This is a genomic window from Thermus antranikianii DSM 12462, assembly GCF_000423905.1.
Classification (GTDB): domain Bacteria; phylum Deinococcota; class Deinococci; order Deinococcales; family Thermaceae; genus Thermus; species Thermus antranikianii.
Window position 1 is genome coordinate 1 of record NZ_AUIW01000001.1, and the last position, 221,612, is coordinate 221,612.

Consider the following 221,612-nt stretch of genomic DNA (forward strand, 5'->3'; position numbering starts at 1 on the left):
GGGCAGAACGGAAACTAAAGGGGTTCTCGGAGGTGAAGGAGGTGCTGGAGAAGATGCTTCAGGAGCGGTATGCCCCCCGTACACAGACTCTTACACATAACTCTTGACACGACCTACACCGCCCTTGAGGCCAATCGATACTTGGTCAGTTTGCTCTTTCAGGAAGCCGAGGCTCTGGCCGCTTACTTTCAAGGAAAAAAGGAGAATGCTGCCCTCCTGGGCGTGCGCGTGACGCAACAACCCGAAAGCTACCTACCCCTTATTGGGGAAACCTCCAAGACGTTTGTGCTAAAAGGGGGAGAAATCCGTGTGCTGGTGGCTGTACCCCTGGGGGAGGGTGCCTTGGAGGTGGAGCGCCGGGCCCGCCTATTTGTGCCCAGTGGGTGGCCCGGTTTCTTTTTGACGGTGGTGGTAGGGGTTTGGACCTGGCTTAGGTTACATGGCCTAATTCGGAGAACCCTAGGTTTCCAATTGGGTGCCGCGCGCGAACGCCTATCGGTACTAGGTGGAGCCTTGGACAACCTGGACGAGGGAGTGCTGGTTTTGAGGGAAGATCTGGTGGAACTCTTAAACCCGCGGGCTTTGGAACTCCTTGCTCTGCCCAAAGGGGCCATACCCCCTTTGTCCCTGGATAGGGTGTGGCCTGCCCTCCGGGAGGTGCTACGCCAAGGGGTGGAGGAAGCGATCCTGGCGCTTCCTAGCCACCGCCGGGCACGGGTGCGGATTTTGGGAGGGGGGACCCGGCAGGTGGTTGTCATTCAGGATCAGGCGGAACTCCTTCGCTTGGCGGAGTCCCTCACCCAAAGCCGACGGACTTTGGATCTATTGCGGGCGCAAGCCCATGAGTTTCGCAACACACTTCATGTGCTAGGGGGGTTGCTGGAGCTGGGCAAGGTGGAGGAGGCTCTTAGGCTCATTCAGGGGGAGCTGGGTGCTGAGGAGCATCTGGAGGCGCTTCTTTCCCATGTAGAGCTTCCCCTGGTGGCCGCTTTGCTCTTAGGAAAGGTCCGTAGGGCCCGTGAGCTAGGGGTGGAGCTGGAGGTGGAGGGGATCCTTCCCTTTCGATTTGCCCCTTTGGCTGAAGTGTTGGTAGCTGCGGTGGGCCACCTCTTAGAGAATGCTTTGGAAGCTGTTTCCAATCAGCCGAGGGGCAAGGTGGTAGTGCGTTTCTGGGAGGACAAGGGGTTGTGGCTGGAGGTGCGGGACAACGGCCCTGGTGTGCCCTCAGGGCTGAGCAAGGTTCTCTTCTCGCCGGGAGTAAGCGGCAAGGGCAGGGATAGAGGTTATGGCCTGGCCCTCACCCGCTCGCAAGTGGAGGCATATGGGGGTAGGCTTGGGTACTATAGGGAGGGCGAATGGACGGTATTCTACGCCCATTTCCCGGAGGTTCTGTGGGCCGGTGCCTAATCGTGGAGGACGATCGTCGGGTGGCTTCCTTGCACCGGGCTTTTTTGGAGGCTGAAGGCATCCAAGTGGTATATGTGGCTCAAGGATTTAGAGAGGCCCTGGAGGCCCTGGAATCCCTTCGAGATCTGGATTTGGTTCTTTTAGATCTTTACCTGCCCGATGGTCATGGTTTGGATCTACTGCCTAAGCTCTTGGGGATATATACAATCGTGATCACCGCCGCCAAGGATGTGCCGACGGTGGAAAGGGCCCTTTTGGGTGGGGCCATGGATTATTTGGTAAAACCTTTTAGTAGAGGCAGATTCCAGGAGGCTCTGGTGCGCTTTCGAGCTTTTGTCTCCCTGAACACCAAGAGGGAGGTGTCCCAACAAGACCTGGACCGGATTTTGGCTCGGCGGCGCTTCGATAAGGGCTTCGATCCCCTTACTCGGGAGGAGGTGCTAAAGGTACTCTCTGCTTCGGGGAAGCCTGTGACAGCTGAGGATGTGGCCAAGGCCCTTGGAATTTCCCGGGTGACGGCCTGGAGGTACCTGGAAAGACTCTGCCAGGAGGGGGTGCTGGAGGTTCGCACCTCGTATGGCCAACCGGGTAGGCCTTCCCGGATCTATCAACTGAAGGGCTCGCAGGATAACCTAGGGAGTCGGTAGGCGTTTGGATACCTCGGCCCTCGTTCGACGCTTTCGGTTGCAGGAGTGACCTCTGAGAATGCGTCGCTATGCCCAAACTTTGGCTACGCCGCAGAGGGCGCTGGCCGGGATCTGTCCTAGGGCCTAGACTTTTCCCTTTCAGGCCGGTTTGTGCCGGTTGCTAAGGATACGATAGGACCAGAAAGAGTGGGGAGTTCCTGTAAGTTGGCTTTTGGTAGACTTGTGTGCATCAGGGGGTGGTCCATGAGGTGGAGCCTGCTCGCCTATCTCGTCCTGGGGGTCTTAAGCCCGGTTTTGGCCCAGAAGCCACAGGTCCTCATCGGTACCGGGGGTGTGGGAGGGGTTTACTTTTACTACGGCACCGCGGTGGCGGAGATCCTCAACAAAGCGGGGGTGGTCCAGGCTCAAGCCATGCAGTCCGGGGGATCCATAGAGAATCTCATGCTCCTGCGCGATCGCACGGATGCCTCGAGGGGTGTCTATTACTGCGGAACCGCCCTCCCCGATGCGGCCCTGATGGCCCATCAGGGGGAGGAACGTTTTCAAGGGAAGCCTGCCCCCGTGCGGATCCTCTTCACCATGTACCCCAACTACTTCCACGTGGTGACCACGGAGGGTAGCGGGATTCGCGTGCTTCAGGATTTGAAGGGGAAGCGGGTCTCCACGGAGGTGCCCGGGGGTATCATCGAGTACGAGGCCCGGATCCTAATGTCCGCTGCCATTCCAGGGTTTGATCCACGGGTGCACTTTGCCAAATGGGAAAGGACCCGGGTGGCTGAAAGCGCCCAGATGCTTTCCGAGGGCAACCTAGATGCCTTCTTCTGGTCGGGTGGGCTCCCTACGGGGAGTATCGTGGAGCTTGCGGGAAGCCTTTCCCGGAAAGGAAAGCGCCTATACCTTGTTCCGCTTCCCAAGGAGAGCACCTCGGTTCAGGTCCTTATGCGCCGCTTTCCCGGAGTGGTAGATACGGGGGTTATTCCCAAGAGTGTGTATAACACCCGCTACGATACGCCAACCCTTACCTTTTGGAACGTCTTTGTGTGCCCGGCTAGCCTTCCCGAGGACGTAGCCTACGGCATGGTCAAAGCTGTGTTTGAAAACCTTTCCGCCCTGCATGCGGCGGTGGCCCCAGCCCGGGACACCACCCTGGAAAACGCCGTGCGTTCCCGGGGAGGAAGGATTCCCTACCATGAGGGAGCCATACGCTTTTTCCGTGAGAAGGGGGTCTGGCGCTGAGCCGACTGCCTTTTAGAAGGGTTTCACCTCTACCCCTGCTTCCTCCAGCGCCCTGCGCACCGCCAGTGCCACCTCGGGGGCGTTGGGGTTGTCCCCGTGGATGCAAAGGGTTTCCGCCTTGACCTCCACCTCCCCGCCATCCAGGGCCTCGACTTTTCCTTCTAGAACCATCCTGAGGGCCCGCCTGGCTGCCTCCTTGGGATCGCTGATCCAGCTTCCCGGGAGGGAGCGGGGGGCCAGCTGGCCGTTTTTCAGATACGCCCGTTCGGGAAAGGCCTCGAGGACCACCCTTAGCCCTGCCCTCCGGGCCTCCTCCTCGTACACCGTGCCGGGAAGCACCACCAAGGGCACTTCGGGGTCAAAGGCCTTCACCGCCTCGGCGATGGCCCGGGCGGTTTCCCGGTCGCGGCAGGCTCTGAGGTAGAGGGCCCCGTGGGGCTTCACGTGGTGAAGGCTTAGCCCTTCCGTCTTCAGGAAGGCGTAGAGGGCTCCTATCTGGTAGAGGACGTCCGCATAGACTTCCTCGGGGCTCAGGGCCATATCCCTGCGACCAAAGCCCACCAGGTCGGGGAAGCCCGGGTGGGCTCCCACCGCCACTCCATGGGCCTTGGCAAGGGCCACCGCCTCCCTTATGCGGGTGGGGCTTCCCCCATGAAAGCCGCAGGCCAGGTTCACCGAGGTCACCAGGGGAAAGATTTCCCGATCGTGACCGTAGGTAAAGGTCCCATAGGATTCCCCAGCGTCAGCGTTGAGGTCTATGAGCATGGCCACCCCCTTACAGGGAAAGCTTAACCTCCCTTCCCCCATAGAAGAAGCCCAGCTCGGCCTGGGTTTCCGCCACAAAGGTGTTTCCCTTACGTGCCAAAGGGACATCGTGCCCGGGGAAGATGCGCGGGTATTGCAGGATGCGTCCCCGGGTTTCCAGGGCTAGCTGGGGGTTCCAACAGGGGGGCGCAGGAGGACCTTCCAGATCGAAGCGGCTCTTGAGCGCATCGCTTACCAGGATTCCCACACCTTCCACCTCGAGGCCCAATAGACCCGGGGTGTGCCCGGGCAGGTGAAGAAGACGGAGCCCTGGGAGAAGTTCTTCCTCCCCCACGGTTACCTCGCGAATCCGCATTTGGTCCAGGAGGGGGAGGAGGGTGTAGAGGCAGGCGGGATCCTCGAGGGGATTTCGGGCTACCCTCTTTGCGTGTGTCCACTCCAGCTTGTGCAGAATGATCTCTGCTTGAGGGAAGAGGTCCACGTTGGCCGCATGGTCAAAGTGCAGATGGCTTACGACCACCACCTCCACCCTCTCAGGCGGTATGCCTAGGTCTTTGAGGCGGTGATAAAGCCCCTCCCTTTCGCCGAAGCCCAGGGTGTCGTAGAGAACCGTCCTGGATGCCAGGATCACGTAGGCGCTGGAGGCACCCAGGTAGCCGCGGTGGGTTTTTCCGGGAAAACCTGTCCACAAAGGGATGACCTGCATGTTATCCCCCGGTCATGGTTCGGGGTAGCCACGTGGCCAACTCCGGGAACAGCACGAGGAGGACCACCATGAGGAGCAGCACCCCCATGAAGGGAAGGGCATAGCGAGCGATGTGGAAGAGGTCCTCCCCGGTTAAGGACTGGATGACGAAGAGGTTGAAGCCCACAGGGGGAGTGATCTGGGCCAGTTCCACCATGATCACCAGATACACGCCGAACCACAAGGGGTCCACGCCGATGGCCTTCACCACGGGAAGGATCACGCTGATGGTGAGGACCACGATGGAGATCCCATCTAGAAACCAGCCCAGAACGATGTAAACCAAGCTCAAGAAGAAGATGAGGGCCACGGGGGTGATCCCAGCTTCCACCGCCCAGGTGGCCAAGGCCCTGGGGATGCCGGTGAACCCCATGGCCAGGGTCAAAACCCCGGCTCCTGCCAGGATCAGGCCGATCATGCTGGTGGTGCGTATGGCCCCCATCAAGCTTTCAAAGAACATCCTGGGGGATAGCTCCCGGTTTAGCCCCGCCAGGAGGAGGGACCCCGCTACCCCTATGGCCGCCGCCTCCGTGGGGGTGGCTACCCCCAGGTAGATGGAGCCCAGGACCAGGAGGATGAGGAAAAGCACCGGGAAAACGGATAGAAGGCCGACCAAGCTTTGGCAGAGGGGCTTCCGGGGTTCCCGAGGTAGTTGGTGGCGGTAGAGGAAGGCCAGAAGGGCCACCAGGAGCATGAAGAGCAAGGTTAAAACCGCTCCTGGCACCACTCCAGCCATGAAAAGCCGGGCTACGGAAACCTCGGCCATGACCCCGTAGACGATCATGATGACGCTAGGGGGGATGAGGAAGCCTAGGGTTCCCGCCCCGGCTAAGGAGCCCAGGGCCAGGGGCTTGGGGTAGCCGCGGCGCAACAGCTCAGGCAGGGTAAACCGGCCCACGGTGGCGGTGGTGGCAGCGGAGGAGCCGATGACGGCGGCGAAGAGGGCGCTGGCCACCACGTTCACATGAAGGAGTCCCCCAGGAAGGCGGGAAAGAAGGGGGCTAAGCCCCTGGAAGAGCCCCTGGGCCAGCCGGGAACGGTAGAGAACCTCCCCCATCCAGACGAAAAGGGGCAAGGCAGCCAGGCTCCAGCCGGAGGTGGCGGACCATAGGGCGGTGGCCAGGTTGGCTCCCGGAGGAGCGGTGGTGAAAAAGACCAGGCCAGCGAGGCCCACCAGGAGGAGGGCTAGGCCCACGTAGACCCCCAGGGCCAGGAGGAGGAAAAGAAGGCCCACCAGGATAAGGCTTTCCCATAGGAGGCTCATTCCTTTCCCTCCTTCCAGGTTTTCAGCCCCGCCTCGAGGAGGGCCAGGGCGAAGATGCTAAGGCCCACCGCCAGGAAGCTTTGGGGTAGCCAAAGGGGAAGGGGGAGAAGCCCTGGGGCCAGGTCTCCGTAGCGGAAGCTTTCCGCCACCCTAAGCCAGGTTTGAACCGAGGCATAAAGGGTCGTTAGGAACCCGAGCCCCAGGGCGAAGGTTTCCAGCGGGCGACGGGTCTTGGGGGGAAGCCTTCGCAAGAGAAGCCGCATCTGGATGTGCCCCCCGGCCCTCAGGGTGGGAGCAAGGCCCAGGAAGATGAGCCCGGCGGTGGCGAAGCCGGCCATCTCTAGGGCGGAGGGCACCACGAAGCCCAGGTACCGTCCTGCCACCTGGGCCAGGATCACCAGGAGGATGAAAAGGCCCATGAGGGCCGCCAGGAACTCGGATAGACGGTAGAGGCCCTCGAGGGCCTTCTCCAAGAGGTTCATCGTCCAAGGTACTGACGGTAGACCTTGACCCCCGTGGCTCCCGCCTGCTTTTGCCACTCCAGGATCATGGTTTGCCCCACCCTCTTGAGGTCGGCCAGGAGGGTGGGGGAGGGCTTGACCACCTGCATGCCCCGGCTCGCCAGGGTTTGCATGGCCTTTTCCTCCTGCTCCTGGCTCAGCCGCCAGCCCCGTTCCTCTGCCCGCTTGGCCGCTTGCAACAGGGCTTCCCGATCCTGGGGGGAGAGGCTCTCAAAGGCCCGCCGGCCGATGACCACCATGTTCTTGGGGATCCAGGCCTTCACGTCGTAGAAGTAACGGGCGAAGTCCCAAGCCTGGCTGTCCACCCCGGTGACCGGGGAGGTGATCATGGCCTCCACAATCCCCGTGGCGAAGGCCTGAGGGATGTCTGCGGCCTCCACCTGCACCGGGTGCATGCCGAGTAGCTCCGCCAGCCGGGCGGTGGCGGGGTTGTAGGCCCGAAACCGCAGGCCCTTGAGATCCGCCCCTGTATTCACGGGCCGCTTGGTGTAGAGCCCTTGAGGCGGCCAGGGAACGGCGTAAAGAAAGACCACTCCCCTTTGGGCCAGCCACTTTTCCACCTCAGGGCGCTGGGCCTGGTAAAGCCGACGGGCCTCTTCGTAGCTGGTGGCCACGAAGGGGATGGAGTCCAGGTTGAAGATGGGGTTTTCGTTGGCGAGGAGGGACATGAGCACCTCCCCCATCTGCACCTGCCCGTTCCTCACCGCGGGCAGGATCTGGGGATGGGGGAAGAGGGAGCCTCCAGGGTGGACGGAGATCTTGAGCCGGCCTCCCGTGGCCTCCTCCACTTCCTTTACGAACTGCTGAATGTTTTGCGTGTGGAAGTTGGCCGGAGGATACGGGGTGGCCATGTTCCAGGTCTGGGCTTGGGCTACTAGGGCCAATGGGAAAAGCCAGAAAAGGAGCTTACGCATAATCATGCACCTCCAAGAATTATGTTACCGCTTGGGCACCCGGTCCACGAACTCATTGGTGTACGTGCGCTTGAGATCGATCCGGGCCCGGGCCACGTTGGGATCAAAGGCGGAAAGCACCGTGAGGGGCCTCAGGGGAGCGGTGTCGCTGAAGCGCCCCGTGGGAGAGAAGGACTCCAGGGAGTTCCTGAGGACCTTGAGGTAGAGGGCCCGGTCGCCCAGGAAGTACTCCTCCGGTAAGACGGCGGCGATTTCCTCAGGGGTTTTGCCCTGCATCCACCTCAGGCCCCGCACCATGGCGTTCACCAGCCGCTGGGCGGTGTCGGGGTTCCGCTCCAACCAGGCCCGGGTGGTGTAGAGGACGGCGGCCGGATACTCCCCACCCAAAACCTCCCGGGTTCCCTTGGTGGAGCGGGTGTCCGCCAGTACCTTGATGAGGCCCCTTTCCTCCAGGAGGGTGATGGCGGGTTCCACGTTGGAGATGGCGTCCACCTGACGGTTTTGCACCGCGGCCACCGCTTGGGCTCCCACGGAGACCCCGATCACGGACACATCCGTGGGCTTAAGCCCGTTTTTCACCAGGAGGTAGTTGAGGAAGAAATGGGTGGAGCTTCCTGGAGCGGTGACCCCCACCTTCCGCCCCTTAAGGTCGGCGATGCTCCGCACCTGGTCCGCCAGGTCTGAGCGCACTCCCAGGACGATGGCCGGGTAACGCCCCACCTGCACGAAGGCCACGATGTCTCTCCCCTGGGCCTGCATCTGGATGGTGTGGTCGTAGAAGCCCATCACCACCTCCACGCTTCCCCCCACCAGGGCCTGGAGGGCCCTCGAGCCCGCCTGCAGGTCCTGGATCACCACGTCCAGGCCTTCTTCCTTGAAGTATCCCAGGCGCTCCACCACGGTGAGGGGTAGGTAGACCACGGCCGTCTTTCCCCCTACCCCCAGCACCACCCGCTTCTGGGCTAAGCCCACCGCCAAAAGTAACACCAAAAGCGCCGCAACCAGCCTCCTCATATCCCCTCCTTTCCTCCTTCGACCGCTATTCCCCCTCCATTTTAGGGCGCCAACGGACTAGACGCTTTTCCACCTGGCCCACCACGGCATCCAACAGCAACACGAAGACCATGAGCACCACCATGCCGGCGAAGACCCCGGTGGTGTCAAAGACCCCTTCTGCCTGGGCGATGACGTAACCCAGCCCAGCGGCGCTTCCCAGGTATTCCCCCACCACGGCCCCAATCACCGCGAAGCCGATGGAGGTCCTTAAGCTGGAGAAGATCCAGCTGGCTGCGGAGGGCAGGTAGACGTGGCGGAGAAGGTGACCGGGCCTGGCCCCCAAGAGCTTGGCGTTTTGCAGGACCACAGGGCTTACCTCCTTAACCCCCTGGTAGGTGTTGAAGAAGGCCACAAAGAAGACCAGGGTGACCCCTAGGGCTACCTTGGAGAGCACCCCGAGGCCGAACCAGAGGGTAAAGATGGGAGCCAAGACCACCCGAGGGATGGCGTTTAGGGCCTTGATGTAGGGGTCCAAGACCGCCGCCACGCTGGGGGCCAGGGCCAGCCAAAGCCCCAGGACCACCCCGAGCAGGGTTCCGAGGAAAAAGGCCAGGAGCATCTCCAGGGTGGTGATGTAAAGGTGCGGGTAGATCTCCCCGGTGCTGAACCAGCGCCAGATCCTTCCGGCGATCTCCGAGGGTTGGGAGAAGAAGAAGGGGTCCAGGCGGCCGGTCCTCGAGGCCCACTCCCACCAGGCGAGGAAGAGAAGGAGCAGCCCCACCTGCCAAAGCCGTAGCCTAAGCCCCCGCATGGGCCCGCATCACCTCCCCCCTTAGGAGTTCCCAAATCTCTCGGTGCAGGCGCAAGAACTCCGGGGTGAGCCGGATCTCCGCCACATCCCTGGGCCGGGGGAGGGGGATGGGGAACTCCCCGATGACCCGGGAGCGGGGCCCCGCCGACATGACCACCACCCGGTCGGAAAGGGCAATGGCTTCCTCCAGGTCGTGGGTGACGAAGAGCACGGTCTTGCGATCCTCCTGCCAGAGCCTGAGGAGCTCGTTTTCCATGAGCTGCCGCGTCTGCACGTCCAGGGCGGAAAAGGGCTCGTCCATGAGGAGGAGCCTGGGGTTGGCGATGAGCACCTGGGCCAGCCCCACCCGCTTGCGCATCCCCCCGGAAAGCTGGTGGGGATAGTGGCGGGGAAACCGCCCCAGCCCCACCTTCTCCAGCCAGGCCTGGGCCCTTTCCCGGGCCTCCCTCAAGCCCACGCCCCGGAAGACCAAGGGCAGGGCCACGTTGTCCAGGGCGGTCTTCCAGGGCAGGATGGCGTCCTGCTGGAAAAGGTAGCCCGCCACCGGGTTCAACCCCCTAAGGGGCTTCCCTTCCAGGAGGACCTCCCCCTGGGTGGGGGCGAGAAGGCCTGCCGCCACGTTTAGGAGGGTGCTTTTCCCGCATCCCGTGGGGCCCACTAGGCTCACGAACTCACCTGGAGATAGACGGAGGCTTACTCCTTCCACGGCCACATAGGAACCGAAGGCCACGGAGACCTGCTTAAATTCCAGAAAGCTCATGGCTTGGACTCAAGGTTAGGCTTTATGCCTTAAGCGTTCGGTAGGTGAAGTGACGGCCATGGCTTCCCCCTCCTTCCGGGAGAGGAGACCCTCCCCCCGCATAAGGGGGCCGTAGTACCGGAACCAGAGGAGAAACCTGGGGCTCAGGGCGAAGGCCCGGGCCACATTGGGAACAAAGCCCGTCTTCTCCCGGAACCGGGCGAATCGCTCCTGGACTTCCGGGCTCAACTCCTCATCCCCAGGGAGGCGGGGCCAGGAGATCACCATACCGCCACCGCCCGCACGGGCCCTCCGGAGGCTCCCCGGTGCTTGGGGGCTCCCACGAAGATGAGGGCCCCGGCGGGAGGCACCTGAGCCAGGTTGGCCAGGTTTTCCAGGCCGTATTTCCCCGCGCCCAGGAGGGTCACGTGGGCCTTGAAGTCCTTGGAGGGGCCAAAGTCCAGGGAGAGGGTATCCACCCCTACCCCCACGATCTCCCGCTCCCGCACCAGAAACTCTGCTGCCTCCGGGGAGAAGCCGGGGAAGTGAAGGGTGCCCGTGGCGTCCTGGTTCAGAAAAGCCTTGGGGTCGCGCCAGCGGGCTTCCCAGCCGGAGTGCATGGCCACCAGGGCCCCCTTGGGCAGGCGGCCGTGCTGGCGCTCGTAGGCCAGGATGTCGTCTACGGTCACCTGGGCATCGGGGTTGCGGGCGGCCTTCTCGTGGATGTGGATCACGGCCAGGGGGGCGATGAGGGTTTCCACGGGCAGTTTTTCCGCGGTGAGCCCCCCTTCCGCGAAGTGGGCGGGGGCGTCCATATGGGTTCCCGAGTGCTCCCAGAAATCGATGCGGTTGCCGTAGTACCCGTTTTGCCGCACCGTGACCAGGGTGGTGATGCGCATGGGTTCAGCCCCGGGGAAGAGGGGGATCTCCGGGGAGAGCTCGTGGGTGAGGTCCACCGCCCGGCTAAAGGCCTTGCCCTGTACCTGCGCCTGGGCCACGGCCCGGCTGGCAAGAAGCCCTAGGCCCACGCCCAACAAGGCCCTGCGGGAAATCTGCTTGGCCACTTCCTCCATCACCAGAGGGGCACACATGGTTTCCTCCTTGTTCAGGGGCAAGTTACCACGTGCTTGCAAAGGTATGCAAGCCCTAACGCCGGGGGTCCAGGCGGTCCCGGAGGCCGTCTCCCAGGAGATTAAAGCCCAAGACGGCCAGGGAAAGGGCCAACCCGGGAACCAGGGCGGGGTAGGGGGAAAGGGGGAGGAAGCTTTGGGCTTCCCGGAGCATCCGGCCGAGGCTTGGGTTTGGGGGCTGGACGCCAAGGCCTAGGTAGGAGAGGGCGGCCTCGGCCAGGAGGGAGGCGGCGAAGGCCAGGCTGGCCTGGACCAGAAGGGGTCCCAGGAGGTTGGGAAGGAGGTGGCGGCGCATCACCCAGCCCGGAGGGGCTCCCAGGGCCAAAGCGGCTTCCACAAAGGGGGCGGTCTTAAGGGCCATGGCCCCGGCCCGGGCCACCCGGAAGAAGGCGGGAACCATGGAAAGCCCCACGGCCAGCATGCTGCTGTAGATCCCGGGGCCCATGAGGGCAGCGAGAAGAAGGGCAAGCAGCAGGCCCGGAAGGGCATAGAGGGCCTCCATGAGGAGGCTTAACGCCCCGTCCCAGTGCCGGCCCAGGTATCCGGCAAGAAGGCCTGCGGCCACGCCCAGGGTAAAACCCACAGAAACAGCGATGCTCCCCACCAGTAGGGCGTTTCTTGCTCCGTGAAGGAGACGGGCCAGGAGGTCCCGGCCCAAGGGATCGGTCCCCAGGGGATGGGTGGGGGAAGGAGGGGCGAGGCGGTGGAGGAAGTCGGGGGCGTTGGGGTCCACGGGGTAGAGGAAGGAAGCCAGGGCCAGGAGGAGGAAGAGGCCCACCAGGAGGCTTCCCAAGAGGAGGCTTGGGCTACGCATACGCCACCCGCGGGTCCAAAAGGCCGTAGAGGAGGTCCACCAGGAGGTTGAAGAGGACGATGAGGGCGGCCATGACCAGCACCAGACCCTGGAGGAGAGGGTAGTCGCGGGCCTCGAGAGCCGTCAAGGCCAGGCTTCCCATGCCCGGCAGGGCGAAGACCACCTCCACCACCACCGCCCCGGTAAGGAGGAACCCTCCCTCTAAGCCCAGCACGGTGATCAGGGGAAGGCTTGCGGGCTTCAGGGCGTGCTTGATGAGCACCCAGGTCTCGGGGACCCCCTTGGCCCGGGCGGTGCGGATGTAGTCCTGGCCCATCACCTCTAGGAGGCTTCCCCGGGCCATGCGGAAGAGGATGGCTGCCCGGGAAAGGGCCAGGGTGAGGGCGGGGAGGAAAAGGTGGCGGAGGGCTTCCCATGGATGGGAAAACCCCGGGAAGCCGCTGGCGGGGAAAAGGGGCAGGTGCACTGCCAGGGCGTAGAGGAGGACCACCCCCAGAAAGAAGGTGGGCACGGATTGCAAAAAGGCCATAAGGCCGCTTAGGGCCAGGTCGCATAGGGGAAACCTAAGGGCTAGGAGGGCCAGGGGTAAGGCCAGGAAAAGGGCGCCGCCAAGCCCCAGGAAGACGAGGCTCAGGGTGAGGGGGATCCGCTCGCCCAGGAGCTCGCCCACGGGCTTTCCGTAGCGGATGGACTCCCCCAGGTCGAAGCGGAGGATGCGGGTGAGCCAGTCCACGTAGCGTTCCCAGGGGGGCTTGTCCAGGCCGAGGGCGCGTTCCAGGGCCTGCCGGGCACCTGGCGAAGCCTCGAGGCCCAGGATGGCCTGCACCGGGTCCCCCGGGAGGAGGAGGAGGAAGGCGAAGACCAGGCTGGAGGCCAGCCACAGGGTGGCCAGGGCCAGGAGGACCCGCCTCAGGAGGAAGCTTCGCATTTAGCGGTTCAAGTACACCCGGGTCACGTTGAGGCTCGGGGTGGGCTGGTTTTGCCACCAGCCCATGACCTCCTTGCGCATGGCGGCGATGTAGGGGGCGTTCATCACCCAGAGGTTCACCGCATCCTGGGCGAGAAGGCGCTGCATCTCCTTCATGATCTCGCAGGCCCGCTTGGGATCGGGGGTGCGCAGGTACCTGGTGTAGAGGTCGCGGAAGCGGGGGGAGTCGTAGCGGAAGTAATAGTTGGGGTTGGCGTAGATGCCGATATCGTGAGGCTCGGAGTGGCCGATGATGGTCATCTGGTAGTCGGCTCCTCGGAAGACCCTGGAAAGCCAGGTGGCCCATTCCACCACTTCCAGCCGTGCCTGGACCCCGATCTGGGAAAGCTGGGCAGCGATGGCCTCCCCAAGCCGCCTCTCGTAGGGGTAGGGGGCGGCTAGGGTGAAGGTGAAGCGCAAGGGGTTGTTGGGTCCGTAGCCGGCCTCTTGCAAAAGGGCCCGGGCCTTGGCGGGGTCGTAGGGGTAGTAGCCGGAAAGATCCTCGTAGCAACTCTCCCCTGGGGAGCGGTGGCTGCCGATGGGGGTGCCAAAGCCCAGCATCACCCCCTCCACCAGGGTCTTCTTGTCCACGGCATGCTGGATGGCCCGCCGTACCCGGATGTCGATGAAGGGGGGGCGGCTGTTGTTCATGCCCACGGTGATCTCCGTGGTGGTAAAGCCCGTGATCACCTTGAAGTTGGGATCCCGCTGGAGCACCAGGGCGTTTTCCGGGCTCACCCCGAGGCCGATCACCTGGATGTCCCCCGCCCGCAAGGCGGCAAGCTGGGCGTTTGGATCCGGCAGGAAACGGAAGAAGACCCGGTCCAGATAGGGGAGGCCGGGCTCATAGTAGCCTTCAAACCGCTCCAGCCTCACCCCAACCCCCCGCTCCCAGGCCACGAAGCGGAAGGGTCCGGTTCCAATGGGCTGGGTTTTCTGTTCCTCCACCCTGCCCTTGGGGCCGATCACGGAATCCGGGCGGGCCAGGTTGAAGAGGAAGTCCTGGTTGGGCTGGCGCAGGCGGAAGACCACGGTGTAGGGATCCTTGGCCTCCACGCTCTGGATGTCCCGGTAGTACTCGGGGTGGGTGTGGCCAGACTTGGGATCCCGGGCGCGGTTGAACTTGAAGACCACGTCCTCGGCGGTGAAGGGGGCACCGTTGTGGAAACGAACCCCCCGGCGCAGATAGAAGGTCCAGGTGAGGCTGGAAGGGCTTCCTTGCCAGCGCTCGGCCAACGCGGGGACGATCTCCCCCTTCTCGTTGAACTTCACCAGCCCCTGGAGGACGTTGTCGTAGAGCATGCGGGGAATCTCCTGGCTGGTGGAGGCCGTGGGATCCAGGACAGGAGGCTCAGCCAGGATCGCCACCCTAAGCTCTCCTCCTTTGGGCTGGGCCAGGGCCAAGCAGAGGCCCAGCAGAAGGAACCACGCCAACCGCTTCTTCATGTCTTCCCTCCCTTTCCCCATACTATGCCCAAAGGCACTTACCCCAGATAGAGCACCGCCAAGGCGGCGTAGACCCGGGCTGCCTGGACCACTTCCCTTAAGTCCACCCACTCGTCCACCTGGTGGGGCAGGGTTTTCCCCCCAGGGCCCATGACCACCACGGGAAGACCCGCCCATGCCTGGAGGAAGGTGCCGTCCGTGGCCCCGGGTACCCCGCCGTGGCGCACGGGAAGGCCGAGAAGCCTTAGGGCTTCCTCCGCTGCCTGCACCAAAGGATCCTCCCTGGGGGTCTCCACGGGGGGGCGGTCCTCCAGGACCTCCACCTGGGTTCCCGCCAGGGCCTGGATCCTGGCCACCAACTCCTCGTGGTCCAACCCCGGCACGGTGCGCACGTCCATGGCCACCTCCGCTTCGGCGGGGATAACGTTGAGCTGCCCCTCCCCGGCGGTGGCCAGGATGCGGGTGGGGGTGAGGTAGGGAAGGCCCAGAAAGGGGTGGGAATGAACTTCCTGGAGCTCCCGTTGGAGGCTTTCCAGCTCGAGGATGAAGCGGGCTGCCTTGGGTATAGGGTTTTCCCCGGCGTAGGGCATGGCCCCGTGGGCCATGCGTCCGGGGAAGCGGAGGGATAGGCGCAGGGCTCCCTTCTGCCAAAGGCAGACCTCCATGGCCTCAGGCTCGGCCACCAAGGCACCGCGGAAGCCTCGCGCCAGCCCTCCTCTCACGAAGGCCTTCACCCCCAGCATCATTCCCTCCTCATCGGCCAAAGCGGCGAGGCGTAGGGGGTGCCGGGGCTGGCCTAGGGCTCGCTTCACCGCCAGCAGGGCTCCTATCAAGGCGGCGAGGCCTCCCTTCATGTCGCAGGCTCCTCGGCCGTACAGCCGGCCTCCCTCCACCACCCCTTCGTAGGGAGGGTAGCGCCATAGGCTTTCTGGGCCGGGGGTGACCACATCGGTGTGCCCCTCGAGGATCAACCCCCCCTCCCCCTCCCCCAGGTCCGCCACCAGATTGGGCCGGCCCAAAGCCGCTTCCTGCCGGAAGGGGCGGAAACCCCGCTCCCTCAGGTACTCCTCCAGGAAGGCCACCACCCCCTCTTCCCCGGGTCCGGGATAGTGGCTTGGAATCCGCACCAGAGCCCTTAGGAGCTCCACCACTTCCTTTTCGTCCACCGCTTCCGCCGCCAGGAGGGCCTTTTCCATATGGGGTTCCCGAGGGGGATTATACCGCGGTATGCTGGCCTAAACGAAAGGAGGTGGCGGTGAACTACCGGCAACTTTTCGACCTAGGAGGGCAGGTGGCTTTGGTGGTGGGGGCGGCCTCCGGAATCGGGCGGGCCTCCGCGGAGGCCCTGGCGGCCTTTGGGGCTAAGGTGGTGCTGGCGGACCGGGATGAGAAGGGTCTAAAGGAGGTCCTCGAGGCCATCCGCAGACAAGGTGGGGTGGCGGAGGCCCACCCCCTTGACCTGGCGGCCAGGGGCCAGGCCGAGGCGTTGGTGGAGAGGGTGCACCGGGCCCATGGCCGGCTGGATACCTTGGTTTCCACCCCGGCCATCAACGTGCGCAAGCCCCTTCTGGACTACACCGACGAGGAGATCGACCGGGTGGTGGACCTGAACCTGAAGGGAACCTTGCGGCTTTTAAGGGCGGGGGGACGGGTGATGCGGGAGCAAAGGGGGGGAAGCCTCATCGCCTTTGCCTCCATAAGGGCCCTGGTGGTGGAACCAGGGCAGGGGGTTTATGCGGCCACCAAGGCGGGGATCCTCCAGATCATGCGTACCCTGGCCGCGGAGCTTGGGCCCTATGGGGTGCGGGCCAACGCCATCGCCCCTGGGCCCATCGAAACCCCCCTCACCGCTCCCATCCAAACCCATCCCGATTGGTACCGGGCCTATGCGGAGAAAACCGCCCTCTTGCGCTGGGGAAAGCCCGAGGAAGTGGCCATGGCGGTGGTGTTCCTGGCCTCGCCGGCTTCCAGCTACGTGACCGGCACCCTCTTCCTGGTGGATGGGGGTTGGACGGCGGTGGACGGGCGGTTTACCCCGCCCCTTTAGCCAAGCTGGGCCCTAGCCCTTCAGGGCCACCAGGACCATCCGGCGCTTGATGAGGGTGCGATCCCCTGGCCCTTCCTGGACCACCAGGGGGCGGATTCCGGGGGAAGCCTGGGCCAAAACCTCCTCCACCCGCTTCGCTTCCCACCCTTTTGGGTCCAGGGGATAGAGCCACTCAGGCCAGGTCACTTCCTCCTCAAATGCCTCCAGGTGGAGGAGGCTTAAGCCCACCTCTTGAATGAGCCCTTGCCATTCCTCCACGGTGTACGCCTGCACGTGGAAGTTATCCCGGGCTGCCTCGAGGGCGTTGAAGAGTTGGGCGGCTTCTGGGTTTTCCGGGGCCACCATGTCGGCGATTCCCAGACGGCCTCCTGGCTTCAGCACCCTGGCCATCTCGGCTAAGGCCCTGGCGATGCGGGGAAAGTGATGGGCAGCCCTCCGGGTGGTGACCAGATGGAACTCCCCCTCAGGAAAGGGCAGGGACTCGGCGTCTCCCACCAGGAAGCGGACATTGCGCAAGCCCCGTTCGCGGGCCGCCTGGCTGAAAGGTATGGCCATTTCTGGGGTCAGGTCGATCCCGATGACTTCCCGCACAAAAGGGGCCAGGGCCAAAGCCGTGTGGCCGGGACCCGTGGCCACATCCAGGGCTCTTTCCGAGGACCTGGGTTCTAAAAGCTCCAGCAACCTCTTCAGATCGCGGCCCCCGGCGTGGCTGATGCTTTGGGCATACTCCTGGGCGTGGCGGGAGGAAAAGCTCCGGGCCAGCTCCTTCTGTTTTTTGTCCACGGCTTCCTCCGGGTTTCATTTTATTTGCTGGCCGATTACAAGGTGGGGGTTGCTATCCTTACCGCTGCTGGGCAGTCCTTTATCGGCTTTAGCGTACACTCGCATACCCCGGCGTGGGGGCCATGGTGGCGGAAACCCGTAGCGCTAGGGCCGGGGTTCCATGCGGCCACGGCCTTAGCGGTAGGGATGCGGTTCAGGGTTTTGGCCTTTAACCTCCTGGGGGATGGGCTTAGGGATGTGCTGGACCCCAGGGGGGGCACTAGGCCAGCTGTTTCCCCTCGAGGTACACTTCCAGCACCCTTAGGGCCTCGTCCAGCACCACGAGATCCGCCCGCTTCCCCAAGGCGATCTCCCCCCGGTCCGAAAGGCCCAGGTACCGGGCCGGGTACAGGGATAGCCGCTTGGCCGCTTCCTCCAAGGGCACGCCCCAGGCCACCAGGTTCCTTAAGGCCTGGTCCAGGGTAAGGGTGCTCCCCGCCAGGGACTCCCCCAGCCACACCCCCTCCTTCCGCTTTTCCACCCGATGGGCCCCCAGGGGATAGGTGCCCTCCGGCATCCCCGCTGCGGCCACGGCGTCGCTCACAAAGTACAGCCCGGGAATGGTCTTCAAAGCCAGCCGGATGGCGGCCGGGTGCACATGCAGGCCATCGGGGATGATCTCGGCCCATTCCCCCCGTTCTAGGGCCAGGCCCACCACCCCCGGGGCCCGGTGGTGCAGGCCGGTCATGGCGTTATAGAGGTGGGTGAAGCCCACCGCCCCTGCCTCCAGGGCGGATAGGGCCTCCTCGTAGCGGGCTCCCGTGTGCCCGAGTTGGACCCGGATGCCCTTTTCCGCCAGGAAGCGGATGAGTTCTAAGGCCCCGGGAAGCTCGGGGGCCAGGGTCACCACCCGCACGGGAGCCAGGGAGAGAAGATGGCTGGCTATTTCCCGGTCCGGGGGAAGGGGGAAGGGGGGCTGGGCCCCCAGGCGGTTTGGGCTGATGAAAGGACCCTCCAGGTGAACGCCCAGGAGGGCCTTTCCCCAAGGGCCTTCCATGGCCGCCTTCGCTCCTTTGAGGGCTCTTTCCAGATCGGCCAGGGGGGCGGTGACGGTGGTGGCGAGGAGGCCTGTGGTGCCGTGCTGGAGGTGGAAGCGCAAGGTGGCTTCTACTCCCTCCTGGCCCTCCATCACCTCCCTTCCGCCTCCCCCGTGCACGTGGAGGTCCAAGAAGCCCGGGAGGATGTAGGGGCCCTCCACGGGAGCCTCCTCTATGGCCTCTATGCGCTCGCTGAAGTGAAGCCTGCCCTGTACGAAGCCTTGGGGAGTCAGGATGGAGCCTGCTAGCACAACCGCCTCCTTATCCGGGTTCCACCCGTTGCCCGGCTCAGCACGTTCACCTGGGTGCCGGGGCAGCAAATGGCCCGGAACACCCGGAGGAGCGGTGCTGGGTAGGGATACCGCTCAGGTGCATGCATCCATGGTATTCCGGAGGGCCTTACCGGGGCCGGATATGGCTTCCTCCGAAGTGAAGAGGAATCCACTGGCGGATGGGGGATTTAGGACGCAAATCCGGTTTGCGGTTGCCGAAAGAGGCGAAGGAAGTATGATGGAAGCGCTTCTATGTGGGTAGGAAAAGGAGGGGATATGGGGAGAATCCTGGCGGTGTGGGTATGGCTTAGCCTGGCCCTGGCGGTCCCGGTGACCTTCCGCTACACACCTCCTTCGGGCCTCGAGGTGCGCTCGGTAAGCCTCCGGGGCTCCTTCAACAGCTGGAGGGAAACCCCCATGCGGAAGGAGGACGGGTCCTGGGCGGTAACCGTGGACCTGGATCCAGGGGAGCACCAGTACAAGTTCTTCATCAACGGCCAGTGGCCCAGGGACATGTGCAACGATCCCACCTTCGGCACGCCCATGGTGGACCCGAAGGCGGCAGGGTGTGTGGACGATGGCTTTGGGGGTCAGAACGCCGTGATCGTGGTCCAGGCCCCGGTAGCCCCCACCCCTCCTGCGGGGCCCGTGGCCCTGGACTTCACCCATGATCCGTTGGACGCCCAGTTTGTCTCCCATGCCGACGGCAAGCTTTCCGTGCGCTTCCGGGCGGGGGAGGGGGCGGTGGCGGCCGCCTGGGTAGAGGTGGAAGGAAAGAGGGTCCCCATGCACCTGCAACTGAGTTTTCCGGGAAGCGAGGTTTGGCGTGGGACCTTACCTGGGGGCGTGGGAGCCTACCGCATCCTGGTGCGGACCCAGGATGGGAAGGAGGAGGTGTTCGGTCCCTTTAACCCTCCCGAAAGGCCCTTTGCCGAGGTGGCCTGGGTAGGCGAGGGGGTGGGTTACCAGATCTTCCCCGAGCGCTTCTACAACGGGGATCCCGGCAACGACGCCCTGGCCCTGGAAACCGACGAGTACCGCTTTAACCAGGTGTGGCAGCGCTCCTCCGGGCCCAAGCCCCATCTCTCCCACTGGAGCGATCCCCCCTCGCCCCTGCACTGCTGCCACCAGTACTTCGGGGGGGATCTTGCCGGGGTGCTGGCCAAGCTTCCTTACCTAAAGGCGCTGGGGGTTAGCGTCCTCTACCTGAATCCCATCTTTGATTCCGGGTCGGCCCACGGCTACGACACCCACGACTACCTCAAGGTTTCCCCCAAGTTCGGCGACAAATCCCTCTTGCGCAAGCTGCTGGACGAGGCCCATCGCCTCGGCATGCGGGTGATCTTTGACTTTGTGCCCAACCACACCGGCTTGGGCTTCTGGGCCTTCCAGGATGTGGTGCGGCGGGGGCCTAGGTCCCCTTACTGGAACTGGTACTTCATCAAGCGCTGGCCCTTCCTGCCCGGCGATGGTTCCGCCTACGAGGGATGGTGGGGCCTGGGTAGCCTCCCCAAACTGAATACCGCCGACCCGGGAGTGAAGCGCTACCTGATCGAGGTGGCCAAGTACTGGGTACGCTTCGGCTTTGACGGGGTGCGGGTGGATGTGCCCGGGGATGTGCTAAATCCTCACGCTTTCTTTAAGGAAATGCGGGCCGAACTGAAGGCCATCAAGCCCGACGCCTACCTGGTGGCGGAGATCTGGCAGAGGGATCCTAGCTGGCTCCGGGGGGATGAGTTTGACTCCCTGATGAACTACGCCATCGGCCGGGATATCCTCCTTCGCTTTGCCAAGGGGGGAAGCCTGGCCCTGTACAACGCCCGCCGGGCCTTGGCGGACCTGGCCCGGGTTTACGCCCTTTACCCGGAGGCGGTGGCCGGGATGGGCTTCAACTTGATCACCTCCCACGACACGGCCCGCCTCCTTACCGAGCTTGGGGGCGGGGGCCTGAAGGACGTTCCCAGCCCGGAAGCCAGGGCCCGGCAGCGGCTTGCGGCGGCCATGCTCTACGCCCTTCCCGGTCTCCCCGTAACCTTCCAGGGGGATGAGTGCGGTTTCACCGGGGAAAGGCCAGCCGACCCCCCCCACGAGCTCAACCGGTATCCTTTCCAGTGGGAGAAGTGCCACGGGGAAACCCTGGTCTTCTACCAGACCTTGGCCGGGCTACGCCGGGAGCTTCCCGCCCTTCGGAGCGCGGTTTTTCGCAGTTACTATGGCGAGGGTTACCTGCTGGCTTTCCTCCGGGGGGAGCCGGGGGAAGGGGAGGTGCTGGCAGCGTTTAATAGTGGCCTCGAGGCCGCCACCCTACCCCTGCCCCCAGGTGGCTGGCGGGACCCCCTGGAGGGGCGGACCTACCGCAAGGAAGTGGCCGTACCGCCCCTTGGCTTCCGGTATTTACTCCACCTGGGTCGCTAGGTCCCGAGGGGGCTTTTGGCCAGCGGGGGTTCCGGGATGATCCCGGGCCCTGTCGGGGAGTGGAAGGCCCCCCAAGCCCTGCAGGATACCCTGGCCCGCAACCGGTCAAGGGCCTTATGCCACCCCACGCGGGGTCCCGGTAAACCACCCCCAGCCCGCCGCCAGGCGGGCTGGGGGCCCGGTTGTGCCTTAACCAAGGGACTTGTGTGGCCCCTCATGAAGTAGGGGTATTATCCTGAGGAGGGTTAGACCGGATGGAAACGCCTCCCGTACGCCGCTTTTTTTGAGCCTGGCCCTTTTCCTTTGGGCCCTTTCCCACCTCTATAGCCTTCTTCTTTGGGTCTTCCTGGCCTTTACCCTGGCCGGGGCTTTGGATCCCCTGGTGGGGCTCTTTGCGCGAAGGTTCCCCCGGCCTTCCGCGGTTTTCCTGGCCTACCTCATGGTCCTGGGGGTGATGGGCTTGGGGTTTTACCTGGCTGCACCCCTCCTGATCCTGCAGTTCCACCACCCGGGGGAACTCTTGCCCATGGTCCTCCAGTGGCTTCAGGATAACCTGGCCCTTTCCCTTCCTGACCTGGCCTCCTCCCTGGCTTCCTCCGCCCACGTGGCCGGGGATCTTCTCCTCAGGGTGGGGGAGACGGTTTCCGAGATGGTTTTGGCCCTGGTTCTTGCGGTGATGATCGCCCTCGAGCCCCACTTGGTGCCCGGGCGGCGCCATACCTTCCAGGGAGCGGCTGGACCGAGGTGCTGGAGGATACCTGGAAGCGCATGGGCTGCTCCTCGCCATCTTCGCCTTCGGTAAGCTCTTCGGTTTTCTGGGTATATTCCTGGCGGTACCCATGACCATCCTGGGGGCGGGAATTCTGAAGCACTGGCGGCGCTAGCCCCCCACGTGCACGAAGGGGCGTTGGCTCCGATCGGGTTCGGTGCGGCGCAGGATCTCATGGGTAAGGGTGGGTACATCCCCTTCTCCGAAAAGGAGGAAGTGTGACGACTCCCCGGACTAAAGTCCGGGGCTTCTCGGGGTGTTTCCCTGCGGGAAAGCACGCGGGGTTTCCCCCGAAGGCCCCGTCCGGGCCCAGAAAGACCTTGACTCCGTATCGGCAGGCGAGCGCAATGCTTCTGGCTCTGCCACGGGTGTTCGTTTGGAGTTTTACCCATCGGACTACCCGATGGAACCCCCTACTCCAAGTTTCAAGGTCCACGGGAAACTTTGTCCCCAAGAACATTGTACCCAATCCGTGTCCACCTGTGGTGGACGTGGGGGAGCTAAGCTCCCTTCGGTCGCATGTAGCTGCAAGGTACGCTTTGCGTGACCGCTGACCCATGTATCCCCGGTTTGGTCAGCCTGTAGGGCTATCTTGGAAACCGGGGGATTATAGCTCCCCCACACCCCCTCTTTTCTCTAAACTGCCTTGCGCCACGATACGAATGTACACCCAAGCCCCCCTTGGGACAACGGGGAAAAGCTCTTTAGCTACCGCCTCAGGGTGAGAAGGGCCAGGAGGAAGCCCGCGCCGTAGCCCACCGCTAGGGCTAGCCGCAAGGCCTGGTGGGTGGTCTTGGGCGTGGGGGAGGGGGCAGAGGCGTTTAAGGCGTAGGCTCCCCGCTTACGCAGGCGCACCCCTAGCCTCAAGGCCAAGGCGGCCATGGGGAAGCCGGCATTGGGGGAAAGCGTCTTCCTGGCTTCCTGGAGGAGCCTGGGCCAGAGCCGGGGAGGGCAAAGGAGAAGGCCCGTGATCCGGGCCGGGACCAGGTTTAAAAGGTCGTCGGCCCGGGCGGCAAACGCTCCCCTCCTTCCGTGCTCGAGGTAGCCCCACATGGCATCGGCGGTGTTGGCGTACCGGTACAGGGCGGCTCCGGCCAGCCCCAAGAGGGCGTAATAGAGGAGAGGGGCGATGACGCTATCGGAAAGGTTCTCCCCAAGGCTTTCCAAGGCGGCTTCCCGAACCTCCTCTGGGGAAAGGTCTTCTGTGGGGCGGCTCACGATCCGGGCTAGGCGCCGCCGGGCTTCTGCAAGGGAATCCGGCCCCTGCAGAGGCCCATAGGACAGGGCTTCCTCCACCCTACCCACCTCCCAAAGGAGCATCCTCAAGCTGAAGAGGGGCTTGAGGAAAAGCCCCAGAAGAAGCCAGCCCCAGGCCAAGGGCCTGAGGATCAGGTCCAGGAAAAGGGCGGGGAGGGTGAAGAGGAGGGCCCCCAGGGTCCAGTAGAAGGCCCCCGTCCAGAAACCCCGCACCTGGGGCCAGGCCCAGGCCAGGTACCGGCCCATGAGCACCACGGGGTGGAACCGGGCAGGGGGTTCCCCAAAGAGGAAGTCCAAGAGAAGAGCCAGAAGGAGGCTCACGGGTTTGGAATCAAGCGGTCCAGGACCCGCTTAGGCCAGTCCAGGACCACGGCGCTGCCAGGAGGGAGGAGGGCATCCTCTCCCAAGGCCCGGAGCACAGCCCGGATCACCCCTCCATGGGTAAAGAGAAGGGCTGGTCCTGTGAGGCTTTCCAGAAAGCGGAAAACCCTTTCCTGGAAAGCCTCGAGGCTCTCCCCTCCTGGGGGGGCAAAGCCCTGGAAGCGCAGGAGGGCTTCCTGGTAGGCGGGGTCCAGCTCCTGCCAGAGGGCTCCTTCCAGAAGGCCGAAGTGGATTTCCCTTAAGGCGAAGACGGGTTGGGGCTGAAACCCCGCCAGTTCCGCCGTCCTTTGGGCCCGAAGCAGGTCGGAGCTGAAGGCGGGAAGCCCCGGCAGAACCCCTCGGAGGGCCTTGGCCTGGGCCTCCCCCAGGGGGGTGAGGGGGAGGTCGGTCCAGCCCAAGAGGCGGCCTTCCCGGTTCCAAAGGGTTTCCCCGTGGCGCACCAGCCATAGTTCCACGCTCCAAAGCTTATACTCCTTGCCGTATGGACTACCGTGAAACCTTGCAAGCAGCGTGGAGGCGCATGGAGAGACTCACCAAGCCCCCTAGGTCCCTGGGCCACCTGGAGGAGGTGGCGGTGCGGCTTGCCGCCATCCAGGGAAGGCTGAAACCGGAACTGGGCCTGGGGGCGGTGGTGGTGGCTGCTGCAGACCACGGGGTGGTGGCGGAGGGGGTCTCGGCCTACCCCCAGGAGGTCACCCGGCAGATGGTGCTGAACTTTCTCCGGGGGGGTGCCGCCATCAACCAGTTCGCTCGGGTGGCCGAGTGCGAGGTGTACGTGCTGGACGTGGGGGTAAAGGGGGAACTTCCCCAACACCCGCGGCTTCTTTCCCGCAAGGTGCGGGAAGGGACAGACAACCTCGCCCAAGGCCCCGCCATGAGCTTGGAGGAGGCGGAAAGGGCCCTCCAGGCGGGCCGAGAGGCGGCGAGGCAGGCCATAGCCCAGGGCGCCACCCTCCTTGCCGCTGGGGACATGGGGATTGGCAACACCACGGCGGCAGCCGCCCTTACCGCTGCCCTCCTCGGCCTTCCTCCTGAGGCCGTGGTGGGCCGGGGAACGGGGGTGGGGGAGGAGGGCCTAAGGCGCAAGCGGGAAGCGGTGGCCAGGGCCCTTGCCCGCCTCCGCCCTGGCATGGGGCCCCTCGAGGTGGCCGCCCAGGTGGGGGGGCTTGAGCTTCTCGCCATCGCCGGGATCTACCTGGAGGGCTACGAGGCTGGGCTTCCTTTGGTGCTGGACGGCTTTCCCGTGACGAGCGGGGCCCTCCTCGCCTGGAGGCTTGCCCCGGGGATCCGGGAGCACCTCTTCGCCGGCCACCTCTCCCGCGAGCCCGGCCACCGCCGCCAGCTGGAGGCTATGGACCTCAAGCCCCTTTTGGACCTGGACCTGGCCTTAGGGGAGGGTACGGGGGCGGTGCTGGCCATGCCCCTCCTCAGGGCTGCGGCCCGCATCCTGCACATGGCCACCTTTGAGGAGGCAGGGGTTTCCGACCGCCCTTAAGCCCATGCTGCGGCTTCTGCGCCTGGCCCTAGGCCTTCTTACCGTCTTTCCCCTGGCTCCCCGGGAGGCCAGCCCGGAGGATTTCCGACGGAGCACGCTGTTCTTCCCCCTGGCGGGCTATGCCCTTGGGCTTCCCCTCTCTCTTCTCGCCCTTCTCCCCCTTCCCGAAGAGTTCCTGGCCGCCTTGCTGCTCGCTTGCCTTCTCTTCCTCACGGGGTTTTTGCACCTGGATGGGCTTTTGGACGCCGCCGATGCCCTCCTGGGCTCGAGGCCCAGGGCAGAGCGGCTTCGCATTCTCAAAGACCCCCACCTGGGTCCCTTCGCTTTCGGGGTAGGAGGGCTCTACCTCCTCCTCCTCTGGCAGGCTCTGGCCCTGGTGCGGGATCCCCTTTTCCTCCTCTTCCTCCCCGGCTTTGCCCGTTTCGCCATCCTGCCCTTTCTGAACCGGTATCCCCTTCTGCACCAGGGGATGGCTGGACTCATCCGGGGGGGACCGGTTTGGGGAGCCTTCCTCCTTGCCCTTCCCTTTCCCGTTCTTTACCCCTGGTCCGCCCTTTTGACCCTGTTCACCGCCTACCTGGTGGCCCGCTTCGCGCTTGCCCGCCTGGGCGGCATCAACGGGGATGTCCTCGGGGCCATGATCGCCCTGGGAGAACTTGGGGGCCTGGTAGGCTACGTGCTATGGAAAGCCCTAAGCGGGTAAAGCCCTACACCCGGCCCACCGGGGAACGGCGGGGCCTCCTTTTGGTCTACACCGGGGACGGCAAGGGAAAGAGCACCGCAGCCTTTGGCCTGGCCCTTCGGGCTCATGGCCGGGGCCTGAGGGTGAGGATCTTCCAGTTCATCAAGCATCAAGGGGCCCGCTTTGGGGAACACCGGGCCTTCTCTGCCCTGGGGATTCCCGTGGAGGGCTTGGGGGATGGGTTCACCTGGAAAAGCCGGGACCTGGACCACTCGGCGGCCCTGGCTAGGGAAGGCTGGGAAAGGGCGAGGGCGGCCCTTCTTTCCGGGGAGTGGGACCTGGTGGTTCTGGATGAGGCCACCTATCCCGTGCGTTACGGCTGGATTCCCCTGGAGGAGTTCCTTGGGGTCCTGAGGGAACGGCCCCCCCACGTGCACGCGGTGGTGACGGGTCGGGAAGCCCCGGAGGCCCTCCTGGACCTCGCGGACACCGTGACCGAGATGCGCAAGGTGAAGCACGCCTTCGACCAGGGGGTGCCAGCGCTACGGGGGATAGAGCACTAGGGCTAAAGGGCTTGGCCTCCCTGGGCTATGGGTGGATTCCCTCACAGGGAAGGTAGAATGGTACGCATGACCGATAAGAGCCTTGGCCGTTTTTATGTCTTGGCCCAGGAGTTCTGGTCCCAGCTTCCCCCCTCCGCCCGTTTCCGCCCCCTGGAGGACGCCAGGGCTTTTTCCCGGCACAAGGAGCTCATGAGGGGCTGGGTGGGCCAGGTGGTCCAGGGCTTCTACGACACCCTCTTCGGCCACCCCGCCACCCGGGCCATCTTCCGGGAAGGGGAAAGGCCAGCCCGGGAGAGGACCCTAAGGGACTGGTACCTGCGCACCGTGGAGGGCCCCTTTAACGGGCAGTATTTCGCCTGGCAGACCCTGGTGGGGCTGGTGCACGTACGCCGGGGGGTGACCAACGCCATGATGGCCGCCATGTGGAACTGGGTGGTGGATACCGTCTCCCGCCTGGCCCGGGAGCACCTTTCCCAGGAGGAAGCCCAGGCCCTGGCGGATGCCTGGCGCCGGCTGGGCTTTACCGTAATGGCCTTGATCTCCGAAGGCTATCTCCATGCCTACCTCGAGGCCCTGGCGCATGCGGAAGGGGTGGAGGTGGGGGTTTTCCTGCAAAGGGCCCAGGAGGAAGCCGCCCGCCTCCTGGCGAGCCTTTCTCCAGGCTAAGGCCATGGTGAGGCTCCCCCGGCTGGTTCTGGCCGCCCCCCATTCGGGGGCGGGAAAGACCACCGTGGCCCTGGCCCTTCTCCAGGCTCTTGGGGAGCAGGGTCTTAAGGTCCAGCCCTTCAAGGTGGGGCCGGATTACGTGGATCCCAGCCACCTAGAGGTGGCCTCCGGGCGCAGGGTTTACAATCTGGACGGCTTTTTCCTGGACGAAACCGGCCTCCTTTCCCTCTTTCAGCATGGAGCCAAGGGAGCCGACCTGGCCCTGGTGGAGGGGGTCATGGGGCTCTTTGACGGCAAGGACCCCTTGGGCCAGGTGGGCTCCACGGCCCAGGTGGCCAAGCTCCTCAAAGCCCCCGTGGCCTTGGTGGTGGATGCTTCCGGCATGGCGGGTTCCATCGTCCCCCTAGTGCAGGGCTTCCGGAACTTTGATCCTGGGGTCCAGGTGGTGGGCGTCTTCGCCAACCGGGTGGGTTCTCCCCGGCATGCGGAACTCCTAAGGGAGGCCCTCGGCCAGGTGGGCCTGCCCCTTTTGGGCTGGCTTCCGCAAGACCCCCTTCTGGAGATCCCGGAGCGCCATTTGGGCCTGGTCCTCGCCGGGGAGATACGCCCGCCTTTAGTTGCCTTGCGCCGGGCTTTCCAGGTGGACCTGGAAGCGGTCTTGCGCCTGGCCACCTCCGCCTTGCCCCTGCCCAAGGCTCCTCCTTTCCTCCCCGAGGGGAAGCCGGCCTGGGTGCGGGTGGCCTACGCCTGGGATCAAGCCTTCCGCTTCTACTACCCCGAAAGCCTGGAGCTCCTAGAAGCCATGGGGGCGGAGCTTGTCCCCTTTAGCCCCATAGGGGATTCGGCCCTTCCGGAGGCAGAGGCCCTCCTCCTCGGAGGAGGTTACCCCGAGCTTTTCGCAGAGCAGCTTGCGGAAAACCGGGCCATGCGGGAGGCCATCCGTCGTTTCCCTGGCCCGGTGGTGGCGGAGTGCGGGGGGTACATGTACCTGTCCCAGGGGCTTTGGGTGGGGGAGGATTTCTTCCCCATGGTGGGCCTGGTTCCGGGGGAGGCCCATATGGCGGAAAGGCCCATCCTGGGCTACCGGCAGGTGGAGGCCTTGAGGGATAACCCGGTGGCCAAAAAGGGAGAGGCCTTCAAGGGGCACGAGTTCCACTACGCCCGGATGGAATCCTCCCCAAGCCCCGCCTGGCGGCGGGTGGGGGGAGAGGAGGTGGAGGGCTACACGGATGGGCGCATCCTGGGAAGCTTCGTCCACCTCTACCTGCCGGCCTGCCCGGAGGGAGCCGGAAGGTTCCTGGCCTTGGCCCATGGGAAGGCGAAGTTACGCAGGCCCAGGTGAGGGCCTTTCCGTCTTCCGGGGAAGCCTTGGCTGCCCTAGACTCCTTCTTGAAGGATAGGGATCAGTTCAGGTCGTACCAGTTCGGCGGGTGGGGTTTTGCCTTCCCTTAAGAGGGACCGCACCTTGGTCATGCTGATGGAGATCCGCCTCTCCCGGTGGTGGTCGGGGCAGGTTCTTTCCGAGGCGATCCCGCCGCAGATGGGGCAGTGAAAGACCGCGCCCACCTTCACGATCTCGATGCCCAAGGGGGGAAGCTGGTCAAAGATGCGGTGGGCTGCGTAAGGATCGTAAAAATCTCCTACCCCTGCATGATCCCGGCCCACCAGGAAGTGGGTGGCCCCGAAGTTCTTGCGCACAAGGGCGTGGAATACCGCTTCCCGGGGGCCGGCGTAGCGCATCGGGGTGGCAAGGCCAAACAGGGCCACCCGTTCCCGGGGCAAAAAGCCTTCTATGAGGGCTTGGTAAGCCTTAACGATGACCTCCGTGGGGAAGTCGTCCTCTTTCTTGGCACCCAGGATGGGATGGACTAGAACTCCATCGGCCAGCTCCAGTCCCAACCGGATTAGGTACTCGTGGGCCCGGTGGGGGGCGTTGCGGGTTTGAAAGGCCACCACCCTACTCCAGCCCTTTTCCCGGAAGAAAGCCCGCATCTCCTCAGGGGTTTTCTCCAGCTGTGCAGACCGGGGTCTCCAGGCCAACACCTCTACTCGTCCCCCGAGGGCGTAGGGCCCCTTGGTGAGGAGCTTCTTGACCCCGGGGTGGGCTTCGCTTTCCGTACCGAACACCTGGCGGGCCAGGGCCTTGAGGTCCAGCTCGTAGGCGTCCTCTACCTGGAGAAGGGCCACCGGCTTTTCCCGGTGCACGAGGATCACCTGATCCCCCTTGTCCACCCGGGGTCGCTCCTGGAGCTGGAGGAGGATGGGAATTGTCCAAACTTCTCCCGAAGGAAGGCGCATCTCCTGGGCCACGGAAAGGGTTTCCTCCCGAGTCATAAAGCCTCGCACAGGGTGGAAGGCTCCCGTGGCCAGGTTTTCTAGGTCCAGCCGCTCGTCCTCGCCAATGGTCACCTGGGGTAGGGTTTCCACCATGGTCAAACCTCCGCAAGGGCCCAAGCCTGTGGTGTTTTTTGGAGAACGTCAAAGACCTCCACCACCTTGCCGATCACCCAGACCGCTGGGGCGGCCACCTCCACCTTCCCCTCCGCCACCTCTTCCAGCCGGCTTAACACCCGCGCTTCCTTGGGGGTGGTGGCCCTCTCCACGAAGAGGCAAGGTTCCTTGGGATCCCTTCCCAACCGGATGAGCTCTTGGGCAATCCATGCCCGCCTTCTCACCCCCATGAGGACCACTAGGGTGGGTACCTTGGCGGAGGTGCTTAGGTCCGGGTATCCTCCACCCTCTAAAACCCCGGAGACCACCGCGAAGCCCGAGCTAAGGCCTCGGTGGGTTAGGGGAAGTCCTGTGGCCAGGATGCTGCTTACCCCAGGTACTACCTCCACCGCCACCCCATGGGCGCTGAGGAAAAGCACCTCCTCGCCCCCTCTTCCGAAGACGAGGGGGTCCCCCCCCTTGAGCCGGACCACAAAGGGATAGGTCCGGGCGTAGTGGAGGAGAAGCCGGTGGATGGCTTCCTGCTTGCCGCTTTCCCCTTCCGCCTTGCCCACCTCCACCCTTTTCCCCCGGATTAGGGCCAGGATCCTCCCGTCCACCAGCCGGTCGTGGAGGACCACCGGGGCTTCTCTGAGGAGGCGGTAGGCCTTCAGGGTGAGGAGGTCGGGATCTCCTGGCCCGGCTCCCACCAGGTAGACCTTAGCCATGGGCCACCCCCCGCCAGACCAGCTGAGCACCGATGAAGAGAAGCCAGAGGAGGAGGGCTACCCGGAAGGGCTGCTTGGGCACGCGGGTGGCCACGAGGGCCCCCAGGCTGGCCCCCACGATCCCTCCTAGGCTTAGGGAAAGGAGGAGCTTTGGGTCCACCTGGCCGAAGTGGAGGTGCACCCCACCCCCCACCAGGGAGAGGACCAGGCCGAAGAGGATGTCCGTGCCCACCACCTGCTGGGGGGTAAGGCGGGTGGCGTAGAGCAGGAGGAGGCTGCCCAGGGCCCCTGCTCCTGCCGAGGAGAAGCCCACCTCGAGGCCAATCCCGAAGGCGGCGGGAGGCAGGAGCCAGGGCCGTTCCCGGCTCAGGGTTAGCCGGGCTAGGCTCCGGTAGAGCCCAAGTCCCGCTGAAACCACCACGGTGAGCCCCACCAGGAGGAGGACCATGTCCTTGGCCCCCTTAAGGTGAACCAGGAGGAGGCTGCCCAGCAGGACCCCGGGGAGCCCCCCCAAAAGGAGGAGGCCCAGCACCCTACCCGCCACCTGGCGCCTAAAGAGGTAGACGGCGCCGGCGGGAACCTTGACCAGAAAACCGAAGAGAAGGGCCGTGCCCACCGCGATCTCCGGGGAAAGGCCCAGGCCCAGGATGAGGAGGGGGGCGGTGATGGTGCCGGCCCCCACCCCAGTGACCCCAATGGCGAAGGCGATCAGGAAGCCCATGAGGAAGGCCATGCTACTCCCTCCTTCCGTGCAGGTGGATGCCACACTCCAGCTTGCCCTTGCCTACCCAGCGGCCGGAGCGGGGGTCCTTGGGGTCTAGGGGCTTGGCCGTACAGGGAGCGCAGCCGATGGAGAGGTAGCCTTGGTCATAAAGGGGAAGGTGGGGGAGATCGGCCACAGCCAGATAGGCGAAGACCTCCTTCAGGGTCCAATCGTAGAGGGGGTTCACCTTGATGAGGCGGTGGCCGCTTTCGAGGATGGCTTCCTCCCGGGGCTTCAGGTGGGCCCGGGTGGGGGACTGCTCCCGTCTAAGCCCTGTGAACCAGGTGTCGTAGTCCTCGAGGGCCCGGAATAGCGGGTCCACCTTGCGGATCTGGCAGCAGCGGGTGGGGTCGGTCTCGTAGAGCTTCCCGTAGAGGCGTTCCTGCTCCTCCCGGGAAAGGCTTGGGGAGAGGTTGATGAGCTGGAAGCCAAGCTTCTCCTTTAGGGCATCCCGGTAGGCGTAAACCTCCGGGAAGTGGTAGCCGGTGTCCAGGAAGAGGACGGGGATGTCGGGTTTCTCCTCCAAGAGGAGATGGAGCACCACCACGTCCTCTGCTTGGAAACTGCACGTGAAGCAGGGCTTTTGGCCTTCCGCTAGGGCGTCCCGGATAAGGGCCTTGGCGCTTGTTACCTTGTCCATGGCTGAACCTCCGCAAGCACTTCCTCCACCTTTTCCTTGGCCCTGGTCAGGCCGGCCTCCGGATCCAGGTCAAGTTCCTCTAAGGCCAAATCCACTAGGCGGTACCAAAGCCGCTTGCGCTCTTCGAAGCAGGGGATCTCCGCTATCCGTGGCCTAAGGTGGCGCAGGTAGGCTACAAGTTCCCCGTACTCTGGACCCAAAAGCCGAAGAAAACGCTCCTTTAGGCGCACCGCCAAGGCAGGGGCAGCCCCAGAGGTGGAAAGGGCCACCACCAACTCCCCCCTTCGCACCACGGCGGGGAGGATGGCGGTGGCGTTTTCCGGGTCGTCCACCGCCACCAAAAACACCCTTCGCCTTTCCGCTTCTGCCTTTACCTGGGGGTGGATCCCCTTGTCCCGGGGATGGCTCACCACCAGGAAGAAGCCCTCGAGGTCCCCTTCCCGATAACCTCGGGGAAGCCAGCGGATCCTTCCCTCCTTGGCCAAGTCCGCCAGATTCCAATGGTCCTCCTCAGCCAGGACGGTAACCTGGGCCTGGGCCTCCAAGAGGGCTTGGAGCTTGGCCCCCGTCTCCGGGCCGCCGGCGATTAGGAGAACCGGCCTGTCCCTCAGGTTCAGCATGAGGGGAAAGTAGGTCATGCCACCCCCCGGTACAGGCGTAAGAAGCCCTGGAGCATGCTTCCTAGCCGCTCCTGCTCATCCACGTAGAAGGGCTGCACCCCCCACTCCCTTAAGGCATCCGCGGTAACCCGGCCCACGGCCAGGGCCTTTACCTCGTGCTGGAAGGTTTTCCTTAGGTCCGAGGGGTTCCGGGCTCCCTCAAACAGGAATTCCACCTGGATGGCGGCTACAAAGGCTACCGCTTCCACCTCTTTGGCCAAAATGGTCTCCTCCAGAAGGCGGATCCCCTCAGGGTCCGGCAGGTGGCGGTAAGGCATGAGGGGGAGAACCTCATAGCCCCTTTCCTCCAACGCCTGTTCCAGGAGGGGTAGGGGCTTGCCGTAAAGCTGGAGGGCGGCCACTCCAGGCCCTTGGGGTAGGAGAGGCAGGAGGCTTGGCGTGGTCCCGTCTCCTACCCCATGAGGGGCAAGCCCTAGGTCCCTGAGTACCCGGGCGGCCTTGGTCCCCCGGGCCAAGCGGAGGGCTTTCTCCAGGCTCCCCTTCAGGTCTAGTTCCAAAACCCGCCCTCCTTCCAAAAGCTCCCTTACCCCTATCCCGGTGGTGGCCACGAAGAGATCCACCCCTTCTCCCAGCCGCCGGAGATGGTCCTGGTATTCGGGAACGGGTACCTTTTCCGTGGCCTGAACGGGGAGAAGGAGGGGGATTAAGCCTAGCTTTGTCGCCAGGGATTTGAACTCTTCCCTCCTCCTGAGGCCGGCATAGGCGATGCGCATTCCCAACCTCCCTTACACCGCGCACTCCCCACGGCCTAGCTGCACCCGGAAGGTTTCCCCTTCCGCCCCCAGGTCCTGGTAGTACTCTGGGGCTTCCTCATAGGAAGGAATAGTCTGGAGGTCCTCGAGAAGGGGCTTGAAGGAGGCGGCCCCCACCCGGTCCAAATAAGCCTGGAAACTTTCGCCCTGCTCCCGTTCCTCCTGGTAGCGCTTCAGGATCCTTTCCACCGCCTCAGGAGTGCGCCGGGCAGGAATCCGAGCCACTACTTGGCCAAAACGGGCCTCCCCCTCCCGGGTGCGCCCCCCCAGGAGGAGGGTGTAGTGAGGAACTTCGTTTTCCCCTACCTTACGGCTTGAGCCGTAAAGGCCGATATCGGCTATGTGGTGTTGACCGCAGGAGTTGGGGCAACCGGAGATCTTGATGCTAATGGACCGCACCGCTGGATCATGGGTCAGAGGAAGGGTGTGGAGGTGCGCTTCCAGGGCCTGCGCCAGTCCCCGGGAGCGGGTGATGGCCAGGTTGCAGGTGTCAGCTCCAGGGCAGCGGGTTATGTCCAGGATGGTGTGGGCCTCAGGATGGGCCAGGCCCACCCGCAACAGGGCTTCGTAAAGCCCACCCAAAGCGTCCTCGGGCACGAAGCGAAGGAGTAAGTTCTGGCTGATGGCACTCCTTATTTCTCCAGCGTAGGTTTCGGCGATATCCGCCAGCGCCCTGAGCCCTTCCGGGGTGATATCCCCAAGGGGAAGGCGCACGGCCACGGTGTAGTAGCCCTCTTGCTTTTGACGAAAGAGGTTGGTGCGGCGCCAGGCATCAAACCCGGGAGCGAAGGAGAAGGGCTTCCTGGGAGGGGAGGGAAGGCTTGGGGGTGGGAGGTCCTGGGGAGGTTGCCAGGCCTTTAGGTCCTCACCGCTTGCGGTGAGCTTCACGATCCGCCTTTCCTCCCTTACCGCCTCGCGGAAGGCGGCAATTCCCCACTTCTTTACCAGAAACTTGAGCCGGGCTTGGGTTAGGACCTTGCGGTTACCGTGGCGGTCAAAGAGGCGGATGATGGCCAGCATGGTGGGGAGGAGGTCCTCTTCTGGGGTAAAGGGTTCCAAAAGTTCCGCGCTCATGGGAGCCGCTCCCAAGCCCCCGCCCACATAAAGGCGGAAGCCCCTTTTGCCCCCCTCCACCGCGGCCACCACCCCGATGTCGTGAATGGGGGTACGGGCATGGTCTGTGGCGCACCCCTCAAAGGCAATCTTGAATTTGCGGGGCAGGTTCTGCCCCACGGGGTGACGGAGGAAGTAGCGGTAGGCGGCCTCGGCATAGGGAGTCACGTCAAAAGGCTCTTCAGGGGAAACTCCGGCGTACGGGCAGCAGGTGATGGCTCGGATGGAGTGGCCGCAGGCCTCGCGGGTAGTGAGGCCTACCCTGTTTACAGCCCGGAGGACGTGGGGTACGTCCCTTCGGTGCACGTGGTGGAGCTGTACCGCCTGCCGGGTGGTTACGTGGGCCAGACGGTTTTCTGCATACCGCTCCGCCACCTCTGCCAGAACCCTTAGGGCCTCCGGGCTTACCCGGCCCACGGGGAGTTTGATGCGCACCATGTGGTGCTCTGGCCTTCCCCGAATGCCGTAGATGCCGTTTTTCAGGCGGTAGACCCGGAAGTCCTCGGGGTCTTCCTCCCCCGCCTCGAGGCGGGCAATCATGGCCTCCAGATACTGGATTTCGGCTTCGACCTCCGCGCTGAGTCCTGCCATCCTGCCTCCTTTCCCCCCTCCCCGGGGGATTGCCCGGCATGATATACCATTGAGTGTGTGAAAGTCAAGGGTATATGCCCTGTTCCCCAGGCCGGGTTTTCGAGAGCCCCGCATGCTATAGTGGAAGGGACAGGCTAGGGGTGCCCCAATGGAGGGGCTGAGAGCTGGGTTTCTCCCAGCAACCCTTAGAACCTGATCCGGGTAATGCCGGCGGAGGGAAGCCTATGCGGAAGAATCCCCTTACAAACCGACCTCTCCCCAGGCCGCGTGGGCCCTGGATACCCGCTTGAGGCTTTACCCGTAGGGCACATGCGCTGGGGAGGTGAAAGCTTGCTGGGAAGGCTCTACCTGGTGGTGACCCCGAGGCCCGGTTGGTCCATGGTGGAGGTGCTGGATCGGACGGAACGGGCCCTGGCGGGTGGGGTGGAGGTCGTGCAGCTTCGGGCCAAGGACTGGGAGGCGAGGCCCATCCTGGACCTGGGGGAAAGGATGCTGGCCCTGGCCCGACGGTATGGGGTGCCCTTCTTCCTCAACGACCGGCCGGACCTGGCGGCTCTTCTGGGAGCGGATGGGGTGCACCTTGGCCAGGGGGACCTGACGCCCGCGGAGGCCCGGCGCTTCTTTCAGGGGATGGTGGGCCGCTCTACCCACGCTCCCGAACAGGCCCTAAGAGCCCTCGAGGAAGGAGTGGACTACCTCTCCATAGGCCCTGTGTGGGAAACCCCCACCAAGCCGGGGAGGCAGGCCGCGGGCCTGGGTTATGTGCGCTGGGCCCGGGAGAACCTGGGGGAGAGGCCCTGGTACGCCATCGGCGGCATCACCCTGGAGAACCTGGGGGAGGTTTTGGAGGCCGGGGCGCGCCGAGTTGTGGTGGTCCGCGCCATCCTGGACGCTGAGAACCCCGAGCGGGCGGCCCAGGCATTCAGGGAGCGGCTTTATGGTGTGGCTTAACGGGGAGGCTAAGCCCCTCGAGGGCAAGACGCTCAGGGAGGTTCTGGAGGAGCTGGATGTGGATCTTTCCCGGGTGGCGGTCCTCCTCAACGAGGAGGCCTACCTGGGGCGGGAGCTTCCTCACCACGTCCTGAAGGAGGGGGATGTGGTGGAGGTGGTCACCCTCATGCAAGGAGGCTAGATGGACACCTGGAAGGTCGGGGACATAGAGCTTGAAAGCCGTCTTATCCTGGGCTCGGGCAAGTTCCGGGACTTCGGGGTGATGCGGGAGGCCATAAAGGCTGCGGGGGCCGAGGTGGTCACCGTGGCCATCCGCCGGGTGGAGGCCAGGATGCCCGGGCATGTGGGTCTCCTCGAGGCCTTAGAGGGCGTGCGCCTCCTGCCCAACACAGCAGGTGCCAGGACGGCGGAGGAAGCGTTGAGGATAGCCCGGCTGGGCCGGGTCCTCACCGGGGAGAGGTGGGTGAAGCTGGAGGTGATCCCTGACCCCACCTATCTCCTCCCCGATCCCGTGGAGACCCTGAGGGCGGCGAGGATGCTCATCGATGAGGGCTTCCTGGTCCTGCCCTACATCGGTCCTGACCTCGTCCTGGCCAAGAAGCTTTCGGAGCAGGGCACGGCTACGGTGATGCCCCTGGCGGCCCCCATCGGCTCCGGCTGGGGGGTGAAGACCCGGGCCCTTTTGGAGCTCTTCGCCCGGGAGAAGACCTCATTGCCCCCGGTGGTGGTGGATGCAGGGCTTGGCCTCCCTTCCCATGCAGCGGAGGTGATGGAGATGGGTTTGGACGCCGTGCTGGTGAATACCGCCATTGCCGAGGCCCAAGATCCCGTGGCCATGGCTGAGGCCTTTCGTTTGGCTGTGGAGGCGGGGAGGAAAGCCTTTTTGGCCGGCCCCATGCGACCCCGGGAGGTGGCGAGCCCCTCGAGCCCCATGGAGGGCATCCCTTTGGGAGGTCCTAAGCCGTGAGGGTAGAGGTGGCGGTGGTGGGGGCGGGGATTATCGGAACCCTCGCCGCCTACGAGCTCAGGAAGCGGGGGCTTTCCGTCCTCCTCCTAGATGCCGGTAAGGAGGGAGCGGCTACCCTGGCCAGTGCGGGGATGCTGGCTCCTTATCCCGAGGGGCTTTCCGGGGAGGTTTTGGAGGCGGCCCTTTTCGGCCTAGAGTACTATCCAGGCCTCCTCGAGGAGCTTGCCGCCAAGGGATGGAAGGTGGAGGCGGGGTTTAGCGGCACCCAGGTGGTGGCCCTGTCCCAGGTGGAAAAGGAGGCCTGGGAGGCCCAGGAGTCCTTGTCCTACCCGGTTCGGGGTGGAAGGGGAGCGCGTACCTTCCCTGGGGGGTATGTCCATCCCAAGGCCCTCCGCGAGGCCTTACTGAAAGCTTTGGAGGTCATGGAAACCCCTTTCCTTCAAGCCGAGGTGGAGGAGGTGAAGGAAGGGGGAGTGCGAGGGCGCTGGCGGGAGGAGCCCTTTACCGCCCAGGCCCGGTTCGTCCTCCTGGCCGTGGGCGCCTGGGGTAGCCGATTTGGCCTTGGGGTCCGGCCCCTGAAGGGGGAGGCCTTGGTCCTCGAGGGCCCGGCTCCTCCTGCCCCCCTTTTCGCTGGGGAAGGGTACCTCCTTCCCCGGGAGGGTGGGGTATACGTGGGGGCCACCCAGCGAGAGGGATGGGCTCAAGGAGTGGATCTATTCGGCCTAAGGTGGCTTTCCGACTACGCCCACGAGCGCTTTCCCCTGCTGGCAGGGGCCAGGTTCCGGGAGGCCCTTTGGGGGTACAGGCCGGTGGGAGAGCTTTTCGTGGGTGAGGTGGAAAGGGGAGTGCTGGCTGCGGTGGGCCATGGAAGGAACGGCGTCCTCCTGGCCCCGTGGACGGCGAAGAGGATTCTCGAGCTTTTGGGGGTGTAGCTATGACCCAGCTGGAAGCGGCAAGGAAGGGCATCGTGACCGAGGAGATGGCTTATGTGGCGGAGAAGGAGGGGGTTTCCCCTGAGTTTGTGCGGGAAGGGGTGGCGTCCGGGCGGATCGTGATTCCTAGGAACCCCAACCACCGCACCCTTCGGGACTTCAAGGGGATCGGGGAAGGGCTCAGCGTGAAGGTGAACGCCAACCTGGGTACTTCCTACGACTACGTCAACCTCGAGGAGGAGGTGGAAAAGGCCAGGGTGGCCATCCAATACGGGGCGGACACCATCATGGATCTCTCCACAGGGGGGGACTTGAAGGCCATCCGGGAAAGAATCCTCGAGGTGGCCACCGTTCCTTTGGGCACCGTGCCCATCTATGAGGCGGAGTTCCGCGCCGCCAAGCGGAAGAGCTTCTTCGACATGTCCGCGGACGAGCTTTTCGAGGTCATAGAGGAACACGGGCGGCAGGGGGTGGACTACATCACCGTGCACGTGGGGGTTACCCTGAAGAACCTGGAGGTTTACCGGAATTCCTCCCGGACCACGGGGATTGTGAGCCGGGGTGGAGGGCTTCTCGCCGCCTGGATGCTCCACCGGGGAGAGGAGAACCCCCTTTACGCCCGCTTTGACGACCTCCTGGACATTGCCCGCACCTACGACATGACCCTCTCTTTGGGCGACGGCCTCAGGCCGGGGTCCCTGGCGGACAGCACCGACCGGGCCCAGATCGCCGAGCTCCTCACCATCGGGGAACTGGTGGAAAGGGCCCGCCGGGCGGGGGTGCAGGCGATGGTGGAAGGACCGGGCCACATTCCTTTGAACGAGGTGGCCACCAACGTGCAGATCCAGAAGAAGCTCACGGGCCATGCTCCCTTCTACATCCTGGGGATGCTTCCCGTGGATACCGCCGCTGGCTTCGACCACATCGCCGGGGCCATCGGAGGCGCCTTGGCCGGTTGGATGGGGGCGGATATGCTCTGCTACCTGACCCCGGCGGAGCACCTGGGCCTGCCCACCCCTGAGCACGTGAAGGAAGGGGTGATCGCCTTTAAAATCGCTGCCCATGCCGCCGATGTGGCCCGGGGGAACCCGCGGGCGTTGGAGAGGAACCGGCGCATGTCCGAGGCCCGCTACCGCCTGGACTGGGAAGGCCAGTTCGCTCTTTGCCTTTATCCTGAGGAGGCCCGCCGCCTCAAGGAGGAGCGGGGCTCGAGGACCAAGGCCTGCAGCATGTGCGGCCCCTTCTGCCCCATGAACCTGGTGGAGGCGGTCTTACGGGGCAAGGCCCGGATGGAGCTTCAAGGTGCACCCTACGTCCACGACCCCGTGGGCTAGGGCGGGGGGTCAAGATGCTGACGAAAAGCTTTGGCCACGTCCCCCACCTCCTGATGGCACTGGGCAACCCCCACCACCAGGGAGAAGGCCTCCTCGTCGCTAAGGGTAAGCCGGAAACCGGAAAGGCGCAGGTAGATATCGGCCACGGCGAAGGCCGTCCGCTTGTTGCCTTCCACAAAAGGGTGGCCTTTGGCGATGCCGGTAAGGTAAGCTGCGGCCTTTTCCCAGGGGGTTGGGAAGATTTCCTGCCCGGCGAAACCAGCCCACGGGCGTTCCAAGGCAGCCTCAAGCCTGCCCAGGTCCAGTATCCCGGGGCTTCCCCCATAGCGTCGGAGGAGGTCCTCGTGGATGGCCAGGACCAAGGAGAGGGGAAGCTTAGGCATCGGCCAGGCGCCGGTAAAGTGCTTCGCGCTCCCTTAGGGACTGGAGGTAGGCCATCAGGGCCTTCAAGGTTTCTAGGCTGGGCCCAGGCTCTGCCACCAGCAAGGTTCCTTCCCACCCCAGCACCTCCACCTCCTGGCCCGGCTTTAGCCCGGGGGCATGCCCCTCGAGGACCAAAGCCAAGTGCCCGTCCAGCTCCATCACCTTGGCGCGCATATCCTCATTATGCCCGAGGTGAGGCATGCAAGTAGCGCTTACCATCGCTGGTTCCGACTCCGGGGGCGGGGCCGGGGTGCAGGCGGACCTCAAGACCTTTTTCCGCTTTAGGGTCTATGGGGTAAGCGCCCTTACCCTGGTCACCGCCCAAAACACCCTAGGGGTGCAACGGGTGGAACTCCTACCTCCTGACCTGGTTTATGCGCAGATCCAAAGCGTGGCGGACGACCTCCCCATCCATGCTGCCAAGACGGGGGCTTTGGGCAACGCGGCCATTGTGGAGGCGGTGGCCGAGGGGGTGAAGCGGTATGGGATCCGTCCCCTGGTGGTGGATCCGGTGATGGTGGCCAAGGGCGGGGACCCCCTCCTTTCCCCAGAGGCGGTCCGGGCGCTAAAAGAAAGGCTTTTCCCCCTGGCCACCCTCATCACCCCCAACCGCCTCGAGGCGGAGGCCCTCCTTTCTAAGCCCATCCGGACCCTGGCGGAAGCCCAGGAGGCGGCCCGGGAACTTTTGGCCCTTGGCCCCCAGGCGGTCCTACTTAAAGGCGGCCATTTCGAGGGGAGGGAGGCGGTGGACCTTCTAGCTACTCGGGAAGGTATCCAGGTTTTCCGTGCCCCCCGCATTCCTACTCGTAACACCCATGGCACGGGCTGCACCCTTTCCGCAGCCATCGCTGCCCTCCTGGCCCTGGGAAAGCCCCTGGAGGAAGCCGTGGCCGAGGCCAAGGCCTACCTCACCCGGGCCTTGGAAACCGCGCCTTCCTTGGGTCACGGCCATGGCCCCGTGAACCACTTCGCCTAGTTCAGAGGGCGGTAGCCCCGCCGTCTACGGGAAGGACGGCTCCAGTGATGTAGTCGGAGGCCGGGCTTGCCAGGAAGAGCACTGCTCCTCCTAGCTCCCCGGGTTTCCCGGGACGCCCCAGAGGCAGGGTGGTCTTCAGGAAAGCCTCGACCTTGGGCAGGACCTTTTCCGTCATGCGGGTGGGGAAAAACCCAGGGGCTAAGGCGTTCACCCGAATACCGAACCGGCCCCATTTCACCGCCAAGTCCCGGGTAAGGGCGATGAGCCCACCCTTGGAGGCGGAGTAGCCCACGGCGTCCAGGACCTCAGGGTACTCTCCCTTGAGCCCTGCCACGGAGGCGATGTGGATGATCTTGCCGTAGCCCCTCTCCCGCATGCGCTGGGCAGCGGCGCGGCTTGCCAGGAAGGCCCCCACCAGGTTGACCTCGAGGACCTCCCGCACCTTTTCCACGGGCATCTCCCAGGAGGGGGCCCCCCAGGAGATCCCCGCGGCGTTCACCAGGATGGTGAGGGGCCCAAGTTCCCGCTCCACCTGGTCCACCACCGCGAGGAGCCGCCCTTCGTCCCGCACATCCCCTTCCAGGTAAAGGGCTTCCCCAAGGTGCTTTTTGGCCTCCTCAAAGAAGCTGGCCCTCCGGGCCAAAACCGCCACCTTGGCCCCGGCTTCCTTGAGGGCTAGGGCTGCTTCGAGGCCAAGCCCCCGAGATCCCCCCGTCACCAGGGCTACTTTGCCGTCCAGGCGAAACTGCTCCAGGAACATAGTCCCCCCTTATCCCTCTGAGGAATCGTGGAACAGGTCCTTATACTGTTCCCTGAGGGCACGCTTTAGGAACTTCCCCGCGCTGGTGCGGGGGATCTCTTCCACGAAGACGTAGGCATCGGGAAGTTGCCACTTGGCAAAACCAGCCTTTAAGAGATGTTCCCGAAGCTCCTCCTCGCTGGGTTTCTCTCCCCTGGGCACCACCACGGCTAAGGGCCTTTCCTGCCACTTGGGGTGGGGAATGGCCACCACCGCCGCCTCTTTCACCTTGGGATGTCCCATGAGGGTGTTTTCCAGATCCACGCTGGAGATCCACTCCCCACCCGACTTGATTAGGTCCTTGAGCCGGTCTTTGATCTCCAGATAACCCTCCTCATCCCACACGGCGATGTCTCCTGTTCGGAACCATCCGTCGGGGGTTAGGGCGTTACGGCTAGCCTCCTCGTTCCGGTAGTACCCTCCGGTGATCCAGGGTCCCTTGAGCTGGACCTCTCCCATGGTTCTGCCGTCCTTGGACACCGGGCGACCTTCCTCGTCCGCAACCCGAAGGCGTACCAGGGGGATGGGGAGGCCAGTTTTGGTCTTGAGGCGGATCCTTTCCTCCCAGGGGAGGCTTTCCAGGTGGCTTTTCACAAAGTTCTGCACCACCACCGGAGAAGTTTCCGTGAGGCCATAGCCCTGCCGCACCTCTATGCCCATGCGCTCAAAACGCTCCACTAGGCTTCTCGGGGCGGCGCTTCCCCCCACCACCAGGCGCCGCAGGGTCTTGAGGCGGTGTCCCGTGCTCTCCAGGTAATCGGCCAAGGCCAGCCACACCGTGGGCACTCCGGCGGTAAAAGTTACTCCTTCTCCGTCAAAGAGTTCCACCAAGGAGGCGGGATCTAGCTTGGGTCCTGGCAGGACCTGTTTGGCTCCCACCAAGGTGGCGGCATAGGGTAGGCACCAGGCGTTCACGTGGAACATGGGTACTACTGGGAGGACACAGTCCTTTTCCGAGAGAGCCGTGCCATCCTCGAGGCTCGCTGCCAGGGTGTGGAGGACCAAGGCCCGGTGGCTGTAAACCACTCCCTTGGGAAGACCGGTGGTCCCCGTGGTGTAGGCCATGCCGCAGGCGGCCCGTTCGGGTACCCGGATGGGGTCCGCCTCCTCGCCCAACACCTCCTCGTAGGCCAAGTATCCCTCTGGCGCCTTCTCGTCCATTACCACGAAGTGGCGCACGGTGGAAAGCTCCGGGCGCAGGGTCTCCACCAAGGGAAGGAGCTGGGGATCAAAGAGAAGGACCTTGTCCTCCGCATGGTTCAGGATGTAGGCGATCTCCTTGAGGGAAAGCCGGGGGTTTGCGGTGTGGAGGACCGCCCCCATTCCTGGCACAGCGAAGTAGGTTTCCAGGTGGCGGAAGTGGTTGAAGCCCAAGGTGGCCACCCGGTCTCCCACCTCCACTCCCAGCTTCCTCAGGCCCCCCATGAGCCTTCTAGCCCGCAGGTAAATTCCGGCATAGGAGGTGCGATGAACTTCCCCTGTGTGGAGCCGGGATACCACTTCCTTCCTGGGAAAAAGCTCTGCCGCCCGTTCCAGGAAGTCCCACAGATTGAGTTCCTCCTCCATCATGGTGCTCGGAAACATATGGGCCTCCCTCTCAACATTTCCGCTCTGCTTGGAAGGGATTGGACGTACCTGGTGTCGGCAAACCCTGGCTTCACGTTCGCCTTCATTAGCGTATGCCCAAGTAGCTTTCGCGCACGCGCGTATCCTGCAGCATATCCTTTGCTGGCCCCTCCAGTACCACCCGCCCCTCCTCCAGCACATAAACGCGGTCAGCGAGCTCTAGAGTCAAAGCTACGTTCTGCTCAGCAAGTAAAATTGGAACCTCTGCCTTGAGGTTGGACAGGAGCCGAAGTAGCTCAGTTCCAAGGCGGGGTGCAAGACCCAACGTGGGCTCGTCCACTAGAAGCAACTTGGGAGCGGACATCAGGGCTCTTGCGATGGCTAACATTTGTTGTTCCCCTCCGGAAAGCGTTCCAGCAAGTTGTTTTTCCCGGTTCTTTAGAATGGGGAATAGGGTGTAGACCTCGCTTAGACGTTCCTTAAACCTTTGGCGAGCCATGGGCCGGTAAGCCCCGACAAGAAGGTTCTCATATACGGTCATTTCAGGGAAAAGGCTCCTACCCTCGAGGACTATGGCTATCCCAAGATGAGCTATTCTGTGGGGGGGGAGGTGTTCTATGGATTTACCCTGGAAGACTATTTTCCCGCGACGCCAGGTTAAACCCATCAGCGCCTTTAAAAGCGTGGTTTTGCCAGCCCCATTGGGTCCCAGGAGGGCTACCATTTCCCCAGGTCGTACCACTAGGCTTACGTCTGAGATGACTTGGAAAGGCCCATAGCCTGCCTCGAGACGGTGAACTTCGAGCATCAGATCACCCCCCCGGTGTAGGCTTCAATCACCTTGGGATCCTGGGCTATAGCTTCAGGGGGACCCTCGGCGATCAGGGAGCCGAAAGATAGCACATAAACCCATTGCGTTAGGCGGAATACGGTCTTCAGATCGTGCTCCACTACGAGGAGGCCCAGGTTTCGTTCCTTAGCCAAAATTTCGACTTGTTCGGCAAGCTCTGCTTTTTCCCTGGGGTTGAGGCCGGCGAAAACCTCATCTAGTAGGAGATAGCGAGGTTCAGCAGCTAGGGCGCGGGCAAGTTCCAACCTCTTCAGTTGGCTTACGTTAAGTTGTTCGACTGGAACATCCGCGATTTTTAGTAAGTCGAGGACTTCTAGGGCCTTTTGGGCACTTTTTTCAGGGTTCGGAGCTCGACCCGTAAAGCGAGCGAAAACGAGAGCGTTCTCATACACGGTGAGGCCAGGAAAGGGACGGGGGATCTGAAACGTGCGGCCTACGCCAAGCCGGGCCCGTGTCTCTGGGGAAAGGTGGGTGATACGGTGTCCATCGAGAAAAACCTCACCTTCCTGAGGTCGAATGTGCCCGCTTAGAACCGAGAAAAGGGTGGTTTTACCTGCGCCATTTGGGCCAATAAGTCCCACCCTGTATCCAATCTTTACCTCAAGGGTAACCCCTTGTAGGGCGAGAAGCCCTCCAAAACTCACCTTAATGTTTTGGGCGTAAAGTGGCATATCGATCCTCCAAAAAGCCAAAAAGCCCCCGCCGAAGGAAAAGGATCACCAAAACCACCAACAGGCCAGTCAGGATGTGGTAACCCCTTTCTAGAAGTTGTTTAACCACTAGCTCCGCCCCCAGATAAAGCCCAAAAGTGCCGAGGATAGGTCCCACCACGGTCCCTTTTCCTCCTAAGAGGGCAGCCACGAGGGGGTAGATCGACCACTCAGGGCTAAAGGCGTAAGGTGGTTCTAGGAACCGGATGTACAGTGCTTGAAAAGCACCGGCCAAGCCCGCAAGACCAGCGCTGGCAAAGAGGGCCAGAGCTTTCAGGCGAAAGACGGGTACTCCACCTGCTTGGGCTGCTTCCTCTTCATGGAGAGCGGCAAGCCCTAGCCCTAAAGGTCCGTACCGGAGGTAGAAGGTTACGCTAGTTCCCAGGACCAGAAGAACGAGAGCTATGTAGAAGTTTGGCAATTTTGCGCTAAGATCGATGCCCGCTAGATGTAACGCAGGGATATTGAATAAGCCTGCTGCTCCTCCGGTCAGGTTCTCTGCGAGGATTGCAAGAGTTCTTAGAACCTCTGCATAGGCCAGCATCGCCAGCGCAAAGTAGGGACCCCTGAGGCGGAGAGTAGGGAGCGCTATAGCTCCTCCCAGCAAGGCGATACCGCTTCCGAGGAATAAAGCTAACCATGGATTAAATCCATTTTTGGCAAGAATTCCTGCCCCATATGCTCCGAGGCCAAAAAAAGCTGCGTGGCCGAAGGAGATTTGGCCTGCGAAGCCCCCTAGAATATTCCAGGAGAGGGCGAGTAGGGCAAGGACTAGAGCAGTGATTAAGAGGTGTCGAAGGTAGTCATCAAGGAAGAGGGGTAGGAACGAAAGCCCAGCGAACAGGATGAGAATGGGTAGCCTTTCCTTCATGCTCTCCTCCTTTTCCCAAAAAGCCCTTCAGGCTTAAAAAGGAGGATCAGGATGAATACGGAAAATGTCAGAAGCTCTCCCAAGGCAGGGTTTAGGAGGGTGCTCAGGCTCTCCACTGTGCCAAGGAGTAGCCCGGCCAGGGCTACGCCCGAGGGCGATAGCAAGCCTGCCAAGACCACTACCACAAAGGCTTTGACGGTGAAAAGGGGAGCTGCTACCGGGGAAATGGGTTGAACGGCAACTAGAAGGCTACCCGCAAGAGCGGCCAGCGCCGAGCCAAGGGCGAAAGCCGAGGCTTCTGCGGAGAGAGGTGGAATTCCCAGGGAAATGGCTGCTTCTCTATGCTGAGCCAAGGCTCGAACTCCGAGGCCCATCCAAGTTTTTGTAAGGAACCAGGATACTCCGGCTACAGCCAAAAGCGCAATCCCTGTGGTAAGGAGTTCTCCTAAGGCGAGCCGGATTGGGCCTAGGATCACAGGCTTCACCCATTCTTGGTAGGCCAGGGTGCGAAGATTTGCCCCGAAGAGTTCTAAAATACCGTAAAGGAGAATTAAAGCTGCCCCATAGGTTATTACCATGCTGCTTAAGGGGGGCTCTCGTCGTGCCGGTAGGAGAAGCAAGAACAAGAATAACCCAAGCAGCGCCCCCAGGGCACTGCCAAGGAAAATGGCTAGAGGAAGAGGTAGACCTGCGCTGGCTGCTATGTAGGTCAGAAGGGCTCCGGCTACCAGCACCTCACCGTGAGCCAAGTTAACCACATGCATGGCTCCAAAGATCAGAGAGAGCCCCACCCCAATGAGAGCGTAGATTCCCCCTTGGGAAAGGCCCGAAGCTAATGTACTCAGCAACAGTTCCATCACCAGGGAACCTTAGGATATACGAAGCGACCGTATGCTCGCTCCCGAGGCCAAACCGGAACGCCTTTCCCTCCCTGGACTTGGGAAACCACGGTTCGATAGAGGATGTTATCCCCCTTTTCGTCAAAGCGAACCTCCGAAACCAAGGTTTCTCCTCGGCTTGACGCCAAGGCATCTCGAACAGCCTGGGGAGTGGGGTTACCGGAGGCTACCGCTTTAGCTAAGGCTTCAAGTAAGAGTTGTGTTTGAACGTATCCCAATGCAGCAAGGTATCCAGGCCGTTGCCGGAATCGGTCACGGTAGTCCCGAACAAACTTTGCTTCTTGGGCTCGAAGCCTCAGAGGAGCGGAACCATCTGTCCAGGGTTCTGTTCCATAGACTCCCTCCATGAGGGGCCCCAAATCTTGGAGAAGTGAGGGGGTGATTAGGCTATAGAGGCCCACAAAGGCATTCACCTTTGGTCGAACGACTTGTGCTCCCCTTAGGACTGTGGCGTAATTATTCTCGTAGCCGATGAAAACGAGCACATCTGCTCCTGAGCGACTGACTTGTTCAAGAAGAGGCTTCAGATCCGTAGCACGTCCCGGGTAGCTACTGTCAAAAACCAGTCTTAGCCCTAGGGCCTGAAGCTTGGCCCGAACTGCTCGGGCTACGTCCGTTCCTCCTGCTCCGTCATCGTGGGCTAGGGCCACCTGCTTAGCTCCAAAGCCCTTGGCGATTAGGTCAGCTACTACCGTATAGCCTTCCACGTTGGTGAACCGGAAAAAGTAGCGGAACCCGCGTTCGGTGAGATCCCGGGCTAGGCCTCCACTTGTGATGTAAGGTACCCGGGCTCGCTCAGCTACTTCCGACGCAGGACCAATGATGTTGGAGCCGTATCCCCCCGTAATGCCCAGGACTCGTTCTCGGCCCACAAGACGCTCTACAGCAGCCACAGCTTTGGCGGGTGAACTTTCGTCGTCAAGGAGAACCAGCTCTACTCGGAACGGTGCGCGAGCGTTAAAGTGTTCGACCGCGAGTTGCACGCCGTTGGCCATTTCGTTTCCGATACGAGCCAGGTTGCCTGTCAGTGGTAGGTGCGCGCCAATCTTATATTGGCCAAAGGCCAAACCTGAAGCGAAGAGGAGAAGGGCTATGAACTTCCTGATCATACGGGTCACCTCCGACAGTCGCTTGTCCGCGGGGTATTGAGAGTGCCGAGGTGGTGCTGCTCAAAGGTTGCTCCGCACATGGTGCGCCTTCCATACCCTAGGGGATCTCACCGACCGGTCGGTAACCTCGTTTTACTCCTCCCCTTAAGGGACTGTCAAGCCCCTTCCTAGGGGCCCTTATGGGGTTTGGGTGACTCCCGGTGGCTTAAGGCGGTGCCCAGAAACGAGGATTGCCCCATGCGCCCCCTCTCCTCCCTGGAGAAACTCTCCTTTGGGGCCCCCGCACCCCAAACAAACTACCCATGCTGATAGCCGCACCTCGGCTTGGAACCCACTCGGGCAAGTAGGCTTTTCATGCGCTATTCCTGGGGTTTCCTGCGGACCAAGGTGACGAATTCCCCTTCCTGAACCACCTCGTCCCGCTGGTTCAGGACCCGTACCCGCTGTACCACCACACCCCGGTCGGGCTTACTGGTTTCATGCTTCTCCAGGATCTCGCTTTCCCCCCTCACGGTGTCCCCTATAAATACGGGCTTCAGGAACTTGTAGTTGCGGATCTCCATCCAGGCGATAATGGTGCCCTCAAAGTGTCCGCTCCGCTGCCGAAGGCCGGTGAGCATGGAAAGGACCAGAAGCCCATGGGCGATGCGCTGGCCGAAGGGGGTGTTCTTCGCAAATTCTGCGTCGGTGTGGATGGGGTTGTAGTCCCCGGAAACTCCGGCAAAGTTCACCACGTCTGCCTCGGTTACCGTGCGGGCTGGGGTGGTGAAGCGCTGGCCTACCTGGAAGTCCTCAAAGTACATGGGCATCCTTATCACCTCCTTAGCCTTCTCCAAAAGCTTTGATCCCGGTGAGGTGGGCTCCGATCACCAGGGTCTGCACCTCGCTGGTTCCCTCGTAAAGGGTGAGGATGCGGGCATCCCGATAAAGCCGGGCCACCTCGTACTCCTCGAAGAAGCCGTAGCCCCCGTGGACCTGGATAGCCCGGTAGGCCACGCGGTTGGCAGCTTCGGAAGCAAAGAGCTTGGCCATGCTGGCCTCGAGGGTATACCGCTCCCCCTTAAGCTTCTTGGCCACCGCCTGGTAGGTGAGGAGGCGGCTTGCCTCGAGGTCCAGCTTCATCTGGGCCAGATGCGCCTGTACTAGCTGAAAGCTGGCGATGGGCCTTCCAAACTGGTGCCTTTCCTTGGCGTAGCGTAGGGATAGGTCCAAGGCCCTTTGCATCAGCCCCACCGCTCCCGCCGCCAGGGAAACCCGGCCGGTATCCAGGGTGGAAAGGGCGATTTTGAAGCCCTGTCCCTCCTCTCCCAAAACCCTGTCCTTGGGTATGCGCACCCCCTCCAGGAAGATCATACCCGTGTCCGCAGCCCTAAGCCCCAGTTTCCCCTTTAACGGCGTGGTGCGTACTCCGTCCTCCCGTTCCACCAGGAAGGCGGTAATGCCCCTGCTGCCCTTCTCTGGATCGGTTTTGGCGAAGATGAGGAACACCTGGGCCACGTTGGCGTGGGAGATGAAGGTCTTCTGTCCTTCCAGCACATAGTGATCGCCCTCCCGGTGAGCCCGGGTGCGGAGGCTTCCTGCATCTGAGCCCGCCTCAGGCTCGGTCAGGCCGTAGGCCCCTAGGATCTCCCCCCGGGCCAGGCGGGGGATGTAGCGCTTCTTCTGCTCAGGGGTGCCGTAGGTGAGGAGAGGGGTGAGGACCAGGCTTTGCTGCACGGAAAGGATGGAGCGCAGCGAAGCGTAGCCCCCAAGCTCCTCCAGAAGGGCGATGTAGGCCCAAAAGTCCAGGCCAGCTCCTCCCAGCTCCTCGGGCACGAATACCCCCAGGAAGCCCAGCTCCCCCATCCGCTTCACCAGGGGCCAAGGAAAGGCTTCCTGGGCCTCGTACTCCGCCAAAGCAGGACCTGCTTCTTCCAGAAAGCGCCTAGCTAGCTGTCGAATTTCCTTGTGCTCGGGAATCTCCATTTTCTAACCCCCTAAGGATGAGATCGAAGTAGAACCTGGCTACCTCCTCCGCCCGCAAGGGCCCGCCCGGGCGGAACCAGCGGATCATCCAGTTGAGGAGGGAGAGGATGGCCCGGGCTGTGAGGCTCACATCCAGGGGGCGGAAGACCCCCATTTCCATGCCCCGCTCCAGGATGCTTCGGAGCATGCCCTCGTACCGGTCGCGTAGGGAGATGGTGAGGGCTCTCTTGTCGGGAGAGAGACTCTGCAGGCCCTGAAGCATGGCCACGAAAAAAGGCCGGTTCTCCTCAAAGAAACGGGCATGGCCTTCCATGAAGCGCAGAAGGGCTACCTTGGGGTTGGGTTCGGATAGGGCCTTTTCTCCTTGGCGGCGAAGGCCTTCCAAGGCCTGCAGGCTGATCTCGTAGAGGACCTCCTCCTTGCTCCGAAAATGGTGGTACAACGCCGCCTTAGAGAGGCCCAGCGCCTCGGCCAGATCTTGGACACTGGTCGCCTCGTAGCCTCTTTCCGTAAAAAGCCGGGCGGCTTCTTCCAGGATGCGGTCGCGTGTGGCGGTTCCCATATCTCACCGACCGGTCGGTAAGTACACTCTACCCCTGGAGAGGTGGATAGTCAAGATGGCTTCGAGGACTCTTCCATATTTCCAAGGATTTTGGTGCGGCTAGGTGGGTGTGGGTTGCGAACCGGAACATAAATGTGGAAATATGGAAAGCGAGGGGGGAGCTTATGAAGATTACCCTTAGTGTCCTCAAGGCCGACATCGGTTCCATCGGAGGCCACACCTTGCCCAGCCGCAGGGTGTTGACCAAGGTGGAGGAGGTGGTACGGGAGGAGGTGGGCCGTTTGCTCTTGGACGCCCACGTGTTCCATATTGGGGACGACATTGTCCTCCTCTTCTCGCATATCCACGGCATTCGAAACGCAGCCATCCACGAGCTGGCCTGGAAAGCCTTCCGGGAAGGCACCCAGGTGGCCAAGGAGGAGGGTCTTTATGGGGCCGGGCAGGATCTTTTGAAGGATGCCTTCTCCGGTAACCTCCATGGCCTGGGACCCCAGGTGGCGGAGATGGAATTCGAGGAGCGGCCCGCTGAGCCCTTTATGGTCCTGGCCGCCGATAAGACCGAGCCCGGGGCCTTCAACCTCCCCCTATACCTGGTCTTCGCCGACCCCATGTACTCCTCCGGCCTCTTGCTCTCCTCGGAGTTGCGTCCGGGTTTCCGTTTCCGCATTATGGACCTAGCCCAGACGGAGAGGGATAGCTACATTGTTCTGGATGCTCCCGAAAGGCTTTATGACATAGCCGCCTTACTTAGGGACTCCCACCGCTTTGGGATAGAGTCCATTTGGTCCCGGCGCTATGGGGAGATAGCCGCGGTGGTGAGCACCACGCGCTTGCGGAACATTGCCGGGCGCTACGTGGGTAAAGACGATCCCGTGGCCATCATCCGCACCCAGAAAATCTTCCCAGCAACGGAGGAGTTCGGTCCACCCTTTGCCCTGGCACCCTTCGTGGCCGGGGATACCCGGGGAAGCCACCACCTGCCCCTCATGCCCGTCAAGGCCAACACTCCCGCTTCTACCTTTTTCTGCGTGCCCATGGTGTGCGGGCTGGCCTTTTCCCTCAAGGAGGGTCGCTTCTCTGAGCCTGTGGATCTCTTTGCGGATCCGGTGTGGGATACGGTGCGGGCCAAGGTGGTGGAAAAAGCTCAGGAAATGCGCCGCCAGGGATTTTACGGCCCCGCCATGTTGCCCATGGAGGAGCTGGAGTACACGGGCATTGCCGAGCGGCTTAAGGAGCTTGAACGGGAATTCTCCTAGAGCTTCGAAGGGCCCCCGGGCTTAGGGGCTTAGCGCTACGTACCCGGTTACGAGGTAGACTTGCCGGGGAGGGCGGTATGGACCTTACCCATTATCCTTACCCTTCCCGGCGTTATGTGGTTCTTGGCCGGCGTGGGGCGGTGGCCACCAGCCAACCCCTGGCGGCTTTGGCGGGGATGGAGATGCTGCTTAAGGGGGGAAACGCGGTGGATGCGGCCATCGCCATGGCGGCCACCCTCACGGTGGTAGAGCCCACCAGCAATGGGATCGGGGGCGACCTTTTTGCCATGGTGTGGGATGGACGGCTCCACGGGCTGAACGCTTCTGGGAAAAGCCCCTTAAGCCTGACCCCCGAGCGGATTCCCGAGGGGGGAATGCCGGAGAGGGGCTGGCTCCCGGTGACGGTGCCCGGAGCGGTCTCGGGGTGGCGGGCTTTGCACGAGCGCTTCGGCAGGCTACCGTTCCCCGAGGTTCTTTCCCCCGCCATCCGCTACGCGGAGGAGGGCTTCCCCGTGGGACCGGAGACGGCCCGGGCCTGGCGCAGGGCGGAAGGGATTTACCTTCCCCTCAAGGGCCCGGAATTCCGGCCTTTCCAGGAAACCTTTTTTCCCCAAGGAAGGGCCCCCCGGGCCGGGGAGGTGTGGCGAAGCCCGGGACACGCCAAGACCTTGCGGGAGATCGCCCATACCTACGGGGAAAGCTTTTACCGGGGGAGATTGGCTGAGGCCATGGCGGGGTTCAGCGAGGCCACGGGAGGCCTCCTCAGCCTGGAGGACCTCAGGGCCCACGAAGCGGAGTGGGTGGAACCCCTCTCCCTGGAGTACCGGGGCCTTACCGTCCACGAACTGCCGCCCAACGGGCAGGGAATCGCTACGTTGTTGGCCCTGGCCATTCTGGAGGGCTTCGAACTCAGACCGGAAGACCCCTTCAGCTATCACCTGCAGATCGAGGCCATGCGCCTGGCCCTGGCGGACGCCTTCCGCTACGTGGCCGACCCCCGGTACCTGGAGAAGCCTCCCCAGGCCCTGCTTTCCCCCGAATACGTGGCCTCCCGCCGAAAACTCATCGGGGAACGAGCCCTGCCCCAGGCCCTCCCTGGGGTGAGACCCGAGGGAACCGTCTACCTGGCGGCGGCGGACGGGGAACTCATGGTCTCCCTCATCCAGTCCAACTACCAGGGTTTCGGCTCGGGGATCCTGATCCCGGAAACGGGGATTGCCTTGCAGAACCGGGGACTAGGCTTTTCCCTGGAGGAGGGCCACCCCAACCGGGTGGGACCGGGTAAACGGCCCTACCACACCATCATCCCGGGATTTCTCACCCGGGAGGGCAAGGCGCTGGGCCCCTTTGGGGTGATGGGGGGCTATATGCAGCCCCAGGGACACCTGCAGGTGGTGGTGGGCCTGACGAACTTTGGCTTGAACCCCCAGGCGGCGCTGGACCGGCCGCGGTGGCAGGTGGTGCCGGGTAGGGGAGGGGAGGACCGGGTGGTGCTGGAACCGGGGATTCCGCAGGCCACGGCCTTGCTCCTGCGGGACCTGGGCCACCGGGTGGAGTACGGGATGGAGCCCGGATACTTTGGGCGGGGCCAGGTGATCCTGCGTCAGGGTGAGGTGTTGGTGGCGGGTTCGGATCCTAGGGCGGAGGGGTTGGCCTTGGTGTGGTAGGGAGGAGATAATTAGCACAAGCTATTTTCATCGTGAAAGCGTACACAAACCACACACACCACCACCTACCACTCACGCCAACCCCTTTCCAAGGCATACAGGTACACCACCGCTGCCGCATCCCATGCCTGGGGCCTGCAAGCCACGGGATAGGGAACCGGAGGCAAGCCTTCCTCTCTGGGAAACCCCCCTACGAGTTCGGGCAGGCGCATGTCAGGTTGGGAGAGGGCCAGGTCCAAAAGCGCTTTGACCACCTTCTGGCCTTCTTCCCGGAAGCCGTATCGAAACAATCCCCCCGCCAAAAGCGCCGTGTCGTGGGGCCATACTGAACCGTTGTGGTAGGAGAGAGGGTTATAACGCACCTCTCGGGCACCCAAGGTGCGTATTCCCCAGCCCGACCACAATTCCTCGGAGAACAAGGTTTCCAGCAATTCGGGCAGGACTTCCCTAGGGACGGCCCCAGCCCAGAGAAGATGGCCAGCGTTGGAAGCCTTGACCTTAAGAGGCTCTTTATAACGGTCCAAGGCCAGGGCGTAGGTGGAAAGCTCGGGAAGCCAAAGCTTTTCCTGAATGATGCGGAAAAGACCTTCTGCACGTTCCAGTAAACGCTTGGCTTTATCCTTTTCCCCTAGAACCTGGTAGAGCTTTGCTCCTTCCAGGTAGGCAGCGTAGGCGTATCCCTGCACCTCGCTCACCGCCAAAGGAGGCTCGGCCAAGCGGCCATCCCGGTGGCTCATGGAATCATGGGAATCCTTCCAGGCTTGAATGGCCAGGCCTGTGCCGCTTGGCTGAAACTCCAAAAGCCCATCCCCATCCAGATCCGCTTGATCCAACCAGGCCAGGGCAGCCTCCCACTGTGGCCGAAGCTCCCGAATCAGGGCTAGGTCCCCTACCAAATCCAGGTACCGGCCCAGAAGAATGAGGAAGAGGGGAGTGGCGTCTACGGTGCCGTAGTACCGGAAAAAGGGTACCTGGTGGGTACGGGAAAGCTCTCCAATCCGCACCTCGTGCAGGATTTTTCCCGGCTCCTCCTCCCGCCATGGGTCAAAAACCGCCCCCTGCCTTGCGGCCAGGTAGCGGAGAACTCCCTGGGCCACTCCCTTTCCCCAAGGGAGGATCATGAAGGCAGTGATGAGGCTATCCCGGCCGAATGGGGCCACAAACCAGGGAATTCCGGCAGCAGGTACAGGCCCCTGGGGGGTGGAAAGGAGGAGGGCCCTGAGGTCCAAGAGGGCCTGGCGCAAAGGACCTTCCCAGGAACCCTCTCCTTGAGGAAAGGCCTCGAGGAACTCCTCGTACCCGGGTAGGGAGCCCGGAGCCTCGAGGGGACTTTCCAACCGTACCTCCCAACCCACCTCCCCAATTCCCCTGGGGGGTAGGTACAGACGAAAACCTCCCTCCGGCGGCTCAGGAACAAACACCACCCGCTGCTCCACTCCATCCGCGGCCCGGTAGAGAAAACCCATGCCGTTTCCCACCCTCGGGTGCCATCCCCGGGCCTGGAAAAGATCGGAGAACTCGCCCTGGGCCTGCACCTCCACCCGCACTTCCTCAGGCTCAGGGGAAAGGTTTAGGAAGCTTAACCGCTCCTCCACTTTCCCCCGATGAACCCGCAAGAGGCGGCGCAGGTAGAGCTCCCCTTCTGGACCACGAAAACGGGCCCAGTCCTGAACCAGGTGATCGGGCCTTGGGGAGCGGCTTTCCAAGAGCACTAGGCCTTGGGGCAATAGAAGGCGGTAACGGGAAAGGAAGCGAGTGTCGTGCCGGTAAAACCCCTCCGCCCCCTCCTCAGCAAAACCCTCTTCGTTCAGTACCAGGTAGGTGTCGTCCTCCTTGAGAGGCACCATGGCTACTCCCTCAGGGCACCCAGGCTGGGCCCCTCCACAAAATAGCGCTGGAAGACCATGAAAAGCACCAAGACCGGGATCATGGAGAAGAATCCCCCTGCCAGGATCAGCCCCCAGTCACCCACCTGACCGTAGGCATTGCGAAAGGAAAGCAGTCCTAAGGGCAAGGTGTAGATGTCCCGGGGGCTGGTAAGGACCACAAAAGGCCAGAAGAACTCGTTCCAAGCTCCCTGGAAGGTCAGGATCGCCAGGGCTCCCAGGGCGGGCGTGGACATGGGCAGCACAATGCGGAACAGGGTCTGTACCGGAGTAGCGCCATCAATGAGAGCCGCCTCTTCTACCTCCCGAGGGATGGACTCGAAGAACTGCCTCATGATAAAGACTGCCCCTGCACCCACCAGTCCGGATAAGACCAAGCCAGTATAGGTGTTGAGGAGGGTATCCACACCAAAAAGCTTAGAAAGGCCGAATATCCCGTCCCGGAGGACCAGGTAGTTGGAAATAAAGGTTACCTGCGCCGGTACCATCATGGAAAAGAGCATGAACAAAAAGAGAGGTTGCTTGCCGGGAAATCGCAGCCTGGCCAGGGCGTAGCCCGCCATGGAGGCGAACACCAAGGTGGTCAGAACCTTCACCGAGGCAAGGAGGAAGGAATTCAACGTCCAGCGGAGGAAGAGGCTTTCTCCTGTTTCCAGACTCCGGGTTTCCCGGAAGGCCCGCACGTAGCTGTGAAAGACATAGCCCAGAAGCCCAGGAACAACGTTATCCCAGCTGGCCACCCGTCCCCGCCGCTCCAGCCGGGTGGGATCCAGGGTTGCCCCCACTAGGACCACTCCGCGCGGCGTTTCAAGGTCTAAAGGCACCCGCTCCAGAAAGGGACCTTCCCCCGGGTAAATCAGGCGTAGCCGATAGCGAAAAACGGTCCCCTCCTGATCCCCCAAGGTGGCCGCCCTAACCTCCACCAGCTCGGGTCCCTCGAGGCGCACGTAGTCGGCAGCATAGGGAGCCTCAAACACCGCTCCCATGCCGGCTCCCGGCCTTCTGCGAGGAATCACCGCCAGGACCTCGGGCTCCTGCCCTCCAGGGCTGAAGTAGGCCACATCGAACGCGAGAGACCTGCCCGGCGCCATGCCGCCCAACCATGGGTTTCCTGCGCCCTCCCAACCGAGGCGCCAGGCTGCCGTCCAGTTTTTAGGATTCACCTGAGCAAAGCGCAGGGTAAAGGGCCACTCCAGGGGATTGGCCTTGAGGCTGGCCAGGAAGCCCATAACGAAGGGACCGATGAAGAATACTCCAAAGGCCAGCAGTAGCCCGTAAACCCACGCCAGCCTGGTCCATATGCGCAAGGGGGCCACTAGGACCACCCCCTTTCCCCCACGCCAAAGCGTCGTTGAAGAAGTACGATGGCCAGGGTAAGCACCGCCAGGACCAAGGCGGCAGCCGAGGCCAGGCCTACCCGGGGCGAGGCCCCGGCGGGGAAGACGTTTCCGTACACGTAGTAGGCCAGGGTGATGGTACTCTCCAAGGGCGCACCCCCTGCACCCCCTACGAAGAGCACCTGGTCAAAGAGCTGCAGGGTGCCGATGAGGCCCAGGGTGATGACCAAAAAGAGAACCGGTCTCAGAAGGGGTAGGGTGATACGCCAGAACATCGTCCAAGAAGAGGCACCGTCCAGGGCAGCCGCTTCGTAAAGGCTTCTGGGGATGCCTTTAAGCCCTGCCAGGAAGATGACCATGAAGGTAGGGATGGTGGTGTAGGTGTTCATGAGGATGATGGCCCAGAGGGGGTAGGGGAGACCTAAGAGGGTGGCCCGGCTGGTAAACCAGGGAATGTCCACCTGGACCTCCCGAGCAGGAGGCCAACCCAAGTGCCCCAGGGCGTACATCCCGAGGAGGGCCAAGGCAAGGGAAGCTAGGGCCAGACCGGGGTCCCAGAAGGGGGTGGGGAATCCCTGTCGCCTTCGCCAGAACGCCTGTAGGCCCTGCAAAAGGGCAAAGAGCCCCGCCCCGATTAGGAGGTGGGGCAGGTAGCTGAGCATAAGGGACAGCCCCTGGTTTACCACGCCGGTGCGCTGGAATAGCCAAAGGAGGAGAAGGCTCGCTGCAGCGGTAGAGACCACAGAAGGAAGGTAATAAACGGTGCGGAAAAAAGTAACGCCCCTCAAAGGTCGATTCAGGGATAGGGCCAGAAGAAGGGCCAGGGCTGTTTGAAGGCTGGTGACGATCCCGCTGTAAGCTAAGGTGTGCTTTAAGGCGGTCAGGAAAAGGGGGTCTTGAAATAGGCGTAGATAGTTCCTCAGGCCCACCCACTGGGGTGGCTTGAAGAGGTCGTAGTCGGAGAAGCTAAAAAATAAAGTGCGTAGAAAGGCGTAGAGGAAGAAGACCGCTAAGGTAAAAACAAAGGGGAAGAGGAGGAGAAGGGCGTAAAAGCCCTCGAGGGTCCGCGCCTTGAAACGCATAGGGGTTCCCTTAAGGGGGGCGGCTTAGCCGCCCCCCTTGACGATCACCTTCTGCCCGTAAGGCGATCCAATGCGGCCTGGGCATCCCTTATGGCTTGATCCACGCTCTTTTGCCCGCCGATCACCGCCTGGATCGCTTCGTTGATGGGCCTCATCCAGTCACCGCCGAACCCCCGGAAGCTGAAGGGGTAAACATTCCCTCCTTGCGCAGTAGAACCCTGGAAGACCACCCGGTTCAGTTCCGACTCCTTGGTGGGGCGTTGGAAGTAGGGGTTGTTGGCCAGAGCGCGGCGGCTGGGGATGGCGAGGCCACGTTCCAGCACCCACTGCTGGGCCTCAGGGGAGGTGAGAGCCTTTAAAACCTTAACCGCCGCTGCCTTGTTGGTGCTGGCCGCGTTAAGGCTCCAGGAAACGGTGAAGATGAAGTTTCCGCGCTTCCTGGTGACAGGATCCAGGGGCAGGAAGGTGGTGCCGTACCTCAGGTTGGGGGCCTTGTCCCTTAGGAATCCTGCGATCCAAGCTCCCTCGAGGGCTGTGGCAGCCTTCTCGCTACCGAAGCACCCTCCGGTCCAGCCTTCACCCAGGTCCTGGGCAAACTTTGCAGCACCTCGCCGGATGAGGCCGGTGTACCACTCGAAGGCCCGCCGGAAGTGCTGGTCCAGGACCGAGTGCCCCTTCTCGTCAAAGGGCTTCCAACCGGTGGCAAAGGCAAAGGCTCCAAAGCGAGCAAAGTCTGCCACCAAGCATATCCCCGCCACATCCTTCAACCGAGACTGCACCTGACGGATCTTGGCTTCAAAGGTCTCCCAGGTATCCTGCTGATTCGGGTAGAGGACCTTGGCCTCATCGAAAAGGTCCTTGTTGAAGACCAAGGCCAAGGTGTTGAAGTCCTTGGGGATTCCGTAGAGCTTCCCCCGGTACGTGAAGGCCTGGACCAAGTTGGGGAGGAACTCGCCCACTTCCTGTTTGCTAAAGTGGGCGTCCAGGGGCTCTACCCTTCCCGTGGCAAAAAGGCTCTCCGCCCAGAAGATGTCCACATAGAAGAGGTCGGGGGCTGTGCCAGCGGAGAGGGCATTGAAAAGCCACTGCGTGTAGTCGCCTTCGATGGGTTGGTAGATAACGCGTATCCCTTCCCGGTCCAGCTTAGGCTGAACCACTTCTTTGAGAAGGCCGTTGACAATTGCGATGTCCGTACCGCCCCAGCCAGAAATACGTACCTGGGTCTGGGCCAAGGCCAGCCCGAGCATGGCCACAAAGACAACCAAAATTCTTAGCATACCCTTCCTCCTTTACCAGTCTGCCTAAAGCCTATAGCCTGAAGCCGATCGGGTGAGAGATCCTTTCCCTATTCCACCTCCCTTCGCGCCGTAGAACCCCTGGGAACCAGATGAACAGGCACCCGCTTCCCATACGGGCTCTTTCCCTGCAGGGCTTCCCGGAGAAGCCTTACCGCCTCGCGGGCAATGGTGGGAATGTCCTGATGGATGGTGGTGAGCCTTTCCCCTACCTCGGGAAGGTCGTCGTATCCCACCAGGCTCACGTCAGCAGGAACATGAAGGCCCAAATCCTCCAAAGCAGCCCAGGCCCCCAGGGCCATCTCGTCGGAGGCGGCAAAAAGAGCCGAGAAGCGCAAGCCCCCTTCCCATGCCCGCCTCACCGCCCGGTAGGCATGAAGGGCATCAAAGTTGCCGTCCAGAATCAGCTTCGGGCGTAACCTTAGCCCCGCTTCCAGAAGGGCCCTCTTGTACCCAAGAAGCCGCTCCCTTCCCGCCTGGTGATGCAAGTGCCCCGTGAGGTGAGCAATGTCCCGGTGACCCAGTTCCAACAGGTGGCGGGTAGCCTTGTAGCCCCCGTCCTCATCGTCCGGGGCTACCCAGAAGGTTCCCGGATAACTGCCGATGAGCACAAAGGGTACGTTGTCCTTTCGTAGGGTCTCGATACGGGGGTCGTGGTCATGCGCGCCCAGTAAGAGGTACGCCCTGGCCTTCTCTAAAGGCAGGCCGCGGGCATCCGTGGCGACCTCCATTACCCGCAAACCCAGGCGCCAGACCTCCTCGGAGAGGGCTTCCAGCAGAAGGGTGAAGTAGGGTGTGTAGCGCCGCACTCCTGGGGCCAGAAGAAGGCCAACGGCCGTGGATTGCCCTACCAGTTCCCTGGCAGCGGCATTGGGAACAAAACCCTGGGTACGAACCACCTCTAACACCCGGGCCCGGGTTTCCGGGCTAACCCCAGGCCGGCCATTGAGGACTCGGCTCACGGTACCTACGGAAACGTTTGCAAACCTAGCGATTTCCCTTATAGTCAGCCTCTTCTTGGTCATTATCGTAAACGTTTCCCCCAGCTTAACCCACCCCCTACCCCCCGTCAAGCCAACGTTGGCCCGCTAGGATAGGGGCATGGGAATATCCGACTTGGAAGAAACCCTGAGGGCCAAGGCGGAAACGTTTTTGGCCCAAAGGCCAGGCTCCCGAGCTGAGCACACGGAGGACGTGTTTGCCCGGCGCTTTTACCTTTCCCCGGAGCGGGTAGAGGTGGTGAACCACTTGAGGCGAAAGCCCTTGGCGGTATTTAACCCCGGGGCGGTGTACAGGGACGGAGTGGTGCACCTTTTTGTCCGCCTGATCTTCGATTACTACGGCTACGCCTCCAGCGTGGGGTACGTGGCCCTTCCCCTGGAAGACCTGCTCGCCGGTCAGTTGCCTGACCCTTTGTCGGTGGAGATCGTCCTTTACCCAACCGAAGTCTGGGAGGCCTCGAGGGGATGCGAGGATCCCCGGGCCCACACCTGGGGTGCAGGCTTCCTCCTCTTCTATACCGGCGTGGGCAAGTTGGGTGAAGCCCGCCTCACCGACCACAAGGATGTCTTTTTCCCAGCCTTGGCCCTGGCCGAGTTCGATCCGGACCTAAAGCTCCGGCGCAAGGGATTGGTGCGAATAGGCCCGGCAGGAAAGAGCCTCCTTTTGCCGGCTAAGGGGGCCACGTTACTCCAGGGGAATGCCGTTCTTCTAAGGCCCAGCCTTCCCGGAGTTCCAGACCTCGGTTGGCGAGGGCGGTTGGATTGGAACAACCTCTCCATCGACCAGCTGGAACCCATCCTGGCCCCAGAGTCCTTTGAGTTCAAGGTGGGGTGGTCCACCAACGCCTATCCCGTGGGGGATGGTACCTATCTAGTGGCCTACCACGGCATCCTCCGCTGGGACTTGTCCTATCGCCACGGTTTCGCATTGCTTTCCGGCGACGGTGAACTTCTTGCTCTGTCCTCCTACCTTTTGGCCCCTCAGGGTCTTGTGGAAACGTACGGGGACCGGCCATTTACCTTGTACGGTAACGGCCTCTTCCTGCACGGGGACGAATTGGTTTTCGTGGGTGGGGTAGGGGACTACGCCGTGGGTGTTTTCACCGCCCCTTGGCGAGAGGTGCTTCGGCGGCTCAAGCCCCTGTAATGGATCACACCACAAAGGTCTCCGAGGGAGCAGCCGGAAAAACCAACGTAGGGTATTGACGGTTTACCCCAACAAGTTGTAGCCTCCTGGGTAGGACACCCAAAACTTAGGGTGTCCCGGCCGCGATGCCAGGCCGACAGGCCTGGACGCCAGCAGGCGGTGGGGGAAGTCCGGTGAAAGTCCGGCGCTGTCCCGCAACGGTAACCGGCTCTGTCCGGAAGCCCGAGTACCCGCTTCGCGGTCCTACCCCGTAGCCCTCGAGGCAAGGGTGAAGGTGGTGATGCCTGTGGGACCTTAGATTCCTAACCCCCCAGAACCCGGTGGCCCAAGATCCTTGGGCCAGACAACCTTAGGCAAGATCTTGCCCAGCAGGGGGTTATTCCCTTGGGCAGGTAGAAGGGATGGCCTAGCTTTTACGGGCCCGAAGGCGGCCCTCGGAGGTCCGTGGTGAAGGAAACGCGCATGGTCTACCCAGTTTTCCCTGGGGAAACCAACCATTACGGGACCCTTTTTGGCGGCACCGCCATGGCCTGGATGGACCAGGCAGCCTTCGTGGCTGCAACCCGCCACGCCAGGCGCAAGGTGGTGACGGTGCACTCGGATGCGGTGGACTTCAAGCGCCCCGTACCCCTGGGCTCCATTGTGGAGCTGGTGGCCCGGGTGGTGGGGGTGGGCCGCACCTCCATGCGGGTCGAGGTGGAGATGTGGGTGGAACCCATTGAGCCAGGTAAGGAAGCCTATTTGGCGGCTAAGGGCGGATTCGTGCTGGTAGCGGTGGATGGGGAGGGGCGCCCTGTTCCCGTGCCACCTCTGGAGGGGAAGGAATGATCCGTACGCTGGCTTACGGTCTTCCACGGCTCGGTCCTAACCGGGAATACAAAAGGCTTCTGGAGGGCTTCTGGTCAGGTTCCATATCGCGGGAGGATTTTCTCGAGGGCCTGGAGGCTCTCGAGGCCCTAAGGCTCGCCACCTACCGGGAACAGGTGGACCTTTACCCGGCGGGCGAGCTGAGCCTTTATGACCCCATGCTGGACTTGGCGGTGGCCTTGGGCCTTTACCCCCTGGATCCCGGGGACCTGGAGGGCTACTACGCCCTGGCCCGGGGCAAGGAAGCCCTGCCCCTCCGAAAGTGGTTCGGCACCAACTACCACTACTTGGTTCCACGCTTGCCAGAGAGGCCCCGGTATACCCCCCAGCCGGGCTGGGGCCTACCCTATCCCGTAGGCCGGAACCAGGCTTTGAAGGAGGGGCTCCCGACCCTGCTCGGACCCTACACCCTTCTGCGCATGGCGCAAAACCCCCCGGATCGCCTGGGAGCACACCTGGAAGCCCTAACGGAAGCTTACGTGGAGCTGGTCCAGCCGGTCAGGGGAAGAACCGTGCTCCTCCAAGAACCCGCCTTGGGGTTGGATGGGGCAGAGGAGGACCTCCCCCACCTTCTGGCCTTCTACGGTACCTTAGCGCAGGAGGTTTCCTTGGTCCTCCTGCCCTACTACCTACCCCCCGCCCCAAGGGTGGTTGAGGCCCTGGCCACCCTTCCCCTTCGCGGTTTAGGGGTAATCCTGGCCCCAGGGGTGTCCTTACCCCAAGTACCCAAGGGCACAGCCCTGGTGGTGGAGGTGGTGGAGGGTCTTGGGGTGTGGCGCACCAACCTCCTTGCCCTTGGGGAGGTTCTATCGCCTCTGGCAGAGACCGGGCAGGAGGTGTGGGTGGCTCCCAAAGCACCCTTGTACCACCTGCCGTGGGAAGTAGCGGAACCTTTGCCCGGAGCCTTGGCAGGCCGGTTGGCCTTTGCCCGAGAGCGACTTAAGGAGCTTGCCCTGTTGAAGGCCATCCTCCTAACGCGGACCACCTCCCAGGAATCACCGCCCTCGCCTGAGGAGGAAACTGCCTTCGCACAAGCCCGGGCCTGGTACACCCCACCCCCGCCTTGGGACTTCCGCCCCTCCCCAGTGCCGGCCTCGAGGCCACCCAGGGAAGAGCGCTCCAAAGCCCAGCAGAACCTGGCCCTTCCCCTTTTCCCCACCACCACCATAGGAAGCTTCCCCCAGACCAAGGAGCTTCGCGACTTCCGGAAAAGATTGCGCTCCAGGGCTCTTGACCAGACGGCCTACTGGCTGCACATCCAGGAAGCCATCCGGGCGAACATCCGCCTCCAAGAGGAACTGGGCCTGGACGTTTTGGTCCACGGAGAGCCCGAGCGCAGCGATATGGTGGAGTTTTTCGCGGAGCGTTTAGAAGGCTTCTATCCCACCCAGAAGGGTTTCGTCCTCTCCTACGGGAGCCGCGTCTGGCGCCCACCCATCCTCTTCGCCCCGCCCCGCCGGAGGGAGCCTTTGGTCCTTAGGGAAACCCTGTTCGCCCAAAGCCTCACCCCTAAACCGGTAAAGGCCATCCTTACGGGACCCATCACCCTGGCTGCCTGGAGCTACCTACCCCAGGGGGTGGAGTTCAGAGAAGCGGTAATCGCCCTGGCGGAGGCCCTGCGGGAGGAGGTAAAGGAAGTGGCTTCCCACGGAATCCGGGTGGTGCAGGTGGACGAGCCGGCGCTTCTGGAGAAGCTCCCTTTGAAGGCAAAGGAGCGCCCTGGGTATTTAGCCCTGGTGGGGGAGGCCTTCCTGCGGGTAGTGGGGGAGCTTCCGCCGGAGGTCCAGGTGCACCTCCACCTCTGCTACTCCGATTACGCCGCCTTGCGCCCCTTCCTGGAGGTCATGGACCCGGATGTGGTGAGCCTTGAGGGAGCAAGGCAAGACCCCAGCTTTCTCCAAACCCTCACAGGGCTTTCCCTAGGCCTGGGCCCCGGAGCCTTTGACGTCCACTCCCCCCTGGAGGTTCCGGCGGAGGAAATCCTTACTCGCCTTCAAGCCTACCTCCGGTACCTGCCTGCGGAAAGGCTATGGGTGAACCCGGACTGTGGTCTTAAGACCCGGAAGCCCGAGGAGGCCCTGGCCAACCTCAAGAACATGGTGGAAGCAGCCAAGAGGCTTCGGAAGGCCTTTGGAGGGAGCCATGCTCACGGATCCTAGGCCCCACTACCGTCCCTACGAGTATCCGAGGCTTTTAGCCTACCGGGACGCCATCCGGCACAGCTACTGGCTCCACACGGAGTTCAGCTATGCGGCAGACGTCCAGGACTACGCCCTGGCGGGTCCTGAGGTGCGCTCGTTGGTGGAGCGCTCCCTTCTTGCTATCTCCCAGGTGGAGCTTTCCGTGAAGCTCTTCTGGGCCCGAACCTACGAGGTCTTCCCGAAGCCAGAGGTGGCCGAGGTGGGCATGACCTTCGCCGAGAGCGAAGTGCGTCACGCCAACGCCTACGCCCACCTTTTGGATCTCCTGGCCCTCGAGGACCGCTTTGCCCGGGCCTTGGAGGAGGAGACCGCCTTAAGGGAACGGCACCGCCACTTAACCGAGGTCCTGGGGTCCGCCTTCCGAGGCGACCTGAGGGGACACGCCCTCGCCCTCCTTCTCTTTTCCGCCTTCACCGAACACGCCTCCCTTTTCTCCCAGTTCTACGTGCTTATGGCCCTGAACAAGCGCCTTGGGCGCTTCAAGGGGATCTCCAACGCCATCGAGGCCACCAGTAAGGAGGAAAACCTGCACGGCCTCTTTGGGGTAGAGCTCCTCAGGATCCTTAGGGAAGAGCGGCCGGACCTCTTCGGGCCCTCCTTTACCGAGGAGGCCCTGGATAGGGTAGAGGCCTTCTTTCGCACGGAGGAGGCCCTTTTGGAGTGGATCTTCGCCCGGGGGGACACCGAGGCGGTGAGGGGAGAGGAGGTCCTGGAGTTCCTTAAGTGGCGGTACAACCAGGTTCTTTCCCTCCACGGCCTGCCCGCGCCCTTCCCCGTGCGGAAGGAGTGCCTAAGGGATACGGAGTGGTTTGACCTGGAGCTTTTGGCGGACAAGGAAGTGGACTTCTTCAACAAGAGGAGCGTGGCCTACGCCCGCAGGGTGCAGAGCTACGACCCGGAAAGCCTTTTCTAGGAGGGAAGGATGACCAAGACCAAGCGGGAATACCGGCCCTGGTACTGGGCCAATGAATGGACGAGGCTCTACATGAGCCGGGGCTACCTTCTCCCTGGGGTGACGGTGGAGGAGAGGGTGAAGGAGATCGCAGACCGGGCGGAGGCCCTGACCCGCATCGAGGGCTTCTCCCGCAAGTTCCAGGAGTACGTGGCCCGGGGCTGGTACTCCCTCGCCACCCCCATCTGGGCCAACTACGGCCTCAAGCGGGGTCTCCCCATCTCCTGCTACGGCACCTACGTGGAGGACGACACCGCCTCCATCCTGAGGGCGGTGGCGGAGATCGGCATGATGAGCAAACAGGGTGGGGGCACCTCTGTTTACCTGGGGGCCCTCCGCCCCAGGGGGGCCCCCATCCGGGACAACGGGGAAAGCAACGGTTCCTACGCCTTCGCTTCGCTCTTCGACCGGGTGATCGAGGTGTTCAACCAGGGTTCCACCCGGCGGGGGCAGTGCGCCGCCTACCTCCCTATCGAGCACCCGGACTTCGAGGAGTGGCTCAAGATCCAGCGGGAAGGAGGGGAGATCCAGTCCCTCTTCTGGGGGGTTTCCGTGGGGGATGCCTGGCTAGAGGAGGCCATCGCCGGGGACAGGGAGAAACGGGAAAGGTGGGCTAAGGTACTCAAAAGCCGCGCCGAGGTGGGGATCCCCTACATCTTCTTCCGGGACAACGCCAACCGCCAGGCCCCGGAGGTCTTCAAGAAGCTGGGGAAGACGATTCATGCCAGCAACCTCTGCACCGAGATCATGCTCCCTTCGAGCCCTGAGGAAAGCTTCGTGTGCTGCCTCTCCTCCCTAAACCTCCTCCACTTCGACGAGTGGAAGGACACAGACGCCGTGGAAACCCTCACCATCTTCCTGGACTCCGTGCTGGACGACTTCATCGAGAAGGCGGAGGGCATCCCCTACATGGAGCGGGCGGTACGCTTCGCCAAGCGGTACCGGGCCATCGGGATCGGGGTTTTGGGCTGGCACAGCTACCTCCAGTCCAAGGGGATTCCCCTGGAGAGCGCGGAGGCCCTTTTCCTTAACAACCTCATCTTCAAGACCATCCGGGAAAAGGCGGAGGAGGCGAGCCGCTGGCTTAGGAAGCGCCATCCGGAGGACGAACTGGCCGACCTAATGGAAAGGCGGAACGCCACCCTCCTGGCCATCGCCCCCACCAAGAGCAGCTCCTTCATCCTGGGGCAGGTTTCCCCCTCCATCGAGCCCTACACCAGCAACTACTACCTCAAGGACCTGCAAAAGGCCCGAATCGCCTTCAAGAATCCCTTTTTGGAGGAGCTTCTCCAAGCAAAGGGAAAGAACGAGGAAAAAGTGTGGCGGAGCATCCTGGAGAGGAATGGCTCGGTACAACACCTAGACTTCCTTTCCGACGAGGAGAAGGACGTGTTCAAGACCTTTTCCGAGATTTCCCAAAAGACCCTGGTCAACCTGGCCATCGCCCGGCAGAAGTACATCGACCAGGGCCAGTCCCTCAACCTGGTCATCCACCCCGAGGCTCCGCCCAAGGACGTGAACGAGCTGTACCTGCACGCCTGGAGAGGTGGGCTCAAGGCCCTTTACTACCAGTTCAGCGCCAGCGTGGCCCAAGCCTACAGCCGGGACCTGCTGCTTTCCTGCCGGGCTTGCGAAAGTTAAGAGCACCCTTGGTAGCTACCACGGAAGAGTTTATACGACCCTACCCTGGCTTTCGCGGGGTGGGGGTTTGACTCCGGCTCTTCATTCGCGAAAGGTACATTTCGCGCATATGTTATACTACCCCCGTGGAACCCGCTCTTATTTGGAAATCCCTCGGCATTAAAAAGCCCGAGAAGGCCCTTCAACCCCTGGCCCCCTATGCCGAATACCTCCTTTTGGAGCGAGGGTACTCCCCTAGGGGGGTGCGCCGCTACCTCCAGGACCTGGCCCTCTGGTTCCGTTTCCTCCAGGAAGAGGATTTCACCCCGGGCCCCGAGGCGGTCCGGGCGCTCCTCCTCAAGGAGCGCTGGGCCCCAAGGAGGGTGCAGGGGTTCTTAGCGGCCCTCCGCAGCTACTACCGCTACCTGGCCCAGGTCAAGGGAGAAGCCGTGTCCGATCCCACGGAGGGCATCGGCCGCCCTAAGGCCGGGCGCAGGCTCCCCTTGCACCCCGCTCCGGAGGAGCTCAAGCGTTTCCTCGAGGCTCTGGAAGCCGAAAAGGAGGCTAGGCTCCTCAGCCGCCTGGCCCGCTTCCTCTACGGCACGGGGCTTCGCATCTCCGAGGCCCTTTCCCTGAAGGGCCGGAACGTGATCCTCGAGGGCTCGGTTCCCGTGGCCATCCGGGTGGTGGGTAAGGGGAACAAGGAAAGGCTGGTGCCCCTTTCCAGGACCGCCCGGGAGGTGCTTCTGGAGTTGGGGCCACCCCAGGGTAATGTGAGTATTTTCACTTTCACTCAGGGAAGGCACCGGGGCAGGGTTCCCTCCGCCCGGTACGTGGAGGCTAGGTTCCGGGAGGCGGCCCTAAGGGCGGGCCTGGATCCCAGGCGCTTCACCCCGCACAAGCTCCGCCACGCCTACGCCACCTTGTTGGTGGAGGTGGGCGTGGAGCTGGATGCCGTGAAGGACCTCTTGGGCCACGAGTCCATCGCCACCACCCAGATCTACCTCCACGCCTCCCGGGAAAGGCTCAAGGAAGCGGCCCAAAGGCTTCCCGACCTCTAAAGGGCCGTGGCCCCGCCGTCCACGGGCAGGACCACCCCCGTGATGTAGTCCGAGGCGGGGCTTGCCAGGAAGAGCACCGCCCCCCCGAGCTCCCCGGGCCTCCCCGCCCGGCCCAAGGGCAAGGTAGCCCTTAGGAGAGGCTCGGCCTTGGGCAGGACCTTTTCCGTCATGCGGGTGGGGAAAAACCCAGGGGCCAGGGCGTTCACCCGGATGCCCCACCGCCCCCATTTCACCGCCAGGTCCCGGGTAAGGGCTACAAGCCCACCCTTGGAGGCAGAGTAGCCCACGGCGTCCAGGACCTCGGGGTACTCCCCCTTAAGGCCGGCCACGGAGGCGATGTGGATGATCTTGCCGTAGCCCCTTTCCTTCATGCGCTTGGCGGCGGCGCGGCTCGCCAAAAAGGCCCCCACCAGGTTCACCTCCAGGACCTCCCGCACCTTTTCCACGGGCATCTCCAGGGAGGGCGCACCCCAGCTGATGCCGGCGGCGTTCACCAAGACCGTGAGGGGGCCGAGCTCCCGTTCCACCTGGTCGCAAAGCTCCTCCAGGCGGGCCTCGTCCCGCACGTCCCCTTCCAGGTAGAGGGCATCCTCCCCCAGGTGCTTGCGGGCCTCTTCAAAGAAGCTTGCCCGCCGGGCCATCACCGCCACCTTGGCCCCCGCCTCCTTGAGGGCCAGGGCCGCCTCGAGGCCAAGCCCCCGGGAGCCCCCCGTCACCAAGGCCGCCTTGCCATCCAAGCGAAATTGCTCCAAAAACATCAGACACCCCCGTAGTAGTCCTTGTACCGCTCCCTAAGGGCCCGCTTCAGGAACTTGCCGGCGCTCGTCCTAGGAATCTCCTCCACGAACACGTAGGCGTCGGGAAGCTGCCACTTGGCAAAGCCCGCCTGGAGGAGGTGGGCGCCAAGCTCCTCAGGGGTTGGCGCCTCGCCCCTCGGCACCACCACCGCCAGGGGCCTCTCCTGCCACTTGGGGTGGGGGATGGCCACCACCGCCGCCTCCTTCACCTTGGGGTGGCCCATGAGGGCGTTTTCCAAGTCCACGCTGGAGATCCACTCCCCGCCCGACTTGATGAGGTCCTTGAGCCGGTCCTTGATCTCCACGTAGCCCTCCTCGTCCCACACGGCCATGTCCCCCGTGCGGAACCACCCGTCGGCGGTGAGGGCCCTTTGGCTCGCCTCCTCGTTTTGGTAGTAGCCCCGGGTAATCCAAGGGCCCCTGAGCTGGATCTCCCCCATGCGCTTCCCGTCCCGGGGCACGGGGCGGCCCTCCTCGTCCGCCACCCGTAGGCGCACCAGGGGGATGGGGAGGCCGGTCTTGGCCTTGAGGGTGAGCTTCTCCTCTTCCGGGAGGCCCTCCAGGTGGCTCTTGATGAAGTTCTGCACCACCACCGGGGAGGTTTCCGTGAGGCCGTAGCCCTGGCGCACCTCTATCCCCATCCTCTCAAAGCGGGCGATGAGGCTTTTGGGGGCGGCGCTACCCCCCACCACCAACCGCCTCAGGGTCCGCAGGCGGTGGCCGGTGCTTTCCAGGTGGTCCGCCAAGGCGAGCCACACCGTGGGCACCCCGGCGGTGAAGGTGACCCCCTCCCCGTCAAAGAGCTCCACCAAGGAGGTGGGATCTAGGCGGGGCCCCGGCAGGACCTGTTTGGCCCCCACCAGGGTGGCGGCGTAAGGGAGGCACCAGGCGTTCACGTGGAACATGGGCACCACGGGAAGGACCACGTCCCTTTCCGAAAGGGCCGTGCCGTCAAAGAGGCTGGCCGCCAAGGAGTGGAGGACCAGGGCCCGGTGGCTGTACACCACCCCCTTGGGTAGGCCGGTGGTCCCCGTGGTGTAGGCCATGCCGCAGGCAGCCCGCTCGGGGACCCGGTGGGGCTCCGCCTCCTCTCCCAAAATCTCCTCGTAGGCCAGGTACCCCTCGGGGGCCTTCTCGTCCATGACCACGAAGTGGCGCACGGTCTTCAGTTCCGGGCGGAGGGCCTCCACCAGGGAAAGGAGGTTCGGGTCAAAGAGGAGGACCTTGTCCTCGGCGTGGTTCAGGATGTAGGCGATCTCCTTGGGGCTCAGGCGGGGGTTGGCGGTGTGGAGCACGGCCCCCATGCCGGGCACGGCGAAGTAGGCCTCGAGGTGGCGGAAGTGGTTGAAGCCCAACGTGGCCACCCGGTCCCCCTCCCCTACCCCGAGGGCCCTAAGCCCCCTCATGAGCCGCTTCGCCCGCCGGTAAACCTCGGCGTAGGTGGTGCGGTGGATCTCCCCGGTGTGGAGGCGGGAGACCACCTCTTTCCTCCCGAAAAGCGCCGCTGCCCTCTCCAGGAAGTCCCAAAGGTTCAGCTCCTCGTCCATCATGGTGCTTGGGAACATGGCTTCCCCCTTTCGTTTAGACCCAGTATAGCCCTAGGCTACCCGGTAGAAGACCCCCTTGGCGAAGGCCACCCGCTTCCCCTCCCAAAGGACCTCCCCGGCGGCGTGGAGGAGGTGCCGGCCGGGGTGGACCACCCACCCCCGGGCGAGGAGCACCCCCTCCCGTACAGGGCGTAGGTAGCTCACGGAAAGCTCGGCCGTGACCACCTTGACCCCTAAGCTTTCCACCGCCTGGCCCAGGGCGCTATCCAACAGGGCGGCGAGGATGCCGCCATGCACGAGGCCTTGGCCCTGCAGGAACTCTTCCCGCACCTGTAGGCGAAGCTCCGCCTCGCCCTTTTCCTTCCTCAGGACCTCCGCCTGGAACCACCGGGCAAAGGGGCTCAAGCGGGCCTCCGCCGCACCAGGGTGACGAACTCCCCTTCCTGCACCACCTCGCCCCGCTGGTTGTAGACCTTGACCCTCTGCACCAGGATGCCCCGGTCCGGCTTGCTGGTTTCCCGCTTCTCCACGATTTCGCTTTCCCCCCGCACCGTGTCCCCGATGAAGACAGGCTTCAGGAAGCGGTAGTTCCGGATCTCCATCCAGGCGATGATGGTGCCCTCAAAGTGGCCCGCCCGTTGCCGAAGCCCCGTGAGCATGGAAAGCACCAAAAGCCCGTGGGCGATGCGCTGGCCAAAGGGGGTTTCCTTGGCGAACTCGGCGTCGGTGTGGATGGGGTTATAGTCCCCGGAAACCCCGGCGAAGTTCACCACGTCCGCCTCCGTCACCGTGCGGGCCGGGGTGGAAAACCTTTGGCCGACCTCAAAGTCCTCAAAGTACATGGGCATCTCCCATCACCTCCTCTGCGCAAGCGAAAGGTAAGCCCCGGGGCCCACGATGGAGCGGCCCCCGTCCACGTAAAGGGCCTGGCCGGTGATATAGCTCGCCTCATCGGAGAGGAGGAAGAGGGCCGCCTGGGCCACCTCCTCGGGGCGGCCTTCCCGGCCAAGGGGGGTGGCCTCCACCTCTCGCCGCCATGCCCATTCGGGCAACCCCGTGGTCATCCGGGTGGCGATGAGGCCCGGGACGAGGACGTTAACCCGGATGCCCTTGCGGGCAAGCTCCAAGGCCAAGGTGCGGGCGAGGCCTACCACGGCCATTTTGCTCGCGGCGTAGTGGGCAAGGCCCAGGGCACCCAAGGCGGCCACGGAGCTGGTGAGGACGAGGCTTCCCCCCTCCATGGCCTCCCCCGCTTTTCGGGCCACCAGGAAACTTCCCGTGAGGTTCACCCGGAGCACCCGTTCCCACTCCGCCAAGGGGAGCTTCCAAGAGAGGCCGCTATGGGCTATCCCCGCGAAGTGGGCCACCCCGTGGAGCGTCCCGAACTCCTCCAAGGCCTCCCGGAAGGCCTCCTCCACCCCTTCGGGGACGCTTACATCGGCCACCACGGCCACCGCCTCCCCTTCCAGGGGAGCCACGGCCTCGGCCAAGGCCTCCTCCTCCACATCCACCGCCACGAGCCTAGCCCCTTCCCGGGCAAAGAGCTCCAAGGCCGCCCGGCCGATGCCATGGGCCGCTCCGGTCACGAGCACGGTTTTGTCCGAGAGCCTCCCCATCAGCGCAGGCTGGCGTAAACGGCGTTCCGGAAAAGCCCGGCGTAATAGGTGCGCCCCCCGGGGTTCTGCATCATGAAAACGCCGATGAGGCGTTCCTTGGGGTCCACGAAGAAGTAGGTGCCAAAAAGCCCCGCCCAGTAATAATCCCCCTTGGAGCCGGGCAAGGGGCTTCCCCCGTCCTCGAGGCGCACCGCCACCCCCAGGCCGAAGCCGTACCCGAAGCCGGGGAGGTAAGGGGCCCCCCGTTGTAGGGAGGGAAGGTAGAGGGGACCCAGGTGGTCCTGGGTGAGGAGCTCCACCCCCTTGCGGGAGAGGATGCGCCGTCCCCCAAACTCCCCGCCGTTCAACAGGGCCTGCAGAAAGCGGTGGTAGTCCTGGGCTGTGGCCACGGCGCCTGCCCCGCCGGAATAGCGCTTGGGCGCCTCCCGCACGTTCAGGGGAAGGGGGGTAGGGGTTCCCGTGAAGGGATCCCGCTCGGGAGGTTCCGCAACACGGCCCCACTTTTCCGGGGGCACCTGGAAGCCGCTATCCACCATGCCCAAGGGCCGGAAGATCCTTTCCTCCATGAGTTCGGCGAGGCTCTTGCCCGTGACCCTTTCCAGGAGGTGGCCGAGAAGGTCCGTGGAGTTGCCGTACTCCCAGAGGGTGCCAGGCTGGAACTGGAGGGGAAGGCGGGCGAGCTTGGCCAAAAACTCCTCCCGGGTCTGGTCCAGGGCGTCGGCGTTTACCTTGCGGTACTCCTGCTTCACCAGGGAGTCAAAGAAGATGCCGTAGGTGATGCCCGAGGTGTGGCGCAGGAGGTCGTAGAGGGTGATGGGCCTTTGGGACGGCGCAAGCTCCAGCACCGGCCTTCCTTCGGGGCCTGCCCGCTCCACCCCCACCCGTATCTCCCGGAACTCGGGGAGGTAGAGGGCAAGGGGGTCCGTGAGGAAAAGCCGCCCCTCCTCCACGAGCTGTAGGGCGAGAACCGAGGTCAAGGGCTTCGTCATGGAGTAGATGCGGAAGATGGCCTCCTTGGCCATGGGGGTCCGCGCCTTGGGGTCCAGGTAGCCCACCGCCTCGTGGAAGACCACCTGGCCGTTCCGTGCCACCAGGACCACCGCGCCGGGGAGCCGGCCCTGGGCTACCTCCGCCTCGAGGCGGGCCTTGAAGGCCTGGAGCACCCCGAGGTCCACCCCCTCCCGCACCTGGGCCAAGGCCAGGCCCAGGAGGGCCATGCCTAGCGCCAAAAGCCGCCAAAGCCGCATACCACCCTCACCTCCCTGGGTCAAAAGCCTTCGTTCCCGTGAGGTGCGCCCCAATGATGAGCTTCTGCACCTCGCTTGTCCCCTCGTAGAGGGTCAGGATGCGGGCGTCCCGGTAGAGCCTGGCCACCTCGTACTCCTCAAAGAAGCCGTAGCCGCCGTGGACCTGGATGGCCCGGTAGGCCACCCGGTTGGCGGCCTCGGAGGCGTAGAGCTTGGCGAGGCTGGCCTCTAGGGTGTAGGGCTCCCCCTTGACCTTTTTCCAGGCCGCCTGGTAGGTGAGGAGCCTCGAGGCCTCCAGATCCAGCTTCATCTCCGCCAGGTGCTCCTGGACCAGTTGGAAACCGGCGATGGGCCGGCCAAACTGCCGCCTCTCCTTCACATAGGCAAGGGAAAGCGCCAACGCCCGCCCCATGAGCCCCACCGCCCCCGCCGCCAAGGAGATGCGGCCCGTGTCCAAGGTGGAAAGGGCGATCCTAAAGCCCTCCCCTTCCTGGCCCAACACCCGCTCCTTGGGCACCCGCACCCCGTCCAGGAAGACCATGCCCGTGTCCGCCGCCCTCAGGCCGAGCTTCCCCTTCAAGGGGCTCGTGCGCACCCCATCCTGCCGCTCCACCAGGAAGCAGGTGATGCCCTTGGCCCCCTTGTCGGGGTCCGTCTTGGCGAAGATGAGGAAGACCTCGGCCACGTTGCCGTGGGAGATAAAGGTCTTCTGGCCTTCCAAGATGTAATGGTCGCCGTCCCTATAGGCCCGGGTGCGGAGGCTTGCGGCATCCGACCCCGCCTCGGGCTCGGTAAGGCCGAAGGCGCCAAGGACCTCTCCTCGGGCGAGGAGGGGTACATACCGCTTCTTTTGCGTCTCCGTGCCGTAGGTGAGGAGAGGGGTGAGGACCAGGCTCTGCTGCACGGAGAGGATGGAGCGCAAGGAGGCGTAGCCTCCCATCTCCTCCAAAAGGGCAAGGTAGGCGAAGAAGTCCAGCCCCGCCCCGCCCAGGTCCTCGGGGACGAAAACGCCTAGGAAGCCCAGCTCCCCCATACGCCGCACCAAGGGCCAGGGGAAGGCCTCCTTCTCCTCGTACTCCCTCAGGGCCGGGGCCGCCTCCTCCAGGAAGCGGCGGGCCAAGGCCCTAAGCTCCTTGTGCTCGGGTACTTCCATCCTCTAACCCCCTAAGGATCAGGTCGTGATAGGCGCGGGCCACCTCCACCGCCCGCATGGGCCCTCCCGGGCGGAACCAGCGGATCATCCAGTTGAGGAGGGAGAGCACCGCCCGGCCCGTCAGGGCCACGTCCACGGGGCGGAAGACGCCCGCTTCCACGCCCCGCCGAAGGATGGCCCTAAGGTTCGCCTCGTGCCGGTCCCGAAGCCGGTTGGTGAGGGCCCGGTTTTCCGGGGAGAGGCTTTTTATGCCCTGGAGCATGGTGACGAAGAAGGGGTAGTTCTCCTCAAAGTAGCGGGCATGGGCCTCCATGAAGCGGAGAAGCGCCTCTTTCGGGTCCGGGTGGGCCAGGGCCTCCTCCCCGGCCCGCACCAGGCCCTCCAGGGCCTGGAGGCTGATGGCCAAAAGGATCTCCTCCTTGCTCCGGAAGTGGTGGTAGAGGGCCGCTTTGGAAAGGCCCAGGGCTTGGGCGACGTCCTGGACGCTCGTGGCCTCGTAACCCTTCTCGGTGAAGAGTTTGGCGGCCTCCTCGAGGATGCGCACTTTCGTGGTGGTCACCATAGGTCACCGACCGGTCGGTAAGTTCCACGATAGCCTTATCCCTTCGCTTTTGTCAAGCTTGACCCAAAGGGTGCTAGACCACCTGCGGGAAGTTCTGCAAGGTGCCGGCCATGGGCCCCGGCGGTGCGGGCGTGGGTCGGAGGGGGTGGGCCCTATCCCCGTTGCGGGTGTTCCCCCCGCCTCTGGGGTGTACCCCGGACAAGCCCGGGTGGACTTGACAGGGGCGGAGGGGGCAGATTAGCATGATAACCAACCGGTCGGTAAGTTCGGGCGCGCTTTCCATGCGGGCCAGGGTCTACACCTAGCAGGCTTACTTAGGCGCGCCCCACCGGTGGAAGGGAGGGAGGCTGATGGGGCGTAGCTGGACCAAGACAAGCCTCTTGGTGTTGCTGGCCACCCTGGGGGGGTCCGCCTTCGCCCAGGTCATTCGCGTGGGCGTGGTGGGCCCTATGGCGTTCGTTCAAGGGGAGCACACGTGGTACGGGGCCACCCTAGCGGCGGAGGAGATCAACCGGGAAGGCGGGGTGGTGGTGGGCGGCCGGGCGTTCCGAATTGAGCTCGTTCGCGTGGACACCAACGAGATCACCAGCGTGACGGATGCTGCCACCGCCGTGGAACGGGCCATCACGGCCCAAAGGGTGGACTTCCTCATCGGGGGCTTTCGCAGCGAAGCTGTCCTGGCCATGACCGAGGTAGCGGCGGACTACAAGAAGCCTTTCCTCATCACGGGTGCCGCCCTAGACGGCATCCTCGCTGGCCGGGTGGATCGCAACTACGAGCGCTTCAAGTACCTTTTCCGCGTGAGCCCCAACAAATCCAGCGACCTGGCACGCACCTCCCTGCTCCTCTTAGGAGAGGTGGTGCAGGCGATGCGCCAACAGCTCAACCTGCCCAAGCCCAAGGTGGCCATCCTGGCCGAACGGGCCGCCTGGGCCGATCCCCTGGTGGAAACGGCAAGCCGCCTCATCGCCGCCCCACCCCCCCAAGGGTACGGGGCCGAGGTGGTGGGGGTCTGGCGGCCCTCGGCCACGGCCACGGACGTCACGCCTGAGCTCACCGCCATCCAGCGGGCCCAAGCCCAGGTGATCTACACGGTCCTCTCGGGGCCCGTAGGGGTACCTTTTGGCCGGGACTGGGGTAGGCTCAAGATCCCCGCCGCCCCCGTGGGAATCAATGTGGAAGCCCAGCAGGAAACGTGGCTCCAGGCCACAGACGGACTGGGGGCTTATGTGGCCACGCTGAACACCCTGGCCCCGGGCGTGGCCATAACGCCCAAGACCCTTCCCTTCATCAGCAACTTCCAGAGCCGTTTCAAGCGCTTCCCCATCTACACGGCCAGCGGGGCCTACGTGGCCCTCCACCTCCTGAAGGAGGCCATCCTCCGGGCGGGGAGCCTGGAAGCCGAGGCGGTGGTCAAGGCCCTCGAGGCCACGGACCACGTGGGCCCCTCGGGCAGGATTGTCTTTGACAAGGTGCATGACGTCACCTGGGGCCCTGGGTACACCACGGGCCTGGGCGTCCAGTGGGTGGGGAACCGGATGCAGGCCTTCTGGCCCCGGGCTTGGCGCGCGGGGGACCGGGTGGTGGGGTATGCGGGCGTGCGGCCCTACCAGCTCCCTCCCTGGGTGGTGGAGGCCTGGAGGCGGTAGATGCTCGCCGCCATCTTGGTCAACGGGCTGGTCCTAAGCGGGATCTACGGCATGTTGGCCCTGGGATTCGCCCTCACCTACGGGGTGGCCCGCATCCTCAACCTAGCCCATACGGCCTTTTACATGGCCGCCTCTTATGCCCTCTTATTCCTCCTGGGATACACGGGCTTCCTCCCCGCCGCCTTCCTCGCCGCCCTTTTGGTCCTGGGCCTTGCCCTCCTCGCCTACAGGTTTTTCCTTGAGCCTTTGCGGGAACACGAGGCCACCATCCTCATCGTTACCATCGCCATAGCCCTCCTCCTCCAAGAGGTTCTCCTCCTCCTTTTCGGGGGGCACTTCCGTTCCGTGCCAGCCCTCCTGCCCGGCTTCGTGGAGATCCTGGGGGTCCGGGTGGCGCAGCAGGCGCTCCTCGCCCTGGCGTTCGCCGCTCTCGTCCTCCTTTTGGCCTGGGCCTTCCTCAAAGGGAGCCGCGTTGGGCTTGCCATCCGGGCCGCCGCCCAGGATATGGAGGCGGCGGAACTGGTGGGGGTAAGCCTCTCCCGGGCTGGGTACTGGGCCGTGGGCCTGGGGGCCCTCTTGGCCACTCTGGCGGGCCTTGCCGTGGCCCCCATGGCCACCTTGGAGCCCCACATGTGGACCGCTCCCCTCCTGGTGGTGCTGGCGGCGGTGGTCCTGGGGGGCCTGGGAAGCCTTCTAGGAGCCCTCTTGGGAGCCTTGATTCTGGCTTTCGCCGAGGTGGTGGTGGTGAACCTGGTGCCTGGGGGCGCCTTCCTGCGCACCGCCGTGGCCCTTTTGGTGCTGGTTCTGGTACTGGTGTTCAAACCCGAGGGCCTTTTCGGCGCATCCTTTGCGGAGGAGCGATGACCAGTCCCCTGCGCATCTGGTCCGTCCCGTGGCTCCTACGTTTCCTTAGGTACGAGGTCTTCGCCCTGCCGAGCCGGGTTATCGCTCTGCTTTTCATCCTCTTCCTCCTCCTCTTCCCCCTTTTCTCGCAAGACCCTTACCTCCTGCGCATCCTCACCCTGTCCGGCCTTTTCGCCCTCTATGCGGCGAGCTGGGACCTCCTCTCGGGCTACACCGGCCAGGTGAGCCTGGGCCACGCCTTCTTCTTTGGCATCTCGGGGTACACCTCCGCCCTGCTGGGCCGGGAACTCGGTCTAGCCCCTTGGGCCACCATTCCCTTGGGGGCCACGTTGGCTACCCTTGCGGGCCTTCTCGTGGGCTTACCCTCCCTTCGGGTAAAGGGACCCTACCTCTCCCTGATCACCCTGGCCTTTCCCATCCTGGCGCTCGGGTTCATCTTCCTCTTTCCGGACTTCACGGGAGGGGAGCTGGGGCTTTCGGGGCTTCCCCGCCTTGGCCAGAGCCGCCTAGAGGAGTACTACCTGGTCACCCTCACCATGCTTGTTTCCGTCTACATTCTCTGGAGGATAGCCAACTCCCGGGTGGGCCTCGTCTTCCACGCCCTAAGGGAGGATGAAGCCGCGGTGCGCATGGTAGGGGTGAACACCGTGGCCTACAAGCTCCTGGCCTTTGCCGTAAGCGCCTTCTTCGCCGGACTGGCAGGAGGGCTTTACGCCCACTACCTGCGGGTGGCGGGCCCGGATAGCCTGTCGCTTTTTAACTCCATTCAGCCCGTTATCTGGACGGTTTTTGGCGGTATCGCCACCATCTACGGCCCCGTGGCGGGCACCTTCCTCCTTGTGCCCCTTCTGGAGGTGTTGCGGGTGGCCGAGGAGTGGCGCATGGTGGGGTTTGCCGTCCTCATCCTCCTGGTCATGCGCTTCCTGCCCCAGGGGGTGGTGCGGGGGGTGCTGGACCGCCTCGAGGAGGAGTGCCCCCGGTGCAAGGTCCGCAACCCCTTCACCCGAAGGCGGTGCCGCGTTTGTGGCGTGGAGATGCGCTTGGAGGTGCGGGCATGACGGAGGTCTATTGGGAACGCCCTTGGCTTCGCTTCTACCCTCCCACCACGCCCAAAGAAGTTCCCCTTCCCGTAGGGAGCGTCAGCCAGCAGGTGGAGGAGGCCTTCCTGCGCTTCGGCGGGAAGACCGCCTTGGTCTACTACGGGCGCACCTACCGCTACGCCGACCTCCACGAGGCCATACGCCGCTTTGCCGGAGGGCTTAAGGGCCTAGGCCTTAGGCCGGGAGACCGGGTGGGCCTTTACCTGGCCAACAGTCCCCAGTTCGCCGTGGCCTACCTGGGCATCCTTTGGGCGGGGGGTGTGGTGGTGCCGGTAAGCCCCCTTTATACCTCCCACGAGCTCCGGCACCAGCTTTTAGACTCAGGCGCCCGCTTCCTCGTGGTCCAGGACGCCCTTCTGGAAAACGCCGAGCGGGCAGGGGTGGAGCTGGAGGGGAAGGTGGTGGTTTCCCTTTGGGAGGCCCTGCCCTCCTGGCAGAGGCTCCTGGTACGCCGCCTCCCCGTGCCCCGGGGCCCTGGAGTCTATACCTTCTCCGACCTCCTGCGGGCAAACCCCCTTCCTGCCCCAGAACCCCGACAGGGCGAGGACCTGGCCGCCCTCCCCTACACCGGGGGCACCACGGGTCTGCCCAAGGGGGTGCGGATTACCCACCACAACCTTCTCGCCGCCCACCGGATGATCCAGAGCTTCAACCCCTTCGGCCCAGGGAGCACCCTCCTAGCCTTTCTGCCCTTCTACCACATCTACGGCCAGGTGGTCCTCCTCCTTGGGGGGCTCCTTTCCGGGGCCCGGCTTTTGGTCTTTTCCACGCCCGACCCCGACTGGATCCTGGAGGCCATGGTGCGCTACCGGGCCACCCACTTCTTCGGCGTCCCTTCCCTGTACGAGCTCCTCCGGGACCACCCCAGGACCCACTGGGTGGATTGGAAGCGCCTCGAGGTGGTCCTAAGCGGGGCCGACACGCTGCACGAGGCCACGGCGGAGGCCTTTTTCCAGCGCACCGGCCGGGAGGTCGCCGAAGGCTACGGGATGACGGAAACCTCCGCCGCAAGCCACGTCAACCCCAGGGAACGGGTCAAGCGAGGGTCCTTTGGCATCCCCTTGCCCTGCGTCCAGGCCCTGGTGGTGGACCCCGACACCCTCGAGCCCGTCCCCGTGGGGGAGGTGGGGGAGCTTGCCCTTGCCGGCCCCAACGTCACCCAGGGTTACTGGCAACGGGAAGAGGAGAACGCCAAAAGCTTCTTCAGGGAACGCGGACTCCGCTTCTTCCGCACGGGAGACCTGGTGCGCATGGACGAGGAGGGGTACTTCCACTTCTACGACCGGGCCAAGGACATGATCAAGTACAAGGGCCGGCCCGTCTTCCCTCGGGAGATTGAAGAGGCTTTGCGGGCCCACCCCTTGGTAAAGGCGGCGGGAGTGATCGGGGTGCCGGACCCCAAGGTGGGGGCTTACCCCAAGGCCTACGTGGTCCTGGAACCCGAGGCTCGGGGCAAGGTGACGGAGGAGGACCTGCTCAGCTTCCTGAGGGAGCGCCTTGCCCCCTACAAGCTTCCCCGAGAGATAGAGTTCCGCGGGGAGCTTCCCAAAACCGACGTGGGCAAGGTCTCCCGCCGGGAGCTTAGGGAGGAGGTGGAGGGTGGCGCTCTTGGAGGCTAGGGGGATCACCAAGCGGTTCGGGGGGCTCCTGGCCCTAAACAGCGTGGACCTCCGGGTGGGCGAGCGGGAGATCCTGGGGCTCATTGGCCCCAACGGGGCTGGCAAGACCACCCTCCTGCGGGTCCTCCTCGGCATCCACCGGCCCGACGGGGGGCGGGTCTTCTTCAAGGGGAGGGACATCACCCCCTTGCCCACATGGGAGCGGGTGCGCCTGGGGCTTGCCGCCACCTTCCAGAACCCCAGGCCTTTGAGGCGGCTTCCGGTCCTGGCCAACGTGCTGGTGGCAGCCTACGGACCCCGGGGAGGGCGTAAGGGGGACTGGGTGAAGCGAGCGGAGGCCCGCGCCCTGGACGCCCTGGAGTTTGTGGGCATCGCCGACAAGGCAAAGGAGCCCGCCTCCGTCCTCTCGCAAGGGGAGCTGAAGCGCCTGGAAATCGCCCGGGCTTTGGCCACGGAGCCTGAGCTTTTGATCCTGGACGAGCCCTTTGCCGGCCTTACCCCTGTGGAAACGGAGCTTTTGGCCAAATCCTTGGCCCGCTTGCGCAAGGGAGGGCGGTTTGGCCGGCTTCACAGCGAGGGGTGCGCCATGGTCATCATTGAGCACAAGCTCTCCGAGCTCTTCAAAATCGCCGACCGGGTGGTGGTCTTGAACTTCGGCGAGGTCCTGGCCGAGGGCACCCCAAGCCAGGTGGTCCAGGACCCCAGGGTCATTGAGGCCTACCTGGGGGAGGTGCCCCATGCTTGAGGTGCGGGGGCTCTCCTTGCTCTACGGCAAGGCCCAGATCCTCTTCGGGGTGGACCTAGAGGTGCGGCAGGGGGAGCTCGTCTGCCTGGTGGGGCCCAACGGTGCAGGCAAGACCAGCCTGCTCAGGGCCATCTCCGGGCTAACCCGCCTCGAGGCCTGGCTCCACCGGGGCACCCGGGCCGGGGAAATCAAGCTCCAAGGCAAGGTCCTCTTCCAAGGTCGGCGCATTGATGGCCTCTTCCCCCACGAGATCGCCCGGTTTGGCCTGGTCCTCTGCCCCGAACGGCGGCGGCCTTTCCGGGAGCTATCCGTGGAGGAAAACCTCCTGGCGGGGGGGCTTCTTCTGCCCAAGGCCGAGGTGCGGCCGTGCCTGGAATACGTCTACAGCCTTTTCCCTAGGCTCGCGGAGCGCAGGCGGCAGCGGGCGGGGGACCTCTCCGGGGGGGAACAGCAGATGCTCGCCCTGGGCCGGGCGCTCATGGGTAAGCCCAGACTGCTCGCCATTGACGAACCCTCCACCGGGCTTGCCCCCAAGGTGCGGGCCCTGGTCCTAGAGCAGGTAGCCCGGGTGCGAAAGGAGGGCGTAACGGTGCTTCTGGTGGAGCAGGAGGCGGCCCAGGCCCTTGCCCTGGCAGACCGAGCCTACGTGCTCTCCAACGGCCGCCTGGTCCGCCAGGGGGAGGCCAAGGCCCTCCTGGAAGACCCGTCATTCCAGAGGACGTACCTAGGCCTTTGACCCTTTAGAAGGCGGGGTGGGGCGTGGGGTCCACCACCACCTCCAGGAGGAAGGGCCCAGAGGGAAGCGAAGCCAAGGCCGCCTCCAGACCCTCAGGGTCCTCCACCCGGGCTGCGGGAACGCCGAAGGCCTGGGCTAGCTGGCAGAAATCCACCCCCGAAAGGGCGAGGCCCGGAACCCGCTCCGCCTGGCCCGGGTAGAGGCTTTGGGCAAACCCCTTGAGGATGCCGTACCCTCCGTTATTCAGGACCACGAACACCACATCCGCCCGGAGCTCGCGGGCCGTGTAGAGGACCTGGGGTGCGAAGAGGAAGCTCCCCTCCCCCACCACCGCCGCAGCCCTTTGGCCAGCCAACGCAGCCCCCAAAGCGGCCGGCGCCGCGAAGCCCAACCCCCCGCTCGCCCCGTGTAGGTAGCCTCCCCCCTCCTGCCGCAGGTGGCGCCGAAAGACCCCACTTAGGGAGATGGCCTCGTCCACGACGAACCTGGGGGACAGGGCCTGGGCAAGGCGAGCCGCCGCGTAGGGGGGGTTGAGGCGGCCCGAGGGGCTTTGGGGGGTAGGCAAAGGGGCAAAGACCCCCTGGGGCGGTGCTCCCGCCCGGGGCCGGACCCGCTGGGAGAGGAACTCCAGCCCCAGGGCCACGTGGCCCAAGTAGACCTCCTGGGCCTCCGCCCGGGCCGCCTCCTCGGGATCGTCGGTAAGGAGGAAGACCCGGGTGCCCGTGGGCACCGCGGGGCCCGGGGAGTAAGGGTAGAGGAGAAAGCAGGGCGCACCGGCCACCAGGACCGCATCAAAGGCCTCGAGGATCCCCCGGATCCGCTGGGCCACGGGAGGCAGTACCCCCCGGTAAAGGGGATGTTGTGTGGGGAACGGGTGGCGCGGGCTTATGGGGTCGGAGAACACGGGGGCCTCCAAGGCCTCAGCGAGGCGGAAGGCCGCCTGGCGGGCCAAGGGGGTGTCCGCTCCTCCCCCCAGGACCAGGGCCGGTCGGGTAGCCCGGTCCAGGCTCTCGGCCAAGGCCTCCAAGCCTTGGGCCATACCCGGAAGGTGGAGGGCTTTGCACCGAGGAGGTGGGGCCTCCTCTTCCCAAAGGTCCATGGGAATGGCCACCACCACGGGCCCTCGAGGGGGGGTCAGAGCCAGGTGGTAGGCCCGCTCCAGGGCCTCCGGCAGGTCGGCTCCCCGTTCCACGGAGAAGGCAACCTTGGCAACGGGGTGCGCCATCTCCACCAGGGGTCCGGAGAGGAGAGGGTCGCGGAAGAGGTGCCGCCGGTCCTGCTGGCCCACGGTGACGAGAAGGGGCGAGCGGTTTTTCCGGGCAGTATAAAGCGCCCCTATGGCGTTTCCCAGGCCCGGCGCTGCATGGAGGTTCACCACGGCCACCTGGCCGCTGGCCTGGGCGTACCCCTCGGCCATGGCCACCGCCACCCCCTCGTGGAGGGCGAGAACGTAACCGGCCACCTCCTCCAGGCCCAGGAGAAAGGGAATCTCGGTAGAGCCTGGATTGCCGAAAACCCAAGGGATACCCCGCTCCTTGAGCCACCTATGGGCGCTCTCCCGTGCGGTCATCCTTCCATGCCTCCCCTCTGCCCCACCCGCCGGCGCAAGCCCAGGGCCAGGGCCACGAGCAAAAGCCCCGGAAGGGCGAGGAAGCTGGTGAGGGTTTCCGGGATGGCGCAAAGGATCCCTCCCACCCCAAAGACGCCCCTCGCCCAAAGGGGGAGGGGGCCCAAGCCCCAGAAATACCCTTCCAGGGCCCCCACCAGAAAGAGGAGCCCCAGGACCGCAAAGACCACATGGTAGGCCACCGAGAAAAGGCTTCCTTGAAGGATTAGGGCAGGTTCAAAGAGGAAAAAGAAGGGGAGGAAGTAGATGGCAAGCCCTAGCCTGACCGCGGTGAAGCTCGCCCCCATGGGGGAAGCCCCCGCGATGCGGGCAGCCAAAAAGGCGGCCACGGCCACAGGGGGGGTGATGGCGGAGAGCATGGACCAGTAGGCGATGAAGAGGTGAACCGCCAAGGGGTTAAACTCCCCGATGCGCACAAGAGCGGGGGCCAGGGTCACGGCGAGGAGGATATAGGCGGCCACCATCACCCCCGCCATCCCCAAGACGAAGGCGATAGCCACGCCCACCAAGAGGACCAGGTAGAGGTTTTCCGCTCCCATCCGCACCAGAGCCCCCGTGAGGGCCGGGGCCACCCCCGTCCCCACAAGCCCGGCGAGGATGAGCCCCACGGGGAGGATGAGGGCCAGGGTCTGGCCGATGAGGGAGGCGGCGCCCACCAGGGCCCGGTCCAAGGCTTCCCAGCGCAGCCTTCTGCCCGCGGCCAAGAGGAGAAAGCCCAGGGCGTAGAAGGGGGCGAGGCGTTCCAAGCGGAGGTACAAAAGGGCGAAGACCAGAAAGCCCAAGGCCATCAGGAAGGGAAGCCCCCGGCCTAGGCTTGGCCCCAAAGGAGGTAGTTCGGCCCTCGGCAGGCCCCGAAGCCCGTGGCGGGCAGCGTAGAGGTCCACGTGGGCGAAGAGGGACAGGTAGTAGAGCAGGGAGGGCAGGAGGGCGGCGGCCACCACCTGGCCATACGGCACGCCCAAGAGGTTGGCCATAACGAAGGCCACGGCCCCCATCACCGGGGGCATGAGCACACCCCCTGTGGAGGCGCAGGCCTCTACCGCTGCGGCGTAGCTCCGGGAAAACCCCGAGCGGATCATGGCGGGGATGGTGAGGCTTCCCGTACTCGCCACATTGGAGAGGATGCTCCCGCTCAGGCTGCCGAAAAAGGCGCTTGCCACCACGCTCACCTTGGCGGCCCCCCCTCGAGCCCAGCCGAAAAGGGCCGAGGCCACCTCCAGGAAGACCTGTCCTGCCCCCAAGGCCACCAAGAAGGCAGCCAGGACGAGGAAACCCACCAATAGCTCGCCTACGGTGCGCATCGGCAAGCCCATGAGCCCCTGGGTGGAGTAGATGGCGTAGCCCAACACCTCCTGCCATGGGAGGGAAGGTCCCCAGAGGAGGCCCGGCAGGTAAGGAGCCAGCAAGGGATAAGCGGCAAGGACCAGGGCCACCAAGGCGAAACCCATCCCCCCCACCCGCCTCGCCCCCTCCAGCACCACCCCCAGGAGAAAGAGGGCCAACGCCACCTGCCAAGGGGCTTCCGGGTTGGTCCAAGGCCGAAGGACCATGCTCGGGCCGTGATGGGCGAGGAAGACTCCTGCCGCCGACACGCCCAAGGCGAGGGCGTAGTCGTACCACCGGGGCCGGGTGTCTTGGGGACGGGCGGGGAAGAGGAGAAAGACCACGGGCAGGTAGAGGGCCAAAAGCAACCAGTAATAGCTGAAGTCCAGGAGGGCAAAGCCCACGAGGGGGCTACCCAGGAGGTAGTAGAGGATTAAGGTGAGGCCCAGGAGCGAAGCGGCCCGTACCCAGCCTCGAGCCCACGCGGGAAGCCTGTCCCACCGGCCCTCCATGCTAGGGCCTCCAAGCCTCGGAGAAGCGGGGCACGCGGTTTTGCGCCAGGAATTCCCGCCAGAAGCGCTGCCACGCTTCGCTTGCGGGATCGGTGCTGATGCGGCGGGAACGCGCGAGGGCCAAGGCCCTTTCGTAAAGGGTGGCGTACTGGTCCGCAAGGCGTACAGAGGCTATCTGCTTCGCCTCCATCGCCTGATTCCATAGCCCCTTCTCCTTCAGGTAGCGCACGGTCCCGGGATGGAGGGGCACGGAAAGGTTTTCCACCACGAAGCGCAGGCTCTCCAGGGTTTGGTAGCGGGCCATGGCATGCTTGTCCCCATAGAGGGCATGGTTCTCGTCCCACCACTTCACGAGCTGGTAGACCAGGGCCTCGTCCACGTCGGCCCGGGTGTAGTAGACGCTAGGGATGACGAAGGTCCGCACCCCCCGGGCCGAGGTAACCCCTACGTCTGCGGGCCGGACGAGCTTGAGAAGGGGGTAAGCCCGCTGCCAACGCAGAAGGCAGGTACGGTCTTCCTGCGGTGTGGGCACGGGGAGCCAGCGTATCCCCCTGGGGTTCCCCTCCACCTCCACGTTCACGTCTGACACGGGCGAGGTGAAGGCTATATCCGCCCCGCCCTCGGCAATCACCCGAGAATTGGCGTTGTAGTTAGCCACGGGCACCAAGCGCGCCTGTTCCCGGCTCATCCCCCGGCAGGCAAAGAGGCCATCCAAAATGCGGTGGAAGTAGGAGAAGGGGGGCCAGGCTACCCGTACCCCCGGCCCTATGTCCTGCACCCGCCGGTAAGGGGTATCCCCGCGGGTCATGAGACCCCAGGGGGTTAGGATGGCCGGGTAAACCACCCGCAGGGGCCCGGGGCGGTACCCCGGCTCCCCGTCCAAGGACTCCACCAGCACCGTGAGCGGCGCGGAGATGAAGTCCACCCGACGCTCCAATAGCCACCCCGTAATGGTGGGCGTGGCGCCGGGGGAAACCCGCACCTGGACCCCCGTAGCGGCGGAAAACTCCCCTGACCAGGCCACCAGCAGGGAATAGCCCGCCGTGCCCACCTCCGTGGAGCCGAAGAGGAGCTGCCTTGGCCAAGGACCCGTTCCCTGGGCAAAGCTCACGAGGAGTGACGAAAGGAAAGCCCACACAAAGACTTTCTTCCAAGCCATCCCCAACCTCCTTACCGACCATTCGGTTGGAACCCATGCTACCACACCGGCCCCAGGCGGTCAAGCGGGGGCGAAAAGGTGAGCCAGGACACTTGTCCCTTCGCCTTAGGTGTGCTACCCTAACAAACGACCGTTAGCCATGGAGCGGCGCGAGCAAATCCTCACCGTTGCAGGCTACCTCTTCAGCCAGCGAGGCTACCACGCCACCAGCATGCGGGAGCTGGCCAAGCACCTCAACCTCCAGGGGGGAAGCCTGTACGCCCACATCACTTCCAAGGAGGAGCTTCTCTTGGAGGTGGTGCGCCAGGCTGCGGAGAGGTTCCTGGGGGTCCTGGAAGGGCTTAAGGGCGACCCCGTGTCCAAGCTGAAAAGCCTGGTACGGGGCCACCTTGAGGTCATCGCCCAGGAACTTCCCCGGGCCACGGTCTTCTTCCACGAGTGGAAACACCTCTCCCCTCCCCTTCTGGAGGAGGCCAAGGCCTTAAGGCGCCGCTACGAGGAAGGTGTGCAGGCGGTGATCCGGGAAGGAATGGAACAAGGGGTCTTCCGGGTGGAAAACCTCCGCCTGGCCACCCTCTTTGTCCTTTCCGCCCTGAACTGGACGTACCAGTGGTACCGGCCCGAAGGGCCCCTTACCTTGGAGGAACTTTCGGAAGCCTACGCCACCCTCATCCTGAGGGCCTTGGGCGTGGAGGCTAATAAGGAGAAAGGAGGCGAGAATGGTTAAGCTCAAGATCGGCTACCCAGAGGATCCCGACTACCAGGAAAGGCTTGAGGAGTTTGAGGCCCGTATTGCCCGGGGGGAAAAGATCGAGCCCGGGGACTGGATGCCCGCCGAGTACCGGCGCCAGCTCATCCGCATGATCTCCCAGCACGCCCATAGCGAGTGGGTGGGCATGCTTCCTGAGGGCGCTTGGATTACCCGGGCTCCCTCCATCCGGCGGAAGCTCATCCTGCTGGCCAAGGTTCAGGACGAGGCCGGACACGGGCAATACCTCTACCACGCCGCCGAAACCCTGGGGATCACCCGGGAAGAAATGGTGGAGGCCTTCCTTTCCGGCAGGGCCAAGTACTCCAACATCTTTAACTATCCCACCCTCACCTGGGCGGACGTGGCCATCATCGGCTGGCTGGTGGACGGCATGGCCATAAAGAACCAGACCATGCTGGCCCAGTGCTCCTACGGGCCCTACTCCCGGGCCATGGTCCGCATCTGCGCTGAGGAAACCTTCCACCACAAGCAGGGGAAGGAGGCGGTTCTCCTCTACGCCAGGGGCTCCAAGAAACAGCGCCAGATGGTGCAGGATGCCCTGAACCGCTGGTGGTGGCCCACCCTGATGATGGCCGGGCCCCACGACACCGACTCCGCCCACACCCCCCTCCTTCTCCGCTGGGGCATCAAGACCAAGACCAACGACCAGGTGCGCCAGGAGTTCCTGAACGAGCATGTCCCCGAGCTCTTGGACGCTGGGCTTACCATCCCCGACCCCGACCTCCGCTACGACGAGAAGACGGGCAACTGGATCCACGGGCCCATCCCCTGGGATGAGTTCTGGAAGGTGATCAACGGGGAAGGCCCCATGAACCGGCACCGGCTCATGGCCAGGAGAAGGGCCCACGAGGAGGGCCGTTGGGTGCGGGAGGCCCTCGAGGCCTACGGTAAGCGCCGCCTGGCCCAGGCCGCGGATTAGGAGGAGACCATGTGGGGAACCGAGTGGCCCCGGTTTGAGGTGATCAAGCAGGACACCCAGGCAAGCCCCCCCCAGATGGTGGGCTCCGTACACGCCGCTGACCCGGAGCACGCCCTCTTGGTGGCCCGGCACGTGTTCGTGCGGCGCCCCTCCGCCTACGCCCTTTTCGTGGCCCCGGCCGAAGCCTTCTTTCACGTTTCCCAGGAGGGCCTAAAGGATCTGAAGCCCAGCAGGAGGGAGGGAGGAAGCGAAGAACCCTACTGGGTCTTTGCCAAGCGGAGCCACCGCCGGAGCATGGTCTACGGGGACCTGGTAGGCCGCTTCCTGGCGCAAGGCCCGGAGGATGCCGTAGCCCAAGCCCTCCTGCAGGCCCAAGGGGTGGCCTTCTGGGCGGTTCCCGAACGGTTGGTGGTGGGGACCGAACCCACGGAGGAAGTGGTGGAAAGCTGGTTCGCCCCGGCCAAGGAAAAGACCTACCGCCTGCAAAGCTACTACGGGCTCATCACCGCCAAGGGGGTGGAGAATGCTTGAGGCCTACCTGAAGGACGCCCTGGTGGCCCGGCTCACCGCCTGGGCCGACGATGAGGTGGTCCTGGCCCAGCGGCTTTCCGAGTGGGTGGGGCATGCCCCCATCCTCGAGGAGGATATCGCCATCGCCAACCTGGCCCAGGATGAGCTGGGCCACGCCAAGGTCTGGTTGGAGCTCCGGCAGGAGCTGGACGGCTCCGACCCCGACCGCCTGGTCTACTTCCGCGATCCCCTGGAGTTCCAAAACGCCGTCCTGGTGGAGCTGCCCAAGGGAGACTGGGCCTTCACCATGGTGCGGCAGTACCTCTTTGACGCCTACGAGAACCTCTGGCTTAAGGAGGCGACCCGGAGCACCTACCCCCCCCTGGCCGAGGCGGCAAGCCGCATCCTAAAGGAGGAGAGGTTCCACCTGAAGCACTCTTCCCTCTGGGTGGAGCGCCTGGGCCAGGGCACGGAGGAATCCCACCGCCGGGCGCAAGAGGCTTTGGAAACCCTCTTCCCCTACGTTCGCCAGCTCTTCCAGCCTCTCCCCGGGGACGAGGCCCTGGTGGAGGCAAGGGTGGTACCGGATCTCAAGGCCCTTGAAGCCCCCTACCTGGAGGAGGTAACCGCCCACCTGGTGCGCTCGGGCCTAAGGCCGCCTGAGGGAGGGTACGTGCCCAAAAGCCGCCAGGAGCATACGGAGTACCTCTGGTCCCTCCTCGCGGAGATGCAGTCCGTGGCCCGCTGGGACCCGGAGGCCAAAGCATGGTAGAGCGGTACTGGGAAGCCCTAAAAGGGGTTAAGGACCCGGAGATCCCCGTCCTCAACATCGTGGAGATGGGGATGGTCCTGGGGGTGGAGGCGGAAGGGGAAAAGGTCAGGGTCCGCTTCCGCCCCACCTTTTCCGGCTGCCCTGCCATACGGCTCATCCGCGAAGAGATCGAAAAGGCCCTGCGGGAGGCAGGAGCCAAGGAGGTGGAGGTGGTGGAGGCCAGGGCCCCCTGGAGCACCGAGGACATGGCCGAGGAAGCCCGAAGGAAGCTCCTGGGTTACGGCGTGGCTCCACCCCTCCCCCTTCCCCTGGCGGGGAAGGATCCCCCCTGCCCCCGGTGCGGAAGCCAGGAGGTGGTCCTCAAGAACACCTTTGGGGCCACCCTGTGCAAGATGCTCTACCAGTGCGCTGCCTGCGGGGAGGTTTTTGAGGCCTTTAAGACCGTCTGAAGGGGAAACATAAGGCCCGGGACTTGGAGGTGTACCGGGCCTTTGTCCTGGAGGGCAGGGAGTCAAAGGAGTTCGATTTCAAGGAGGAAGCCTTGAAGGTAAAAAGCTACCTCATGGGCCAATGGTTAACGGGCGCAGGAGAAGGGGTACCGGTGCAGGATGCCGCCACCCTCGAGGTGCTGGCCCACGTGACCTCGGAGGGCCTGCCCCTCAAGGAGGCGGTGGCCTGGGGAAGGGAGGTAGGGGGGAAAGCCCTCCTTGGCATGGGATTCCAGGAGCGGGGCCGAAGGCTTCGGGCCCTGGCACAGTACCTTTCCGAGCGGAAGGAGGAGCTCTACCGGCTCTACGCCACCACCGGGGGAACCCGTCGGGATGCCTGGTACGACGTGGACGGGGGTATCGGGGTACTCTTCACCTATAGCTCCTTGGCCCGGACGCTTCCCGAGGGAAACCTCCTCCCCGAGGAGGAAAACCTTCCCTTAAGCAAGGACTTTTCCTTCCAGGGAAGGCATCTTCTGGGCCCCAAGGGCGGAATCACGGTTCAGATCAACGCCTTCAACTTTCCGGTCTGGGGCCTTTTGGAGAAGTTCGCCCCTGCCTTCTTGGCAGGGGTGCCCACCCTGGCCAAGGCGGCCACCCCCACCGCTCACGTGGCCGAGGAAGTGGTGCGTCTCATGCTGGAGTCCGGGCTTCTGCCGGAAGGAAGCCTCCAGTTCGTGGCCGGAAGCCTGGGGGATGCCCTGGAGGCCCTGGACCACCGGGATAGCGTCTACTTCACAGGCTCCAAGGCCACCGCAGACCGCTTAAGGCGCCACCCCGCCTTTTTGGAGCGAGGCGCCCTCTTCAATGCGGAAACCGACTCCCTAAACGCCGCCATCCTGGGGGAAAAGGCAGGGGAGGAGGAGGTGGAGAGGCTGGCCCGGGAGATTGCCCAGGAGCTTTCCATCAAAACCGGACAGCGGTGCACGGCCATTCGCCGGGTCCTGGTACCCCAGGGCCGCCTCGAGGTCCTCCTCGAGGCCACCCGTAAGCATCTGGAGGGCCTTAAGCTGGGCGACCCCAGGGAGGAGGGCGTGGACCTGGGGCCCCTGGCCTCCCTGGGGCAAAAGGAGGAGGTGGAAAGGGCCGTGGAAGCCCTCCTGGCCGCCGGGGCCAGGGTGTACTGGCAGCACCCGGGCAGGCGGGACGGCGCCTTCTTTCCCCCTACCCTGCTCCTGGCGGAGGATCCCTGGGCGGAAACCCTCCACCAGGTGGAACCCTTCGGCCCGGTGGCCACCTTCTTTCCCTACCGGGACCGGGAGGAAGCCCTGCGCCTGGCCCGGTTGGGAGGGGGGATGCTCGCGGCCACCCTGGCCACCCCCGATCCCGAGGAGTCCCGCTTCTACCTCCTCGGGCTTTCCGGGGAGGTGGGCCGGCTCCACATTCTGAACCGCTTCAACGCCCATAGCTCCACGGGCCACGGCTCCCCCTTGCCCCGCCTCCTCCACGGGGGACCCGGACGGGCAGGGAGCGGGGAGGAGCTGGGAGGGCTTCTTTCCGTCAAGCGGCACCTGGCCCGCCTGGCCCTCCAGGCCGATCCCCACACCCTGCAGGCTCTCACCGGGGAGTACGCCAGGGGAGCGGAAAAACCCGCCAGCATCCACCCCTTCCGCAAGTACTACGAGGAACTGGAGATTGGGGAAACCCTCTGGACCCATCGCCGCACGGTCACAGAAGCGGACATTGCCCTTTTTGCCCACCTTTCCTGGGACCACTTCTACGCCCACACCGACGAGATCGCCGCCCAAAAGAGCCTTTTCGGGAAGCGTGTGGCCCACGGATACTTCGTCCTCTCCGCCGCCGCCGGGCTCTTCGTGGATCCGGCCCCGGGTCCAGTCCTGGCCAACTACGGCCTCGAGGGCCTGCGCTTCACCGAACCCGTGGGCATCGGGGATACCTTGCAAGCCCGGCTCACGGTGAAGGCCAAACGGCCTAGGGACGAGAAATCCGGGGTGGTGGAGTGGGCGGTGGAGGTGGTGAACCAGGAGGGCAAAACCGTGGCCGCCTATACCATCCTCACCCTGGTGGCCCGAAAGCCCACGGATGCTTTGCCCTCCGGGCAAACACATTTTGGAGCTTCCTCTTAACCTGTGCTACCATGGGGGTATGGCCGAGCACGAACCGGCCTTCTGCCCTGTTTATGCCGCCTTGAACCTCCTCCAGGAGAAGTGGACCCTGCACATCATCAGGGCTCTCCTGGAAGGCCCTAAGGGGTTCAATGAGCTGTCCCGGGCCATCGGGGGGGTAAACCCTGCCACCCTTTCCCAGCGCCTGGAGCACTTGGTGGATCTAGGCGTGGTGGAAAAGAAGGTGGAATCCTTCATGCCCCCCCGCACCCGGTACAGCCTCACCGAGGCTGGGCGGGAGCTGGAGGCGGTCATCGCCGCCATTGACCGCTGGGCCCGCAAGAACCTTAAGGCCCCTGTGGGTTGAGGTTTTGTAGCCGAGGGCGATCTGGCGTGCCCGTGAGCCTGAACCCCTTTACGGAGCCTATTCCGCTTCCCCGGCCAGGTACTGGAGGTAGTTGGGCAACCCCATCTGGTTCAAGAGCTCCCGCTGGGCCTCCAGCCAGTCCACGTGGCCTTCCTCGTCCTTGAGGATCTCCGCCACCATGTCCCGGGTGCCGTTATCCCCCAGGCTTTGGGCCAGGTTCATGGTTTCGTTGTATCCCTTCACCGCCTGGAGTTCCCCCTCGTAGTCCCGGAAAAGGATTTCCTCCACCGTTTTGCCGATCCGGATCTCCCCAATCCGGCTCACCTCTGGGAAACCCTCCAGGAAAAGGATGCGCTCGATGTGCCTCTCCGCATGGCGCATCTCGGTGATGGCATGGGCCTTAAGGTGGCGGGCCAGAGCCTTAAAGCCCCAGTTCTCCGCCATCTCCGCATGGACCATGTATTGCAAGATGGCGGCCAGTTCCTCGGAAAGCCTTTCCTGAAGGCTTTGAATCACATCGGGATGGCCTTTCATAAAGAACCTCCAAGAGCATTATACTCCGGCTAGCTCCATCCAGCCTGGAAAAGCTACCGCACAGGAGAAGTGCCCAGGGGTACCCTCACCAGGCCTGGCCGTTCCCTCCCGGCCCCAGGTGTCCCCCGCACCTCGAGGTGGTAGGGTTCCTTGGCCTCCTCGGGGAAGTCCTCTCGGAAGTGGGCCCCCCGGCTTTCCTCCCGCAGAAGGGCCATGCGCAAGAGGAGCCGGGCCAAAAGAGCCAGGTGGCCCGCTTCCACGAAAGCGCGCAGAGCACGGGGATCCCCAAGGGCAAAGAGGTCCTCAGGAAGAGCTTCCTTCAAGGGAAGACCTTCCAACCAGGCCAAAGCTTGGGCGAGATCCTGTCCCCGACGTACCACCCCAGCTGCCTGGCCCATTCTTTCCTGTAGGGGTTTTAGGTGTTCCGGATCCAGAAGCAGGACGGGTAAGGGCTCTACCCTCTTCGGATGGACTAGGTCCTGAAGGGCTGCCTTGGCGGCCCGCTCCCCCATCACCAGGCCCTCCAGGAGGCTGTTGGAAGCCAGGCGGTTTGCCCCGTGGAAGCCCGTGGAGGCCACCTCCCCGGCGGCGTAGAGGCCAGGGAGGCCCGTGTAGCCCGAAAGATCCGTCTTGACCCCGCCCATGGCGTAGTGGGCTGCGGGAGCCACGGGAATAGGCTCCCGGAAGGGGTCGAAGCCCAGGGTCCGTGCCGCAGCCACCACCGTGGGAAAACGGGACTCCAGATGGGGAATGGGCCTCAGGTCCAGGTAAACTCCCCCAGTCCTCTCCCTCTCCCGGTGAACCGCCCGGGCCACCACGTCCCGGGGGGCAAGCTCCCCCAAAGGATCGTAGCGGGGCATGAAGCGCTCCCCCTGGGCGTTGAGCAGGATGGCTCCTTCCCCCCGGCAGGCTTCGCTCACCAGGCTTCCATCGGGAAGGGCAGTGGGATGGAACTGGATGAATTCCAGATCCCTCAGGGTGGCTCCCGCCAGGTAGGCCAGGGCCATGCCGTCCCCTGTGGCCCCTTTCGGGTTGGTGGTCACGGGGAAGAGCCTCCCCAAACCCCCCGTGGCCAGCAGGACCGCTCCAGCCCGCACCACCTGCAAGCCCTCGGGCCCCAGGACCAAGGCTCCTGCCACCCGCCCCTCCCCGAGGAGCAGGGCCACCGCCATGTAACCCTCCTGGACCGGGCTCCTAAGCCGCTTGAGAAGCCCCTTGAGCAGGAAAAGGCCGCTCCTGTCCCCCCCCAGGTGCCGTACCCGCGGTCGGGAGTGCCCCCCCTCCCGGGTGGGCTCGGAATGGAAGGGAAGCCCCAGGGAAAGAAGCTTTTCCAGGTGCCGGGGAGCTTCCTCCAGGATGGACCGGGCCACCCCCTCCTCCACCAAACCCCGACCAGCCCTAAGGGTGTCCTGGAGGTGGGCTTCCAGGTCGGCCTCATCCAAAGGGAAGGCTACCCCTCCCTGGGCCCAGGGGGTGGAACCCGAGGGAAGGGGATCCTTGCTGAGAAGGAGGATCTTAGCCCCTCTTTCCTCCGCCGCCAAAGCGGCGTAGACTCCCGCGATACCCGCACCCAGGATGAGGAGGTCGGTGGTTAAGGTGACCATGGGTCCTTCCGCCCCTGGGTTTAGCCCACGGCCACCATGGCCTCGAGGGCCCGCCGGGCCTTCTTGGCCACCTCCTCGGGCACCCGGATCACGTGGCGCATCTCCTTAAGGGACAGGTAAACCTTCTCCAGGGTGATCCGCTTCATGTACTCGCAGATGGCATCCGGCTTCACCGGGATGAAGGTCTTTCCCGGGGCCTCCTTGGAGAGGCGGTGGAGGATCCCCACCTCCGTGGCCACCACAAACTCCTTGGCCTCCGCCTTCTTGGCGTAACGGACCATCCCTTCGGTGGAGAGCATCTTGGCATCCGGTTTGAGGAAAAGACAGCTACTGCCGCACCCACACTCGGGATGGATCATGAACTCAGCCCCGGGGTGCTTCTCCAAAAGGGCCTTCAAGTGCTCCTCGCGGATTCCCGCATGCACATGGCACTCCCCTGGGAAAAGGTCCAGTTTCCTCCCCGTCACCCTGGCCACATGGGCACCCAGGAACATGTCGGGCACGAAGAAGATGGGCCGGTCCTTGGGCAGGCGAGCCACCACCTCCACCGCATTGGCGCTGGTGACACATACGTCCGCCAGAGCCTTCACCTCGGCTTTGGTGTTCACGTAGGCCACCACGATCCCCTCGGGATGGTCCTTCTTCCAGGCCAGAACATCCTCGGGGCGGATGCTGTCCGCCAGGGAGCAGCCCGCCTCCAAGTCGGGGAGGAGGACGGTTTTCTCTGGGTTCAGGATGGCGGCGGTTTCCGCCATAAAGTGCACCCCAGCGAAAACGATGACCTTGGCCTCGGTCCTTTGCGCCTCCCGGGCTAGGCCCAGGGAGTCCCCCACGAAGTCCGCCACCTCTTGCACCTCAGGAAGCTGGTAGGAATGGGCTAAGATGACTGCCTGCCGCTCCGCCTTCAGGCGGAGCACCTCTTGGATGAGAAGATCCCTTTCCATGCTCTACGCTTCCGCTGGGCTGAAGCCCTGTTCCCAAAAGTGTTCGTCAAACGCCAAGGCCTTCCGCAAACCCCTTCGCTGCATGAAGAAAAAGCTGGTCCAGTCCACCAGGCTGATGTCCCTCCTCCCAGAGGCCAGAAGGGCGGTCAGGGCCACCTGGTGCAGGTCCTCGTCCACGGGAACCGTATGGATAACCTCTAAAAGGCCGTGGCAAAGGGCCCGCACCGCCTCGAGGCCCAATCTTTTCTGGACCAAGGCCACACTTTCCACCACCACATAGCTGTGGGTTACCAGGCGCTCTCGAGCCGCCAAGAGGCGGCGAAACCCTTCCGCCGCCTGTGGGTGCCAGGCGTCGTCCCGGTCCAGGAGGGCGTAAAGGGCCGAGGTGTCAACGAAGACGGCCAAGGCGGTCCTCATCCATCGCCAGGTAGTGGTCGTGCTTCTGGCTCACATCCGTAAGGCCCGAGGCAAAGCGGCCCACCACGGCCAAGGCCCGCTCAGCCCGATCGGAAAAACTCCCATTCCCCTTCTCCTGGAGATACCCCTCCACCGCCCGGCGCACCAGCTCCGCCAGGGACACCCCTTCCTCCTGGGCGAGCGCCTTTAGGCGCTGGGCCTGTTCCTCGGTAAGCTGCACCTGGGTCCGCACCATGCTTCTATGGTAGCACACCATACCCTCATGGCTGCACTACCAGGAGGGAAAGATCCAGGGCCTTGGCGGAATGGGTCAGGGCCCCCACGCTCACAAAGTCCACCCCAGCCTCGGCGGCAGCCCGGGCCCTTTCCAGGGTCATGTTCCCGCTGGCCTCGAGAGGCACCCGACCTCCCACCCGGCGCACGGCCTCGCGGATCTCCTCGAGGGGAAAGTTATCCAGAAGGATCAGATCCGCCCCTGCTTCCAAAGCCTCCTCCAGCTCGGCCAGGTTTCCCACCTCCACCTCCACCTTGAGGTAGTGGGGAGCCCCGGCCTTGGCCCTTTTCACCGCCTCGGCCACACCCCCCGCGGCCCGAATGTGGTTCTCCTTGATGAGAATCCCGTCAAAAAGGCCATAACGGTGGTTCCTCCCCCCGCCCACCCGCACCGCATACTTCTCCAGGGCCCTGAGGCCCGGAGTGGTCTTGCGGGTATCCAAGACCTGGGCCTTGGTGCCCTTCAAGGCCTCCACGTAAGCCCGGGTTAAGGTGGCGATGCCGGATAGACGCTGCAGGAGGTTTAGGGCGAGCCTCTCCCCCGCCAGGATGCCCCTTAAGGGCCCCTCGAGGCGGGCCACTTCCTGGCCAGGGCCCACCCTTTCCCCTTCTCCCACCAAAGCGGTAAAGGCAATGCGGGCGTCCGCTAGGAAAAAGACCTCCTTGGCAACCGGCAGCCCAGCGATGACGCCTTCCTCCTTGGCCAGGATGGCCGCGCGGCCCCAAAGATCCTCGGGCACGGTGAGGAGGGTGGTGAGGTCCCCATGGCCGAGGTCCTCGAGGAGCCAGGAGGCTAACTGGGGAAGCCAGGCCTTCAAGGTGTCCTGGGGCACCATGGCCCCCATTGTAATTGGGGACAAGGGCAGGTTGCCCGCGGGCACCTTTACGAAGCTAAAAGCCGCTAGTCGGCCAGCTGGGGAAGGCTTAACGGAGCCCCTATACGGCAGGCCCTCCGTACTTAACGTCCCCAGGCGCCACCGGTGACGTTCCACCAGCACGGTATGCCGTGTGAGATGACTACCTGTGTGCCCTCCCCTGACCGGCTAGCCTAAAGGGTATGGCCAACCGCCTCCGGGATTCCCGAAGCCCTTATCTCCTCCAGCATGCGGAAGACCCCGTGGACTGGTACCCCTTTGGGGAGGAAGCCTTTACCACGGCTCTGCAGGAGGATAAACCCATCTTCCTCTCCGTGGGGTATAGCGCCTGCCACTGGTGCCACGTGATGCACCGGGAGTCCTTTCAAGACCCCGAGGTGGCGGGGATCCTCAACCGGCACTTCATCCCGGTGAAGGTAGACCGGGAGGAACGGCCTGACGTGGACGCCGCCTATATGCGGGCCCTCATCAGCCTCACCGGCCAGGGGGGTTGGCCCATGAGCCTCTTCCTCACCCCGGAGGGGAAGCCCTTCTTCGGGGGAACGTATTTCCCCAGGGAAGACCGCGCGAGTCTCCCCTCTTTCAAACGGGTCCTTCTGGCGGTAGCCCAGGCCTGGCGGGAGGAACGGGAGGCCATATTAAGGGAGGCGGAACGCCTTTCCCAGGCTCTTTGGCGAAGCCTTACTCCCCCTCCCGGACCCGTGCCCCAGGATGTGGAGGAAAAAGCTTTGCAGTTTCTTGCCCGCTCCTTTGACCCGGAGTGGGGTGGGTTTCTTCCCGCACCCAAGTTTCCCCAAGGTAACCTCCTCCTTTATCTCCTGGCCTTGGCCTGGCGGGGCAAGGAGGAGGCCCGCGGGATGCTCTATAAGACCCTGAGGGCCATGGCCCTGGGTGGGGTCTACGACCAGGTGGGTGGGGGGTTCCACCGTTACGCCGTGGACCGCTTCTGGTACCTCCCCCACTTTGAAAAGATGCTTTACGACAACGCCCTCCTGGCCCGGGTCTACCTGGGGGCTTACCGGGTCTTCGCTGACCCCCTTTTTCTCAGGGTGGCTCGGGAAACCCTGGACTGGCTTCTCTCCATGCAAAGCCCTGGCCAGGGAGGGTTCTACACAGCTTTGGATGCGGAAAGCGAGGGGGAGGAAGGACGCTACTACACCTGGACCCCGGACGAGCTCCAGGCAGCCTTGAGGGAGGATTACCCCCTGGCCCACCGCTATTTTGCCCTGGGGAAGGCCCCGCTCCTGGAGGGAGGAGAATCTCCTAGGTACGTGCTTACCGCCTGGGGTGAGGAAGAGGTAAAGAGGGAGCTGGGGGAAGGCTTTGCGGTCTGGCGGGAGGGCCTCCGGGCTAGGCTTCTTGCCTCGAGACGGCGCCGTATGCCCCCCAACTTGGACGACAAGGTCTTAGCCGACTGGTCTGCCTTGGCGGTGCGGGCCTTGGCCGAGGCGGGCAGGCTTTTAAGGGACGGCCGCTACTTGATGGCGGCCCGGCGAGGGAGTCACTTCCTGGTGGAGACCATGGGCAAGGACGGCCTTGTGCGCCACGTGTGGCGGGCCGGGGCCCTGGGGGAAGAGGCTTTCCTCCAAGACCAAAGCTTTACCGCCTTGGCCTTACTGGAGCTTTACACCGCCACCGGCGAGTGGCCTTATCTGGAGAAGGCAAGGTCCTTGGCGGAGGCAGCCTGGGAGGTCTTTCAAGGGGAGGGTCTTGAGGGACCAAGTACCCGTCCCGCCCTGAAATCCCTTCCCCTTCCCGCCAAGGAGGTGGAGGAAACCACCCTTCCCTCTGGCAAAAGCGCCCTGGCCGAGGCCTTCTGGCGCTTGCAGGCCGCCTTTGGCGGTGACTACCGAAGGCGGGCCCAGTTGCTTTTGGAGGAAGGGGCCCTGTGGCTTGAGCGCCACCCCCACGCCCTCCCTGGCTTGCTCCTGGTTCACCGCCTCCTTAAGGAAGGAACGGAGCTTGCCCTTCCTACGCCCTCCCCGATTCTGGAGTCGGTACGGGAGCTCTACCTACCCCTTACCCAGTTGGTGGTGGGGCCAGCGGATGCTCTTCCAGGCCTTCGCGGGCGGGAGCCTGGAAAGGCTTACCTGTGCCGGGAAGGAGCCTGCCGGCTGCCGGTTGAAGAGGTGAGGAGCCTGGTGGAGGAAGTGCAGGCGGTCTATGGTGGGTAGCCTTCCTTGTTTGTGTTATTGTTCACGATTAAACTGGCTTGTGCTTTTCCTCTCCTCAACAGCATTGACTTTCCTTCCCAGCTCCCCTACACTGTTACCGAACGGTCGGTAGGGAGGTCCCATGCCTGAAGCCTGGATTGTGGAAGCCCTCAGAACCCCCATCGGCAAGCACGGGGGAGCCCTGGCCACCGTGCGCCCCGACGATCTCCTGGCCCTCACCCTCTCCGCCCTCATGGAACGAAGCGGCGTCCCCAAGGAGGAAGTAGAGGACGTCTACGCCGGCTGCGCCAACCAAGCCGGAGAAGACAACCGCAACGTGGCCCGCATGGCCCTCCTCCTGGCCGGCTTCCCCGTAAAAGTAGCAGGTTGCACCGTAAACCGCCTCTGCGGATCCGGCCTGGAAGCCGTCGCCCAGGCCGCCCGGGCCATCTGGGCAGGAGAAGGCCATGTCTACATCGGCAGCGGCGTAGAGTCCATGTCCCGGGCCCCCTTCGTGGTCCCCAAACCAGATAAACCCTTCCCCACCGGCAACCAGGTAATGTACGACACCACCCTGGGCTGGCGGCTCATTAACCCCAAAATGCAGGCCCTCTACGGCACAGAAAGCATGGGGGAAACCGCCGAAAACCTGGCAGAAATGTACAAGATCCCCCGGGAAGAACAGGACCGCTTCGCCCTCCTCTCCCACCAAAAAGCCATCCGCGCCTGGGACCAGGGCCGATTCGCCAAAGAAGTGGTCCCCGTGCCCGTAAAGCGCGGAAAAGAGGAAGTCCGCGTAGAAGTGGATGAGGGACCAAGAAGGGATACCTCCCTCGAAAAACTGGCCCAGCTCAAACCCGTCTTCCGCGAAGGAGGCACCGTCACCGCAGGAAACTCCAGCCCCCTCAACGATGGAGCCGCCGCCGTCCTCCTGGTCTCCGATGCCTACGCCAAGGCCCACGGCCTCACCCCCCTGGCCCGGGTGCGGAGCATCGCCGTGGCCGGTGTTCCCCCCAGAATCATGGGCATCGGGCCAGTGCCCGCCACCCAAAAAGCCTTGGAACGAGCAGGCCTCTCCCTAAAGGACATCGGCCTGATCGAACTCAACGAAGCCTTCGCCGCCCAAAGCCTCGCCGTGCTCAGAGAGTGGGGCCTGGACATGGAAGACCCCCGCCTCAACCCCAACGGCGGGGCCATCGCCCTCGGACACCCCCTGGGAGCCTCCGGAGCCCGCATCCTCACCACCCTGCTCCACGAAATGCACCGACAAAAAGTCCAGTTCGGCCTGGCTACCATGTGCATCGGCGTGGGTCAGGGAATCGCCATGGTGGTGGAAGCGGTGTGAGGCTTCCTCTAGCCTTCCCAGGCCAGGATGGGAGCTATGTGCTGCCTTTCACGATGAAGCTCGCATGTGAACGTTAACTCTACTCCCGGCCACACCTGGCCGAAAAGCCAGAGATCTCCAGGATGAACCCTGGCTGGCTTGGCATAGCCCCCAAGGCTCCCCTTATCCACCAAAAGCACCAGGGGGCGCCCAGAAGGCGGCACCTGGATACCTCCCAAGGGCGTGGCCTCGGAAAGCCCTTCCCCCCCAGGTACCTCCGGCCCCAGGAGCTCCACGCCCATCCGGTCCGCCCGCACCACCTGGAAGGAGGCGGAAACCAAAGCCCTAAAGGCTTCCCAGGAAAACTGGGGCCCGGGAAGGAGACGGAGGCGAAAGGCTTCCGGCAAGGGCCTTTGCCGGAAGGCGAGTCCCGGCCGCACGGCCCTTTCCTCCCCCAGACCCAAGACATCCCCCGCCTCTAACGGACGGCCGATCCTGCCCCGGAGGTCCGGGGACACGGAACCCATAAAGGAACGGCCCTCGAGGGCTCCCGCCACCGCCAAGTAAACCCTGACCCCCCGGCCCTTGGGCCGAAAGGAGAGGGTTTTGCCCCTAGGCCAGAAAAAGCTCTGGCCCGGCGGAATCTCTTCCCCCTCCAGGAGGGCGGTAAGCCCATACCCTGCCACCGCCGCCACCAAATCCCTAAGAGCAGTGAGGACCGGACCCCGGTAGGCCACCTCCAAAAGGGGTGCGCCCGGGGGATTCCCCACCAGGCGGTTGGCCAGGGAGGCGGAGTAGGGATCCAAGGGCCCGGAACGGGCCAAGCCCAGGTGGCCCGCCAGAAACCTTCCCTCATCCACCACCAGGTCCAGAAGACCCGGCTCCTCCACCCGCAGGGCAGGAATCCTGGGCTCCTCGGGAAGTAGGGCCAAGGGGTTGGGCTCCGGGGGAGTGGAACCCTCGGCTTCCCGGAAGCGCACCCGGTCCCCTGGCCTAAGGAGAAAGGGTTCCTCCCGATGGGGATCGTAGACCGCCACCAAGGCGGTGCCCAAAAGATGCCACCCTCCAGGGGAAGGCAGAGGGTAGATGCCCGTCTGGGGCCCGGCCATGGCCACCGCATGGGCCGGCACCCTGGGCCTTGGGTGGGGGCGGCGGGGCAGGCGCAAGGCCGGTTCCACCGGGGCCAAAAAGGGAAACCCGGGGGTAAACCCCAGGGCATAGACCCGGTAAAGGGGTACCTGGTGCAGGCGTTTCACCTCCTCCAGGGGAAGCCCCGTGCGCCCGGCCACCTCCAAGAGATCTTCCCCATCGTAGCGCACGGGGATCTCCACCATCCTGCCTTCCTCCCCACCCCCAGCCAAGGTGGTGGCGAGGCGGGAAACAAGCCCAAGGAGCCGTTTCCGGGAAAGCCGCCTGGCATCGTACTCCAGGTACAGGGTGCCGTAGGCGGGAACCGCCTCCCAAAGCCCTTCAGGGGGAGCCTTTAGAAGAAGGCCGGCCAGGGCCTGGGCCATGCGGTTGGCCTCCTCGGAAAGCCCCTCGCCAAAGGCCAGGTAGAACCCGTCCACCCCTTCACTCTAGCGAAGGCCGGGGCCCAAGGCCTCCCAAAAGCGTGGGGCCCGGCAGGAAGACCAGGGCCACGAGACGCAGGCCACCTCATCTTGACGCACCCCCCTTCCGGGATTAGCCTGGGACTCGGAGGAAACCATGAGGGCACGCTTTTACAGCCAGGGCGAGGATCACTATAAGCTTGACCCGGACCTAAAAGCGATATTAGACACTTTTGCCCCCGGCCTCCCCCAGGAGGAGCTCTCCGCCTTCGGGAAGCTGGTAGGGGAAGAGGTTTTAGAGGTGGCCCATCACGTGGACCAGGATGCCCTGCCCCGCCTCCAAATGCACGATCTGGATGGGAACCGTATAGACCGGGCCCTCCTCTCCCCTGCGCAAAAGACCCTCTTGGAGAAGCTCCGCCCCATGATCCGCCCCGCCTATGAGGGCCGGGGCTGGCCCCTCCACTACGCTTTCGGGTACCTCCTGGCGGATGGAGGGCTTTACTGCATCCTCACCATCACCCACCAGGTGGCCTACGCCCTCCACAAGTACGCCCCTGAGCACGAAGCGGTGAAGCGGGAACTCCTCTACGGCCCGGCCTTCGGCGCCACCTGGATGACGGAGATCCAGGGAGGAAGCGACCTGGGGGCCAACCGCACCGTGGCCCGGCGGGAGGGAAACGCCTACCGCCTTTACCAGGGGGATAAGTACTTCGCCTCAGGGGCGGGCCTGGCCGACTATGCCATCGTCACCGCCAGGCCGGAGGGAGCCCCGGCCGGCCCCAAGGGCCTTGGCCTCTTCCTCCTGCCACGGGAGGTGGAGGGGAGGCTGAACTTTACCGTGCGCCGGTTTAAGGAAAAGCTGGCCACCCGGGCTGTGCCCTCGGGGGAAGTGGAACTAGAAGGAAGCCTGGCCTACCCCATCGGCAAGCTGGAGGAAGGCATTTACTACACCCTGGAAAACCTAACGGTGAGCCGGCTGGCCAATGCGGCCGCCGCCATGGGCATCGCCAAGAAAGCCCACCTCGAGGCCCTCTTCCGGGTAAGGAGGCGGACAGCCTTCGGGAAGATCCTCCTCCAGCACGACCTCATTCAGCACGACCTCCTGGAGATGCGCCTAAGGCAGGTGGGAGGCACCGCCCTGGCCTTTCTGGCCATCCAGGCCTTTGACCAAGCCTGGGAAGAGCGGCCCCCCTACAGCGAGGGCTATCACCTGGCCCGCCTCCTCTCCCACCTGGCCAAGGGGCGCACCGCCGAGCACGCCAGCGCCATCACCGCCCTTGCCATGGAGCTTTTCGGGGGCCTGGGCTTCCTGGAGGAGTACGGGGTGGCCCGCTGGCACCGGGAAGCCCTCATCACCCCTATCTGGGAGGGCCCCGCCAACATCCAGGCCCTGGACATGCTGGAGGCCATCCTCAAGAAGCGCGCCCACGAGCCCCTCTTGGACATGCTAGGGGAAAGCCCAAGGGCCCAGGCCGAGGCGCACAAGATCCTCAAGAAGCTGCAAGAGGAAGGACCCTGGTATGCCAAGGAGGCCCTTAGGGCTTTGGCGGACGCGGTGACGGTCTACGCCTTGGAGAAGGTGGCCGCCGAACCCTTCCCCGAGCTTGCGGAGCTCTACACCCGCCGCTTCCTTAAAGGGGAAACCCTTCCCCCCTCCGCCCAAAGGCCTGAGCTTTACGACCCCTGGTCAAGCCTCTCGTAAAGGGGCGCCAGGTCCTCGGGGCGGAAGCGGGCGGTGTAGCCCTTGGGCGGAAGGGGTTCCTCATAGAAGAAGCCCGGGAGGCGGTCATCCTGGTGGGTGAAGCCCGCCAGGTGGTTAAAGCGATGTTCCAGGCGCAAAACGCCCTCCCCAAGCTCACGCCAGAAGGCAGGGGTCAGGTTCGTGCCCAGGGCGGCGTTTAGGCTTTCCACCACGAACTCCACCTGCTTGTTGGTGACGCTTCCCCCGAAGACGCAAAGGCCCAGGGCGTCGTTGGCGGCGGCGTTCACCTGGGCCTGATAACTGGCCTCGAGGATCTCCTCCACGGGCATGGCCCGGGTTTCCAGGCGCGGGGCATTCCCCGCGGTGTGGTCTGCCCCCTGGGCGGTGATCATCATGGTGATCCCCGTGGCCTCCACCACCCTGGGATCGTAGGCGCTGATGGCCTGACGCTTGATGACGGGAACCCGCTTAAGCCCAAGCGCCTCCCCCACCCGGGCGGTGCCTTGGGCCAGGAAGCGGGCCTCCTCACTTGGAGTGTAGAGGGCTTTGAGCCTGGCCTCCATGAAGGCATAGTCCCCCCAGTCCGCCTCTCCCTTTTCCATGAAAAGGGCCAAGGTGGCCCCGGTTTCTATGGTGTCCACCCCCAGGTCGTTGGCCAGGCGATTGAGGCGGGCGAGCTGGTCCGGATCGGTGAGGCCACAGTTGGTGCCCATAAGGCCGATGGTCTCGTACTCCAGGGGGGAAACCACCTCCTCTCCCTTTTCGTCCACGATGACGTTGGAGCACTGGATCACGCATCCAGGCATGCAGGCGTGGGTGTGTTTCCCTCCCCGAGCCTTGTTGAGGGGAGCGATGTACTGGCCGCCCATGCGGAACTCCTCCGGGGAGGCGAGCTGGCCCTGGCGAAAGTTCCTCACCGGCAGTCCCCCGAAGGCATTCTGGAAGTCCGCCATTCCCATGGTGCCGATGGCGTTGTAGAACTTCATCACCAAGGGGTCCTGGCGCAAAAGCTCCGCATAGCGGCGGATGGCCCCGGTGACCTTGGGCTTGTCCCAGACCTCCACCTTCCCCGGCACCTCCACCACGATGGCCTTGACCCGCTTGCTTCCCATCACCGCCCCCACGCCTCCCCGGGCCGCCAGGCGGGAAGGCCTGCCGTCGATGTCCGAAAAGGCGATGCCCGAAAGGAGGCCCAGGTACTCCCCCACCGGCCCCAAAAGGGCAAAGGCGATCTTCCTGCCGTAGGCGGCAAACAGCTTGGCCGCCGCCTCAAAGTTCCCGAGGCCCAGGAGGTCCTCCGCCGGGTCAAAAAAGACCTGGCCCTCCCGGGTGATGCGGAGGACCACCCAGTCGGGGCTTGCCCCCTCCAGGACCAGGTGGGAAAGCTTCATCTGGCCCAGGGCGTAACCGAAGGTGCCGCCCCCGTTGGCCTCCTTGATGCCCAGGGTAAGGGGGCTTCGCGTACCCACGCTGGTGCGGTTGGCGTTGGAAAACCCCGTTCCCGCCAGGGGACCTACGGCGAACACCAGGGGATTCTCTGGGGAAAGGGGATCCATGCGGTAGGCCTCCCGCTCCAGAAGAAGCCGCCCCGTGCGGTAGCGGCCGCCATGGGCCGCCTCCTCAGGAGAAACCTCCTCCCAATAAACCCGCTTGTTCAAAAGGTCAACCCGCAAAGACCTCCACATGGTTTCCAGCTTACTCCGCCGCCCGCCGCACCTCCAGGGAGCGAAGCCGGTTCACCGCTGCCCCCAGCTCCAAAGAGCGCACTTCGGCTACCTCAGGGGCCTCTTCCAGGGAAAAAAGGTCCTCTACCCTTCCCAGTACCTCCTCCACCAGCTCCCGCAAAGGAGTTTTGCCGTCCGCCTGCCGCCAAAGCCGCTGGAGCCATGCCCCCAAAGCCCGCACCTGGGCGTTTTCAAAAAGGTCCAAGGCGGATAGGTCCACCACCTCCTCCCCGTAGACCAGCTCCCTGAGGCCCCGACCCTTCACCCGGGCCTTCCTGCCCCGCCTGGGATCAAAGCTTTCGGGCAAGGGAGCCCGGGAAGCCACGGCAAGGGGATACCGAGGCTCGCCAAAAGCCCGCCCCGTGGGATGGGCTTGGGCGATGGCCTTGGCCTCCAGGGTGGCCTCCCTCGGCCGGTACTCCTCCAGAAGCAAGACCGTGTCTGCCAGGTCCAGGTAGTCCCCCACCCCGCCCACCACCAGGATCAGGCTCACCCCCCTGGCCTTAAAGTCCTGAACCCGGTCCAAAAGGGGGGTGAGGGTTTCCCGCCGCACCAGGGCCTGCATACGGGCATCCCGCACCAGGAGGTTGGTGGCAGAGGTATCCTCGTCCAAGAGAAGCACCCGGGCACCCAGCTCCAGGGCCTCCAGGATGGCGGCCGCCAGGCTGGTGGACCCCGAGGCATCCTCCGTGGAGAAGAAAGAGGTGTCCTGGCCCAGGGGAAGGTCGTGCACGAAGGGCCTTAGATCCACGCCCTTCACGCTTCGGCCATCCTCCGACTGGACCCTCTGGGCCAGGGCATGGGTCACCACCCACTCCCGCCCATCCCCGGGAATATGGGGATAGACCCCGTGAACCAAGGCCTCGAGGAGGGTGGTTTTCCCATGGAAGCCTCCGCCGGTGATAAGGGTGAGGCCCTGGGGGAGGCCCATCCCAAAGACCTCACCCTTGTGGGGTACGCGGAAGGAAACCCGCAAGGAAGGGGGGCTTTGGAAGGGAACCGCCCCCCTTAAGGGCTTCTGGCTTACCCCGCTTTCCCGGGGAAGGATGGCCCCATCCCCCACGAAGGCCACCAGGCCCCTTTGGGGAAGGCTCTCCTGAATATAGGCAAAGTCCTCCACCTGCTGGACCTGGGATACCAGGGCCCTCCCATCCAGTTCCCACAGAAACCCCCGAAGGTGCTCCACCAGGGCCCGGAAAAGCCTCTCCGCCTCCTTACCCAAAATCCTTCGGCCCGAGGCGGGAAGCCCCACCCGGAAACGCAGGTAAAGCGCCTCTTGGCCAAGATGGGCTCCAGCCCGCCGCAACACCTTGGGGCTTTCCACCTCTACAAAGACCCTCCCCGAGTGCCCGCTCCCCCCGCAAAAGGGCAGGTGGCGGAACCGGGCCTTGAGGGACCTGAGGAGGAAGTCCTCCACCGCTACCCGGCCCATGGGGTGGCGGTAGATCCGAAGTCCCTCCACGGCCTTGGCAGGGTAGCGCACCTCCACAACGCTTGGGGTGGCGAAGGGATCCCCCTGCACGTGGACAAAGCGCAGGTCAAACCCCTCACCCCTCCAGGTTCCCTTTAGATCCTTGTAAAAAGGGTAAGGCCTCCCCTCGAGGGAGGCCAGGAAAGGAAAAAGCTCCTCTAGCCGCCGCACCCTTCCAGGTTAGCCCAAAGCCCCAACCTCCACCTGCTTGAGGGCGCGGGAAAGGCGCTCCACACCTTCCAAGAACTCCTCCTCCTTTATGGTGAGGGGTGGAGCCACCACCAGGATGTTGTGCTTGACCAGGAGGTAAACCCCCTCCTGCCACAAAGCCGTTTGTAGGGCCTGCATGGCAGGGCTAAAGGGAGCATGCCAGGGAGAAAGGGGTTCCTTGGTGCCCCGGTCCCGGACCAGCTCTACGGCGTAAAAGGCCCCAAGCCCCCGGACATCCCCCACCACGGGATGCCGGTCCTTTAGGGCCTTAAGGCTTTCCTGGAAGAAACCCTCCATGGCCAAAACCCGCTCGAAGATGCCTTCCTCTCGGTAGACCTGGAGGGAAGCCAGCCCCGCCGCCACCGCCAAGGGATGACCAGAGTAGGTGTGTCCCGTAGGCAAGGGATTTTCGTCAAAGTAACGGGCCAGGGTTTCCCGCACGAGCACCCCTCCTAAGGGCACGTAGGCGGAGGTGACCCCCTTAGCAAAGGTGATGAGGTCGGGAACCACGCCAAACCGCAGGGCGGCAAAGGCTGCTCCCAGACGCCCGAAGCCGGTCATCACCTCGTCAAAGACCAAAAGGATGCCATGTCGATCGCAAAGGGCCCGCACCCCCTCGAGGTACCCTTCCGGGTAGACGATGACGCCATTGGAGCCCACCACGGGCTCCAGGAAGATGGCCGCCACCCGCTTGGGATCCTCGTGGAGGAGAACCCTCTCCAGGTGGTCCAGGGCCCGGGTGGTTTCCTCCCTGGGGTCTTCCGTGTAAAAGGGGCTCCGGTAGGGATAGGGAGCGAAGAAGTGGACTACCCCGGGGGCAGTGCCCGGTTCGGAAGGCCAGCGGCGGTTTTCCCCGGTAAGGCTGGCGGAGGCGTGGGTGGCCCCGTGGAAGGACCGGTAGGCGGCAAGGACCTTGAAGCGGCCGGTGAGGTGGCGCACGAACTTCAGGGCGTCCTCGTTGGCCTCGGTACCCGAGGGGGTGAAAAAGACCCTGGCTCCTTCGGGCCAGGGAGAAAGGTCGGACAAGGCCTTGGCGAGAAGGGCCCGCTTATCGTGGAAAAGACTAGGGGCCGCATAGGCCAAGGTGGCCGCCTGCTCGGCAATGGCCCGCACCAGCCTAGGGTGGCCATGGCCCAGGTTCAAGGCCACCAGGCCGCTGGAAAGGTCCAGGTAGCGCCGCCCCTCCTCGTCGTACAGCCAGACTCCCTCCCCCCGCACCACCAAGGGGGGGTTAAGGGAAGCCTGGGCCACCCAGGGGGTAAGGACGTGCTTCTTGTGGAGGGCTTTTAGGTTCATCTCCCCCTGAGTATACCCGCCCCTCCATAAGCTCTTGCACGGCCCAAGGGGGCTTGCGGCTATAACGATAATGGTTTATCATTACCTTATGCCACGGCTAGCCCTGTTGCTCCTTCTCCTTTCCCAAGCCTGGGCCCAGGTGCAGGTGGCGGCCACCACCCCCCTCCTGGCCGACCTGGTGTCCCAGGTGGGGGGGAACCGGGTCAAGGTAGAAAGCGTGGTCCCCCCAGGGGCCGACCCCCACACCTTTGAACCCACCCCCAGCACCGCCAAAAACCTGGCCCGAAGCCGCCTTCTCTTCGCCAACGGCCTCGGCCTCGAGGCCTTCTTGCCCAAGCTGCAACGCCTCCTCCCCCAAGGCGCCCGGGTGGTGAAGCTGGCGGAAGGGCAACCCAGCCTCATCTGCCAGGAGGAACACCAAGAGGAAAGCCTGGAGGAACGGGAGCACGCCCACGGCCCCTGCAACCCCCACCTCTGGCTGGACCCCACCTACGCCCTGCGCTATGCCGAGCGCATCGCCCAGGAACTCGCCCAGCTGGACCCCAAAGGAAAGGCCATCTACCAGGCCAACCTAAAGCGCTTTAGGGCGGAGGTGGAAAAGCGCGATAAGGCCTTCCAAGCCTGCAACCTAAAGGGCCTCAAGGTGGTCACCCAGCACGATGCCTTCGCCTATTTTGCCCGCCGGTACGGCCTCCAGGTGGTGGGTAGCCTCACCGCCTCGGGGGTGCAGGAGGCGGGAAGCCGGACCTTCCTCACGCTCCTGGAGCGAGCGCGCCGGGAGGGGGTAAAGCTGGTCCTGGCCGAACCCCAGTTCCAGGGAACCGCCCTCAAGGCCCTGGCTGAGGCCCTGGGAGCCCGCATCGTCGTCCTCTATACCGACACCCTGGACCGAAAGGTGCCCACCTATCTGGATTTACTGGACCATAACCTTAAGGCTCTATGCCCATAATGGAGGCATGGGGTTTAAAGAAGTCTTCGGCACCCTGCCCGAGGCCAGCGCCCAGGCCCCGGGGCGGGTGAATCTCTTGGGGGAGCACACCGACTATCAGGAGGGCTACGTCCTTCCCACCCCCCTCCCCTACTTCACCCAAGTGGAGGCCGCCAAAGGGGAGGGCCGGGTAGAGGCCTACAGCGAGGAGCTCAAGGAGCTCAGGGCCCGGCCTTTGGAAAGCCCGGCCCAAGGGGACTTTCTGGACTACCTCCTGGGGGTGGTCTGGGCCCTGAGGGAGGCGGGGTACGAGGTTCCCGGGGCTCGCTTTTACGTGCGGAGCAGGGTACCCATAGGGGCGGGGCTTTCCAGCTCGGCGGCCCTCGAGGTGGCGGCGCTAAAGGCCCTGCGCATCCTCTACCGCCTGCCCCTTTCCGACAAGGAAATCGCCCTTTTGGGCCAGAAGGCGGAGGTGGAGTACGTGGGGGTGCGCTGCGGCATCATGGACCAGATGGCCGCCAGCCTGGGCGAGGTGGGCAAGGCCCTTTTCCTGGACACCCGGACCCTGGAACACGAGAACCTACCCCTTCCTCCAAGGAGCCGGGTGGCCGTCCTAGACCTGGGCTTAAAGCGGCGCCTGGCCAGCGCCGGGTACAACGAAAGGCGCAAGGAAGCGGAGGAGGCAGCCAGGCGGCTTGGGGTGCGAAGCCTTAGGGACATCGGGGACCTTTGCCTGGTGGAGAGCCTTCCCTCCCCCTTGGACAAAAGGGCGCGGCACATCGTGGGAGAGAACCTCCGGGTGCTAAGGGGGGTAGAAGCCCTACGAAGAGGGGACGCCCGGGCCTTCGGCGAACTGATGGTGCAAAGCCATCGCTCCCTCTCCCAAGACTATGGGGTGAGCCTCCCGGAACTGGACGCCCTGGTGGAGGAAGCCCTGAGGGCCGGGGCCTATGGGGCCAAGCTCACGGGAGCAGGGTTCGGCGGGGCGGTGGTGGCCCTGGTGCCCGAAGACCGCATGGAAGGTTTCCAAAACCACCTCCTCTCCCGTTTTCCCCATCTCCGCATCCTTTGACCGGCCTAGCCCCCTCGGCCAGGTAAGCTAAGGGCATGGAAAAGCCAAGCCTCCTCCCCCTCCTGGATGCCCGCCTTCCCCTAAGCGAGGAGAAGGTGGCCGAGGCGGCCCGGCTTGCCGGGATACCCCTGGCCCAGGCCTGGGGGGTGGTGCGCTACTACCCCCGGTACCGGGGCCTGCCCCAGGGAAGGCTCCTGGTGGACGATCCCGTGGCCCGGGCCCGGGGATTCGCCCGCCTCCTAGAGGGAGCCGACGGAACCCATCCTCCCTTGGGCCTCGAGGCCCTCTCCCCCATCCACGTGCGGGTGGAAGGGGAGAAACGCTATGTGGAATGGGAAGGCCGGCTCATCCCCTTTAAGGAGTTTCGCCTCCCCTTCGCCCTAGGGCATGGGAACCGGCTTCTCCCTCCCGAACCCATCCTGGAACTTGACCAGTATGAAGCGCTGGGAGGGTTGGTGTTCTTGCGGAGGGCCCTGAAAAACCTCCTAGCCCCGGAGGCCATCCTCAAGGCCGTGGAGGAGGCTGGACTCCTGGGCCGGGGAGGAGCCGCCTTTCCCGCCCACATCAAGATGCGGGCCGTGGCCCGGGGGGAGCCCCCCAGGTATCTGGTGGTGAACGCCGACGAATCGGAACCGGGCAACTTCAAGGACCGCTTCCTCCTGGAGCACCATCCCTTCCTGGTCCTGGAGGGAACGCTTTTGGCCGCCCTGGCCATTGGGGCAAGCCAGGTCTTCCTCTACGTGCGGGATGAGTTCGAAGCCGCCATCCTGGGCCTGGAAAAAGCCATCCACCAACTTGAGGAAGCTGGCCTCCTTCCCGTTCCCACGCAGGTCTTTACCAGCGGGGGCCTCTACATCTGCGGCGAGGAAACCGCCCTTCTGGAGTCCATGGAGGGCAAGAGGGCCGAGCCCCGCTTAAAGCCCCCTTTTCCCGTGGAAAGAGGCCTGTGGGGAAGGCCCACCCTGGTGCAAAACGTGGAAACCCTGGCCAACCTGCCCCTGATCCTTAGGGAGGGCCCGGGAACCTGGCGTCAAAAGGAACCCAAGCTCTTCTCCATTACCGGGGACGTGGCCAAGCCGGGGCTTTACGAGCTTCCCCTGGGAACATCCTTGGAAGACGCCTTACGGAAAGCTGAAGGCGAGCCAGAGGGGCTGAAGGCCGTGCTCCTGGGCGGAGCCGCAGGGGTGTTTACCCGCGATTTCGCCTTCCCTTTGCGCTACAAGGGTAGGCTTCCCTTGGGAGCCGGCGCCATCGTGGCCTTCGGAAAGGAGGTGGACCTGTGGGAAGTCCTTTTGGGCCTGGCCGAGTTTTTCCGGGAGGAGTCCTGCGGGAAGTGCTTCCCCTGTCCTTTGGGCACGGCGGTGCAGGTGGAGATGGTGAGGCGGCGGGAAAGGAACCGGGACCTGGTTCACCACCTGGGACAGGCCCTCAAGGGAAGCCTGTGCGGCCTAGGCCAGTCCGCCTACTGGGCCTACCAAAGCCTGTTGGAGGTGGAAGGTGCGGCTTAAGGTGAACGGACAAGAGGTGGAGGTCCAGGAAGGAACCCTCCTCCTGGAGATCACGGATCCTCCCCACCTGTGCTACCATCCCCACACGGAAACCCGGGGGCTTTGCCGCCTCTGCCTGGTGGAGGTGGACGGCCGCCTGCTTCCCGCCTGCGCTACCCAGGCCCAGGAGGGCATGGAGGTGAGAACGGACACGGAAGACCTCCGAATCCTCCGTCGAACCCTCCTGGAATGGCTAGCCCTGACCACAGACCTGAGCCAGGCCCCCTCCCTTTTAGAGCTCCTGAAGGCCCATCAGGGCCAACCCCAGCGTTGGGGCAGCGTATCCCTGAGCCGAAGGGAACGGAAGCCTATCCGGGACAACCCCTTCTTCCTGAGGGACTACGCCAAGTGCGTGAACTGCCGCCGTTGCGTGGACGCTTGCGGGGACGGGATCATGGGGGTGTACGCCCTCACCCTGGAGGGGAGGGGCCTCATGGCCCACCCCACCACCCCCCTGGACCGGCCCCTTCCCGAAACCCCCTGCGTCTTCTGCGGCAACTGCATCCAGGTTTGTCCCACAGGGGCCCTCAGACCCTTGAGCATGGAGGTGTAGGATGCGTACCACGTGCCCTTACTGCGGTGTGGGTTGCCAGGTGGAGCCCGAGATCCAAGGGGGCCGCATCCTCCGGGTGCTCGCCCCCGACATCCCCCCTAACCACGGGGCTCTCTGCGTGAAAGGCCGCTTCGGCCTGGACTTTCCCTTCTCGGGAAAGCGCCTCCTCTACCCCATGGTGCGGGAAGACCGCCGCCAGGCCTTCCGCCGGGTTAGCTGGAACGAGGCCCTGGATTACACAGCAAGCAAGCTTCTCGCCGTGCTGAAAAAGCGAGGCCCCGAGGCCATCGCCGTCTTCCCCTCCGCCAAGACCACCAACGAGGAGGTCTATCTTACGCAGAAACTGGCTCGCGCTCTCCTCTCCACCAACCACGTGGACCACTGCTCCAGGCTTTGCCACTCCTCCTCCACCGTGGCCCTTTCCCGTTCCCTGGGCGGGGCCAGCATGACCAATCCCATAGAGGACATCTGGAAAACCGACCTCTTCCTGGTGGTGGGCTCCAACACCACGGAAACCCACCCCGTGATCGGGGCCATGATCAAGAAGAGGGTGCGGCAGGGAGCAGGGCTCATCGTGGTGGACCCCCGTTACACCGGCATGGCCGAGGCCGCCACCCTGTGGCTACGGATACGCCCGGGTACCGACCTTTTCCTCCTGAACGCCATGGCCCGCTATATCCTCGAGGAAGGCCTCTGGGACCAAGGGTACGTGGAGGAGCGCACCGAGGGCTTCGCCGAGTGGCAGGCCTCCTTGGAGCCTTATACCTTGGAGGAAGCCGAGCGCATCACCGGGGTGGAAAAGGAGAAAATCGCCTTAGCCGCCCGGCTTTACGCCACCACAAAGAGGGCGGGGGCTTACTGGGCCATGGGAGTCACCCAGCACACCAAAGGGACTGCCACCGCCCAAGCCCTGGTAAACCTGGCCCTTCTCACGGGCAAGGTGGGTAAGGAGGGAGCGGGCCTCAACCCCTTGCGAGGCCAGAACAACGTGCAAGGGGCAGGGGACATGGGAGCGCTGCCCGATGTCCTCCCCGGGTACCTGAAGGTGTCGGACCAAGCAGCAAGGAAACGCTTTGAGGCCCTCTGGGGGGTGGAGTTGAACCCCAAGCCGGGCCTACGCATGACCGAGGTCTTCGAGAGAATCCCCGAGGTGGAGGCCATCTACCTCATCGGGGAGGATCCCGTGACCAGCGAGCCTTACCAGGACCACCTGAAGGCCAAGCTGGAGGCCCTCCCCTTCCTTGTGGTGCAGGACATCCTGGAAAACGAAACCACCTCCTTTGCCCACGTGGTCCTGCCGGCGGCCAGTTTCCTGGAAAAGGACGGAACCTTCACCAACACCGACCGCAGGGTCCAGAGGATTCGGAAGTTGCTGGACCCCCCAGGGGAGGCCCGGCCCGATTGGTGGATCGTCCAGGAGCTGGGCAAGCGCCTGGCCCAGGCCTTGGGCCGTCCTTGGGCACTCTACCCCGGCCCCGAGGCCATCTGGGAGGAGGTCCGCCGGGCCATTCCGGAGATGATGGGCGGGATCACGTACCGCCGCCTGGAAAGCGAGGGCGTCCGCTGGCCTTGCCCCCACGAGGACCATCCCGGCGAAGCGGTGCTTTTCCGAGAGCGCTTCAACACCCCCTCGGGGAAGGCCCGTTTCTTCCCCGTGCACTTCACCCCTCCGGCGGAAACCCCTTCGGAGGAGTACCCCTTTACCCTCTCCACCGGCCGGGTCCTCTTCCACTGGCACGGGGGCACCCTAAGCCGCAACAGCCAACTCAAGGAAGCCTACCCCGAACTCAAGGTGGAGGTGAACCCCAAGGACGCCCAGAAACTGGGTATAGGGGATGGGGAGATCATCCAGGTGGTGAGCCGCCGAGGCCGGATCCGGGCCCGGGCCTGGGTTACCGACCGCACCCCCGAAGGAGTGGTCTACGCTCCCTTCCACTTTGCCGAAGCCCCCGCCAACCGCCTCACTACGGACGCCCTGGATCCCTTCAGCCGCATCCCCGAGTACAAGGTGGCGGCGGTGCGCCTGGAAAAGCTGGATTGAGAACCCTCCCCACGTTTCCTCAAACGGTGGGGAAGGCGAAGCTCTCATAGCCCAGCTCGGCCACGGAGAACCAGCGGTACTGTTCGTTGCGGAAGGCCCAGTAAGCGGAATACACCTTGCGGTAGGTGGCGTCCTTGGCCGCCTGTTCCTCGTACAAGGCCCGGGCTTCCTCGAGGGCCTTCTTCATGATCTCCCCCGGCCAGCGGCGCAGGCGCACCCCTGCCTTGAGAAGGCGGTTCAGGGCTGGAGGGTTCTGGGCATCGTACTTGGCCATCATGGTGAGGTTGACCTCCGCCGCTGCCACCTGGAAAGCCTCCTGGAACTCCTTGGGAAGCCTCTGCCACTCCCTTTGGGAAACCAGGAAGGAAAGCTGGGCGCTGGGTTCCCAGAAGGAGGGGTAGTAGTAGTAGCGGGCCACCTTGTAAAAGCCCAGCTTCTCGTCGTCGTAGGGGCCTGAGAACTCGGTGGCGTCGATGGTGCCCCGCTCCAGGGCCGGGTAGATATCCCCGGCGGCCAGGGTCTGGGGCACCACCCCAAGCCGCCCCATCACCAGCCCTCCAAGGCCAGGAATGCGCATCCTTAGGCCCTTAAGGTCCGCCAGGGTCTTGATCTCCTTGCGGAACCATCCTCCCATCTGGGCCCCGGTGTTTCCTCCAGGGAACTGGATCACCCCGAAATCGGCATAGACCGCGCGCAGGAGCTCCAAACCGCCACCATACCGCATCCAGGCGTTGTGCTGCCGGTAGGTCATGCCAAAGGGCACGCCCCCGTCAAAGGCCAGGGTGGGGTTCTTTCCCACATAGAAAGGGCCATAGGTGTGGCCCGCCTCCACCGTGCCCTGCTGGACTGCATCCAGCACCTGGCCCCCGGGCACAATCTCCCCCGCCTGGTAAACCCGGATCTGGAAACGGTCGCCGGTGAGTTCTGCCACCCGCTTGGCCAAATCCTCGGCACCGCCATAGAGGGTATCCAGGCTCCTGGGGTAGCTGGAAACAAGCCGCCAGCGCACCTGCGGGGTGGCTTGGGCAAAAGCCGAGTAGAAAAAGCTTGCCGCCAAACCCACCCCCACTCCTTTGAGAAACCGCCTCCGCCTCATACCTTCCCCCTTTTCGCGTATAAGTATACACCAGCCCGCCCCAGGCTATTCAGGCCGTCCGAAGAGCCGTTACCCTTCTTCCCGGGCCAACAGCCGGTCCACCTGAGCCAACAGGGTCTGGGTTTCAAAGGGCTTGCCCAGGAAGGCTTGCGCCCCCGCCTCGAGGGCCTCCCGCCGGCTTTTCTCGGAAACGCTGGCGGAAAGGGCCAGAATGGGCGTGGAAAGACCCAAGGCCCGCATCCTCTGGATCACCTCGAGGCCCGATACCCCGGGCATCACCAGATCGCACACCACGAGATCGTAGGGTTCGGAAAGCTTCTCCAAGGCCGCCTGGCCGGAAGAGGCCCAGTCCACCTGGTGCCCAGCCCGCTCCAGAATGCGGCGCACCATATGGGCCACCAAGGGTTCGTCCTCAACCAGAAGGATGCGGGCCATATAGGGGTAGGATAACCCTAAAGAGGCTTCCTTTTCCCTCCTCGCTTTCCACCTCAATCCGGCCCCCATGGGCCTCCACGATGTGCTTGGAAATGAAAAGGCCAAGCCCCGTGCCCGAAACCCCCCGGGTCTGGGCGTTCTTGGCCCGGGCGTAGCGCTGGAAGAGCTTGGAAAGCTCCTCCTCGGGAATGCCGGGGCCCGTGTCCTCCACTTCCAGGACCACCTTGTCCCCTTCCTGCCGGGCCCGAAGGTAGACCCGCCCGCCCGGCGGGGTGAACTTGAAGGCGTTGGAAAGGAGGTTTCCCACCACCTGAACCACCCGGTCGGGGTCCGCCTCCAAAAGGGGAAGCTCCTCCAAAGCCACCTGGAACTCCACCCCGGAAAGCCGGGCCACGCCCTGGAAGCTCCTGGCTAAGTCCTGAAGAAGGGGCCTCAGGTTCACGGGTCTTCGGCTCACCTCAAAGCGGCCGGCCTCGAGGCGGCTCGTATCCAGAAGGTTATCCACCATGGTCTTGAGCCGGAAGGCGCTTTCCAGGATGAGGTCCGCTGATTCCTGGGCTGAGGGGGAAAGCCCCTCCTCCCGAAGAAGCTCGGCTAGGCCCATGATCACCGCCAAAGGGGTGCGGAGCTCGTGGCTTACGGCGGCGATGAACTCCCCCTTAAGCCGCTCGGCCTCCAGCCTGGGGCGCAGGTCGTGCAGGTCCACCACCACCCCCTGCACCCGGGGGTCAGCCAGAAGGTTCCGCCCCCAGGCCTCCACGGGAATCGGGGTGCCGTCCGCGTGAAGGACCCGGAACTCCCCGGTGCGCACCTCCCCTGGGTGGCGCAAAAGCTCGCGGAATAGGGCCTCCGCTATCCCCCGGTCCTCGGGGTGGACGAAGTCCAAGGCCCTCAAGGGAGCCTTCTTGTACCCCTCGGGGTCATAGCCCAGCACCGGGCGCACGCTGGCGCTCACATAACGGATAAGCCCTTCCCCATCCAGCACGTAAACCACGTCCTGGGAGTGCTCCAAAAGAGCCTTAAGGCGCTCCTCCTCGGCCTCCACCAGTTCCAAAAAGCGGGCCTTTTCCAACACCAAAGCCAGCAGGGTCCCCACTTGAACCAGGCGGGAGAGAAGTCTATCAGGAAAGCGCCTCTCCTGCCGAAAGCCCAGCAGAAGCCCACCCCGGAATCCTCCCGCCCGGAAGGGAACCACCAAGGCGCTCTTAAGGCCCAGCATCTGCGCCACCCCGCAATCCTGGGCCTCCAGGACCTCCGCCCCCAGCGGCTCTCCCTCCATCAGGGCTTTCTCCAGAAGGTTGGGCCGGGGAAGGGGTCCGGGAAGGGTGCAAGTGCTGTAAAGCACCCTTTGGCTACCCCCCTCCTCCGCCAAGAGCAACCCCTCATCCGCGCTGAAGAGGACTTGCAGGCGCTTGACGATGGCCTCGGTCAAGGGAGCAAGCCCCGGCTGGCGCAAGGCTTCCTTGGCCAGGTCCACCAAGGTCTGGGTGAAGGCCACCTGCTCCCTCAGGGCCCGCTCCATGCGGGTGCGCTCGGTGATGTCGTGGAGAACCAAGACCCGCATCTCCCCCACCTGCTTTCCGCGGACGCTATACGCGGCCCCTCCCAGACTGAACTCCAGCCTCCCTCCTTCCAAGGCGGGCTCCAGGGCCGCGGGAAGGTCCTCGAGGGACACCGTGGACCCCACGGAAAGCGCCTGGCGGGCCTTCCCGTTGGCAAAACCCTCGGAACCGAAAAGCACCACCACCCCGTCGGGAAGCTCCTCCAGCACCTGGAAAAGCCGCCCCCGCTCCGCAGCTAAGGCCAGGGAAAGCTCCTTCTTTTCCCGGTAAAGCTGGGCATTCCTGAGGGCTACCCCCGCCACGCCCGTGAGGAGCTCCACGTAGCGCACCTCCGCCTCACCCACCCCTGGCCCCCCAGGCCCGTGGTCCACGGCCACTGCCCCCAAGGCCTCTTCCTCAGCCAGAATAGGAACAAAGGCGACACTTGGACCCATCTCCTGGGCCACGTGCGGGGGCAGGCTTTCCCTTCCCAGAACCAGGGTCCTCCGTTCCCGCACCACCTTGGCCAGGGGATCTGGGGAAGAAGCCAAAGGCAGGCGGATGCGGCTGATGCCCTCCGTCCAGTAAAGGTCTTTTCCCCGCACGGTGAGGTAGCCCTCCAGGTAATCCTTGCCCTCCTCCCCCTTCACCAGGGCCACGGTCACCCGGAAGAAGCCGAAGCGCTCCGAAAGGGCCTGGGCCAGGGTTTCCAGCACGGCAGCGGGTTCCAGGGCCTTGACCACCTCCCGGGCCAAGGCGCTCACGTGGGAAAGGGCCTCCGCGTGGCGGGAAAGCCCGGCCAAAGCCCGGTTTCGCTCCGACAGGAGTTCGCCGTTTTTCAAAGCCAGGGCCGTGAGCTGGGCGAGAAGGGGCAGAAGAGGCCTCAGGGCCTGGGGAACTCCCTCCAGGCTCAACACCCCCTTGGGCGAAAAGTAAGCGCAGCTAGGACAGACCAGGAAGCGGGTCTCCCGGGTGGCCCGGGGGCGGACCGTGCAGCGGGCCTCGGGATCGGCCCAGCAGTACGAGGCCTCCTCCCCCACCACCGGCAAAAGCCATTCCTCTCCCCGCTGCACGGGACCTTCGGCGAAAAAGGCCTCCTGCACATGCCCTTTTGCATATAGGGGAAGGGCGATGGCGGAAACCGTGTAGTGGCGGCCCCGGCCCGAGGCTACCTCCCCCACCAGCTCCCGGGTTTCCCGGTGGTAGAGGAAGAGGGCTGCCCGCTCCACTCCCTCCTCCGTGGCCACCTCGAGGAGGTTCCGGAGTATTTGCACAGGCTCTAGATCTCTTAATAAAGCCCGCTGGAATCGCCCAAGGATCTCCAATTGGCCCGAGGTTCTCATCTGCCTCCAATGGTAGCATGGGGGCGGGGTTGCAAGGGGGTGGGCACAATCTTAGACTGGGTCAAAGAGCGGGCCCTCGGCCCCACCCCTGGCAGGCCGCCAAGGAGGAGGTTATGCCTATAGACTTCAGCCTCACCGAGGAACAACGGCAGCTCCAGGCCCTGGCCCGGCGCTTCGCCAAGGAGGTCATCCTCCCCGTGGCCCAGGAGTACGACGAGAAGGAAGAAGTGCCCTGGCCGGTCATAGAAAAGCTCCACGAGGTGGGCCTCCTGAACGCCATCATCCCCGAGGAGTACGGGGGAATGGGCCTCAAGATGCTGGACGAGGTCATCGTGGGGGAAGAGCTGGCCTACGCCTGCATGGGCATCTACACCATTCCCATGGCCAGCGATTTGGGGATCACTCCCGTGCTTCTAGCCGGCAATGAGGAGCAAAAGCGCCGCTTCCTCAAACCCCTTACCGAGAAACCCGCCCTGGCCGCCTTCGCCCTCAGCGAGCCGGGAAACGGCTCGGATGCCGCCGCCCTCAAGACCAGGGCAGTGCGCCAGGGGGATTACTACATCCTTAACGGCACCAAGATGTGGATCTCCAACGGGGGCGAGGCCGAGTGGGTGGTGGTCTTCGCCACCTTGAACCCCGAGCTACGCCACAAGGGGGTGGTGGCCCTGGTGGTGGAAAAGGGCACCCCGGGCTTCAGGGCCGTGAAGATCCACGGAAAGATGGGGCAAAGGGCCTCGGGAACCTACGAGCTCATATTTGAGGACGTCAAGGTACCCGTGCAAAACCGCCTGGGGGAGGAGGGAGAGGGGTTCAAGATCGCCATGAACACCCTCAACAAAACCCGCATCCCCGTGGCGGCGGGAAGCGTGGGAGTGGCGCGAAGGGCCCTAGACGAGGCCAAAAAGTACGCCAAGGAACGGGAGGCTTTCGGCCAGCCCATCGCCAACTTCCAGGCCATCCAGTTCAAGCTGGCGGACATGATGATCGGCATAGAAACCGCCCGCATGTACACCTACTACGCCGCCTGGCTCGCCGACCAGGGCCTGCCCCACGCCCACGCCAGCGCCATCGCCAAGGCCTATGCCTCGGAGATCGCCTTTGAAGCCGCCAACCAGGCCATCCAGATCCACGGGGGCTACGGGTACGTGCGGGAGTTCCCGGTGGAGAAGCTCTTGAGGGACGTGAAGCTCAACCAGATCTACGAGGGCACCAACGAGATCCAAAGGCTCATCATCGCCAGGCACCTCCTGGCGGAATAGGAGGTAAGGGATGAAGTTCGTGGCGGTCATCAGGCAGGTACCGGACGGGGAAAGCAGGCTGAGGATCCAGGGGGATCGGGTGGATCTTTCCGGGGCCACCCTGATCCTGGACCAGATGGACGAGTACGGGGTGGAGGAAGCCCTTCGCCTAAAGGAGAAGCACGGGGGCGAGGCCATCGTGGTGGGCTTCGGCCCCGAGCGCACGGAGGAGGCCATCCGCACCGCCTTGGCCATGGGGATGGACCGGGGTATCCACGTGGTTTACGAGGGCTATGCCGATCCCGTGACCGTGGCCGAGGCCCTGGCCCCCATCCTGAAGGAGGAATCCCCTACCCTCATCCTCACGGGCGGGCAACAGGCGGACTGGGATAGCCAGGCCCTGGGCGGGGCTCTGGCGGAAGCCCTGGGCGTGCCGGTGGTGGCCTGGACCACGGCCCTCGAGCTGGAAGGGGAAACCGCCAGGGCCAAGCACGACCTGGACGAGGGAGCGGAGTGGGTACGGGTACGGCTTCCTGCGGTCTTCACCACGCAACAAGGCCTGAACGAACCCCGCTACCCCACCCTGCCCGGCATCATGAAGGCCAAGAAGAAGGAGATCAAAAAGGTGGCCTTTCAGGGCGCAAGCCGGGTGGAAATCCTCCAGGAGAGCATCCAGGAGAAGACCCGGCTTCAGAAGATCCTGGACGGCAAGGATCCTGTGGCGGCAGCCGAGGAGCTGGTGCGGCTTCTGCACGAGGAAGCCAAGGTGATCTGAGGAGGCATCCATGATCCTGGTGGTTCTGGACCACGATGGAAACAAGCTGAGGAAGGCAAGCCTCGAGGCCCTGACCCGGGCCCGGAAGCTCTCTGAGGCCTTAGGGGAAGGGGTGGCCGGGGTGCTCTTGGCGGAGGGCCAAGCCCCTGTGGAAGAAGCCCGAGGTTACGTGGAAACCCTTTATGTGGCGGAGCTCGGTCCCTACACCGCCGAGAAGTGGGCGGCGGGGATCTTGGAAGCTGCCAAGAAGGCCGGGGTAAAGGCCATCGTTGCCCCTTCCTCCCGGCAAAGCCGCACCTACATGGGCCGGGTGGCCTATGCCCTAAGGGCTGGGCTCCTGGAGGACACCCTGGAGTCGTGGGTGGAGGGAGGCGAGGTCTACGCCACCCGTTACGCCTACCTGAACCGGGTGACCCAGAAGGTGAAAACCGCTCCCCCAGTGGTCCTCACGGTGAAGCCCAACACCACTCCCCTCGCAGAACCCCTGGGCCAGGCGGGCCAGGTGGTGGCGCTTCCCATCCCCCCAGTCCCCACCGTGGAGGTGCTGGAGAGGGTGCAGGAGGAGAAAAAAGGCGTCTCCCTCACCGAAGCGGATGTGGTGGTCACGGGAGGCCGGGGCATGGGTGGCCCCGAGGCCTTCAAGCAAGTGGAGGAGCTTGCCGCCCTCCTGGGCGGGGCTGTGGGAGCCACCCGGGCGGTGGTGGATGCCGGCTGGCGTCCCTATAGCGAACAGGTGGGCCAGACGGGGAAGACCGTGCAACCCTCCCTGTACATTGCCCTGGGAGTTTCCGGGGCGGTCCAGCATCTGGCGGGGATGAACAAGAGCAAGTACATCGTGGCGGTGAACAAGGACCCCGAGGCCCCCATCTTCAAGCACGCCGACTACGGGATCGTGGGGGATGTGCACCAGGTGCTTCCCGCCTTGATCGAGGCGGTAAAGAAACTTAAGGACTAGCTACGGCCAGTGGCAACGGACAGGCAGGGATATCCCTGCCTGTCCGGAACTTTAGCCCATCCCTACCCCTTCCTGGGAGGAGCCCCCTCGTTCTCCATACGCGAGGCCTCGTGGTTCTCTTGGCCAAGGGATCCCTGCTCCTCGCTCCCTTCCTTTCCTCGGTTACCGCGAAGAAGCTGCAACAGGAAGAAAAGAAGCACCGCCACCACCACCACGCCCACCGCATAGGGCCAGGCGGGGGCGCTTGGGGCTTTTGGCACCTCAGGGAGGGAAAGAGGTGGGGACGGAGCCTTGAAGACCTCCTGTTCCAGCTTGGCCACCCGATCGCCCAAGGCCTTCAGGGCTTGCTCCTGGGCCTGCACCCGATCTTCCAAGGCGGCCACCTGGCCCTCGAGGGCCCGGAGGCGGGCATAGCCCTGGTAGCCAGCCCAGACCAGAAGAAGTGCCACCGCCAGCAATAGGACCAGGCTTAACCAGCGCTTCATTCCACTCACCTCCTCTGCCGGGCCCCCTTACCGTGGAAGCAAACCCGGCTTCTTAGTATATCATGCGGCCAGTATGGCCGATAACGCCAAGCTTATCCTGGATGAGCTACTGGCTGAGCTGGAGGAAAGGCGGAAAAGGATCCTTCTCGGCGGGGGAGAGGAACGCATCCGCAAGCAGCACCAGCAGGGAAAGCTCACCGCCCGGGAGCGAATAGACTACCTTTTGGACCCGGGAAGCTTTGTGGAACTCATGCCTTTCGCCGAGCACCTGGAAACCGGCCTCATGGAGGGGATTGAGGCTCCAGCCGACGGGGTGGTGACCGGCTACGGCACCATCGGGGGCCGTTTGGTCTTCGTCTTCAGCCAGGACTTCACTGTCCTAGGCGGCTCCTTGGGCAAGATGCATGGGCGCAAGATCGCAAGCCTCATGGACCTGGCGGCCAAGGTGGGGGCTCCCATCATCGGCCTTAACGACTCCGCCGGGGCCCGCATCCAGGAGGGAGTGGATAGCCTCTCCGGGTACGGGGAGGTCTTCTACCGCAACGCCATCTACTCCGGGGTGGTGCCCCAGATCTCCGCCATCCTGGGGCCCTGCGCCGGGGGAGCGGTCTATAGCCCTGCCATGACCGACTTCATCCTCATGAGCCGGGGGACCAGCTACATGTTCATCACCGGCCCCGAGGTGATCAAGAGCGTGACCCGGGAGGAGGTGAGCTTTGAGGAGTTGGGCGGGGCGGACGTGCACATGGAGAAAAGCGGGGTGGCCCACCTCGAGGGCCGAAACGACCAGGAGGTCCTGGACCTCATCAAGAAGCTTCTCTCTTACCTGCCCCAAAATAGCCGGGAAAAGCCCCCGGTGGTGGAACCCAAGGACGATCCCTTCCGCCCCACCCCGGAGATCCTGGACATCGTCCATCCCGATGCCAAAAGGCCTTACAACATGCACCAGGTGATCAGGACCCTCCTGGACGATGGGGAGTTTTTGGAAATCCAGCCTGGCTTCGCCAGGAACATCATCGTGGGCTTAGGCCGGCTTGGCGGCTACCCCGTGGGGGTGGTGGCCAACAATCCCCGCTTCATGGCCGGGGCCTTGGACATCAACGCTTCCGACAAGGCCGCCCGCTTCATCCGCACCATGGATGCCTTCAACATCCCCATCCTCACCCTGGTGGATGTCACCGGATTCCTGCCCGGGGTGGCCCAGGAGCACGGGGGCATCATCCGCCATGGGGCCAAGATGCTCTTCGCCTACGCCGAGGCCACGGTGCCCAAGATCACCCTCATCGCCCGCAAGGCCTACGGCGGAGCCTACCTGGCCATGAACTCCAAGGACATGGGGGCGGACGTGGTCCTGGCCTGGCCCACGGCGGCGGTGGCGGTGATGGGGGCGGAGGGGGCCGCCAACATCATCTACCGGCGGGAGATCCAATCCTCCCCCAACCCCGAGGAAACCCGCCGCCGCAAGATCGAGGAGTACCGCCGGGCCTTTGACAACCCCTGGGTGGCCGCGGGTAGGGGGTACATTGACGATGTCATCGACCCCACCCACACCCGCCGCATCCTCTACCAGCACCTAAGAATGCTCTGGAACAAGAAGGAGGAGCGCCCCTTTAAGAAGCACGACAACATACCCCTTTAAGTTTCCGTTTTGCCCGCCGGACTAAAATGAGGCCAAACCATGGTTCGGGTCTGGCTCAATCTTTCCCTGGCTTCCCTACAAGAAGCCTTGGCTGAGGCCCTTCGCACCCGGGGATTTCACGTGGAGGAACATCCCTACACCGCCCAGGTGGGCCTGACAGAGGGGGTAAGGGAAGTCCCTCCACCCCCACCCCTTCCGGCGGTGGTGCTCCTTCGGAACCCGGAGCAAGCGGCCCAGGCCCTCAAGCAAGGGTATAGAGGGTACCTCTACCCGGACCAAGGCCTCGAGGTCCTCGCCAAAGCCCTAAACGCCGTGGCTCGAGGCGAGCTCTGGGCCGAGCGCCGCATGCTGGCTGGCTTGGTAGGGGAACCCAGCCCCCGCTTTACCCAGCGGGAAAAGGAGGTGGCCGCCCTGGCCGCCATGGGCCTCAGCAACAAGGAGATCGCCAAAGAACTCGGCATCTCCGAGCGCACGGTAAAGGCCCACCTATCGGCCATCTTTCAGAAGGCCGGTGTGAAGCGGCGGAGCCAGCTGGCCCAGATCCGGTTCCTTTCCTAGGGGAAAACCCTACCAAGGAAGTAGTACCTTCTTTTTACAAGGCCTAGGGCAAAGGAGAGTTGTCAACAGATTAGAAGTGTCCTATCCTGGCCCGAAAGGAGGAGGATTTTATGTGGGCTAAGCCATCATGGTTTAAACTTGGAATCCCTCTCGGAACGCTCTTGCTCCTCGTTCTGTCCGCCTGTGGGGGACAGACTGGAGAGAGGTTGGGCCAGACCCTGAAACCAGCCTCCGCGGTAAGCGGGACGCCTGATCCCTACCCCATCTGGCAATCAGGAAACGCCGACGCCGAATGCACTCAGGCTGGGGTGAGCTTTGATGGAGCCTACAAGGTCGACTCACCCACCAGCGGCACCTCCACCTACACCGTTGATTCGTATGGTAACACCATCACCTTGACGCTCTCCAGCGATGGCAAGTACGTGGACTGGAGCTCCACCCTGGCCATGACCGCGGTGATCGTCAAGGGAGGGCCCGGGGCCAACGTCTACCGCTACGATCCCCCCGCCACCTCCGACACCGGCCTCCACGCCCCGCCCAACCAGAAGGGAACCATCCCCAAGGTCAGCCACGTGACCTTCTGCTTCCAGTACCGCTTGAAGGTAAGCAAGACGGCCGAAACCCATTACACCCGTCAGTACTTCTGGGAGATCCAGAAGACGGGGGACCAGACGGAGCTCACCCTGAGCCACGGTCAAGTCTTCCCCGTGAACTACCAGGTGCGGGTGGGGGTCACGGGCTATGAGGAGCGGGACTTCGCCGTAAGCGGCACCATCACCATAGAGAACAACACCCCGATCACCTTTGTGGTGCAAAGCGTTTCCGATGTGGTCACACCGAACATCGCCGCCAGCGTAAACTGTGGGGCCCTCCCCCACACCCTGGCCCCAGGTGGTAGCCTGACCTGCACCTATAGCGCCAACCTGCCCGACAAGACGAACCGCACCAACACCGCCACCGTCAACTACGTGCGCCAGGGACAGGACTGGGTGCGCACCGCAAGCGCCACCGCCCCGGTGACCTTCGGTGACCCCACCACGCTGGTGGACAACCAGGTGAACGTGACCGATGACCGGTACGGCCCCCTGGGCACCGTGAGCGCAGGCGAAGCCCCCAAGACCTTCACCTACACCCTGGAAGTGGGGCCCTACGCATGCCAGGCCCAGGATATGTACCACGCCTTCACCAACACCGCCACCCTCACCACCAACACCACCGGCACCGTAAGGTCCTCCAGCTGGACGGTTACGGTAAGGGTGCCCGCCTGCCCCATGGGCTGCACCCTCACCCAGGGTTACTGGAAAACCCACACCGAATACGGTCCCGCCAAGCCCCGGGACGCCACCTGGGACCTTATCCTTCCTCGCGGTGAAGACTCCGACTTCTTCCAGTCCGAGAAGAACTACTACGAGGTTCTCTGGACCCCGCCCTCTGGCGGCAATCCCTACTACCAGCTGGCCCACCAGTACATCGCCGCCAAGCTGAACGTGCTGAAGGGAGCTTACGCTCCACCCGAGGTGCAGGCGGCCATTGCCTGGGCAGAAAACCAATTCTTTAACCTCTACCCACCCAGCTACAACTTCGGCAAGAGCCTCACCAACCAAGCCCGTTACTACGCGGGAATCCTGGGCCAGTACAACGAGGGCAGGATCGGCCCCGGGCACTGTAGCGAGTAAGCCTCAAACCCTCCCCATAACCCCCGCCCTAGGGCGGGGGTTATGCTTATAAGCCGATGATGGATCTTTCCTCATGGGATGCCTTCAAGCGGGAACTTACCGCCTGCACCCGCTGCCCGAGGCTGGTGGCCCACCGGGAAGAGGTGGGGCGGAAAAAGCGCCGCGCTTTCCAGGATTGGACCTACTGGGCCAGGCCCGTTCCCGGATTCGGGGACCCCCAGGCACGCCTGGTTCTCTTCGGCCTGGCCCCCGGGGCCCATGGTTCCAACCGCACGGGCCGGCCCTTCACCGGGGATGCCTCCGGAGCCTTCCTCTATCCCCTCCTCTACCAGGCGGGCCTCTCCAGCAAGCCGGAAAGCGAGCCCCACGACGACCTAAGGCTCTACGGAACCTACCTCACCGCCGCCGTGCGGTGCGCTCCCCCGGAGAACAAGCCCACCCGGGAAGAACTCCTGGCCTGTAGCGCCTGGACCCGGGTGGAGCTCGGGCTCCTTCGGGAGGCCAGGGTCTACCTGGCCTTGGGCCGCATCGCCCTCGAGGCCCTCCTGGACCACTTCGGCATGAAGAAGACCGCCCATCCCTTTTTCCACGGGGCCCACTACCTCCTGCCGGATGGCCGCCACCTCCTGGCCAGCTACCACGTTTCCCGACAGAACACCCAGACGGGCAGGCTCACCCGGGAGATGTTCCTGGAAATCCTACTAAAGGCTAAAGGCCTCGCCGGCCTTTAAGCCAGGCGGTAAGCTCCGGGTAGGAGAGCACGTTGAGCACGCGCTCAGGTCCTATCCAGGCCCTCTGCGCCGTGCCCACCGCAAGCTCCATGAAGCGCAGGTGCTCCGCCTGGTGGGCATCGGTGGAGAGGCTGATCCATAGGCCCATCCCGTAGGCCATGCGGGCCAGATCATCCGGGAGGTCCATGCGGTCGTAATACCCATCGATCTCCACCGCCACGCCCCGTTCCTTGGCCTTTTTAAACACCGCCTCCCAGTCCGCCTCAACGGGCGCCCGCCTCCCGATGAGCCGGGCCGTGGGGTGGGCCAGCACGTGCACGAAGGGGTTTTCCAGGGCGCGCAGGATCCTTTTGGTCTGCTCGGTCTTGGAAAGCTTAAAGCTTGAGTGGATGGAGATGAGCACCAGGTCCAGCTCCCGCAAAACCCACTCCGGGTAGTCCAGGGAGCCATCGGGCCGGATGTCCACCTCGGCCCCCGCCAGCAGGTAGGGAGGACCATGGGTTTCGTTGAAGCGGCGGATGGCCTCTATGCGCCTCAGGGCCTCCTCGGGGGAAGGACCTCCCGCCACCCGCACCGCCGGGGAGTGGTCGGTGACCCCCAGGTACTGGTAGCCCAGGGACTTGGCCGCCTGCCAGAGCTCCTCGAGGCTATTCTGCCCGTCGGAGTACGTGGAGTGGACCTGCAAGTCTCCCTTCACCTCGGAAAGCTCGAGAAGCCTGGGAAGCCTTCCCTCCAAGGCTGCCTCGATCTCCCCATGGTCCTCCCGCAAGGCAGGGGGAATGAAGGGTAGCCCCAGGGCCTCGTAGACCCCTTCCTCCGTCTCCCCTGCCAGGCGCGCTTCGCCCCTAAAAACCCCGTACTCGGAAAGCTTCAAACCCTTTTCCTGGGCCAGGCTCCGAAGCCGGATGGAGTGCTCCTTGCTCCCCGTGAGGTACTGGAGCCCGGAGCCCCAACTCTCGGGCGGCACCACCCTCAGGTCCACCTGGAGGCCGTTTTTCAAAAACACCGTGGCCCGCTCCTTGCCCTGGGCGTACACCTCCTTCACCTGGGGAAGCCTCACGAACGCCCTCACCACCTCCTCGCTTCTTTCGCTGGCCACCAGGTAGTCCAAGTCCCCCACCGTGTCCTTATACCGCCGGGCGGACCCGCAAAGCTCCGCCCTCTCCACCCCGGGCAGCTCCCGGATGGCAGCGAGGAGGTTCCTCGCCAAGGAAAGCACCGCCCCCAAGGGCCTTCGCTTGCCCGCCACCTGCACCAGGGCCAGACCTTCCCGGATGCGCTCCGCCTTCTTTGGGCCAAAGCCCTTCAGGCGAAGGAGATCGCCCCTATCCAGGGCCTCCCTTAGCTTTTCCAGGGAGTCGATGGCCAGCTCGTCGTAGAGCTGCCGGGCGGTCTTGGGTCCCACCCCGGGCACCTCCATCACCGCCAAAACCCCCTTTGGCACCCGCTCCGAAAGCTCCCGGTGCTTTCTAATCTCCCCGGTATTGAGAAACTCCAAGATCTTTTCCGCCAGATCGGGCCCGATCCCGGGAAGGGCCAGAAGGGCTTCCCTTCCTCCCTTGGCCACCTCCTCAATGGGGGTATCCAGGTCGTACAGGGTGCGAGCCGCCTGGTAATAGGCCCGCACCCTAAAGGGGTTGTCCCCCAAGAACTCGCTCATGAGCCCGATCTCCTCAAAGAGGCGGGCCAGCTCCTGGTTTCTCATGCCCTCACTATACGGGTATACTGGGCCTGCCCATGCCCCCACCGGACCGGTTCCGCAAGGCGGTGTTGGAGATGCTGAAACAGGAGGGCCGGCCCCTCCACTACACCGAGGTGGGCCGCCGCCTGAAGGAAGCAGGGCTCTGGGCCGAGGTGAAGGAGCCGGAAAAGATCGCCAAGATCCGGCTTTCCGCCTTAGCCCGCTGGTCCAGAAGCCCGGTGGTGGCCCTGGGAAAGGGGTTTTACGCCCTCAGGGAAGAAGGCGATACGAGCCCAGAACCTTGAGGTAGTTGGCCCTTTCCAGGGCGGCGGGTTCCGCCACCTTCAGGTAGCTCATCACCCCCCGCATCTCCTCCACGCTTGCGTACTCCTTTTCCTCCATAAAGGCCTTGAGTTCCTCCAGTACGGTGCGGAAGTGCCCGGGCCCCTTTTCCAGGACGGCCGAGGTCATCATCACCACCTGGGCCCCGGCCAGAAGCCCCTTGGCCGCCTCCTTCCCCGAATGCACACCCCCCGTCAAGGCCAGCTCCAGGCCGACCCGGCCGTAGAGGAGGGCGATCCAGTGGATGCGCAAAAGGGCCTCGTAGGGACGCGAAAGGCTTAAGGTAGGCACCACGGAAAGGGTCTCCAGGTCCAAGTCGGGCTGGTAGAAACGGTTGAAGAGGACCAAGGCCCGGGCCCCTGTGGCCTCCACCTGTTTGGCGAAGTGGGCGAAGGCGGTGAAGGCGTGCCCCACCTTGACCGCCACAGGGATCCCCACGCTTTCCACCACCGCCCGGATGGTATCCAGGTACATGGCCTCCACCTCCGCCCCGGAAAGGGCAGGGTCGGTGGGGATGTAGTAGAGGTTAAGCTCTATAGCGTCGGCCCCTGCCTCCTCCAGAAGCTTGGCGTACTCCACCCAGCCCCCCCGGCTGATGCCGTTCAAGCTGGCGATGATGGGGATGGAAACCCGTTCCTTGGCCCGGGCAAGAAGGTCCAGGTGGCGCTCAGGGGTCAGGCGGTACTCGTGGGCCCGGGGAAAGTAGGAAAGGGCCTCGGCGTAGCTTTCGTGGCCGTAGTGCAGGTAATGGTCCAGCATCTCCTCCTCGAGGGTCACCTGCTCCTCAAAGAGGGAGTGCATCACGATGGCCGCCGCACCCCCATCCTCCAGGCGGAGAAACCCGTCCAGACGCTCCGTAAGGGGTGAGGCCGAGGCCACCAAGGGATGCTCCAGCTTCAATCCCATGTAGGTGGTGCTGAGGTCCATACCCTCCTCCTTCATCTTTTTCCCCTAGAAGGGAATGCGCGCCCTTAGCTTGGCACAACCCCCTTGGCTGCCATGCGGGAAAGCCTTTCCCACCTTTCCCGCACCGCCTCCTCCGCCAGCTTTAAGAAGGCCTCGGCCCCCTCGGGGTGGGTCTGGAGGAGAAGCCGGTAGCGGTTTTCCGCGTAGAGGTATTCCCTAAGGGGCAGCGTGGGGGGCTTGGAGTCCAGGATGAGCCCCTGGCCAGGGATGTAGCGGAAGAGGGGCCAGTACCCCGTGCGCTCCGCCAGCCTCTGGTGCTCCATTCCCTTGGCCATGTCGATGCCGTGGGCGATGCAGTGGCTGTAGGCGATGATGAGGGCCGGGCCCTTATGGGCCTCCGCCTCGAGGAAGGCCTTCAGGGTATGGGCGTCGCTGGCCCCCATGGCCACCTGGGCCACGTAGACATGCCCGTAGCTCATGGCCATGAAGGCCAGGTCCTTCTTGGGGGTGGGCTTGCCTGCTGCGGCGAACTTGGCCACCGCCCCCAGACCCGTGGCCTTAGAGGCCTGTCCCCCTGTGTTGGAGTAGACCTCCGTGTCCAGGACCAAAACCTTCACGTTGGCCCCGCTGGCCAGCACGTGGTCCAGGCCCCCGTAGCCGATATCGTAGGCCCAGCCATCCCCACCCACGATCCACACGGAATGGGGGATGAGGGCATCCGCCACCGCCAGGAGGTCCTTGGCCCTGGGATCCGCCAGGTCCTTGAGCTTTTCCCGTAGGAGGGCCACATCCTGCCGCCTCTTCTCCACCTCCTCCGGCCCCGTTTCCGCAAGGAGCCTCTCCACCAGCTCCTCCCCCAGGATCTGACGGAAATCCTTAAGCAACTCCCGGGCGTACTCCGCCTTCTTGTCCAAGGCCAGGCGCATGCCGAGGCCGAACTCAGCGTTGTCCTCGAAAAGGGAGTTGGCCCAGGCGGGACCCCGCCCCTCCTTGTTCTTGCTCCAGGGGGTTGTGGGAAGGTTTCCCCCGTAGATGGAGCTGCACCCGGTGGCGTTGGCCACGACGAGGCGGTCGCCGAAGAGCTGGGTTAGTAGCCTCAGGTAAGGGGTTTCCCCGCACCCCGCGCAGGCCCCGGGGAACTCGAACAAAGGCTCCAGAAGCTGCACATCCTTCACGGTGTGGAGCTTAAGGCCGGCCCTGGGGGTTTCCGGCAAGGAGAGGAAGAAGTCCCAGTGCCGGTTCATGGCCTCCCGCACCTCGAGGCGGGGTGCCAGGTTCAAGGCCTTGCGGCTCGGGTTCTGCTTGTCCTTGGCGGGGCAGACCTCCACGCAAAGGGAGCAACCCGTGCAGTCGTCGGGGCTGATGGCCAGGGTAAACTCCCCAGTGAGTTCCTTCCACATGGCCTTGCGGTGGGGGAAACCTTCGGGAGCCTGGGCCAAGGCCTCCTCCGGCACCACCTTGGCCCGGATCACCGCATGGGGGCAGACCAGGACGCACTTGCCGCACTGCACGCACACCTGGGGATCCCAGGTGGGGATGAACTCCGCGATGCCCCGCTTCTCGTACCTGGCCGTCCCCGTGGGGTAGGTTCCATCCGGGGGAAAGGCGGAAACCGGCAAGGCATCTCCCAACCCCAGGGCAATGGGCCCCAGCACCTCCCGCACAAAGGCAGGCGGGTGGTCCACCATAGGGGGCACCAGTTCCTTTTCCGAGGTGATCCTTCCGGGTATGGGCAGGGGCTCCACCGCCTCAAAACCCAGCTCCACCGCCCGGAAGTTCCTTTCCAGCACCGATCGGCCCCGCTTGCCGTAGCTTTTCTCGATGCCCTTCTTGATGCGGGCCTTGGCCTCCTCCTCGGGTAAGACCCCGGAAAGCTTGAAGAAGGCCGCCTGCATGATGGTGTTGATACGCCCGGGAAGGCCCACCCGCCTGGCCAACTCGTAGGCGTTGACCACGTAGACCTTGAGGTTTTTCCTCAGGATCTCCTCCTGAACAGGCCTGGGCAAGCGGTCCCAAACCTCTTCCTTAGGGTAGGGGCTGTTGATGAGGACCGTGGCCCCCTCCTCCGCCACCTCCAGCATGGGAAGGCGCTCCAAGAAGCTCCACTGGTGGATGCCCACGAAGCTGGCTTTCTGCACCAGGTAGGGCTTGTTGAGGGGATTTGGCCCAAAGCGCAGGTGGCTTACCGTGCGGGAGCCCGACTTCTTGGAGTCGTAGACGAAGTACCCTTGGGCGTAAAGGGGGGTCTCCTCCCCGATGATCTTGATGGTGTTCTTGTTGGCGCTCACGGTCCCGTCGGCCCCCAGGGCGAAGAAGACCGCCCGCACCGAGGCCGGGTCCTCAAAGTCCACTTGGGGGTAGGAAAGGCTTGTGCCCGTCACATCGTCCACGATCCCCACGGTGAAGCCGTGCCGGGGCTTCTCCTTCTTGAGTTCCTCAAAAACCCCCAGGGCCATGGCCGGGGTAAACTCCTTGGAGGAAAGCCCGTACCTCCCTCCCACCAGAACCGGAACCTCCCCGCCCCTAAGGGCAAAGGCCGCCGCCACCTCCTGGAAGAGGGGCTCTCCCACGGCCCCGGGCTCCTTGCCCCGGTCCAGGATGGCCACCTTCTTCACGGTCTGGGGCATGGAGGCGAGAAAGGCCTCCCCGTGGAAGGGGCGGTAAAGGCGCACCCGCACCATCCCCACCCTTTCCCCTTGCCTCAGGAGGTACTCCACCGCCTCCTCCACCGCCAAGGAGGCCGAGCCCATGACCACCACCACCCGCTCCGCCTCCGGGTGGCCGAAGTACTCGTAGGGGGCGTAGCGGCGCCCCGTCACCTGGGCAAACTGCTCCATGGTTTCGGCCACCACCTGGGGCAGGCGCAGGTAGTAGGGGTTGATGGCCTCCCGGTTCTGGAAGTAGTGGTCGGGGTTTTGCGCGGTGCCGCGGATCACCGGGGCCTCGGGGGTCAGGGCACGCCGCCGGTAGGCCTCGAGGGCCCCGAAGGGAAAGAGGGCCTTAAGCTCCCGGTCGGAAAGGGGCACGATCTTCTGCACCTCGTGGGAGGTGCGGAAGCCATCCATAGCGTGAAGCACGGGCAGGCTTGCCTTCAGGGCGGTGATGTGGGCCAGGGCCGCCAAGTCCTGGGCCGCCTGCACGGAGTCCGACACCAAGATCGCCCACCCTGTGGGCCGCACCGCATAGAGGTCCTGATGATCCCCGAAGATGGACAGGGCATGGGTGGCCAAAGCCCGGGCCGCCACGTGGATGACCCCTGGAAGGGCCTGGCCGGCGATCTTGTACATGTCGGGGATCATGAGCAGGAGGCCCTGGCTGGCGGTGAAGGTGGTGGCCAGCACACCCTCCTGGAGGGCTCCGTGCAGGGCCCCCGCCGCGCCCCCCTCGGACTGCATCTCCACCACTCGGGGCACCAACCCGAACAGATTGGGCTCCCCCTTGGCCGCCCACTCGTCGGAAAGTTCCGCCATGGGGCTGGAAGGGGTAATGGGATAGATGGCGATCACCTCGCTCAGGCGGTAGGCTACCCGGGCCACCGCCTCGTTGCCGTCCACGGTGATGGGGCGCATAGGGTTCACCTCGCCCTTACCATAAGGGTCCGGGCGGGTGAGGAATGTCCCAACCCTGGCCACGCCTGGGTGTACCCTGAGGCTATGCCCCTACGGTATCCCTTAGCCCTCCTTTTCCTTTTGGCGGCTTTCCTCCTCGAGGATTACCGGCCTCCCCTGCTCCTCCTGGCTGGGGTCGTCCTCCTCCTGGGAAGGCCCAAAAGCTGCCCCAGGGCTTGACGGAAGCCCCCTGGGCCAAAAGACTTGAGGGCGTGAGCACGTTTCAGGAGAACCTAGAAAAGCTGGCGGATCTGGCCATCCGGGTGGGGCTCAACCTGGAACGAGGGCAGGAGGTCATCGCCACCGCGCCCATCGAGGCAGTGGACTTCGTGCGCCTCCTGGCGGAAAAGGCCTACGAGCATGGGGCGAGCCTCTTCACGGTCCTCTACGGGGATAACTTCCTTTCCCGGAAGCGCCTTTCCCTGGCCCCGGAGGAAGGCCTGGACAAGGCCCCGGCCTGGCTCTACGAGGGTATGGCCAAGGCCTTCCGGGAGGGAGCGGCGCGCCTTGCGGTTTCCGGTAACGATCCAAGAGCCCTAGAAGGCCTTCCCCCGGAGCGCATCGGACGGGCCCAGCAGGCCCAGAGCCGAGCCTACAAGCCGGCCCTCGAGGCCATTACGGAGTTCGCCACCAACTGGACCATCGTCCCCTTCGCCCATCCCGGCTGGGCCAGGGCGGTCTTCCCGGATCTTCCCGAGGAGGAAGCCGTGGCCAGGCTCTGGCAGGCCATCTTCCAGGCCACCCGGGTGGACGGGCCGGATCCCGTGGCCGCCTGGGAGGCCCACAACCGAAGCCTTCACGAAAAGGTGGCCTTTCTGAACGCCAAGCGCTTTACCGCCCTCCACTTCCAGGGGCCAGGCACGGACCTGACGGTGGGACTTGCGGAAGGCCACCTGTGGCAAGGCGGGGCCACCCCCACCAAAAAGGGGCGCATCTGCAACCCCAATCTGCCCACGGAGGAGGTCTTCACCGCCCCCCACCGGGAGCGGGTGGAAGGGGTGGTGCGCTCAACCCGGCCCCTGGCCCTGGGAGGCCAGTTGGTGGAGGGCATCTGGGCCCGGTTTGAGCGGGGGTATGCGGTGGAGGTAGGGGCGGAAAAAGGCCAGGAGGTCCTCCTCAAGGTCCTCTCCACCGACGAGGGAGCCCGCAGGCTTGGAGAAGTGGCCCTGGTACCCGCCGACAACCCCATCGCCCGAACGGGCTTGGTCTTCTTCGACACCCTTTTTGACGAGAACGCCGCCAGCCACATCGCCTTTGGGCGGGCGTATGCGGAGACCCTCGAGGGGCGCCCCACCGGGGAGGAGTTCCGGAAGCGCGGGGCCAACGAAAGCCTGGTGCACATCGACTGGATGATCGGCTCTATGGAGATGCAGGTGGATGGGATTTTGGAGGATGGTACCCGCGTGCCCCTCATGCGCGAGGGGCTTTGGGTGATCTGAAAGCTGAGGGTTTCCTAAAGAATCCCGCCGTGGAAATCCCACCGGCGGGATCTAGGCTTCGGATGGCGAGTTAGTGCATAACTTCACGATATCACACGCTTGTGCTTTTCTTCCCCCCTAGGCCCCTTCCAAGGCCTCCCGGAACCAGGCCACAAGATCCTCGGGATCCTCCAGCCCCACGGAAACCCGCACCAGCCCCGGGGTAACCCCCGCCTGAAGCCTCCCCTCCTCCGAAAGGCGGCTATGGGTGGTGGTCCAAGGATGCACCAAAAGGGTGCGGGCATCCCCCAGGTTGGCGGCCTTGGGCAGGGGCATGGTTCTCAGGAAACGGCTCGCTGCTTCCTGGCTTCCCAGGTCCAGGGTGAGCATGGGCCCCCCCGAGGCCAAGTACTTCCGGGCCATGGGGTAGGCCGGATCCTGGGGCAGGCCGGGGTAGCGAAGGGACTGGATCTTCGGGTGGCCCCTTAGGGCCTCGGCCAGGCGATGGGCGGTTTCGCTCATGCGCCTCACCCGCAGGGCCACGGTTTCCAAACCCTGGAAGAGAAGGTAGGCGTTGAAGGGGGAAAGGGCCATGCCCATAAGGGATAGCCCCAGGGTACGCACCCGCTCCGGATAACACCGAGGTCCCAGGGCCTCCCAGGGAACCTGGCCCCTGGCATCCTTCTCCAGGAACTGGGGATAGTTTTGCCAGATGCGGCTTTCCCTTACCACCACCGCCCCTCCCAGCACGGAGCCGTGGCCGCTTGCCCATTTGGTGAGGCTTTCCACCACCACGTGGGCCCCCCACTGGAGGGGCTTGGCCAGGGCACCGGCAGCGCCAAAGGTGTTGTCCACCACCAGGGCAATGGCCTTTTCCTCCGCTAAAGAGGCCAGGCCCTCGAGGTCCGGCACCACCAAGGCAGGGTTGGCCACGGTTTCCACGAAGATGGCTCGGGTCCTCTCCGTGAGGGCTTCCCGTACCCGGTCGGGCTCGGGCTCCACGTAGCGCACCCTTATGCCCATGGGGGCCAAGACCTGCTGGAAAAGGCCGATGGTCTGGCCGAAAAGCCCTTTGGCCGCCACCACCTCATCCCCCGGGCGCAGAAGGGAAAAGAGGGCGGCAAAAGTGGCCGCCTGGCCCGAGGCAAAGACCAAGGCCTCCATGCCCCCTTCCAAGGCCTTTAACCGCTCCTCCAGGGCCTTGCCGGTGGGGTCCTTCTGCCGGGCGTAGACGTAGCCCTCCCCACTGGCAAAGCGCTCTGCCCCTTCCTCCAGGGTCTTAAAGCCGTAGGCAGCCACCGCGTAGATGGGAAGCCCCACCGCCCCATGAGGGTCCTCAGGTAACCCCGCATGCACCGCCAAGGTTTCGTAGTTCATACCCCCCAGTTTACCCCTTGGCTAAGCCCGGCTGGCCTGCAACACCTTCTCCGCAAGCCGTTCACCCGCCTCGAGAAGGGGATGGAAAACCACATCCACCCCCGCCTCCAAAAGCTGGGCATCCTCCTCCTGGGCATAGCTCACCGCCCCCACTACCCCCCCGAAACCCTTGGCCCGCAAGGCCTTCGTGGCCCGGAGCCTCGCCTCGAGGTCCGGAAGGGCTAGCACTACTCCCTCCACCCCGTTCAGGTCCAGCCCCTCCCAAAGGGCTGGGTCCTCGGCGTCCCCGTAGAGCACCCGCCGGCCCTTGGCGGCGTGGTACTCCACCTTGGCCGGGTCGCTGTCCAGGCCCACCACCGGCTCCCCCTGTCCCGTGAGGAAGCGGTAGGCCGCCGCCCCCACCCGCCCCATCCCCACCACCAACCACCGGGCCCCCAAGACCCCATGGGGCTCCTCGTCGGGATGCAGGCCCGGGCGTTCCCACCGCTTGAGCCAAGGCTCCCACCGCTCGTAAAGGGCATGGGCCTTCTGCAAAAGGGGGGCCCCCAGGAGGAAGGAGCCGCCCACGGCCAGGGCCACCGCCCCCACCCCCTGGGGGGAGAGGTGCCCAAGCCCCTGGAGCACCCCCGCCGCCACCACGCCGAACTCCGAGTAGGTGCCCAGGCCTACCCCCACCAAAAAGGCGGTGCGGGCCCGAAAGCCCTGCAAAACCAGGGGCAGGAAGAGGGAAGCCGGCTTGAGAAGAAGCAGCAAGAGGAGGAGAAGCCCCGCGAAAACCCCATCCGGTCCCACCGCCAGCCCTGCCCGCAGGAAAAAGGCCAGCAAAAAGGTTTCCCTTAAGGCCCAAAGCCTCTCCGCCATCTCCCCGGCCCCAGGGTAGCGGGCAAGGCCGAGCCCCATGAACAGGGCGCCCAGGGCCTCCGGGGCCTGGAGAAGCCGGGCCAGCTCCGCCCCCAAAAGGGCCAGGGCGAGCCCCAGGAGAAGCTGCAGCTCGCCTCCTTGGGCCAGGTGGAAAAGCCGGGCCAGCAGGGGACGGAATAGGGGAAAGGCCAGGACCAGAAACCCGGAAGGCCCCACCCCCTGAAACCCCAATAGGATGAGCAGAGTCAGGGAAACCACGTCCAGGAAAACGGAGACCCCCAAGGCCACCTGCCCGTGCAGAGCAGCAAGCTCCCCCTTGCCCTGGAGCACCCGGGCAAGAAGCACGGTGCTGGGGTTGACGAGGGCTACCGCCAGCACCAAGAGGGCCAGGGGGTTCTGGACCAAGCCCAGGGCGTGCAGGGCCAGGGCCAGGACGGGAAGCAGGAGGAGTTGAAAGGCCCCCGTAAGCCACACCTCCTTGCGGACCAAACGCCCTGGGCGCAGGCCAAGCCCCACGGTAAACAGCAGAAGGTAGATCCCCAGGTTCGCAAAGAGGTGTAGAAGGGGATCTCCCGCAAACCCCGCAACCCCCAGGGCCACCCCAACACCTAAATAGCCCAGAAAGGCAGGTAGCCCCAGGCGAGTAGCCAACACCCCAGAAAAATAAGCGAAAAGCAGGATCCCTGCCATTCTGGGACCTCCAGAGAAAGGGGGCAAGCCCCTCCTTAACTATACCGCACACCCTGAGGTCAATCTGTATTCAATCCACAAACTTAAGGGCTTGCGCATAAAACCAGCCCAAAAGCCACCCATCCCCACCCATGGGCGCAGGGCTTAGCCCACGGGCCGATGCCTTATACCCTTGACATTAACAAGCTCATATTTCACCATATTCAATATGAGCTGCTGCGTGGACCGCAGGGAGGTGGTCAAGGGACTCTCCGGCCTCGCCCTAGGAGGACTTACCCTTGGACAACGAGGCCAAAGGCGCATCAAGCTGGCCTTCTGCTCCCAGCTCCTTTGCATCATCCCCTATGAGGTGGCCGCCAGAAGGGGTTACTTCCGAGAGGAAGGATTAGAGGTGGAACTGGTCTATGCCCGCGGGGGGAGCCAGGCTCTGCAGTTTTTGGTGGGCCGGGCAGTGGACTACGCCGCCACCAGCCTGGATGCTGCCTTACAGGCCTATCACCAAGGAGCTCCCATCCTTCGCTTCGCCTCCACGGGGAGGCTCCCCCTTTTCGCCTTGGCCGCAAGCCCCAAGGCCCCGGAGATCCGGGAGATCAAGGACCTCGAGGGGCGGACCGTGGGGGTTTCCGCCCTGGGAAATGCGGACCACGTTCTCCTGGTATACCTGCTGAAAAAGGCCGGGGTAGATCCCAAGCGGGTCCGCTACGCCACCTTGGGTCCCAACCTCTACGAGGCTTTAAAGGCGGGCCACGTGGAGGCCGGCATGATTCAGGAGCCCGCCCTATCCCTTCTTAAGGAGGCAGGGGGTCGGGAACTGGTCAACCTGATGGATCTAAAACAGGCCACGGCCTACCTAGGAGGCCCCTACGAGTTCATGGGGGTAGCCATAAGACGGGAGGAAAGGCAAGCCCGCCTGGAGGAGATGCGGGCCATAGCCAGGGCTTTGGAAAAAGCCTTGCGCTTCATCCGGGTAGCGGAGGCCCGGCTCATCGCCGATACCCTGCCCAAGGCCCTCATCGCTGGCGGGGATGAAGTAAGGCTTAAGGCCATCATCGAGCGCTATCGCAAGGATCTCTACCCCACCGGGGTACGCATCGACCTCGAGGCGGCCCGCCGGGTGGCGGAAAGCCAGATAGAAGCTGGCCTCTTGCCGCCAGGCTTCAAGGTGGAAAGGCTCCTGGACCTGGAGGTGCTGGGTAGTGCTTGAGGTTCAAGGAATCTCCTTAGGCTACGGGTCCACCTTGGTCTTGGAAGGGGTGGACCTGAGGGTGGAAGCGGGAGAATTTGTAAGCCTAGTTGGGCCCTCGGGGAGTGGGAAGAGTACCCTACTCCGAACCATCGCTGGGCTTCTCACCCCCCAAAAGGGATCCATCCGAAGAGGGTGTACTCAAGAGGAAATCGGCTTTCTATTCCAAGAAGACGCCCTCCTACCTTGGCGCACCGCCCGGGATAACGTGGCCCTGGGCCTAAGGATCCGCGGCTGGCCCAAGGAGCAAGCCTGGAAAGAGGCGGAGGCTTGGCTGGAGCGCCTGGGCCTCGAGGGATTAGGCAACCGCTTTCCCCACCAGCTCTCTGGGGGCCAGCGGAAAAGGGTGGCCCTGGCCCAAGTCCTCGTGCTCAAGCCCCGCCTCCTCCTCATGGACGAACCCTTCGCCAGCCTGGACGCCATCCTCCGCACCCAGGTGACCCAGGATCTCTTGGCCCTGGTGGAGGAGGAGGGCATTACGGTGCTTTTGGTCACCCATGACCTAGAGGAGGCCCTAAGCCTCTCCGACCGGGTCTACCTGCTCTCCCAAGGCCCAAGGGCCCGTATCGTCCAGGAGTACCGCCTTCCGTTCCCCAGGCCCCGCGACCCTATAGGGGTGAAGGCGGACCCCCGGTTCGGCACCTACCTGCAAAGGCTCTGGCAGGAACTCAAGGAGGTTTCCCTATGCGCCGCGCCCTAAGCCTAATTCTCCTCCTGCTCCTGTGGGAGGCCTTGGCCGCCCTAGGCCTGCTTAATCCCCTCTACGCCCCTCCTCCCCACCAGGTCCTCCTCACCCTCCTGGCGCTCTTCCAAGAAGGAGAGATATGGCCTCATCTACGAGCCACCTTCACCGCGGCCATGTTGGGTCTAGGAGCCGGTATCCTCCTGGGTGGGATCCTGGGTCTCTTGGCCGCCTTCAGCCCACTGGTTTCAGATGTGTTGGAACCTGTAATGCTCCTCCTCAATGCCATTCCTCGGGTGATCCTCGCCCCCCTCTTCGTTATCTGGTTGGGCATTGGCCTGGCCTCCAAGGTGGCCCTTAGTCTAGTCCTGGTGGCAGTCCTTATCTTCTTCGCTGTCTTTGGCGGCGTGAAGCAGGTGGACCCAAGGCTGGTGGAAAGGGTTAGAACCCTAGGGGGAAACCAATACTGGCTTCTCAAGGAGGTCTACCTCCCCTCCATCGCCGCCTGGGTCCTCTCGTCCTTGAAGGTAGCGGTGGGCTTTGCCTTTACAGGGGCGGTGGTGGGTGAGTTCGTGGCTGCCAGCCAAGGCCTTGGCTACCTTCTTTCCTTTGCCCAAACCACGTATAACGCTAAGCTCAGCCTGGCCTTGATCACCCTCATCGTGGCCTTCGTTCTTCTTCTTTTCGCCTTCTTCAACCGTCTAGAAGCCTCGCTGCTACGCTGGCGTCCTCAAGCTTCCCAAGGCACACCTGGTTAGCGCACCAGGAGCACGGGGCAAGGGGCCTCTGCCAACACCTTCTGGCTTTGGCTTCCCAAGAAAAGGCTGCCAATCGCCCCCAGGCCCCGGGTACCCATGACGATGAGGTCAGCCCGCTCCCCTATGGCGGCTTCCAGGATGGCCTCCGCAGGGCGTCCCTCGAGGAGAAGGGCATCCTCCCGGGGCACTCCCGTGAGGCCCACAGCCTCCGCCAGGACTTTTTCCGCCCGCTCCAGCCGCCTTTTCAAGGCCTCCTGGAAGAAGGGCTCTCCCAGGTAGTCGGGGACAGGCTCATAGACATGAACCACCACCAGCCTGGCCCCATGGGCCTCGGCTTCCATCTTGGCTATCCTCGCCGCCCGCTTAGCATGCTCCGAACCGTCATAGGCTAGGAGGATGGTCTTGAACATGGCCTAAGCTTATCAGGCCTGGGCTCGTTTTTCCGAAGGAATTTCCACCTTACGCCCGCAACGGCAGGTATCCCCCTCGATCCGGAAAAGCGTGCCGTCCGCCTTGGGATACAGCCAAAGGGTGCCGCAGTCAGGGCAGCGTACCTCCGCCACCAAGGAGCGGATCTCCTCGGGGGAGAAGCGGTAGACCTCTCCGCACCAGTGGCAGACCACCTCCGCACCCCCGTCCTTCACGATCATGTCCTCCCGTTCCTCCGGGGTGAAGAAGACCAGAGCCTCCAGGGCCTTCTCCCGGTTACAGCGGCAGCGGAAGCGGGCGGGGATCTCGTTTAAAGGGTAACCCAAGGCCTTGAGATCCGTCCTTTCAAAACCCAGGCCAGCAAGAAGCCTTTCCAAGGCAGCTTCCAAGCCCTCCCGCAAGAGGGGCGTGATGCCGCTTAAACCCGCCAGGTTGGCCTCGAGGCGGGAAAGAACCTCCTCGGGAGTATCCGGCATCACCTGGATGGCCACACCCCCCGCCACCTCCACCTCCCCTTCCCCCTTGACCCGCACCCCTAAGAGAACGGCAGAGGGAATCTGCTCCGACTGCCAAAGATAGTGGGCGAGATCCTCGGCGATCTCCCCGGAAACCAGGGGCACGGTGCTGGTGTAGACCTCCCCGTTCGGGAGGCTCCGGTCCACCCGCAACACCCCGGCACCGATGAGTTCCCCCACATTGAGCTTTCCATCCTCCCGCAAGGGCACCTCCGCCCTCGGGTTACGCACGTACCCTCGTACGTTTCCAGCCACATCCGCCTCGGCCACGAGCCCACCCAAGGGCCCCGTGCCCTCGATGCGCAGAGTAACCCGCTCCTTGGGTGTTTTCAGGAGGAGCTGGGCCAGCAACAACGCCCCGGTCATGGCCCGGCCCAAGGCGGCGGTGGCGGTGAGGGAAAGCCCGTGGCGGCGCCGGGCTTCCTCCACCACGTCGGCCGTGTCCGCGCCCACCACCCTAAGCTGGCCATCCCCTGCCAAGCCCCTCAGGATCCTGCCCATACCCCGCCATTATGCCATGGGCCTATAATCCCCCATATGGGCCTCCGCATCTACGACACTTTGCAAAGGAGGAAGGTGGATTTCACCCCCACCACCCCGGGGCACGTGGGAATCTATGTCTGCGGCCCCACCGTATACTCTGACCCCCACCTGGGCCATGCCCGGGGACCCATTGTTTACGACGTGCTCCGCCGCTACCTGCTCCACCAAGGCTACCGGGTACGCTTCGTCTCCAACATCACCGACGTAGGCCACCTCACCGACGACGCCGACCAGGGGGAGGACAAAATCGAGCGCCGGGCCAAGCTGGAAAGGCTCGAACCCATGGAGGTGGCGGAGAAGTACACCTGGAGCTACTTCGACGCCATCACCGCCCTAAACGTGCTCCGACCTTCCATCGCCCCTAGGGCCAGTGGTCATATCCCGGAGCAGATCGAGCTCACGGAAAGGCTCTTAAAGCTGGGTTTCGCCTACGAGCGAAAGGGTAGCGTCTACTTCCGGGTGCGGGCCTTTCCTGAGTACGGAAAGCTTTCGGGAAAACGCCTGGAGGAGCTTAGAGCCGGGGCCAGGGTGGAGGTGCGGGAGGAGAAGGAGGACCCCCTGGACTTCGCCCTTTGGAAGGCCGCCGAGCCCGGCCACATCATGCGCTGGAAGAGCCCCTGGGGAGAAGGGTACCCGGGCTGGCACATCGAGTGCACCGCCATGAGCCTCAAGTACCTAGGGGAAGGGTTTGACATCCACGCTGGGGGCATCGACCTCCAGTTTCCCCACCACGAGTGCGAGATCGCCCAGGCAGAGGCCGCGGGCTACCGCTTCGCCCGCCACTGGATGCACCACAACCATGTGCTTCTGGAAGGGGAAAAGATGGCCAAGAGCACGGGGAACCTGGTCCTCCTCCACGACCTCCTTAAGGCCCACGAGCCCATGGCCCTGCGCTTTTACCTCCTCCAAACCCACTACCGAAGCCCCATGGACTTCACCTGGGAGGGCCTCGAGGCAGCCAAGCGAGGCTATGCCCGCCTCCTCCAGGCCTATCGTGAGGTGCGGACCCGCCTGAACGCGGCGCACCCTGGGACCACCCCGGAGCTGGAAAGGGCCTTGGATGCCCTGGAAAAGGATTTCCTGGAGGCCATAGAGGACGACCTCAGCACCCCAGAGGCCCTGGCCGCCTTCTTCACCTTCCTCCCCGAGCTCAACAAGCTTCTCCCTGAGGCCAAGAGGGACTCCCTGAGGCGTACCGCCCAGGTCTTCCATACCCTGGGGGAAGGCATCCTGGGCCTCTTCCCCGAAAGGGTGCTGGAGGAAAAGGTGTCCGGGCCCCTTCTGGAGGGGTTAGTCGCCCTTCTTCTGGAACTTAGGGAAGAAGCCCGGCGGGCCAAGGATTACGCCAAAAGCGACCTGATCCGGGAAAGGCTCAAGTCCCTGGGCATCATCGTGGAGGACACCAAGGAAGGCCCCAAGTGGCGGATTGGCTTGGCGTAGCCTAACCAACGCAGGTCCGCGGGGTAGAGGAGGCAACCCGAAACCCTCCCTGCCGGGGCCTAGCCCCGGCAGGGAAGCACCCAGGTTCAGCGGGGGATAGGGTAGCCCTCCGCCTCGAGGACCGCCCCCGCCACCTCCCGCCTCAAGGCCACCAAGTCCACGGGCTCATGCTTGGTGAGCCTCCGGGCTGCGGAGTACACCACCCGGGCCTCATCCCCTTCCACCAAGCGGGGCAGGACGGAGAGGGCCTGTACCTGAGCCCGGTCCAGGGCTTGGAGCAGGTAGAGCCGGGCCATGGCAAGGGCAATCCCCCCAAGCCTCCTGGCCCTCAGAAGGGCGCTTTCAGCGGCGTAAGCGTCGATCAGGATATCCGCCACCGCTCCCAGGACCTCCTGCTCCTCCTCCACTTTCTCTCTGAACTTCTGGGCCGCAAGTCCGGCCACCATGAGGGCAAGCTTCTTGAGTCCCTCCACCTGGTGAGCCTCGAGGTCCTGGGGCTCCTCCAAGCTCGGCTCCAGAAGCTCCTTCTGTAGCCTCATGGCCGCCTCGAAGAGGGGTAGCTGCCCCTTCAGGGCCCTTCTCAAGAGCATCCCGGGGATGAGGAGGCGGTTGATCTCGTTGGTGCCCTCAAAGATGCGGTTGATACGGGCATCGCGGTAGGCCCTCTCGATGGGGTACTCCTGGGAGTAGCCGTAGCCCCCGTGGATCTGCACCCCCTCGTCCACCACGTAGTCCAGCACCTCGGACCCCAGCACCTTGATGATGCTGGCCTCCACCGCATACTCCTCGATCCCTGCCATCACCGCTTCAGGCCCCTTCTTGCCCTGAAGGGCCTCGTCGATCAGGCCCACGGTGCGGTAGACGGCGCTTTCGGCGGCGTAGATGCGGCTCGCCATCTCCCCCAGCTTGTGCTGGATCAGGCCGAAGCTCCCGATGGGCCGGCCAAACTGGTGGCGCTCCTTGGCGTACCTGGCGGAAAGCTCCAGGGCCCGCTTCGCCCCGCCCACCGCCCCCGCTCCCAGCTTGTACCGGCCCACGTTGAGGACGTTGAAGGCGATCTTGTGCCCCTTGCCGATCTCCCCCAGGACGTTTTCCACGGGGACCTTCACGTCCTCGAGGATCACCTGGCGGGTGCTGGAGGCCTTGATGCCCATCTTCTTCTCCTCGGGGCCGAAGGAGAGCCCAGGAGTATCCCGCTCCACCAAGAAGGCGGTGAAGTGCTCCCCATCCACCTTGGCGAAGACGGTGAAGAGGTTGGCGAAGCCGGCGTTAGAGATCCACTGCTTGACCCCGTTCAGGATGTAGTGCCTGCCGTCCGCCGAAAGGGTAGCCCGGGTCTTGGCCGCCAGGGCATCCGAGCCTGATCCCGGTTCCGTGAGGCAGTAGGCGGCGATCCACTCCCCGCTCGCCAGCTTGGGGAGGTACTTCCGCTTCTGCTCCTCGGTGCCGAAGTAGACCAGGGGCAGGGTACCGATGGAGGTGTGGGCCCCGTAGGTGACGGAAAAGCCCCCCGTGCCCGAAAGCTCCTCCGCCACCACCGTGGAGATCACCTTGGGGAGGTCCAGCCCCCCGTACTCCTCGGGCACGTCGATCGCAAGGAGCCCAAGCTCCCCTGCCTTCCGCATGAGGGGCACGTTGAGCTCTAGCTCCCCGTGCTCCATACGCTCCAAAAGGGGCAACACCTCCCTTTCCACGAAGGCGCGGGTGGTGCGGGCGATCTCCTTGACGCTCTCGTCAAAGTCCTCGGGGGTGTAAACCCGCTCGGGGGCCTCCAACAACCAACCCCCACCCCTCTGCCAAAGCTTCTTCTCCTCCGTCATGGCTCCCTCCTAGGCTGGGTAAACCTCAAAGACCCCGGCAGCCCCCATGCCGCCGCCAATGCACATGGTCACCAGACCGTACCCCCCGCCCCGTTTCCCCAGCTCGGCGATGAGCTGGGCGGTGAGCTTGGCCCCCGTGGCCCCCAAGGGGTGCCCCAGGGCGATGGCCCCACCGTTCACGTTGGTCCTTTCCTCAGGCATCTCCAAGGCCCGCATCACCGCCAGAACCTGGGCGGCGAAGGCCTCGTTGAACTCGATGAGGCTGATCTGGTCCAGGCTGAGGCCTGCCCGCTTCAGGGCCTTAGGCACCGCCTTGACGGGGCCTATGCCCATAACATCCGGCTCTACCCCGGCCACGGCGAAGCTGATGAAGCGGGCCAAGGGTTTCAGGCCCAGGGCCTCCGCCTTCTCCCGGCTCATGACCACCACCGCCGCCGCCCCATCGGAGTAGGGGCTTGCGTTCCCCGCCGTCACGGTGCCCCCTTTTTTGAACGCGGGCCGCAGCTTGGCCAAGGCCTCCAGGGAGGTGTCGGGCCTCACGGTCTCGTCCCTTTCAAAAAGGGTTTCCTCCACCACCTTCTTGGTTCCCTGGTAGCGCACCTTGGGTACCCGGATGGGCACCACCTCGGTAAACCGACCCTCGGCCCAAGCCTTGGCCGCCCTTTGGTGGCTTCTCAGGGCCCAGCGGTCCTGGTCCTCCCGGCTAATGCCGAAGCGCTCCGCCACCCTCTCGGCGGTGAAGCCCATGCCGATATAGGTGGAGTACCCCTCTGGGGTCCACTCCGTAGGGGTGAGGTCGGGGTGGAGGCGGGTGTGGTAGCCCGACATGGGCACCCGGCTCATCATCTCCACCCCACCCGCCAGCACCGCATCCGCCATGCCGGTCATCACCGCCTGGGCAGCCATGGCGATGGTCTGGAGGCCGCTGGAGCAAAAGCGGTTGATGGTGGCTCCTGCTACCTCCACGGGAAAGCCAGCCCTTAAAAGGGCCAGACGGGCGATGTTCAGCCCCTGGGCTGCCTCGGGCATGGCGCAACCCCAGAGGACATCCTCGAGCTCCTTGGGATCCAGGCCCACCCGCTCCACCGCCTGCCGCATCACCTGGGCCGAGAGGTCCACGGGATGCAAGGTGGCCAAGGCTCCATCCTTCTTGCCCCGGGCCACGGGGCTCCGCACTGCACTGACGATTACCGCTTCCCGCATGGTTCCACCTCTTTAGTTCCTAAGGGGCTTGCCCGTCTTCAAGGTGTAGGCGATCCGCTCCTGGGTCTTCCGGGTGCCGAGGAGCTTCAAGAAAGCCTCCCGTTCCAGATCCAAAAGGTCCCACTCGGAAACCTCCCGCGCCGGGCCTTCTCCACCCGTGAGCACCTGGGCGATCTCCAGGCCGATTCGCATGTCGTGGTCCGTGATCTCCCCTGCCTCCCGGAAGGCCCAAACCGCATAGCGCAGGTTGCCCAAAGCCTCACTACCCAGGACGCGGATCCGAGGAGGAAGGGGCGGGCGGTAGTCCGGGGCCAGCTCCAGGACCCGCCGCTTGGCGTCAGCGATGAGGAAATCCCGGTTCATGCTGATCCGATCCCGGTCCCTCAAGAAGCCCATCTTGCGGGCCTCGAGGGCGCTGGTTGAGGTCTTGGCCATGGCGATGAGGTTGAAGGCCCTCTTCACCGCCTCAAAGGGATCCGCCTCCTCGTAGGGCTCGAGCTCCTGGGTAAACCGGAGGAGCATCTCCTTGGTGCCACCCCCAGCGGGCAAAAGCCCCACCCCGGCCTCCACCAAGCCCATGTAGAGCTCCGCATGGGCCTGGACGGCGTCCGCGTGCAAGGTGAACTCCGCCCCGCCCCCCAGGGTGAGGCCGAAGGGGGCCACCACTACTGGGAAGGGGCTATAGCGCAAGGACATGGAAGCCTTCTGGAACTGCCGCACCGCCAGGGATAGCTCGTCCCAGTCCCCTTCCTGGGCCAGGGAGAGGATCAAGGCCAGGTTAGCCCCGGCGGAGAAGGCCCTCGGGTCCTCGTTGCCGATGACCAGGCCCACATAGCCCTTTTCCTCCACATACTCCAGGCTCTTCTGGAGCATGCGGATCACACCTTCCCCGATGGCGTTCATCTTGGTGCGGAACTCCAAAAGGGCCACCCCATCCCCCAGGTCCAGCAGGGCCGCCTCCTTTCCCTCCAGCAGGGTCTTGCCCTCGGACTTGAGGGCTTTCAGGGAAATAACCCCCTCCCGCTTGGGCAAGGGGTGGTAGGCCCCGTCAAAACCCAGGTAGGTGCCGTTTCGGTAGAAGGCCCCCTGGGCCTTGCCCAAAAGCTCGGGCTTGGGAAGGCCGTACTCCGCGAAAAGGGCCTCGAGGCGCCCGTGGCCCAGGGCATCCATGTTCTTGAAGGGCCCCTCCTCCCAGCCGAAGCCCCACTCCAGGGCCTGGTCCACGGAAACCAGGTCGTAGGCGATCTCGGAAACCTTCTCCAAGGCGTAGTGGGCGGTGCGGGCAAAAAGCTCCCTAAGGAAGGCCCCGTACTTGCCGGGAAGCTCCACCACCTTGGGAAGCCTTTCCGCCAAGGGTAAATCCCGGAGAGTTTTCAGCTCAGGAAGGTCCAGCGTGGTCCGGGGAGCATAGTCCAAGGTGCGGTAATCCAAGGTGTAGATCTCCCCGTTCACCCGTTTGTAAAACCCCGCACCCGTTTTCTCCCCCAGCCGGCCTTCCTCCACCAGGCGCAGGACCCAGTCCGGCAGGGCGAAGTCCTCCCCGGTGGCCTGGGCCAACTCCTCCGTAACCAGCTTCAACACATCCAGCCCCGTGAGGTCAGCAGTGCGGAAGGTGGCGGAGTTGGGTCGGCCCAGAAGGGGCCCCGTGAGGGCATCCACCTCGTCGATGCTGAGGCCGTGCTTTTCCATAAGGCGCACCGCCTGCACCATGCCGTAAACCCCAAGCCGGTTGGCGATGAAGCCGGGGGAGTCCTTGGCCAGGACCGTGCCCTTGCCCAGGATGCGCTCGCCGAAGCGCCGGATTTCCCTTAAGACCTCTGGGTCGGTTTCAGGGGTGGGGATCAGCTCCAAGAGGTGCAGGTAGCGGGGCGGGTTGAAGAAGTGGGTGCCCAAAAAGCGGCGGCGAAAGGCCTCCGATCGCCCTTCCAAAAGCACCCGCATGGGGATCCCGCTGGTGTTGGAGCTGATGATGGCCGTGGGTTTCAGGATGGCCTCCAGTCGCTCGTAAAGGGCCCGCTTAGGCTCAGGTTTCTCGATGATGGCCTCCACCACCCAGTCGCAGTCCGCAAGCTTCTCCAGGTGGTCCTCGGTGTTGCCGATTTCCACATAGCGGGCCAGATCAGGATCCATGAAGGCTGCGGGCTTGGCCTTCAAGGCCCTCTCCAGGCCCCTTTTGGCCAGCTCGTTGCGATCCTCCTTGCCCGGGATGTCCAAAAGGACCACCGGGATCCCGGCGCTTACCACCAAGGCGGCAATCCCGCCCCCCATGGTTCCCGCGCCCACCACGCCTACCTTCTTGATCATGGTCACCTCCTTATACTGAGTCAAAGTTTACGGCAGGCTCAGCGGGCTTGTCAAAGGGGTCCGCCAACAGCGCAAAATGCGCGACCGAACGCGCCCGCCTACAACCGCATCAGAAGCAACGGGTTTCGCGCCAACGCGCTAGGCCCAGCGTAAGGGAGGAAACGGGTGCAGTGCACTTTTACGCAGAGAGCCCAGCTTATAACTGGGCTTTGCAACTTGATCCCGAACCCCTAAATATCGGCGAAGAGGTACAGGGCCTGGAGCAAAGCCTCGGGGTAGTCCCGGGGCTTCAAGCCCTTTTTCTCCAGACGAAAGCCAGGAGGATACTGGGTAAGCTCCACCCGGAAGGGAAGTTGCCTCAAGGCCTTGGCGTCGTAATCCAGGGGCCAGCGGGGAAAGACGACCTGGAGGTGGGTAAGGTCCTCCGTGATGGAGACCACCCCTTTCCGTTCCGCCACCAGGCGGAGCCGGGCAAGGGCCAGGAAGTTTTCCGCCTCCTCGGGAAGGGGGCCATACCGGTCCTTAAGTTCCCTGGCGATGCGGGAAACCTCCGCCAGGCTCCTGGCCTCGGCCAGACGGCCGTAGTAGCGGCTACGGCCCTCGAGGCTCGGCACGTACTCCGCAGGAAGCCGGGCGGAAACCCCCAGGTCCAGGGTAACGTGCCTTCTCTCCTCCTCGGCCTCCCCCTTGAGCTTGCGAATGGCCTCTTCCAGAAGCTCGCTGTAGACCTCGAGGGATAGAGCCCGGATGTGCCCGTGTTGCTCGGGGCCCAGGAGATTCCCCACGCCGCGGATCTCCATATCCTTCTCCGCCAGGAGATGGCCGCTTCCCAGGTCGGAAAGATCAGCGATGGCGTTGAGGCGCTTTTCCGCCGCCTCGGTGAGCCTGGGAGGATGGAAGAGGTAGGCGTAGGCCTCCTGCTCCCGCCGCCCCACCCGGCCCCGGAGCTGGTACAAGGTGGCGAGGCCCAGACGGTCAGCCCGCTCGATGAGGATGGTGTTGGCCTCGCCCACGTCCAGGCCTGATTCGATGATGGTGGTGGCCAGAAGGACATCGTAAGCCCCCTCGGCGAAGAGGAGCATGGTTTCCTCCACCAGGCCCTCGGGCATCTGGCCGTGGACCACCCCGATGCGGGCTTCGGGCACCAGGTTCTCCAGGTAGCGCCTTCTCGCCTCGATGGAGGCCACCCGGTCGTGCACGTAGAACACCTTGCCCCCCCTTTCCAGCTCAAAGAGGATGGCCTCCCGAACCAAAAGGGGGTCAAAGGGAGCCAGGAAGGTGCGAATGGGCTTCCGGCCTGGGGGTGGGGTCTTGATGCTGGATAGGTCCTTCAGGCCCACCAGGGCGGAATAAAGGGTGCGGGGGATGGGCGTGGCGGAGAGGTAAAGGGTATCCACCTCGGCCTTCAGCTCCCGGATCCGCTCCTTCTGCGCCACCCCGAAGCGGTGCTCCTCGTCCACAATCAAAAGCCCGAGATCCTTAAAGCGCACGTCGGGCTGGAGAAGACGGTGGGTGCCGATGACGATGTCCAGGGTGCCCTTTTCCAATCCCTCCAGGATGGACTTCTCCTCCCTCTCAGGGGTAAAGCGGGAAAGCACCCCGATGCGCACGGGAAGCCCGGCAAACCGCTCCCGGAAGGTCTTGCCATGCTGCTCCGCCAAAAGGGTGGTGGGCACCAAAAAGGCTACCTGGGCCCCGTGCCCCACCACACGGTGGGCAGCCCGGAGGGCAATCTCCGTCTTGCCAAAGCCCACGTCCCCGGAGATGAGCCGGTCCATGGGGAAAGGAGCCTCGAGGTCCCGCAGGACCTCCTCCAGGGCCTGTTTCTGGTCCGGGGTGAGCTCGTAGGGGAAGCCCCTCTCGATAAGGGGATCCCACTCCGGCAAGGGAGGAAAGGCCCGGCCCGGGGTAGCCTTCCGCTTGGCCTGAAGGATGAGAAGCCGTGCCGCCAGCTCCTCCACATCCTTCCTGGCCTTCTCCTTAAGCCGCTGCCACTCCCCCTTGCCCAGGGAGGAAAGCTCCGGAGGGTCATCGGTGGTGCCCGGGTGGCGCTTGAGGAGGGGGAGCTGTTCCACGGGCAGGTAGAGCCGCCCCTCCCCCCGGTAGCGCAACACCAGGTAGTCCCGCTTGGCCCCCAGGACCTCCCGGGTCTCCAGGCCCAGGAACTGGCCGATGCCGTGGTCGGGGTGGATGAGGAAGTCCCCCGGGGAAAGGGCCCCGGGGTCGGAGAGGCCCTCCCCGGAGCGGAGCCTGGCCCGCACCCCCCCGGTGGCGAAGACCAGGGCCTCGGTGAGGAGGACATGCTCTCCCCACTCCGCCCCGCCCTCAAAGGCCCCGGGCAGGAGGGCAAGCCTCCCCTTGGGCCCGGGAAACCGCTCCAGCACCAAAGGATCCAGGGGGGCCAGGCGGCGCCTCAGGTACTCCAGGGTGCGCCCGTGGCCCACGAAGAGGTGGACCCGCTTCCCCTCGGCCAGCCAGCGGGCCAGGTCCCTCTCCAGGGCCTTGAGGCTACCCCGGTAGGGAGGGAGGGGCCTCACCCCAAGCTCCAGGAGGGGAAACTCCCCGTGCGCCCCCAGGGCCACCACCGGCCGCCCGGCCAGGAGGGAAAAAAGCTCCCTGGGGGCTAGGGCCGGGGTGTCCAGGTAGACGGGACCGGGGAAGTGGAGGACCTTTTGGGAGGTAAACGCCTCCGCCTTGCCCGGCTTGGGCAGGAGGACATGGCGCCTACGGGGCTCGCCCTCCCAGAAAAGCCGCTCCAGCTCCTCCCCGAAGAACTCCAGGCGCAAAGGCCCAAGCTCCAAGACCTCCCCCAGGACCCGGTAATCCTCGTCTCGGGCATAACCCAGGCGCAGGAGGCGGTCCAAAAGCTCCGTGCGGGGATAGGCCCGGCCCACCTCCAGCACCATGCGCCAGGCAGAGGGGTCCTCGGGAAAGGGGGCCAGGGCCTCCTCGTAGCTGAGGAGGAAGAGGGCCTTCTCCTCCATGGCCTCGAGGCCCGGGTTCGCGTACACCGGCACCCCGAAGGCGGAGAGGTCCCGCCAGCGCCTCAGGCGGTCCTCGGGGACCAGGAGGAGGGCAGGAAGGTCTTCCCGGGCCAAGAGGAGGGCCGCCGCCACCTGGGGCAGGGCCAGACGGTGGCCGTAGAGTTTTTCCAGAAGGATCTCCATGCCGCAAGGCCCTAAAGGGCCAACGGCTATTCTACGGCGTAGGCGTGCACCGCCAAAGCCCCCAGGCCCACGTTGGCGGCGATGGTGGCCCCCGAGCGGGTGATCCGTCCTCGCTCCAGGCGCAGGGCGCCCTCGAGGGCCCGCTTCAATCCGTCCACCCACTCGCTCCTGGCATCGGTGTGGGCGATGGTGATGCGGGCGGTACGTCCTTGGAATTCATCCAGTACTAACCGGGCCAGGGCCTCCGGGACGGAGTTCTCCCGGGCCACCTTCAGGAAGCGGATGTGCCCCTTCTCAATCCGCAGGATAGGGCGCAGGCCCAGGAGGTTGCCCACCACCTCGCCAAAGCGGGGCAGGCGGCCGTTGCGGGCCAGGTGGGAAAGGTCGGCCACGCTGAAGTAGAGGCTGGAGCGCTTCAAGCGCTCCATCTCCCGCACGATCTCCTCCTCGTCCGCCCCCTTCTTCAGCATCTCCACCGCCCGGAGCACCATGGCCCCAAGCCCGGCGGAGACCATCCCCGAGTCCACCACCCGGATGCGGTTGGGGGCCACCTTAAGCGCGGCCTCCCGTGCCCTTTCCACGGTCTTGGAAAGCTCCCCGGAAACATGGATGGAAAGGAGGCGGTCGTAGACCTTGAGGTGGCGCTCGTAGACCTCAACGAAGTCCTCCACCGCCGGGGGCTCGGTCACCGGCTCCGCCCCCGCGCGGATGGCCTGGTAGAGGGCATCGGGGGTGAGTTCCTGCCAGTCCTTGTACTTGCGGCCCATGAGGTGCACGTAGATGGGCACCGTCCCCACCGCCTCCTCCTGGAGGACCTTGGGGGAGAGGTCGGCCGCGGTGTCGGTCACGAGACCCAGCTCCACGCCCCCCATCTTATACCGGGTCAAAGGGATGGGGGCTATAATGGCGGGCGGGTCTGGCCCATGATCCTGGTTACCGGTTTTGAACCCTTTGGCGGCCTGAGGCATAACCCCTCCGCCGCCCTCTTGGACCTCCTGCCGGAAGAGGTGGGAGGAAGGCCTCTCAGGAAGGCCGTGCTTCCCGTAGACGCCGAGGCCCTGCCCACCGCCCTTGCCGCCCTCCACGCCCTGGAGCCTGAGGCGGTCCTCCACCTGGGCCTGGCCGAGGGCCGGCCCCAGCTCACCCTGGAGCGCCTGGCGGTGAACCTCCTGGACTTTGACCGCCCCGACAACCGCGGGCAGGTCCTGGAGGACACCCCGGTGGTCCCCGGCGGCCCCCTGGCCCTCCCCGCCCGTTTTCCCGTCAAGCAGGCCCTGAAGCGCCTCCAGGAAGCGGGCCTTCCCGCTAGGGTTAGCCTCTCTGCCGGAAGCTACCTCTGCAACCAGGCCTTTTACCTTTCCCTCTACCATCTGCCCGAACGCGTGCCCGTGGCCTTCCTCCATCTTCCCCCCGACGAGACCCTAGCCCTGGAAAAAGGCGGGGCCTACGTGCCCCTAAGGGAACAGGCCCGGGCAGTCCGGGTGCTTTTGGAGCTCCTGTGAGGCTTCTTTTCGTTTCCAACGGTCCCACGGAGGATGCCATCGGCGCCCGTATTGCCCAGGGGTTGGGCCTCGAGGCCTACGCCCTGCCCTTGGTCGGCCGCGGGAAGCCCTACGAGGGAATAGCCCGGGAGATTCTGGGTCCACGGCAGGAGATGCCCTCGGGAGGCTTTCTCTTCGGCAGCCTGGAAAACCTCCTGGCCGACCTCCGGGCGGGTTTTCTCTCCATGTCCTGGGCCCAGTGGCGCACCGCCTGGCGCTTTGAACCCCAGGTGGTGGTGGTGGTGGGGGACGCCTACGCCCTCAGCGTGGGGGTCCTGGCCGCCCGGGGATGCCCTGTTTACCACGTAAATCCCCTGGTGTCCGCCCACTACCTGGAGCAAGCCTCCTGGATAGAGGTCCTCCTGGACTGGGGCGGGAGCGACTTCACCCCTTACGAACGCCTCCTGCACCGCAGGGTCCGGGCGGTGTTCGTACGCGATGAGGCTAGCCTCCGCCGGCTTCGGTCCCTGGGCGTAGCCCATGCCCACTGGTACGGCAGCTTCGCCATGGACCTTCTCCCCCCTCCCGAGCGGGACCTTACCCCTTACCTGGGCACAGACCCCCTCCTCGCCCTCCTGCCAGGCACCCGTGGGGACGAGGCCTTCAGCCTGCCCCTCATGCTGGAAGCCAGCCGCCACCTCCCCCTGACCCCGGCCGTGGCCTGGGCCAAGGACTGGTCCCGCCTCCCCCCGCTTTCCGGTTGGCAGGCAGAAGAGGTGGACGCCAACACCCTCCGCCTGGAAAAGGAGGGCCGGACGGCCTGGGTGCTCCGGGGGGCCTTTTCCGCCATCCTTCACCGAAGCCGCTTGGCCCTGGCCACGGCGGGCACGGCCACGGAGCAGGCAGCCGGCCTGGGAATACCCGTGATAGGCTTCCCCACCCCTGGCCCCCAGTACACCCGGGCTTTCGCTCGAAGGCAGAAACGCCTTCTGGGAAAGGCCCTACACCTGGTGGAACCCGACCCTTACCAGATTGCCGGCCAAGGCCTCATCCTCCTCCAGGCTCCGGAAGCCTACGCCCAGGCCAGCCAAGCCGGCAAGGAGCGCATCGGCCCGCCGGGTGGCATCCCTGGGACCGTGGAGCACGTCTACCGAGACCTGCACCAGCTAGGGCTGGTGCGTGGGGTATGCTAGACTTCGCATGCGCCTCTACCGCGTAGGCCTTTTCACCGACGTCTATTTCCCCAACCCCAACGGGGTCACCACCAGCGTTTACCTTCTCCTCCGGGAACTCCGCCGCATGGGCCACGAGGCTTGGGTGGTAGCCCCCCACCACCCCGAGGCCCCGGAGGGCGAGGAGGGGGTGGTACGGGTGCCTTCGGTGGCCTACCCCTTCTACGAGGGCCAGCAGATCGCCCTGCCCTCGGCCCGGCACCTGCCCACAGAGTTTGAACTGATCCACACCCACACCCCCCTCACCCTGGGGGTCTGGGGCCTCAGGATCGCCCGCAACAAGGGCCTGCCCCACGTGTCTACCTTCCACACCCACTACGAGAAGTACGCCCACTACGTGCCGGGTTTGGCCATTCTGGACAAGTACACCGGCATCGTGCCCCGGCTGGCCAAGGCCTTCTATAACCGGGTAGAGGTGGTCATCGCCCCCACGGAACCCGTGAGGCGACTGGCGGAGAGCTACGGCATAGAGCGGCCCATCCGGGTGATCCCCACGGGGATTGACAACCGCATCCTGGAGGAAGCCCCTCTCCCCTCCCCTTCCCCCTGGCCCGAGGGCAAGCGCCGCCTCATCACCGTGGGCCGCTTGGGAAAGGAGAAGTCCTTTGACGTGGTGCTCCGGGCAGTGGCCGAGCTGGCCCGGGAGGAGGACGTCTTCCTGGTGCACATCGGCGAGGGGCCGGAGCTCCAGCCCCTTCAGGCGCTGGCCCGGGAGCTGGGCATAGGGGAGCGGGTGCGCTTCCTGGGGCCCGTGCCCTACCGACGCATCGGGGGGTATTACCGCCTGGCCGAGCTCTTCCTCTTTGCCAGCGAGACGGAGACCCAGGGCCTCGTCATCTGGGAGGCCCAGGCCATGGGGGTTCCCGTGGTGGCCGTGGGGGCGGAGGGCACCCTGGAGGGGGTGGAAGAGGGCAAGACCGGCTTCCTGGTGCCCCCAGGGGATTACCGGGCCCTGGCGGAGAAGGCCTTAGAGCTCCTGAAGGACGAGGAAAAGCGACAGCGCCTGAGCCTCCAGGCCCGGGCCTGGGCCATGGAACGCTCCGCGGAACGCATCGCTGAGCGGATCGTGGCCGTCTACGACGAGGCCAGCGAGATCCTGCGGGCCGAGCCCCGGAGGCTCATCTTTCCTTTTCCCCGGCTTCCCCGAAGTAGCCTCGAGGATCACCCAGGAGGTTTTTAACCTGCTGGGCCAAAAACCTTCCCCATCCTCCCTTTAATCTCCTGGGCGAGGTTAAGACCAGGGCCTCGGGTACATACCTGACCCTCCCCACCCGCTTGAGCTTCCAGCCCAAAAGCACGTCCTCCCGGGCCTCCACCTCGGGAAACCCCCCCACTTTCAGGGCGGCCTCCCTCAAAAACATCATGTTGGCCCCGGCCAGGTTGGGTTTCCCCAAGAAGGCCATGAGGTTCAGGAACGCTCGGTAGCCCCACTCGGAAGCCAAAGCCGTCCAGGGAGAAACCCCATAGAAGCGCAAGGGACCATAGAGGGCTATCGCGCCCTTCGCATGCCGGGACAGGCTCTGAAGCCAGGTGGGAAGGGGGATGGAGTCGGCATCGGTCATGGCCACCCACTCCCCCCGGGCAGCCAGAAGCCCCGCCTGGCGAGCGTAGGCCACCCCCTTCCGGGGGCAATACACCACCCGCACACCAAATCCCTCCGCCACCTCCCGCGTGCGGTCGGTGGAGGCATTATCCACCACGATCACCTCAAAAGGCGGCAGCGTCTGCGCCAAAACCGCCTGCAAGGCCTTGGGCAAAAAAGCCTCTTCGTTGCGAGCAGGGATCACCACACTGATGCGCACGGGTATACTCTAGCGTGTTTCGCTATCTGCCATGGGCCAGGGAGGGACTTTTCGTATTCCTGCGCCTGGTCCTAGCTGTAGGCCTCATGGAGGGGGTACGAAGCGGCTTCTTCGCTGGCCTTCTTCCCTTCTATGCCCCCGAGCACCTGGGGCTTAGCCCGGCTACCTTCACCCTGGCCTTCACCTTTCACCAGCTCTCCGAGAACCTCTCCAAAACCTTCGGAGGGCTCCTCGCGGAAAGGGTAGGGTTCGGCCGCACGGTTACCCTAGCGGCCTTCACCGGCCTTCTGGTTCTCCTCCTCACCTCCAAAGCCCATGCTGGCTGGCTTCTTTGGGGGCTCGCCATCCTCTGGGGTCTCACCATGTCCACCCTCTACCCCGGACTCATGACCCTGGCGAGCCGCATCGCCGTGCCCGGGCGGGAAGCACGGGCCCTATCCTTTACCCTGACCCTGGTGATGCCCTGGGTGGGCATCGGCCTGGTGGGGGTGGGGCAGGTGGCCCAAAAAGAACCCGAGGCCGCCCTCACCCTGCTCCTCGCCGCCCAGGGTATGACCCTCCTCCTTGCCCTAAGCCTCTTCCCCTTCCGCATCCCCATTCCCCAAAAGGCACGGGAACCCTATCCCCTTAAGCGGCTTTTGCTTTTCCTGCCCGCAGCCTTTGGTCAAACCTTCGCTCCCGCCTTGGTCTCCCTCTTCATCCTCCGCTTCGCCAAGGAGGAGCTGGCCCTCGAGCCCATTGCTCTGGGAGGGCTTCTCCTCCTGGGTGGGGGGCTGGCCTTAGGCCTTTTGCCCTTTACCGGCCGGCAAGTGGACCGGAGGGGCTACCGCTTCGCCCTGGTGAGCGGGCTCCTCCTTTTGGCCTTGGTAATGGCCCGCCTGGCCTTTACCCGTAGCCCGGGCGAACTTGCCCTACTGGCTGCCTTGGGAGGCCTGGGCTTCAGCCTTTTCCTGCCCGGGTGGAATGGCTTTCTGGCGAGAAACCTACCTCAGGAAAACCGGGCGGCCGTATGGGGAGGGCTGATGACCGTGGAAGGGCTAGGGGTGGCCTTGGGACCTGCGGTGGGAGGTCTTTTATGGGAAACCTTGGGCATAAAGGCACCCTTTCTCGCAGGTAGCGCCACCTTTTTGCTTCTCAGCGTCTTTTACGCGGTTCTCTTCTGGAGGATGCGGTGGAACTGATCCTGGGCTTGATCCTCCTACTCTATGGGCTTTCCGACCTCCTCTTTCGCTTTCTGGGCCTCGGAGCCTACGCCCACGCCTCGAGGCGCACCCCCAAGGTGGCCCTGACCTTCGACGACGGCCCCTCGGAGAGGACGGAAGCCCTCTTGGGGCTTTTGCGCCGATACGGGGTCAAGGCCACCTTTTTCCTAACCGGGGAACGGGCCAAGGCCCGGCCGGACCTGGTGGAAGCCATCAAGCGCGAAGGCCACCAGGTGGAGGACCACGGGGAGTGGCACCAGGCCTGGAGGCTTTTCCTGCCCTGGGTGGAGTGGGAGCACATGCGCCGGAACCCCGGGCGCTACTACCGGCCTCCCCACGGACTCCACACCCCTTTTACCCGCCTCTTTGCCCGCCTCCTGGGCAAGCGCATCGCCCTGTGGGACCTGGAAAGCAAAGACTGGCTGGACCTTCCCCCTGAGGCCCTGGCGGAAAGGCTTCTTTACTACCTGCGCCCAGGGTCCATCGTCCTCCTCCACGACGGGCCGGAGCGCACCCTCAGACTCCTGGAGCGGGCGCTTCCGGAGATGCTACGGCTGGGATACCAACCCGTCACCCTGGACGGCCTCGCCCCCTTACCCCTCACCCCGAGGCTCGCCCTTATCCGGGGGCTCCAGGGATTTGAGGAACGGTACAACGCCAAGCACCGGGTGGCCCGGGCGGGATACGGTCCCTTCGACCTCTTCCGGGTGGAGAAGAAGCCTTTTCCCGGGCCCGACCTACCCGGGCTACCCCGGGGCGCCCCTGCCCTGGAGCTCCATCTGGAAAGCCAGCGGAGCATGGAACTCTCCCCCCTCGAGGCCATCCGATACGTCCGAGAAAGCCTCAAGAAGGTGGCGGAACGGGTGGCTCAAGACCCCGAGGTGCGCTTGGTCTACGGCTACAGCTACCTGGCCCAGGGGGCCAGGCTCTTTGGCTTCCACACCCATCCCCTTCCCCCTTGGCCCCGTCTCGTGGCTACCCTGAGCAGCGCCTGGTTCCTTTGGCTGTACCGGGGGGAGCTGCCCAAGCCCGACCGCTCCTGGGCCGAGCTGACCTACCTCAGCCGGGAGGAGGTTTTAAGGCGATTCCCACCGTCCACTCCCGCTTCCCCACCCCAGGCACCCGGTGAAGGGCAAACCCCGCCTCCTTGAGGGCCCGGCGGAAAACCCCTTGGGCGGAGTACGTGGCAAGCCTTCCCCCACGCCGCAAAGCCCGGTGAAGCCCCTTTAGAACAGGCAAGGACCAAGGCCCCGGATTCACCCGGGGGCTGAAGGGATCCAGGTAAACCGCCGTGGCCCAGTCCTGGGGAAGCTCCAAAGCCTCCACCTCCCCAAAGAGGATGCGAAGCTCGCCCCAAGGCCCAAGGAAGCAGGCATTAGGCCAGCCCTTAAGGATTTCCGCAAACACCTCTTCCGCCCTGGGAAGAGGGAGGCGCACCCGCGCGAGCACCTCCCGGGGCAGCGGCTCCCGTTCCACGGCCAAATAGCGGAGGTACACCCCCCGGCCCAGGGTGCTTTCCAGGGTCACGCGGAAGTTCACCAAAAGCCCTAGGCCCACCTCGAGGACCCTGGGAGCGGGATGGAGATGGGTGAGGGTCTTCTCCAGGTAAAGCCGCCTGGCCTGGAGCAAGGCTCCCTGCCGGGGATGGTAGGCCTCCCCGTACCGTGGGTGGAAGAGGGTGGGGGTTCCATCCTGGGTGAGGATGGGCTCCACTCCCGTAGAATAGCCCCCATGGAGCTCAGCCTTCTGGACAAGCTCTCGGGAACCCTGGCCAACGCCGCCACCGTGACCCTGGGCACAGGGCTTGGCCTTATGCTTCGGGGCCGGCTCCCCGAACGCATGGCCCGCATCATGGTCCAGGGGGTGGGGCTCACCACCCTTTTTATCGGATTCTCCATGGCCAGCGCCCTGGGAAAAGCCAGGGGTGGGGCCATAGACGGGGTGGTCCTGGGACTCATCGCCCTGGTGCTGGGAGGGCTTCTTGGGGAGTGGTGGCGGATTGAGGAAGCCCTCGAGGGAATAGGGGAGAAGATCAAGCGGGCGGTAAGGGGCGGGGGAAGCTTCACTGAGGGCTTCGTGGCCGCAAGCCTTCTCTTTTGCGTGGGCCCCATGACCCTTCTCGGCTCCATCCAAAACGGCCTGACCGGGGATCCCAGTATCCTTATTCTTAAGGCCACCCTGGACGGCCTTTCCGCCATCGCCCTCACCAGCTCTTTCGGCGTAGGCGTTGGGTTTAGCGTGCTGGTCATCCTCGGCTACCAAGGGGGTATCGCCCTTCTGGCCGGTACCCTGAGCCAGGTTCTCCCCGACCCCGCCCAGGATCCCCGGGTCCTCTTAGTGACCGGGGTAGGAGGGCTTATGGTCCTGGGGGTGGGGATCAACCTCCTGGGCCTCACCAAGGTGCGGGTGGGCTCCTTTCTTCCCGCCCTCCTCCTAGCCCCCTTGGTCTGGGCTTTGGCCAACCGGCTTTCGTAGGGCTTCCCGAGGGTAAAATGCGGGGCATGGAGCTATCCCCGGAGCTTCTGCGCAAGCTGGAAAGCCTTGCCAAAATCCGGCTTTCCCCCGAGGAGGAAGCCTTGCTGCTAACGGACCTCAAGCGGATCCTGGAGTTCGTGGACGCCCTTCCCCAGGTGGGGGAAGCCTGGGAGGAGGACGCCCAAGGCCACCTCAGGGAGGATGAGCCCCTTCCTTCCCTTTCCCAGGAAGAGGCCCTAAAAATAGCCCCCGAGGCTGAAGAGGGGTTTTTCCAGGTGCCCAAGGTGCTGGAGTAGCCATGGTGGACCTCAAGCATCTCCGCCGCAACCCCGAGGTCTATCGGGAAGCCATCCGCCTAAAGGGGGTGGCCCTGGATCTGGATGCCCTTCTGGCCCTGGACGCCGAGGTACAGGGCTTAAAGACCCGGCTCCAGGAGCTACAGACCGAGCGCAACCGCATCGCCAAGGAAGTCCCCAAGGCACCCCCTGAGGCGAGGCCCGACCTGGTGGCCCGGGGCAAGGCCCTGGCGGAGGAGGCCAAGAGGGTGGAGGAAGCCCTGCGGGAGAAGGAAGCCCAGCTCTGGGAACTTCTCCTTAAGGTGCCCCTTCCCCCCTGGCCAGGGGCTCCAGTAGGACCTGACGACTCCGCCAACGTGGAGATCAAGCGGGTGGGAACCCCACCAGAGTTTTCCTTCCCTCCCCTGGACCACGTGAGCCTCCTGGAGAAAAACGGTTGGTGGGAACCCAGGATCAGCCAGGTTTCGGGAAGCCGCACCTACGCTTTGAGGGGGGACTTGGCCCTCTATGAGCTGGCCCTGATCCGCTTTGCCATGGACTTCATGGTGCGAAAGGGCTACACTCCCTTGACCCTTCCCTCCTACGCCAGGGAGAAGGCCTTTATCGGCACCGGGCACTTCCCGGCCGCCAGGGATCAGGTCTGGCCCATCGCCGGCACGGACCTCTACCTCACGGGCACCGCCGAGGTGGTCTTAAACGCCCTTCATAGCGGGGAGATTTTGCAGCAGGAAGAGCTTCCCAAGCGGTACGCCGGCTACGCTCCCGCCTTCCGCTCGGAAGCGGGCAGCTTCGGCAAGGACGTGCGGGGCCTCATGCGGGTGCACCAGTTCCACAAGGTGGAGCAGTACGTGCTCACCGAGGCAAGCCTCGAGGCCTCGGACCAAGCCTTCCAGGAGCTTTTGCAAAACGCCGAGGAGATCCTCGGCCTCCTGGAGCTTCCCTACCGCCTGCTGGAGGTCTCCACAGGGGACATGGGCCCGGGGAAGTGGCGGCAGGTGGACCTGGAGGTCTGGGTCCCCTCGGAGGGGCGGTACCGGGAAACCCACTCCTGCTCGGCCCTTCTGGACTGGCAGGCCCGGAGGGCGGACCTCCGCTATCGGGACAAGGGAGGCAGGGTGCAGTACGCCTACACCCTGAACAACACGGCCTTGGCCACCCCCAGGATCCTGGTGATGCTTTTGGAAAACCATCAGCTTCCCGATGGACGGGTGAGGGTACCCGAGGCCCTTATCCCCTACCTGGGCAAGGAGGTGCTGGAGCCATGCGTCTAGAAGCTGCAGAGCTTAGGATCCTGGAGCTACCCCTGAAGTTCCGGTTTGAGACCAGCTTCGGGGTGCAGACCAAGCGAACCATCCTCCTCCTGAGGCTTTTCGGAGAGGGCCTCGAGGGTCTAGGGGAAGGGGTGATGGAGAAGCTTCCCCTCTACCGGGAGGAGACCGTGGCCAGCGCCCGCTACCTCCTGGAGGAGGTCTTCCTGCCCCAGGTTCTGGGAAAGGACTTTCCCAACCCTGAGGCCCTAAGCCAGGCCCTCGCCCCTTTCCGGGGAAACCCCATGGCCAAGGCGGTCCTGGAGATGGCCTTCTGGGACCTCTTTGCCAAGGGTTTGGGAAAACCCCTTTGGCAGGTCCTGGGCGGGGTACGGCAGGCGGTGGAGGTAGGCGTCTCCCTGGGCATCCAACCCACGCTGGCGGACACCCTGAAGGCTGTGGAAAAGCACCTTTCCGAGGGGTACCGGCGCATCAAGCTCAAGATCAAGCCGGGCTGGGACTACGAGGTGCTGAAAGCCGTGCGCCAGGCCTTCCCGGAAGCTACCCTAACCGTTGACGCCAACAGCGCCTACCGCCTCTCCGACTTCCCCCGGCTGAAACGGCTGGACGAGCTCTTCCTGGATTACATTGAGCAACCCCTGGGCTACGATGACCTCCTGGACCACGCCCGGCTTCAGCGGGAGCTTGCCACCCCCATCTGCCTGGACGAAAGCCTCACCTCCGCGGAAAAGGCGAGAAAGGCCATAGAGCTCAAAGCGGGAAAGGTATTCAACATCAAGCCAGCCCGGCTTGGGGGCCATGGGGAAAGCCTCAAGGTCCACGCCCTGGCCCAAAGCGCTGGGATTCCCCTTTGGATGGGAGGAATGCTGGAGGCTGGGGTGGGCCGGGCCCACAACCTTCACCTGGCCACCCTGCCCGCCTTCACCAAGCCCGGGGACGTGAGCTCGGCCAGCCGCTACTGGGAGGAGGACATCGTGGAGGAGGCCCTCGAGGCGGAGGAGGGCCTCATGCCCGTGCCCGAGGGTCCAGGTATCGGCGTGCACCTGAAGCTTCCTTTGGTGGAGCGGATCACCCTATGGCAGAGGTATATGTCCGCGAGCTAAAGGGCCCCGAAGAGATGGAGGCCGTGGTGGAGCTCCAGCGAGAAATCTGGGGCCGCGCGGAAAGCGATCTGGTGCCAAGGGGCCTTCTCATTGCGGTTCAGGATGAAGGGGGCCTGGTGGCGGGAGCCTTCGTGGAAGGGCGGATGGTGGGCTTCGTCTTTGGCTTCCCCACCCAAGACCCCACCCTGCAGCACTCCCACATGCTGGGGGTTCTGGAAGCCTACCGGGGCACGGGGGCCGCGCTTTGGCTAAAACGCTTCCAGCGGGACTGGTGCCTGGCCCGGGGGATAAAGAAGGTGGTCTGGACCTTCGATCCCTTAAGGGGGGTAAACGCCAACTTCAACCTGAGGAAGCTTGGGGCCACCGCCAAGACCTACCTTCCCGACCATTACGGCCCCATGACGGGCATCAACGCTGGGGCCCCCTCGGACCGGCTTCTCGCGGAGTGGGAACTCCTTTCGGAAAGGGTCTACGCCCGCATCTACACCCCACCACCCGAACCCCTGGTGGAGGGGTTGCCCCAGGCCAACCGGGTAGAGGAAGAAAAGCCCGTGGAGGCCTTCTTGGACCTCGAGGGCCCCCGTCTCCTTTTCCAAATCCCCGAGGACTGGGGAAGGATCCTGCGGGAAGACCCAGCCCTGGCGCTAGCGTGGCGGGAACATAGCCGCCTGGTCCTAGGCCACTACTTCGCCCAAGGCTACCGGGCCGTGGACTTCGCCCGGAACCCCAACCGCTATGTACTGGCTAAAGACTGAGCTCTGGACCGCCGAGGTGGTCTACACGGGTTTCGGCACCCCCATGCTCCGGGGGGCCATAGCGGTCCAGGGACCCACCGTGGTGGGCCAGGGAAGTCTGGAGGAACTTCGGGCGCGCTTCCCCCAGGCGGAAGTGGTCCACAGGGGAAAGGCCCTCTTCCCACCCCCAGTGAACGCCCACACCCACCTGGATCTTTCCCTTCACCCCTTTTACCGGGGCCCCTTTTCCGGCTTCATCCCCCATGTGGTGGCCCATCGGGAAAAGCGGGGCCTCGAGGCGGCAAAGCAGGGCCTGGAGGAACTCCTGCGCTCAGGAGTAGGGGCCTTCGCCGACGTGGTGTTTGAGGATGAGGTCATGGAGTTCCTGCTCCGGGAAAGCCCCCTGCCGGGGGTGGCCTTCTACGAGGTCTTCGCCCCGGATCCCGAGGACGCTGAGGAAGTGTTCCAGCAAGTCCAGGCTAAGGTCAAGACCTGGCGACGCTTGGAAGGACGGGTGAGGGTGGGGCTTTCTCCCCATGCCCCCTACTCGGTGAGCGCACCCCTGTTGCGGCGGCTCGCCCAGTACGCCAGGACCGAAGGCCTCCCCCTCATGATCCACGCAGGGGAAAGCCCGGAAGAGGTGGCCTTCTTGCAAAGGGGGGAGGGTTTTTTAACCCAGATTCACGGGCGCTTCAGCCGAACCCCCTTTGAACCCCCGGGCCTAACCCCCATCCGCTACCTTCGGGCCCTTGGCGCCTTGGGCCCCCATACCCTTTTGGTCCACGGGGTGCAGGTGGACGAGGAAGAGGTGAGGATGTTAGCAGATTCTGGCACCAAGGTCATCCTCTGCCCCCGGTCCAACGCCCACCTGGAGGTGGGGGAGGCCCCCATCCACCTCTACGCCCGCTATGGGGTGGAACTGGCCCTGGGCACGGACTCCCGGGCCAGCAGCCCAGACCTTGACGTGAAAAACGAGGCCCTTTCCCTCTGGGAGAAGGTGGATCCCAGGCTTCTCATCCGGGCCCTGACCCGGGGAGGGTACCGGGCCCTGGGCCTTCCCACCCCCCGCCTAACCCGGGGAAGCCCCGCCAGTCTGGTACACTCCCTCTGATGCGCCCCTTGGGCCGCAGTCCCCAGCTCAACTTCCCCACCCTCTGGGACCAGGAGGTCCGGCATACGGGACCCCTCATCCTCTATAGCGCCTTCACCGGAGCCTTGGCCGGGCTCCTCCTGGCCTTTCTGAACGCCTTGCTTAGAGCCTTGACCGAGGCCTTGGGCCTTTTCTTTGGGTACCTGGCCCCCGAACCCCCCGGGGAAGGAGGCCTGGCCCAGGCTTTCACCGGACCTTCTTTCTGGCCCCTTGCCTTCCTCCTGCCCCTCCTCTTCGCCCTCACCAGCCTCCTGGGAACCGGGCAGGGGCTTGCCGCCTTTCTTCTCCAGGCCCGGGAGGACCGGCCAAGCCCCCCCTCCTCCCACCTGCGGGCCGTTTTGGGAGGGATACTCCAGCTTTCCCTCTATTCCCCCATGGGGCGCGAGGGTCCCTTTGGGGTGCTGGGGCTGTGGCTGGGCCGGGGTTTGGACCGCCGCTTCCCTCGGCTGGGCGGGGGGCTGGCCTTCGCCGGGCTCGCCGCCGGGCTTGGGGCCAGCCTACACGCTCCCGTGGCCGGCGCTCTCCTGGCCACGGAGATTCTTTACCGGAGCCTGCTCCTCGAGGCCCGGGCCCTTACCCCTGCCTTGATCGGCGCCTTGGCTGGTTTTGCCGTCTACGGAGCCTTCTACGGCTACACTCCCCTTCTAACCTTCCAGGCCCAGGTGGATATGGGTGCCCTCCCCGCCGGCGCCCTGGTAGGGCTGGTGGCCGCTGCCCTGGCCACCCTTTGGGTGGAAGGCTCGCGCCTTCTGGAAGCCCGCATCCGCCCTCTTCCCTACCCCTGGCGCCATGCCCTCCTGGGCTTGGCCTTGGCCCTGGCCCTCCTCTTTCTGCCCGAAGCCTTGGGCAGTGGCCTGGGCTGGGTAGCCGTGGCCACCACTCCCCTTCTGCCCCCCCTAGCCGTGCTGTCCTTGCTTTTCGCCAAGCTCCTTCTTCTCCTCCTGGCCAGCGGGATAAGGGCCTACGGGGGCCCCTATACCCCTGCCCTGGTCCTAGGAGGGCTCTTGGGAGCCTTCCTGGCCCACCTGCCGGGTCCAATGGCCCTTCCTCCTGAAACCCTGGCCCTGGCCGGGGGCGTGGCGGTGCTGGCGGGGGTAGCCCGGGCCCCCTTCGCGGCCACCGTTCTGGCAGCGGAGTGGGGCGGGTACGCCACCTTGCCCCTGGTCCTCCCCGCAGTGCTCTTAGCCTATGTGCTCACCCCTGCCTACAATCCCACGGAAGGCGTTAGGGAAGGGCAGGCCACGCCGGAGGGGAGTCCGTCTGAAACGCCTCCGCAAAGGGAACCCCCGCCTCCCGACCCCGAAGCCGCCGGCGGGCGCGAAACTCCTCCAGGGTAAAGGGCCAGCGGTAGAACTCCTGGTAAAAAGCAAACACCGCCTCGGCCACCTCTTGGGTGGCGGTGGTATCCACGTAAAGCCACGGTCTCACAAGCTCCTTCCTGGGATAGTGGTAAAGCCGTACCGGCTTCCGGTGCGCTTCCCCCACGAGTTTGGGTATGCGGCAGAACTTCAAGGCAGAAAGGACCGCCTCGTGCGTGGCCCGGTGGTCAGGGTGAACGTCCAGGGGATCCCAGGTGATGACCGCATCCGGCTGGAACTCGGCCATCAACCGAGCCAAGGCCAGGGCTTCCTCCCTGCCCCCGGTGAGGAAGGTATCGCGAAAGGGTAGAAACCGGTACTCGGCCCCAATCAACTGGGCCACATGGGCCCCGTGCCCCTCCCGTATCTCGGCCACCCTGGCCTCCTCCATCTCCCCGAACTGGCTCGCCAACTCCCCCCTCGTCATCCAAACCAAAAGCACCCGGTCCCCCCGCCGGGCGTGGAGGGCCAGGGTGCCTGCAGCCCCAATCTCATCATCGGGATGGGCGAATACCGCCATCAGATTCACAACTCCCAGTCTACCCGTCTTGTATCAAGGGCTGAAACCCCTTAGCATGGAGCCCAACTATGGTCCGGGGCATCAGGGGTGCCATCACCGTGGAGGAGGATACGCCGGAGGCCATCCATCAAGCCACACGGGAGCTTCTCCTTAAGATGCTGGAGGCAAACGGCATCCAAAGCCACGAGGAGCTGGCAGCCATCATCTTCACGGTTACGGAGGACCTACGTTCGGCCTTCCCCGCCGAGGCCGCCCGCCAGATTGGCATGCACCGGGTTCCCCTGCTCTCCGCCCGGGAGGTGCCGGTGCCAGGAAGCCTGCCCCGGGTCATCCGGGTCCTGGCCCTTTGGAACACCGACACCCCCCAGGACCAGGTGCGCCACGTGTACCTTAGGGATGCGGTGCGCCTGAGGCCCGACCTGGAAAGCGCCCAGTAATACCGCCACACCTTGGTTTTGCCAAGGTGGGGCGGGGGGTAAAACCCCTCTTGAGCGAAAAGGGGTACGAAAAGGGGTACGCCCTAGAAGCCCAGGACCTCGGCCCAGGGGGTAGGAGCCTTGGGGCTCACGTAGCCCGTATCCATCTGGGCCAGCTGGAGGCGGCCCGAGTACTCTTCGTTCACCGCATGCCAGTAGGTGTACTCTTCTATGACCCAAATCCCGGATTCCCGGGCCCCATTGCCGCTCGCCTTCACCCCGCCGAAGGGCAGGTGGGCCTCGGCGCCCACGGTGGTGTTGTTGATGCTGGTCATCCCCGCCCGGATGCCCACCTTGAAGAGGTAGGCCCAGTGACGGTGGTTGGTGTAAATGGCGCTGGATAGGCCGTAGGGCGTGGCGTTGGCCACCTCGATGGCCTCCTCTATGCCATCCACCTTAACCAGGTTGATGGTGGGACCGAAGATCTCCTCGGTAAACTGGCGCATGCCGGGCCTGGCCTCCCAGACCGTGGGCCAGCCATAGAGCCCAGTTTCCGGGTCCCCCAGGAACCGGGGGTAAGGGTTCTCCCGCGTGATCCGGCCTTTGCCAAAGAGCAAGGTAGCCCCATCCTCCTGCCCCCAGGTGTAGTGCTCCAGCCAGCGCTGGAACAGGCGCTCGTTGATAAAGGGGCCGTAGGTGACCTCAGGGTAGAGAAGAGGGTTCCCCACCACTGTAGCCTCGGTCCTTTCCAGGAAGCGCTTCTTGAACTCCTCGTAGATGGGGGCATCCACCAGGATGTTCCCCGCCGAGGTGCACCGTTGCCCGCCGGTGGCGAAGGCACTCCACCAGGCCCCTTCCACCGCCAAATCTAGATCGGCATCCCGCATCACCACGAGGGGGTTCTTTCCTCCAAGCTCCAAGGTGGGCCGGATCAGGTTCCGCCCCGCCACCTCCCCGATCCAGCGCCCCACCTTGGTGCTCCCGGTGAAGGCGAACTTGTTGAGGAGACCCTCGTCCATGAGCTCCACCAGCCACTGGCCCGTGGAGTCCTTCCCCCCTCCAAAGACCACGTTAATGACCCCGGGAGGGAGGCCCGCCTCCTCAAAGAGCTTGACGAAGATATACGAAAGAACCGGGGAGTCATCGGAAGGCTTCCAAACCACGGTGTTGCCCGCAAGGACCGCAGGGATAAGCTTCCAGCTCGGCACGGCAATGGGGAAGTTCCCCGCGGTGATCATCCCCACCACGCCTAAAGGCCTGCGGAAGGTGAAGAGCTCCTTGTTCCGCATCTCGCTGGGCACGGTCTGGCCGTAAAGCCTCCGGCCCTCGGATGCGAAGAAGATGGCAGTGTCAATGGCCTCCTGGACATCTCCCCCCGCCTCCTTGAAGGTCTTCCCCACCTCCCTGACCATGAGCCGGGTCAAGGTGGGCTTCTCCCGTTCCAGGATCTTGGCCAGGTTGAAAAGCACCTGCCCCCGCACGGGCGCCGGGGTCTCGCTCCACTCCTTAAAGGCCTCCCGCGCTTTTAGGGCGGCTTTCCTCAGGGTTTCCTTGGTGCCCTCGGGGAAACGGGCCACCAGGTCCTCGAGGTCCGAGGGATTCCGCCTCTCCAGGACCCTCCCTTCAAAGACCTCCTCCCCCCCGATGAGGTGACCGAACTCCAGGGTATTCCCGTACTTGCCGGAAAAAGCCTTCATGCCAACCTCCGAAGGGATTTTACCCCTGACCGAACTTGGCCTTAAGGGCCCTTAGGGTGGCCGGGGGCACCAGCTTGGACACATCCCCTCCGTAGCGGGCGATCTCCTTGACCATGGTGCTGGACACAAAGGAGTACCGGGTGGCGGCCAGGATGAAGAGGGTTTCCAAGCCCGGCAAAAGCTGACGGTTCAGGTGGGCCATCTGGAGCTCGTACTCGTAGTCGGAAACCGCCCTCAGGCCCTTGACGATGGCCTGGGCTCCCACCTGCTTCACGAAATCCACCAGAAGGCCGGAAAAGGTATGGGCCTCCACATTAGGCAGGTGGGCGGTGGCCTCCCGCACGATGTTTAGGCGCTCCTCAGCGGTAAAGAGGTACTGCCCCCGTTTGTTGGGGTTTTCCAGCACCGCCACCGTGACCCGGTCAAAGAGGCGGCTTGCCCGCTGGATCACGTCCAAATGGCCGTTGGTAAGGGGGTCAAAGCTTCCCGGATAGACCACGTGCATCTAAGCCTCCACCAGGGTGAGGGCATTTTCCCCGTAAACCCGCCGCTCCCCTAAGGGGAGGTGCAGGTCCTTAGGGTGCTGCAGGATATAGAGTCCTCCCTTCTCCACCACGCCGCTCTCCAAGAGGGCCTGAAAGACCTGGGGCAGGTCCAGGAGGTAGGGCGGAGCCATGAAGGCTACCGTGTAGCGTTCACCCCGGGCCTTGGCCTCAGGCAAGAAGACCTCCACGGGAAGGGGAACGATCCGGGCCCGGAGCCCCGTACGGCGGAGGTTTTCCTTAAGAAGGGCCACCGCTTCCTGGTCCTTCTCCACCAGGGTGGCCTCAAAGCCCTCGCTGGCCGCCTCGAGGCCCACCGCTCCGCTCCCCGCATAGAGGTCCAGGAACCGGCCCCGCTTGGGGTAGCGCAGGCGAAGGTAGTCAAAAAGGGCCTTCCGCAGGCGCACGGGGGAGGGTCTGGCCGAAGCCGGCACCTTCAAGGACACCCCTTTGGCCTTGCCGCCCAGGATCCTCACCACGCTTCCTAGCTTAAAGCTCCAGAACCAGGCGGCAAAGCCTGTCCACCCCACTGGAAACCTCCTCCAGGGTGATGAGGAGATCCAGGTGGGCCAAGGTGGTGGCCCGGCTCTCCGCCCTGCCGCTCTCCAAACGGCTCAGGTGGGCCCGGCGCAGGCGATCCAGAAAGGCCACCACCTCCCTTTCCTCCGACAAAACCCCTCCCGCCAAGGCCTTGTCCCCCGTGGCCAAGGCGGCCGCCATGCGCTCGAGGCGGCCCAGCACCAACCTTCCCGCCTCCAGAAGGTCCTCCTTGCCTTCTGGGCTAAAGGTCAGGCCCTGCGCCCAAAGCTTCGCCGCCTGGCGCACCACCCGGCGCACCAGGTCCCCGAGGTGCTCAAGCTCGCTGGCCGCCACGAAGAACCGCACCGCCCGCTCGTCCCGGGTGCGGGTGGAAAGCTCGGCGGTATAGAGGACCACCTCCCGGGTAAGCCGGTCCACCTTGTCCTCCAGCGCCTCGAGCTCCGCCTCGCCCCCTTCCTCCTGGGCCAGGACGCGCACCGCCCGCGCCAGCATGTTCCGCACGGCATCCGCCACCCGGCCAAGCTCCCGCTGCACCAGGGCGTAGGCCAGGCTAGGGGTTTCCAAAGCCTCCAGGGAAAGGTACTTGGGGCTAACGGTGCGGCGGGGAAAGAGGCTTTCTGTTAGGCGCAGGTAACGCCCCTGAAGGGGAAGAAAGCCTATGGCGTAGGCCAGGTGGCTTAGGAGGTGAAGCCCCACCACCCCCACGCTCCCAAGCGGCCCAAGCAGAAGCAAAAAGGGCAGGGAAAAGAGAAAGCGATGCCCCAAAAGGGCAACCCCTAGGGCCCACCCCTCCCGCCTGCCCCCTAAGGCCGCCAGAAAAAGGGCTCCCGAAACCCCCACCCCCGCCCCCAGGGTCAAGGCCATGCTGCCCCCCTGCCCCAAAAAGGGCATAAAGGCCAGGGCCAAGGCCGCCACCCCGTTGGCAGTTCCCAGGAAAAAAGCCAGGACGATCCCCACCAGGTACAGGGCCCATGGACCCGGATTAAGAAGGCTCAAAAGGGGCGCAAAAGCCTTGGCCCCCTGGCCCATCTCCAAAAAGCCCAGGAAAAGAAGTCCCAAGCCCAAAAGAACCAACCCGCCGCTTCGGCTTCCCCGGAAGAGGAAAAGAGGGAGGCCCAGAGCCAGCAGGACCTCGGCCACCTCCCTTTGCGCCAGGGCCACCACCCCCACCCAGGCGCTGGCCCCGGCGGTGGCGGCCAGGGAAAGGAGGGCGGCCTGCCCCAGGGAGAAGATACCCCCTTCCAAAAGCCCCAGGGCCAGGAGGGAAAGGCCGGTGCCGCTACCCGAAAGAAGGCCCAGGAGAAGACCGGAAAACAAAAGGCTCCCCGGCCTGGCAAAAGCCCGGGCCAGCAGGTACCTCTTTCCCTTGACCGAGGAAAGCCCTTCCCCGATCAGGTGCAACCCCAAAAGCAAAAGGGCAAGGCCCGCCAGAAAGCCCACGGGAGGAGTATACGAAAAGCCGGCTCGAAGGCCGGCCTTCTGGTCGGGGAGACTGGATTTGAACCAGCGACCCCCTCGTCCCGAACGAGGTGCGCTACCGGGCTGCGCTACTCCCCGTAGCGGAGTCCAGTATAGGAGAGTAGGGCCAAAAGGTCAAAGGGTGTTGACGGCCAAGCCCCAAACCCCTACACTGACCCTTAACCGCGCCGGGGCGCGGCGAAAACCAGCCCGTTCTCTTATCCAGAGCGGTGGAGGGTACGGCCCTGTGAAACCGCGGCAACCTCCCATCCCTTCCGTTTCATGGCCGGATGCGGGTGGGGCTGGTGCCAAGGCCGGCCCGGGTGGGGGAAACGCCCGGGAACGATAAGAGAGGGGGGTAAGCGCCACGCCCAACCCCTTCTAGGCGAGAGAACGGTGCCCATGCACTTCCCGCCAGAAGGGGCCTTCTTATTGGCCCCTTCCCAAGCGCCCCAGGCGGGTCCTTGGAAAGGAGGCCAAAGATGCGCTCTAAAACCTTGCAACCCCACGGCGGATACGAATCTGGGCCCACTATCCTAAGCCACCCGGTGCCCATTCGCTCCACCCCCAGCTACCTTTTCCAGAATCCCGAACACGCCGCCAATCCCTTCGCCCCCAAAGGGTTCGGAATCATCCATAGCCGCGTCAGGAATCCCACGGCGGGGATGCGGGAAGGGTGTTTGGTGGCCCTCGAGGGGGGCAAGGCTGCCCTGGCCACCTCAAGCGGCCCCACCGACCAATCCCCGGCCCTCACCATCCACCCCGCCTCCACCACCCACTCCCAGCCCCCTCTGGAGGAACAAACCCCGGCCGGGGTTTTGCCGGAGATGGTGCGCTTGCGCGCAGGCCTCGGGCGCGTGGACGACCCGAAGGCGGAGTTGAAGGAGGCCCTGGCATGAGCGAGATTGCCCTGGAAACCTGGGGGGAGCACGAGGCCCTCATCCTCAAGCCTCCCCGCTCCCCCCTTTCCATCCCCCCTCCCAGGCCCCGCACCGCCGTGCTCTTCCCCAGGCGGGAAGGGTTTTACACCGAGCTTGGGGGCTTCCTGCCCGAGGTGCGCCTCCGGTTTGAAACCTACGGCCGGCTTTCCCGGCTTAGGGACAACGCGGTCTTGGTCTTCCACGCCCTCACGGGAAGCGCCCACTTGGCAGGCACCTACGACGAGGCCACTTTCCAAAGCCTCTCCCCCTTGGAAAAGGCCTTCGGCCCCCAAGGGTGGTGGGATTCCCTGGTGGGCCCCGGGCGGATCCTGGACCCTGCTCTCTACTACGTGATCTCCGCCAACCACCTGGGAAGCTGCTATGGCTCCACCGGACCTCTTTCCGTAGACCCCCGCACAGGGAGGCCCTACGGCAAGGAGTTTCCTCCCCTTACCATCCGCGACCTGGCCCGGGCCCAGGCAAGGCTTTTGGACCACCTAGGGGTGGAGAAGGCCATCGTGATCGGAGGAAGCTTAGGCGGCATGGTGGCTTTGGAGTTCGCCCTCATGTATCCGGAAAGGGTGAAGAAACTGGTGGTCCTGGCCGCTCCCGCAAGGCATGGCCCCTGGGCCCGAGCCTTCAACCATCTAAGCCGCCAGGCCATCCTCTTAGACCCTGAGTACCATGCTGGTCATCCTGCCCCCAAGGGGATGGCCTTGGCCCGGGGCATCGCCATGATGAGCTACCGCGCTCCCAGGGGCTTCGAAGCCCGCTGGGGCCAGGAGCCCGAAAAGGGGGAAACCTACCTGGACTACCAGGGGGAGAAGTTCCTTAAGCGCTTCCATGCGGAAAGCTATCTGGTTCTATCCCGGGCCATGGATACCCACGATGTAGGCCGGGGAAGGGGTGGGGTGGAGGAAGCCCTGAAGCGGCTAAAAAACCTGCCCTCCCTCTTTGTGGGCATAGACACCGACCTCCTCTACCCCGCCGAGGAGGTGCGGCAGGTAGCCCGCTTAAGCGGAGGAAGGTACCGGGAGATCCATAGCCCCCACGGCCACGACGCCTTCCTGATCGAAACCGATCAGGTGGAGGCCATCCTGGATTCCTTCCTGCCCTGAAGGGCCCGGCTACTTCCCCACGCAGAAATTCTGGAAAACCCGGGCCACCACCTCCTCGGAAACCTCCTTCCTTCCCCTTAAGGAAGCCAAGGCCTTGAGGGCCTCCTCGAGAGCCAATCCCATGAGGTCCTCCGGGAGGTTTTGCGCCTCCAAAAGCCTCTCCCTGGCCTGATGAAGGGCCTCAATCTGCCGCTCGCTCAGGAGGTACTCCCCTCCCCCCCTGCCCAAAAGCGCCTCCCGGATGGCCTCCTTAAGCTGGCCTAATCCCTCCCCCGTCACGCTGGACACCGGGATGAACTCCGCGTCCTCCCAAAGGGGAGGTAGGTCCGCCTTGGTGGCCACCTTCAAGGTCCTTGGGGGTAAGGGAGGAAGGGAAGGCCTGGGAGCCGAGCGGTCGGCCACGTAGAGCACGAGATCGGCTTCCTCAGCAATTCTTAAAGCTCTTTCCACCCCTGCCCGCTCCAGGGGATCCAAAGTGTCCCGAATGCCCGCGGTGTCCACCGCCACCAGGGGGATGCCGAAAAGCTCCAAAGGCGCTTCCAGGTAGTCCCGGGTGGTGCCGGGGATGGGGGAAACCAAGGCCCGCTCGTAGCCCAGAAGGGCGTTTAGAAGCGAGCTTTTGCCCGCATTAGGAGCTCCGATCAAGGCCAGGCGGGCTCCCCGTTGGGCCAAGCGGGAGGACCTTGCCTGGGCAAGGAGGGCCTCCACCTCCTCCAGCACCTCCCCGATCACCTTTCTGGCCTCGAGGGGCTCCACCCCCTCCTCGGGATAGTCCAGAAGGGCCTGGATGTGGGCAAGAAGGGAAAGAAGCCTATCCTCCAAGGCGGCGATTTTCCGGGAGAAGCTCCCCTCGAGGCTCCTCAAGGCCTGGCGGCGGGCCAGGTCCCCTTCCGCCTCCACCAGGGCCAAAACCGCCTCCGCCTGCGCCAGGTCCAGCTTCCCGTTCATGTAGGCCCGGAAGGTGAACTCCCCAGGACCGGCCAGCCGGGCTCCCGCCTTCACCAGGGCCTCCAGGACCCTCCTCAGCACCGCCATCGAACCATGGGTGTGGAACTCGCAGGCATCCTCCCCCGTGTAGGATCTGGGGGCTCGGAAGACCAAAAGCAGGGCTTGGTCCAACACCTCCCCGGTTTCCGGGTCCACCACCTCCCCCAGGGTAAAGCGCCCCCCTTTCAGCTTCCTGGGGTCCTTTCCCCGCCACACCCGGCTTGCCACCTCCAGGGCCCCCTCCCCGGAAAGCCGCACCACCCCGATGGCCCCCTTGCCCAAGGGAGTGGCGATGGCGCAGATGGGGTCCTTCAGGGTCATGGGCTAGAGGGCTTTCTCCAGGGCCTCGAGGGTAAAGGCCACATCCTCCTCCTTATGCGCCACGGACAGGAAGGCCGCCTCAAAGTTGGAGGGCGGCCAGTACACCCCCCGGTCCAACAGGCCGTGGAAGAAGCGCTTGAAGAGCTCCGTATCCGTGCGCCTGGCCTCCTGGAAGGTGGCCACAGGCCCTTCGGTGAAGAAAACCGTGATCATGGAGCCCATGCGGTTTACCGTGTGGGGAAGACCCTTTTGGGAAAGCACCTCCTTGAGCCCTGCCTCCAGCCTAGCCCCCAGGGTTTCCAGGTACCCGTAGTAGCCGGGATTCCTCTCCAGGATCTCCAGGGTAGCCAGGCCCGCGGCCATGGCCAGGGGATTCCCCGAAAGGGTCCCCGCCTGGTAGACGGGTCCCAAGGGGGCCACCTCTTCCATGATCTCCCGCCTGCCCCCGTAGGCGGCGGCGGGAAGGCCGCCTCCCAGGATCTTGCCCAGGGTGATGAGATCGGGCTTAAGCCCAAGCCGTTCCGTGGCCCCACCGAAGGCCAGGCGAAAGCCCGTCATCACCTCGTCGGCGATGAGGAGGATTCCATACTCCCGGGCCCGGTGCAAGGCCTTGAGGAACTCCTCCGTGGGGATAAGGACCCCGGCGTTGCCCACCACCGGCTCAAAGATGATGGCGGCGATCTCCTCACCCCGTGCCCTAAGAAGCTCCCTAAGCCCCTCGGGATCGTTGTACTCCAGGACCAGGGTGAGGCCGGCGTACTCCTCGGGCACCCCAGCGCTACTCGGTACCCCAAAGGTGAGGGCTCCGCTCCCCGCCTCCACCAAAAGGCCATCCGCATGCCCGTGGTAGTTGCCCCGGAACTTGACGATATACTTCCTCCCCGTATATCCCCTGGCCAGGCGCAAGGCGCTCATGGTGGCCTCGGTCCCCGAGTTCACGAAACGCACCAGCTCCACCTGGGGGTAGGCCCGCTTCACCACCTTGGCCAGCTCGGCCTCGAGGGGATGAGGAGCCCCGAAGGTAAGGCCCTGCTCCGCCACCTCCTTAACCCTCCTGACCACCTCCGGGTGGGCGTGACCCAGAATCAAGGGCCCCCAACTTAGCACATAGTCCACGTACCGGTTCCCATCGGCGTCCCACACGTAGGCTCCTTCCCCCCGCACCAGGAAGGGAGGAGTACCCCCCACCGCCTTGAAGGCCCTAACGGGGCTGGAAACCCCGCCTGGGATGTGGGCTTGCGCCTCCAAAAAAAGCCTCTCGGAAATGGGCCTCTCCATACCCTTCACTTTACGGCAGTCGAAAGCCGTGACCCAACCTCCCGGCCATGTAACCAAAGGATGCCCTTCCCCTGAACCTACGTGGTAAGGTTCCTTATGAGCATGCGGGGCAAAATTGGCCTTTTCAGAGCCGAGAAGGCCCATACCCCTAAGCTCCTCGTCGTCTATATAGACGGCGGTTGCCCTCTCTGCACCAGGGCAGGGCACTTAATCCTGCGCCTGGACCTCCTCGGCCTCTGCCGGGTTACCTCTTACCGCAAAGACCCGAGCTTCGAACGTTTCGGCCTCACATTCCAAGCCTTAGACCGAGAAATCCACGTGGTTTGGCAAGCGGGGAAGAAACATGAAGTTGTCCAAGGCTTTGACGCCCTCGTCCTGCTGGCCAAATTCCTTCCTCCCCTCTGGCCTTTCTTGCCTGCGCTTGCCCTCCTCAAGTTAACCGGCCTCGGGCCTAAGGTGTACCGCTGGCTTGCGGACAATCGAACGCTTATCCCAGAAACAGGGTGTAAGGGTGGAGCGTGCACCCCAAAGGGCACGCGGTTTCCCCCCGAATAAGGGCACTGCCTTCCTGGCTCGCCAACTCCCCAGCCGCGCCCAAGCCTTGCTCACCCCGCCCCAAGAAGCCTCTTGAACTTGACCGCCTTAGTAGGTGAGCACCCGCCTTAAAGCCGCCAGCACCCGGCGAGCGTTGGGGCGGTAGTGGTGCTCGATGGCGCTGAAGGGAGGATAAGGGGCATCGTACCCCGCCACCCGCACCACAGGGGCCTGGAGGTGATCAATGGCCCCCTCGGCGATCCGGGCGGCGATCTCGGCCCCAAATCCTCCGGTGCGCATGGCCTCGTAAACCACCACCGCCCGGCCGGTTTCCCGAACGGCTTCCAGAAGGGTATCCTCGTCCAAAGGGACCAGGGTTTCCAGGTCCACCACCATGACCTCCACACCCTCCCGAGCCGCTACTTCCGCCGCCTCCAGCATCACCTCCACCATGCCCCCGTAGCCGATCAGGGTGGCGTGCTTCCCTTCCCGCACCACCCGGGCCCTGCCCAAGGGGAGGGTATAGTAGCCCTCAGGCACCTCGGCCCGGGCTCCCCGGTAAAGCTTGATGGCCTCCAGGAAGAAGACCGGGTCCTCGTCCTCTATGGCGGCGAGGAGGAGGCCTTTGGCCCTTTCAGGGCTCGAGGGAATCACCACCTTAACCCCCGGGGCATGCGCCAGAAGGGCTTCAGGGGAGTCCGCATGCTGTTCGGGAGTGTGCACCCCTCCCCCATAAGGAGCCCGCACCACCACGGGGAGACCCACCCGCCCCCGGGAACGATGGCGCCAGCGGCCCAGGTGGGAAAGGATCTGATCCAGGGCCGGGTAGAGAAAACCAGCGAACTGGATCTCCGCCACAGGTCGCATCCCTCCCATGGCGAGGCCAATGGCCAGGCCCAGGATGCCGCTTTCCGCCAAGGGGGTATCGAACACCCGGCTCTCGCCATATTTGGCCTGGAGGCCCTCCGTGACCCGGAACACCCCCCCAAGCCGTCCCACGTCCTCCCCGAAGACCAAAACCCGCTCGTCCCGAGCCAAGGCCAGGTCCAGAGCCTCGTTGATGGCCTGGACCAGGTTCAGCACCCTGGCCTTTTCCGCTACCATAGCTCCTCCACGTGCTTCCCTTGCCTCAAAGCCTCCCAAGCCCGTTTCTGGTCAGGACCCATTTCCTTGTAGACGTGCTCCACGATCATCTCAGGGCTGGGCTCGGGAGCCTGGTCGGCCAAGGCCAGCTCCCGAGCAAACTCCTCCTCCAGCTCCCTCAAAAGAGCCTCCTCCGCATCCCCATCCCAAAGCCCCGCCGCCTCCAGGGCCTTGCGGAGGCGCAGGATGGGATCCTTAGCCCGCCAAGCTTCCTCCTCCTCCCGGGTGCGGTAGCGGCTCGGGTCGTCGGAGGTGGTGTGGGGAGCCAGGCGGTAGGTGAGGGCCTCGAGGAGGGTGGGGCCCTCCCCCTTTCGTGCCCGTTCCACCGCCTTCCTGGCCTCCAGGTAAACGGCCACGGCGTCGTTGCCGTCCACCACCACCCCGGGAATCCCATACCCCTCCGCCCTCCTGGCGATGAAGTCCACCCGCATCTGCCGGCTTCGGGGCACGCTGATGGCGTAGCCGTTGTTCTGCACCAGGAAGAGGACCGGAGCATCAAAAACCGCGGCAAAGTTAAGCCCCTCGTGGAAATCCCCTTCGCTGGTCCCGCCATCCCCGATGGAGGTGGCCACCACCCAGTCCTCCCCCCGGTACCGGCCCGCCAGGGCCAGACCCACCGCCTGGGGAATCTGGGTGGCGATGGGGATATAGGGATTCACCGCCCGTACCTCCTCGGGAAAGCGCCAGCCCGCGGGGTGGGCCCGCCAGTAAAGGATCAGGACGTGGATGGGAAGCCCCCGGGCCAGGAGCAGGGCAGACTCCCGGTAGCTGGGCACCACCCAGTCCCTCTCCCCCAAGGCCAGGGCCACCCCCACCTGGGCCGCCTCCTGGCCCATAAAGGGGGCATAGACCCCAAGCCGCCCCTGGCGCTGGAGGATCAAGGCCTTCTCGTCGAAAAACCGGGCCCGGCGCATGGCCCGGTAAAGGGCAAGGGCTTCCCCTTCCTTAAGGGGAAGCTCTCCTCTATCCAGGTACTGGACCACCTTGGGTTTCACGCAGGGGAGTTTACCACGGCGGCCAGGCGGTCCAAGGCCAGGAAGATCTCCTCCTCGCTTTTGCAAAAGGCAAAGCGGAAAAGCCCAGGAGGAGGGTCTTCCCGGTAGAAGGCGCTGGCGGGAATCAAGGCCACCCTGGCCGCTTCCACCAGCTGGAAGGCATCAAAGCCGGGAAGCTCGGCCATGAGGAAGTAGGTACCCTCAGGCTCGTAAGCCTTAAGGCCCATGGACCTGAGCCCGGAAAGGAGCAGGTCCCGCCTCTTCCGGTAGCCTTCCCGCAGGGCCTCGTAAAACCCCTCTTTCCGGGCCAGCCTCAAGGCCTCCGCCACCCCCGCCTGCAGGGGGCTTGGAGCGGAGAAGCTGGTCCACTGGCGCATCCCCGCCAGGGCGGGCATGAACTCCTTGGGCCCCACGATCCAGCCCACCCGGTAACCCGTGGCCTCGAGGCGCTTCCCAGCACTTCCCACGGTAAAGGTGCGCTCGGGAGCGAACTCCCTCAGGCGTCTTGGCCTCTGCCCGAAGTAAAGCTCGTCGTACACCTCGTCGGAAACCAGGAAGAGGTCGTGCCTTCGGGCCAAGGTTGCCAGGGCCCTTAGCTCCTCCTCGCGGAAGACCAAGCCCGTGGGGTTCATGGGGGCGTTGACCAGAAGTAGGCGGGTGCGGGGGGTGATGGCTTTCTCCAAGGCAAAGAGGTCCAGACGGAAGCCCTTTTCCCCAAGTTCAAGCCGCACCAGCCTGGCCTCGGCCCCGGCCAGGAAGGCATCGGGCAGGTACACGTCGAAGAAAGGCTCCAGGACCACCACCTCGTCCCCGGGACCCACCAGGCTCTGCAGGAGAACATGGATGGCCTCCGTGGCCCCGGAGGTGACCACCACGTTCTCGGGCTCCACCCCGAACTCTTCCGCCAGGGCCTCCCTGAGCAGGGGAAGCCCCGCCGGGGGAGCGTACTGGTCGTAGCGCCCCAAGGCTTTGCGCACCGCCTCGAGGAGGAAGGCAGGCGGTGGGTTGGAGGGAAAACCCTGGCCCAGGTTCACCGCCTGGAGCCTTGCCGCCAGCTGGCTCATCTTGGGAAAGATGCTCTCCCGGGCAGCCTGGGTGCGGGGGTGCAGGCGCATGGGGATAGGGTAGCGCAAAGTTATGCGCTGGGGGAAGGGCGGGCCTCCCCGAAGAGGTGGAGGAAGAGGGCCTCGAGGCTCGGCGTCCCCCGGGAGACCTCCAACACTTCCACGGGGAGGGTTCCCAAGACCTCCCGCAGCGCCTCCCACGGCCCCAGGAAGAAGAGGACCTCGGGGCCTTCCGCACTCCAGCCGGGGCCCAGGGCCTTGAGGAGGGCCTCCGCCTTGGGCTCGGCGAGGCGCACCCGGTACCCCTCCCCGGCCCAGTCCCGGAGGAGGGCCCGGGTGGGGCCCTGCCGCCGCACCTCCCCCCGGTGGAGGAAGGCCACGCGGTCGCTCACCCGCTCCACCACCTCCAGGTCGTGGGAGGTGAGGAGGATGCCCCAGCCCTCCTTCTTAAGCTCCAGGAGGATCCCCTCAAACTCCCTCCGGCTCACGGGGTCCAGGCCCAGGGTGGGCTCGTCCAGAAGGAGGAAGCGGGGCTTGAGGGCGAGGGCGAGGGCCAAGGCCGCCTTCTGCTGCATGCCCCGGGAGAGGGAGGCGAGGGGGGCGTGGAGGCGGTCCCTTAGGCCGAAGCGCTCCAGCCAGGCCTCAAACCGGGGGCGGACCTCCCTGGGGGGAAGCCCCCGGATGCCCCCGAAGTAGAGGGCGTTCACCAGGAGGCTCAGGTTGACGTAGAGGTTGCGGCTTCCCTCCAGGAGGACGCCGAACTCGTGGCCCTGGGGCCTGCGCCGCGCCCCGCCCTCCTCCAGGACCACCTCTCCCGCGTCGGGCAGGAGGAGGCCGAGGACGACCTTGATGAGGGTGGTCTTGCCCGCCCCGTTGGGGCCCAAAAGGCCCAGGATCTCCCCGGCCCCAAGCTCCAGGCTCACCCCCTTGAGGGCCTCCAGCTTGCCGAAGCGCTTGTGGACGTTCTGCACCAAAAGCCGCATCAGTACCTCCCTAATAGGCCCCTCCGCCGCACCGCCGCGTAGACCCAGGCCATGGCGAAAAGCCCCGCCCCGAGAAAGAGGAGGGCCTGCACGAAGGCGAGGAGGAGAAGCCCGGGGAACGCCCCCTCCCCGGTGAGGGCGAGCTTCAGGAGCTGCGTCCCTGGGGCAAAGGGGAGGGGGGTCATCCAGGGAGCGAAGCGAACCAGGGAGAAGAAGTAGGGCAGGAAAAGGAACTGGACGATGGTGAAGAAGCCCTCCACCCGCTTGAAGTGAAGGGCGAGGGCCCCCATGCCCAGAGCGAAGCCTAGGGCGGCGAGGTAGAGAAGCAAAAGGCTCAAAGGCCACCAGGGGGCGGGGGCGAGCCGCACCCCGAGGAGAAGGGCGAGGGGAAGGAGGACAAGAGCGCTTGTGGTGATGCCCTGAAGTCCCCGTACGAGGGCGCGCAGGAGGAGCTGTCGGAGAAGCCCTCCCCGGGCCAGGCCCAGATGCTCCAGGGTGCCTAAGGCAGCCTCGGACTGTACGGAATAGGCGATGGACTGGAAGGTGCCCACCACCAGGTTGAAGGCGGCGAAGACCAGGAGGAGGGGGCCCAGGTCCAGACCTAGGCTCGCCAGCCCCTCGGGGGTCAGGTTCTCCAGGCCGAGGACCATGGAGTAGAAGAAGAGGACGGAGGCCAGAAGCCCCGCCAGGGTGTCAAACCAGTAGCGCCTGGTCAGGTTCCACTCCAGGAGAAACTCGCTCCAGAGTTGCCAGCAGAGCATCACACCTCCTAGAACCTCCCCAATATACCCCGCCTGCGCACCAGGCGGTACATGTAGGCCATGGCCCAAAGCCCCAGGGCGAAGAGGAGGAGCCCTTGAAAGAGGGCCAGGCCCAACAGGCCCCAAGGCGCCTCCGCCCCTGAGAGGCTAAGCCGCAGGAGGTGCACCCCGGGGGCGAAGGGCAGGTGGGCCATCCAGGGCTCAAACCGGACCAGGTAGAAGAAGTAGGGCAGGAAGAGGAACTGGACGATGGTGAAAAACTCGTCCACCTGCTTGAAGTACAAGGCAGTGGCCCCCATGAGGAGGCCGAAGCCCAAGGCGGCCAGGAAAAGGGGCAAGAACCCCAAAGGCCAGCGGGCCAGGGGGCCTAGGGTCACGCCGAAGGCCAAGGCCAAGGGTAGGAGGACCAAAAGGCTCCAGAGAACTCCGAATAGGCTTTGCACCAGGGCCCGGAGGAGGAGCTGGCGCAGGAGGCCTCCCCGGGCCAGGGCCATGTGTTCCAGGGTCCCCAGTTGCGCCTCGCCCTGGACCGTGTAGGCGATGGACTGGAAGGTGAACAAGGTGAGGTTGAAGGCCGTGAAGACCAGAAGCAGGGGGCCTGGGTCCAAGAAGCGGGCCTCCTCGGGGGTAAGCCGGCTAAAGCCCAAAAGGATTGCGTAGAAGTAGAGGAGGCTCCCCCCCAGGTTTGCCAGCGTGTTGAACCAGTAACGCCGGGTTCGGGCCCAAGAGAGCAGGAACTCGCTCCAAAGCGGCCAGAGCATGCAGACCTCGCTAAAGATGTGGATGGCAGCAGGAAGTTTCTTGGCACCTGGTAGCCTGCAGCCATCCAGGACTTGGCTACATTAGCCCTATTATCTTTGAGGGCAGGGCGCGGGCATCCTTCCACCGCAACCCGGGTCACCCAAGGGCTGCACCCGGGAAGGCTTTACAATCCACCGCATCTTTCCTCACCTCCTTTCCCTAGCCCGTGCAGGGCCGAGGTGCCGGCTCCGCCTCGCCTGCACGTTCGGCTAGCAAAGTAAAGGTACGCTTCCAGTTCCACTTGAAGGTGGTGCACTCCAGCTCCACCTTCCCCTCAGGCATGGCCTCGGGGAAGACCACCTTCAAGGGGCACCCCCCCATGCACGCAGGAAGCCAGGTGCAACGGGAGCAGGCGAGCTCTTCGGAGAAGGGGTCCCAGGACATCCAGCGCTGGTAAACGGGGTTCTCCGCAAGTTGCAGGGGATCGTATTCCAGGAGGTTGCCCACGGCGAACTCGGGCTGCCCCACCGTGTCCCAGCACTTCTGCAGGGTGCCGTCGGGCTCCACCACGAAGCCCTCCGGATGGGCGGCCACGCACCCTCCAAGCTGAAGGGAGGGGTAGGGAAGGGTGGCCAGGCCTAGGCTTTCCGCAAGGGTGAAGTACTCCGGCTCAATCCGGGCGAAGTCCTTGCGGGTAAAGCAGAACCCCTTGACCCCGTGGCTGGGCGGGGCGGTGGAGGTTACGGGGGCAAAGTAGACCCGCAGGTTCTCCTGGTGGGCCAGCCCTTCCTCGGCCAGACGCTTCAAGAGGGCGGGCACGCCCTCGCGGTTCCGGACGTCCACGTTGACCCGGATGTGGACGAAGACGGGTTTCCCGAGGAAGAGGCGCAGGTTGGCCAGGATGCGCTCAAAGCTCCCTTCCCCGGTAAGGAGGTGGCGGCGCTGGTCGTGGTAGGGAGCGTCCCCGTCCAGGGTGATCTGGACCAGGTGAATGCGGTAACGGACCATGTCCGCCACCTTCCCTTCGTCCAGGAGGTAGCCGTTCGTGATGAGGCTCGCGCTGTACTCCACGCGGTTCCTCTCGGCTACCTCCAAGAACCCCTGGGATAGCCTCTGGACGACATCCCAGGCCAGGGTGGGCTCACCGCCAAACCAGGTGACGAAGAACTTGCTGAGGCGGGGGGCTTTTTGAGCGAAGACCTCCAGGAGCTTGGCCTGAACCGCTTCGGTCATGCGGCTCACCCGGTGCCGCTGGAAGCAGTAGTCGCAGCCGAAGTTGCAGTCTATGGTGGGACAGATCGTTAGGCTCCAGGCCTCCGTGGTGTAGCGCTGCCGCAGGTGGAGGGTCTTAAGGTAGGCCAGCTCGTCAAAGTTCTCGGGAACGACGAAGCGGCCTTCCACGAGCCCCTGGTCTACAGGGTTCTTGGGGTCCAAGGGCTCCCCCTTGACCAGGGCCGTGTAGCGCGCCCATCCTTCTGAATCCAAGACGGCCAGGCCACCGGAGAGGGAGTTGAAGGCGAGCTTCTCGCCCGTGAGCAGGGTGTGGAAGTGGTTGAAGCGGCTCGGCTTATAGGCTGCCCCTCCCCGGGCTGGTGCCTGGGCGGGTTCATGGAGGTTCACCACGAGTAGCTGCAACATCCCGTCTTGCATGCCCTTTCACCCCTCTCGGCCATCCTCAGGCTGGCCTTAAGGTAGCAAGGGGAAGGTAACGCTCGCGTAACTCAGAAGACTCTCATAAAGACCCCAGGGCGTTACGCGGAGGTTACGTAAGCCTGGGTAGCCTTTAAACATGCAGTTCCTGTGGCTTCTCCTCGCCCTCCTCGGGGGCTCTGGGGTCCTTCCCCAATGCCTCGCCCCCCACTGCCCGCCCCCGGGGCCGGGGCTTTAAGTGTCCGTACTAGCCTGCCTTCACCGCCACCCCCTTCCCGCCCAGGAGGCGAGGGCGAGGAGGAGCCCTCCGGCCAGGAGGAAGGGAAGGGGGAGGGCCACCCCCGCCAGGGCCCCGCCTAAGAGGGGGCCTAAGGGGGCCAGGGCTCCGCTCAGGAAGAGAAAGCCTCCCGCCACCCGGCCCCGAAGCTCCGGGGGGGCCTGGCTCAGGCGCACCGCCCCGGCCACCGCGCCGAAGAGGGCGCCCCCAGCCCCCAGGAGAAAGGTCAAACCCGCGAGGAGGGGCCAGGGGGGAAGCAGGGCGGTCCCCAGGAGGCCTAGCCCCGCGAGGCCCAGGGCGAGCCTCAGGGTACGGTACCTCCTTCTCCTAACCGCCCCAGGACCGCCCCTACCAAGAGCCCTCCCAAGGCCCCCCCGAGGCTCTGGACTGCGCCCAGGAGGCCCAGGATCCAGGAGACCTCCCCCAGGCTCCGCAGAACCACAAAGGGCAGGAGGCCGGCGAAGAAGGCGTAGGCCAGGCCCAGGAGGGCCTCCTGGAGCAGGAGAGGACGGAGGGAGGGGCTTTCCCAAAGGAAGCGCAAGCCCAAGAGGCTTCCCCCCTCTGGTCTCACCGAGGATCTTGGGGGCAGGGGAAGGGCGCGGTAGAGCCCGGCCGCGAGGAAGAGGAGCCCGCTTCCCAGGCCGACGGTCCAGGGGCGGCTTCGGGTGAAGAGGAGACCTGCGGCCAGATCGGAAAGGGCGTCGGCAGCGGCATAGAAGGCCCCCAGCTGCCCCCGGGCCCGAGCCAGGGCCTCCTTGGGGAGGAGGTCGGCGAGGAGGGCCCCGGCGGCCACCATCCGCAGGGCCTCCAGGAAGGCGAAGAGGAAGCCCAAGAGGTAGAGGGGGAGGGGAGAGGGGGCGCTGAGGAGGGGGAGGAGGGCCAGGGTGAGCCCTCCCTGGCCCAAGGCGGCCAGGAGGAGGAGCCTTCCCCTAGGCCACCGGTCGGCCAGATGCCCCCCGTAGAGGGCGAAGAGGGGCTCGGCCAGGAGGCGGAAGGCCAGGGCTAGGCTGGCCTCTAGGGGGCTCAAGGCCCCAAGAGCGGTGAGGGCGGCGTGGGCGAAGTAGAAGAACCCCGCCCCGAAGAGGCGGAAGGCTTCCAGAGCAAGGAGCGGGGCCACAAGCATTAGAGGACGCTTGTCATGAAGAGAAGCCTGTTACTTCCCAGACGACCCCATTTGTGGGAGAGCAAACTAGCATCTTTTCCCCATCTGGGGTGAAGCGCACGCAAGTCGGAGAGGGCAAGCCCCTCACAACCGGGGGATCAAATGCATAGCTTCTAGATTCCTGCGGATCTAGGGCAATTATAGTTCCTTGAATTGGTTGTGTGACGTACAGCAGGTGGTTGTAGGGATGGCCAATGATACCTCCGAGCTCACCCAAATCGTAACCGATCGTGTGCCTTTCTGCTATCTCTAAGGCACTCTGGGGCCTAGAGTTTTGCTCCTCAAGTGGAAACACCACTACGCGTCCTAGGCTCGAAATCGCCAGAACGAGGGTATCCTCTACATCGGGTAGGAAGGTTGTCCATGAGTTTTTACTGCACTTACTTGCAAAGGCGCTCCAGTTTTCTGGCCAAGTTTCTGGAGGGGTAAACCCTTCGGTACCCACCGAACGCCGACTCGGGATGTCTATGATCACGGGGGTTGGCGTTCCGGTAGTAATCTCGCTGACAAGGCCCCTGACATCTTCCAGAGAGTCAGACCGAGCTGACGAGACTACGAAGATACGATGGCTTCCTTTCCTACTTCTAACACAAGTGATGCTATAAGGCCTTATCAGGCCAGAGCAAAAGACTGGCATTTGGGAGGCAGGTCCACCATGTGTGATGTCAACCACCCTTTCGCCCCAAAACTCTGAAAGAATAATCCTGCCGTCGGGCAACGGGCACATGCTGGAGGGCCCCTGGAGCCCCCAGGCAAAGGGCTTGGCCTCCTCCATGTCCCCGCCCTTGGTGACGTCCTTCACCTTGCCCGTGGTGCGCTCCACCACCAGGAGCCTGCCGTCCGGGGTCCACTCCATGTGGGTGGGCGCGTGCAGGTTCCAGGCGAAGGGCCTCACGTGAACCCGCCGCGTCCGGCCGCCGACCTTGACCTCCTGCACTTCCTTGAGCATCTCCTTCACCCCCTTACGGGTTAGCCTCAGGGTAGCAAGAGGAAGGTAACGCCCGCGTAACTCAGAAAGCTCTCATAAAGACTCTAGGGCGTTACGTGGAGGTTACATGGGCCGGGGTAGCCTTCAGGCGTGCGGCTCCTCTGGCTTCTCCTCGCCCTCCTCGGGGGCTCTGGGGTCCTTCCCCAGTGCCTCGCCCCCCACTGCCCGCCCCCGGGGCTTGGGCTCTAAGCGCCACTTCGGCTTTGCAACATGGGATGCCCAAGCCGGGGCTGTGGGAATACCTTTTGGGGCCCCCACCGCGGCCAAAGCTGCGGTGGGGTACCTTAGAGGCCCCACTCCCTCCTGAGCCTTTCCACCCGGGCCTGGGCGATGGGAAGGCGGGGGTCTTGGGAGGGTAGCCTCTCCAGGAGGGCCTCCCAGACCCCCAGGTCCTCCCCCAGGCGCTCGGCCAGGAGGAAGAGGCTTTCCACCTCGCCCTGGGCCAAGACCGCCCGCCTCAGGGCCTCTTCCAGCTCCGCCCTCAGGGCCTCCACCCCCGGGGCCTGGCTCTGGGGGAGGAGGGGGCCCCGGTAGCGGGCAAGGGCCCCGCTCAGGTCTCCTTGACGCAGGGCCCCCCATACTTCCAAGAAGTCCGCCTGTAGGGCCTGGGCCAGGCGGTAGGGCCGGCTTTTCACGGCAAGCCCCCGTTGCCTCAGGCGGAGCACCTCCATGCGGAGGGCGGGCCCGTTGGCCTCCCCGTAGAGGGCCAGGGCCAGCTCCTCCCCCCTCCACCCCTCCTTCCGGGCGAGGAGGAGGACGAGGAGCTCCGCCTGGCGCAGGGGGAGGGGCTTGCCCCCAAGCCTTGGCTCTCCCAGGGCCTGGAAGTGGGCCGAGGGGCTTGCGGCCCAGAGGAGCTCCTGCCCCCTCCGGGAGAGCTCTCCCAGGAGGGGGTGGGGCCTTCCCAGGAAGAGGAGGCCCCGCATGGCCTCCTCCGCCACCTCCTCCAGGAGGAGGGGCAGGGTCTTGGCCACCCCTTCCTCGTCCTCCCGGTAGAGCCCTTCGGCCAAGGCGAGGAGGGCCTGGGTGAGGGGCTCCTTGGCCCAGGGCCTCGCCGCCAGGAGGAAGGGGAGGACCTCCTTCCCCAGGAGGCGCACCCCGGCGGGGGCGAGGTAGGGAAGGGCGGGAAGAGGGGCCTCGCCCAGGGCCTTCCGCAGGTAGGCCCTCCCCGAGGCCTCCTCCCCCTGGAGGAAGCGCAGGTGGGCCATGAGGAAGCGGGCGTAGAGCCCCGTGCCCCCCTCCAGGGCCAGGAGTTCCACCTGCCGGAGGAGGTCGGGGAGGGGAGGGTCCTCCTCGGCGAGGAGGGCGAGCCAGGCCCACTCCAGGAGGGCGAAGGGGCCAAAGCCCCGGGCAAGGGCAAGAGCGGCGTAGCCCAGGGCCTCCCTGAGGCGGCCAAGCCCCCTTAGGGCGCGGGCCAGGGCGAAGGCGAGGCGGGCCTCGGCCTTGGGGTCTCCCTGGAAGCGGTGGAGGGCCTCCTCCAGGGCCAGGGCCCCCGCCTTTGGAGGGAGGGCCAGGCCCAGGTGGTAGAGGGTGAGGGGGGTCTGGGCCCTTCGGGCGGCCTCCAGGGCCAGGGCGCGGTAGGCCCGAAGGTTCCCCTTACGGGCCTCTACGAAGCCTAGAAGGGCCAGGCGCTCGGCCTCCGGGAGGCCTTCTTGGGAAGTTTGGAGGAGGGCTTCCGCCTCCCGGTCCCGCCCTTCCTCCAGGAGGCGGAGGGCGGGGGCCAGGGGGCTTGCCGGGAAATCCAGGGCCATGGAGCCATTTTAGACGTGTGAGGGCCTGAGCTTCCGCCCCTGCGGCTCTGACCCTCGAGGTCCGCTGACGACACCTACCATATAAGGTGTACAGTGAAGACATGGAGAAGACGACCCTCTACCTCCCCCCTGAGCTTCACCGCGCCCTAAAGGAGGCCGCGCGGCGGGAGGGCAAAAGCCAGGCAGAGCTCATCCGGGAGGCCTTGGCCGCTTACCTTACCCAGCGCCAAAGACCCGCCTTTCGTTCCCTAGGCGTGGGCGAGGACGAGGAGCTCTCCGGGCGCGCCTCCGAGGGGTGGCTGGAAAGGGTCTGGTCCGAGCGATGATCACTCTGGACACCTCCGCCCTCTTCGCCCTCCTGAACCGGAAGGACCCGGACCACGGCCGCGTTAAGGCGCTCCTTCTTTCTGATCCAGGTCCCTACCTGGTGCCCATGGGCATCCTCGCCGAGATCGCCTACCTCGCGGAAAGGCGCCTGGGCCTTGGGGCCCTCGAGGCCTTCCTCCAAGACCTCGAGGCCGGGGCTTTCTCCCTGGAATGCGGGGAAGAAGACCTGCCCCGGGTCAGGGCGCTCGTGGCCCGGTACCGGGACCTGCCCTTGGGCTTTGCCGACGCCGCGGTCGTCGCCGTAGCCGAGCGGAACGGGGGCCTGGTCCTAAGCTTGGACCGGCACCTTCACGTGGTGGCGCAGGAGGGGACCATCCGGGTACTCCCCTAACCCGCGATCCGGAGGAGGGCGAGGAAGCTTTCAAGCTCCAGGCTCGCCCCGCCCACGAGCCCCCCGTCCACGTTGGGCATGGAGAGGAGGTCGGCGAAGTTCTTGGGGTTCACGCTCCCCCCATAGAGGATGCGCACCCGCTGGGCAAACCCCGGGCCGTACCGCTCCGCCAGGGCCTGCCGGATGGCCTGGTGCATGGCCTCGGCGTCCTGTGGCGTGGCGTTCCGTCCGGTGCCGATGGCCCAGACCGGCTCGTAGGCGATCACCAAAGCCTCAGGACCCGGAGGGTTGAGGCCCTCGAGGCTTCCCCTTAGCTGGGCCAGGGTATAGGGCACCGCCTCTCCCCTTTCCCTCACCTCCAAAGGTTCCCCCACGCAAAGGATGGGGGTAATCCCCTCCTCCAAAAGCCTTTTCGCCTTCTCCGCCACCAGGGCATCCGTCTCGTGGTGGTAGCGCCGCCTCTCCGAGTGCCCCACGATGGTATAGCGGCACCCCAGATCGGAAAGCATCCGGGCAGAAACCTCCCCCGTAAAGGCGCCTTCCCGGTGAGGGGAGACATCCTGGGCCCCGTAGGCCACCTGGGTACCGGAAAGCACCTCCCTGGCCACGGGAAGCATGGGAAAAGCAGGCAGCACCGCCACCTCGGACTCTAAAGGAGGCAGAAGCCTCTTGAGCTCGGTAAACCAAACCCGGGCCTCCGAGGGCACTTTGTGCATCTTCCAGTTTCCCGCCACCAAGACCCTGCGCATGCCGCCATCCTACAGGAAAACCCCGCCCCAGGGGGCGGGGTTGGAACGGGCGTTCCTACTCCAGGACCTCAATCCCCGGGAGGGTGCCCTTCTCCAGGTACTCGAGGCTCGCCCCACCCCCGGTGGACACGTGGCTAAACCGGTCCTTAAGGCCCAGGCGGTTCACCGCCGCCACGGAGTCACCCCCTCCCACCACGGTGAAGGCTCCCTCCAAGGCCGCCACCGCCCGGCCCACCGCCAGGGTACCCTTGTCGAAGGGCGGTACCTCAAAGACCCCCATGGGCCCGTTCCAGAAGACCGTTCTGGCCCCTTTTAAGGCCTCGGCGAAGGCCTCCTGGGTCTTGGGCCCGATGTCCAAGCCCATATAGGGCACAGGAATGGCGTCCGCAGGGAAGGTACGGGTCTCCACCCCAGCCTCGATCCGCTCGGCCGCCACCACATCCACGGGCAGGTGCACCCTTACTCCCAAGGATTCCGCCCGCCGAAGCAGGTCCTTGGCCAGATCCAAGCGGTCCTCCTCCACCAGGCTCTTCCCCACCTCGCCCCCAAGGGCCTTGACGAAGGTGAAGGCCATGGCACCGCCGATAAGAAGGTGGTCTATGCGGGGCAGGAGGTTTTCTATGACCCCGATCTTGTCGGAAACCTTGGCCCCCCCGATGACCACCGCATAGGGCTTCTCCGGATCCCGGAGGAGCCGGGAAAGGGCCTTCACTTCCTTTTCCATGAGGAGCCCGGCAAAGGAAGGGAGAAGCCTCGCCACCCCCACCACGCTGGCGTGGGCCCGGTGGGCACTGCCAAAGGCATCCAGGACAAAGGCCTCCCCCAGCCGGGCGTAACGGGCGGCAAGATCGGGGTCGTTCTTCTCCTCCCCTGGCTCAAAGCGCACGTTTTCCAGGAGGGCCACCTCCCCCGGGGCCAGGGCCTGTACCGCCTGGTGCGCCTGGTCGGAACCAGGGCTATGGGGCACGAAGCGGACGCCGGAAAGGTACTGGCCCAAGGCCTCCGCCACCGGGGCCAGGGAGTACTTGGGGTCCACCCCTTTGGGCCGCCCCAGGTGGGAGAGGAGGACCAGGGAAGCCCCTGCATCGAGGAGGTGGCGCAGGGTGGGAAGGCTTTCCTGGATGCGGGTATCGTCCTGCACCACGCCGTCCTTGATGGGAACGTTATAGTCCACCCGCACCAGGATGCGCTTCCCCCGGGGCTCCAAGTCCTTAAGGGTGCGCATCTAAACCCCCTTCTTCAGCACCAACTCCACCAGATCCGCCACCCGGTTGGCGTAGCCCCACTCGTTGTCGTACCAGGCAAAGACCTTTACCAGGTTGCCCAGGGCCTTGGTGAGCTTGCCGTCCACGATGGAGGAGTGGGGATCCATCACGATATCCTGAAGGACGATCTCATCCTCGGTATAGGCCAGGATGCCCTTCAAGGGCCCCTCGGCCGCCGCCTTGAGGGCGGCGTTCACCTCCTCTGCGGTCACCTCCCGCTTGAGAAGGGCGGTGATGTCGGAGATGCTCCCCGTGGCCGTGGGCACCCGCAAAGCAGTCCCGTCGAAACGGCCCTTCAGGGAAGGAAGCACCAAGGCCGTGGCCTTAGCGGCCCCGGTGGTGGTGGGGATGATGTTGATGGCCGCCGCCCGCGCCCGGCGCAGGTCCTTGTGGGGCAGGTCCAGGACCCGCTGGTCGTTCGTGTAGGAGTGGACGGTGGTCATGAGGGCCTTTTCCACGCCAAAGGCCTCCTCCAAGACCTTCATCACCGGGGCCAGGGAGTTGGTGGTGCAGGAGGCGTTGGAAATGATGTGGTGCCTGGCCGGGTCGTACTGCTCGTGGTTCACCCCCATGACGATGGTGATGTCCTCCCCTTTGGCCGGGGCGGTGATGATGACCTTCTTGGCTCCCGCCTCGAGGTGGGCCTTGGCCTTGTCAGCATCGGTGAACACCCCCGTGGACTCGACGACCACATCCACGCCCAGGCTTCCCCAGGGAAGCTCCTTGGGATCCTTGATGGCGGTGGCCCGGATGGCCTTGCCGTCCACGTAAATGTTCTCGTCATCGTACCCCACCTCGCCGGGGAAGCGGCGGTAGATGGAATCGTACTTGAGCAGGTGGGCCAGGGTTCGGTTGTCGGTAAGGTCGTTGATGAGGGCTATTTCCACCCCCCGCCCGTGGAGGATCCGAAACACCTGACGGCCGATTCTGCCGAATCCGTTGATGCCTACCTTCATAGCTTACCTCCCCACGTGGCTCCTCGCCCCCTTGCCGTAGGGGTCAAGAGCTATGGCTTCAGTATATCGGCTTGTCCATAAGTGACTGACCGCACTTGGCTTAAGCAAACCCTCCCCCTTGACCCGTCAACCTCAAGATCGTATTTTTGTTGACGACCACCCCGCGTGGTCGAGGAGGTATGGAAGATGAAAACCGAGGTTCTCCCTTATCCACCCCTGGTTAAAACCCTCTGGCCCCACCGCACCCTGGCCCGGGACCTGGCCCTGATCCTGGCGGGTAGCCTCCTGGTGGCCCTGGCCGCCAGGATCAGCATTCCCCTGCCCTTCACCCCCGTGCCCATCACCGGCCAAACCTTGGCGATCCTCCTGGTGGGAGCAGCGTTGGGAAGCCGCCTTGGCTTCCTGTCCCTCTTGGCCTACCTGGCGGAAGGAGCCATGGGCTTACCCGTCTTCGCCGGGGGTACAGGGGGCTTGGCCAAGATCCTTGGCCCCACCGGGGGCTTCCTTCTGGCCTTCCCCTTGGCCGCAGGCTTGGTGGGGCTACTGGTGGAGCGGTTCGGCCTGGACCGGAGCTTCCTGGGAACCCTTTTGGCCATGCTGGCAGGCAACGCCCTGCTCTACCTGGTAGGGCTTCCCTGGCTTGCCGCCTGGCTCATGGGGGCAGGAAAGTTCGCGGGCACCGGCGCCCTTTTGGCCATGGGGCTTTTCCCCTTCATCCCCGGGGACCTGGTGAAGGCGGTGGTGGCGGCCTTGGTCCTGCCCTCTGCCTGGAAGGTCCTGGGAAGGCGCTAGCGTGCGGCTGGCCCTGGCGCACCTTGGAAGGCAGGAAAGCCTACCCAGGCTTTTAAAGATCCTTGTCCCCCTGGTGCACCAGGCCCGGGAGGAGGGGGCCTTGGCCCTCCTCCTCCCCGAGCTGGTCCTGGGGAGGCAAGAGGAAGAAGACCTTCCCCAAGCCCTCGAGGCCCTGGCCGAGGAAAGCCGCATGAGGGTGGTAGCGGGCTACCTGGCCCAAGGCCCCAGGAACCGGCTTGGCGTCTTCCCCCAGGGCCCCTTCTACGACAAGGTGCATCCCTTTCTGGCCCTGGGGGAGGAAGGGGACGAGGGTGTTGAGCCTGGGGAAGGTCCCGTGGTGTGGGAGTTCCAGGGACAAAGGTTTGGGCTCGCCCTTTGCTATGACCTGGATTTCCCCGAACTTTTTCGCAGCTACGCCTTGATGGGCGCCGAGGTTTTTCTGGTGGGCTCCGCCTGGCCGGGGGAGTACCAGGAGCTTCTTGCGGTCCTGGCCCGGGCGAGGGCCGCGGAGAACCAGGCCTACCTCCTCCTCGCCAACCGGGCGGACACGGGAAGCCCTTCCCTGGCAGTAGCCCCTGATGGGCGCCTTTTGGCCTCGAGGCGGGAGGAAGGCCTCCTCGTGGTGGACCTAGACCTGGGTTTCCTGGAAGAGTACCGGGCCCGCTACCCCATCCTCCGCCACCGCCGGATAGAGGCCTACCGGCTCTGGTAAGATGGCCTTCGTGCTGGAGAACCGCCGGGCACGGCACGACTACGAGATCCTGGAAACCTACGAGGCGGGGATCGCCCTAAAGGGAACCGAGGTCAAGTCCCTGCGCGCCGGTAAGGTAGACTTTACGGGAAGCTTTGCCAGGTTTGAAAACGGCGAGCTTTACCTGGAAAACCTTTACATCGCTCCCTATGAAAAGGGATCCTATACCAACGTGGACCCCAGGAGAAAGCGTAAGCTCCTCCTTCACCGCCACGAGCTCAACCGGCTAAGGGGCAGGGTGGAACAGAGGGGCCTTACCCTGGTGCCCCTTAAGATCTACTTCAACGAGAGAGGCTACGCCAAGGTTCTCTTGGGCCTGGCCCGGGGCAAAAAGGCCTATCAAAGAAAGGAAGACGACAAGAAGCGTGCCGTGCGCCGCGCCCTGGAGGAGCTATGAGGTTTTTTGCGCTAGGCCTGGTTTTCCTTACCACCTTGGCCCAAGCCCCAAGACCCCTCTTGGTGGGAGGAGAAGTGGGCCAGGCCCTTTACCCAGGGGGGCGGGGCGTGTCCTATGGGGAGGTGCGCCTGATAGCCCGGAGCCTGGGGCTCGCCCTTTGGCAAGGGAAAGGCCAGGTGGGCTTGGGCCTGGGAAGCCGCTACAAGGTTTTCCCCTTGGTGGAAAACGAGGCCCAGGCCGCTGCCCGGGGGACCGCCTGGAAACGGGGGCAGGAGGTCTTCGTCCCCTTGCGGCCGTTAAGCGAGGCCTTGGGCCTGGAATACCGGGCCCAGGAGGGCATCCTCCTCCAACTGCCTTGGGCCAGGCTTGTGGGGGTGGAGCGAAGGCCGGGCCAGATCCTCCTTCGCTTCTCCCGGGAGGTGAACGCCCTGGTGGAGGGCAATAGCGTCCTCTTCCTCCTGGCCCAGGGAGAAGGAGCAGGCCTGAGCCAGGAAGCCCGGGGACTTCGCCTCACCCTGGAAACCCCGCCCAGTAGGCTCTACTACCCCGGAGGAGGCCAGGTGGTCCTGGAGTGGGGCCCCCCAGCTAGACCCAGGCCCACGGTCCTCCTGGACCCCGGCCACGGGGGGAAGGACCCGGGCATCTCGGCAGGGGGGCTTTTGGAGAAGGACCTCACCCTGGACCTAGCCAGGCGGGTGGCCGCCCGCCTGCCCAACGCCCGGCTCTCCCGGCAAGGGGATGAAACCGTGCCCCTCGAGGCCCGCTTGAGCTTGGCTCAGGCAGCCTCGGTGGTGGTTTCCCTGCATGCCACCCAGGGCAGTGCGGTGAACCTCTACCTGCCCAAGGCCCGCTCCACCCCCTTAGCCCAAAACGCCGAGGCCCTCCTGGCCTCGGCCCCGGCAGAGCAAGCCGCCTTGCTAAAGGTCTACGCCGGCGACCCACGGCGCCTGGCCGAGGCCCTGGAAAAAGCTTTTTCCGCCCTGGGCATCGTGCTGGCCCGGGCGGAGGGTCCTTACGCCCTCACCGACATCCCCGGGGCGGGGGTGGTCCTCGAGGTAGGGGTGGAACGGTTAAAAACCCCTGAGGCCCGCGACCAGGTGGCGGAGGCCATCGCCCAGGCCATCCGCACCTATCTGGAGTAGCCATGCGCCGACTCTTGACCCTCTGGAACCTCCTCGGCCTCGCCCTCTTCACCTTGGGGGCCTTGGTCTACTGGCAAGGCCAGGGAGGGCAGGCTCCATCCGCCCTGCCCTTGCCCTCGGAGGAAACCTCGGCCGTAAGCAGCCTGCCCATGATCCTCTACCTACCCAACCCGCCCCAGGGCCTCCTGAAGGAAACCCGCACCCTCGAGCTGGCCCCGGGGGATACCCCGGAAAACAAGGTCCTTGCCACCTGGGCCGAGGCCCTTCAAGCCCCCAAGCCCCGGGCCCTTTATCGGCTGGGCAAGCTTTTCGTGGTGGATCTTCCCGCCGACTTTGCCCTGGGTTTGGATGCCAGCCAGGAAGCCCTGCGCCTCTACAGCCTGGCCTATACCCTCCTTTCCACCTTCCCCCAGGCCCAGGAGGTGCGCTTCCTGGTGGAGGGAGAACCCAAGCCGGGCCTAGCCCATCTGGATCTAAGCCAGCCTTTCCGCCTACCATGAAGGACACTTGGCGCATCGACCGCCTCGTTCTCCAGGGGTTCAAGTCCTTTGCAGAGCGCACCGCCCTGGACTTCCCGGATCCCATCACCGGGATCATCGGGCCCAATGGCTCCGGCAAGAGCAACCTGGTGGAAGCCTTGCGCTTCGTGACCGGGGCCCGCGCCCATGAGCTACGCGGGCAGGAACTTGGCACCTTTCTCTTCCACGGCGGCGAGGGCCACCCACCCCAGGCCATGGCGGAGGTCCGCCTGGAGCTTTCCCGGGGAAGGGAAAGGCTCACCGTGGAACGGCGCATCGAAGGGGACCGCTCCCTTTTTCGGGTGAACGGCCGCCCGTTAAGCGCCAAGGCCCTGGCCCTCCACCTCGCGGGCACGGGCCTGGGCCGAGGGGGGTACGCCATCGTGGGCCAGGGGGAGGTGGCCGCCCTACTGGAAGCCCCGGAGGAAGTTCTGCTGGCCCACCTCGAGGAGGCCGCCGGGCTGAAACCGGTGGCGGAAGCAGCCCGGGCAGCTGAGAAGGAGCTGCAAGAGGCAAGCCGCCTTCTGGAAGAGCGCGAGCGGGAACTCCGGGAGCTTAAGGCCCAGGCAGAACGGCTTAGAGGGGAAGCAAAGCGGGCCAGACGCGCCCAGGCCTTGGACCTCGAGGCCCTGGCCCTCAAGGTAAGCCTCCTGGAAGCCCGCATGGAGGAAGCCCAAGCCGAGATGGCGAGGGCCGAGGAGCGGCTTAAGGCCCTGGCCAGGGAGGAGGAAACCCTAGAGAAGGAGCGTCAAGCCCTGGAGCAAAGGCGCCTGGCCCTGGCCCGCGAAGAGGAATCCCTGCGCCAAGAGCTGGAAGCGGTGCGCCTGCGCCTAAAGGAGCGGGAAGGCTTCGAGCGGGAGCTTAGGGAGCTCGCCCGGCTGCAAAGGGCCCTGGACCGTCCCCCTCCTGAAGACCCTGGCCCCCCGGTACCCCCTCCCCCCCGGCCCCTCGAGGAGCTCCGCACCCAGCTGAGGCATTTGAAAGCGGAAGAAGCCCGCCTGCTGGCCGCCAAAAAGCGCCACGAGGAAACCTTCCGCCGGTACCTAACGGAAACCGCCCGCTACGAGGAACGCCTGAAGGCTTACCAGGAAGCCTTGGCGGAACGCACCCGCTTGGAGGAGGAGCTTGCTCGGAAGCTTGAGGAACTTCGGGACCTCGAGGCGAGAATGGCCGAAAGGAAGCGGTTGGAAACCCACCTCGCCGAACTGCGCGCCCAGGCCCAGGGAGCCCTCAGGGAGGCCGAGCGGCTCAGGCGGCTTCTGGAGGCCGGCAGCGACCTGCACGAGGGACCCCGAAAGGTACGGAAGCTTCCTGGGGTGCTGGGGGTGGTGGCGGACCTGGTGCGACCCGAAGCGGGGCTGGAGCTGGCCTTGGAGGCGGCCCTGGGCCCCCGGCTCCAATGGGTCCTCACCCAGGACGAGGAAGCCGCCAAGGCCGCCATCGCCCTCCTGAAACGAGAAGGGGGCCGGGCCACCTTCCTGCCCCTAACCCTTCTATCCCCGCCACCTCCCCCCTCTCCCCCTCCCGTGCCCGGCCTCCTGGGACCCGCCTTCCGCCTGGCCCGGCTCCGGCACCCCGGCCTACCGGAGAAGGAAATCCTCCTTGCCCTCCTGGGGGATACCCTGGTCTTCGCCGACTTGGACGCAGCCCTGGCTTACCGGAGGGCTGGGGGTCGGGAAAGAGTGGTCACCCTGGAAGGCGAGGTGCTAGAACGCCTGGGAGCCCTATCCGGTGGGCGCCAAAAGGGAGGTGGGGAAACCCTCCTCTTAAGGCGGCGCCTGGAGGACCTGGAAACCGAGCAGGAGCAGCTCGCCAGGGAGATCAAAGCCCTGGAGGAAGCCCTGGCCTCCTTCCCTCCCCACCGACGCCTGGAGGAAGCCCGGGCCCAGGTGGAGACCCTGCAGGGCCGGCTCCGCTCCCCCCTACCCCCGCCTCCCAAACCCCCCACACCGCCTCAGGAAACCTGGGAGGAGGCCCGGCTTCTGGCCTTGGAAAAGGAAAGAGAGGAGCTGGAAGGAATCCTGGCCCAAGCAGAGGCCCACGAGCGCTGGCGCCTGCTCTCCCAGGCCCGGGAGGCTTGGGCAGCGTCCCAGGAGGAAGTGCGCCGCATCCAGTCGAGGATGGAGGAACTGAAGGCCAAACTCGCCGCCACCCAACCCCTTCAGGCCAAGGCCCAGGAGCTAGAGGAACGCCTTAAGGCCGTGCGGGCGGAAAGGACAAACCTTGAGGACCAGCAAACCCGGGCCCTTACCCGGGCTAACGCCCTCTTGAGCGAGCGGGAAAACCTCCGCCTGCTCCTGGCCCGTAGGGAAGCCCTCCTGGAGGAACTTGGCCGGGAGAGGGCCTCCCTCCCCCCCCTAGACCGTCTGCCTGGCACGCCCAGGGCCCTCCAGGCCAGGCTAGCCCAGGTGGAACGGGAGCGGGCGGCTTTGGGACCCGTAAACGCCCTGGCGGAAAGAGAGCTAATGGAGTTGGAGGCTCGCCTTGAGGCTCAGGAAAAAGAAGTTAAGGAGGCCACGGAAGCCCTCCTTCGCCTCGAAGCCGAGGCCAAGGCTGTGGAAAAAGCCTACGGGGAGAGGCTGAAGGAAAGCTACCAGGTTTTCCAAAGCGCTTTTCAGAAATACGCCCTAGCCCTCCTTGGAGCCCGGGCCGAGGTGAAGCGGGAAGGCCAGGGGCTGAAGCTGGTGGTGATCCCGGCAGGAAAGCGCACCCAAGACCTCCGCCTCCTCTCCCTGGGGGAAAAGACCCTGGGGGCCCTCGCCTTCCTCTTTTCCCTGGGCGAACTCCAGGGTGGCCTACCCTTGGCCGTACTGGATGAGGTAGACGCCGCCCTTGACGAGGCCAACCTCGTCCGCTTCACCCGCTTCCTCAACTCCGGAAAGCAGTTCATCCTGGTCACCCATCAGAAGCGCACCATGGAAGCTTGCCACGCCCTCTATGGGGTCACCGCCCAAGGGGGCGTGAGCCGGGTGTTCTCTATCCGCAAGGAGGCTGCCTATGACCCTAAATGAGTACCAGCAGGAGGCCAAGAAAACCGCCCTTTACCCCGAAGCCTACCGGCTTCTTTACCCCACCCTGGGCCTGGCGGGCGAAGCCGGGGAACTGGCTAACAAGGTCAAAAAGATCCTTAGAGACCATGGAGGAAACCTCAACCAGGCTACCCGGGAGGATCTGGTGGCTGAGCTCGGGGATGTGCTTTGGTATGTGGCCCAGCTGGCCACCGACCTGGGGGTGAGCCTAGAGGAGGTGGCCCAAGGCAACCTGGCCAAACTCCGCTCCCGCCTGGAACGGGGGAAACTGGGGGGCTCGGGGGATAATCGCTAGCGCAAGGACACCGACCCCTGCCGGAAGAAAGGGGAGACCTCAATCCCCCGGGGTAGGGTCCCCGGGGGATTCGCCTTCAGGCCTAATCAAAGAGGTCAAAGATCTCCAGGAAGCCCTTTTTCTTGCGGTAGGGTTTCCCCTCCTTGCGGTAGTACGCCTCCCGCTCCTCCTCGTAGGCCCGCTCCACCTCCTTGGCTTCCGCCAGGAGTTTTTCCAACTCCCCCCTATCCAGCCAGACCCCCCCGCACTGAGGGCAGACGTCGATGAGGACCCCCCGCCTTTCCACCTCCTTCATGCCCACCTGGCAGCTTGGGCAAAGGAGAAGGGGCATCTACTCCTCCCTCCGCCCCATGAGGAGGCTGGCGTAGTAAAGGATGGTGGCCAAGGAGCTGGCCAAGGCGGCCACGTAGGTGAGGGCTGCCCAGGTGAGCACCTGCCGGGCAGGGGCTACTTCCTGCTGGGAGAGGAAGCCCATGCGCCGCAGGAACTCCAGGGCCCGCCTGGAGGCGTCGAACTCCACCGGCAGGGTCACCAGCTGGAATAGGGCCACCGCCAGGTATAGGTAAAGCCCGAGCTTGGCCAAACCGATGGCCCCTAGCATCAACCCGCCCACCACCAGGATCGGGCCCAGGTTGGTGCCCAGGCTGGCCGCCGGCCAGAGGCTGGCCCGCACCCGAAGCCAGGTGTAACCATGGGCATCCTGGACCGCATGCCCCACCTCGTGGGCGGCCACCGCCAGGGCCGCCAGGCTGGGCGAGGCGTAGTTGGGCTCGGAAAGCCGCACCACCTTAGCGTGAGGATCGTAGTGGTCCGTGAGAGCTCCGGGCACCGGTTCCACCCGGACGTGGGTGAGGCCATGGGCATCCAGGATAGCCCGGGCCACCTGGGCCCCTGTAAGCCCCCGGCTGTTGGCCACCCGGCTGAATCGGGCAAAGGTGGCCTGTAGACCGCCTTGAATCACCAGGCTGGCCACGAAGACCAACCCCATGAGCAAGAGCGCCAGTATGTCCATTCCCGTCCACCTCCTCCCGAAGAGTAGCAAAAACCGAGGCCACCCATACAGGTGGTCTCGCCATGCGCCCTTAGGCGCCCCAGCCGACCGGGGATTTCTCCCGTACTGACGACCGGCTGGCCCCCAAAGGGGGCGGCTACTCCCCGCGGTTCCCTTTATACCAAACCCAGTCCCTCCTGGCAAGGACCGGGACGGGAATGTGCACAGACCCCCTTTACTGTTCTTCGCTCAAGGGTATCTTGTGAGCGGGAGGTGAGGTATGGGCTACGCGCATCCCGAGGTTCTGGTGAGCACGGACTGGGTCCAGGAGCACCTCGAGGATCCTAAGGTGAGGATCCTCGAGGTGGACGAGGACATCCTGCTTTACGAAACCGGCCATATTCCCGGGGCACAAAAGGTGGACTGGCAACGGGATTTCTGGGATCCGGTGGTGCGGGACTTTGTGGACGAGGAGGGGTTTGCCAACCTCATGGAAAGGCTTGGGATCTCCAACGATACCACCGTGGTCCTTTACGGGGACAAGAACAACTGGTGGGCCGCCTACGCCTTCTGGTTCTTCAAATATAACGGCCACCAGGACGTGCGCCTCATGAACGGGGGGCGGCAGAAGTGGGTGGAGGAAGGCCGTCCCCTGACCACCGAGGTGCCCACCTACCCCAAGGGCAGCTACCGGGTACCCTACCGGGACGAGTCCATCCGCGCCTATCGGGACGAGGTCCTCAAGCACATCCTCAAGGTTAAAGAGGGCAAGGGCGCCCTGGTGGACGTGCGAAGCCCCGAGGAGTACCGGGGGGAGCTTACCCACATGCCCAACTACCCTCAGGAGGGCGCCCTGCGGGCTGGCCACATCCCGGGGGCCAAAAACGTGCCCTGGGCCAAGGCGGTGAACCCGGACGGCACCTTCAAGTCCGCGGAGGAGCTAAGGGCCCTCTACGAGCCCCTGGGCATTACCCCGGACAAGGACGTGGTGGTCTACTGCCGCATCGCCGAGCGCTCCAGCCACTCCTGGTTTGTCCTCAAGTACCTCCTCGGCTACCCCCACGTGAAGAACTACGACGGCTCCTGGACGGAGTGGGGCAACCTGGTGGGGGTTCCGGTAGCCAAAGGGGAGGAATAGTTCAATCCTCGGAAGCCTCCCCCAGGGCCTGGGCGGCAAGCCAACGCCCCGTAGGGGTGTCCGCCAACCCCCCCAGGCCTGTTTCCTTGAGCTCCAAGGGCAGGAGGCGGCCGATGCCCGCCATGGCCAGGATCACCTCGTCGGGAGGGATCACGCTCCTTATCCCCGCCAGGGCCATGGAAGCGGCACTCACCGCATGCACCGCGTAAAAACCATTGCGCATCACGCAGGGGACCTCCACAAACCCCCCCACGGGATCGCAAACCAAACCCAGGGTGTTCTGCAGGGCCAAGGCCGCCGCATGGGCAGAGGCCTCTGAACTCCCCCCGAGAAGCTCGGTAACGGCGGCCGCCGCCATGGCGGCCGAGGAACCGATTTCCGCCTGGCACCCTCCGCTGGCCCCGGCGATGTAGATCTGGCGGTTGATGATCTTGGCCACCCCGGCGGCCAGGACCATGGGCATGAGGAGTTCCTCATCGGGAATGCCCAGGTGATCCGCCACTCCCAGTAAGGCCCCGGGAAGCGTTCCGGCGCTGCCCGCAGTGGGCGCGGCTACGATCCGGCCCATGCGGGCATTTTCCTCATTGACCGCCATGGCGTAGGCCTGGACCCGCTTTAAAAGCGGATCCCGCAAGGGATCCGGGGCTTCCCACAAGGTCTTGGCATTCTTCCCCACCATTCCCGCCACGCTGGGGGCATCCGAGGCGAGACCCCTCCGGATGGAATCCCGCATGATGCCAAGGCGCTCCCGAAGCTTATCCAGAATGGCCTCGGGAGCCAGTCCGCTTTCCTCCACCTCCTCGCGGAGCACAGCCTCCGACGCCCGGCCGGGAAGGGCGGCGAGATCGTTCAGGGTCAACGGCATAGCCTGAGTATAAGCTTTGGTTTCCTTTTACCCTGTGGGTCTATGCTAAAGGCAGGGAAGGTATGGATAACCCAGAACCTAGCCTCCGTGTGCTGATTGCCGACGACCACCCCCTCTTCCGGCTGGGCCTGCGGGCAGGCCTCGAGGGGGAAGGGCTCGCGGTGGTGGCCGAGGCCCAGGATGGAAAGGAGGCCTTGGAAAAAACCCTGGCCCTGAACCCGGAAGCGGTCCTCCTGGATCTAAGGATGCCTGGAATGGATGGATTAGAGTGCACCCGCCTGCTCCGGAAGGCAGGGTATCCCGGTCTCATCGCCCTCCTCACCACCTACCAGGAGCCCGCCTTAGTGCGGGAAGCGTTTTTGGCCGGGGCCGACGCCTACTTTTCCAAGGAGCTCTCCGCTCCCGAGCTCAAAAGGCGCCTTCTCCGCGTGGCCCAGGGGGAGGAAAAACTGAAGCCCCCCGACCTGCCCAACCTCACCATGAGGGAGGAGGAAGTCCTCCGCCTCCTGGCCCAGGGGCTTTCCGTGAAGGAAATGGCCAAGGTGCTTGGCCTTTCCCCGGACACGGTGAAGGACCATCTGGAAAGCCTCTACGGCAAGCTTCTGGCCCGAAACCGGGTGGAAGCCCTGGAAAAAGCCAGATCCCTGGGATTCTTGGCGAAGAAATAAGGAAGGGCAGGTTTGCCCGCCCTTCCCCTAGTCCCCCGTTTACTCAGCGGAAGCTTCCCCTTCGATGGCCGCCTGACCAGAATCCTGGGCAGCCGCCGCTTCTTCCTCGGCCGCCCGGGCCCTCTCCTGATCCTGACCGACGCGCTTGCGGTCGACGCGGAGCTTGCGGCGGATCTCCTTTTCGGAGAGCTCACGGATGAAGTAGAGCTTGGCCCGCCGGGCCCGGCCCCGCTGGACGATCTCGATCTTCTCAATGAGGGGGGAGTTCAAAGGGAAGATGCGCTCCACCCCGACGCCGTAGCTCACCTTGCGCACGGTGAAGCTGGTGTTGTACCCGTTCCGCTTGATCTTGATGACGATGCCCTCAAAGTTCTGCACCCGGGTGCGGTTGCCTTCCTTTACCCGGTAAGCCACCCGCACGGTGTCGCCAGGCCGAAACTCGGGGAGATCGGTGCGGGTGTACTTAGCCTCCACTACTTTAAGCAGCGCTCCTCGGTTCATGTTCTCCTCCCTTCCCAGAGGAACCCCTAGGGGTTCATGGGCAACAGACCTAAGTCTAGCCCTCGCGGTCCATTTCCGCAAGCCAGGCCACCTCGAGGGGCCCAAGCCTTGCCTCCCGCACCAGCTCCGGCCTCACGGCAAGGGTCTTCCTCAACGCTTCCTGTCTGCGCCACCGGTCCACCTCCGGGTGGTTTCCCGAAAGGAGAACCTCCGGCACCCGAAGCCCGCGGAACTCCGGGGGGCGGGTGTAGTGGGGGTGGTCCAGGAGTCCGCGGACAAAGGAATCCCTCCGGTGGCTTTCCGGATCCCCGATCACCCCGGGGATAAGCCGGGCGGTGGCCTCCAGCACCGCCAAGGCCGCCACTTCCCCCCCCATGAGCACGTAGTCCCCGACGGAAAGGGAACGGGTTACAAAGGCCTCCACCCGGGCGTCAAACCCCTCGTACCGCCCGGAAAGAAGGACCAGGTGATCCCTTTGGGCGAGCTCCTCCGCCACCCGTTGGGTAAAGGGTTCCCCCGCCGGGGAAAGGAGGATCACCTCATCCGCAGGCAGAACGGCCTCCAAGGCGGCCACCGCCACATCCGGACGGATCACCATCCCCGCCCCGCCGCCATAGGGAGTATCGTCCACGGTGCGGTGCCGCCCCAACCCATAGGCCCTGAGGTCCACCACCTCCACCTGGATGAGACCCCGCTCCTGGGCCTTCTTCAGAAGGGATTCCGAAAGCCAGGGGCGTATGAGGCCAGGGAAAAGGGTGAGGATACTGTAGCGCATTCAGTCAAAGAGGCCGGGGATAGGCTCCACGTGGATGCCCTCCTCCTCCACCCGCACGTAGGGCGCCTGCAGGGGTACCAGGCGCTCCGTCTGGTCCCGAAGCCTTTCCCCCACACCCTTGATCACCAGGACATCCTGGGCTCCCGCGTCCAGGATGTCCACCACCTCCCCCACCTTAAGGCCCTCCACGTAAACAGGTAGGCCAATAAGGGCAAAGTAGTAGTACCGGCCCTCCTCGAGGGGGGGAAGTTCCTCCACCTCGGCATACACCCGGAGGCCCACCAAGGGCTCGGCGAGCTCCCGGCTGGAAACCCCAGCCAGGTGAACCACCAAGTCATCCCCCACCTGGTAGAGATCCTCCACCGCCCGCCAGCCATGCCCTTCCACGTAGACCCGCTCCAGGTGAGCCACCACCGGCTCACCCCGGAACTTCAGACCCCCGCGCAGGGCATAGGGGGCACCGAACCGACCGATTTCCACCAGGCGCATCCCTAATCCATTATGCCAAAGCCCCACGGGCCTAGCGCACCTCCACCCCCACCTTGCGCTTGGCGTAGGCTCGCACGAGGGTGCGGATGGACTCAATGACCCGGCCTTGTTTGCCGATGAGCCGGCCCTTGTCCTCCGGGGCCACCTCCACCACGTAAAGGGGGCCTTCCCGGGTCCGTTTTTCCTGCACCCGGACCCGCTCCGGCTGGTCCACCACGCTCTTGGCCAAATATTCCACCAAGTCCTTCATGGCCCCATGTTAAGGCAAAGGCGCCGCGTGGGTACACCCACCGGCACCCACAGGAAGCCCTAACCCTTAGCCTTCTTTCCGGAAAACCCCCGCCTGCCTGAGAAGCCTCCGGGCGGTGTCCGTGGGCTGGGCCCCCACGGAAAGCCAGTACCTGGCCCGCTCCACGTCCACCTTCAGCCACTCGGGAGTGGTCTTGCGGGGATCGTAGTACCCGATCTTTTCGATGTAGGCGCCGTCGCGCTTTCTGCGGCTATCGGTAACCACGATGCGGTAGTGAGGATTGTGCTTGGAGCCGAAACGAGAAAGCCGGATCTTTACCATTTTCCTACCTCCTGAACATTCCCATGAGTCCCCGGCCCTTGTTTTTCTCCAGGGACTTCATTAGGGCCTTGGTTTCCTCGAAGGCCTTGATGAGGCGGTTGATCTCCTGCACGCTGGTGCCGCTTCCCCTGGCGATGCGCTTGCGCCGGGAGGCGTTTAGGATGCGGGGGTCCTTTCGCTCCTCGGGGGTCATGGAAAGAACGATGGCCTCCAGGCGCTTGATGGCCTTATCGTCCACCTGGACCCCAGCGGGCAAGGCCTTACCCACCCCGGGAAGCATGGCGAGGATCTCCGAGAAGGAGCCCAGGCGCTTCAAGTTCTGCATCTGCTTGAGGAAGTCCTCCAGGGTGAGCTCCTTGGCGGACTTGGGGGTTTCGGCCTCGAGGCCCGCAGCCCGAACCTTCTCCGCCAGGGTGGCCACATCCCCCATGCCCAGGATGCGGCTCGCCAGCCGGTCGGGGTAGAAGAGTTCCAGGCCCTCGGGGCGCTCGGAAACCCCGGCGAAGTAGATGGGCTTCCCCGTCACGTGCCGGGCAGAGAGGGCCGCCCCACCCCGGGCATCCCCATCCAGCTTGGTGAGGATGAGCCCCGTGACCCCCACCCGCTCGTCGAAGGCCTTGGCCACCGAAAGGGCCTCCTGGCCCGTCATGGCATCCAGGACCAGGAGCACCTCGTCAGGCTTCATGGCCTCCTTGAGGCGGGCAAGCTCCGCCATCAAAGGCTCGTCGATCTGCAGGCGCCCGGCGGTATCCACCAGGATGAGGTCACGAACCTCCTGCCTGGCCCTCTCCTCCACCCGGCGGCGGATGGACTCGGGGCTCTCCCCATCCTGCACCTCCAGGACCGGGACCCCGATCTTTTCCCCCAGGATGCGAAGCTGCTCCCGGGCTGCCGGGCGCTGGGTGTCGGCCGCCACCAGCAGGGGCCTCCTTCCCTTCCCCTTGTAGAAAAGAGCCAGCTTGGCCGCGGTGGTGGTTTTGCCGGAGCCCTGGAGGCCCACCAGGAACCACAGGTTCTGGTTCTTCAGGATGGGGAAGCGGGGTTCCCCGCCCAAGGCCTCCTTCAGGGCCTCGTAGACCGTGGCCAGCACCACTTCGGCCGGGGTAAGACTTTCCAGGACCTTCTGGCCCAGGGCCTTCTCCCGGACGCTTTCCACAAAGGCCCTCGCCACCTCCAGGTTCACGTCAGCGTCCATCAGGGCCCGACGGATCTCCCTCAGGGTGGCCTTCAGGTCCTCCTCGGTGATACGGCCCCGTCCCCTTAAGCGGTCTATGGCCTCCTGCAGTCTTCCCGCCAGCTTCGCAAACATGAGCCTCCCGGCCGCCAGGCCGGGCTTTAGAATAGGCCAGACCCCTTGAGCGTGTCAACCTCAATTTTTCCCACATTTCTAGTGGGCACGGTTGACGGCCCCGACCGGGAACCCTAGGCTAAGGAAGGTATGCTAGGGGCTTTGCCCTCGAGTCCTAGGCCCTGAAGGCCGCCCAGCAGGCGGCCTTCAGGAGAAAGGAGGCCGCCTGTGGAGATGACCCTTTCCCCTCTGCGCCAAGCCCTGCAAGAAGGCGACACCCTCAAGCTTCGCAAGCTCCTGGAGGAAACCCATCCCCAGGACCTCTTGGCCGTGTGGGATGACCTCGAGGGGGAGCACCGCTACGTGGTCCTCACCCTCCTTCCCAAGGACCGGGCCGCGGAGGTCTTCGCCAACCTCCCTGCGGAGGAGCAGGCGGAGTACTTGAAGACCCTTCCCCCCTGGCGGGTGCGGGAGCTCTTGGAGGAGCTCTCCCTGGACGACCTAGCCGACGCCCTCCAGGCGGTGGAGGAGGAAGACCCCGACCTGGCCCGCCGCCTTAAGGAGGCCCTGGACCCCGAGACCCGGGCCGAGGTGGAGGAGCTCACCCAGTACGAGGAGGACGAGGCGGGCGGCCTCATGACCCCCGAGTACGTGGCGGTGCGGGAGGGCATGACCGTGGAGGAGGTCATCCGCTTCCTGCGCCGGGCCGCCCCCGATGCGGAAACCATTTACTACATTTACGTGGTGGACGAGGCGGGCCGCCTCAAGGGGGTCCTGTCCTTAAGAGACCTCATCGTGGCCGACCCGAAGACCAAGGTGGCGGAGATCATGAACCCCAAGGTGGTCTTCGCCCGCACGGACACCGACCAGGAAGAGGTAGCCCGCCTCATGGCCGACTACGACTTCACCGTCTTGCCCGTGGTGGACGAGGACGGGGTGCTGGTGGGCATCGTCACGGTGGACGACGTGCTGGACGTTTTAGAAGAGGAGGCCACCGAGGACATCCACCGCATGGCGGCGGTGGACGTGCCGGACTTGGTGTACAGCCAAGCCTCCCCCATCGCCCTCTGGATGGCCCGGGTGCGCTGGCTGGTGATCCTCATCCTCACGGGCATGGTGACCAGTTCCATCCTCCAGGGGTTTGAAAACCTCCTGGAGGCCGCCACCGCCTTGGCCTTCTATGTCCCCGTACTCCTGGGCACGGGGGGCAATACCGGCAACCAGTCCGCCACCCTCATCATCCGGGCCCTGGCCACCCGGGACCTGGACCTCAGGGACTGGCGCCGGGTCCTGACCAAGGAAGCCCTGGTGGGAAGCCTGCTCGGCCTCACCTTGGCTGCCCTCCTCGTGGGCAAGGTTTTCCTGGACGGGCATGCCGCCTTGGCCCCGGTGGTAGCCTTGGCCCTTTTCCTCCTGGTGCTCTTCGCCAACCTGGTGGGGGCCATGCTCCCCGTGGTGTTGAGGCGGCTTGGCGTGGATCCTGCCCTGGTTTCCAACCCCCTGGTGGCCACCCTTTCCGATATCTCGGGCCTCCTCATCTACCTCTCGGTGGCCCGACTTCTGCTGGAGTTGGGATGAATCGGCTCCGCATGGTGGTGGAGTGGAGCAAAGGAAGCTCCTTCCGCTATGCCTGGAAGGATGGGAACCTCGCCCTGGTGGCCGTGGACCAACCGGCGCCGGTGAACTATGGTCTCATCCCTGGCCTCATCAACCCCGCCGACGGGGAAGAGGTGGATGCGGTTTTCCTGGGTCCTCCCCTTCCCCCAGGAACCCAGGTGGAGGGGGAAGTGGTGGGCATAATGTGGCTGGCGGATGGGGACCACAAGATCCTCCTCGAGGCCCAGGGGCAAGGGCCAAGCCCAAGGGAAGCCCAAGAACTCCTCGCCTGGTTCCACCCAAGCCGCAAGCCCCTTCTCCTCGGCCCACAGGAGGCCAGGGACTGGCTGAAGGCGTTGCTCAGAGGATAAGCATAGCGTCCCCCAAAGAGTAAAACCGGTAGCGCTCCGCCACCGCAAGCCGGTACGCTTCCATGGTCTTTTCGTAGCCCAAAAAGGCGGCCACCAGCATGAGCAGGGTAGAACGAGGCAGGTGGAAGTTGGTGAAAAGAGCGTCTATGACCTGGAAGGCGTAGGGCGGACGGATGAAAAGCCGGGTCTCCCCTATCCCCGGCACCACCCCAATCCCTTTCTGGAAGGCGCTTTCCAGGGCTCGGACCACGGTGGTGCCCACCGCCACCACCCTCCGGCCCTCCTTCTTGGCCCGGTTGATGGCTTCTGCGGTTTCCTCAGGGATTTCGTAGGGCTCAGGGTGCATCTCGTGCTTCTCGGGATCCCCCTTCACCGGGCGGAAGGTGCCGGGGCCCACGTGCAGGGTTAGGAAGCAGAGCTCCACCCCCATGCCCCTCAGGCGGGCCAAAAGCTCCAGGGTAAAGTGGAGCCCGGCAGTGGGGGCGGCCACGGAGCCCGGACGCCTGGCGTACACGGTCTGGTAGCGTTCCGGAGGGATTTTGGCCTTGATATAAGGGGGCAGGGGTACCTCCCCTACTTCCTCCAGGTGGGCCATCAGGTCCCCCTGGAAGCGAAGGAGCCGCACCCCATCCTCCTCCACCCCCACCACCTCCGCCTCGAGGTCCGGAACCACGCGGAGGTCCCGGGGAGACAGAAAGCGGAGCCTGGTGCCGAGCTTGGCCTTGCGGCCGGGCCCCACCAGGGCTTCCCAAAGCCCCGGAGCCCGCTCCCGCACCAAGAGCACCTCCACCCTTCCCCCCGTGGGCCTTTGGGCCAAGAGGCGGGCGGGGATCACCTTGCTCTCGTTAAAAACCAACACATCTCCCGGGCGAAGGTATTCGGGAAGGTCCCTGACCTGGCGGTGCTCGGCACGAAAGGGCCCTTCCCGATGGACCACCAGCATCCGGGCCCTATCCCGGGGCTCTACCCCCTCCTGGGCGATGAGTTCTTCGGGCAGAAAGTAGTCGTAGGCCTCGAGGCTCATCGCTCGGTGTTCCTAGGCTCCATGAAGGCATTCGGGATATCGGGAAGGTGCACGAAGCGGTCCACAGCATCGATGAGCTTCTGGGCGGTGGTCTCCCGAAAGGCGATCACCTCCACCCGGATGCCCCGTTCCATGAGGACCTCGAGGATCTCCACAAAGTCCCCATCCCCGCTTCCCAGGACCACCACGTCCAGGTAAGGCATAAGCCTCACCATGTCCGCGGCGATACCCATGTCCCAGTTCCCCTCGTAGATGGGCTTGCCACCCTCACCCAGCTCCTTCACCGTGAGGTACATGCGCCGTACCCGGTAGCCGATGGTGGAAAGCTTGTAGATGAAAGGCCAGGCGGAGGTATCCCCTTCCTTTTCCACCACGTAGGCCGTAGCCCGCACCAACCGTCTGCCCCCCACGGCGAAGCGCAGGAGACTCTCAAAGTTCACGTTGCGCTCGTAGTAATCCCGGGCAGAATGGTAGAGGTTCTGGGTGTCCACAAAGACGCCCACCCGCTGGTCGGGATACTGGCCAAGCTCCATCGGCTTCTATCTTACCCCGCGTTCCTAAGGCCTGCCGCCACCCCCAGGATGGAGAGGAGAAGGGCTTTTTTCAAGGCTTCATCCCCCCGTCCCCCGGGGCTGCGGTAGCGGCGGAGGAGCTCCACCTGCACGAAGTTGATGGGGTCCACGTAGGGATTGCGCAAGGCGATCTGTCTTTCCAGGGTCCTTTGATTGTGGAGGAGGGGAGCCTGAAAGATACCCTCCAGGAGGGACACGGTCTTCTGATACTCCTGGGCGATGCTGTGGAAGAGGGGGTGTAGTTTTTCCGGCACCAAGCGCAGGTACAGGGCCGCTACCCCAAGGTCCGCCTTGGCCAAGGCCATGGCAGCGCTCTCTAAGGTGGAGGCGAAAAAAGGCCACTCTCGGTACATCCGCCTGAGAAGGTCCAGGGGCAAGGCCTCCAAGGCCGTAAGCCCGTACCAACCGGGCAAAAGCAAGCGCACCTGGGTCCAGGCCATCACCCAGGGGATGGCCCTGAGGTCGCGGATCTCCCGCACCCGGCCGTGGCGGTACACAGGACGGCTGGCGATGGGGAGTTCCCCAATCTCCCGAATGGGGGTGAAGGCCTCGAAAAAGGGGAAGAAGCCCTCCTGGGCCAAGAGGGCCCGGTAGCGGCGCATGCTTTCCTCCCCCGCCTGCCATAGGGCCTCGCGCCACTCAGGTCTAGGCTCCACCCCCTCGCCCAAGGCCGCCTGGGCGAAGTGAAAGAGGAGTTGCTCCAGGTGGCGCACAGCCAGCTCAGGATGGCTGTAGCGGTCCGCCAGAGCCTCCCCTTGCTCCGTGAGGCGGATGCGGTGCCCCACGCTCCTGGGAGGCAGGCTGGCAATGGCCCGGCCCGCAGGCCCCCCGCCCCGGGCGGTGGAGGTGCCCCGGCCGTGAAAGAAGTAGACCGGTAGACCAAACCCCTCCCCCACCTTGGCCAGAGCCTCCTGGGCCTCGTAAAGGGCCAGGTTGGCAGCCAGAAAGCCGGCATCCTTGTTGGAGTCGGAGTAGCCGATCATCACCTCCACTCCGCCCCGGCCCCGGGCATGGACCAGAAAGACGGGGTTTTGCAGGAGACGGGCCAGCACTTCCGGAGCCCGGCGGAGGTCTTCAAGGGTCTCGAATAGGGGCACCACGTCAAAGGGTAGAGCTGCCCCCGGCCGGTAAAGCCCCACCTCCCGCGCCAAGAGAAACACCACCAGGATGTCAGCAGGATGGTGGGTCATGGACACCACATGGGCTCCCTTGTCCTGCCAGGCCCGCAGGGCCCCTAACGCCACCCGCAGGGCCTCTCCCTGGGGCTCATGGCCCACGGGCAGGAGGGGACGGGCGCTCCTCAGCTCCTCGGTGAGGAGGGCCTCCTGAGCCTCGGGGGGCAAGGAAAGGAAATCGGGGTGGACCCCCCCAACCCTGAGGAGTTCCGCCGCTGCCTCCAGGAGTTTCCCGGACTCCTCCCTCAGGTCCAAGGGCGCAAGCTCCAAGCCGAAGGCGAAAAGGCGGGCCTCGAGGGGACGGAGGAAGGAGGCTGCCACCTGTTCCAGGCCCACGGAAACCAGGCCCTCCTCCGCCACCCTCAGGGCTCGCAAAAGCTCCTCCGTGCTCACCTCACCCTTCTCCAGGCGGGTATAAAGCCTGGCGAAGAACCGCCGGTAGGGCTCCCCGGGGAAGCGCTCCGTCCCCTCTCCTCCCTCCCGCACCCCCCTGGGCACGGGAATCCTGGTCTCGGAAAGGGAAAGGTCCCGCACCAGGTTTTCCAGCTCCAGCAAGAACCGCTCCCGGGCCACCTGGCGGGCATACCGCGCAGCAAAGGCGGTTACCTCAGGGGTGACGAAAGGGTTGCCATCCCGGTCCCCCCCGATCCAGCTCCTGAAGCGTACCGGGCTCTTCAGACGGGGACGTTTGCCATACACCTTCTCCAAGGCGGCCTCGAGGCCCTCCACCACCTGGGGCACCGCCCGCCAGAGGGTGGTGGGCAGGTAGTAAAGCCCTCCCTTGATCTCGTCCTCCACCGTGGGCCTGGCCTTGCGCACCTCCTCGGTGGCGTAGAGCAGGGCCACCCTGGCCGCCAAGCGGGAACGGTCTTGGGCCTCCAGCTCTTCTTGTAGTTTTTCCAGATGGTGCCTTAGGGTCCGCCTGCGGGTTTCGGTGGGATGGGCAGTAAAGGTGAGCCATAGCTCCAGGCGGTTCAGATGGGCTTCCACTTCCTCCAGGGAGAGCCCCCTTTCCTTCAAAGCCTTGGCCAGGGCCAAGAAGCCCTCGGGCCTCGGGTTTTCCAGGGTTTCCGCCTGGGCCCTAAGGCGGTTCACCCGCACCCGGTGCCTTTCCTCCGCCAGGTTCACCAGGTGGAAGTAATGGGTAAAGGCCCGCACCAAGGCCTCGGCCTCCTCGAGGGAAAGCCCCTCCATCCGCTTCAAAAGGGCGGTCCTCGCTCCTTCGTCCCCCTGTCGTCGGGCCTTGGATAGGAGGCGCACCTCCTCCACCAAGGCGAAAAACCGCTCCCCCGAAACCGCCCGGATGGCTTCCCCCAGAAGGCGGCCTAAAAGGTCCACCTCTGCCCGCAAAAGGTCAAAGGTATCCTCCCTCGCAGGCTTCACGGCTCCTCCCACACGTAAGGGCCTATGGAAACCCCTTTGCCACCCTCCAAAACCAGCTCGGTGGCGTGGAAACGAGCCCTCCCCTGGGCAGCCCGAAAAGGCTGTGGCCTACCGGTGAGGAAGCGGGCGAGAAAAGTCTCCACCTCCCCACCGATGATGGACTCGTAGGTACCGGTCATGCCCACATCGGTCTGGTACAGGGTGCCCTTCGGCAAGCGCATGGCATCCAGGGTGGGCACATGGGTGTGGGTGCCCAGCACGGCCGTGACCCGCCCATCCAGGTAGTGAGCCAGGGCCATCTTCTCGCTGGTGGCCTCGGCATGCACCTCCACCAGAATGTAATCCGCCTTCTCCTGGGCTAAAAGGGCATCCAGGGCGCGGAAGGGATCGTCCAGGGGATCCATGAAGATCCGGCCCATCACCTGCACGAAGAGAAGGCTCTCCCCACCTGCGCTAAGCCGCCACCACCCCCGCCCTGGGGTGCCAGGAGGATAGTTAAGGGCCCGAACCACCGGTTCCTTTTCCAAAAGCTCGTAGACCTCCTTGTGATCCCAAGCGTGGTTTCCGAGGGAAACCAGGTCCACCCCCGCCTCGCGCAGAATGCGGTAGGAACGCCGGTCCAGTCCCTTACCCTTGGCGGCGTTCTCCCCGTTGGCTATAACCAGGTCGTACTGGTCCCGGATGTCCGGTAGATGTAGGCTCACCGCCCTTAGGCCGGGCTCGGCCATCACGTCGCCGATGAAGAGAACCCGCATGGGGGCATTATACGCACCCATGCGGGTCCTTTCAGGTTCAGCCTACCTTGATGTACGCGTACCCCTTGGCCTGAAGTTCTCCTAAAGCCCCCACCCCGGAAGGCACCCACTTAAGGAACTCATCCGGACGAAGTTTGTCCTTGGGGATGTTGTTGCGGCTAAAGGTGATCTCGCAGAGATAGTACTCCACTCCCATCTGGGCCAGCTGCTTCACCCGACTGAACAAGGCCTCTCGATCGTACTGGGCCGAAGCCCACGGCGTACCCTCTAGATCCTTGAGGAAAAACTGCACCCCGGCTCCATGGGCCACCACCACGATCTTGATCTTGAAGGGATCGTTATCGTAAACGGACAAGTGGTTGCTGATGTTGGTCAGCATCTGTCCAAAGCGGTTGGGATCCCCGAAGTCCAGGTGGTAAACCACCGCCACCGGGGTTTCCTTCTTGAAGTCCTTGTAGGCCACTCGCTCGTTGGCGCGCGCCCCCAGCAGGGAACCCGCTCCCAAAAGAGCCCCTAGCCTCAGCAAAAACCTACGGTTCATGCTCCCCCCTTCCGATTGGGCGGAAGCGTACACCCCCCACACCTCCTGTGTCAAGGGTAGGAAACACCTTAAGGATAAGCCCAGCCCCTAGAACAAGGGCTGGGCCCTTATTCCGGATTGCCGCATGTCTTTCCCAAACCCTCCTATGCGGTACGCTTCTGCAAAAGGTAAACCACCCCGTAGCCAATGGCCGCTAGGATCAGCAAGGGGATGGCAAGCTTCAAAAGTTCCCAGATAAGGCCGGAAAGGGCCAGAAGCACCCGGCCTAAGAAGGTGAAGACCCATCCCCCCACCCAGAGGGCCAAAAGCACCCCCACCACCACCAAGAGGCCCAAAACCACCCATTCCAGAATGTCGCGCAAGCTCCGTTCCATGCCTTAAGCATACACTGGAAAGGTGGAACGGTACCGAGTGGAGGAAGGCATTGTGGTGGGCCGGAAAGCCCTGCTTCAAGGGGACCTCCTTCTACGGTTCCTCACTCCCAAAGGAAGCCTCGAGGCCGTAGCCCGCAAGGGGATGCGCCCCTCGGGACGCTCGGGCAGGCTCTCCCTGTTCCACCACGTGCGCTTCCAGCTTTACACCAAGGAGGAGAGCCTTCCCACTCTCACCCAGGTGGAGCTTCTTGGGAGGCTACACGGCCTGGAGGAACCCAGGCGCTTCCTGCTGGCCTCTTTTCTGGCGGAGCTCTCCTACCGCCTGGCTTCCCCGGAAGCCGCCCCCAGGATCTACCCGGTTTTCATCTCCGGCCTAAGGGGCATCGCCAAGCATCCTAGGCCCCTTCTGCCCCTGGTATGGGCGGGATGGCGAGTGGTGAAGGCGGGGGGCCTGAGCCCAAACCTCCTGGGGCCTGGCCTATACCTGAAAGCAGGCCGCCTCGTTCACGGATCCGGCCCGTACGGGGAGGAGGGCATCTACTTGGGGGAAAAGGGCGTGGAGGCCCTCAGGGCCATCCTCCATCTTCCGGGTAGCGAGGCCCTTCCCTACCTGGAAGAAGCTCCCCTGGAAAGGTTATTCCTCGCCTTGAAACACCATGCGGAAGAGGCCCTAGGCCCCCTCAAGGCCACACCTGCGCTTACCGCCGAACTATAGGGGCTTGATCTCCAGGATGGTGTAAACCTGGGCTCCCTTCTTGCCCCTTATCTCCACCACGTCCCCCACCTTCTTACCCAAAAGCGCTTGGCCAAGGGGGGACTCGTCCGAGATTTTGCCGCTGAAGATATCCGCCTCGTGGCTACCCACGATGGCCAACGAAAGCCTTTCCCCGGATTCGGTTTCCAGCTCCACCTGGCAGCCCAAGGCCACCTGGTCGTAGGAGCCATTTCCCTCCACCACCACCGCCCGGGCCAAGAGGTCTTCCAGCTGGGCGATGCGGGCCTCGTTCTGCCACATGGCCCGGCGCGCCTCGTCGTAACCAGCGTTCTCCCTCAAATCCCCTTCCTCCAAAGCCTGTTCAAAGTCGGCGGAAATCTCCTGCCGCTTGGTGGTCTTCAGGTGATGCAGCTCCTCCTGAAGGCGCCTAAAGCCTTCTGGGGTGAGGTAAACCGGCTTCTTCATCCCTTCCCTCCGTGTAAAAAGGGCACCAGCCCATGGCCATGGGCTGGAGGTACCGCTATTCAGTATAGCAGGCGGGAAGGAAGCGCTCCACCAGGGGAAGGAGCTCCTTGGGAGCCGGCCCCACGGGCAAAAGCCCTACCCCGCTTCCCGCCAGGAGCAACACCCCCTTCACTCCCTCCCCTCCCCAGCGGCGAAGGGCCTGGTGGGGGGGAAGAGGAGAGGACGCGGCCAGGGGAAGCTCCCAGGGGTAAAGCCGGACCCGCTCCACCCGAAGGCCCAGCTCCCGGGCTGCTTGGACCACCTTTTCCCGGGTGATGCCCTCGAGGCCCCCCTCCAGGAGGAAGAGCGCTCCCTCCCGGTAAAGAAGGGGGCTGGTGCGGCTTCCATCCACCACGTACCCCTCGCTGTCCTGCAAAAGCCCTTCGAAGGCTCCCTGCCCTTCCGCCTCCTTCTGGGCCAGGCGGTAGGGCAGGTAGTTTCCGGTCTTGAAGCGGCAAAGGTCCGGATGCACCCGGTAAGGGGTGAGGAGAACCCGAACCCCCTCCTCGTAAGCGGCCAAAGGCGGTGGGGAGTAGGGACGGGCCTCGGAAAGCCACACCCCCTCCCCCACGGTGAAGCGGAGGCGGAAACAGGGAAGATGGGCGAACTCCTTGGCCAGGGCCTCGAGGTCCTTTAAAAACACTTCATTCCCTGGGTAGGGAAGCCCCAAGGCCAAAGCATGCCGGCGCAGGCGAAAAAGATGCTCTTCCAGCCAAAGGGGTCGGCCCCTTTCCACCCGCAAGGTGGTGAAGACGCTCATCCCGTGGTACAAAAAGCCCTCGGGCAAGGGTTCGCGGAAGGGCTCCCCCTTCAGGAGCACCTGCCTCATGCTTCCTCCAAGAACCGGGCCAGAAGCTCCATCCCCCATGGGGAAAGGATACTCTCCGGATGGAACTGCACGCCGTAGGCCCGCCTGCCATCCCAGATGGCCATGGGCACCCCATCCCCCGTCCAGGCCAGGAGGCGCACCCCTCTGGGAAGGTTCCGTATGGCCAAGGAGTGGTAGCGGGCAAAGGGAAGGGGGTTGGGCAGGCCCCGAAAGAGGCCTTCTCCCCGGTGGTGGATGGCATGGGCCTCCCCGTGCACGGGGGCTTCCCGGTAGAGTTCAGCCCCCAGGGCCACCCCCAGGGCCTGGTGGCCCAGGCAAACCCCGAGGAAGGGAACGCCCTCCTCCAGGGCCCTTCGGGTCCACTCCAAGACCCTTCCCGCCGTAAAGGGGTCCTTGGGCCCTGGCCCCACCACCAGGTGGCTGAATCCCCGGAGGTTCGGAGGCTCCTCCTGGTCCACCACGACCACCTCCGCCCCCAGGGCCCGGAGGTAGTCCACCAGGTTGTAACTAAAGGAGTCGCGGTTTTCCAGGAAAAGCACCCGGGCCCCTACCCTCCTTGGAGGAGGTGGCGGGACCCAGGAAGCCATGGGCTTGGGAGGCAGGGGCTTGACCCCAGGCCGGCCCCGGTTCAGGGCCAGAAGGAGGCTTTCCGCCTTGTAGAGGGTTTCCTGGTACTCCGCTTCCGCTTCCGAGGCGATGACGATGCCTGCCCCCGCAGAGAAATACACCTCCTCCCCCACCCCCTGGAAGGAGCGGATGAGGATGTTGAAATCCACCCCTCGGCCCGACACGTACCCCAGGCTTCCCGTGTAAGCCCCCCTTGGCACAGGCTCCAGCTCCCGAATGGCCTCCATCACCGTTCCCTTGGGGGCCCCGGTGACGGTGCCTCCCGGGAATAGGCTGGCGAAGACCTGGCCCAGGGAGGCCCGGGTGTAGCCTTCCACCTGGGAAACCAAGTGCATCACGTGGGCGTAACGCTCCACGGTGAAAAGCTCCTGCACCCTCACCGTGCCCGGCAGGGCCACCCTGGCCAGGTCGTTGCGGAGAAGATCCACCAGCATGGCGTGCTCGGCCCGCTCCTTGGGGGAGGCAAGGAGGTCCTTTTCCAAAGCCAGGTCCTCCGCCTCCGTCTTCCCCCGGGGCCGGGTTCCCGCAATGGGCCGGGCCAGGACCCGGCTACCCACCTTCTTAAAAAGCCTCTCCGGGCTACCCGAGACCACCGCCCAACCCTCCCCCTCCACAAGCCCCATAAAGGGGGAAGGGTTCAAGGAGCGGAGACGGGCGTAGAGGAGGAGGGGATCCACACTCCCGAGGAGCCGGAAACGATGGGAGAGGTTCACCTGGTAGACCACCCCGGCCCGGATCCTCTCCTGGACTGAAAAAACCCCCTCTAGGAAAGCCTCCCTAGGGAAGTCGGACGCCAAAGGGTGGTGGGGCAAGGGAGGGGGGTTGTAGGGAAGGGGCCTCAAGGGGAAGGAAGGGGTTTCCAGAAGCCGCCCCTCGAGGAGGGCGAATCCCTCGGGGTAGTAGAAAAAAGCGGCCTCGGGAAGGCCAGGAAGGGGCTTGTGGGTGGAGAGGCCCAGGTGCCGGGCAAACTCGTAGGCGAAAAACCCTATCCAGGCAGGAAAATACCCCCTCCCCAGGCCTTTCTCCAGGTAGGCGAAGATGTCCAGGGCCTCTCCCACCCGCCTCCCATCCAGGTAAAGCCAGCCCTCCCACACCTCGAGGCGGTGCGCTGGCCTTAAGCCCAAAAGGGAAAGCCGGGAAAAGGGCGCCCTTATCCCCAAGGACTCCAGCAGGGCTGGCCGTAGGCCCAGGCTCCTGGCGGCGTGGTAAAGGCCCAGCACGGGGCCAAGTATACCGGGCTTGGGGGGATGGCCAGATTCCGCTTCCCCAGGGAGGCCTACCTCAAGGCCGGGAGCAGGCTCCCCTTTAATCCACGTTGAAATACCGCGCCTCCGGGTGGTGGACCACGATGGCGCTGGTGGCGTGCTCGGGATCCAGCTGGAAGTTCTCCGTGAGGCGCACCCCAACCCTGCTGAAGTCCATGAGCCGGTCCAGCTTAGCCTGGTCCGCTAAGTCCGGGCAGGCGGGATAACCAAAGGAGTAGCGGGCTCCCTGGTAGCCCTGCTGGAAGAGCTTGCGGATCTCCGTGGCGTCCTTCCCGGCGATGCCCCACATCTGGCGCATCCTTTTGTGCCAGTACTCCGCCAAGGCCTCGGTCATCTCCACGCTGAAACCATGCACAAAAAGGTAATCCTGGTAGGCCCCAGCCTCAAAAAGCGCCTTGGCCTTCCTGGAAGGCTCCTCCCCCATGGTTACGAGCTGCACCCCCAGGACATCCCTGGCCCCAGCTTCATAAGCGGGAAGCCACTTTTCTTCATCCGCCAAAGGAGGAGCGAAGCGGGTACGGAAGTAGTCCACCAGGCTGAGGCCCCCGCCCTTCTGCCGGGGGAAGGCAAAGCGTTCCAAAACCTCCCCGGTCTCGGGGGAGAACACCAAAAGCTCCTCCCCTTCCCGGGCCACGGGAAAGAAGCCGTAGAGGACCTTGGGCCTGAGCCACCCCTCTTCCATGGCCTCCCTAAGAAGCCTCCGGAAAACCGGCTCCGCTTCCCGCTCCACCAAAGCCTGCCACTCTTCCCGGGTGAGGCCCCTGCGGCTATACCCCCACTGGCCGCGGAAAAGGGCCAGCTTGTTCACATAGTGGGCGATGGTGGCCAGATCCAGGTTCTCCTCCACCCGCACCCCGAAGAAGGGGGGGCGGGGAACGGAAGGAGCCTCCCCCACAGGCTTAGCCTTGGGTACCGCCTTGGGAGCCTCCACCCTGGGCTTTTGGGCCTCCTTCCTTACCAAGGTGGCCTCCCCGCTGGTGAGGGCTTCCATGAGCCTAAGGCCTTCGAAGGCATCCTCCGCGTAGTAGACGTTGGGGTAGATGGCCTTAAGCTCCTCCACATAGGAGCGGGTGAGGGCCGCCCCCCCCAGGATCACCGGCAGGGTATACCCCCTATCCCGCATGTACTCCAGGTTCTCCTTCATGACCACGGTGCTCTTAACCAGGAGGCCGGACATACCCACCGCATGGGGCTTGTGCTCCTCCACCGCCTTCAGGATCTCCTCGATGGGCACCTTGATGCCCAAGTTGATCACCTGGTAGCCGTTGTTGGTGAGGATGATATCCACCAGATTCTTGCCGATATCGTGCACATCCCCCTTCACCGTGGCCAAGACCATCTTGCCCCGGCCCTCGCCCCGCCGCTCCATGTAGGGCTCGAGGTAGGCCACCGCCCGCTTCATCACCTCAGCAGCCTGGAGGACAAAGGGAAGCTGCATCTTCCCTGCCCCGAAAAGCTCCCCCACCTCCTTCATGCCCGAAAGAAGAGGGCCGTTGATGAGGTCCAGGGGTTTATGGCCTTCCCGCAAGGCCTCGTCCAGATCCGCCTCGAGGCCCCCTTTCCTTCCCTCCACCACCCGGCGCTTCAGCCTCTCCAGAACGGGCAGGGCCTGGAAGGCATCCTCCTTGAGGGCCGGGTCCTCCCGGTGGGTTTCAAAGTAGCCCATGAAGGCCAAGAGGGGGTCAAATCCCTCCCGCCTCCGGTCATAGATCAGGTCCAGGGCCAGGGCATAGGCCTCCTCGGGAATCTGGCTTATGGGAAGGATCTTGCCCGCATCCACAATGGCGGCGGTGAGACCCTTCTTACGGGCTTCGTCCAGGAAGACCGAGTTGAGAACCCGCCTGGCCCGGGGCTTCAGGCCGAAGGACACGTTGGACACCCCCAGGATGAACCCCACCCCGGGAAGCCTCTCCCTTAGCTCCTCCATGGCCAAAAGGGTTTCCCTGGCCAAAGGGCGGCTTTCCTCGTCCCCTTGCGTGATGGGGAAGGTGAGGAGGTCAAAGAGGAGGTCCTCCGGGCGGAAACCGTGGTGCTCGGTGAGGCGCTCGTACATGCGCAAGGCCACCCGCACCTTCTCCTCTTGGGTTTTGGCCATGCCCTTTTCGTCGATGGTGAGGACCACCAAGGCCGCCCCGTGGGCCTTGGCCAGGGAGGCCACCCGGTCAAACTTCTCCAGGCCGTCCTCGAGGTTAGCGGAGTTCAAAAGGACCCGGCCTGGAAGGTGTTTAAGGGCAAACTCCATGGCCAAAGGGGAGGTGGAGTCCACCATGAAGGGCACGGTGACCGCGGTGGCCAAGTGAGGAAGGAGCCAGGCGAGATCCTGAAGCTCATCCCTTCCCGTCCAGGCCACGGAGAGGTCCAAGGCGTGGGCCCCCTCCTCCACTTGTTCCCGGGCCAGGGCCAGGATGCCCTCGAGGTCCCGGGCAAAGAGCATCTCCCGAAACCGTTTGCTCCCCGTGGCGTTCAAGCGCTCCCCCACCAGGAAAACGCTTGCTTCCTGGCGGAGAGGAACCGCCTGATAGAGGGAGGCCACCTGGGGGGGGAAGGTTTCCTTTCGCTTGGGAGCAGGTTTTCCCTTCACCACTTCCGCCACCTTGCGGATGTGCTCCGGCCCCGTGCCGCAACACCCCCCCACGGCGTTCACCCCGTACTCGGTCACGAACTTGAGGTGCCACTTGGCCAGCTCCTCCGGGGTGAGGTCGTAGACCACCTTCCCCCCCTCGTTCCGGGGCAGGCCGGCGTTGGGCAGGCAGCTCACGAAGCGGGTGGCGTTCTCGGCGAAGTAGCGGATCTTGGCGTCCATAAGGTCGGGGCCCGTGGCGCAGTTCATGCCCACCACATCGATGGGCAGGCTCTCCAAGACCGCCAGGGCCGCCTGCTCGTCCGTACCCACCAGCATGGTGCCCGTGGCCTCCATGGTCACCTGTACCTGCAAGGGTACTTCCCTGCCCACCTCGGCCATGGCCTCCCGGGCCGCCAGGACCGCACAGCGCACCTGCAGGATGTCCTGGGCGGTTTCCAGAAGGATCAGGTCCACCCCGCCCCTAAGAAGCCCCCGCACCGCCTCCTTATAGGCGGCAAAGAGCGCATCCCAGGAGATCTGGCCCAGGGAGATGAGCTTGGTGCCCGGTCCCAAGGCCCCCGCCACAAAGGCCCCGTAGGGCTCGGCTACCTCCTTGGCGATCCTGGCTCCCAGATAGGCTAGCTCCTCCGCCTTCTCGCCCAAACCATACTCGGCCAGCACATGGCGCAGGGCACCGAAGGTATTGGTCTCGATCACCTCCGCCCCGGCCTCGAGGTAAGCCCGGTGAATCTCCTGGACGACCTCGGGTCGGGTTAGGTTCAGCACCTCAGGGCAGCCGTAGTAGGCCTCTCCCCCGTAGTCCTCCGGGGTGAGGTGGCGCTTTTGCAGCTCGGTACCCATGGCCCCGTCAAAGACGAGGGGTCTCTGCAAGAGGGCCTTAAGGTAAGGGAACTTCTCTGCCCGGGCCTCCTTGTTGTAACCCAACCGCACCAAGGGGGCATCCCCAAACCCCGCCCCTCCAAGGTGGTGGCGGCAACCAGGGCTACAGGTGTGGACCTCCACCATATCCCGCTAGTGTAGCGAAAAAAGGCGGGCTATGCTAGGCTCATGGACCCCTTTGGCATCCTCTACACGGACCTTTACCAGCTCACCATGGGCCAGGTTTACTTTAGGCTTGGGCTTCACGAGAAGGAGGCCCTCTTCGAAGCCTTCTATCGTAAGAACCCTGACTACGGAGCCCACCAGGCAGGTTACACCATCTTCGCCGGGCTAGATCCCCTCCTGACCTGGATGGAGGAAGCCCACTTCGGCGAAGAGGAGCTCGCCGCTCTGAGCGCCTTGAAAAGCCGTAGCGGGAAACCCCTCTTCGCAGAAGACTACCTGCGCTACCTAAAGGGGATAGGGGGCTTCCAGGGCCTGACCCTTAGGGCCCTTCCCGAGGGCCGGGTAGCCCACCCCCAGGTGCCCCTCATCAGCGTGGAAGGCCCCCTCTTGCAAGCCCAGCTCCTGGAAACCGCCCTGTTAAACCGCATCAATTACGAAACCCTTATCGCCACCAAGGCGAGCCGGGTGCGGGAAGCCGCGGGGGAGGCTCTGGTGCTGGAATTCGGCCTCCGCCGCGCTCCCGCCAAGGGAGGGGAGGCCGCCACCCGGGCGAGCCTCATCGGGGGGGCCAACCGGTCCAGCGCCGTGAGCCTTTCCCACCTCCTTGGGCTCCCCTCCTCGGGTACCCATGCCCACAGCATGGTCCAGGCCTTTTTGGCCCTGGGCCACTCCGAGGAGGAAGCCTTCCAAGCCTTCGCCGAGGTCTTCCCCGACGACACCATCCTCCTGTTGGACACCGTAGACACCTTGCATTCGGGTCTTCCTAACGCCATCCGGGTCTTTGAGCGGTTGCGGCGCAAGGGACACAAGCCGGTGGGGGTGCGCATAGACTCCGGAGACCTGGCCTATCTGGCCATACAAGTGGCCAAGGAGCTGAACAAGGCAGGCTTCCCCGACACCCTCATCGTCCTTTCAGGGGACCTGGACGAGCTCGTCATCTGGCAGATCAAGAGCCAGATCCAAGAGGAAGCCCCCCGCTACGGGGTGGACCCGGATCACCTCCTCAAGCGCCTGGTCTACGGGGTAGGGACCCGGATGGTGGTTTCCTGGGGCTATCCGGCCCTGGGAGGAGTCTACAAACTGGTGGCCATCCGGGAAAACGGCACCTGGGTTCCAGCCATAAAGATCTCCGATTCCCTGGAAAAGGTCCTGAACCCCGGGCACAAGAAGGTCTACCGGGTATACGATCACCGGGGCCTGGCCACCGCCGATCTTTTGACCACCCACGATGAGGAGGTACGGGAGAACCAGGCCCTTTGCCTACGCCACCCCACGGACCCCACCAAGCGCCGCACCCTTCGCCCCGGGGAGTTCACCCTCGAGCCCCTGCTGGAGAAGGTCTACCAAGGAAAGCGCCTCTTTCCACCGCTACCCCTGGAAGTGCTACAGGAAAGGCGGCGAAGGGACGTGGAACGCCTAGACCCCGGGGTGCGCCGGCTGGTAAACCCCCACGTCTACCATGTCTCCCTCAGCGAGAGGCTTTTCGCCTTGAAGGAGGAGCTGGTGGCCCGTCTAGGCCAGGGGTAGCCCCCTAGGAGGCCTGGCGGAGTTTGGCCTCCTCGAGGGCCTTCAGGGGCTGATCCAGGTGGGGCAGGTCGATCACCAGCTCGCGAATCCCGCTTCCCGGGGCCTCAAACATGAGGTCTACCATGGTCTTCTCCAAGATGGCCCTAAGGCCCCGGGCCCCTGTACCCCGCTTTAGGGCCCGGCGGGCGATCTCCTTCAGGGCCGCCTGAGTAAAGCGAAGCTCGATCCCCTCCATGCGCATGAGTTCCTGGTACTGCTTCACC

At 64.5% G+C, this 221,612-nt stretch carries 213 protein-coding genes, 1 tRNA gene, 1 pseudogene and 3 riboswitches (1 of these 218 running past the window's edge); of the genes and pseudogenes, 92 read left to right on the forward strand and 123 right to left on the reverse strand.

The window, feature by feature from the left end; genetic code table 11:
- The first annotated feature begins 513 nt into the window (after positions 1-513).
- From G584_RS12395 to G584_RS0100020, 3 genes are all read left to right on the forward strand, one after another.
- The gene (locus G584_RS12395; RefSeq protein ID WP_245563266.1) at positions 514-1,407 is read left to right on the forward strand and encodes a sensor histidine kinase; all 894 of its coding nucleotides are present in this window, start codon (positions 514-516) and stop codon (positions 1,405-1,407) included.
- Entirely contained in the window at positions 1,392-2,054 is a 663-nt protein-coding gene (locus G584_RS0100015) for a response regulator (protein ID WP_038050598.1), read from the forward strand. The genes G584_RS12395 and G584_RS0100015 overlap by 16 nt, the downstream gene beginning before the upstream one ends.
- Before the next feature lie 243 nt (positions 2,055-2,297).
- Positions 2,298-3,290 (forward strand): TAXI family TRAP transporter solute-binding subunit, encoded by a 993-nt coding sequence (locus tag G584_RS0100020; protein ID WP_028492771.1) that lies wholly within the window; start codon positions 2,298-2,300, stop codon positions 3,288-3,290.
- A 12-nt stretch (positions 3,291-3,302) separates the two neighbouring features.
- Here the strand turns inward: G584_RS0100020 and G584_RS0100025 are convergent, their stop codons facing one another.
- Genes G584_RS0100025 through G584_RS0100090 form a run of 14 tightly spaced genes read right to left on the reverse strand, consistent with a single transcriptional unit; the run spans position 3,303 to position 15,598 of the window.
- Complete coding sequence (locus G584_RS0100025; protein ID WP_028492772.1) at positions 3,303-4,055, reverse strand: LamB/YcsF family protein; 753 nt, start codon at positions 4,053-4,055, stop codon at positions 3,303-3,305.
- Between the two features lie 10 nt (positions 4,056-4,065).
- Positions 4,066-4,761: an MBL fold metallo-hydrolase gene (locus tag G584_RS0100030; RefSeq protein ID WP_028492773.1), complete on the reverse strand. Its 696-nt coding sequence runs from the start codon at positions 4,759-4,761 to the stop codon at positions 4,066-4,068.
- Position 4,762: 1 nt separating this feature from the next.
- The gene (locus G584_RS0100035; RefSeq protein WP_028492774.1) at positions 4,763-6,064 is read right to left on the reverse strand and encodes a TRAP transporter large permease; all 1,302 of its coding nucleotides are present in this window, start codon (positions 6,062-6,064) and stop codon (positions 4,763-4,765) included.
- Positions 6,061-6,546, reverse strand: a complete 486-nt coding sequence (locus G584_RS0100040; protein ID WP_028492775.1) for a TRAP transporter small permease — start codon at positions 6,544-6,546, stop codon at positions 6,061-6,063. Before G584_RS0100040 ends, G584_RS0100035 begins: the two co-directional genes overlap by 4 nt.
- On the reverse strand, positions 6,543-7,499 hold the full coding sequence (locus tag G584_RS0100045; protein ID WP_028492776.1) for a TRAP transporter substrate-binding protein: 957 nt from the start codon (positions 7,497-7,499) through the stop codon (positions 6,543-6,545). The genes G584_RS0100040 and G584_RS0100045 overlap by 4 nt, the downstream gene beginning before the upstream one ends.
- A 24-nt stretch (positions 7,500-7,523) precedes the next feature.
- Positions 7,524-8,513 (reverse strand): ABC transporter substrate-binding protein, encoded by a 990-nt coding sequence (locus G584_RS0100050; protein ID WP_028492777.1) that lies wholly within the window; start codon positions 8,511-8,513, stop codon positions 7,524-7,526.
- A 25-nt stretch (positions 8,514-8,538) separates the two neighbouring features.
- Complete coding sequence (locus G584_RS0100055) at positions 8,539-9,306, reverse strand: ABC transporter permease (RefSeq protein ID WP_028492778.1); 768 nt, start codon at positions 9,304-9,306, stop codon at positions 8,539-8,541.
- Positions 9,293-10,066 (reverse strand): ABC transporter ATP-binding protein, encoded by a 774-nt coding sequence (locus G584_RS0100060; protein WP_028492779.1) that lies wholly within the window; start codon positions 10,064-10,066, stop codon positions 9,293-9,295. The genes G584_RS0100055 and G584_RS0100060 overlap by 14 nt, the downstream gene beginning before the upstream one ends.
- A 15-nt stretch (positions 10,067-10,081) precedes the next feature.
- Positions 10,082-10,333, reverse strand: a complete 252-nt coding sequence (locus tag G584_RS0100065) for a carboxymuconolactone decarboxylase family protein (protein WP_028492780.1) — start codon at positions 10,331-10,333, stop codon at positions 10,082-10,084.
- The gene (locus tag G584_RS0100070; protein WP_028492781.1) at positions 10,327-11,136 is read right to left on the reverse strand and encodes a cyclase family protein; all 810 of its coding nucleotides are present in this window, start codon (positions 11,134-11,136) and stop codon (positions 10,327-10,329) included. Before G584_RS0100070 ends, G584_RS0100065 begins: the two co-directional genes overlap by 7 nt.
- A gap of 55 nt (positions 11,137-11,191) precedes the next feature.
- Positions 11,192-11,989, reverse strand: coding sequence for an ABC transporter permease (locus G584_RS0100075; RefSeq protein ID WP_028492782.1), 798 nt, complete (start codon positions 11,987-11,989; stop codon positions 11,192-11,194).
- On the reverse strand, positions 11,982-12,917 hold the full coding sequence (locus G584_RS0100080) for an ABC transporter permease (RefSeq protein ID WP_028492783.1): 936 nt from the start codon (positions 12,915-12,917) through the stop codon (positions 11,982-11,984). Before G584_RS0100080 ends, G584_RS0100075 begins: the two co-directional genes overlap by 8 nt.
- Positions 12,918-14,402 carry an ABC transporter substrate-binding protein gene (locus tag G584_RS0100085; protein WP_028492784.1) on the reverse strand — a complete coding sequence of 495 codons (1,485 nt, stop codon included), beginning with the start codon at positions 14,400-14,402 and terminating at the stop codon, positions 12,918-12,920.
- A 38-nt stretch (positions 14,403-14,440) separates the two neighbouring features.
- Positions 14,441-15,598, reverse strand: coding sequence for a M20 family metallopeptidase (locus G584_RS0100090; RefSeq protein ID WP_028492785.1), 1,158 nt, complete (start codon positions 15,596-15,598; stop codon positions 14,441-14,443).
- Positions 15,599-15,657: 59 nt separating this feature from the next.
- Between G584_RS0100090 and G584_RS0100095 the strand changes: the two genes are divergently transcribed.
- Positions 15,658-16,449: an SDR family NAD(P)-dependent oxidoreductase gene (locus tag G584_RS0100095; protein WP_028492786.1), complete on the forward strand. Its 792-nt coding sequence runs from the start codon at positions 15,658-15,660 to the stop codon at positions 16,447-16,449.
- A 12-nt stretch (positions 16,450-16,461) separates the two neighbouring features.
- On the opposite strand, the gene G584_RS11785 is transcribed toward G584_RS0100095, so the two are convergent.
- Both G584_RS11785 and nagA read right to left on the reverse strand, forming a co-directional pair.
- Positions 16,462-17,232 carry a class I SAM-dependent methyltransferase gene (locus G584_RS11785; protein WP_051209094.1) on the reverse strand — a complete coding sequence of 257 codons (771 nt, stop codon included), beginning with the start codon at positions 17,230-17,232 and terminating at the stop codon, positions 16,462-16,464.
- Positions 17,233-17,491: 259 nt separating this feature from the next.
- Positions 17,492-18,559, reverse strand: coding sequence for an N-acetylglucosamine-6-phosphate deacetylase (gene nagA / locus G584_RS0100105; protein ID WP_028492787.1), 1,068 nt, complete (start codon positions 18,557-18,559; stop codon positions 17,492-17,494).
- 297 nt (positions 18,560-18,856) lie between these two features.
- Between nagA and G584_RS0100110 the strand changes: the two genes are divergently transcribed.
- Together G584_RS0100110 and G584_RS0100115 are read left to right on the forward strand one after the other, a co-directional pair.
- Positions 18,857-20,995, forward strand: a complete 2,139-nt coding sequence (locus tag G584_RS0100110; RefSeq protein WP_028492788.1) for an alpha-amylase family glycosyl hydrolase — start codon at positions 18,857-18,859, stop codon at positions 20,993-20,995.
- A 283-nt stretch (positions 20,996-21,278) separates the two neighbouring features.
- Positions 21,279-21,797, forward strand: a complete 519-nt coding sequence (locus G584_RS0100115) for an AI-2E family transporter (protein ID WP_028492789.1) — start codon at positions 21,279-21,281, stop codon at positions 21,795-21,797.
- Positions 21,798-22,472: 675 nt separating this feature from the next.
- Here the strand turns inward: G584_RS0100115 and cbiB are convergent.
- Positions 22,473-23,342: an adenosylcobinamide-phosphate synthase CbiB gene (gene cbiB, locus G584_RS0100125; RefSeq protein WP_028492790.1), complete on the reverse strand. Its 870-nt coding sequence runs from the start codon at positions 23,340-23,342 to the stop codon at positions 22,473-22,475.
- Positions 23,339-23,857 carry a histidine phosphatase family protein gene (locus G584_RS0100130; protein ID WP_028492791.1) on the reverse strand — a complete coding sequence of 173 codons (519 nt, stop codon included), beginning with the start codon at positions 23,855-23,857 and terminating at the stop codon, positions 23,339-23,341. The genes cbiB and G584_RS0100130 overlap by 4 nt, the downstream gene beginning before the upstream one ends.
- Positions 23,858-23,883: 26 nt before the next feature.
- Between G584_RS0100130 and cobT the strand changes: the two genes are divergently transcribed.
- The 5 genes from cobT to G584_RS0100155 all read left to right on the forward strand — a co-directional run bounded on the left by cobT (position 23,884) and on the right by G584_RS0100155 (position 28,150).
- Positions 23,884-24,897: a nicotinate-nucleotide--dimethylbenzimidazole phosphoribosyltransferase gene (gene cobT, locus G584_RS0100135; protein WP_028492792.1), complete on the forward strand. Its 1,014-nt coding sequence runs from the start codon at positions 23,884-23,886 to the stop codon at positions 24,895-24,897.
- Positions 24,898-24,901: 4 nt separating this feature from the next.
- The gene (locus G584_RS0100140; protein ID WP_083964845.1) at positions 24,902-25,600 is read left to right on the forward strand and encodes an adenosylcobinamide-GDP ribazoletransferase; all 699 of its coding nucleotides are present in this window, start codon (positions 24,902-24,904) and stop codon (positions 25,598-25,600) included.
- The gene (gene cobO / locus G584_RS0100145) at positions 25,579-26,142 is read left to right on the forward strand and encodes a cob(I)yrinic acid a,c-diamide adenosyltransferase (RefSeq protein ID WP_028492794.1); all 564 of its coding nucleotides are present in this window, start codon (positions 25,579-25,581) and stop codon (positions 26,140-26,142) included. Before G584_RS0100140 ends, cobO begins: the two co-directional genes overlap by 22 nt.
- A gap of 66 nt (positions 26,143-26,208) precedes the next feature.
- A complete protein-coding gene (locus G584_RS0100150; RefSeq protein ID WP_028492795.1) occupies positions 26,209-26,808 on the forward strand; it encodes a protoglobin domain-containing protein in 600 nt (199 codons plus the stop codon).
- Positions 26,809-26,812: 4 nt separating this feature from the next.
- The gene (locus tag G584_RS0100155) at positions 26,813-28,150 is read left to right on the forward strand and encodes a cobyrinic acid a,c-diamide synthase CobB (protein ID WP_157626347.1); all 1,338 of its coding nucleotides are present in this window, start codon (positions 26,813-26,815) and stop codon (positions 28,148-28,150) included.
- Between the two features lie 35 nt (positions 28,151-28,185).
- On the opposite strand, the gene sat is transcribed toward G584_RS0100155, so the two are convergent.
- From sat to G584_RS0100190, 7 genes are read right to left on the reverse strand one after another with little or no spacing between them, the layout of a single operon-like run.
- Positions 28,186-29,238: a sulfate adenylyltransferase gene (gene sat, locus G584_RS0100160; protein WP_028492797.1), complete on the reverse strand. Its 1,053-nt coding sequence runs from the start codon at positions 29,236-29,238 to the stop codon at positions 28,186-28,188.
- A 2-nt stretch (positions 29,239-29,240) separates the two neighbouring features.
- On the reverse strand, positions 29,241-29,966 hold the full coding sequence (gene cobA / locus G584_RS0100165) for a uroporphyrinogen-III C-methyltransferase (RefSeq protein WP_028492798.1): 726 nt from the start codon (positions 29,964-29,966) through the stop codon (positions 29,241-29,243).
- A complete protein-coding gene (locus G584_RS0100170; protein WP_028492799.1) occupies positions 29,959-30,699 on the reverse strand; it encodes a sulfite exporter TauE/SafE family protein in 741 nt (246 codons plus the stop codon). Before G584_RS0100170 ends, cobA begins: the two co-directional genes overlap by 8 nt.
- A 1-nt stretch (position 30,700) precedes the next feature.
- A complete protein-coding gene (locus G584_RS0100175; protein ID WP_028492800.1) occupies positions 30,701-31,369 on the reverse strand; it encodes a phosphoadenylyl-sulfate reductase in 669 nt (222 codons plus the stop codon).
- Positions 31,357-32,007, reverse strand: coding sequence for a precorrin-2 dehydrogenase/sirohydrochlorin ferrochelatase family protein (locus tag G584_RS0100180; protein WP_028492801.1), 651 nt, complete (start codon positions 32,005-32,007; stop codon positions 31,357-31,359). Before G584_RS0100180 ends, G584_RS0100175 begins: the two co-directional genes overlap by 13 nt.
- Positions 32,004-32,762 carry a uroporphyrinogen-III synthase gene (locus tag G584_RS0100185; RefSeq protein WP_028492802.1) on the reverse strand — a complete coding sequence of 253 codons (759 nt, stop codon included), beginning with the start codon at positions 32,760-32,762 and terminating at the stop codon, positions 32,004-32,006. The genes G584_RS0100180 and G584_RS0100185 overlap by 4 nt, the downstream gene beginning before the upstream one ends.
- A gap of 12 nt (positions 32,763-32,774) precedes the next feature.
- The gene (locus G584_RS0100190) at positions 32,775-34,505 is read right to left on the reverse strand and encodes a nitrite/sulfite reductase (RefSeq protein WP_028492803.1); all 1,731 of its coding nucleotides are present in this window, start codon (positions 34,503-34,505) and stop codon (positions 32,775-32,777) included.
- Positions 34,506-34,631: 126 nt separating this feature from the next.
- Positions 34,632-34,741: riboswitch (TPP riboswitch) on the forward strand.
- A gap of 94 nt (positions 34,742-34,835) precedes the next feature.
- Between G584_RS0100190 and thiE the strand changes: the two genes are divergently transcribed.
- The 5 genes from thiE to thiC are packed head-to-tail and all read left to right on the forward strand — an operon-like array spanning position 34,836 to position 38,689.
- Positions 34,836-35,456, forward strand: coding sequence for a thiamine phosphate synthase (thiE, locus tag G584_RS0100195; RefSeq protein WP_028492804.1), 621 nt, complete (start codon positions 34,836-34,838; stop codon positions 35,454-35,456).
- Positions 35,443-35,637, forward strand: a complete 195-nt coding sequence (thiS, locus tag G584_RS0100200) for a sulfur carrier protein ThiS (protein ID WP_019550911.1) — start codon at positions 35,443-35,445, stop codon at positions 35,635-35,637. The genes thiE and thiS overlap by 14 nt, the downstream gene beginning before the upstream one ends.
- On the forward strand, positions 35,638-36,423 hold the full coding sequence (locus G584_RS0100205) for a thiazole synthase (protein WP_028492805.1): 786 nt from the start codon (positions 35,638-35,640) through the stop codon (positions 36,421-36,423).
- The gene (locus tag G584_RS0100210) at positions 36,420-37,355 is read left to right on the forward strand and encodes an NAD(P)/FAD-dependent oxidoreductase (protein ID WP_028492806.1); all 936 of its coding nucleotides are present in this window, start codon (positions 36,420-36,422) and stop codon (positions 37,353-37,355) included. Before G584_RS0100205 ends, G584_RS0100210 begins: the two co-directional genes overlap by 4 nt.
- A 2-nt stretch (positions 37,356-37,357) precedes the next feature.
- Positions 37,358-38,689 carry a phosphomethylpyrimidine synthase ThiC gene (gene thiC, locus G584_RS0100215; protein WP_028492807.1) on the forward strand — a complete coding sequence of 444 codons (1,332 nt, stop codon included), beginning with the start codon at positions 37,358-37,360 and terminating at the stop codon, positions 38,687-38,689.
- Here thiC and G584_RS0100220 read toward each other — a convergent pair.
- Both G584_RS0100220 and G584_RS0100225 read right to left on the reverse strand, forming a co-directional pair.
- The gene (locus tag G584_RS0100220; protein ID WP_028492808.1) at positions 38,686-39,072 is read right to left on the reverse strand and encodes a type II toxin-antitoxin system death-on-curing family toxin; all 387 of its coding nucleotides are present in this window, start codon (positions 39,070-39,072) and stop codon (positions 38,686-38,688) included. The genes thiC and G584_RS0100220 overlap by 4 nt on opposite strands.
- Entirely contained in the window at positions 39,065-39,286 is a 222-nt protein-coding gene (locus G584_RS0100225; protein WP_028492809.1) for a hypothetical protein, read from the reverse strand. The genes G584_RS0100220 and G584_RS0100225 overlap by 8 nt, the downstream gene beginning before the upstream one ends.
- A gap of 25 nt (positions 39,287-39,311) precedes the next feature.
- Between G584_RS0100225 and thiD the strand changes: the two genes are divergently transcribed.
- Positions 39,312-40,088 carry a bifunctional hydroxymethylpyrimidine kinase/phosphomethylpyrimidine kinase gene (gene thiD / locus G584_RS0100230; protein WP_028492810.1) on the forward strand — a complete coding sequence of 259 codons (777 nt, stop codon included), beginning with the start codon at positions 39,312-39,314 and terminating at the stop codon, positions 40,086-40,088.
- 1 nt (position 40,089) lies between these two features.
- Here thiD and G584_RS0100235 read toward each other — a convergent pair whose 3' ends face one another.
- The 10 genes from G584_RS0100235 to G584_RS0100275 form a co-directional block, all read right to left on the reverse strand.
- Positions 40,090-40,848: an SDR family oxidoreductase gene (locus tag G584_RS0100235; protein WP_028492811.1), complete on the reverse strand. Its 759-nt coding sequence runs from the start codon at positions 40,846-40,848 to the stop codon at positions 40,090-40,092.
- A 9-nt stretch (positions 40,849-40,857) separates the two neighbouring features.
- Positions 40,858-42,471, reverse strand: a complete 1,614-nt coding sequence (locus G584_RS0100240) for a long-chain fatty acid--CoA ligase (protein WP_028492812.1) — start codon at positions 42,469-42,471, stop codon at positions 40,858-40,860.
- A gap of 88 nt (positions 42,472-42,559) precedes the next feature.
- Positions 42,560-43,264 carry an ABC transporter ATP-binding protein gene (locus tag G584_RS0100245; RefSeq protein WP_028492813.1) on the reverse strand — a complete coding sequence of 235 codons (705 nt, stop codon included), beginning with the start codon at positions 43,262-43,264 and terminating at the stop codon, positions 42,560-42,562.
- Positions 43,261-43,974 (reverse strand): ABC transporter ATP-binding protein, encoded by a 714-nt coding sequence (locus G584_RS0100250; protein ID WP_028492814.1) that lies wholly within the window; start codon positions 43,972-43,974, stop codon positions 43,261-43,263. Before G584_RS0100250 ends, G584_RS0100245 begins: the two co-directional genes overlap by 4 nt.
- Positions 43,949-44,884 (reverse strand): branched-chain amino acid ABC transporter permease, encoded by a 936-nt coding sequence (locus G584_RS12400; RefSeq protein WP_038050601.1) that lies wholly within the window; start codon positions 44,882-44,884, stop codon positions 43,949-43,951. The genes G584_RS0100250 and G584_RS12400 overlap by 26 nt, the downstream gene beginning before the upstream one ends.
- A complete protein-coding gene (locus G584_RS0100260; protein ID WP_028492816.1) occupies positions 44,881-45,741 on the reverse strand; it encodes a branched-chain amino acid ABC transporter permease in 861 nt (286 codons plus the stop codon). The genes G584_RS12400 and G584_RS0100260 overlap by 4 nt, the downstream gene beginning before the upstream one ends.
- Entirely contained in the window at positions 45,741-46,892 is a 1,152-nt protein-coding gene (locus G584_RS12405; protein ID WP_157626349.1) for an ABC transporter substrate-binding protein, read from the reverse strand. The genes G584_RS0100260 and G584_RS12405 overlap by 1 nt, the downstream gene beginning before the upstream one ends.
- A 359-nt stretch (positions 46,893-47,251) precedes the next feature.
- The gene (locus G584_RS0100265) at positions 47,252-47,701 is read right to left on the reverse strand and encodes a MaoC family dehydratase (protein ID WP_028492817.1); all 450 of its coding nucleotides are present in this window, start codon (positions 47,699-47,701) and stop codon (positions 47,252-47,254) included.
- A gap of 13 nt (positions 47,702-47,714) precedes the next feature.
- Positions 47,715-48,857, reverse strand: a complete 1,143-nt coding sequence (locus tag G584_RS0100270) for an acyl-CoA dehydrogenase family protein (RefSeq protein WP_028492818.1) — start codon at positions 48,855-48,857, stop codon at positions 47,715-47,717.
- Positions 48,817-49,419, reverse strand: a complete 603-nt coding sequence (locus tag G584_RS0100275; protein ID WP_028492819.1) for a TetR/AcrR family transcriptional regulator — start codon at positions 49,417-49,419, stop codon at positions 48,817-48,819. The genes G584_RS0100270 and G584_RS0100275 overlap by 41 nt, the downstream gene beginning before the upstream one ends.
- A 164-nt stretch (positions 49,420-49,583) precedes the next feature.
- Here G584_RS0100275 and fbp point away from each other — a divergent pair, with 164 nt between their 5' ends.
- On the forward strand, positions 49,584-50,675 hold the full coding sequence (gene fbp / locus G584_RS0100280) for a fructose-1,6-bisphosphate aldolase/phosphatase (protein ID WP_028492820.1): 1,092 nt from the start codon (positions 49,584-49,586) through the stop codon (positions 50,673-50,675).
- A gap of 77 nt (positions 50,676-50,752) precedes the next feature.
- Complete coding sequence (locus G584_RS0100285; protein ID WP_028492821.1) at positions 50,753-52,342, forward strand: gamma-glutamyltransferase family protein; 1,590 nt, start codon at positions 50,753-50,755, stop codon at positions 52,340-52,342.
- A 65-nt stretch (positions 52,343-52,407) separates the two neighbouring features.
- Here G584_RS0100285 and G584_RS0100290 read toward each other — a convergent pair whose 3' ends face one another.
- From G584_RS0100290 to G584_RS0100310, 5 genes are all read right to left on the reverse strand, one after another.
- Positions 52,408-54,189 carry a glycogen debranching N-terminal domain-containing protein gene (locus G584_RS0100290; protein ID WP_028492822.1) on the reverse strand — a complete coding sequence of 594 codons (1,782 nt, stop codon included), beginning with the start codon at positions 54,187-54,189 and terminating at the stop codon, positions 52,408-52,410.
- A 2-nt stretch (positions 54,190-54,191) separates the two neighbouring features.
- Positions 54,192-55,544 carry a carbohydrate ABC transporter permease gene (locus tag G584_RS0100295; RefSeq protein ID WP_028492823.1) on the reverse strand — a complete coding sequence of 451 codons (1,353 nt, stop codon included), beginning with the start codon at positions 55,542-55,544 and terminating at the stop codon, positions 54,192-54,194.
- The gene (locus tag G584_RS0100300; RefSeq protein ID WP_028492824.1) at positions 55,544-56,647 is read right to left on the reverse strand and encodes a carbohydrate ABC transporter permease; all 1,104 of its coding nucleotides are present in this window, start codon (positions 56,645-56,647) and stop codon (positions 55,544-55,546) included. Before G584_RS0100300 ends, G584_RS0100295 begins: the two co-directional genes overlap by 1 nt.
- A 44-nt stretch (positions 56,648-56,691) precedes the next feature.
- Entirely contained in the window at positions 56,692-57,924 is a 1,233-nt protein-coding gene (locus G584_RS0100305) for an ABC transporter substrate-binding protein (protein ID WP_028492825.1), read from the reverse strand.
- 68 nt (positions 57,925-57,992) lie between these two features.
- On the reverse strand, positions 57,993-58,967 hold the full coding sequence (locus tag G584_RS0100310; RefSeq protein WP_028492826.1) for a LacI family DNA-binding transcriptional regulator: 975 nt from the start codon (positions 58,965-58,967) through the stop codon (positions 57,993-57,995).
- A gap of 76 nt (positions 58,968-59,043) precedes the next feature.
- On the opposite strand from G584_RS0100310, the gene G584_RS0100315 reads away from it, so the two are divergent.
- The 6 genes from G584_RS0100315 to G584_RS0100340 all read left to right on the forward strand — a co-directional run bounded on the left by G584_RS0100315 (position 59,044) and on the right by G584_RS0100340 (position 66,791).
- Positions 59,044-60,090 carry a glycoside hydrolase family 130 protein gene (locus tag G584_RS0100315; RefSeq protein WP_028492827.1) on the forward strand — a complete coding sequence of 349 codons (1,047 nt, stop codon included), beginning with the start codon at positions 59,044-59,046 and terminating at the stop codon, positions 60,088-60,090.
- Between the two features lie 100 nt (positions 60,091-60,190).
- A riboswitch (cobalamin riboswitch) is annotated at positions 60,191-60,342 on the forward strand.
- Between the two features lie 210 nt (positions 60,343-60,552).
- Positions 60,553-60,918 carry an acyl-CoA thioesterase gene (locus tag G584_RS0100320; RefSeq protein ID WP_038050602.1) on the forward strand — a complete coding sequence of 122 codons (366 nt, stop codon included), beginning with the start codon at positions 60,553-60,555 and terminating at the stop codon, positions 60,916-60,918.
- Positions 60,915-63,116: a 5-methyltetrahydropteroyltriglutamate--homocysteine S-methyltransferase gene (metE, locus tag G584_RS0100325; protein WP_028492829.1), complete on the forward strand. Its 2,202-nt coding sequence runs from the start codon at positions 60,915-60,917 to the stop codon at positions 63,114-63,116. The genes G584_RS0100320 and metE overlap by 4 nt, the downstream gene beginning before the upstream one ends.
- Positions 63,100-64,071: a ribonucleotide-diphosphate reductase subunit beta gene (locus tag G584_RS0100330; protein WP_028492830.1), complete on the forward strand. Its 972-nt coding sequence runs from the start codon at positions 63,100-63,102 to the stop codon at positions 64,069-64,071. Before metE ends, G584_RS0100330 begins: the two co-directional genes overlap by 17 nt.
- A 9-nt stretch (positions 64,072-64,080) precedes the next feature.
- Complete coding sequence (locus G584_RS0100335) at positions 64,081-65,751, forward strand: ribonucleoside-diphosphate reductase subunit alpha (RefSeq protein ID WP_028492831.1); 1,671 nt, start codon at positions 64,081-64,083, stop codon at positions 65,749-65,751.
- Between the two features lie 125 nt (positions 65,752-65,876).
- Positions 65,877-66,791, forward strand: a complete 915-nt coding sequence (locus tag G584_RS0100340; protein WP_028492832.1) for a tyrosine-type recombinase/integrase — start codon at positions 65,877-65,879, stop codon at positions 66,789-66,791.
- Here the strand turns inward: G584_RS0100340 and G584_RS0100345 are convergent.
- The 8 genes from G584_RS0100345 to G584_RS0100380 are packed head-to-tail and all read right to left on the reverse strand — an operon-like array spanning position 66,788 to position 73,713.
- A complete protein-coding gene (locus tag G584_RS0100345; RefSeq protein ID WP_028492833.1) occupies positions 66,788-67,549 on the reverse strand; it encodes an SDR family oxidoreductase in 762 nt (253 codons plus the stop codon). The two genes, G584_RS0100340 and G584_RS0100345, sit on opposite strands and share 4 nt — an antisense overlap.
- Positions 67,549-69,153, reverse strand: a complete 1,605-nt coding sequence (locus G584_RS0100350) for a long-chain fatty acid--CoA ligase (RefSeq protein ID WP_028492834.1) — start codon at positions 69,151-69,153, stop codon at positions 67,549-67,551. The genes G584_RS0100345 and G584_RS0100350 overlap by 1 nt, the downstream gene beginning before the upstream one ends.
- Positions 69,154-69,186: 33 nt before the next feature.
- Entirely contained in the window at positions 69,187-69,540 is a 354-nt protein-coding gene (locus G584_RS0100355; RefSeq protein WP_028492835.1) for a PaaI family thioesterase, read from the reverse strand.
- Positions 69,537-69,983, reverse strand: coding sequence for a MaoC family dehydratase (locus G584_RS0100360; RefSeq protein WP_028492836.1), 447 nt, complete (start codon positions 69,981-69,983; stop codon positions 69,537-69,539). The genes G584_RS0100355 and G584_RS0100360 overlap by 4 nt, the downstream gene beginning before the upstream one ends.
- 6 nt (positions 69,984-69,989) lie before the next feature.
- Positions 69,990-70,751: an SDR family NAD(P)-dependent oxidoreductase gene (locus G584_RS0100365; RefSeq protein ID WP_028492837.1), complete on the reverse strand. Its 762-nt coding sequence runs from the start codon at positions 70,749-70,751 to the stop codon at positions 69,990-69,992.
- Complete coding sequence (locus G584_RS0100370) at positions 70,751-71,998, reverse strand: serine hydrolase domain-containing protein (RefSeq protein ID WP_028492838.1); 1,248 nt, start codon at positions 71,996-71,998, stop codon at positions 70,751-70,753. The genes G584_RS0100365 and G584_RS0100370 overlap by 1 nt, the downstream gene beginning before the upstream one ends.
- Before the next feature lie 7 nt (positions 71,999-72,005).
- On the reverse strand, positions 72,006-73,151 hold the full coding sequence (locus tag G584_RS0100375; protein WP_028492839.1) for an acyl-CoA dehydrogenase family protein: 1,146 nt from the start codon (positions 73,149-73,151) through the stop codon (positions 72,006-72,008).
- Positions 73,123-73,713 (reverse strand): TetR/AcrR family transcriptional regulator, encoded by a 591-nt coding sequence (locus tag G584_RS0100380; RefSeq protein ID WP_028492840.1) that lies wholly within the window; start codon positions 73,711-73,713, stop codon positions 73,123-73,125. Before G584_RS0100380 ends, G584_RS0100375 begins: the two co-directional genes overlap by 29 nt.
- A 350-nt stretch (positions 73,714-74,063) precedes the next feature.
- Here G584_RS0100380 and G584_RS0100385 point away from each other — a divergent pair, with 350 nt between their 5' ends.
- The 7 genes and pseudogenes from G584_RS0100385 (at position 74,064) to G584_RS0100410 (ending at position 80,426) form a co-directional block, all read left to right on the forward strand.
- The gene (locus G584_RS0100385; protein WP_038050606.1) at positions 74,064-75,362 is read left to right on the forward strand and encodes an ABC transporter substrate-binding protein; all 1,299 of its coding nucleotides are present in this window, start codon (positions 74,064-74,066) and stop codon (positions 75,360-75,362) included.
- Positions 75,363-76,226 (forward strand): ABC transporter permease subunit, encoded by an 864-nt coding sequence (locus G584_RS0100390; RefSeq protein ID WP_028492842.1) that lies wholly within the window; start codon positions 75,363-75,365, stop codon positions 76,224-76,226.
- Complete coding sequence (locus G584_RS0100395) at positions 76,223-77,284, forward strand: branched-chain amino acid ABC transporter permease (RefSeq protein ID WP_028492843.1); 1,062 nt, start codon at positions 76,223-76,225, stop codon at positions 77,282-77,284. The genes G584_RS0100390 and G584_RS0100395 overlap by 4 nt, the downstream gene beginning before the upstream one ends.
- Complete coding sequence (locus G584_RS0100400; protein WP_028492844.1) at positions 77,281-78,945, forward strand: AMP-binding protein; 1,665 nt, start codon at positions 77,281-77,283, stop codon at positions 78,943-78,945. The genes G584_RS0100395 and G584_RS0100400 overlap by 4 nt, the downstream gene beginning before the upstream one ends.
- 13 nt (positions 78,946-78,958) lie before the next feature.
- Positions 78,959-79,423, forward strand: a pseudogene (locus tag G584_RS13175) (ABC transporter ATP-binding protein); the annotation flags it as partial.
- A 108-nt stretch (positions 79,424-79,531) separates the two neighbouring features.
- Positions 79,532-79,690: an ABC transporter ATP-binding protein C-terminal domain-containing protein gene (locus G584_RS13180; protein ID WP_418954026.1), complete on the forward strand. Its 159-nt coding sequence runs from the start codon at positions 79,532-79,534 to the stop codon at positions 79,688-79,690.
- Entirely contained in the window at positions 79,683-80,426 is a 744-nt protein-coding gene (locus tag G584_RS0100410; protein ID WP_028492846.1) for an ABC transporter ATP-binding protein, read from the forward strand. The genes G584_RS13180 and G584_RS0100410 overlap by 8 nt, the downstream gene beginning before the upstream one ends.
- A 4-nt stretch (positions 80,427-80,430) precedes the next feature.
- Here G584_RS0100410 and G584_RS13040 read toward each other — a convergent pair whose 3' ends face one another.
- Genes G584_RS13040 through G584_RS0100425 form a run of 3 tightly spaced genes read right to left on the reverse strand, consistent with a single transcriptional unit; the run spans position 80,431 to position 85,047 of the window.
- Complete coding sequence (locus G584_RS13040; RefSeq protein WP_038050607.1) at positions 80,431-81,996, reverse strand: thiamine pyrophosphate-binding protein; 1,566 nt, start codon at positions 81,994-81,996, stop codon at positions 80,431-80,433.
- A complete protein-coding gene (locus G584_RS0100420) occupies positions 81,993-83,888 on the reverse strand; it encodes a TRAP transporter permease (RefSeq protein ID WP_038050608.1) in 1,896 nt (631 codons plus the stop codon). The genes G584_RS13040 and G584_RS0100420 overlap by 4 nt, the downstream gene beginning before the upstream one ends.
- Position 83,889: 1 nt before the next feature.
- Positions 83,890-85,047 carry a TAXI family TRAP transporter solute-binding subunit gene (locus G584_RS0100425; RefSeq protein ID WP_028492848.1) on the reverse strand — a complete coding sequence of 386 codons (1,158 nt, stop codon included), beginning with the start codon at positions 85,045-85,047 and terminating at the stop codon, positions 83,890-83,892.
- A gap of 139 nt (positions 85,048-85,186) precedes the next feature.
- Here G584_RS0100425 and G584_RS0100430 point away from each other — a divergent pair, with 139 nt between their 5' ends.
- The 7 genes from G584_RS0100430 (at position 85,187) to G584_RS0100460 (ending at position 90,941) form a co-directional block, all read left to right on the forward strand.
- Positions 85,187-85,774 carry a TetR/AcrR family transcriptional regulator gene (locus G584_RS0100430; RefSeq protein ID WP_028492849.1) on the forward strand — a complete coding sequence of 196 codons (588 nt, stop codon included), beginning with the start codon at positions 85,187-85,189 and terminating at the stop codon, positions 85,772-85,774.
- Complete coding sequence (gene paaA, locus G584_RS0100435) at positions 85,767-86,738, forward strand: 1,2-phenylacetyl-CoA epoxidase subunit PaaA (protein WP_028492850.1); 972 nt, start codon at positions 85,767-85,769, stop codon at positions 86,736-86,738. Before G584_RS0100430 ends, paaA begins: the two co-directional genes overlap by 8 nt.
- A 9-nt stretch (positions 86,739-86,747) precedes the next feature.
- Complete coding sequence (locus G584_RS0100440) at positions 86,748-87,269, forward strand: phenylacetic acid degradation protein (protein ID WP_028492851.1); 522 nt, start codon at positions 86,748-86,750, stop codon at positions 87,267-87,269.
- Positions 87,262-88,020, forward strand: a complete 759-nt coding sequence (gene paaC, locus G584_RS0100445) for a 1,2-phenylacetyl-CoA epoxidase subunit PaaC (protein WP_028492852.1) — start codon at positions 87,262-87,264, stop codon at positions 88,018-88,020. Before G584_RS0100440 ends, paaC begins: the two co-directional genes overlap by 8 nt.
- Positions 88,014-88,469, forward strand: a complete 456-nt coding sequence (paaD, locus tag G584_RS0100450) for a 1,2-phenylacetyl-CoA epoxidase subunit PaaD (protein WP_028492853.1) — start codon at positions 88,014-88,016, stop codon at positions 88,467-88,469. Before paaC ends, paaD begins: the two co-directional genes overlap by 7 nt.
- A gap of 92 nt (positions 88,470-88,561) precedes the next feature.
- Entirely contained in the window at positions 88,562-90,595 is a 2,034-nt protein-coding gene (gene paaZ / locus G584_RS0100455; RefSeq protein ID WP_028492854.1) for a phenylacetic acid degradation bifunctional protein PaaZ, read from the forward strand.
- 19 nt (positions 90,596-90,614) lie between these two features.
- Entirely contained in the window at positions 90,615-90,941 is a 327-nt protein-coding gene (locus G584_RS0100460) for a winged helix-turn-helix transcriptional regulator (RefSeq protein ID WP_028492855.1), read from the forward strand.
- A gap of 57 nt (positions 90,942-90,998) precedes the next feature.
- Here G584_RS0100460 and bfr read toward each other — a convergent pair whose 3' ends face one another.
- The 6 genes from bfr to nadC are packed head-to-tail and all read right to left on the reverse strand — an operon-like array spanning position 90,999 to position 95,549.
- Entirely contained in the window at positions 90,999-91,475 is a 477-nt protein-coding gene (gene bfr, locus G584_RS0100465; protein WP_019550930.1) for a bacterioferritin, read from the reverse strand.
- A 53-nt stretch (positions 91,476-91,528) separates the two neighbouring features.
- Positions 91,529-93,079, reverse strand: a complete 1,551-nt coding sequence (gene nadB / locus G584_RS0100470) for an L-aspartate oxidase (protein WP_028492856.1) — start codon at positions 93,077-93,079, stop codon at positions 91,529-91,531.
- Positions 93,080-93,099: 20 nt separating this feature from the next.
- Positions 93,100-94,023 (reverse strand): quinolinate synthase NadA, encoded by a 924-nt coding sequence (gene nadA, locus G584_RS0100475; RefSeq protein ID WP_028492857.1) that lies wholly within the window; start codon positions 94,021-94,023, stop codon positions 93,100-93,102.
- Positions 94,024-94,026: 3 nt separating this feature from the next.
- Positions 94,027-94,428 (reverse strand): type II toxin-antitoxin system VapC family toxin, encoded by a 402-nt coding sequence (locus G584_RS0100480; protein WP_245563269.1) that lies wholly within the window; start codon positions 94,426-94,428, stop codon positions 94,027-94,029.
- The gene (locus G584_RS0100485; protein WP_028492859.1) at positions 94,412-94,675 is read right to left on the reverse strand and encodes a type II toxin-antitoxin system VapB family antitoxin; all 264 of its coding nucleotides are present in this window, start codon (positions 94,673-94,675) and stop codon (positions 94,412-94,414) included. Before G584_RS0100485 ends, G584_RS0100480 begins: the two co-directional genes overlap by 17 nt.
- A gap of 25 nt (positions 94,676-94,700) precedes the next feature.
- Positions 94,701-95,549 carry a carboxylating nicotinate-nucleotide diphosphorylase gene (gene nadC / locus G584_RS0100490; RefSeq protein ID WP_418954019.1) on the reverse strand — a complete coding sequence of 283 codons (849 nt, stop codon included), beginning with the start codon at positions 95,547-95,549 and terminating at the stop codon, positions 94,701-94,703.
- 221 nt (positions 95,550-95,770) lie between these two features.
- On the opposite strand from nadC, the gene G584_RS0100495 reads away from it, so the two are divergent.
- A complete protein-coding gene (locus G584_RS0100495; RefSeq protein WP_028492861.1) occupies positions 95,771-97,762 on the forward strand; it encodes a thioredoxin domain-containing protein in 1,992 nt (663 codons plus the stop codon).
- Positions 97,763-97,883: 121 nt separating this feature from the next.
- Positions 97,884-99,086, forward strand: a complete 1,203-nt coding sequence (locus tag G584_RS0100500) for a thiolase family protein (RefSeq protein WP_028492862.1) — start codon at positions 97,884-97,886, stop codon at positions 99,084-99,086.
- Positions 99,087-99,094: 8 nt separating this feature from the next.
- Here G584_RS0100500 and pxpB read toward each other — a convergent pair whose 3' ends face one another.
- Positions 99,095-100,633, reverse strand: a complete 1,539-nt coding sequence (gene pxpB, locus G584_RS0100505; protein WP_028492863.1) for a 5-oxoprolinase subunit PxpB — start codon at positions 100,631-100,633, stop codon at positions 99,095-99,097.
- Positions 100,634-100,772: 139 nt separating this feature from the next.
- Between pxpB and G584_RS0100510 the strand changes: the two genes are divergently transcribed.
- Entirely contained in the window at positions 100,773-102,320 is a 1,548-nt protein-coding gene (locus G584_RS0100510) for an acyl-CoA dehydrogenase family protein (RefSeq protein ID WP_028492864.1), read from the forward strand.
- Here G584_RS0100510 and G584_RS0100515 read toward each other — a convergent pair.
- Genes G584_RS0100515 through G584_RS0100525 form a run of 3 tightly spaced genes read right to left on the reverse strand, consistent with a single transcriptional unit; the run spans position 102,293 to position 107,021 of the window.
- The gene (locus G584_RS0100515; RefSeq protein ID WP_028492865.1) at positions 102,293-104,005 is read right to left on the reverse strand and encodes an aldehyde ferredoxin oxidoreductase C-terminal domain-containing protein; all 1,713 of its coding nucleotides are present in this window, start codon (positions 104,003-104,005) and stop codon (positions 102,293-102,295) included. The genes G584_RS0100510 and G584_RS0100515 overlap by 28 nt on opposite strands.
- 10 nt (positions 104,006-104,015) lie before the next feature.
- Positions 104,016-105,686 carry an ABC-ATPase domain-containing protein gene (locus tag G584_RS0100520; protein WP_028492866.1) on the reverse strand — a complete coding sequence of 557 codons (1,671 nt, stop codon included), beginning with the start codon at positions 105,684-105,686 and terminating at the stop codon, positions 104,016-104,018.
- A 9-nt stretch (positions 105,687-105,695) separates the two neighbouring features.
- On the reverse strand, positions 105,696-107,021 hold the full coding sequence (locus tag G584_RS0100525; protein ID WP_028492867.1) for an aminotransferase class III-fold pyridoxal phosphate-dependent enzyme: 1,326 nt from the start codon (positions 107,019-107,021) through the stop codon (positions 105,696-105,698).
- An 88-nt stretch (positions 107,022-107,109) separates the two neighbouring features.
- On the opposite strand from G584_RS0100525, the gene G584_RS0100530 reads away from it, so the two are divergent.
- Genes G584_RS0100530 through fdhF form a run of 5 tightly spaced genes read left to right on the forward strand, consistent with a single transcriptional unit; the run spans position 107,110 to position 113,162 of the window.
- Positions 107,110-107,970 carry a metal ABC transporter substrate-binding protein gene (locus G584_RS0100530; protein ID WP_028492868.1) on the forward strand — a complete coding sequence of 287 codons (861 nt, stop codon included), beginning with the start codon at positions 107,110-107,112 and terminating at the stop codon, positions 107,968-107,970.
- A gap of 7 nt (positions 107,971-107,977) precedes the next feature.
- Entirely contained in the window at positions 107,978-109,021 is a 1,044-nt protein-coding gene (gene galK / locus G584_RS0100535) for a galactokinase (RefSeq protein WP_028492869.1), read from the forward strand.
- A gap of 35 nt (positions 109,022-109,056) precedes the next feature.
- Entirely contained in the window at positions 109,057-110,529 is a 1,473-nt protein-coding gene (locus G584_RS0100540; RefSeq protein WP_028492870.1) for an NADH-ubiquinone oxidoreductase-F iron-sulfur binding region domain-containing protein, read from the forward strand.
- Entirely contained in the window at positions 110,519-111,121 is a 603-nt protein-coding gene (locus tag G584_RS0100545) for a 2Fe-2S iron-sulfur cluster-binding protein (RefSeq protein WP_028492871.1), read from the forward strand. Before G584_RS0100540 ends, G584_RS0100545 begins: the two co-directional genes overlap by 11 nt.
- A gap of 1 nt (position 111,122) precedes the next feature.
- The gene (fdhF, locus tag G584_RS0100550) at positions 111,123-113,162 is read left to right on the forward strand and encodes a formate dehydrogenase subunit alpha (protein ID WP_028492872.1); all 2,040 of its coding nucleotides are present in this window, start codon (positions 111,123-111,125) and stop codon (positions 113,160-113,162) included.
- Between the two features lie 19 nt (positions 113,163-113,181).
- Here fdhF and G584_RS0100555 read toward each other — a convergent pair whose 3' ends face one another.
- The 3 genes from G584_RS0100555 to G584_RS0100565 all read right to left on the reverse strand — a co-directional run bounded on the left by G584_RS0100555 (position 113,182) and on the right by G584_RS0100565 (position 117,577).
- On the reverse strand, positions 113,182-114,258 hold the full coding sequence (locus G584_RS0100555; protein WP_028492873.1) for a TRAP transporter substrate-binding protein: 1,077 nt from the start codon (positions 114,256-114,258) through the stop codon (positions 113,182-113,184).
- A gap of 69 nt (positions 114,259-114,327) precedes the next feature.
- Positions 114,328-114,693: a response regulator transcription factor gene (locus G584_RS0100560; RefSeq protein WP_028492874.1), complete on the reverse strand. Its 366-nt coding sequence runs from the start codon at positions 114,691-114,693 to the stop codon at positions 114,328-114,330.
- Positions 114,671-117,577 (reverse strand): ATP-binding protein, encoded by a 2,907-nt coding sequence (locus tag G584_RS0100565; RefSeq protein WP_028492875.1) that lies wholly within the window; start codon positions 117,575-117,577, stop codon positions 114,671-114,673. Before G584_RS0100565 ends, G584_RS0100560 begins: the two co-directional genes overlap by 23 nt.
- Positions 117,578-117,690: 113 nt before the next feature.
- Here G584_RS0100565 and G584_RS0100570 point away from each other — a divergent pair, with 113 nt between their 5' ends.
- From G584_RS0100570 to G584_RS0100580, 3 genes are read left to right on the forward strand one after another with little or no spacing between them, the layout of a single operon-like run.
- Positions 117,691-118,836, forward strand: a complete 1,146-nt coding sequence (locus G584_RS0100570) for an acyl-CoA dehydrogenase family protein (protein WP_028492876.1) — start codon at positions 117,691-117,693, stop codon at positions 118,834-118,836.
- Between the two features lie 10 nt (positions 118,837-118,846).
- Complete coding sequence (locus G584_RS0100575) at positions 118,847-119,590, forward strand: electron transfer flavoprotein subunit beta/FixA family protein (protein ID WP_015717196.1); 744 nt, start codon at positions 118,847-118,849, stop codon at positions 119,588-119,590.
- 10 nt (positions 119,591-119,600) lie between these two features.
- Positions 119,601-120,545 (forward strand): electron transfer flavoprotein subunit alpha/FixB family protein, encoded by a 945-nt coding sequence (locus G584_RS0100580; protein ID WP_028492877.1) that lies wholly within the window; start codon positions 119,601-119,603, stop codon positions 120,543-120,545.
- Between the two features lie 62 nt (positions 120,546-120,607).
- Here the strand turns inward: G584_RS0100580 and G584_RS0100585 are convergent, their stop codons facing one another.
- Positions 120,608-121,030, reverse strand: coding sequence for a hypothetical protein (locus G584_RS0100585; protein ID WP_028492878.1), 423 nt, complete (start codon positions 121,028-121,030; stop codon positions 120,608-120,610).
- 73 nt (positions 121,031-121,103) lie between these two features.
- On the opposite strand from G584_RS0100585, the gene G584_RS0100590 reads away from it, so the two are divergent.
- The 4 genes from G584_RS0100590 to G584_RS0100605 all read left to right on the forward strand — a co-directional run bounded on the left by G584_RS0100590 (position 121,104) and on the right by G584_RS0100605 (position 125,634).
- Positions 121,104-122,669 (forward strand): acyl-CoA carboxylase subunit beta, encoded by a 1,566-nt coding sequence (locus tag G584_RS0100590; RefSeq protein ID WP_028492879.1) that lies wholly within the window; start codon positions 121,104-121,106, stop codon positions 122,667-122,669.
- Between the two features lie 39 nt (positions 122,670-122,708).
- Entirely contained in the window at positions 122,709-123,227 is a 519-nt protein-coding gene (locus tag G584_RS13045) for a helix-turn-helix transcriptional regulator (protein ID WP_028492880.1), read from the forward strand.
- 395 nt (positions 123,228-123,622) lie between these two features.
- Positions 123,623-124,903: a COG1361 family protein gene (locus G584_RS0100600; RefSeq protein WP_245563271.1), complete on the forward strand. Its 1,281-nt coding sequence runs from the start codon at positions 123,623-123,625 to the stop codon at positions 124,901-124,903.
- Between the two features lie 59 nt (positions 124,904-124,962).
- Positions 124,963-125,634 carry a type-5 uracil-DNA glycosylase gene (locus G584_RS0100605; RefSeq protein WP_028492882.1) on the forward strand — a complete coding sequence of 224 codons (672 nt, stop codon included), beginning with the start codon at positions 124,963-124,965 and terminating at the stop codon, positions 125,632-125,634.
- Here G584_RS0100605 and polX read toward each other — a convergent pair.
- Entirely contained in the window at positions 125,612-127,339 is a 1,728-nt protein-coding gene (polX, locus tag G584_RS0100610; protein ID WP_028492883.1) for a DNA polymerase/3'-5' exonuclease PolX, read from the reverse strand. The genes G584_RS0100605 and polX overlap by 23 nt on opposite strands.
- 32 nt (positions 127,340-127,371) lie before the next feature.
- Between polX and G584_RS0100615 the strand changes: the two genes are divergently transcribed.
- The gene (locus G584_RS0100615) at positions 127,372-127,620 is read left to right on the forward strand and encodes a hypothetical protein (RefSeq protein ID WP_015717202.1); all 249 of its coding nucleotides are present in this window, start codon (positions 127,372-127,374) and stop codon (positions 127,618-127,620) included.
- Here the strand turns inward: G584_RS0100615 and G584_RS0100620 are convergent.
- A complete protein-coding gene (locus G584_RS0100620) occupies positions 127,586-128,584 on the reverse strand; it encodes a dihydroorotate dehydrogenase-like protein (protein WP_028492884.1) in 999 nt (332 codons plus the stop codon). The two genes, G584_RS0100615 and G584_RS0100620, sit on opposite strands and share 35 nt — an antisense overlap.
- A 44-nt stretch (positions 128,585-128,628) precedes the next feature.
- Positions 128,629-132,132 (reverse strand): pyruvate:ferredoxin (flavodoxin) oxidoreductase, encoded by a 3,504-nt coding sequence (gene nifJ, locus G584_RS0100625; protein WP_028492885.1) that lies wholly within the window; start codon positions 132,130-132,132, stop codon positions 128,629-128,631.
- Positions 132,133-132,216: 84 nt separating this feature from the next.
- Between nifJ and G584_RS13050 the strand changes: the two genes are divergently transcribed.
- Together G584_RS13050 and G584_RS0100635 are read left to right on the forward strand one after the other, a co-directional pair.
- Entirely contained in the window at positions 132,217-132,351 is a 135-nt protein-coding gene (locus G584_RS13050; protein ID WP_272595918.1) for a hypothetical protein, read from the forward strand.
- A 32-nt stretch (positions 132,352-132,383) separates the two neighbouring features.
- Positions 132,384-133,610, forward strand: coding sequence for an aminopeptidase (locus G584_RS0100635; protein WP_028492886.1), 1,227 nt, complete (start codon positions 132,384-132,386; stop codon positions 133,608-133,610).
- Positions 133,611-133,727: 117 nt separating this feature from the next.
- Here the strand turns inward: G584_RS0100635 and G584_RS0100640 are convergent, their stop codons facing one another.
- Together G584_RS0100640 and G584_RS0100645 are read right to left on the reverse strand one after the other, a co-directional pair.
- On the reverse strand, positions 133,728-134,966 hold the full coding sequence (locus G584_RS0100640) for an O-acetylhomoserine aminocarboxypropyltransferase/cysteine synthase family protein (protein WP_028492887.1): 1,239 nt from the start codon (positions 134,964-134,966) through the stop codon (positions 133,728-133,730).
- A 21-nt stretch (positions 134,967-134,987) separates the two neighbouring features.
- Complete coding sequence (locus G584_RS0100645; RefSeq protein WP_028492888.1) at positions 134,988-136,517, reverse strand: cation:proton antiporter family protein; 1,530 nt, start codon at positions 136,515-136,517, stop codon at positions 134,988-134,990.
- 208 nt (positions 136,518-136,725) lie between these two features.
- Between G584_RS0100645 and G584_RS0100650 the strand changes: the two genes are divergently transcribed.
- From G584_RS0100650 to G584_RS0100660, 3 genes are read left to right on the forward strand one after another with little or no spacing between them, the layout of a single operon-like run.
- A complete protein-coding gene (locus G584_RS0100650) occupies positions 136,726-137,721 on the forward strand; it encodes an ABC transporter substrate-binding protein (protein ID WP_028492889.1) in 996 nt (331 codons plus the stop codon).
- The gene (locus G584_RS0100655; RefSeq protein ID WP_028492890.1) at positions 137,714-138,460 is read left to right on the forward strand and encodes an ABC transporter ATP-binding protein; all 747 of its coding nucleotides are present in this window, start codon (positions 137,714-137,716) and stop codon (positions 138,458-138,460) included. Before G584_RS0100650 ends, G584_RS0100655 begins: the two co-directional genes overlap by 8 nt.
- Positions 138,445-139,200, forward strand: coding sequence for an ABC transporter permease (locus G584_RS0100660; protein WP_028492891.1), 756 nt, complete (start codon positions 138,445-138,447; stop codon positions 139,198-139,200). Before G584_RS0100655 ends, G584_RS0100660 begins: the two co-directional genes overlap by 16 nt.
- Here the strand turns inward: G584_RS0100660 and G584_RS0100665 are convergent.
- Positions 139,197-139,610 carry a universal stress protein gene (locus G584_RS0100665; protein ID WP_028492892.1) on the reverse strand — a complete coding sequence of 138 codons (414 nt, stop codon included), beginning with the start codon at positions 139,608-139,610 and terminating at the stop codon, positions 139,197-139,199. The two genes, G584_RS0100660 and G584_RS0100665, sit on opposite strands and share 4 nt — an antisense overlap.
- A 12-nt stretch (positions 139,611-139,622) precedes the next feature.
- Positions 139,623-140,645, reverse strand: coding sequence for an Hsp33 family molecular chaperone HslO (hslO, locus tag G584_RS0100670; RefSeq protein WP_028492893.1), 1,023 nt, complete (start codon positions 140,643-140,645; stop codon positions 139,623-139,625).
- 36 nt (positions 140,646-140,681) lie between these two features.
- On the opposite strand from hslO, the gene cysS reads away from it, so the two are divergent.
- Positions 140,682-142,127 (forward strand): cysteine--tRNA ligase, encoded by a 1,446-nt coding sequence (gene cysS, locus G584_RS0100675; protein WP_028492894.1) that lies wholly within the window; start codon positions 140,682-140,684, stop codon positions 142,125-142,127.
- 86 nt (positions 142,128-142,213) lie between these two features.
- Here cysS and G584_RS0100680 read toward each other — a convergent pair whose 3' ends face one another.
- The 5 genes from G584_RS0100680 to G584_RS0100700 all read right to left on the reverse strand — a co-directional run bounded on the left by G584_RS0100680 (position 142,214) and on the right by G584_RS0100700 (position 151,484).
- Positions 142,214-143,947: an acyl-CoA dehydrogenase family protein gene (locus tag G584_RS0100680; RefSeq protein ID WP_028492895.1), complete on the reverse strand. Its 1,734-nt coding sequence runs from the start codon at positions 143,945-143,947 to the stop codon at positions 142,214-142,216.
- 9 nt (positions 143,948-143,956) lie between these two features.
- Complete coding sequence (locus G584_RS0100685) at positions 143,957-145,150, reverse strand: thiolase family protein (protein ID WP_028492896.1); 1,194 nt, start codon at positions 145,148-145,150, stop codon at positions 143,957-143,959.
- A 12-nt stretch (positions 145,151-145,162) separates the two neighbouring features.
- Entirely contained in the window at positions 145,163-147,454 is a 2,292-nt protein-coding gene (locus G584_RS0100690; protein ID WP_028492897.1) for a 3-hydroxyacyl-CoA dehydrogenase/enoyl-CoA hydratase family protein, read from the reverse strand.
- 230 nt (positions 147,455-147,684) lie between these two features.
- Complete coding sequence (mfd, locus tag G584_RS0100695) at positions 147,685-150,621, reverse strand: transcription-repair coupling factor (protein ID WP_028492898.1); 2,937 nt, start codon at positions 150,619-150,621, stop codon at positions 147,685-147,687.
- A gap of 26 nt (positions 150,622-150,647) precedes the next feature.
- Complete coding sequence (locus G584_RS0100700; protein ID WP_018112336.1) at positions 150,648-151,484, reverse strand: DegV family protein; 837 nt, start codon at positions 151,482-151,484, stop codon at positions 150,648-150,650.
- A gap of 60 nt (positions 151,485-151,544) precedes the next feature.
- On the opposite strand from G584_RS0100700, the gene G584_RS0100705 reads away from it, so the two are divergent.
- From G584_RS0100705 to G584_RS0100715, 3 genes are read left to right on the forward strand one after another with little or no spacing between them, the layout of a single operon-like run.
- On the forward strand, positions 151,545-152,123 hold the full coding sequence (locus G584_RS0100705; RefSeq protein ID WP_018112335.1) for a pyroglutamyl-peptidase I: 579 nt from the start codon (positions 151,545-151,547) through the stop codon (positions 152,121-152,123).
- Positions 152,120-153,295, forward strand: a complete 1,176-nt coding sequence (locus tag G584_RS11795) for a lipid-A-disaccharide synthase-related protein (protein ID WP_018112334.1) — start codon at positions 152,120-152,122, stop codon at positions 153,293-153,295. Before G584_RS0100705 ends, G584_RS11795 begins: the two co-directional genes overlap by 4 nt.
- A 7-nt stretch (positions 153,296-153,302) precedes the next feature.
- Positions 153,303-154,514 (forward strand): glycosyltransferase family 4 protein, encoded by a 1,212-nt coding sequence (locus tag G584_RS0100715; RefSeq protein ID WP_028492899.1) that lies wholly within the window; start codon positions 153,303-153,305, stop codon positions 154,512-154,514.
- On the opposite strand, the gene G584_RS0100720 is transcribed toward G584_RS0100715, so the two are convergent.
- Positions 154,453-155,136 carry a glycosyltransferase family 2 protein gene (locus tag G584_RS0100720; protein WP_028492900.1) on the reverse strand — a complete coding sequence of 228 codons (684 nt, stop codon included), beginning with the start codon at positions 155,134-155,136 and terminating at the stop codon, positions 154,453-154,455. The two genes, G584_RS0100715 and G584_RS0100720, sit on opposite strands and share 62 nt — an antisense overlap.
- 14 nt (positions 155,137-155,150) lie before the next feature.
- Here G584_RS0100720 and G584_RS0100725 point away from each other — a divergent pair, with 14 nt between their 5' ends.
- Positions 155,151-156,317, forward strand: a complete 1,167-nt coding sequence (locus tag G584_RS0100725; RefSeq protein WP_028492901.1) for an MFS transporter — start codon at positions 155,151-155,153, stop codon at positions 156,315-156,317.
- Positions 156,308-157,489: a polysaccharide deacetylase family protein gene (locus G584_RS0100730; protein WP_028492902.1), complete on the forward strand. Its 1,182-nt coding sequence runs from the start codon at positions 156,308-156,310 to the stop codon at positions 157,487-157,489. The genes G584_RS0100725 and G584_RS0100730 overlap by 10 nt, the downstream gene beginning before the upstream one ends.
- Here G584_RS0100730 and mnmC2 read toward each other — a convergent pair.
- A complete protein-coding gene (gene mnmC2 / locus G584_RS0100735) occupies positions 157,398-158,051 on the reverse strand; it encodes a tRNA (5-methylaminomethyl-2-thiouridine)(34)-methyltransferase MnmC2 (protein WP_019550190.1) in 654 nt (217 codons plus the stop codon). The two genes, G584_RS0100730 and mnmC2, sit on opposite strands and share 92 nt — an antisense overlap.
- An 18-nt stretch (positions 158,052-158,069) precedes the next feature.
- Here mnmC2 and G584_RS0100740 point away from each other — a divergent pair, with 18 nt between their 5' ends.
- The 7 genes from G584_RS0100740 to G584_RS0100770 are packed head-to-tail and all read left to right on the forward strand — an operon-like array spanning position 158,070 to position 164,701.
- On the forward strand, positions 158,070-158,813 hold the full coding sequence (locus tag G584_RS0100740; protein WP_026328915.1) for a DUF554 domain-containing protein: 744 nt from the start codon (positions 158,070-158,072) through the stop codon (positions 158,811-158,813).
- Positions 158,814-158,839: 26 nt separating this feature from the next.
- Complete coding sequence (gene gatC / locus G584_RS0100745) at positions 158,840-159,109, forward strand: Asp-tRNA(Asn)/Glu-tRNA(Gln) amidotransferase subunit GatC (RefSeq protein WP_211209614.1); 270 nt, start codon at positions 158,840-158,842, stop codon at positions 159,107-159,109.
- A 2-nt stretch (positions 159,110-159,111) separates the two neighbouring features.
- Positions 159,112-160,380: a serine--tRNA ligase gene (serS, locus tag G584_RS0100750; protein WP_019550187.1), complete on the forward strand. Its 1,269-nt coding sequence runs from the start codon at positions 159,112-159,114 to the stop codon at positions 160,378-160,380.
- Positions 160,371-161,480, forward strand: coding sequence for an o-succinylbenzoate synthase (menC, locus tag G584_RS0100755; RefSeq protein ID WP_028492903.1), 1,110 nt, complete (start codon positions 160,371-160,373; stop codon positions 161,478-161,480). Before serS ends, menC begins: the two co-directional genes overlap by 10 nt.
- On the forward strand, positions 161,453-162,235 hold the full coding sequence (locus G584_RS0100760) for a GNAT family N-acetyltransferase (RefSeq protein ID WP_028492904.1): 783 nt from the start codon (positions 161,453-161,455) through the stop codon (positions 162,233-162,235). Before menC ends, G584_RS0100760 begins: the two co-directional genes overlap by 28 nt.
- Entirely contained in the window at positions 162,216-163,325 is a 1,110-nt protein-coding gene (locus G584_RS0100765; RefSeq protein ID WP_028492905.1) for an amidohydrolase family protein, read from the forward strand. The genes G584_RS0100760 and G584_RS0100765 overlap by 20 nt, the downstream gene beginning before the upstream one ends.
- A complete protein-coding gene (locus G584_RS0100770) occupies positions 163,325-164,701 on the forward strand; it encodes a chloride channel protein (protein WP_028492906.1) in 1,377 nt (458 codons plus the stop codon). The genes G584_RS0100765 and G584_RS0100770 overlap by 1 nt, the downstream gene beginning before the upstream one ends.
- On the opposite strand, the gene G584_RS0100775 is transcribed toward G584_RS0100770, so the two are convergent.
- A complete protein-coding gene (locus tag G584_RS0100775) occupies positions 164,589-165,242 on the reverse strand; it encodes a PIG-L deacetylase family protein (protein ID WP_028492907.1) in 654 nt (217 codons plus the stop codon). The two genes, G584_RS0100770 and G584_RS0100775, sit on opposite strands and share 113 nt — an antisense overlap.
- A 68-nt stretch (positions 165,243-165,310) precedes the next feature.
- Between G584_RS0100775 and aroH the strand changes: the two genes are divergently transcribed.
- Entirely contained in the window at positions 165,311-165,679 is a 369-nt protein-coding gene (gene aroH / locus G584_RS0100780) for a chorismate mutase (protein ID WP_028492908.1), read from the forward strand.
- A gap of 83 nt (positions 165,680-165,762) precedes the next feature.
- Here the strand turns inward: aroH and G584_RS0100785 are convergent, their stop codons facing one another.
- From G584_RS0100785 to G584_RS0100805, 5 genes are all read right to left on the reverse strand, one after another.
- Positions 165,763-167,355, reverse strand: a complete 1,593-nt coding sequence (locus tag G584_RS0100785; protein ID WP_028492909.1) for an aldehyde dehydrogenase family protein — start codon at positions 167,353-167,355, stop codon at positions 165,763-165,765.
- 19 nt (positions 167,356-167,374) lie between these two features.
- Positions 167,375-167,860, reverse strand: coding sequence for a pantetheine-phosphate adenylyltransferase (gene coaD, locus G584_RS0100790; RefSeq protein WP_028492910.1), 486 nt, complete (start codon positions 167,858-167,860; stop codon positions 167,375-167,377).
- A complete protein-coding gene (locus G584_RS0100795) occupies positions 167,861-168,376 on the reverse strand; it encodes an RsmD family RNA methyltransferase (protein WP_028492911.1) in 516 nt (171 codons plus the stop codon).
- A 10-nt stretch (positions 168,377-168,386) separates the two neighbouring features.
- On the reverse strand, positions 168,387-169,877 hold the full coding sequence (locus G584_RS0100800; RefSeq protein WP_028492912.1) for a PhoU domain-containing protein: 1,491 nt from the start codon (positions 169,875-169,877) through the stop codon (positions 168,387-168,389).
- A 40-nt stretch (positions 169,878-169,917) separates the two neighbouring features.
- Positions 169,918-169,994, reverse strand: a tRNA-Pro gene (locus G584_RS0100805).
- A gap of 116 nt (positions 169,995-170,110) precedes the next feature.
- Positions 170,111-170,247, forward strand: a riboswitch (SAM riboswitch).
- A gap of 130 nt (positions 170,248-170,377) precedes the next feature.
- On the opposite strand from G584_RS0100805, the gene G584_RS12770 reads away from it, so the two are divergent.
- Entirely contained in the window at positions 170,378-170,794 is a 417-nt protein-coding gene (locus G584_RS12770) for a PLP-dependent transferase (RefSeq protein ID WP_028492913.1), read from the forward strand.
- Positions 170,791-171,933: a homoserine O-acetyltransferase MetX gene (metX, locus tag G584_RS0100815; RefSeq protein WP_028492914.1), complete on the forward strand. Its 1,143-nt coding sequence runs from the start codon at positions 170,791-170,793 to the stop codon at positions 171,931-171,933. The genes G584_RS12770 and metX overlap by 4 nt, the downstream gene beginning before the upstream one ends.
- 9 nt (positions 171,934-171,942) lie before the next feature.
- On the opposite strand, the gene mnmE is transcribed toward metX, so the two are convergent.
- Both mnmE and hemL read right to left on the reverse strand, forming a co-directional pair.
- The gene (gene mnmE, locus G584_RS0100820; RefSeq protein ID WP_028492915.1) at positions 171,943-173,241 is read right to left on the reverse strand and encodes a tRNA uridine-5-carboxymethylaminomethyl(34) synthesis GTPase MnmE; all 1,299 of its coding nucleotides are present in this window, start codon (positions 173,239-173,241) and stop codon (positions 171,943-171,945) included.
- Between the two features lie 3 nt (positions 173,242-173,244).
- Positions 173,245-174,519: a glutamate-1-semialdehyde 2,1-aminomutase gene (hemL, locus tag G584_RS0100825; RefSeq protein ID WP_028492916.1), complete on the reverse strand. Its 1,275-nt coding sequence runs from the start codon at positions 174,517-174,519 to the stop codon at positions 173,245-173,247.
- A gap of 102 nt (positions 174,520-174,621) precedes the next feature.
- Here hemL and G584_RS13185 point away from each other — a divergent pair, with 102 nt between their 5' ends.
- Entirely contained in the window at positions 174,622-175,074 is a 453-nt protein-coding gene (locus G584_RS13185) for a thiol-disulfide oxidoreductase DCC family protein (protein WP_169378061.1), read from the forward strand.
- A gap of 87 nt (positions 175,075-175,161) precedes the next feature.
- Here the strand turns inward: G584_RS13185 and G584_RS0100835 are convergent, their stop codons facing one another.
- The 11 genes from G584_RS0100835 to G584_RS0100880 form a co-directional block, all read right to left on the reverse strand.
- A complete protein-coding gene (locus G584_RS0100835) occupies positions 175,162-176,157 on the reverse strand; it encodes an alpha-ketoacid dehydrogenase subunit beta (protein ID WP_028492917.1) in 996 nt (331 codons plus the stop codon).
- Complete coding sequence (gene pdhA, locus G584_RS0100840; protein WP_028492918.1) at positions 176,151-177,191, reverse strand: pyruvate dehydrogenase (acetyl-transferring) E1 component subunit alpha; 1,041 nt, start codon at positions 177,189-177,191, stop codon at positions 176,151-176,153. Before pdhA ends, G584_RS0100835 begins: the two co-directional genes overlap by 7 nt.
- Positions 177,188-178,306 (reverse strand): pyridoxal phosphate-dependent aminotransferase, encoded by a 1,119-nt coding sequence (locus tag G584_RS0100845; RefSeq protein WP_028492919.1) that lies wholly within the window; start codon positions 178,304-178,306, stop codon positions 177,188-177,190. Before G584_RS0100845 ends, pdhA begins: the two co-directional genes overlap by 4 nt.
- A 20-nt stretch (positions 178,307-178,326) precedes the next feature.
- Positions 178,327-179,238 carry an ABC transporter ATP-binding protein gene (locus tag G584_RS0100850; protein WP_018112305.1) on the reverse strand — a complete coding sequence of 304 codons (912 nt, stop codon included), beginning with the start codon at positions 179,236-179,238 and terminating at the stop codon, positions 178,327-178,329.
- A complete protein-coding gene (locus G584_RS0100855) occupies positions 179,238-179,999 on the reverse strand; it encodes a hypothetical protein (RefSeq protein WP_019550167.1) in 762 nt (253 codons plus the stop codon). Before G584_RS0100855 ends, G584_RS0100850 begins: the two co-directional genes overlap by 1 nt.
- An 8-nt stretch (positions 180,000-180,007) precedes the next feature.
- Entirely contained in the window at positions 180,008-180,760 is a 753-nt protein-coding gene (locus G584_RS0100860) for an ABC transporter (protein WP_015717245.1), read from the reverse strand.
- A 199-nt stretch (positions 180,761-180,959) separates the two neighbouring features.
- Positions 180,960-182,378: a radical SAM/SPASM domain-containing protein gene (locus tag G584_RS0100865; protein ID WP_018112301.1), complete on the reverse strand. Its 1,419-nt coding sequence runs from the start codon at positions 182,376-182,378 to the stop codon at positions 180,960-180,962.
- A gap of 270 nt (positions 182,379-182,648) precedes the next feature.
- Positions 182,649-182,897 carry a hypothetical protein gene (locus G584_RS12870; protein WP_245563272.1) on the reverse strand — a complete coding sequence of 83 codons (249 nt, stop codon included), beginning with the start codon at positions 182,895-182,897 and terminating at the stop codon, positions 182,649-182,651.
- Between the two features lie 74 nt (positions 182,898-182,971).
- A complete protein-coding gene (locus tag G584_RS11805) occupies positions 182,972-183,784 on the reverse strand; it encodes an MFS transporter (protein WP_245563274.1) in 813 nt (270 codons plus the stop codon).
- Between the two features lie 19 nt (positions 183,785-183,803).
- On the reverse strand, positions 183,804-184,778 hold the full coding sequence (locus G584_RS12410) for a hypothetical protein (RefSeq protein WP_081454917.1): 975 nt from the start codon (positions 184,776-184,778) through the stop codon (positions 183,804-183,806).
- A gap of 323 nt (positions 184,779-185,101) precedes the next feature.
- Positions 185,102-186,565: an ATP-binding protein gene (locus G584_RS0100880; protein ID WP_015717249.1), complete on the reverse strand. Its 1,464-nt coding sequence runs from the start codon at positions 186,563-186,565 to the stop codon at positions 185,102-185,104.
- A gap of 101 nt (positions 186,566-186,666) precedes the next feature.
- On the opposite strand from G584_RS0100880, the gene G584_RS0100885 reads away from it, so the two are divergent.
- Together G584_RS0100885 and G584_RS0100890 are read left to right on the forward strand one after the other, a co-directional pair.
- Positions 186,667-186,891: a ribbon-helix-helix domain-containing protein gene (locus tag G584_RS0100885; RefSeq protein ID WP_008632330.1), complete on the forward strand. Its 225-nt coding sequence runs from the start codon at positions 186,667-186,669 to the stop codon at positions 186,889-186,891.
- Entirely contained in the window at positions 186,888-187,283 is a 396-nt protein-coding gene (locus G584_RS0100890) for a type II toxin-antitoxin system VapC family toxin (RefSeq protein ID WP_008632333.1), read from the forward strand. The genes G584_RS0100885 and G584_RS0100890 overlap by 4 nt, the downstream gene beginning before the upstream one ends.
- Here the strand turns inward: G584_RS0100890 and tpiA are convergent.
- Genes tpiA through gap form a run of 3 tightly spaced genes read right to left on the reverse strand, consistent with a single transcriptional unit; the run spans position 187,280 to position 190,253 of the window.
- Positions 187,280-188,032, reverse strand: coding sequence for a triose-phosphate isomerase (tpiA, locus tag G584_RS0100895; protein ID WP_028492920.1), 753 nt, complete (start codon positions 188,030-188,032; stop codon positions 187,280-187,282). The genes G584_RS0100890 and tpiA overlap by 4 nt on opposite strands.
- A 55-nt stretch (positions 188,033-188,087) precedes the next feature.
- Positions 188,088-189,257, reverse strand: coding sequence for a phosphoglycerate kinase (locus tag G584_RS0100900; protein ID WP_028492921.1), 1,170 nt, complete (start codon positions 189,255-189,257; stop codon positions 188,088-188,090).
- The gene (gap, locus tag G584_RS0100905; protein ID WP_028492922.1) at positions 189,258-190,253 is read right to left on the reverse strand and encodes a type I glyceraldehyde-3-phosphate dehydrogenase; all 996 of its coding nucleotides are present in this window, start codon (positions 190,251-190,253) and stop codon (positions 189,258-189,260) included. It abuts the gene before it with no gap.
- 186 nt (positions 190,254-190,439) lie between these two features.
- On the opposite strand from gap, the gene G584_RS0100910 reads away from it, so the two are divergent.
- Genes G584_RS0100910 through G584_RS0100940 form a run of 7 tightly spaced genes read left to right on the forward strand, consistent with a single transcriptional unit; the run spans position 190,440 to position 197,177 of the window.
- Positions 190,440-191,045: a biotin transporter BioY gene (locus G584_RS0100910; protein ID WP_019550159.1), complete on the forward strand. Its 606-nt coding sequence runs from the start codon at positions 190,440-190,442 to the stop codon at positions 191,043-191,045.
- Position 191,046: 1 nt separating this feature from the next.
- Entirely contained in the window at positions 191,047-191,757 is a 711-nt protein-coding gene (locus G584_RS0100915) for a carbon-nitrogen hydrolase family protein (RefSeq protein ID WP_028492923.1), read from the forward strand.
- 1 nt (position 191,758) lies between these two features.
- Positions 191,759-192,193 (forward strand): SsrA-binding protein SmpB, encoded by a 435-nt coding sequence (gene smpB / locus G584_RS0100920; RefSeq protein ID WP_028492924.1) that lies wholly within the window; start codon positions 191,759-191,761, stop codon positions 192,191-192,193.
- A complete protein-coding gene (locus tag G584_RS0100925) occupies positions 192,190-193,335 on the forward strand; it encodes an N-acetylmuramoyl-L-alanine amidase family protein (protein WP_028492925.1) in 1,146 nt (381 codons plus the stop codon). The genes smpB and G584_RS0100925 overlap by 4 nt, the downstream gene beginning before the upstream one ends.
- A gap of 2 nt (positions 193,336-193,337) precedes the next feature.
- A complete protein-coding gene (locus G584_RS0100930) occupies positions 193,338-193,835 on the forward strand; it encodes a GerMN domain-containing protein (protein WP_028492926.1) in 498 nt (165 codons plus the stop codon).
- The gene (locus tag G584_RS0100935; protein WP_028492927.1) at positions 193,832-196,864 is read left to right on the forward strand and encodes an AAA family ATPase; all 3,033 of its coding nucleotides are present in this window, start codon (positions 193,832-193,834) and stop codon (positions 196,862-196,864) included. Before G584_RS0100930 ends, G584_RS0100935 begins: the two co-directional genes overlap by 4 nt.
- Positions 196,851-197,177 (forward strand): nucleoside triphosphate pyrophosphohydrolase family protein, encoded by a 327-nt coding sequence (locus tag G584_RS0100940; protein ID WP_028492928.1) that lies wholly within the window; start codon positions 196,851-196,853, stop codon positions 197,175-197,177. The genes G584_RS0100935 and G584_RS0100940 overlap by 14 nt, the downstream gene beginning before the upstream one ends.
- An 82-nt stretch (positions 197,178-197,259) precedes the next feature.
- Here the strand turns inward: G584_RS0100940 and G584_RS0100945 are convergent, their stop codons facing one another.
- Together G584_RS0100945 and G584_RS0100950 are read right to left on the reverse strand one after the other, a co-directional pair.
- Positions 197,260-197,508, reverse strand: a complete 249-nt coding sequence (locus G584_RS0100945; protein ID WP_028492929.1) for a TFIIB-type zinc ribbon-containing protein — start codon at positions 197,506-197,508, stop codon at positions 197,260-197,262.
- Complete coding sequence (locus G584_RS0100950; protein WP_028492930.1) at positions 197,509-198,189, reverse strand: zinc metallopeptidase; 681 nt, start codon at positions 198,187-198,189, stop codon at positions 197,509-197,511. It abuts the gene before it with no gap.
- A 259-nt stretch (positions 198,190-198,448) separates the two neighbouring features.
- On the opposite strand from G584_RS0100950, the gene G584_RS0100955 reads away from it, so the two are divergent.
- The gene (locus G584_RS0100955; protein ID WP_028492931.1) at positions 198,449-199,306 is read left to right on the forward strand and encodes a sulfurtransferase; all 858 of its coding nucleotides are present in this window, start codon (positions 198,449-198,451) and stop codon (positions 199,304-199,306) included.
- Position 199,307: 1 nt separating this feature from the next.
- Here G584_RS0100955 and sdaAA read toward each other — a convergent pair whose 3' ends face one another.
- Positions 199,308-200,171 (reverse strand): L-serine ammonia-lyase, iron-sulfur-dependent, subunit alpha, encoded by an 864-nt coding sequence (gene sdaAA / locus G584_RS0100960; RefSeq protein WP_028492932.1) that lies wholly within the window; start codon positions 200,169-200,171, stop codon positions 199,308-199,310.
- A 62-nt stretch (positions 200,172-200,233) separates the two neighbouring features.
- Here sdaAA and G584_RS0100965 point away from each other — a divergent pair, with 62 nt between their 5' ends.
- A complete protein-coding gene (locus tag G584_RS0100965; RefSeq protein ID WP_028492933.1) occupies positions 200,234-200,839 on the forward strand; it encodes a response regulator in 606 nt (201 codons plus the stop codon).
- Between the two features lie 39 nt (positions 200,840-200,878).
- Here G584_RS0100965 and rplS read toward each other — a convergent pair whose 3' ends face one another.
- From rplS to ffh, 6 genes are all read right to left on the reverse strand, one after another.
- Positions 200,879-201,340, reverse strand: coding sequence for a 50S ribosomal protein L19 (gene rplS, locus G584_RS0100970; protein WP_028492934.1), 462 nt, complete (start codon positions 201,338-201,340; stop codon positions 200,879-200,881).
- A gap of 55 nt (positions 201,341-201,395) precedes the next feature.
- Positions 201,396-202,115, reverse strand: coding sequence for a tRNA (guanosine(37)-N1)-methyltransferase TrmD (trmD, locus tag G584_RS0100975; RefSeq protein ID WP_028492935.1), 720 nt, complete (start codon positions 202,113-202,115; stop codon positions 201,396-201,398).
- Positions 202,116-202,604, reverse strand: a complete 489-nt coding sequence (gene rimM, locus G584_RS0100980) for a ribosome maturation factor RimM (protein ID WP_028492936.1) — start codon at positions 202,602-202,604, stop codon at positions 202,116-202,118. It lies immediately after the preceding gene.
- A 31-nt stretch (positions 202,605-202,635) separates the two neighbouring features.
- Positions 202,636-202,854, reverse strand: a complete 219-nt coding sequence (locus tag G584_RS0100985; protein ID WP_028492937.1) for a KH domain-containing protein — start codon at positions 202,852-202,854, stop codon at positions 202,636-202,638.
- A gap of 66 nt (positions 202,855-202,920) precedes the next feature.
- Positions 202,921-203,175: a 30S ribosomal protein S16 gene (rpsP, locus tag G584_RS0100990; RefSeq protein ID WP_028492938.1), complete on the reverse strand. Its 255-nt coding sequence runs from the start codon at positions 203,173-203,175 to the stop codon at positions 202,921-202,923.
- 4 nt (positions 203,176-203,179) lie between these two features.
- The gene (ffh, locus tag G584_RS0100995) at positions 203,180-204,484 is read right to left on the reverse strand and encodes a signal recognition particle protein (RefSeq protein WP_028492939.1); all 1,305 of its coding nucleotides are present in this window, start codon (positions 204,482-204,484) and stop codon (positions 203,180-203,182) included.
- Positions 204,485-204,697: 213 nt separating this feature from the next.
- Here ffh and mgtE point away from each other — a divergent pair, with 213 nt between their 5' ends.
- The gene (gene mgtE / locus G584_RS0101000; RefSeq protein ID WP_418954025.1) at positions 204,698-206,041 is read left to right on the forward strand and encodes a magnesium transporter; all 1,344 of its coding nucleotides are present in this window, start codon (positions 204,698-204,700) and stop codon (positions 206,039-206,041) included.
- Complete coding sequence (locus G584_RS0101005; RefSeq protein ID WP_019550145.1) at positions 206,038-206,430, forward strand: inorganic diphosphatase; 393 nt, start codon at positions 206,038-206,040, stop codon at positions 206,428-206,430. The genes mgtE and G584_RS0101005 overlap by 4 nt, the downstream gene beginning before the upstream one ends.
- On the opposite strand, the gene queA is transcribed toward G584_RS0101005, so the two are convergent.
- From queA to G584_RS0101035, 6 genes are all read right to left on the reverse strand, one after another.
- Positions 206,420-207,454, reverse strand: a complete 1,035-nt coding sequence (queA, locus tag G584_RS0101010; RefSeq protein WP_019550144.1) for a tRNA preQ1(34) S-adenosylmethionine ribosyltransferase-isomerase QueA — start codon at positions 207,452-207,454, stop codon at positions 206,420-206,422. The genes G584_RS0101005 and queA overlap by 11 nt on opposite strands.
- Entirely contained in the window at positions 207,451-207,987 is a 537-nt protein-coding gene (locus G584_RS0101015) for a LabA-like NYN domain-containing protein (RefSeq protein WP_019550143.1), read from the reverse strand. The genes queA and G584_RS0101015 overlap by 4 nt, the downstream gene beginning before the upstream one ends.
- Positions 207,988-207,998: 11 nt before the next feature.
- Positions 207,999-210,584: a phosphoenolpyruvate carboxylase gene (locus tag G584_RS0101020; RefSeq protein WP_028492941.1), complete on the reverse strand. Its 2,586-nt coding sequence runs from the start codon at positions 210,582-210,584 to the stop codon at positions 207,999-208,001.
- On the reverse strand, positions 210,581-211,339 hold the full coding sequence (locus G584_RS0101025) for a TIGR00282 family metallophosphoesterase (RefSeq protein ID WP_028492942.1): 759 nt from the start codon (positions 211,337-211,339) through the stop codon (positions 210,581-210,583). The genes G584_RS0101020 and G584_RS0101025 overlap by 4 nt, the downstream gene beginning before the upstream one ends.
- A 37-nt stretch (positions 211,340-211,376) precedes the next feature.
- Entirely contained in the window at positions 211,377-211,880 is a 504-nt protein-coding gene (locus G584_RS0101030) for a DsrE family protein (RefSeq protein WP_028492943.1), read from the reverse strand.
- Between the two features lie 143 nt (positions 211,881-212,023).
- Positions 212,024-212,254: a hypothetical protein gene (locus G584_RS0101035; RefSeq protein ID WP_028492944.1), complete on the reverse strand. Its 231-nt coding sequence runs from the start codon at positions 212,252-212,254 to the stop codon at positions 212,024-212,026.
- Between the two features lie 22 nt (positions 212,255-212,276).
- On the opposite strand from G584_RS0101035, the gene recO reads away from it, so the two are divergent.
- Positions 212,277-212,969 (forward strand): DNA repair protein RecO, encoded by a 693-nt coding sequence (recO, locus tag G584_RS0101040; protein ID WP_028492945.1) that lies wholly within the window; start codon positions 212,277-212,279, stop codon positions 212,967-212,969.
- Here the strand turns inward: recO and greA are convergent.
- The 4 genes from greA to metH form a co-directional block, all read right to left on the reverse strand.
- Positions 212,964-213,434, reverse strand: coding sequence for a transcription elongation factor GreA (gene greA / locus G584_RS0101045; protein WP_015717289.1), 471 nt, complete (start codon positions 213,432-213,434; stop codon positions 212,964-212,966). The two genes, recO and greA, sit on opposite strands and share 6 nt — an antisense overlap.
- A 55-nt stretch (positions 213,435-213,489) precedes the next feature.
- Positions 213,490-214,302 carry an aminotransferase class IV gene (locus tag G584_RS0101050; RefSeq protein WP_028492946.1) on the reverse strand — a complete coding sequence of 271 codons (813 nt, stop codon included), beginning with the start codon at positions 214,300-214,302 and terminating at the stop codon, positions 213,490-213,492.
- Complete coding sequence (locus tag G584_RS0101055) at positions 214,299-216,149, reverse strand: chorismate-binding protein (RefSeq protein ID WP_028492947.1); 1,851 nt, start codon at positions 216,147-216,149, stop codon at positions 214,299-214,301. Before G584_RS0101055 ends, G584_RS0101050 begins: the two co-directional genes overlap by 4 nt.
- 85 nt (positions 216,150-216,234) lie before the next feature.
- Positions 216,235-219,783 carry a methionine synthase gene (gene metH, locus G584_RS0101060; RefSeq protein ID WP_028492948.1) on the reverse strand — a complete coding sequence of 1,183 codons (3,549 nt, stop codon included), beginning with the start codon at positions 219,781-219,783 and terminating at the stop codon, positions 216,235-216,237.
- Between the two features lie 42 nt (positions 219,784-219,825).
- Here metH and G584_RS0101065 point away from each other — a divergent pair, with 42 nt between their 5' ends.
- Positions 219,826-221,349, forward strand: coding sequence for a nicotinate phosphoribosyltransferase (locus tag G584_RS0101065; RefSeq protein WP_028492949.1), 1,524 nt, complete (start codon positions 219,826-219,828; stop codon positions 221,347-221,349).
- Between the two features lie 4 nt (positions 221,350-221,353).
- Here the strand turns inward: G584_RS0101065 and clpX are convergent, their stop codons facing one another.
- A protein-coding gene (gene clpX, locus G584_RS0101070) for an ATP-dependent Clp protease ATP-binding subunit ClpX (protein WP_028492950.1) crosses the window boundary here: on the reverse strand, positions 221,354-221,612 show its 3' portion. It continues 935 nt past the right edge of the window; only the last 259 of its 1,194 coding nucleotides appear in the window; its start codon lies beyond the right edge, outside the window; it ends in the stop codon at positions 221,354-221,356.

Excerpts from the sequence above, each read along its gene's own strand:
- paaD (WP_028492853.1), top strand. The coding sequence starts at position 88,014 with ATGGTAGAGCGGTACTGGGAAGCCCTAAAAGGGGTTAAGGACCCGGAG.
- G584_RS0100705 (WP_018112335.1), top strand. The coding sequence starts at position 151,545 with ATGATCCTGGTTACCGGTTTTGAACCCTTTGGCGGCCTGAGGCATAAC.
- G584_RS0100365 (WP_028492837.1), bottom strand. The coding sequence starts at position 70,751 with ATGGGGAGGCTCTCGGACAAAACCGTGCTCGTGACCGGAGCGGCCCAT.
- trmD (WP_028492935.1), bottom strand. The coding sequence starts at position 202,115 with ATGCGCTACAGTATCCTCACCCTTTTCCCTGGCCTCATACGCCCCTGG.
- mgtE (WP_418954025.1), top strand. The coding sequence starts at position 204,698 with ATGACCCTTTCCCCTCTGCGCCAAGCCCTGCAAGAAGGCGACACCCTC.
- G584_RS0100945 (WP_028492929.1), bottom strand. The coding sequence starts at position 197,508 with ATGCCCCTTCTCCTTTGCCCAAGCTGCCAGGTGGGCATGAAGGAGGTG.
- G584_RS0101035 (WP_028492944.1), bottom strand. The coding sequence starts at position 212,254 with ATGGAACGGAGCTTGCGCGACATTCTGGAATGGGTGGTTTTGGGCCTC.
- G584_RS0100260 (WP_028492816.1), bottom strand. The coding sequence starts at position 45,741 with ATGGAACTGTTGCTGAGTACATTAGCTTCGGGCCTTTCCCAAGGGGGA.
- G584_RS0100380 (WP_028492840.1), bottom strand. The coding sequence starts at position 73,713 with ATGGTGACCACCACGAAAGTGCGCATCCTCGAGGAGGCCGCCAAACTC.
- G584_RS0100440 (WP_028492851.1), top strand. The coding sequence starts at position 86,748 with ATGTGGGGAACCGAGTGGCCCCGGTTTGAGGTGATCAAGCAGGACACC.
- G584_RS0100150 (WP_028492795.1), top strand. The coding sequence starts at position 26,209 with ATGACCGATAAGAGCCTTGGCCGTTTTTATGTCTTGGCCCAGGAGTTC.
- G584_RS0100955 (WP_028492931.1), top strand. The coding sequence starts at position 198,449 with ATGGGCTACGCGCATCCCGAGGTTCTGGTGAGCACGGACTGGGTCCAG.
- G584_RS0100900 (WP_028492921.1), bottom strand. The coding sequence starts at position 189,257 with ATGCGCACCCTTAAGGACTTGGAGCCCCGGGGGAAGCGCATCCTGGTG.
- G584_RS0100760 (WP_028492904.1), top strand. The coding sequence starts at position 161,453 with ATGGCAGAGGTATATGTCCGCGAGCTAAAGGGCCCCGAAGAGATGGAG.
- G584_RS0100645 (WP_028492888.1), bottom strand. The coding sequence starts at position 136,517 with ATGGCAGGGATCCTGCTTTTCGCTTATTTTTCTGGGGTGTTGGCTACT.
- G584_RS0100910 (WP_019550159.1), top strand. The coding sequence starts at position 190,440 with ATGAAAACCGAGGTTCTCCCTTATCCACCCCTGGTTAAAACCCTCTGG.
- G584_RS0100385 (WP_038050606.1), top strand. The coding sequence starts at position 74,064 with ATGGGGCGTAGCTGGACCAAGACAAGCCTCTTGGTGTTGCTGGCCACC.
- G584_RS0100220 (WP_028492808.1), bottom strand. The coding sequence starts at position 39,072 with ATGCCTAAGCTTCCCCTCTCCTTGGTCCTGGCCATCCACGAGGACCTC.
- G584_RS0100240 (WP_028492812.1), bottom strand. The coding sequence starts at position 42,471 with ATGTTTCCGAGCACCATGATGGAGGAGGAACTCAATCTGTGGGACTTC.
- G584_RS0100860 (WP_015717245.1), bottom strand. The coding sequence starts at position 180,760 with ATGCTCTGGCCGCTTTGGAGCGAGTTCCTGCTCTCTTGGGCCCGAACC.
- G584_RS0100320 (WP_038050602.1), top strand. The coding sequence starts at position 60,553 with ATGGTCTACCCAGTTTTCCCTGGGGAAACCAACCATTACGGGACCCTT.
- G584_RS0100410 (WP_028492846.1), top strand. The coding sequence starts at position 79,683 with ATGCTTGAGGTGCGGGGGCTCTCCTTGCTCTACGGCAAGGCCCAGATC.
- G584_RS0100170 (WP_028492799.1), bottom strand. The coding sequence starts at position 30,699 with ATGGCCTTCCTCATGGGCTTCCTGATCGCCTTCGCCATTGGGGTCACT.
- G584_RS0100775 (WP_028492907.1), bottom strand. The coding sequence starts at position 165,242 with ATGGCGGTATTCGCCCATCCCGATGATGAGATTGGGGCTGCAGGCACC.
- G584_RS0100765 (WP_028492905.1), top strand. The coding sequence starts at position 162,216 with ATGTACTGGCTAAAGACTGAGCTCTGGACCGCCGAGGTGGTCTACACG.
- G584_RS0100335 (WP_028492831.1), top strand. The coding sequence starts at position 64,081 with ATGACCAAGACCAAGCGGGAATACCGGCCCTGGTACTGGGCCAATGAA.
- G584_RS0100425 (WP_028492848.1), bottom strand. The coding sequence starts at position 85,047 with ATGGCTTGGAAGAAAGTCTTTGTGTGGGCTTTCCTTTCGTCACTCCTC.
- G584_RS0100310 (WP_028492826.1), bottom strand. The coding sequence starts at position 58,967 with ATGACCAAGAAGAGGCTGACTATAAGGGAAATCGCTAGGTTTGCAAAC.
- G584_RS0101015 (WP_019550143.1), bottom strand. The coding sequence starts at position 207,987 with ATGGAGCTTGGCCAGTATCCCGACCAGCGGGTGGGCGTCTTTGTGGAC.
- G584_RS0100075 (WP_028492782.1), bottom strand. The coding sequence starts at position 11,989 with ATGCGTAGCCCAAGCCTCCTCTTGGGAAGCCTCCTGGTGGGCCTCTTC.
- G584_RS0100590 (WP_028492879.1), top strand. The coding sequence starts at position 121,104 with ATGGCCGATAACGCCAAGCTTATCCTGGATGAGCTACTGGCTGAGCTG.
- G584_RS0100315 (WP_028492827.1), top strand. The coding sequence starts at position 59,044 with ATGGGAATATCCGACTTGGAAGAAACCCTGAGGGCCAAGGCGGAAACG.
- G584_RS0101005 (WP_019550145.1), top strand. The coding sequence starts at position 206,038 with ATGAATCGGCTCCGCATGGTGGTGGAGTGGAGCAAAGGAAGCTCCTTC.
- G584_RS0100570 (WP_028492876.1), top strand. The coding sequence starts at position 117,691 with ATGCCTATAGACTTCAGCCTCACCGAGGAACAACGGCAGCTCCAGGCC.
- nifJ (WP_028492885.1), bottom strand. The coding sequence starts at position 132,132 with ATGCGCCCCATCACCGTGGACGGCAACGAGGCGGTGGCCCGGGTAGCC.
- G584_RS0100205 (WP_028492805.1), top strand. The coding sequence starts at position 35,638 with ATGGACACCTGGAAGGTCGGGGACATAGAGCTTGAAAGCCGTCTTATC.
- galK (WP_028492869.1), top strand. The coding sequence starts at position 107,978 with ATGGGGTTTAAAGAAGTCTTCGGCACCCTGCCCGAGGCCAGCGCCCAG.
- G584_RS0100510 (WP_028492864.1), top strand. The coding sequence starts at position 100,773 with ATGAGGGCACGCTTTTACAGCCAGGGCGAGGATCACTATAAGCTTGAC.
- G584_RS0100565 (WP_028492875.1), bottom strand. The coding sequence starts at position 117,577 with ATGAGAACCTCGGGCCAATTGGAGATCCTTGGGCGATTCCAGCGGGCT.
- G584_RS0100560 (WP_028492874.1), bottom strand. The coding sequence starts at position 114,693 with ATGGCCCGCATCCTTCTGGTTGAGGACGAACCCTTGGTGGCCCATATG.
- cysS (WP_028492894.1), top strand. The coding sequence starts at position 140,682 with ATGGGCCTCCGCATCTACGACACTTTGCAAAGGAGGAAGGTGGATTTC.
- G584_RS0100685 (WP_028492896.1), bottom strand. The coding sequence starts at position 145,150 with ATGCGGGAAGCGGTAATCGTCAGTGCAGTGCGGAGCCCCGTGGCCCGG.
- G584_RS0100175 (WP_028492800.1), bottom strand. The coding sequence starts at position 31,369 with ATGGACAAGGTAACAAGCGCCAAGGCCCTTATCCGGGACGCCCTAGCG.
- G584_RS0100080 (WP_028492783.1), bottom strand. The coding sequence starts at position 12,917 with ATGCGAAGCTTCCTCCTGAGGCGGGTCCTCCTGGCCCTGGCCACCCTG.
- G584_RS0100155 (WP_157626347.1), top strand. The coding sequence starts at position 26,813 with ATGGTGAGGCTCCCCCGGCTGGTTCTGGCCGCCCCCCATTCGGGGGCG.
- G584_RS0100515 (WP_028492865.1), bottom strand. The coding sequence starts at position 104,005 with ATGTGGAGGTCTTTGCGGGTTGACCTTTTGAACAAGCGGGTTTATTGG.
- G584_RS0100785 (WP_028492909.1), bottom strand. The coding sequence starts at position 167,355 with ATGAAGGCTTTTTCCGGCAAGTACGGGAATACCCTGGAGTTCGGTCAC.
- G584_RS0100060 (WP_028492779.1), bottom strand. The coding sequence starts at position 10,066 with ATGAGCTTTCTGGAATTTAAGCAGGTCTCCGTGGCCTTCGGTTCCTAT.
- G584_RS0101050 (WP_028492946.1), bottom strand. The coding sequence starts at position 214,302 with ATGAGGCAGGTGCTCCTGAAGGGGGAGCCCTTCCGCGAACCCTTGCCC.
- G584_RS0100615 (WP_015717202.1), top strand. The coding sequence starts at position 127,372 with ATGCCCCCACCGGACCGGTTCCGCAAGGCGGTGTTGGAGATGCTGAAA.
- G584_RS0100865 (WP_018112301.1), bottom strand. The coding sequence starts at position 182,378 with ATGTTGCAGCTACTCGTGGTGAACCTCCATGAACCCGCCCAGGCACCA.
- G584_RS13185 (WP_169378061.1), top strand. The coding sequence starts at position 174,622 with ATGCGGGGCAAAATTGGCCTTTTCAGAGCCGAGAAGGCCCATACCCCT.
- G584_RS0100935 (WP_028492927.1), top strand. The coding sequence starts at position 193,832 with ATGAAGGACACTTGGCGCATCGACCGCCTCGTTCTCCAGGGGTTCAAG.
- G584_RS0100715 (WP_028492899.1), top strand. The coding sequence starts at position 153,303 with ATGCGCCTCTACCGCGTAGGCCTTTTCACCGACGTCTATTTCCCCAAC.
- nadA (WP_028492857.1), bottom strand. The coding sequence starts at position 94,023 with ATGGAAAGGGATCTTCTCATCCAAGAGGTGCTCCGCCTGAAGGCGGAG.
- fdhF (WP_028492872.1), top strand. The coding sequence starts at position 111,123 with ATGCGTACCACGTGCCCTTACTGCGGTGTGGGTTGCCAGGTGGAGCCC.
- G584_RS0100985 (WP_028492937.1), bottom strand. The coding sequence starts at position 202,854 with ATGAAGGACTTGGTGGAATATTTGGCCAAGAGCGTGGTGGACCAGCCG.
- hslO (WP_028492893.1), bottom strand. The coding sequence starts at position 140,645 with ATGGGCAGGATCCTGAGGGGCTTGGCAGGGGATGGCCAGCTTAGGGTG.
- paaA (WP_028492850.1), top strand. The coding sequence starts at position 85,767 with ATGGTTAAGCTCAAGATCGGCTACCCAGAGGATCCCGACTACCAGGAA.
- G584_RS0101025 (WP_028492942.1), bottom strand. The coding sequence starts at position 211,339 with ATGCGGGTTCTCTTCATCGGCGACGTGATGGCCGAGCCCGGCCTAAGG.
- fbp (WP_028492820.1), top strand. The coding sequence starts at position 49,584 with ATGAAGATTACCCTTAGTGTCCTCAAGGCCGACATCGGTTCCATCGGA.
- G584_RS0100430 (WP_028492849.1), top strand. The coding sequence starts at position 85,187 with ATGGAGCGGCGCGAGCAAATCCTCACCGTTGCAGGCTACCTCTTCAGC.
- thiC (WP_028492807.1), top strand. The coding sequence starts at position 37,358 with ATGACCCAGCTGGAAGCGGCAAGGAAGGGCATCGTGACCGAGGAGATG.
- G584_RS0100690 (WP_028492897.1), bottom strand. The coding sequence starts at position 147,454 with ATGATCAAGAAGGTAGGCGTGGTGGGCGCGGGAACCATGGGGGGCGGG.
- G584_RS0101030 (WP_028492943.1), bottom strand. The coding sequence starts at position 211,880 with ATGAACCGTAGGTTTTTGCTGAGGCTAGGGGCTCTTTTGGGAGCGGGT.
- G584_RS13045 (WP_028492880.1), top strand. The coding sequence starts at position 122,709 with ATGGTTCGGGTCTGGCTCAATCTTTCCCTGGCTTCCCTACAAGAAGCC.
- G584_RS0100530 (WP_028492868.1), top strand. The coding sequence starts at position 107,110 with ATGCCACGGCTAGCCCTGTTGCTCCTTCTCCTTTCCCAAGCCTGGGCC.
- cobO (WP_028492794.1), top strand. The coding sequence starts at position 25,579 with ATGGAAAGCCCTAAGCGGGTAAAGCCCTACACCCGGCCCACCGGGGAA.
- G584_RS0100850 (WP_018112305.1), bottom strand. The coding sequence starts at position 179,238 with ATGCGGCTTTTGGTGCAGAACGTCCACAAGCGCTTCGGCAAGCTGGAG.
- G584_RS0100345 (WP_028492833.1), bottom strand. The coding sequence starts at position 67,549 with ATGTTTTTGGAGCAATTTCGCTTGGATGGCAAGGCGGCCTTGGTGACG.
- G584_RS0100045 (WP_028492776.1), bottom strand. The coding sequence starts at position 7,499 with ATGCGTAAGCTCCTTTTCTGGCTTTTCCCATTGGCCCTAGTAGCCCAA.
- G584_RS0100500 (WP_028492862.1), top strand. The coding sequence starts at position 97,884 with ATGCCTGAAGCCTGGATTGTGGAAGCCCTCAGAACCCCCATCGGCAAG.
- G584_RS0100925 (WP_028492925.1), top strand. The coding sequence starts at position 192,190 with ATGAGGTTTTTTGCGCTAGGCCTGGTTTTCCTTACCACCTTGGCCCAA.
- G584_RS0100090 (WP_028492785.1), bottom strand. The coding sequence starts at position 15,598 with ATGGAAAAGGCCCTCCTGGCGGCGGAAGCGGTGGACGAAAAGGAAGTG.
- G584_RS0100665 (WP_028492892.1), bottom strand. The coding sequence starts at position 139,610 with ATGTTCAAGACCATCCTCCTAGCCTATGACGGTTCGGAGCATGCTAAG.
- queA (WP_019550144.1), bottom strand. The coding sequence starts at position 207,454 with ATGAGCCTCGAGGCCTACGACTACTTTCTGCCCGAAGAACTCATCGCC.
- G584_RS0100055 (WP_028492778.1), bottom strand. The coding sequence starts at position 9,306 with ATGCGGGGGCTTAGGCTACGGCTTTGGCAGGTGGGGCTGCTCCTTCTC.
- sat (WP_028492797.1), bottom strand. The coding sequence starts at position 29,238 with ATGGTGGAAACCCTACCCCAGGTGACCATTGGCGAGGACGAGCGGCTG.
- gap (WP_028492922.1), bottom strand. The coding sequence starts at position 190,253 with ATGAAGGTAGGCATCAACGGATTCGGCAGAATCGGCCGTCAGGTGTTT.
- mnmE (WP_028492915.1), bottom strand. The coding sequence starts at position 173,241 with ATGACCCTGAAGGACCCCATCTGCGCCATCGCCACTCCCTTGGGCAAG.
- aroH (WP_028492908.1), top strand. The coding sequence starts at position 165,311 with ATGGTCCGGGGCATCAGGGGTGCCATCACCGTGGAGGAGGATACGCCG.
- ffh (WP_028492939.1), bottom strand. The coding sequence starts at position 204,484 with ATGTTTGCGAAGCTGGCGGGAAGACTGCAGGAGGCCATAGACCGCTTA.
- G584_RS0100290 (WP_028492822.1), bottom strand. The coding sequence starts at position 54,189 with ATGGTGCCTCTCAAGGAGGACGACACCTACCTGGTACTGAACGAAGAG.
- G584_RS0100030 (WP_028492773.1), bottom strand. The coding sequence starts at position 4,761 with ATGCAGGTCATCCCTTTGTGGACAGGTTTTCCCGGAAAAACCCACCGC.
- G584_RS0100225 (WP_028492809.1), bottom strand. The coding sequence starts at position 39,286 with ATGCGCGCCAAGGTGATGGAGCTGGACGGGCACTTGGCTTTGGTCCTC.
- rpsP (WP_028492938.1), bottom strand. The coding sequence starts at position 203,175 with ATGGTAAAGATCCGGCTTTCTCGTTTCGGCTCCAAGCACAATCCTCAC.
- G584_RS0100885 (WP_008632330.1), top strand. The coding sequence starts at position 186,667 with ATGGAGAAGACGACCCTCTACCTCCCCCCTGAGCTTCACCGCGCCCTA.
- G584_RS13050 (WP_272595918.1), top strand. The coding sequence starts at position 132,217 with ATGCCCCTACGGTATCCCTTAGCCCTCCTTTTCCTTTTGGCGGCTTTC.
- G584_RS0100190 (WP_028492803.1), bottom strand. The coding sequence starts at position 34,505 with ATGGCAGGACTCAGCGCGGAGGTCGAAGCCGAAATCCAGTATCTGGAG.
- thiD (WP_028492810.1), top strand. The coding sequence starts at position 39,312 with ATGCAAGTAGCGCTTACCATCGCTGGTTCCGACTCCGGGGGCGGGGCC.
- G584_RS0100485 (WP_028492859.1), bottom strand. The coding sequence starts at position 94,675 with ATGGTGCGGACCCAGGTGCAGCTTACCGAGGAACAGGCCCAGCGCCTA.
- G584_RS0100085 (WP_028492784.1), bottom strand. The coding sequence starts at position 14,402 with ATGAAGAAGCGGTTGGCGTGGTTCCTTCTGCTGGGCCTCTGCTTGGCC.
- G584_RS0100250 (WP_028492814.1), bottom strand. The coding sequence starts at position 43,974 with ATGCCACTTTACGCCCAAAACATTAAGGTGAGTTTTGGAGGGCTTCTC.
- metH (WP_028492948.1), bottom strand. The coding sequence starts at position 219,783 with ATGGTGGAGGTCCACACCTGTAGCCCTGGTTGCCGCCACCACCTTGGA.
- G584_RS0100620 (WP_028492884.1), bottom strand. The coding sequence starts at position 128,584 with ATGGACCTCAGCACCACCTACATGGGATTGAAGCTGGAGCATCCCTTG.
- G584_RS0100360 (WP_028492836.1), bottom strand. The coding sequence starts at position 69,983 with ATGCCCATGTACTTTGAGGACTTTGAGGTCGGCCAAAGGTTTTCCACC.
- G584_RS0100930 (WP_028492926.1), top strand. The coding sequence starts at position 193,338 with ATGCGCCGACTCTTGACCCTCTGGAACCTCCTCGGCCTCGCCCTCTTC.
- G584_RS0100605 (WP_028492882.1), top strand. The coding sequence starts at position 124,963 with ATGGATCTTTCCTCATGGGATGCCTTCAAGCGGGAACTTACCGCCTGC.
- G584_RS0100525 (WP_028492867.1), bottom strand. The coding sequence starts at position 107,021 with ATGAACCTAAAAGCCCTCCACAAGAAGCACGTCCTTACCCCCTGGGTG.
- G584_RS0100375 (WP_028492839.1), bottom strand. The coding sequence starts at position 73,151 with ATGGAAGTACCCGAGCACAAGGAGCTTAGGGCCTTGGCCCGCCGCTTC.
- G584_RS0100890 (WP_008632333.1), top strand. The coding sequence starts at position 186,888 with ATGATCACTCTGGACACCTCCGCCCTCTTCGCCCTCCTGAACCGGAAG.
- G584_RS0100855 (WP_019550167.1), bottom strand. The coding sequence starts at position 179,999 with ATGCTCTGCTGGCAACTCTGGAGCGAGTTTCTCCTGGAGTGGAACCTG.
- G584_RS0100575 (WP_015717196.1), top strand. The coding sequence starts at position 118,847 with ATGAAGTTCGTGGCGGTCATCAGGCAGGTACCGGACGGGGAAAGCAGG.
- G584_RS12770 (WP_028492913.1), top strand. The coding sequence starts at position 170,378 with ATGCGCTCTAAAACCTTGCAACCCCACGGCGGATACGAATCTGGGCCC.
- G584_RS0100460 (WP_028492855.1), top strand. The coding sequence starts at position 90,615 with ATGGCCGAGCACGAACCGGCCTTCTGCCCTGTTTATGCCGCCTTGAAC.
- G584_RS0100540 (WP_028492870.1), top strand. The coding sequence starts at position 109,057 with ATGGAAAAGCCAAGCCTCCTCCCCCTCCTGGATGCCCGCCTTCCCCTA.
- G584_RS0100370 (WP_028492838.1), bottom strand. The coding sequence starts at position 71,998 with ATGCGGCTTTGGCGGCTTTTGGCGCTAGGCATGGCCCTCCTGGGCCTG.
- G584_RS0100395 (WP_028492843.1), top strand. The coding sequence starts at position 76,223 with ATGACCAGTCCCCTGCGCATCTGGTCCGTCCCGTGGCTCCTACGTTTC.
- G584_RS12405 (WP_157626349.1), bottom strand. The coding sequence starts at position 46,892 with ATGATCAGGAAGTTCATAGCCCTTCTCCTCTTCGCTTCAGGTTTGGCC.
- G584_RS0100270 (WP_028492818.1), bottom strand. The coding sequence starts at position 48,857 with ATGGAGATTCCCGAGCACAAGGAAATTCGACAGCTAGCTAGGCGCTTT.
- nadC (WP_418954019.1), bottom strand. The coding sequence starts at position 95,549 with ATGGTGCCCCAGGACACCTTGAAGGCCTGGCTTCCCCAGTTAGCCTCC.
- G584_RS0100065 (WP_028492780.1), bottom strand. The coding sequence starts at position 10,333 with ATGGTGATCTCCTGGCCCCGCCTCCCTGGGGATGAGGAGTTGAGCCCG.
- nadB (WP_028492856.1), bottom strand. The coding sequence starts at position 93,079 with ATGGTCACCTTAACCACCGACCTCCTCATCCTGGGTGCGGGTATCGCG.
- cobA (WP_028492798.1), bottom strand. The coding sequence starts at position 29,966 with ATGGCTAAGGTCTACCTGGTGGGAGCCGGGCCAGGAGATCCCGACCTC.
- G584_RS0100965 (WP_028492933.1), top strand. The coding sequence starts at position 200,234 with ATGGATAACCCAGAACCTAGCCTCCGTGTGCTGATTGCCGACGACCAC.
- G584_RS0100845 (WP_028492919.1), bottom strand. The coding sequence starts at position 178,306 with ATGCGCCTGCACCCCCGCACCCAGGCTGCCCGGGAGAGCATCTTTCCC.
- G584_RS12410 (WP_081454917.1), bottom strand. The coding sequence starts at position 184,778 with ATGCTCAAGGAAGTGCAGGAGGTCAAGGTCGGCGGCCGGACGCGGCGG.
- G584_RS0100110 (WP_028492788.1), top strand. The coding sequence starts at position 18,857 with ATGGGGAGAATCCTGGCGGTGTGGGTATGGCTTAGCCTGGCCCTGGCG.
- G584_RS0100650 (WP_028492889.1), top strand. The coding sequence starts at position 136,726 with ATGAGCTGCTGCGTGGACCGCAGGGAGGTGGTCAAGGGACTCTCCGGC.
- G584_RS0100140 (WP_083964845.1), top strand. The coding sequence starts at position 24,902 with ATGCTGCGGCTTCTGCGCCTGGCCCTAGGCCTTCTTACCGTCTTTCCC.
- G584_RS0100585 (WP_028492878.1), bottom strand. The coding sequence starts at position 121,030 with ATGAAGCGCTGGTTAAGCCTGGTCCTATTGCTGGCGGTGGCACTTCTT.
- G584_RS13180 (WP_418954026.1), top strand. The coding sequence starts at position 79,532 with ATGGTCATCATTGAGCACAAGCTCTCCGAGCTCTTCAAAATCGCCGAC.
- G584_RS0100050 (WP_028492777.1), bottom strand. The coding sequence starts at position 8,513 with ATGAGGAGGCTGGTTGCGGCGCTTTTGGTGTTACTTTTGGCGGTGGGC.
- G584_RS0100940 (WP_028492928.1), top strand. The coding sequence starts at position 196,851 with ATGACCCTAAATGAGTACCAGCAGGAGGCCAAGAAAACCGCCCTTTAC.
- G584_RS0100835 (WP_028492917.1), bottom strand. The coding sequence starts at position 176,157 with ATGGTAGCGGAAAAGGCCAGGGTGCTGAACCTGGTCCAGGCCATCAAC.
- G584_RS0100555 (WP_028492873.1), bottom strand. The coding sequence starts at position 114,258 with ATGAGGCGGAGGCGGTTTCTCAAAGGAGTGGGGGTGGGTTTGGCGGCA.
- G584_RS0100680 (WP_028492895.1), bottom strand. The coding sequence starts at position 143,947 with ATGACGGAGGAGAAGAAGCTTTGGCAGAGGGGTGGGGGTTGGTTGTTG.
- G584_RS0100035 (WP_028492774.1), bottom strand. The coding sequence starts at position 6,064 with ATGAGCCTCCTATGGGAAAGCCTTATCCTGGTGGGCCTTCTTTTCCTC.
- G584_RS0100020 (WP_028492771.1), top strand. The coding sequence starts at position 2,298 with ATGAGGTGGAGCCTGCTCGCCTATCTCGTCCTGGGGGTCTTAAGCCCG.
- bfr (WP_019550930.1), bottom strand. The coding sequence starts at position 91,475 with ATGAAAGGCCATCCCGATGTGATTCAAAGCCTTCAGGAAAGGCTTTCC.
- G584_RS0100275 (WP_028492819.1), bottom strand. The coding sequence starts at position 49,419 with ATGGGAACCGCCACACGCGACCGCATCCTGGAAGAAGCCGCCCGGCTT.
- G584_RS0100880 (WP_015717249.1), bottom strand. The coding sequence starts at position 186,565 with ATGGCCCTGGATTTCCCGGCAAGCCCCCTGGCCCCCGCCCTCCGCCTC.
- G584_RS0100180 (WP_028492801.1), bottom strand. The coding sequence starts at position 32,007 with ATGACCTACTTTCCCCTCATGCTGAACCTGAGGGACAGGCCGGTTCTC.
- G584_RS0100265 (WP_028492817.1), bottom strand. The coding sequence starts at position 47,701 with ATGCCCATGTACTTTGAGGACTTCCAGGTAGGCCAGCGCTTCACCACC.
- G584_RS0100040 (WP_028492775.1), bottom strand. The coding sequence starts at position 6,546 with ATGAACCTCTTGGAGAAGGCCCTCGAGGGCCTCTACCGTCTATCCGAG.
- G584_RS0100025 (WP_028492772.1), bottom strand. The coding sequence starts at position 4,055 with ATGCTCATAGACCTCAACGCTGACGCTGGGGAATCCTATGGGACCTTT.
- G584_RS0100390 (WP_028492842.1), top strand. The coding sequence starts at position 75,363 with ATGCTCGCCGCCATCTTGGTCAACGGGCTGGTCCTAAGCGGGATCTAC.
- menC (WP_028492903.1), top strand. The coding sequence starts at position 160,371 with ATGCGTCTAGAAGCTGCAGAGCTTAGGATCCTGGAGCTACCCCTGAAG.
- G584_RS12400 (WP_038050601.1), bottom strand. The coding sequence starts at position 44,884 with ATGAAGGAAAGGCTACCCATTCTCATCCTGTTCGCTGGGCTTTCGTTC.
- G584_RS0100950 (WP_028492930.1), bottom strand. The coding sequence starts at position 198,189 with ATGGACATACTGGCGCTCTTGCTCATGGGGTTGGTCTTCGTGGCCAGC.
- hemL (WP_028492916.1), bottom strand. The coding sequence starts at position 174,519 with ATGGAGAGGCCCATTTCCGAGAGGCTTTTTTTGGAGGCGCAAGCCCAC.
- G584_RS0100740 (WP_026328915.1), top strand. The coding sequence starts at position 158,070 with ATGGAGCTCAGCCTTCTGGACAAGCTCTCGGGAACCCTGGCCAACGCC.
- G584_RS0100070 (WP_028492781.1), bottom strand. The coding sequence starts at position 11,136 with ATGTGTGCCCCTCTGGTGATGGAGGAAGTGGCCAAGCAGATTTCCCGC.
- sdaAA (WP_028492932.1), bottom strand. The coding sequence starts at position 200,171 with ATGCCGTTGACCCTGAACGATCTCGCCGCCCTTCCCGGCCGGGCGTCG.
- G584_RS0100640 (WP_028492887.1), bottom strand. The coding sequence starts at position 134,966 with ATGAACTACGAAACCTTGGCGGTGCATGCGGGGTTACCTGAGGACCCT.
- G584_RS0100420 (WP_038050608.1), bottom strand. The coding sequence starts at position 83,888 with ATGGAGGGCCGGTGGGACAGGCTTCCCGCGTGGGCTCGAGGCTGGGTA.
- G584_RS0100330 (WP_028492830.1), top strand. The coding sequence starts at position 63,100 with ATGCTCACGGATCCTAGGCCCCACTACCGTCCCTACGAGTATCCGAGG.
- G584_RS0100770 (WP_028492906.1), top strand. The coding sequence starts at position 163,325 with ATGCGCCCCTTGGGCCGCAGTCCCCAGCTCAACTTCCCCACCCTCTGG.
- coaD (WP_028492910.1), bottom strand. The coding sequence starts at position 167,860 with ATGCACGTGGTCTATCCGGGAAGCTTTGACCCCCTTACCAACGGCCAT.
- G584_RS0100495 (WP_028492861.1), top strand. The coding sequence starts at position 95,771 with ATGGCCAACCGCCTCCGGGATTCCCGAAGCCCTTATCTCCTCCAGCAT.
- thiS (WP_019550911.1), top strand. The coding sequence starts at position 35,443 with ATGGTGTGGCTTAACGGGGAGGCTAAGCCCCTCGAGGGCAAGACGCTC.
- G584_RS0100305 (WP_028492825.1), bottom strand. The coding sequence starts at position 57,924 with ATGCTAAGAATTTTGGTTGTCTTTGTGGCCATGCTCGGGCTGGCCTTG.
- G584_RS0100350 (WP_028492834.1), bottom strand. The coding sequence starts at position 69,153 with ATGTTCCCAAGCACCATGATGGACGAGGAGCTGAACCTTTGGGACTTC.
- serS (WP_019550187.1), top strand. The coding sequence starts at position 159,112 with ATGGTGGACCTCAAGCATCTCCGCCGCAACCCCGAGGTCTATCGGGAA.
- paaC (WP_028492852.1), top strand. The coding sequence starts at position 87,262 with ATGCTTGAGGCCTACCTGAAGGACGCCCTGGTGGCCCGGCTCACCGCC.
- smpB (WP_028492924.1), top strand. The coding sequence starts at position 191,759 with ATGGCCTTCGTGCTGGAGAACCGCCGGGCACGGCACGACTACGAGATC.
- G584_RS0100300 (WP_028492824.1), bottom strand. The coding sequence starts at position 56,647 with ATGCGTTTCAAGGCGCGGACCCTCGAGGGCTTTTACGCCCTTCTCCTC.
- G584_RS0100400 (WP_028492844.1), top strand. The coding sequence starts at position 77,281 with ATGACGGAGGTCTATTGGGAACGCCCTTGGCTTCGCTTCTACCCTCCC.
- rplS (WP_028492934.1), bottom strand. The coding sequence starts at position 201,340 with ATGAACCGAGGAGCGCTGCTTAAAGTAGTGGAGGCTAAGTACACCCGC.
- G584_RS0101065 (WP_028492949.1), top strand. The coding sequence starts at position 219,826 with ATGGACCCCTTTGGCATCCTCTACACGGACCTTTACCAGCTCACCATG.
- metE (WP_028492829.1), top strand. The coding sequence starts at position 60,915 with ATGATCCGTACGCTGGCTTACGGTCTTCCACGGCTCGGTCCTAACCGG.
- mfd (WP_028492898.1), bottom strand. The coding sequence starts at position 150,621 with ATGGAGATCCTTCTGGAAAAACTCTACGGCCACCGTCTGGCCCTGCCC.
- G584_RS13040 (WP_038050607.1), bottom strand. The coding sequence starts at position 81,996 with ATGACCGCACGGGAGAGCGCCCATAGGTGGCTCAAGGAGCGGGGTATC.
- greA (WP_015717289.1), bottom strand. The coding sequence starts at position 213,434 with ATGAAGAAGCCGGTTTACCTCACCCCAGAAGGCTTTAGGCGCCTTCAG.
- G584_RS0100235 (WP_028492811.1), bottom strand. The coding sequence starts at position 40,848 with ATGTTCCTGGAGCAGTTTCGCCTGGACGGCAAAGTAGCCCTGGTGACG.
- tpiA (WP_028492920.1), bottom strand. The coding sequence starts at position 188,032 with ATGCGCAGGGTCTTGGTGGCGGGAAACTGGAAGATGCACAAAGTGCCC.
- G584_RS0100660 (WP_028492891.1), top strand. The coding sequence starts at position 138,445 with ATGCGCCGCGCCCTAAGCCTAATTCTCCTCCTGCTCCTGTGGGAGGCC.
- G584_RS0100285 (WP_028492821.1), top strand. The coding sequence starts at position 50,753 with ATGGACCTTACCCATTATCCTTACCCTTCCCGGCGTTATGTGGTTCTT.
- G584_RS0100185 (WP_028492802.1), bottom strand. The coding sequence starts at position 32,762 with ATGCGCATCGCCTATGCCGGCCTCAGGAGGAGGGAAGAGTTCAAATCC.
- gatC (WP_211209614.1), top strand. The coding sequence starts at position 158,840 with ATGGAGCTATCCCCGGAGCTTCTGCGCAAGCTGGAAAGCCTTGCCAAA.
- polX (WP_028492883.1), bottom strand. The coding sequence starts at position 127,339 with ATGAGAAACCAGGAGCTGGCCCGCCTCTTTGAGGAGATCGGGCTCATG.
- metX (WP_028492914.1), top strand. The coding sequence starts at position 170,791 with ATGAGCGAGATTGCCCTGGAAACCTGGGGGGAGCACGAGGCCCTCATC.
- cobT (WP_028492792.1), top strand. The coding sequence starts at position 23,884 with ATGGACTACCGTGAAACCTTGCAAGCAGCGTGGAGGCGCATGGAGAGA.
- rimM (WP_028492936.1), bottom strand. The coding sequence starts at position 202,604 with ATGCGCCTGGTGGAAATCGGTCGGTTCGGTGCCCCCTATGCCCTGCGC.
- G584_RS0100580 (WP_028492877.1), top strand. The coding sequence starts at position 119,601 with ATGATCCTGGTGGTTCTGGACCACGATGGAAACAAGCTGAGGAAGGCA.